General features: G+C 47.3%; 196 protein-coding genes, 1 other RNA gene, 4 pseudogenes and 3 riboswitches (1 of these 204 cut by a window edge). Of the genes and pseudogenes, 169 read left to right on the top strand and 32 right to left on the bottom strand.

All coding sequences use genetic code 11. The features are described 5' to 3' along the window. Nucleotides 1–41 precede the first annotated feature (41 nt). The 3 genes and pseudogenes from ABK447_RS08105 to ABK447_RS08115 all read right to left on the bottom strand — a co-directional run bounded on the left by ABK447_RS08105 (nucleotide 42) and on the right by ABK447_RS08115 (nucleotide 2409). Nucleotides 42–815 carry an alpha/beta fold hydrolase gene (locus ABK447_RS08105; protein ID WP_012117933.1) on the bottom strand — a complete coding sequence of 258 codons (774 nt, stop codon included), beginning with the start codon at nucleotides 813–815 and terminating at the stop codon, nucleotides 42–44. A 113-nt stretch (nucleotides 816–928) separates the two neighbouring features. Then, a complete protein-coding gene (namA, locus tag ABK447_RS08110) occupies nucleotides 929–1945 on the bottom strand; it encodes an NADPH dehydrogenase NamA (protein WP_033574131.1) in 1017 nt (338 codons plus the stop codon). A 139-nt stretch (nucleotides 1946–2084) separates the two neighbouring features. Continuing rightward, nucleotides 2085–2409: pseudogene (locus tag ABK447_RS08115) on the bottom strand (GlpM family protein). A 138-nt stretch (nucleotides 2410–2547) separates the two neighbouring features. On the opposite strand from ABK447_RS08115, the gene ABK447_RS08120 reads away from it, so the two are divergent. Continuing rightward, entirely contained in the window at nucleotides 2548–3426 is an 879-nt protein-coding gene (locus ABK447_RS08120; protein ID WP_032866381.1) for a LysR family transcriptional regulator, read from the top strand. A 335-nt stretch (nucleotides 3427–3761) separates the two neighbouring features. Here ABK447_RS08120 and loaP read toward each other — a convergent pair whose 3' ends face one another. After that, complete coding sequence (loaP, locus tag ABK447_RS08125) at nucleotides 3762–4292, bottom strand: antiterminator LoaP (RefSeq protein WP_007408401.1); 531 nt, start codon at nucleotides 4290–4292, stop codon at nucleotides 3762–3764. Between the two features lie 733 nt (nucleotides 4293–5025). On the opposite strand from loaP, the gene fabD reads away from it, so the two are divergent. The 15 genes from fabD to ABK447_RS08200 all read left to right on the top strand — a co-directional run bounded on the left by fabD (nucleotide 5026) and on the right by ABK447_RS08200 (nucleotide 74550). Continuing rightward, nucleotides 5026–7284, top strand: a complete 2259-nt coding sequence (fabD, locus tag ABK447_RS08130; protein ID WP_032870647.1) for an ACP S-malonyltransferase — start codon at nucleotides 5026–5028, stop codon at nucleotides 7282–7284. Between the two features lie 40 nt (nucleotides 7285–7324). Beyond that, complete coding sequence (locus tag ABK447_RS08135) at nucleotides 7325–8305, top strand: LnmK family bifunctional acyltransferase/decarboxylase (protein ID WP_015240163.1); 981 nt, start codon at nucleotides 7325–7327, stop codon at nucleotides 8303–8305. A gap of 24 nt (nucleotides 8306–8329) precedes the next feature. Further along, nucleotides 8330–8602: an acyl carrier protein gene (locus tag ABK447_RS08140; protein WP_003153264.1), complete on the top strand. Its 273-nt coding sequence runs from the start codon at nucleotides 8330–8332 to the stop codon at nucleotides 8600–8602. Next, nucleotides 8599–9963 (top strand): long-chain fatty acid--CoA ligase, encoded by a 1365-nt coding sequence (locus tag ABK447_RS08145; protein ID WP_033574128.1) that lies wholly within the window; start codon nucleotides 8599–8601, stop codon nucleotides 9961–9963. Before ABK447_RS08140 ends, ABK447_RS08145 begins: the two co-directional genes overlap by 4 nt. A gap of 14 nt (nucleotides 9964–9977) precedes the next feature. After that, complete coding sequence (locus ABK447_RS08150) at nucleotides 9978–10715, top strand: SDR family oxidoreductase (RefSeq protein WP_025284970.1); 738 nt, start codon at nucleotides 9978–9980, stop codon at nucleotides 10713–10715. Between the two features lie 39 nt (nucleotides 10716–10754). Beyond that, entirely contained in the window at nucleotides 10755–23348 is a 12594-nt protein-coding gene (locus ABK447_RS08155) for a type I polyketide synthase (RefSeq protein ID WP_100001551.1), read from the top strand. Between the two features lie 18 nt (nucleotides 23349–23366). Beyond that, nucleotides 23367–29678, top strand: a complete 6312-nt coding sequence (locus tag ABK447_RS08160) for a type I polyketide synthase (RefSeq protein ID WP_033575313.1) — start codon at nucleotides 23367–23369, stop codon at nucleotides 29676–29678. Between the two features lie 23 nt (nucleotides 29679–29701). After that, the gene (locus ABK447_RS08165) at nucleotides 29702–35428 is read left to right on the top strand and encodes a type I polyketide synthase (protein WP_094031823.1); all 5727 of its coding nucleotides are present in this window, start codon (nucleotides 29702–29704) and stop codon (nucleotides 35426–35428) included. 51 nt (nucleotides 35429–35479) lie between these two features. Continuing rightward, complete coding sequence (locus ABK447_RS08170; protein WP_100001546.1) at nucleotides 35480–51097, top strand: SDR family NAD(P)-dependent oxidoreductase; 15618 nt, start codon at nucleotides 35480–35482, stop codon at nucleotides 51095–51097. A gap of 4 nt (nucleotides 51098–51101) precedes the next feature. After that, nucleotides 51102–58820: a type I polyketide synthase gene (locus tag ABK447_RS08175; RefSeq protein ID WP_033574758.1), complete on the top strand. Its 7719-nt coding sequence runs from the start codon at nucleotides 51102–51104 to the stop codon at nucleotides 58818–58820. Between the two features lie 22 nt (nucleotides 58821–58842). After that, the gene (locus ABK447_RS08180; protein WP_033574757.1) at nucleotides 58843–64995 is read left to right on the top strand and encodes a type I polyketide synthase; all 6153 of its coding nucleotides are present in this window, start codon (nucleotides 58843–58845) and stop codon (nucleotides 64993–64995) included. Beyond that, nucleotides 64992–71204: a beta-ketoacyl synthase N-terminal-like domain-containing protein gene (locus ABK447_RS08185; protein WP_033574756.1), complete on the top strand. Its 6213-nt coding sequence runs from the start codon at nucleotides 64992–64994 to the stop codon at nucleotides 71202–71204. Before ABK447_RS08180 ends, ABK447_RS08185 begins: the two co-directional genes overlap by 4 nt. 80 nt (nucleotides 71205–71284) lie before the next feature. Next, entirely contained in the window at nucleotides 71285–72439 is a 1155-nt protein-coding gene (locus tag ABK447_RS08190; protein WP_015417767.1) for a cytochrome P450, read from the top strand. 57 nt (nucleotides 72440–72496) lie between these two features. After that, nucleotides 72497–73744, top strand: coding sequence for a hydroxymethylglutaryl-CoA synthase family protein (locus ABK447_RS08195; protein ID WP_033574755.1), 1248 nt, complete (start codon nucleotides 72497–72499; stop codon nucleotides 73742–73744). Nucleotides 73745–73803: 59 nt separating this feature from the next. Further along, nucleotides 73804–74550, top strand: coding sequence for a polyketide synthase (locus ABK447_RS08200; protein WP_033574754.1), 747 nt, complete (start codon nucleotides 73804–73806; stop codon nucleotides 74548–74550). Nucleotides 74551–74586: 36 nt separating this feature from the next. On the opposite strand, the gene proC is transcribed toward ABK447_RS08200, so the two are convergent. Then, nucleotides 74587–75426 carry a pyrroline-5-carboxylate reductase gene (gene proC, locus ABK447_RS08205; protein WP_007409383.1) on the bottom strand — a complete coding sequence of 280 codons (840 nt, stop codon included), beginning with the start codon at nucleotides 75424–75426 and terminating at the stop codon, nucleotides 74587–74589. A 396-nt stretch (nucleotides 75427–75822) separates the two neighbouring features. Here proC and ABK447_RS08210 point away from each other — a divergent pair, with 396 nt between their 5' ends. The 5 genes from ABK447_RS08210 to ABK447_RS08230 all read left to right on the top strand — a co-directional run bounded on the left by ABK447_RS08210 (nucleotide 75823) and on the right by ABK447_RS08230 (nucleotide 80379). Then, entirely contained in the window at nucleotides 75823–76782 is a 960-nt protein-coding gene (locus tag ABK447_RS08210; RefSeq protein WP_025284961.1) for an MBL fold metallo-hydrolase, read from the top strand. Nucleotides 76783–76787: 5 nt separating this feature from the next. Further along, nucleotides 76788–77564, top strand: a complete 777-nt coding sequence (locus tag ABK447_RS08215; RefSeq protein ID WP_012117914.1) for an SDR family NAD(P)-dependent oxidoreductase — start codon at nucleotides 76788–76790, stop codon at nucleotides 77562–77564. A gap of 16 nt (nucleotides 77565–77580) precedes the next feature. Next, entirely contained in the window at nucleotides 77581–78930 is a 1350-nt protein-coding gene (gene dsdA, locus ABK447_RS08220) for a D-serine ammonia-lyase (RefSeq protein WP_038464056.1), read from the top strand. Nucleotides 78931–79005: 75 nt separating this feature from the next. Continuing rightward, nucleotides 79006–79965 carry a type I pantothenate kinase gene (gene coaA, locus ABK447_RS08225; RefSeq protein ID WP_003153290.1) on the top strand — a complete coding sequence of 320 codons (960 nt, stop codon included), beginning with the start codon at nucleotides 79006–79008 and terminating at the stop codon, nucleotides 79963–79965. 24 nt (nucleotides 79966–79989) lie between these two features. Continuing rightward, nucleotides 79990–80379: a VOC family protein gene (locus tag ABK447_RS08230; protein ID WP_025284959.1), complete on the top strand. Its 390-nt coding sequence runs from the start codon at nucleotides 79990–79992 to the stop codon at nucleotides 80377–80379. A 1-nt stretch (nucleotide 80380) separates the two neighbouring features. Here ABK447_RS08230 and ABK447_RS08235 read toward each other — a convergent pair whose 3' ends face one another. The 5 genes from ABK447_RS08235 to ABK447_RS08255 all read right to left on the bottom strand — a co-directional run bounded on the left by ABK447_RS08235 (nucleotide 80381) and on the right by ABK447_RS08255 (nucleotide 83674). Then, nucleotides 80381–80548 (bottom strand): DUF4083 family protein, encoded by a 168-nt coding sequence (locus ABK447_RS08235; RefSeq protein WP_007409388.1) that lies wholly within the window; start codon nucleotides 80546–80548, stop codon nucleotides 80381–80383. A 78-nt stretch (nucleotides 80549–80626) separates the two neighbouring features. After that, entirely contained in the window at nucleotides 80627–81709 is a 1083-nt protein-coding gene (locus ABK447_RS08240; RefSeq protein WP_033574766.1) for an AI-2E family transporter, read from the bottom strand. Between the two features lie 73 nt (nucleotides 81710–81782). Further along, the gene (locus tag ABK447_RS08245; RefSeq protein ID WP_003153294.1) at nucleotides 81783–81989 is read right to left on the bottom strand and encodes a YqzH family protein; all 207 of its coding nucleotides are present in this window, start codon (nucleotides 81987–81989) and stop codon (nucleotides 81783–81785) included. Nucleotides 81990–82087: 98 nt separating this feature from the next. Beyond that, nucleotides 82088–82432 carry a YolD-like family protein gene (locus ABK447_RS08250; protein WP_017418082.1) on the bottom strand — a complete coding sequence of 115 codons (345 nt, stop codon included), beginning with the start codon at nucleotides 82430–82432 and terminating at the stop codon, nucleotides 82088–82090. Nucleotides 82433–82447: 15 nt separating this feature from the next. Then, nucleotides 82448–83674 carry a DNA polymerase IV gene (locus ABK447_RS08255; protein ID WP_015240144.1) on the bottom strand — a complete coding sequence of 409 codons (1227 nt, stop codon included), beginning with the start codon at nucleotides 83672–83674 and terminating at the stop codon, nucleotides 82448–82450. 215 nt (nucleotides 83675–83889) lie between these two features. Here ABK447_RS08255 and ABK447_RS08260 point away from each other — a divergent pair, with 215 nt between their 5' ends. The 5 genes and pseudogenes from ABK447_RS08260 to ABK447_RS08280 all read left to right on the top strand — a co-directional run bounded on the left by ABK447_RS08260 (nucleotide 83890) and on the right by ABK447_RS08280 (nucleotide 86330). Then, the gene (locus ABK447_RS08260; RefSeq protein ID WP_012117908.1) at nucleotides 83890–84360 is read left to right on the top strand and encodes a GNAT family N-acetyltransferase; all 471 of its coding nucleotides are present in this window, start codon (nucleotides 83890–83892) and stop codon (nucleotides 84358–84360) included. A 12-nt stretch (nucleotides 84361–84372) separates the two neighbouring features. Then, the gene (locus tag ABK447_RS08265) at nucleotides 84373–84717 is read left to right on the top strand and encodes an antibiotic biosynthesis monooxygenase (protein ID WP_007409393.1); all 345 of its coding nucleotides are present in this window, start codon (nucleotides 84373–84375) and stop codon (nucleotides 84715–84717) included. After that, a pseudogene (locus ABK447_RS08270) lies at nucleotides 84714–85679 on the top strand (GNAT family N-acetyltransferase); the annotation flags it as partial. The gene ABK447_RS08265 and the pseudogene ABK447_RS08270, both read left to right, overlap by 4 nt. A 74-nt stretch (nucleotides 85680–85753) precedes the next feature. Further along, on the top strand, nucleotides 85754–86116 hold the full coding sequence (locus tag ABK447_RS08275; protein WP_014305346.1) for an iron-sulfur cluster biosynthesis family protein: 363 nt from the start codon (nucleotides 85754–85756) through the stop codon (nucleotides 86114–86116). Next, nucleotides 86091–86330, top strand: coding sequence for a DUF2552 family protein (locus ABK447_RS08280; RefSeq protein WP_003153307.1), 240 nt, complete (start codon nucleotides 86091–86093; stop codon nucleotides 86328–86330). Before ABK447_RS08275 ends, ABK447_RS08280 begins: the two co-directional genes overlap by 26 nt. 39 nt (nucleotides 86331–86369) lie before the next feature. Here the strand turns inward: ABK447_RS08280 and ABK447_RS08285 are convergent, their stop codons facing one another. Next, nucleotides 86370–87284, bottom strand: a complete 915-nt coding sequence (locus ABK447_RS08285) for an alpha/beta hydrolase (RefSeq protein ID WP_025284954.1) — start codon at nucleotides 87282–87284, stop codon at nucleotides 86370–86372. 122 nt (nucleotides 87285–87406) lie between these two features. Between ABK447_RS08285 and ABK447_RS08290 the strand changes: the two genes are divergently transcribed. Then, entirely contained in the window at nucleotides 87407–87631 is a 225-nt protein-coding gene (locus ABK447_RS08290) for a YqkE family protein (RefSeq protein WP_033574749.1), read from the top strand. Nucleotides 87632–87663: 32 nt separating this feature from the next. Here the strand turns inward: ABK447_RS08290 and ABK447_RS08295 are convergent, their stop codons facing one another. After that, on the bottom strand, nucleotides 87664–88584 hold the full coding sequence (locus ABK447_RS08295; RefSeq protein ID WP_012117903.1) for an aldo/keto reductase: 921 nt from the start codon (nucleotides 88582–88584) through the stop codon (nucleotides 87664–87666). Nucleotides 88585–88646: 62 nt separating this feature from the next. Beyond that, the gene (mciZ, locus tag ABK447_RS08300; protein ID WP_003153315.1) at nucleotides 88647–88769 is read right to left on the bottom strand and encodes a Z-ring formation inhibitor MciZ; all 123 of its coding nucleotides are present in this window, start codon (nucleotides 88767–88769) and stop codon (nucleotides 88647–88649) included. 78 nt (nucleotides 88770–88847) lie between these two features. Here mciZ and ABK447_RS08305 point away from each other — a divergent pair, with 78 nt between their 5' ends. Both ABK447_RS08305 and ABK447_RS08310 read left to right on the top strand, forming a co-directional pair. Continuing rightward, nucleotides 88848–89402, top strand: a complete 555-nt coding sequence (locus tag ABK447_RS08305) for an NUDIX hydrolase (RefSeq protein ID WP_003153317.1) — start codon at nucleotides 88848–88850, stop codon at nucleotides 89400–89402. Continuing rightward, the gene (locus ABK447_RS08310) at nucleotides 89402–90565 is read left to right on the top strand and encodes a TIGR00375 family protein (protein ID WP_033574748.1); all 1164 of its coding nucleotides are present in this window, start codon (nucleotides 89402–89404) and stop codon (nucleotides 90563–90565) included. Before ABK447_RS08305 ends, ABK447_RS08310 begins: the two co-directional genes overlap by 1 nt. A 10-nt stretch (nucleotides 90566–90575) precedes the next feature. Here ABK447_RS08310 and ABK447_RS08315 read toward each other — a convergent pair whose 3' ends face one another. Further along, nucleotides 90576–90929: a helix-turn-helix domain-containing protein gene (locus ABK447_RS08315; RefSeq protein WP_007409399.1), complete on the bottom strand. Its 354-nt coding sequence runs from the start codon at nucleotides 90927–90929 to the stop codon at nucleotides 90576–90578. 176 nt (nucleotides 90930–91105) lie between these two features. On the opposite strand from ABK447_RS08315, the gene ABK447_RS08320 reads away from it, so the two are divergent. The 24 genes from ABK447_RS08320 to lysA all read left to right on the top strand — a co-directional run bounded on the left by ABK447_RS08320 (nucleotide 91106) and on the right by lysA (nucleotide 111295). After that, complete coding sequence (locus ABK447_RS08320) at nucleotides 91106–92095, top strand: type I asparaginase (RefSeq protein ID WP_033574747.1); 990 nt, start codon at nucleotides 91106–91108, stop codon at nucleotides 92093–92095. Nucleotides 92096–92132: 37 nt separating this feature from the next. After that, nucleotides 92133–93560 (top strand): aspartate ammonia-lyase, encoded by a 1428-nt coding sequence (gene aspA, locus ABK447_RS08325; RefSeq protein ID WP_003153322.1) that lies wholly within the window; start codon nucleotides 92133–92135, stop codon nucleotides 93558–93560. Between the two features lie 141 nt (nucleotides 93561–93701). Further along, complete coding sequence (gene nhaC / locus ABK447_RS08330; RefSeq protein ID WP_033574746.1) at nucleotides 93702–95108, top strand: Na+/H+ antiporter NhaC; 1407 nt, start codon at nucleotides 93702–93704, stop codon at nucleotides 95106–95108. A gap of 12 nt (nucleotides 95109–95120) precedes the next feature. Next, on the top strand, nucleotides 95121–96434 hold the full coding sequence (locus ABK447_RS08335) for an NAD-dependent malic enzyme (protein ID WP_007409402.1): 1314 nt from the start codon (nucleotides 95121–95123) through the stop codon (nucleotides 96432–96434). A gap of 112 nt (nucleotides 96435–96546) precedes the next feature. Then, entirely contained in the window at nucleotides 96547–96837 is a 291-nt protein-coding gene (locus ABK447_RS08340) for a hypothetical protein (RefSeq protein ID WP_003153325.1), read from the top strand. A 56-nt stretch (nucleotides 96838–96893) separates the two neighbouring features. Further along, nucleotides 96894–97121: a hypothetical protein gene (locus tag ABK447_RS08345; RefSeq protein ID WP_012117898.1), complete on the top strand. Its 228-nt coding sequence runs from the start codon at nucleotides 96894–96896 to the stop codon at nucleotides 97119–97121. A gap of 76 nt (nucleotides 97122–97197) precedes the next feature. After that, a complete protein-coding gene (gene spoIIM, locus ABK447_RS08350) occupies nucleotides 97198–97842 on the top strand; it encodes a stage II sporulation protein M (protein WP_007409404.1) in 645 nt (214 codons plus the stop codon). Between the two features lie 112 nt (nucleotides 97843–97954). Continuing rightward, nucleotides 97955–98404, top strand: a complete 450-nt coding sequence (fur, locus tag ABK447_RS08355; protein WP_003153330.1) for a ferric iron uptake transcriptional regulator — start codon at nucleotides 97955–97957, stop codon at nucleotides 98402–98404. Between the two features lie 115 nt (nucleotides 98405–98519). Beyond that, nucleotides 98520–98747: a YqzK family protein gene (locus ABK447_RS08360; protein WP_015240136.1), complete on the top strand. Its 228-nt coding sequence runs from the start codon at nucleotides 98520–98522 to the stop codon at nucleotides 98745–98747. A gap of 7 nt (nucleotides 98748–98754) precedes the next feature. Continuing rightward, nucleotides 98755–99645, top strand: a complete 891-nt coding sequence (gene xerD, locus ABK447_RS08365) for a site-specific tyrosine recombinase XerD (RefSeq protein WP_007612347.1) — start codon at nucleotides 98755–98757, stop codon at nucleotides 99643–99645. 167 nt (nucleotides 99646–99812) lie between these two features. Next, on the top strand, nucleotides 99813–100997 hold the full coding sequence (deoB, locus tag ABK447_RS08370; protein WP_025284951.1) for a phosphopentomutase: 1185 nt from the start codon (nucleotides 99813–99815) through the stop codon (nucleotides 100995–100997). Between the two features lie 11 nt (nucleotides 100998–101008). Next, nucleotides 101009–101827 carry a purine-nucleoside phosphorylase gene (locus ABK447_RS08375; RefSeq protein ID WP_094031819.1) on the top strand — a complete coding sequence of 273 codons (819 nt, stop codon included), beginning with the start codon at nucleotides 101009–101011 and terminating at the stop codon, nucleotides 101825–101827. A gap of 136 nt (nucleotides 101828–101963) precedes the next feature. Continuing rightward, nucleotides 101964–103133, top strand: coding sequence for a D-alanyl-D-alanine carboxypeptidase family protein (locus tag ABK447_RS08380; protein ID WP_094031818.1), 1170 nt, complete (start codon nucleotides 101964–101966; stop codon nucleotides 103131–103133). A 95-nt stretch (nucleotides 103134–103228) separates the two neighbouring features. Next, nucleotides 103229–103582, top strand: coding sequence for an anti-sigma F factor antagonist (spoIIAA, locus tag ABK447_RS08385; RefSeq protein WP_007409411.1), 354 nt, complete (start codon nucleotides 103229–103231; stop codon nucleotides 103580–103582). Then, nucleotides 103579–104019 (top strand): anti-sigma F factor, encoded by a 441-nt coding sequence (spoIIAB, locus tag ABK447_RS08390; RefSeq protein WP_003153347.1) that lies wholly within the window; start codon nucleotides 103579–103581, stop codon nucleotides 104017–104019. The genes spoIIAA and spoIIAB overlap by 4 nt, the downstream gene beginning before the upstream one ends. Before the next feature lie 11 nt (nucleotides 104020–104030). Then, nucleotides 104031–104798, top strand: a complete 768-nt coding sequence (gene sigF, locus ABK447_RS08395) for an RNA polymerase sporulation sigma factor SigF (protein WP_003153348.1) — start codon at nucleotides 104031–104033, stop codon at nucleotides 104796–104798. A 126-nt stretch (nucleotides 104799–104924) separates the two neighbouring features. Further along, nucleotides 104925–105545 carry a stage V sporulation protein AA gene (locus tag ABK447_RS08400; RefSeq protein WP_007409412.1) on the top strand — a complete coding sequence of 207 codons (621 nt, stop codon included), beginning with the start codon at nucleotides 104925–104927 and terminating at the stop codon, nucleotides 105543–105545. Beyond that, nucleotides 105535–105960, top strand: a complete 426-nt coding sequence (locus ABK447_RS08405; protein WP_014418289.1) for a stage V sporulation protein AB — start codon at nucleotides 105535–105537, stop codon at nucleotides 105958–105960. The genes ABK447_RS08400 and ABK447_RS08405 overlap by 11 nt, the downstream gene beginning before the upstream one ends. Before the next feature lie 12 nt (nucleotides 105961–105972). After that, a complete protein-coding gene (spoVAC, locus tag ABK447_RS08410) occupies nucleotides 105973–106425 on the top strand; it encodes a stage V sporulation protein AC (protein ID WP_007612334.1) in 453 nt (150 codons plus the stop codon). 11 nt (nucleotides 106426–106436) lie between these two features. After that, entirely contained in the window at nucleotides 106437–107453 is a 1017-nt protein-coding gene (gene spoVAD / locus ABK447_RS08415) for a stage V sporulation protein AD (RefSeq protein WP_012117894.1), read from the top strand. Next, entirely contained in the window at nucleotides 107454–107804 is a 351-nt protein-coding gene (spoVAE, locus tag ABK447_RS08420) for a stage V sporulation protein AE (RefSeq protein WP_007409415.1), read from the top strand. It begins immediately after the preceding gene. Nucleotides 107805–107807: 3 nt separating this feature from the next. After that, nucleotides 107808–108416, top strand: a complete 609-nt coding sequence (locus tag ABK447_RS08425) for a stage V sporulation protein AE (RefSeq protein WP_025284950.1) — start codon at nucleotides 107808–107810, stop codon at nucleotides 108414–108416. Then, on the top strand, nucleotides 108370–109851 hold the full coding sequence (locus ABK447_RS08430; protein WP_007409417.1) for a spore germination protein: 1482 nt from the start codon (nucleotides 108370–108372) through the stop codon (nucleotides 109849–109851). The genes ABK447_RS08425 and ABK447_RS08430 overlap by 47 nt, the downstream gene beginning before the upstream one ends. Before the next feature lie 124 nt (nucleotides 109852–109975). Continuing rightward, nucleotides 109976–111295: a diaminopimelate decarboxylase gene (gene lysA, locus ABK447_RS08435; RefSeq protein ID WP_012117893.1), complete on the top strand. Its 1320-nt coding sequence runs from the start codon at nucleotides 109976–109978 to the stop codon at nucleotides 111293–111295. Nucleotides 111296–111339: 44 nt separating this feature from the next. On the opposite strand, the gene ABK447_RS08440 is transcribed toward lysA, so the two are convergent. Continuing rightward, on the bottom strand, nucleotides 111340–112242 hold the full coding sequence (locus ABK447_RS08440) for a DUF1002 domain-containing protein (protein WP_094031817.1): 903 nt from the start codon (nucleotides 112240–112242) through the stop codon (nucleotides 111340–111342). Between the two features lie 284 nt (nucleotides 112243–112526). Here ABK447_RS08440 and ABK447_RS08445 point away from each other — a divergent pair, with 284 nt between their 5' ends. The 9 genes from ABK447_RS08445 (at nucleotide 112527) to ribT (ending at nucleotide 119187) form a co-directional block, all read left to right on the top strand. Next, nucleotides 112527–112958, top strand: coding sequence for a peptidylprolyl isomerase (locus ABK447_RS08445; RefSeq protein WP_003153363.1), 432 nt, complete (start codon nucleotides 112527–112529; stop codon nucleotides 112956–112958). Between the two features lie 149 nt (nucleotides 112959–113107). Then, nucleotides 113108–113599 (top strand): CcdC protein domain-containing protein, encoded by a 492-nt coding sequence (locus ABK447_RS08450; RefSeq protein WP_015240128.1) that lies wholly within the window; start codon nucleotides 113108–113110, stop codon nucleotides 113597–113599. Between the two features lie 80 nt (nucleotides 113600–113679). Beyond that, nucleotides 113680–114255, top strand: a complete 576-nt coding sequence (gene lepB, locus ABK447_RS08455) for a signal peptidase I (protein ID WP_032861567.1) — start codon at nucleotides 113680–113682, stop codon at nucleotides 114253–114255. 247 nt (nucleotides 114256–114502) lie between these two features. Then, a complete protein-coding gene (locus ABK447_RS08460) occupies nucleotides 114503–114847 on the top strand; it encodes a hypothetical protein (RefSeq protein WP_007409423.1) in 345 nt (114 codons plus the stop codon). 119 nt (nucleotides 114848–114966) lie between these two features. Beyond that, nucleotides 114967–115113, top strand: a riboswitch (FMN riboswitch). 131 nt (nucleotides 115114–115244) lie between these two features. After that, nucleotides 115245–116360 carry a bifunctional diaminohydroxyphosphoribosylaminopyrimidine deaminase/5-amino-6-(5-phosphoribosylamino)uracil reductase RibD gene (ribD, locus tag ABK447_RS08465; protein WP_094031816.1) on the top strand — a complete coding sequence of 372 codons (1116 nt, stop codon included), beginning with the start codon at nucleotides 115245–115247 and terminating at the stop codon, nucleotides 116358–116360. Beyond that, a complete protein-coding gene (gene ribE / locus ABK447_RS08470; protein ID WP_007409425.1) occupies nucleotides 116341–116988 on the top strand; it encodes a riboflavin synthase in 648 nt (215 codons plus the stop codon). Before ribD ends, ribE (ABK447_RS08470) begins: the two co-directional genes overlap by 20 nt. Nucleotides 116989–117002: 14 nt before the next feature. After that, on the top strand, nucleotides 117003–118199 hold the full coding sequence (locus tag ABK447_RS08475; RefSeq protein WP_094031815.1) for a bifunctional 3,4-dihydroxy-2-butanone-4-phosphate synthase/GTP cyclohydrolase II: 1197 nt from the start codon (nucleotides 117003–117005) through the stop codon (nucleotides 118197–118199). Nucleotides 118200–118231: 32 nt separating this feature from the next. Beyond that, the gene (gene ribE / locus ABK447_RS08480; protein ID WP_003153372.1) at nucleotides 118232–118696 is read left to right on the top strand and encodes a 6,7-dimethyl-8-ribityllumazine synthase; all 465 of its coding nucleotides are present in this window, start codon (nucleotides 118232–118234) and stop codon (nucleotides 118694–118696) included. Nucleotides 118697–118812: 116 nt separating this feature from the next. After that, complete coding sequence (gene ribT, locus ABK447_RS08485) at nucleotides 118813–119187, top strand: GNAT family N-acetyltransferase RibT (protein ID WP_003153373.1); 375 nt, start codon at nucleotides 118813–118815, stop codon at nucleotides 119185–119187. Between the two features lie 65 nt (nucleotides 119188–119252). Here the strand turns inward: ribT and ABK447_RS08490 are convergent, their stop codons facing one another. Next, on the bottom strand, nucleotides 119253–119774 hold the full coding sequence (locus tag ABK447_RS08490) for a DUF309 domain-containing protein (RefSeq protein WP_012117889.1): 522 nt from the start codon (nucleotides 119772–119774) through the stop codon (nucleotides 119253–119255). An 87-nt stretch (nucleotides 119775–119861) separates the two neighbouring features. Then, nucleotides 119862–119951, bottom strand: a complete 90-nt coding sequence (locus tag ABK447_RS08495; RefSeq protein WP_003153376.1) for a YjcZ family sporulation protein — start codon at nucleotides 119949–119951, stop codon at nucleotides 119862–119864. 207 nt (nucleotides 119952–120158) lie between these two features. On the opposite strand from ABK447_RS08495, the gene ABK447_RS08500 reads away from it, so the two are divergent. From ABK447_RS08500 to ABK447_RS08565, 14 genes are all read left to right on the top strand, one after another. Beyond that, nucleotides 120159–120914 (top strand): segregation/condensation protein A, encoded by a 756-nt coding sequence (locus ABK447_RS08500; RefSeq protein ID WP_007409427.1) that lies wholly within the window; start codon nucleotides 120159–120161, stop codon nucleotides 120912–120914. After that, nucleotides 120904–121497 (top strand): SMC-Scp complex subunit ScpB, encoded by a 594-nt coding sequence (gene scpB / locus ABK447_RS08505; RefSeq protein WP_007409428.1) that lies wholly within the window; start codon nucleotides 120904–120906, stop codon nucleotides 121495–121497. Before ABK447_RS08500 ends, scpB begins: the two co-directional genes overlap by 11 nt. An 89-nt stretch (nucleotides 121498–121586) precedes the next feature. Continuing rightward, nucleotides 121587–122072: a DUF3907 family protein gene (locus ABK447_RS08510; protein WP_015240120.1), complete on the top strand. Its 486-nt coding sequence runs from the start codon at nucleotides 121587–121589 to the stop codon at nucleotides 122070–122072. Nucleotides 122073–122184: 112 nt separating this feature from the next. After that, nucleotides 122185–123336 carry a D-alanyl-D-alanine carboxypeptidase family protein gene (locus ABK447_RS08515; RefSeq protein WP_012117887.1) on the top strand — a complete coding sequence of 384 codons (1152 nt, stop codon included), beginning with the start codon at nucleotides 122185–122187 and terminating at the stop codon, nucleotides 123334–123336. Further along, nucleotides 123324–123914, top strand: coding sequence for a nucleoside recognition domain-containing protein (locus ABK447_RS08520; protein WP_003153385.1), 591 nt, complete (start codon nucleotides 123324–123326; stop codon nucleotides 123912–123914). The genes ABK447_RS08515 and ABK447_RS08520 overlap by 13 nt, the downstream gene beginning before the upstream one ends. Nucleotides 123915–123918: 4 nt before the next feature. Then, a complete protein-coding gene (gene spmB, locus ABK447_RS08525) occupies nucleotides 123919–124455 on the top strand; it encodes a spore maturation protein SpmB (protein ID WP_003153387.1) in 537 nt (178 codons plus the stop codon). A 93-nt stretch (nucleotides 124456–124548) separates the two neighbouring features. Then, on the top strand, nucleotides 124549–125283 hold the full coding sequence (gene rluB / locus ABK447_RS08530; RefSeq protein WP_007409432.1) for a 23S rRNA pseudouridine(2605) synthase RluB: 735 nt from the start codon (nucleotides 124549–124551) through the stop codon (nucleotides 125281–125283). 84 nt (nucleotides 125284–125367) lie between these two features. Further along, a complete protein-coding gene (gene resA, locus ABK447_RS08535; protein ID WP_003153391.1) occupies nucleotides 125368–125907 on the top strand; it encodes a thiol-disulfide oxidoreductase ResA in 540 nt (179 codons plus the stop codon). Then, a complete protein-coding gene (locus tag ABK447_RS08540; RefSeq protein WP_094031813.1) occupies nucleotides 125904–127532 on the top strand; it encodes a cytochrome c biogenesis protein ResB in 1629 nt (542 codons plus the stop codon). Before resA ends, ABK447_RS08540 begins: the two co-directional genes overlap by 4 nt. 18 nt (nucleotides 127533–127550) lie before the next feature. Continuing rightward, the gene (ccsB, locus tag ABK447_RS08545; RefSeq protein ID WP_007409434.1) at nucleotides 127551–128726 is read left to right on the top strand and encodes a c-type cytochrome biogenesis protein CcsB; all 1176 of its coding nucleotides are present in this window, start codon (nucleotides 127551–127553) and stop codon (nucleotides 128724–128726) included. A gap of 81 nt (nucleotides 128727–128807) precedes the next feature. After that, nucleotides 128808–129530 (top strand): DNA-binding response regulator ResD, encoded by a 723-nt coding sequence (gene resD / locus ABK447_RS08550; protein ID WP_003153397.1) that lies wholly within the window; start codon nucleotides 128808–128810, stop codon nucleotides 129528–129530. After that, complete coding sequence (locus ABK447_RS08555) at nucleotides 129527–131308, top strand: ATP-binding protein (RefSeq protein ID WP_025284944.1); 1782 nt, start codon at nucleotides 129527–129529, stop codon at nucleotides 131306–131308. The genes resD and ABK447_RS08555 overlap by 4 nt, the downstream gene beginning before the upstream one ends. 190 nt (nucleotides 131309–131498) lie before the next feature. Next, on the top strand, nucleotides 131499–132083 hold the full coding sequence (gene sigX / locus ABK447_RS08560) for an RNA polymerase sigma factor SigX (protein WP_003153399.1): 585 nt from the start codon (nucleotides 131499–131501) through the stop codon (nucleotides 132081–132083). Then, nucleotides 132058–133119, top strand: coding sequence for a sugar dehydratase (locus tag ABK447_RS08565; RefSeq protein ID WP_072589347.1), 1062 nt, complete (start codon nucleotides 132058–132060; stop codon nucleotides 133117–133119). Before sigX ends, ABK447_RS08565 begins: the two co-directional genes overlap by 26 nt. A 46-nt stretch (nucleotides 133120–133165) precedes the next feature. On the opposite strand, the gene serA is transcribed toward ABK447_RS08565, so the two are convergent. After that, on the bottom strand, nucleotides 133166–134743 hold the full coding sequence (gene serA, locus ABK447_RS08570) for a phosphoglycerate dehydrogenase (protein ID WP_007409437.1): 1578 nt from the start codon (nucleotides 134741–134743) through the stop codon (nucleotides 133166–133168). Nucleotides 134744–134949: 206 nt separating this feature from the next. Beyond that, nucleotides 134950–135084: riboswitch (FMN riboswitch) on the top strand. A gap of 147 nt (nucleotides 135085–135231) precedes the next feature. On the opposite strand from serA, the gene ABK447_RS08575 reads away from it, so the two are divergent. Then, entirely contained in the window at nucleotides 135232–135804 is a 573-nt protein-coding gene (locus tag ABK447_RS08575) for an ECF transporter S component (protein WP_015240114.1), read from the top strand. Nucleotides 135805–135944: 140 nt separating this feature from the next. On the opposite strand, the gene ABK447_RS08580 is transcribed toward ABK447_RS08575, so the two are convergent. After that, nucleotides 135945–136193, bottom strand: a complete 249-nt coding sequence (locus ABK447_RS08580; RefSeq protein ID WP_003153403.1) for a ferredoxin — start codon at nucleotides 136191–136193, stop codon at nucleotides 135945–135947. A 268-nt stretch (nucleotides 136194–136461) separates the two neighbouring features. On the opposite strand from ABK447_RS08580, the gene ABK447_RS08585 reads away from it, so the two are divergent. The 17 genes from ABK447_RS08585 (at nucleotide 136462) to fni (ending at nucleotide 152314) form a co-directional block, all read left to right on the top strand. Beyond that, a complete protein-coding gene (locus ABK447_RS08585) occupies nucleotides 136462–137520 on the top strand; it encodes a helix-turn-helix domain-containing protein (RefSeq protein ID WP_032870103.1) in 1059 nt (352 codons plus the stop codon). Further along, nucleotides 137513–139003: an ATP-dependent DNA helicase RecQ gene (locus ABK447_RS08590; protein WP_094031812.1), complete on the top strand. Its 1491-nt coding sequence runs from the start codon at nucleotides 137513–137515 to the stop codon at nucleotides 139001–139003. Before ABK447_RS08585 ends, ABK447_RS08590 begins: the two co-directional genes overlap by 8 nt. 14 nt (nucleotides 139004–139017) lie before the next feature. Further along, entirely contained in the window at nucleotides 139018–139605 is a 588-nt protein-coding gene (locus tag ABK447_RS08595) for a CPBP family intramembrane glutamic endopeptidase (protein ID WP_015240111.1), read from the top strand. Continuing rightward, nucleotides 139583–140365: a LysM peptidoglycan-binding domain-containing protein gene (locus ABK447_RS08600; RefSeq protein WP_094031811.1), complete on the top strand. Its 783-nt coding sequence runs from the start codon at nucleotides 139583–139585 to the stop codon at nucleotides 140363–140365. Before ABK447_RS08595 ends, ABK447_RS08600 begins: the two co-directional genes overlap by 23 nt. Nucleotides 140366–140433: 68 nt before the next feature. Next, nucleotides 140434–140892: a YpbF family protein gene (locus ABK447_RS08605; protein ID WP_221663800.1), complete on the top strand. Its 459-nt coding sequence runs from the start codon at nucleotides 140434–140436 to the stop codon at nucleotides 140890–140892. Nucleotides 140893–140978: 86 nt separating this feature from the next. Continuing rightward, complete coding sequence (locus ABK447_RS08610) at nucleotides 140979–141767, top strand: metallophosphoesterase (protein ID WP_025284937.1); 789 nt, start codon at nucleotides 140979–140981, stop codon at nucleotides 141765–141767. Between the two features lie 151 nt (nucleotides 141768–141918). Further along, a complete protein-coding gene (locus tag ABK447_RS08615) occupies nucleotides 141919–142503 on the top strand; it encodes a genetic competence negative regulator (RefSeq protein WP_003153412.1) in 585 nt (194 codons plus the stop codon). Nucleotides 142504–142663: 160 nt separating this feature from the next. Then, nucleotides 142664–143938 (top strand): NAD-specific glutamate dehydrogenase, encoded by a 1275-nt coding sequence (gudB, locus tag ABK447_RS08620; RefSeq protein WP_003153413.1) that lies wholly within the window; start codon nucleotides 142664–142666, stop codon nucleotides 143936–143938. Nucleotides 143939–144043: 105 nt separating this feature from the next. After that, entirely contained in the window at nucleotides 144044–145027 is a 984-nt protein-coding gene (locus ABK447_RS08625; protein WP_012117874.1) for a YpdA family putative bacillithiol disulfide reductase, read from the top strand. 96 nt (nucleotides 145028–145123) lie between these two features. Continuing rightward, nucleotides 145124–145780, top strand: coding sequence for a glutamic-type intramembrane protease PrsW (gene prsW, locus ABK447_RS08630; RefSeq protein ID WP_003153415.1), 657 nt, complete (start codon nucleotides 145124–145126; stop codon nucleotides 145778–145780). A 130-nt stretch (nucleotides 145781–145910) separates the two neighbouring features. Beyond that, complete coding sequence (sleB, locus tag ABK447_RS08635; RefSeq protein WP_012117872.1) at nucleotides 145911–146780, top strand: spore cortex-lytic enzyme; 870 nt, start codon at nucleotides 145911–145913, stop codon at nucleotides 146778–146780. A 24-nt stretch (nucleotides 146781–146804) separates the two neighbouring features. Next, the gene (gene ypeB, locus ABK447_RS08640) at nucleotides 146805–148154 is read left to right on the top strand and encodes a germination protein YpeB (RefSeq protein ID WP_100001541.1); all 1350 of its coding nucleotides are present in this window, start codon (nucleotides 146805–146807) and stop codon (nucleotides 148152–148154) included. 87 nt (nucleotides 148155–148241) lie between these two features. Then, nucleotides 148242–148898: a flagellar brake protein gene (locus ABK447_RS08645; protein WP_025284935.1), complete on the top strand. Its 657-nt coding sequence runs from the start codon at nucleotides 148242–148244 to the stop codon at nucleotides 148896–148898. Nucleotides 148899–148944: 46 nt separating this feature from the next. Beyond that, on the top strand, nucleotides 148945–149121 hold the full coding sequence (locus ABK447_RS08650) for a YpfB family protein (protein ID WP_159078066.1): 177 nt from the start codon (nucleotides 148945–148947) through the stop codon (nucleotides 149119–149121). A 78-nt stretch (nucleotides 149122–149199) separates the two neighbouring features. Beyond that, nucleotides 149200–149874 (top strand): (d)CMP kinase, encoded by a 675-nt coding sequence (gene cmk, locus ABK447_RS08655; protein WP_014305316.1) that lies wholly within the window; start codon nucleotides 149200–149202, stop codon nucleotides 149872–149874. 227 nt (nucleotides 149875–150101) lie between these two features. Next, a complete protein-coding gene (gene rpsA / locus ABK447_RS08660) occupies nucleotides 150102–151250 on the top strand; it encodes a 30S ribosomal protein S1 (protein WP_003153426.1) in 1149 nt (382 codons plus the stop codon). Nucleotides 151251–151264: 14 nt separating this feature from the next. Further along, entirely contained in the window at nucleotides 151265–152314 is a 1050-nt protein-coding gene (fni, locus tag ABK447_RS08665; RefSeq protein WP_052827609.1) for a type 2 isopentenyl-diphosphate Delta-isomerase, read from the top strand. A 34-nt stretch (nucleotides 152315–152348) separates the two neighbouring features. Here the strand turns inward: fni and ABK447_RS08670 are convergent, their stop codons facing one another. After that, nucleotides 152349–152480: a YpzI family protein gene (locus ABK447_RS08670; protein ID WP_003153429.1), complete on the bottom strand. Its 132-nt coding sequence runs from the start codon at nucleotides 152478–152480 to the stop codon at nucleotides 152349–152351. A gap of 76 nt (nucleotides 152481–152556) precedes the next feature. Between ABK447_RS08670 and ABK447_RS08675 the strand changes: the two genes are divergently transcribed. The 26 genes from ABK447_RS08675 to aroA all read left to right on the top strand — a co-directional run bounded on the left by ABK447_RS08675 (nucleotide 152557) and on the right by aroA (nucleotide 176859). Continuing rightward, nucleotides 152557–153159, top strand: a complete 603-nt coding sequence (locus tag ABK447_RS08675; RefSeq protein ID WP_012117870.1) for a hypothetical protein — start codon at nucleotides 152557–152559, stop codon at nucleotides 153157–153159. 192 nt (nucleotides 153160–153351) lie between these two features. Continuing rightward, nucleotides 153352–154662, top strand: coding sequence for a ribosome-associated GTPase EngA (gene engA, locus ABK447_RS08680; protein WP_015240107.1), 1311 nt, complete (start codon nucleotides 153352–153354; stop codon nucleotides 154660–154662). Nucleotides 154663–154679: 17 nt separating this feature from the next. Then, complete coding sequence (locus ABK447_RS08685; protein WP_003153434.1) at nucleotides 154680–155717, top strand: NAD(P)H-dependent glycerol-3-phosphate dehydrogenase; 1038 nt, start codon at nucleotides 154680–154682, stop codon at nucleotides 155715–155717. Nucleotides 155718–156034: 317 nt separating this feature from the next. Continuing rightward, nucleotides 156035–156238 carry a DUF2768 domain-containing protein gene (locus tag ABK447_RS08690; RefSeq protein ID WP_003153435.1) on the top strand — a complete coding sequence of 68 codons (204 nt, stop codon included), beginning with the start codon at nucleotides 156035–156037 and terminating at the stop codon, nucleotides 156236–156238. A gap of 19 nt (nucleotides 156239–156257) precedes the next feature. Next, a complete protein-coding gene (locus ABK447_RS08695; protein ID WP_100001537.1) occupies nucleotides 156258–156992 on the top strand; it encodes a hypothetical protein in 735 nt (244 codons plus the stop codon). Nucleotides 156993–157177: 185 nt separating this feature from the next. Continuing rightward, nucleotides 157178–158656: a stage IV sporulation protein A gene (spoIVA, locus tag ABK447_RS08700; protein ID WP_007409454.1), complete on the top strand. Its 1479-nt coding sequence runs from the start codon at nucleotides 157178–157180 to the stop codon at nucleotides 158654–158656. Nucleotides 158657–159030: 374 nt separating this feature from the next. Continuing rightward, nucleotides 159031–159309: a non-specific DNA-binding protein Hbs gene (gene hbs, locus ABK447_RS08705; protein WP_003153447.1), complete on the top strand. Its 279-nt coding sequence runs from the start codon at nucleotides 159031–159033 to the stop codon at nucleotides 159307–159309. A 186-nt stretch (nucleotides 159310–159495) separates the two neighbouring features. Then, a complete protein-coding gene (gene folE, locus ABK447_RS08710) occupies nucleotides 159496–160068 on the top strand; it encodes a GTP cyclohydrolase I FolE (RefSeq protein WP_003153448.1) in 573 nt (190 codons plus the stop codon). Between the two features lie 20 nt (nucleotides 160069–160088). Next, a complete protein-coding gene (gene mtrB / locus ABK447_RS08715; RefSeq protein ID WP_094031808.1) occupies nucleotides 160089–160316 on the top strand; it encodes a trp RNA-binding attenuation protein MtrB in 228 nt (75 codons plus the stop codon). A 156-nt stretch (nucleotides 160317–160472) separates the two neighbouring features. Then, nucleotides 160473–161228 carry a heptaprenyl diphosphate synthase component 1 gene (hepS, locus tag ABK447_RS08720; RefSeq protein ID WP_015240105.1) on the top strand — a complete coding sequence of 252 codons (756 nt, stop codon included), beginning with the start codon at nucleotides 160473–160475 and terminating at the stop codon, nucleotides 161226–161228. Between the two features lie 5 nt (nucleotides 161229–161233). Further along, on the top strand, nucleotides 161234–161935 hold the full coding sequence (menG, locus tag ABK447_RS08725; protein WP_003153453.1) for a demethylmenaquinone methyltransferase: 702 nt from the start codon (nucleotides 161234–161236) through the stop codon (nucleotides 161933–161935). A 28-nt stretch (nucleotides 161936–161963) separates the two neighbouring features. Continuing rightward, complete coding sequence (gene hepT, locus ABK447_RS08730) at nucleotides 161964–162926, top strand: heptaprenyl diphosphate synthase component II (RefSeq protein ID WP_003153454.1); 963 nt, start codon at nucleotides 161964–161966, stop codon at nucleotides 162924–162926. A gap of 120 nt (nucleotides 162927–163046) precedes the next feature. Continuing rightward, nucleotides 163047–163493, top strand: a complete 447-nt coding sequence (gene ndk / locus ABK447_RS08735; RefSeq protein ID WP_012117865.1) for a nucleoside-diphosphate kinase — start codon at nucleotides 163047–163049, stop codon at nucleotides 163491–163493. A 189-nt stretch (nucleotides 163494–163682) separates the two neighbouring features. Next, the gene (locus ABK447_RS08740) at nucleotides 163683–164453 is read left to right on the top strand and encodes a protein-glutamate O-methyltransferase (RefSeq protein WP_025284932.1); all 771 of its coding nucleotides are present in this window, start codon (nucleotides 163683–163685) and stop codon (nucleotides 164451–164453) included. A gap of 71 nt (nucleotides 164454–164524) precedes the next feature. Further along, nucleotides 164525–165697, top strand: a complete 1173-nt coding sequence (gene aroC / locus ABK447_RS08745) for a chorismate synthase (RefSeq protein ID WP_003153459.1) — start codon at nucleotides 164525–164527, stop codon at nucleotides 165695–165697. Continuing rightward, nucleotides 165697–166785 carry a 3-dehydroquinate synthase gene (gene aroB, locus ABK447_RS08750; RefSeq protein ID WP_043021735.1) on the top strand — a complete coding sequence of 363 codons (1089 nt, stop codon included), beginning with the start codon at nucleotides 165697–165699 and terminating at the stop codon, nucleotides 166783–166785. Before aroC ends, aroB begins: the two co-directional genes overlap by 1 nt. Next, nucleotides 166782–167165 carry a chorismate mutase gene (gene aroH / locus ABK447_RS08755; protein WP_003153463.1) on the top strand — a complete coding sequence of 128 codons (384 nt, stop codon included), beginning with the start codon at nucleotides 166782–166784 and terminating at the stop codon, nucleotides 167163–167165. Before aroB ends, aroH begins: the two co-directional genes overlap by 4 nt. Nucleotides 167166–167388: 223 nt before the next feature. Next, the gene (gene trpE / locus ABK447_RS08760) at nucleotides 167389–168936 is read left to right on the top strand and encodes an anthranilate synthase component I (RefSeq protein WP_094031807.1); all 1548 of its coding nucleotides are present in this window, start codon (nucleotides 167389–167391) and stop codon (nucleotides 168934–168936) included. Further along, the gene (gene trpD / locus ABK447_RS08765; protein ID WP_015240102.1) at nucleotides 168908–169924 is read left to right on the top strand and encodes an anthranilate phosphoribosyltransferase; all 1017 of its coding nucleotides are present in this window, start codon (nucleotides 168908–168910) and stop codon (nucleotides 169922–169924) included. Before trpE ends, trpD begins: the two co-directional genes overlap by 29 nt. Then, nucleotides 169917–170669 (top strand): indole-3-glycerol phosphate synthase TrpC, encoded by a 753-nt coding sequence (gene trpC / locus ABK447_RS08770; RefSeq protein WP_094031806.1) that lies wholly within the window; start codon nucleotides 169917–169919, stop codon nucleotides 170667–170669. The genes trpD and trpC overlap by 8 nt, the downstream gene beginning before the upstream one ends. A gap of 4 nt (nucleotides 170670–170673) precedes the next feature. Then, the gene (locus ABK447_RS08775) at nucleotides 170674–171327 is read left to right on the top strand and encodes a phosphoribosylanthranilate isomerase (RefSeq protein WP_094031805.1); all 654 of its coding nucleotides are present in this window, start codon (nucleotides 170674–170676) and stop codon (nucleotides 171325–171327) included. Beyond that, the gene (trpB, locus tag ABK447_RS08780) at nucleotides 171308–172510 is read left to right on the top strand and encodes a tryptophan synthase subunit beta (RefSeq protein WP_094031804.1); all 1203 of its coding nucleotides are present in this window, start codon (nucleotides 171308–171310) and stop codon (nucleotides 172508–172510) included. The genes ABK447_RS08775 and trpB overlap by 20 nt, the downstream gene beginning before the upstream one ends. Beyond that, nucleotides 172503–173300: a tryptophan synthase subunit alpha gene (gene trpA, locus ABK447_RS08785; protein ID WP_007612229.1), complete on the top strand. Its 798-nt coding sequence runs from the start codon at nucleotides 172503–172505 to the stop codon at nucleotides 173298–173300. Before trpB ends, trpA begins: the two co-directional genes overlap by 8 nt. Before the next feature lie 11 nt (nucleotides 173301–173311). Further along, on the top strand, nucleotides 173312–174394 hold the full coding sequence (hisC, locus tag ABK447_RS08790) for a histidinol-phosphate transaminase (protein WP_094031803.1): 1083 nt from the start codon (nucleotides 173312–173314) through the stop codon (nucleotides 174392–174394). 51 nt (nucleotides 174395–174445) lie between these two features. After that, the gene (locus ABK447_RS08795) at nucleotides 174446–175561 is read left to right on the top strand and encodes a prephenate dehydrogenase (RefSeq protein ID WP_085342375.1); all 1116 of its coding nucleotides are present in this window, start codon (nucleotides 174446–174448) and stop codon (nucleotides 175559–175561) included. Nucleotides 175562–175572: 11 nt separating this feature from the next. Further along, a complete protein-coding gene (gene aroA, locus ABK447_RS08800; protein WP_003153479.1) occupies nucleotides 175573–176859 on the top strand; it encodes a 3-phosphoshikimate 1-carboxyvinyltransferase in 1287 nt (428 codons plus the stop codon). 47 nt (nucleotides 176860–176906) lie between these two features. Here aroA and ABK447_RS08805 read toward each other — a convergent pair. Next, nucleotides 176907–178006 (bottom strand): IS3 family transposase gene (locus tag ABK447_RS08805; RefSeq protein ID WP_234631179.1). Its coding sequence is split into 2 segments (ribosomal slippage): nucleotides 176907–177784 and nucleotides 177784–178006, totalling 1101 coding nucleotides; the frame shifts between segments, so codons are not numbered across the junction. A 456-nt stretch (nucleotides 178007–178462) separates the two neighbouring features. Here ABK447_RS08805 and ABK447_RS08810 point away from each other — a divergent pair. From ABK447_RS08810 to ABK447_RS08850, 9 genes are all read left to right on the top strand, one after another. Then, nucleotides 178463–179734 carry a tetratricopeptide repeat protein gene (locus ABK447_RS08810; RefSeq protein ID WP_094031802.1) on the top strand — a complete coding sequence of 424 codons (1272 nt, stop codon included), beginning with the start codon at nucleotides 178463–178465 and terminating at the stop codon, nucleotides 179732–179734. 73 nt (nucleotides 179735–179807) lie between these two features. Next, a complete protein-coding gene (locus ABK447_RS08815) occupies nucleotides 179808–180347 on the top strand; it encodes a ReoY family proteolytic degradation factor (protein ID WP_003153482.1) in 540 nt (179 codons plus the stop codon). Between the two features lie 54 nt (nucleotides 180348–180401). Then, nucleotides 180402–180848, top strand: coding sequence for a YpiF family protein (locus tag ABK447_RS08820; protein ID WP_012117852.1), 447 nt, complete (start codon nucleotides 180402–180404; stop codon nucleotides 180846–180848). Nucleotides 180849–180986: 138 nt separating this feature from the next. Further along, nucleotides 180987–181490 carry a ubiquinol-cytochrome c reductase iron-sulfur subunit gene (locus ABK447_RS08825; RefSeq protein WP_003153484.1) on the top strand — a complete coding sequence of 168 codons (504 nt, stop codon included), beginning with the start codon at nucleotides 180987–180989 and terminating at the stop codon, nucleotides 181488–181490. Nucleotide 181491: 1 nt separating this feature from the next. After that, on the top strand, nucleotides 181492–182166 hold the full coding sequence (gene qcrB / locus ABK447_RS08830; protein ID WP_003153485.1) for a menaquinol-cytochrome c reductase cytochrome b subunit: 675 nt from the start codon (nucleotides 181492–181494) through the stop codon (nucleotides 182164–182166). Nucleotides 182167–182197: 31 nt separating this feature from the next. After that, nucleotides 182198–182965, top strand: a complete 768-nt coding sequence (locus ABK447_RS08835; RefSeq protein WP_007409471.1) for a menaquinol-cytochrome c reductase cytochrome b/c subunit — start codon at nucleotides 182198–182200, stop codon at nucleotides 182963–182965. Between the two features lie 107 nt (nucleotides 182966–183072). After that, complete coding sequence (locus tag ABK447_RS08840; protein ID WP_007612218.1) at nucleotides 183073–183666, top strand: DUF1405 domain-containing protein; 594 nt, start codon at nucleotides 183073–183075, stop codon at nucleotides 183664–183666. A gap of 67 nt (nucleotides 183667–183733) precedes the next feature. Next, on the top strand, nucleotides 183734–184516 hold the full coding sequence (gene ypjB / locus ABK447_RS08845) for a sporulation protein YpjB (RefSeq protein WP_007612217.1): 783 nt from the start codon (nucleotides 183734–183736) through the stop codon (nucleotides 184514–184516). Between the two features lie 29 nt (nucleotides 184517–184545). Next, a complete protein-coding gene (locus ABK447_RS08850) occupies nucleotides 184546–185721 on the top strand; it encodes an oxalate decarboxylase family bicupin (RefSeq protein ID WP_094031801.1) in 1176 nt (391 codons plus the stop codon). A gap of 23 nt (nucleotides 185722–185744) precedes the next feature. On the opposite strand, the gene ABK447_RS08855 is transcribed toward ABK447_RS08850, so the two are convergent. After that, a complete protein-coding gene (locus ABK447_RS08855; protein ID WP_003153493.1) occupies nucleotides 185745–186617 on the bottom strand; it encodes a YitT family protein in 873 nt (290 codons plus the stop codon). Between the two features lie 142 nt (nucleotides 186618–186759). Between ABK447_RS08855 and ABK447_RS08860 the strand changes: the two genes are divergently transcribed. The 18 genes from ABK447_RS08860 to ABK447_RS08945 all read left to right on the top strand — a co-directional run bounded on the left by ABK447_RS08860 (nucleotide 186760) and on the right by ABK447_RS08945 (nucleotide 202975). Continuing rightward, nucleotides 186760–187095 (top strand): nucleotide pyrophosphohydrolase, encoded by a 336-nt coding sequence (locus ABK447_RS08860; protein ID WP_003153495.1) that lies wholly within the window; start codon nucleotides 186760–186762, stop codon nucleotides 187093–187095. Between the two features lie 8 nt (nucleotides 187096–187103). Beyond that, complete coding sequence (gene dapB, locus ABK447_RS08865; RefSeq protein ID WP_003153497.1) at nucleotides 187104–187907, top strand: 4-hydroxy-tetrahydrodipicolinate reductase; 804 nt, start codon at nucleotides 187104–187106, stop codon at nucleotides 187905–187907. 23 nt (nucleotides 187908–187930) lie between these two features. Then, entirely contained in the window at nucleotides 187931–188344 is a 414-nt protein-coding gene (gene mgsA / locus ABK447_RS08870) for a methylglyoxal synthase (protein WP_003153499.1), read from the top strand. Then, a complete protein-coding gene (gene bshB1, locus ABK447_RS08875) occupies nucleotides 188337–189050 on the top strand; it encodes a bacillithiol biosynthesis deacetylase BshB1 (protein WP_059368454.1) in 714 nt (237 codons plus the stop codon). The genes mgsA and bshB1 overlap by 8 nt, the downstream gene beginning before the upstream one ends. After that, nucleotides 189047–190180 carry an N-acetyl-alpha-D-glucosaminyl L-malate synthase BshA gene (bshA, locus tag ABK447_RS08880; RefSeq protein WP_100001535.1) on the top strand — a complete coding sequence of 378 codons (1134 nt, stop codon included), beginning with the start codon at nucleotides 189047–189049 and terminating at the stop codon, nucleotides 190178–190180. Before bshB1 ends, bshA begins: the two co-directional genes overlap by 4 nt. A 4-nt stretch (nucleotides 190181–190184) precedes the next feature. After that, entirely contained in the window at nucleotides 190185–191375 is a 1191-nt protein-coding gene (locus tag ABK447_RS08885) for a CCA tRNA nucleotidyltransferase (RefSeq protein WP_059368453.1), read from the top strand. Next, entirely contained in the window at nucleotides 191360–192337 is a 978-nt protein-coding gene (locus ABK447_RS08890) for a biotin--[acetyl-CoA-carboxylase] ligase (RefSeq protein WP_059368452.1), read from the top strand. Before ABK447_RS08885 ends, ABK447_RS08890 begins: the two co-directional genes overlap by 16 nt. A gap of 244 nt (nucleotides 192338–192581) precedes the next feature. Continuing rightward, a complete protein-coding gene (gene panB / locus ABK447_RS08895) occupies nucleotides 192582–193415 on the top strand; it encodes a 3-methyl-2-oxobutanoate hydroxymethyltransferase (RefSeq protein WP_094031800.1) in 834 nt (277 codons plus the stop codon). Nucleotides 193416–193418: 3 nt separating this feature from the next. Beyond that, entirely contained in the window at nucleotides 193419–194279 is an 861-nt protein-coding gene (panC, locus tag ABK447_RS08900; RefSeq protein WP_012117844.1) for a pantoate--beta-alanine ligase, read from the top strand. 1 nt (nucleotide 194280) lies between these two features. Next, nucleotides 194281–194664, top strand: coding sequence for an aspartate 1-decarboxylase (gene panD, locus ABK447_RS08905; RefSeq protein WP_094031799.1), 384 nt, complete (start codon nucleotides 194281–194283; stop codon nucleotides 194662–194664). A gap of 121 nt (nucleotides 194665–194785) precedes the next feature. Continuing rightward, nucleotides 194786–197572 (top strand): ATP-dependent DNA helicase DinG, encoded by a 2787-nt coding sequence (dinG, locus tag ABK447_RS08910; RefSeq protein WP_100001533.1) that lies wholly within the window; start codon nucleotides 194786–194788, stop codon nucleotides 197570–197572. A gap of 147 nt (nucleotides 197573–197719) precedes the next feature. Continuing rightward, on the top strand, nucleotides 197720–197890 hold the full coding sequence (locus ABK447_RS08915; protein ID WP_003153512.1) for a YpmA family protein: 171 nt from the start codon (nucleotides 197720–197722) through the stop codon (nucleotides 197888–197890). A gap of 9 nt (nucleotides 197891–197899) precedes the next feature. Next, nucleotides 197900–198385 carry a cell wall elongation/penicillin-binding protein regulator TseB gene (gene tseB / locus ABK447_RS08920; RefSeq protein WP_007409483.1) on the top strand — a complete coding sequence of 162 codons (486 nt, stop codon included), beginning with the start codon at nucleotides 197900–197902 and terminating at the stop codon, nucleotides 198383–198385. A 22-nt stretch (nucleotides 198386–198407) separates the two neighbouring features. After that, a complete protein-coding gene (locus ABK447_RS08925) occupies nucleotides 198408–199589 on the top strand; it encodes a pyridoxal phosphate-dependent aminotransferase (RefSeq protein WP_007612190.1) in 1182 nt (393 codons plus the stop codon). A 134-nt stretch (nucleotides 199590–199723) separates the two neighbouring features. Next, nucleotides 199724–201016: an asparagine--tRNA ligase gene (gene asnS / locus ABK447_RS08930; RefSeq protein ID WP_003153515.1), complete on the top strand. Its 1293-nt coding sequence runs from the start codon at nucleotides 199724–199726 to the stop codon at nucleotides 201014–201016. A gap of 94 nt (nucleotides 201017–201110) precedes the next feature. Further along, nucleotides 201111–201809 carry a DNA replication protein DnaD gene (gene dnaD / locus ABK447_RS08935; protein WP_003153516.1) on the top strand — a complete coding sequence of 233 codons (699 nt, stop codon included), beginning with the start codon at nucleotides 201111–201113 and terminating at the stop codon, nucleotides 201807–201809. An 18-nt stretch (nucleotides 201810–201827) separates the two neighbouring features. Next, nucleotides 201828–202487, top strand: coding sequence for an endonuclease III (gene nth / locus ABK447_RS08940; RefSeq protein WP_076425357.1), 660 nt, complete (start codon nucleotides 201828–201830; stop codon nucleotides 202485–202487). After that, the gene (locus ABK447_RS08945) at nucleotides 202484–202975 is read left to right on the top strand and encodes a YpoC family protein (protein WP_094031797.1); all 492 of its coding nucleotides are present in this window, start codon (nucleotides 202484–202486) and stop codon (nucleotides 202973–202975) included. The genes nth and ABK447_RS08945 overlap by 4 nt, the downstream gene beginning before the upstream one ends. A 77-nt stretch (nucleotides 202976–203052) precedes the next feature. Here the strand turns inward: ABK447_RS08945 and ABK447_RS08950 are convergent, their stop codons facing one another. Together ABK447_RS08950 and recU are read right to left on the bottom strand one after the other, a co-directional pair. Then, a complete protein-coding gene (locus ABK447_RS08950; RefSeq protein WP_094031796.1) occupies nucleotides 203053–205836 on the bottom strand; it encodes a PBP1A family penicillin-binding protein in 2784 nt (927 codons plus the stop codon). Nucleotides 205837–205874: 38 nt separating this feature from the next. Further along, nucleotides 205875–206483, bottom strand: a complete 609-nt coding sequence (recU, locus tag ABK447_RS08955) for a Holliday junction resolvase RecU (RefSeq protein WP_094031925.1) — start codon at nucleotides 206481–206483, stop codon at nucleotides 205875–205877. A gap of 41 nt (nucleotides 206484–206524) precedes the next feature. Between recU and ABK447_RS08960 the strand changes: the two genes are divergently transcribed. Beyond that, complete coding sequence (locus ABK447_RS08960) at nucleotides 206525–207487, top strand: DUF2515 domain-containing protein (RefSeq protein WP_094031795.1); 963 nt, start codon at nucleotides 206525–206527, stop codon at nucleotides 207485–207487. A gap of 43 nt (nucleotides 207488–207530) precedes the next feature. On the opposite strand, the gene sspM is transcribed toward ABK447_RS08960, so the two are convergent. Next, nucleotides 207531–207635: an acid-soluble spore protein SspM gene (sspM, locus tag ABK447_RS08965; protein WP_003153525.1), complete on the bottom strand. Its 105-nt coding sequence runs from the start codon at nucleotides 207633–207635 to the stop codon at nucleotides 207531–207533. A 205-nt stretch (nucleotides 207636–207840) separates the two neighbouring features. Between sspM and ABK447_RS08970 the strand changes: the two genes are divergently transcribed. Both ABK447_RS08970 and ABK447_RS08975 read left to right on the top strand, forming a co-directional pair. After that, nucleotides 207841–208086, top strand: a complete 246-nt coding sequence (locus ABK447_RS08970) for a DUF5446 family protein (RefSeq protein ID WP_015240083.1) — start codon at nucleotides 207841–207843, stop codon at nucleotides 208084–208086. A 45-nt stretch (nucleotides 208087–208131) separates the two neighbouring features. Next, nucleotides 208132–208500, top strand: a complete 369-nt coding sequence (locus tag ABK447_RS08975) for a YppE family protein (protein ID WP_007409492.1) — start codon at nucleotides 208132–208134, stop codon at nucleotides 208498–208500. Nucleotides 208501–208538: 38 nt separating this feature from the next. Here the strand turns inward: ABK447_RS08975 and ABK447_RS08980 are convergent, their stop codons facing one another. Further along, a complete protein-coding gene (locus tag ABK447_RS08980; RefSeq protein ID WP_003153532.1) occupies nucleotides 208539–208721 on the bottom strand; it encodes a YppF family protein in 183 nt (60 codons plus the stop codon). 186 nt (nucleotides 208722–208907) lie between these two features. Between ABK447_RS08980 and ABK447_RS08985 the strand changes: the two genes are divergently transcribed. Continuing rightward, on the top strand, nucleotides 208908–209342 hold the full coding sequence (locus ABK447_RS08985; RefSeq protein ID WP_007409493.1) for a YppG family protein: 435 nt from the start codon (nucleotides 208908–208910) through the stop codon (nucleotides 209340–209342). A 29-nt stretch (nucleotides 209343–209371) separates the two neighbouring features. Here the strand turns inward: ABK447_RS08985 and ABK447_RS08990 are convergent, their stop codons facing one another. Beyond that, a complete protein-coding gene (locus ABK447_RS08990; protein ID WP_017418017.1) occupies nucleotides 209372–209785 on the bottom strand; it encodes an Hsp20/alpha crystallin family protein in 414 nt (137 codons plus the stop codon). Nucleotides 209786–209923: 138 nt separating this feature from the next. Between ABK447_RS08990 and ABK447_RS08995 the strand changes: the two genes are divergently transcribed. The 9 genes and pseudogenes from ABK447_RS08995 (at nucleotide 209924) to ABK447_RS09035 (ending at nucleotide 217298) form a co-directional block, all read left to right on the top strand. Then, nucleotides 209924–210430: a PTS glucose transporter subunit IIA gene (locus ABK447_RS08995; protein WP_007409495.1), complete on the top strand. Its 507-nt coding sequence runs from the start codon at nucleotides 209924–209926 to the stop codon at nucleotides 210428–210430. Between the two features lie 98 nt (nucleotides 210431–210528). After that, entirely contained in the window at nucleotides 210529–212775 is a 2247-nt protein-coding gene (locus ABK447_RS09000; protein WP_349909901.1) for a DEAD/DEAH box helicase, read from the top strand. Nucleotides 212776–212794: 19 nt separating this feature from the next. Then, nucleotides 212795–214033, top strand: coding sequence for a ribonuclease H-like domain-containing protein (locus ABK447_RS09005; protein WP_335395403.1), 1239 nt, complete (start codon nucleotides 212795–212797; stop codon nucleotides 214031–214033). A gap of 121 nt (nucleotides 214034–214154) precedes the next feature. Further along, a pseudogene (locus ABK447_RS09010) lies at nucleotides 214155–214262 on the top strand (hypothetical protein); the annotation flags it as partial. A gap of 83 nt (nucleotides 214263–214345) precedes the next feature. Then, nucleotides 214346–214582: a spore coat protein CotD gene (cotD, locus tag ABK447_RS09015; RefSeq protein WP_003153539.1), complete on the top strand. Its 237-nt coding sequence runs from the start codon at nucleotides 214346–214348 to the stop codon at nucleotides 214580–214582. Between the two features lie 88 nt (nucleotides 214583–214670). Beyond that, on the top strand, nucleotides 214671–215219 hold the full coding sequence (locus ABK447_RS09020) for a DUF1273 domain-containing protein (RefSeq protein ID WP_007409499.1): 549 nt from the start codon (nucleotides 214671–214673) through the stop codon (nucleotides 215217–215219). Nucleotides 215220–215298: 79 nt separating this feature from the next. Further along, the gene (gpsB, locus tag ABK447_RS09025) at nucleotides 215299–215598 is read left to right on the top strand and encodes a cell division regulator GpsB (protein WP_003153541.1); all 300 of its coding nucleotides are present in this window, start codon (nucleotides 215299–215301) and stop codon (nucleotides 215596–215598) included. A gap of 55 nt (nucleotides 215599–215653) precedes the next feature. After that, nucleotides 215654–216035: RNase P RNA component class B (rnpB, locus tag ABK447_RS09030), an RNA gene on the top strand. 96 nt (nucleotides 216036–216131) lie between these two features. Further along, nucleotides 216132–217298 carry a class I SAM-dependent RNA methyltransferase gene (locus tag ABK447_RS09035; protein WP_338816324.1) on the top strand — a complete coding sequence of 389 codons (1167 nt, stop codon included), beginning with the start codon at nucleotides 216132–216134 and terminating at the stop codon, nucleotides 217296–217298. Nucleotides 217299–217338: 40 nt separating this feature from the next. Here ABK447_RS09035 and ABK447_RS09040 read toward each other — a convergent pair whose 3' ends face one another. After that, nucleotides 217339–217491, bottom strand: a complete 153-nt coding sequence (locus ABK447_RS09040; RefSeq protein ID WP_003153548.1) for a YpzG family protein — start codon at nucleotides 217489–217491, stop codon at nucleotides 217339–217341. 165 nt (nucleotides 217492–217656) lie between these two features. Here ABK447_RS09040 and ABK447_RS09045 point away from each other — a divergent pair, with 165 nt between their 5' ends. The 5 genes and pseudogenes from ABK447_RS09045 to ABK447_RS09065 form a co-directional block, all read left to right on the top strand. After that, the gene (locus ABK447_RS09045; RefSeq protein WP_003153550.1) at nucleotides 217657–217848 is read left to right on the top strand and encodes a hypothetical protein; all 192 of its coding nucleotides are present in this window, start codon (nucleotides 217657–217659) and stop codon (nucleotides 217846–217848) included. A 103-nt stretch (nucleotides 217849–217951) separates the two neighbouring features. Then, nucleotides 217952–219871, top strand: coding sequence for an ATP-dependent DNA helicase (locus ABK447_RS09050; protein WP_338816322.1), 1920 nt, complete (start codon nucleotides 217952–217954; stop codon nucleotides 219869–219871). Between the two features lie 111 nt (nucleotides 219872–219982). Further along, nucleotides 219983–221485 (top strand): carboxypeptidase M32, encoded by a 1503-nt coding sequence (locus tag ABK447_RS09055; protein WP_338816321.1) that lies wholly within the window; start codon nucleotides 219983–219985, stop codon nucleotides 221483–221485. A gap of 133 nt (nucleotides 221486–221618) precedes the next feature. Continuing rightward, nucleotides 221619–221718, top strand: a riboswitch (purine riboswitch). 99 nt (nucleotides 221719–221817) lie between these two features. Then, a complete protein-coding gene (xpt, locus tag ABK447_RS09060; RefSeq protein WP_015240076.1) occupies nucleotides 221818–222402 on the top strand; it encodes a xanthine phosphoribosyltransferase in 585 nt (194 codons plus the stop codon). Beyond that, nucleotides 222399–222797: pseudogene (locus tag ABK447_RS09065) on the top strand (solute carrier family 23 protein); the annotation flags it as partial. The gene xpt and the pseudogene ABK447_RS09065, both read left to right, overlap by 4 nt. A 19-nt stretch (nucleotides 222798–222816) precedes the next feature. On the opposite strand, the gene ABK447_RS09070 reads toward ABK447_RS09065, so the two are convergent. After that, complete coding sequence (locus ABK447_RS09070) at nucleotides 222817–224358, bottom strand: recombinase family protein (RefSeq protein ID WP_160229000.1); 1542 nt, start codon at nucleotides 224356–224358, stop codon at nucleotides 222817–222819. A 248-nt stretch (nucleotides 224359–224606) separates the two neighbouring features. Next, nucleotides 224607–225587: a thermonuclease family protein gene (locus ABK447_RS09075; RefSeq protein WP_197200256.1), complete on the bottom strand. Its 981-nt coding sequence runs from the start codon at nucleotides 225585–225587 to the stop codon at nucleotides 224607–224609. Between the two features lie 262 nt (nucleotides 225588–225849). Between ABK447_RS09075 and ABK447_RS09080 the strand changes: the two genes are divergently transcribed. Continuing rightward, on the top strand, nucleotides 225850–226284 hold the full coding sequence (locus ABK447_RS09080) for an SMI1/KNR4 family protein (protein ID WP_096034961.1): 435 nt from the start codon (nucleotides 225850–225852) through the stop codon (nucleotides 226282–226284). A gap of 43 nt (nucleotides 226285–226327) precedes the next feature. Here the strand turns inward: ABK447_RS09080 and ABK447_RS09085 are convergent, their stop codons facing one another. Then, entirely contained in the window at nucleotides 226328–227341 is a 1014-nt protein-coding gene (locus tag ABK447_RS09085; RefSeq protein ID WP_228842147.1) for a hypothetical protein, read from the bottom strand. A gap of 265 nt (nucleotides 227342–227606) precedes the next feature. Here ABK447_RS09085 and ABK447_RS09090 point away from each other — a divergent pair, with 265 nt between their 5' ends. Then, a complete protein-coding gene (locus tag ABK447_RS09090) occupies nucleotides 227607–229361 on the top strand; it encodes a T7SS effector LXG polymorphic toxin (protein WP_349909909.1) in 1755 nt (584 codons plus the stop codon). Further along, entirely contained in the window at nucleotides 229361–229921 is a 561-nt protein-coding gene (locus ABK447_RS09095) for an SMI1/KNR4 family protein (RefSeq protein ID WP_038458787.1), read from the top strand. The genes ABK447_RS09090 and ABK447_RS09095 overlap by 1 nt, the downstream gene beginning before the upstream one ends. Nucleotides 229922–230215: 294 nt before the next feature. On the opposite strand, the gene ABK447_RS09100 is transcribed toward ABK447_RS09095, so the two are convergent. Beyond that, nucleotides 230216–230305, bottom strand: a complete 90-nt coding sequence (locus ABK447_RS09100; protein ID WP_076982784.1) for a putative holin-like toxin — start codon at nucleotides 230303–230305, stop codon at nucleotides 230216–230218. 202 nt (nucleotides 230306–230507) lie between these two features. Here ABK447_RS09100 and ABK447_RS09105 point away from each other — a divergent pair, with 202 nt between their 5' ends. Further along, a protein-coding gene (locus tag ABK447_RS09105) for a hypothetical protein (RefSeq protein WP_064778345.1) crosses the window boundary here: on the top strand, nucleotides 230508–230686 show its 5' portion. The gene runs 163 nt beyond the window's last position; only the first 179 of its 342 coding nucleotides appear in the window; it begins with the start codon at nucleotides 230508–230510; its stop codon lies beyond the right edge, outside the window.

The raw sequence follows: 230686 nt of genomic DNA on the forward strand, positions 1-230686 counted from the left end.
AACAAAAGCCATTGTGCCGTTGCACAATGGCTTTTGTTTTATCAGTTTACCGCCTGATAGGCAGGAGCATTCATTTGCTGGCGTACCGCGCACCAAACATCATAAATGGCAAGGTGGACGATGTGCGGTTCATCGTGGTGAATGGCATGAGAACTGTTTTTGGCCTGAATCCATCCGCTTTGATAAGAGACATCAAGCATGCTTCTGTGCAGTTTCACCCATTGTTCATGAGCGTGCTTTAAACGCTCATCCCGCTCTCCCGAGGATAAAATCAACAGCGGCATATCGCCGAAATGAATCTGCTGATGCTTGATCTGACGAAGGCTCGTCAAAAATTCCGCGTGTGATCCTTCCAATATGAACTGTTTCAAATAGGCGGCTTTCATTTCTTCGGGAAGAAGCGGAAGCACTTTCGTCTCCTGATCCTCAGAAACCGGATCAAGCATCACCATCCCGAGAATATCCCGGCGGTTCCGGCTCGCCCAGAGTCTGCTGATAATCGCGCCGTATGAATGCGAGACGACAAGATAAGGAGGCTTGACGCCGGCCTTCAGAAGCAGAGCGTTTAATTCCTGTACCATGTGGTCCGCCGTTCTCTTGTTTCGGCTTTGTCCGCTTTTGCCGATTCCGGCTCTGTCATATGTGAAAACCCCAAATTCTTCATCTATGTCAGCGAGTAATGATGTCCATGTTTCAGAAGAAGTGCCGTAGCCGGCTTCAAAGACGATCGTCACTTCGCCGGCGCCTTTACGGTGTTTCGTATAAAACGGACACCCGTCAATCAGATATGTCCTTTCCATCCATGCTGCTTTCATTGGAGTCATCCCCTCTAATTGGTTCTATAGGGAAGACGGAGAAGCTTCGGCAATCGTTTCTCAAAAAATAAAAAAAGAGACAGCCGGATCGAAAAACTCCGGCTGTCACTTCATCACCATGCTCTGTCGTATTGAACCGGTGACGGTATTTCAGTATTCAGCTGCTTCGCTGCATTCCTTGCAAAGTGCGGATCGCGCAGAAGTTCTCTCGCGACAAAAATAAGGTCAGCGCGGTTGTTTTGCAGAATTTCTTCCGCCATTGTTCCCGTCGTTATCAAACCGACGGCGCCTGTTGCGATTTCGGCCTGTTCACGGATTTTCTCTGCGAAGCTCACTTGGTAGCCTGGGAAGACATTAATATCAGCTTGAACGAGTGCGCCTGAGCTGCAATCAATGAGGTCGACTCCCTGTTCTTTCATCCACTTCGCAAAACCGATATGATCCGCAATGTCCAGCCCTTTGTCTGTATAATCCGATGCAGAAATACGGACAAATAACGGGCCGTCCCAGACTTCCTTGACGGCTTCAATGGTCTCGCCTAAGAAGCGGTAGCGATTTTCATGTGAGCCTCCGTATTCGTCTGTACGGTGATTGGACAGAGGGGACAAAAATTCGTGCATTAAGTAGCCGTGTGCCGCATGAAGTTCAATAATATCAAAGCCGGCTTCTTTCGCGCGCGCCGCTGCCTGTTTGAATTCCTGAATGGTTTCTTTAATTTGTTCTGTCGTCATTTCAGCCGGTGTTTTGGACTGCTCATCGAACGGAATGGCTGACGGAGCGTAAATGTCTCCTTCAAGCTCAGCTTTACGTCCGGCGTGCGCAAGCTGAATGCCGATTTTAGATCCTTGCGCTTTCACTTGTTCCGTCAGTTTGGCAAAACCTTCGATATGATCATCGCTCCAAATGCCCAAATCCTGATCGGAAATGCGCCCTTGAGGATTAACGGCTGTCGCTTCCACGATAATCAGGCCGACCTGTCCGATTGCACGCGATATGTAGTGCGCCATATGAAAAGGCTGCAGTTTTCCGTCCTTCTCATGTGAGGAATACATGCACATCGGTGCCATAACAATACGGTTTTTGATCGTTACATCTTTAACGGTCCATGGTGTGAATAATTTTCTGGCCATTTATTTCGCCTCCCGGAATGTTTTTAGACATTGATTATAACAACTCATGATCATTCAGTCATATAAACTGCTCACGACTGAGCGCATTGTTATTATTGTTCTGGACGGGCATTTTTTTATACACAGCGTGGCCGTATCTTCATAACAGGCATTTACAGCCGATCATATAGCAAATATAGATGAGAAACGCACCGATGACTGCGTGGCCACCTTTGAACCAGTTTGTCAGGATGAAAATACTGCTGATGAAGATCACTGCGCCGAAGGCACCGAATATTCCGTTTTTTTGAGCGGCTCTGAAATCGTCGGCGCTCATATTTTTTCAGCTGCAAGTGAATATTCAGTAACGTCATGATCGGCAGCAATGTAATAACGCCTGATAAAAATAAGTATTTCGATTTGCTTAAATACGCGGCGGCCACCATAACGGTGCCGCCGATAAAAAATTGAATGAGAAAACCCATGCTGAAACGCTCACCTTCTGTTTGTTATCAAGTATAATGATGGAGACATTGCCATTTTATTTTTGATTGATGTATAAGTAAACTAAATATAACTAATGCATTGGATAATAAAGAATGATATCTGGGAGATGAAGCCGGTTGGATTTAAAGAAGCATTTAGCCTTTATTAAAACGGTTGAAAGCGGCAGCCTGACCCAAGCCGCTGCCATATTGAATTACACACAGCCGAACATCAGCCAAATGATCAGTAAATTAGAGGAAGAGTACGGTTTTCCGCTTTTGATCAGACAGCGGCATGGAGTGAGGCCCACCGCAAATGGCTTGAAAGTGTTACATATTATGAAGGAAATTCAAAAAAACTATGAAAAACTGTCTGAAACCGTTGATAATATTAATGGGTTAGAAAGAGGGGAAGTCCGGCTCGGCACTGTTACGAGCGTGGCGGTAAAATGGCTGCCGAAAATTTTGAGGGAATTTAATGAGCTGTATCCTTCCATTAAGGTGCATTTGTTTGAAGGAAATTCTACTGAACTGGAAGAATGGCTGAAAGATGACCGGATTGATGCGGCGATCGGCACATCCCACAGCGAGAGGTGGCATTTTTACCCGTTGGCCGAGGATCAGATTGTAGCGGTGATGAGCCCGCAGCATGAATTGGCGCAATGTGAAACGGTTCCGTTACATGTCATGGAGTCCGTCAAATGTATCGTGCCTTATCCGGAGACACATTTTGATGTGCTGAAAGTGCTGAAGGAAGAAAAGATTACGCCGCGGGTCGCTTATCAAATCAGAGGGGATGAAGCGATTATTGCAATGGTGCGGAACAATCTGGGGATCAGCATCTTGCCGCAGCTTTTGGTGAATGATTGTGATGTGCTCATCAAACGGTTCGACCGGTATGTCTCCAGGCAGCTCGGCATTTTGACAGCTCATGCAAAGGAGACGCAGACACCTTCTGTCCAGAAACTGATTCAATGCATACAAGAATGGGTTGCGGTCCGTCAGGCTTCTGTCTGAAGAAGCCTGATATGCGTTTAAGCCGGTTCAGCATAATAGACCAGCATAAAATATGTCACCGGTTCATCCGAGGAATTAAAATAACTGTGCGGCATCGCCCGAAGTCAGCACATGCTTTTCGTCATGAAGCTCAACCGTCAATTCACCGCTCTTGATTAAAATGTATCTTCCCCTAAATGTGATTTTGCCTCATGGGCGCAGCCCGGCTTCAGGTCAACTATGTCAAAAAGTCTGACCGTGACGGTGGTGAGCGGGGTTATTTTGATGTCGGGCTTTCGTCTGTTTATATAAAAAAAGCATCAACGGCACATGCTGTTGATGCTTTTTTTGATATGCTAGGGTTTGGAGAGCACTTCAATTCCGACGTTGACCATTTTGTCCAGTCCCATAAAAGACAGGCAGATTTTGGCGCGTCTTTTTCTTTTATCGATCTTTTTAATAATGCCTTCCATTCCTTTAAGAGGCCCTGAGGCAACGGTTACTTTTGAATTTTCAATATAGACTTTTGAATAATCTACAGTGTCTCCTTCTCCGATCAGCCTAATGATAGGGAGGATTTCTTCATCCTTAATTGTCGTGAAATAGGTTTTACGCTCTTTGGAATAATATGCGCCGTTATTCACGATTCTGCATGAAATGGGGAGTTCTTTGATTTTATGAAATGTCCGCTCTGTCATCTTCGTTTTAAACAGCACATATCCCGGAAACATCTTTTTGAGTGCCTCGTATTTGATTCCGGCTTTTCGTTCTGTGACTTTTTTCTTGGGTATGATTGAGTAGAGAGCCTGCTCATCAAACTGCAGACGCAGAAATTTTTGAACTGTTTCTTCTTTTCCGGACTCTACAAAAAGTGCGTACCATTTCATGACTGGGTCCTCCTTAGAATAATAAGAAATTATTATACAAAGAAAGTATTTAATGGATAGTATTTAAAATGATTAAAAATTTTTCTAATTCGTCTTTTTTTTACATAATATATGAAAATGAAAAATAAGTATAGACCCAATTGACAGAGAGGCGATGAATTTTCTTTGACATGAAAAGGGTTCAGGGAATTATCTGACATTTATCCCGAAACAATTATGCCGACTGTCCACCGAACATAAAACTGTGAAATAAATGTCAGAAAATAATGAAATAATTCCTTGACATTATTATCTATAAATTGATATTATTCTCTTTAAATAGCAACTATTTGTTAAATTTATTAAATTGATGTAAAGCACCTATTAAATTTCAATCGCTGTTTCGGCACGTTGAAGAGGAAATAGGGATTATAAAAATGATTGTAGTGTATATATCTACATATACATGATAAGGGAGAAGTGTGCCGTCATGGCTGTTTTCGGGCATATTGGCACTGCAGCTTGTCATGCGAAACATTCAGTAAACAAGCAAGATGTCTTGATATAAATTATGTTAGAAAAGGAAAACACAATGCGTTTGCGATTTTTAAACCTGTGCTGAATCGCAAACGCGTTTGTGTTTTTATTTTTATGCCGGTATTTACACCAGTCAATATATGAAATAAGAGGCGTTTTTGTATGGAGATCCACATGTGATATACAAAATTGGCGATGCGGAAAGGATGAGGATAAGATGCTTACGTTTGTGTTCCCGGGGCAGGGTTCTCAATTTAAAGGAATGGGAGCCGGACTGTTTGATGAATTTCAAGATCTGACACGTCAGGCTGATGACATATTAGGCTACTCTATAGAAGAATTGTGTCTGGAGGATCCGAATCACCAGCTGGGGAAAACGCAATTTACCCAGCCGGCGTTATATACGGTGAGTGCACTCAGTTATTTAAAGAAAATGAAAGAGTCCGGCAGAGAGCCTGATTACGCCGCAGGGCACAGTTTAGGAGAATATAATGCGTTATTTGCGGCCGGCTGCTTTGATTTTGAGACCGGTTTGCAGCTTGTGAAAAAAAGAGGGGAGCTCATGAGCAAGGCAGCTCCCGGAGGCATGGCGGCGGTTTTGGGGTTTACCGCTGAACAAGTAAAAGAGGTTCTATCCGATTATCATCTGACCGGCATTGATATCGCTAACCACAATTCACCTTCGCAAATTGTGATCGCCGGAACGAAACAAGACATTGAAAAAGCGGGCCCCGTCTTTGAAAAAGCCGGCGTGAGAATGTACCTTCCTTTAAATGTGAGCGGCGCCTTCCATTCCCGCTATATGAAAGATGCTGAAAAAGAGTTCGCGGATTATTTAGAAGAAACGGCGTTTTTGCCTCTTCGTTTTCCGGTGATCTCAAATCTTCATGCCGCACCTTATAAGAATGATGAAATCAAAACAAATCTGACTTTGCAAATGACCAATCAGGTAAAGTGGACGGACACGATACGCCGTCTGATGGGACTTGAAAATAATGAAATTGCAGAAGTCGGGCCTGGGGAAGTGCTGACAAAACTGACGCGTCAGATTAAAAAAGATGCCGTCCCATTACCTATGCCGAAAGAAGAGTCTGATACTGCTGATGTTAAAGCATCGGCAGCTGATCCGCAAAAAACGGCGGGAATGAGATTAGGGAACGAAGATTTTAAAAAAGATTATAACATCCAATATGCTTACATGACGGGCTCCATGTACAGGGGAATTGCTTCGGAACAGATGGTCATTAAAGCGGCAAAAGCGGGAATGCTGGGCTTTTTCGGAACGGGCGGATTGAGTATCGAACGGATCGGACAGGCCATCGGCACCATCCGGTCTGCACTGCGGCAAGGGGAAACATTCGGAATGAATCTTCTTCATCATATGATGTCACCTGACAAGGAAGTCAGAATGATAGATTTATATTTGAAAAACGGCATTCATCTTATTGAAGCATCGGCATTTATGGGCATAACCCCCGCTCTTGTTATATACAGGGCAAAGGGATTAACCAGGAATCATGACGGGTCGGTGTCAGTTCAAAACAAAATCATCGCGAAAGTATCCCGGCCTGAAGTCGCTGAGGCCTTTCTGAATCCGGCTCCGGCTCATGTGCTGGAAAGACTTGTGTCTGACAATCGGCTGACAGCCGGGGAAGCGGCGCTTGCAAAAGAAATTCCGATGGCTGATGACATTTGCGTTGAAGCGGATTCAGGAGGGCATACCGACCAAGGGATTCCGTATACATTAATGCCTGCTATGATCAGACTCAGAGACCGCATGATGGAGAAGCACGGTTATGCGAAAAAAGTAAGAATCGGCGCAGCGGGCGGCATCGGCACTCCGGAAGCGGCTGCTGCCGCGTTTCTGCTCGGCGCCGAATTTATCGGAACCGGTTCTATTAATCAATGCACGGTCGAAGCCGGGACAAGTGATTCAGTGAAAGATCTGCTTCAGGAAGCGAACGTGCAGGATACGTCATACGCTCCTGCGGGAGATATGTTTGAAGCGGGAGCAAGGGTGCAGGTGCTGAAAAAAGGCCTGTTTTTCCCGGCAAGAGCCAATAAACTCTTTGACTTGTACAGACAATACAATTCTTTAGATGAAATAGATGAAAAAACGAAAACATTAATTGAAGAAAAGTATTTCCAGCGCAGTTTTGAAGAAGTGTATGAGCAGTTGAAACGTGATAAATCTCCTGAGCAGATCGCCAAAGCCGAACAGAATCCGAAACACAAAATGGCGATGGTATTTAAATGGTATTTTTCTCATACGACAAGGCTCGCTCTGGAAGGAAAAAGTGAAAGTAAAATAGATTACCAAATTCATTGCGGTCCTGCGCTCGGCGCGTTTAATCAATGGGTGAAAGGAACCCCGCTTGAAAATTGGAGAAACAGGCATGTCGATCTGATCGGCAAACAGCTCATGGAAGAAACAGCCGGCCTTCTTGCGCAAAGGCTGGTATCGATTACAGGCTGAGTATGACCAGCCATTACATTTTTTCTGCGGAGGACAGACCATGCTGATTGAAAATCATGAATTAACGATGAGCCATGTCGGGTTAGGGAATTTGAATGAGTACGCGCTGCTGCTGTTATTCGGCAACGCACACAGTCACCATTTAACGGACGGAACGGGATTCCGGCCTGATCAGATGGCCGATCACCAAGGGCTGATTTTGTATCCGGCTTATTTTATGACACATCTCAAAGTTCCTTCAGATCAGCCTCTTGATCAGTACCGATTATGGGACGAGGTTTCCGTCGGAGTCGATATCTCCCGGTTTGGAGAAACCATATTAGAATCTGATTATTTGTTCGGGCCGAAAGGAGCGGTCAGCTCTGATAAAAGCGAGTGGGACCGGGGACGGTTTCCTTCTATGAAAGCCAATAGTTTAATTGTCGTCGACGTCACACAAACAGAAGGTTCGACGCGCAAAGTCTCAGCGCCTAAGGCTGAATGCATTGCGGAACTTTCTAAGCTAGCCAAGCCGCCTTACGCCCTGATGCGGTCAAAGAAAATCAGAACGGACGCCTTCGGTATGAAGCCGGGCAATCTCAAAACAGCAGACCCCGTTTCATATCGGGTTCCTGTTGATCAGGATGCTGCGCCCGGGCATGCCATGGTGTTTGCGAAATTCAGCAAGATAATGGATGCGGCGGAATTTGAATGGATGACGCGCCGGTCGAAGCCGGGTTTTCCGGTTTCAATCGCGCGGCATTTATTTTTGCTTGAAAGAGAGACGTATTATTACGGAAATTGTTTTGCAGATGAAGAGCTTGATATTTATATGACGGGACACATTGAAGAATGCGATCCCGACTTTCACGGTGAGTCCCTCGGTATGATCTCAGTGGCGAAAATCAGCTATCAGATTGAAGTCTATATGAAAAGAAATCATACATTGCTGGCCATTTCCAAGGTGGACAAGCTGCTGGCGGTGCCGACCTCTTCACAAGATCATATTCCGGATTATAAGCGGGTCATCAGAAGTCTATAAAATGAAGAATGGAGCTGAAAGCAAATGGAACAAACCAAGGAAATGAAGCAGATCATCGCTCAAATCATTCAGGACATTCAAGAACAGCAGTCATATCGGGCCGTCGAAGCGGGAGATGATGTGAGAGTCATAGAGGATCTGGGCTTCTCATCACTGGATATCGCTCAATTAGTCGCACAGATGGAGATGGAAACCGGAGTAGATCCTTTTTCCCAAGGAGAAACAATTTCAAGCATTACAACCGTCGGCAGCATTTGTGATATTTATCAAAAATATATGGACAGTGCTCAATCATGAAAACAGAAAGCGGGGGAGATATCAGCTGGGTGACTGATAAGCTTAGGGAAACGCAAGACAGTGAGTTTCTCATTTTTAAAGGGCAGACTTTTACGTATGATGATTTGCTGGCACGAATTAGCTTTTTTCAGAAAGAACTTGAACAAAACGGAATACATGAAGGAGAATGTGTGGCGCTTATCGGGGATTATTCCCCGAACGCTATTTTTTTGCTGATGGCGCTTTTGTTAAACCGAAATATCGTTGTCCCTCTAAGCAATGAATCAAGGGAAAAGCATCTCGATATGTTTGAAGACGCGAAAGTGAATCAAATCATTGAAATAAATGAAAATGACAGCTGGACGCTTCGTGAAGGTTCTGAAAGCGCCTCTCACCCTCTGCTTGATGACCTGCGCGAGAGAGAGGAGTCAGGCATTATTATTTTCACATCGGGAACTTCCGGCAAAAGCAAAGCATCCGTGTTAAGCGCCGGCCGGCTGCTTGAAAAATATAAAACGGCGAAGAGAAAACCGCTGCGTACGCTCATTTTTCTGAAATTGGATCATATCGGCGGCATTAATACGCTGTTTGCGATTCTGTTTAACGGGGGAACCATCGTCACATCAGACAGCAGAACGCCGGAGTCCGTTTATCAGGCGGTCGACAAGCATGCTGTCCAAGTGCTCCCCGCCACCCCGACCTTTTTAAACATGCTGCTGATGTCCAAGGCGGATGCCGGCTATAACCTCTCTTCACTCCGGCTGATCACTTACGGCACAGAACCGATGCCCCAATCAACGCTGCGCGGCATTCACCGGCTGTTTCCGGATGTACGGCTGAAACAAACATACGGATTAACTGAACTGGGTATATTCTCAACGAAATCAAAAGACAGCCAATCCACTTGGATGAAAGTGGGCGGTGCCGGAACAGAGACCAAAATTACCGGAGGCACGCTTTGGGTCCGTTCTGAGTCCGCGATGCTCGGCTATTTAAACGCACCGTCACCTTTCGATGAAGACGGCTGGTATGACACCGGTGACCAGGTGGAAACAGACGGCGAATATATAAGAATCCTTGGAAGAAAGAGTGAAATCATTAATGTGGGCGGAGAGAAAGTGTTTCCGGCAGAGGTGGAAAGCGTCTTTCTGGAGATACCGAATGTCCGGGATGTTCTCATAACAGGCAGAAAAAATCCGATTACAGGCGAGATTGTCGCGGCAGAGGCCGTGCTCGAAAAAGAAGAAGATATCAAATCTTTCAGAAAGCGGGCCGTAGCTCATTGCAAACAGAAGCTGCAGCCATATCAGATACCGCAGATCATCTCTGTTACAGATCGGAAACTGTCTAATGATCGATTTAAAAAAATAAGAAACGTGTAAAACAGGAGGCAAATATGAATAACGGAAAAGTAGCGGTCGTCAGCGGAGGAAGCCGGGGGCTGGGAAAAGCGATTGTACAGACGCTTTTGGATGAGGATTACATAGTAGCCGCTTTCAGCCGCAGTGAATCTGATTTTATTAACACATTGAGAGAGAGTGAAAAGTACCGCGGCCGCTTTTATTGGGAAGCGGCGGATGCGGCGGATGATGCCGCCATGAAACAGTTTGTTCTTCAAGTATACCGCAAGTTTTCCAGAATAGACGGCTTGGTCAATAACGCCGGTTTGAACCTTGATCAGCTGCTGCCCCTGACCAATGATGAAGACATTGACCGCATCCTCAATCTGAATATCGGCTCAGTCATCAAGCTGACCCGGAACGTTTCCCGTGTCATGCTGAAACAAAATTCCGGCTCAATCGTTAACATAAGCTCCATTATCGGCTCAAGAGGATTTAAAGGCACTTCAGTCTACAGTGCATCCAAAGCGGCTCTTGACGGCTTGACGCGAAGCCTGGCCAGGGAGCTCGGGTCTAAAGGAATCCGTGTCAATTCTCTTGCGCCCGGTTTTGTGGACACCGATATGACGAAAAATATGCCGGAAAAACAAAAATCACAGATTATCAGAAGGACGCCGATGGGCCGTTTAGGCGAAACAGACGATATGACCGGACTCGTTCGTTTCCTGCTTTCTCCTGAATCGTCCTTTATGACCGGACAGACAATGGCAATAGACGGCGGATTAACTTGTTAAAGCACAGAAAAATTCTTTTGTACAAGGGATGGTATCCTCATGAAATGTATTAACGAATTTTTAAGAACGGTAATAGCGCAAAAGCTGGGTGCCGAGGTGACCGAAGCGGAAGATAAAACCGCTTTTTTTACTTTGGGCGTGACGTCTCTCATCAGTGAAGAAATCATGACCATATTGCATAAAGAATTTACCGGCCTTTCTGAAACGCTGCTTTTTGAATATCCGAACATTGAGAAATTGAGTGAGTTTTTAAGTGCGCAGAAACGAAATCCCGAAAGCGTTCTTGAATTCAAAGAAACGGAGCCTGATACGGGAAGCCGGCAGGAAGAAGAATTGCTTCCCGTACAGGCGGCTGAAAAGGTGCCTGAACCGGGAACGGGCGGGAGCTCTGATATTGCGGTTATCGGAATGAGCGGGATGTTTCCGAAAGCGGAAAACCAGCATGATTTTTGGGACAATTTAATGGAAAATAAAGATTGTGTCTCCGAAATCCCAGAGGACAGATGGGACAGCTCTTATTACTCGGAAGAGAAAACGGCAGAATACGCGTCATACAGTAAATGGGGAGGTTTTATTGATCATCCGGATCAATTTGACCCGCTGTTTTTTTCTGTTTCCCCGTGGGAAGCTGATTTAATGGACCCCCAGCAAAAATTGTATGTCACGTGCTGCTGGGAAGCGATGGAGGATGCCGGTTACGGGAACCCGGCGGCCAGGCCGACGGATCAAATCGGTGTATTCGCCGGAGTGACCTGGAATGAATATTCATTAATTGCACACGAAGAAGGTTTCCTCAAAGATCAGTACAAAGGCCCCGGCTCCTTATATTGGGGCATTCCGAACCGGGTTTCTTATTTTCTTGATCTCCATGGCCCGAGCATTGCTGTTGATACGGCGTGTTCTTCATCGCTTGTCGCCGTCCATCAGGCTTGTCAGGCCATTATGTCGGGCGACTGTGAAATGGCGCTTGCCGGAGGCGTCAACCTCAGCTTACATCCGCAAAAATACATGTTTTTAAGCCAATCACATTTTCTGTCTTCTGAAGGAAAATGCCGCAGTTTCGGTGAAGGCGGAGACGGTTACGTGCCCGGCGAAGGCGCGGGAGCCGTTTTGTTAAAACCATTGAAAAAAGCGATTGCGGACAAAGACCACATCTACGGTGTCATTAAGGGGTCCGCCACTAACCACGGCGGCAAAACGACCGGGTATACGGTGCCGAATCCGGAAGCGCACCGGGACCTGATTTTATCCGCTCTAAACAGAGCCGCGGTAAGTCCGGCGGATATCAGCTACATTGAAGCTCACGGAACCGGCACGGCACTCGGCGATCCGATTGAGATACGCGGCCTGTCTATGGCATTTGATAAACAGACCGATGAGAAAAACTACTGCGGAATCGGCTCGGTGAAATCCAATATCGGACATTTGGAAGCGGCTGCAGGGATCGCCGGTTTAATCAAGGTGCTTTTAAGCATGAAACATGAAACGCTTCCCGCCAGTCTGCACTCCGAGGAACTGAACCGCAAGATTTCTTTTTCTGATTCGCCATTTTATGTCGTCCGAAACAACCGGCCGTGGTCGGCTGAAGGAGATAAACCGAGAATCGCCGCAATCAGTTCATTCGGCGCAGGAGGCTCTAATGCCCATCTGATCGTAGGTGCTTATCAGCCAAAACGGCAAGCGGACAAGAATACTGAGCAAAAACCGCATGCCGTCGTATTAAGCGCACATTCCGAACAGCAGCTGAAAGAATATGCCGGGAAATTGAGCTCCTTTCTTGCCCGATTGGAAAACCTGCCTTCTGCCGGCGGATACAGTCTGGAAAATATCGCTGCCACCTTATTGTCAGGCAGAGAGCCTTTCTCCTTCCGGCTTGCTGTCATTGCATCATCCCTTTCTGAGCTGAAACAGCGATTGGACGGATTTGTAAGCGGTCATAGCGACGGCAGTCATATGTACTTCGGAAAAGCGTCACACGGGCGGCCGGACGTTTCAGGCCAATCCGTTTCAGATCCTGAGAAATTTGCCGCGCTGTGGGTGAAAGGCCTTCAAGGTTGCAAAAAGCCGGAAACGCCGTATCAGAAAGTTCCGCTTCCTACGTATCCGTTTTTAAAGGAAACGTCCTGGCTGACCGATCAAAAAAAGCGGTATACAAAAAAGCCCCAAAATATCAAAAGGCGTGAAGCGCTGCATCCTCTGCTTGATGAGAATATTTCATCCGCCCGGAAAGGGACGTTTCAAAAGATATTTTCCAAGGATGAATATTTCTTTAAAGATCATTTAGTGAACGAAAAATATGTGCTTCCCGGAGTCTGTCATCTGGAAATGGCGGCATACGGCGCGGGATTGTGGGGAGAACGCCCGGTCGTCTCTCTTCAAAGTGTGTGGTACATGGAGCCGATTGTGACAGGCACAGACCCAAGATCCGTCATGATAGAGTTTGAAGCAGAAAAAGAGCGTATAAGCTATGTCATTAAAGAAAAAGGAGCGGACGGCGCCCTCTTTTCGCAAGGAGAAGTGATTTGTAAAGAAAAAGGGGCGTCTTTTGAGGCCTCGGCCTTTCAGCTCCCGGCGCCATTTGCGCAGAGAACGGAGCCGGAAGACATCTATCACTCGTTCTCTGAGGCGGGAATCGTGCAAAAGGACAGTTTTCAGGTCATCCGCGAATTCTCTTATACAGAAAGGAAAGCACTGGCCAAATTAACGCTGCCGTCACACTTGGAAGCCGATTTTAAACAGTATATCCTACATCCGTCCTTAATGGATGGCGCTGTTCAAACCGCAATGGCGCATGTGCTGCAATTTCAAAAAGAGCCTGCGCTTATCGTACCGTTTTCCTTCGGAGAAATACAGCTGCTTGAACCGTTAGCGAAAACCGTATTTGTGCATGCAGAGGTAAAAGCGGCCTCCGTTCACCAATTTGATCTGCATATTTGTGATGAGCGCGGGATGCTGCTGGCGGCAGTGAAAGATTTTATCATAAAAGAGGTGCAGGAAAGCGCCGGGTTTAACCAAAAAGCCGGCGTCACGCCGAAGACAAGCCGTGAAACGGAATTGCTTATGACACCGGTTTGGAACACCGTCACCATTCCGGAAACCGGCATGTCTTTCATGCGTGAAGAAAAAATAATCGTCATCGGGGCCGGGCCGGATTTTCAGCAGGCTTTGAAAGAGATGTATTCCGATGTCCGTTTTCCGGACATCACTTCTTTGGACAGCGCGGAACAAATGGCTGAAACATTGAAAGCGCAAGGCTCTTTTCAACACATGATATGGGCGGCGCCGGATCATCCCATTCCATCCGTTTATGATGCGGATACGGCCGAGGGACAGGAGCACGGGGTCATGCAGCTTTTCCGGCTGGTAAAAGCGCTTCTGCTTCTGAATTTTGACATGGAACAACTATCATTGACAATCTGCACGTTTCAAGCACAGCCGATTCATGAACATGATGAGGTCAATCCGAGTCATGCAAGCATACATGGATTAGCGGGGTCGCTCGCAAAAGAATACAGCAATTGGAGCATCCGGCTTCTTGATTTGGAATCTCAAAGGGGAGACCGGCATCTCCCCGATGTCTTCTCTTTACCGTCGGACCCCGAGGGAAATCCGTGGGTCTTTCGTGCAGGTCAGTGGCACCGACAGCAATTGGCCGTCTGCCAGCCTCATGCAGATGAGTCTTCATTATACCGGCACGGCGGGGTTTATGTGATTATCGGCGGAGCAGGCGGAATAGGAGAAGTATGGACTGAATATATGATTCAGACCTATCAGGCGAAAATTGTCTGGATCGGGAGGCGGAAAAAAGATACACAGATTGAAAGAAAGCTGAAAAGACTTGCGGCTTTAGGCCCCGCACCGCAATATTTCAGCGCGGATGCTGCCGATTATGACTCTCTCAAACGGGCGTATGACACCATTGTAAAGGAAAATGGAAAGGTCCGCGGAATCATTCACTCCGCCATCGTGTTATCAGACCGAAGTTTTGCCAATATGGAAGAGGAGCAGTTCCGCGCTTCACTTTCTGCAAAAACTGATGTCAGCTTGCAGATTGCCCGGGTAGCTGAAGGGGAACCCTTGGATTTCTTGCTGTTTTTCTCTTCGATGATGTCGTTTCAAAAAGCGCCGGGACAGAGCAATTATGCCGCCGGGTGCACGTTTAAAGACGCTTTTGCTAAGCGGATCTCACAGAAAGCGCCGTATGCTGTAAAAGTTGTCAATTGGGGCTTTTGGGGAAGTGTCGGCGTTGTCGCTTCAGAACAATACCGGAAACGGATGGAGCGGGACGGAATCGCTTCTATTGAGGCGCCCGAAGCGATGAAAACGCTGGAAACCCTGCTTTCCGGACCTCATGACCAGCTGGCGCTGATCAAAACGACAGATCCGGTTTTTATGAAAGACGATCTGAAAGAACAAGTAACGGTTTATCCGGAAAAGATTCCTTCCGCACTCGGACAATTAACGGTTAACATCACGCAGAATGACGAAGCTGAACGGTTAAAAGCTTCAAGTGTCATGAGCTGCATGAGAGAGATGGAATCCCTTATTGAAAAAATGCTTGTATCAACCCTTTATGAGATGGGAGCCGGGCTTGATCAGGCTTTGCCGTTATTTCAATCCGCTGCCGGCATAACGGAACAATACAGCAGATGGCTGAAAGAGAGCTTTGCCCTCCTGAATAAATTAGCGCTTGCTCCGGAAAAAACGGATTTAGGGCAGGTGTGGGAGGAATGGGAGCGGAAAAAAGAGACTTGGCTGCGCCAGAAAGACATGAGGGCGCATGTCAGATTGGCAGAAGAGACATTGCGTGTGCTTCCAGACATTTTAACCGGTAAGCTTCCGGCAACGGAAGTGATGTTCCCTGACTCCTCCTTCCGTCTTGTGGAAGGCATTTACCGCAATAATATCATTTCTGATTTTTTCAATGACAAGCTTGCTGACACATTGATTGCTGTTTTGAAGGAACGTCTGGAAAAAGATCCGCAGGCGAAAATCCGCATTTTAGAAATCGGAGCCGGAACGGGCGGGACAAGCGCTGCGGTCATGAGAAAATTGAAACCGTATGAAGCGCATATTGCCGAATATTGTTTCACGGATATTTCTAAAGCATTTCTTTTACATGCAGAAGACATATTCGGTCCGGAATATCCTTATGTCACTTATAAAATATTCAACGCTGAGCAGCCGGTATCAACAGAAGCGCCGGACATCGGCACGTATGACGCAGTGATCGCGACCAATGTGCTTCATGCGACAAAAAATATCCGCTCTACGCTGCGCCATGCGAAAGCAATGCTGCAAAAAAACGGCCAGCTGTTTATAAATGAGATCAACAGCCGCACCATATTCAACCATGTGACGTTCGGCCTTCTTGAAGGCTGGTGGCTGTATGAGGATCATGATTTACGGATTCCGGGCTGTCCGGGGGTTGATCCGGCCGGCTGGGCGGAAGCGCTTTCGCTTGAAGGATTCGTCCATCCTCTGTTTCCGGCTGAAGCCGCACACGACTTAGGCCAGCAGATTATAGCGGCTGAAAGTGACGGAACGGTCAGGCTTGCTCTCACACAGGCGTCAGAAGAGAAGCCGGAGCGCCGTCCGTATGACGCAGAAGGTCTTTCGGATGATACTTTGCATGTCAGCCTGAGAGAAAAAAGCGTTGAACTGATGAAGAAGGTAATCGGTGAAGCGCTTAAAGTGCCGGCGCATCGTCTTTTATCCCATGAACCTTTAACCGCATACGGATTGGATTCCATACTGGTCGTCAGACTGACCAACGCGTTAAAAGACGTCTTCGGTTCTGTCAGCAGCACTTTATTTTTTGAATATCAAACCATTGATGAACTTGCTGATTACTTTCTGTCTTCCCGTAAAGAAGCGCTCGAGCGGCAATTCGGGAATGGACGGCCTCATCCCGAAAACGCCGGACGGATGCAGGCTCCCGCAGAAAGCGCCGCGCCGATTCCAAACGTAAGGGAACGGGGCATCACATATCTGACGGAATTAATAGGAAAAACGCTGAAGATTCCGAGCGGGAGAATGGATCCGTCGGTTTCCTTAACCGCATACGGTTTGGATTCTATTCTGGTCGTCAGGCTCACGAATGCTTTTCGTAACGTGTTTGACCAAATGACCAGCACCCTCTTTTTTGAATATCAGACGATAGAAGAAATCGCGGATTACCTGCTTCTTTCTCAGCGGGGAGCATTTATGAAAGCGATGGGTGTGCGTGAAGAGCAGCTGTCTGATCACACAGATAACCTGAATGTAAAACAAAACAAAATTCCTCAAAACGAGGAAGGCAGCAGGACGAACGGAGATCCCTATATCCAGGATATCGCTGTCATCGGTCTGTCAGGCCGGTATCCGGGCGCCGATCACGTTGATGAGCTGTGGGAAAATGTAAAAGCCGGCAGGCATTCTATTACTGAAGTGCCGAAAGATCGCTGGGACTGGAAAACGTTTTATAACGAGGAACGCGGAAAATGGGGGTCCATTTATTCAAAATGGGGCGGTTTTCTCGATGACATTGATAAATTTGATCCGCTGTTTTTCCGTATATCTCCCGCGGAAGCTGAAAGGATGGATCCGCAGGAAAGGTTGTTTCTGCAGACTGCTTATTCAAGCATTGAAGATGCGGGGTACACCCCGGCCACCCTTTGTGACAGCCGGAAAATCGGAGTCTTTGTCGGTGTGATGAACAGCAATTACCCGACAGTTCCCAGCGACTGGTCTATCGCAAACAGAGTATCGTTTTTGTTCAATTTCCAAGGGCCGAGTATGGCTGTGGATACAGCATGCTCTTCTTCTTTAACAGCTGTCCATCTCGCCGCAGAAAGCCTGCGGAGCGGAATGAGTGAAACAGCGATTGCCGGCGGAGTCAATCTTATCGTTGATCCGGCCCACTATGAGCGGCTGTCCGCTTTTTCAATGCTGTCTCCCGGTGATAAATGCAAATCTTTCGGAGACAGTGCGGACGGTTTTGTTGACGGTGAAGGAGTAGGGGCGATTGTGTTAAAGCCGCTTGCTCAAGCGGAGAAAGACGGCGATCATATTTACGGCGTTATTAAAGGAAGCATGCTGAACGCAGCAGGCAGGACAAACGCTTATATGGTGCCGAATCCGAAAGCGCAGTTTGATCTGATCGCAGAGACGTTGAAACGGACAGACATTCACCCGAGAACGGTCAGTTACTTGGAAGCCCACGGAACGGGCACTGCGCTCGGTGATCCGATTGAAATCGACGGGTTAACGAAAGCTTTTCGCCTGACAACAGAAGACCGGCAGTTTTGTTCCATCGGTTCAATTAAATCAAATATCGGACATTTAGAAAGCGCTGCCGGGATTGCGGGGATCACCAAACTGCTTCTGCAATTGAAACATAAGAGGATTGCCCCTTCATTGCATGCGGCGGAATTGAATCCGAATATTGAGTTTGAGCACACTCCGTTTTTCGTACAGCAAAAAGAAACGGAATGGAAGCGACCTGTCTTGAATATCACGGGTGAAATGAAGGAATATCCAAGAATTGCCGGCATTTCCTCGTTTGGAGCAGGAGGTTCAAACGCGCATGTCATCATTCAGGAATTTGTGCCGTCTGACAGCCTGAAACCAATGGAAAACGCGTCTGTTTCTCCGCAAAAACCGGCTGTTATTATTTTATCAGCTCGAAATGAGCAGCAATTGACAGAGCGCGCCCGCCAGCTTCTGGATGATGTCATAGGAAAAAAACGTTCTGACGGGGATTTAGCCAAGATCGCTTACACGCTTCAGACGGGAAGAGAACCGATGGCTGAGCGGCTTGCATTTACGGCCGAGTCGATAGAAGAACTGAAAATGAAGCTTATGAGTTTCTCAAACGATCATAATATCGAACATGCTCATATCTGGCGGGGCAGGACAGCCAAACATCATTCATTGGCGGCTTCACTCACTTCTGATGAAGATATGGCGCTTACCATAAATGCCTGGCTGAGAAAAGGGAAATACGGAAAGCTGCTTGACCTTTGGGTTAAAGGACTTGACGTCGATTGGTCAGCTCTTTATCAGCGCAACCCGGGCCGCATCAGTCTCCCGGCCTACCCTTTTGCCAAAGACCGATATTGGGTCACAAAAGCTGATGTGTCACTTGACAAAACAGGCTCAGCGAAAAGTGAGAAAGCAGCCAGACTTCACCCGCTGCTCCATACGAATACATCGACCTTTACCGCCCAGCGTTTTACTTCTGTTTTTTCAGGACATGAACCGTTTTTTGCCGATCATATCGTCAATGGAAAACCGGTGCTTCCGGGCGCGGCTGCTTTAGAAATGGCCCGGGCCGCCGTTACGCTGGCTGCTGAAGACTTGCCCGGCGGGAAAACGGGTGTAAGGCTCAAACAGATCGTTTGGCTCCGTCCGGTGACGGCGCTTTCTGAAGGAGTGACGCTTCATGTAAAGCTTCAGCCGGAAGAAAACGGAGACATCGCTTTTGAAGCGTATGCCGAAGGAGAAGAGCCGCTTGTCTTTTTCCAGGGAAAGGCCGTGCTCGAAGAGACGGAACGTGCTCCTGTTCTCGATGTAGAAGCGGTTCAGGCGCGCTGCGGCGGCCGTCACTTGTCAAAGGCTGAGTGCTATGAAGCGTTCGACAGCTTCGGCATCACCTACGGACCGTCTCATCAGGCGCTTGACGCCGTCTATGCCGGAAACGGAGAAGTGCTCGCGAAGCTCACTCTTCCGCCGTCCGCCCGCGAGGAAAAGGAGCCGTTCATCCTGCATCCGAGCATGCTGGACGCCGCCCTTCAGGCTTCTATCGGTCTCGTGCTCTCAGACGGTTCCGCGTCCGGACGGCCGTTTCTGCCGTTTGCCCTCCAGGATATGCAGGTGTTTTCTGCGTGCCGGGAGACGATGTGGGCGGTGCTTTCCTCAGCGGACGGCGCCTATCATATTGAGCTGTGTGATGAAAACGGCGCGGTATGTGTCCGATTGAAGGGGCTCACCGCCCGTTTTCTGGAAGAGGAAACGGAGGAAAAACCGCTCTTGCTTCAGCCAAAGTGGCAGGAATCACCGCCGGATGAAGGCGGCGGACAAGAAGCGTCTTTCAGATACGTGACGCTGTATGGCGGAATGAACGCTGAGGACATAAGCGGCGCCGTATGTGCGGCTGACGGCGAAGGTCCGATTGAAGACCGTTATGACGCATGCGCGGCGGAGCTGTCAGCGATCGTCACGCGTCTTATCAAAGAAAAACAGAAGAAAAAAACGCTGATCCAGCTTCTTGTCCCCGACAGGGGGGAAGACAATGTATTGGCGGGGCTGGCCGCTTTTCTGAAAACGGCTCACCTTGAACATCCGAAGCTGTACGGCCAAGTCATCCAAGCCGATCCGGACGAGTCAGCATCGGCGCTTCTTGCCAAGCTGAAAGAAAACCGGGCGCATCCTGAACAAGCGGAAATCCGTTATGAAGACGGCAAACGTCTCGTCAGAAACTGGCGTCATCTGCCGGCGCCTCAAAGCGGCGCCGTTCCGTGGAAAGACGAAGGGGTCTACCTCCTCACCGGGGGAGCGGGCGGCATCGGCCTGATTTTCGCTGAAGAAATAGCCTCCCGCGTCAAAAACGCTGTCCTCGTATTAACGGGAAGGGCGGAAGCGCTTGATGAAGACCGCTCCGCCCGCTTACGGCGCTTGGAAGCGTCGGGTGCCCGCGTATTGTATCAACCGGTAGACGTGACAGACAGGGCGGCGGTCATCGCCCTCGTCCGCGGCATACAGGAGGAGCACGGAACACTCGACGGGATCATTCACGGCGCAGGCGTGATCGCTGACAATTACATTCTGAACCAGACAGAAAACGAACGGAAGACCGTCATGGCGCCGAAGGTGAAAGGGCTTATCAATCTTGATGAAGCAGCGAAAGATGTGCGGCTGGACTTTTTCATTCTGTTTTCTTCCTTGGCGGGAGGTATGGGAAATCCGGGGCAGGCCGGTTATGCGGCAGCCAACGCATTTATGGATGTTTATGCAGCCCGCCGGAACCGTCTCGTGCGGGACAACAAGCGGAGCGGGCAGACTCTGTCTGTCAACTGGCCGCTTTGGGAAGAAGGCGGTATGCGCGTGGACAAAGAGACCGAACGGCTGATGTATGAACAGACCGGAATGAGAGCCATGCGATCGGCGTCAGGCATCCAAGCGCTTTACGCCGCTTTTGCCTCCGGAGAACACCAGGTCATGGTGGCAGAGGGCGACGAAAAACGGATTCGAAAAAAACTGATGCCTGAAACGCCGGAACCGTCCCGTAGCATTCATGTGTCAAGGAAGACGCCCGTCCATATGCCGAATAAAGTACAAGCGGAACTCAAACATATGATATCAGGCATTCTGAAGGTGAAAGAAGACGAGATAGATGCTGAATCAGAGATGAGAGATTATGGCTTTGATTCGGTTTCATTCACGCAGTTTGCAAATGAACTAAATAAAATGTATGGGCTTGAACTGACACCGGCCGTGTTTTTTGAATATCCGACAGTCTTTCGTTTTGCCCAATACTTGCTGACGGAACATCCGGATACATTCGGCTCACAGGCAGAAACAGAAACGGAGAAACCGGTTGTGCGTAAAAAAATGAAGACGGAGCCATTCTCGATTCCGTCCCGTCTTCCTAAAACAAAAACCGCAGCTGCACCTGAGCCCGTGGCGATAATCGGAATCAGCTGTGCATTTCCAATGGCTGAAAATCCGGAAATGTTTTGGGAGAATTTAGCCGGAGAAAAGGACTGCATTTCTGAAATACCGCCGGAGCGCTGGGACTGGAGACAGTATTACGGAGATCCGCAGAAAGATAAAAATGCGAGCAATGTAAAGTGGGGCGGCTTCATTGATGAAACCGCTCAATTTGATCCTTTATTTTTCGGTATTTCTCCGCATGAAGCCGAAATGATGGATCCTCAGCAAAGACTTTTAATGATGCATGTATGGAAAGCGATTGAAGATGCCGGCTGCTCTGCCAAAAGCCTGTCAGGAACAAATACAGGCATTTTTGCAGGCACGACAAACAGCGGTTACGCTCAGGAAGCTTCAAAGTTCCATATAGAGATTGAGGGTTCTTCCGCCGCCGGTACGGTTCCGTCAATCGGTCCGAACCGCATGAGCTATTTTCTGAATATACATGGGCCGAGCGAACCGATTGAAACCGCCTGTTCAAGCTCATTGGTCGCTGTTCACCGTGCGGTCAGGGCAATTCAGGCCGGAGACTGCGGCATCGCGATTGCAGGAGGCGTCAATGCTATTGTGTCGCCGGATATGCATATCAGCTTTAATAAAGCGGGAATGCTCAGTGAAGACGGGCGCTGCAAAACATTTTCCGATCAAGCGGACGGGTATGTCAGAGCTGAAGGTGCGGGCATGATTGTTTTGAAAACATTATCCGATGCGGAACGTGACGGCGACCGTATTTATGCCGTTATTCGCGGAACGGCGGAAAATCATGGCGGACGGGCGGCTTCCCTTACATCGCCGAATCCGAAAGCACAGACAGAAGTCATGATAAAAGCTTATCAGCAAGCGAACATCGACCCCCGTACAGTGAGTTATATTGAAGCCCACGGCACGGGAACGCCGCTCGGTGATCCAATAGAAATCAACGGACTCAAAGCGGCTTTTGCAGCGCTTTATCAGAAAGCCGGAGTAACGGCACCCGATCAGCCTCATTGCGGCATCGGTTCCGTCAAAACGAATATCGGCCACACAGAGCTTGCCGCCGGCATGGCCGGGCTTTTAAAAATTATTTTGCAGATGCAGCACAAAACGCTCGTTAAAAGTCTGCATTGTGAAACCGTTAATCCGTATATCAGCCTCGACGACAGCCCGTTTTACTTCGTCCGCGACACTCAGCCATGGAAAGCAGCGGCTGATGATAGCGGGAATGAACTGCCGCGAAGAGCGGGTGTCAGCTCGTTCGGATTTGGCGGTGTCAATGCTCATGTCGTGCTCGAAGAATATGTTTCTCCTGTTGAAGAGAAACAATGGACGTCCGGTGAACTTCAGCCGTCCTTATTCATTCTCTCGGCAAAGACGGCGGAACAGCTGAAGAAACGTGCGGAACAGCTGCGCAGATATTTGGAAAAGACACATTCAGCTGACGGAGCTCTTGCGGGTATCGCTTATACGCTACAGCTTGGCCGGGATGAAATGGAAGAGCGCCTTGCCGTCATTGCTGAAACAAAAGAAGAGCTTACGAACGCGCTGAATGATTTCCTCAGCGGCAAGGAGACGGGGCAGAATTTCTTTACAGGCCGGAACAAAGCGATGAAACAGCTGTTTACAGAGATGACGGACAACGCAGAAATGAGCGGGACCGTAGATCAATGGATTGAAGCAGGCAAATATGCAATGCTTGCAAAATTATGGGTGCAAGGTTTACATGTCGACTGGAATAAATTATATCCGGACCAAAGGCCAAAAAAAGTCAGCCTGCCCGTCTATCCTTTTGCGAAAACACATTGCTGGATACCGCACAGTGCGCAGCATATAAGGCACCGGGAGACTTATGAGATTGATACGTCCCCGCTTGAGACTTATGAGCGCCTGCTTGATGAATTGGAGAAAAACGAAATAAGCATAGAAGCCGCTGTAAAAAGAACGATCGGTTTTTACAGGGATTAGCGTAATGGAGGAAACCATATGAAAGAGTTTCTGCACCGGGTTTTTTCTGACGTCAAAAATAAAAAAATGACAAAACAGGATGCGATCGGCATTTTGCGCGATTATGATATGCGGATGGGACTTCGCCAAGCGGATTCCCTTCATCCGCTTGCTCAGCAGCATATTTCCGATGAAACGGGACAGGGATTCTCGGCAGCTTTCAGCGGCCGGGAATTTTTTCTCGCTGATGTTTCTTTACAGCGTAAAAAGCTTATGCCCGGAGAACTTCTTTTGGAAATGGCGAGAGCTGCGGCTGTTTTGACAGTAAAGGAGACTGAGGCTGTCCGGCTGACGCATATCGTGTGGTCAAAGCCCATTCTGACTGAGGCTGAGCCGTTCCATATCGAAATCAGGCTGATACCCGCAGAGGGTGAAGCCAAAAGGTTTGAGATTTATAATCCATTTTCTGCCGATTTCAGTCATTATGATGTGTACAGCCAAGGGACGATTCAGCCAGTTGATGCTGCGCCTGGCATGCTGGATATCAGCCGCTTGAAGGAAAACAGCGGTTCCCTGATGGATCAGCAGCAAATTGAAGCCATCACTCAGAACGATACCGTTCAATACAGTGAGCACATGAAAGGAATTGAGCGTATTTACGCCTCAGCAGGACGGATGCTGGCAGACATATCAATTCCATTGACAAACCAAAAAGAATCCGCCCGATTCGGCCTCCCTCCCTGTGTGATGAAAAGTGTGACAGAGGCATGCGCGCTGCTTGGCGGCAAAGAATATAAAACGCTCGCCCCGGTTTCATTGGACGAGCTTTTGTTTTATGAATCTTGTCCTGACAAGGTATGGGCCGAGATACAAGAGAAGGCGGGGAGCTTTTATATTGATTTATGTGACGAAGAAGGGAAAATATGGGCTTCCCTATCAGGGTTGAAGCTGCAACCTGTCATCAAGACGGGCGCTCCCGGAAAAACCAATGCCGAACACCGCAGTGAACGTTTGTATGAACAAACGCTTCTTCAGCTCAAAACGCTGTTTGCCCTGACTACAAAAATTGCTGTTTCCAACATAGATACTGAAGAGCCGCTGGAAACCTACGGAATCGACTCAGTCACTGTGACGAAATTGAACCGCGAATTGTCTCTGCTTTTCGGTGACCTTTCCAAAACGGTTTTTTACGAATATAAGACACTGGGATCTCTGGCAGCTCACTTTGTCACGGATTATCCAAAAGAATGCCGAAAATGGACAAATGATGATGACCACCGTTCAGGCATATCAGAACAGGTTTTGGCAAATGAAGATTTTCCGGTGCTTCCGTCGTTTATCAAGCGAAAGAAACGGCCTGCTTTTTCCAATGAGAACCAGACAAAAGAAGGGATTGCGATTATCGGAGTCAGCGGACGTTATCCGCAAGCTGAAACACTTGAAGAGTACTGGGATAACTTAGCGGCCGGAAAAGACTGTGTGACGGAAATTCCCGAAGAGCGCTGGGAAAAGGACAAGTACTACAACCCTGATCCTGAAGCGGCCGTGAAAGAAGGGAAAAGTTACAGTAAGCGGGGCGGGTTTCTGAAAGATACCGCTTTCTTTGATCCGCTGTTTTTTCAAATTTCACCCCGTGATGCTTTGAATATGGACCCGCAGGAGCGTCTCTTTATTGAAATGTGCTGGCAGGTGCTGGAGGATGCCGGTTATACGAAGGAACAGCTTGAGAATTTGTATAACGGCCGGGTCGGCGTTTTTGCGGGCATTACGAAAAACGGGTACGGAATGTACTGGAAAAACGGCGGCACCCTGCAGCCGAAAACGTCGTTCAGTTCAGCGGCCAACAGAGTTTCCTATTTTCTTAATCTGAAAGGGCCGAGCATGCCGGTCGACACGATGTGCTCATCTTCGCTGACTGCAATTCACGAAGCGTGTGAAAACATCCTTCGCGGCGAATGCGACATGGCGATTGCCGGCGGTGTGAATGTGTATACGCATCCTTCGGCTTATGCGGAGCTCAGCGCCTATCGAATGCTTTCAAAAGACGGAACGTGCAAAAGTTTCGGTGAAGGCGGGGACGGATTTGTTCCCGGGGAAGGCGTCGGGGCCGTGCTGTTAAAGCCGCTGTCAAAAGCGATGGCTGATAAGGACCATATTTACGGGGTGATTCGCGGCACTCATATCAATCACGGCGGCAGAACAAACGGGTATACAGTGCCGAGTCCGAGCGCTCAGGCTGACGTGATTTCCGGCGCGCTTGAAAAATCAGGAATACATCCGCGGATGATCAGCTGTATCGAAGCCCACGGCACGGGCACTGAACTCGGAGATCCGATCGAAATAGACGGTTTGACCCGCGCATTTCAAACGAAAACGTCAGATAAAGGTTTTTGCGCCATCAGCTCAGTTAAATCCAATATCGGGCATTTGGAAGCCGCGGCAGGCATTGCCGGTGTAACGAAACTGCTGCTTCAGTTTCAAAAACGAAAGCTGGCTCCCTCATTACATTGCCGGAAATTGAATCCGAATATTGCATTCGACCGGACGCCGTTTGTGGTGCAGCGTGAATTGGCAGACTGGAAACGGCCGGTCATTGAGGAAAACGGAGCGCAAAAGGAGATTCCGAGAATCTCGGGAATCTCTTCTTTTGGCGCGGGCGGGGCAAATGCCCACATATTGATAGAAGAATACATTGAACCTGATAGGGAGATTTATGAGCCATTCACAGATGAAGATCCCGCAGTCATTTTATTATCCGCCAAACAGGAGGCCAGCCTGAAGCAGCGGGCGCAGCAGCTTCTTCAAGCGATCAGAAAAAATGACGTCACAGACCGCAGCCTCCGGGATGCGGCTTACACCCTTCAAACCGGAAGAGAAGCGATGGAAGAACGTGCGGCGTTTATCGTGACGTCGACAGAGCAGTTAGCGGAAAAACTGCAGCGTTTTATTGACGGCGGGACAGACGGCTGCTTCAGGGGAAAAAGCAAACAGTATAAAGACATTCTAGCCGTTTTTAAGGATGAAGATATGCAGGAAGCCGTCCGTAAATGGATGAAAAGAAAAAAATTCGCGAAGCTTCTGGAACTTTGGGTGAAAGGGCTGAAGATTGATTGGTCAGAGCTTTATAACGGCAGCATGCCGCATCGCATCAGCCTTCCCGGTTATCCATTTATAAAGGATCGGTATTGGCCGGACGATGCAGCGCCGGACAATGTTCGTGATGCTGAAACACATTCTGAAACATTTCGTGAAATCCGCTTTTTACAGAAAAGCTGGGCAGAAAGCAGCAGTGTTCCGGCTAAGGAAATGCGGGGCGTCATCGGAATAGCTGCTGATCACCAGACAGGAAATTTAGCCGTTGAGCTGTCCCGTTATTTCCCCGAGTCTGAAATCATTGACGCTGCATCACCGGAAATATCCGGGGACGCGGCCCGATTCGGCGGTCTGATTGATGTGACCGGATGCGGGACGGAAATCAATCATGATGACGGCTGGATTCATCGTCTGCAGTCTCTCATTGACAACAGAAACCGCGGCCGAAAGCTTCAGCTGCTTTGTGTGACAAAGGGGCTTGAACCCTTTGCAAATGAAACGATAAATCTCTCAGGTGCAAAAAAGGCCGGATTGTACCGAATGCTCCAAAGTGAGTATAAGGATATCCGCTCGCGGCATATGGATGCAGAACGGACTGCCGAAGATCCTGAGCTGGCAAACCAGATCGCAGAGGAGTTTTTTCGCGATTCTGAAGACATCGAAGTGTGTTACCGAAACGGTGTGCGCTATCTCGCGCGGTTAAAGGAAACAAACAGCTTAGCTGAAAAAGAATTTTCATTTCCGAAAGACCATGTGCTCTGGATCACCGGAGGGACCCGGGGACTCGGATATTTATTTGCCCGGCATTTTGCCGAACGTTACGGAGTCACGAAACTCGTGCTTACCGGAAAAGAAACAATGCCGCCGAAAGCGGAGTGGGATGATCATATCAAACGGAATTCCCCGTTTTCCGATAAGGTGAGAAGAATCAGAGAGCTCGAACAAAAAGGTGTCCGAACGGAAGTGCTGTCTGTATCTTCCGGCCCTGAATATGAGCAGGCCGTCAGCCGTGTGAAAGATCAAATGGGGCCGATAGGAGGCGTGTTACACGCAGCGGGAGCCGTAGATCTCGATCATCCGGCCTTTATCCGCAAAACAAGCGAACAGATGATGCCCGTGCTTGAGCCTAAAACAGACGGACTGGACCTTTTGTATCAAGCGCTGCACAAGGAGCCTCTCCGGTTTTTTGCGCTGTTTTCTTCAGTGTCCGGCGTGATGCCGGAATTAGGAGCGGGACAAAGCGATTATGCCATGGCTAACGCCTATATGGATTATTTTGCGGCTGCAAAAGGTTTTCCGGTGCTGAGCATCCAGTGGCCGAGCTGGAAAGAAACGGGTATGGGCGAATCAAAAAGCCGGGCCTATCAGAAAAGCGGTTTAAAGAGCATCACTGACAGAGAAGGGCTGAGCCTGTTTGATGCCATCATGGCAGGCGATTGCGGATCTGTTATTATGCCGGCCGTCATTCACCCGGAAAAATGGGAGCCTGACCGTCTGCTGCTTTCATCCGGCCTGACTGAAACAAAGCAGCAGGAACAGGCCGATACAGAAAGCGTTGAGGAGTGGCTGACGGGCATTTGCTGCCGGGAATTAAGACTGGAGCCGTCAAGATTTGAATCTGATACACCGTTTCAAGATTACGGAGCCGATTCCATCATGCTTGCCCAAGTGTCCAGAGCGATCGGAAAGAGGATCAAAGCTGACCTTGACCCGGCGGTGCTGTATGAATACCCTACGGTTGCTGCGCTGGCGGGATGGCTTGAAACAGCATATCCGGAAATCAAAGCTGCCGTTTCAAAACCGGTTCAGCCTGAAATCCCGGACGCTCCCAAACAAACAGCAGCCGCTGTTATTCAGCCTTCTCGTGCTAGAGCGGCGCAAGACATCGCTGTGGTCGGAATGTCCTGCCGTTTTCCGGGAGCTGAATCAATTGAAGCTTATTGGAAGCTGCTGTCTGAAGGAACGTCAGCCATTCAAAGAGTTCCGAAAGAGCGCTGGAAAACGGAGAAGGCGGATTATGCGGGCCTTTTACAAAATGTAACGCATTTTGACCCGGAGTTTTTCCTTATTCCCGAAGAAGACATCAAGGCAATGGATATCCAGTCCTTTCTTATATTAGAAGAGGCGCTTCATCTGTTCAGAGACAGCGGTTACTCTTTACAAGAAATGAAAGGCAGGTCAGCCGGTGTCTATTTAGGAGGACGCGGCGGCAGTATGCCTGATGAAAACCGTCTGAAGCATGCAAAAAATCCGATAGTCGCAGCCGGTCCGAATTACTTAGCGGCCAATCTTTCTCAGTTCTTTGATTTGAAGGGGCCGAGTCTTGTTTTGGATACGGCCTGTTCTTCAGCGCTTGTCGGTATGAATATGGCGATACAGGCGCTTTCTTGCGGTGAAATCGACTCAGCGGTGGTCGGGGGAGTCAGTCTGCTGGAATCTGGTCAAACCCACCGGATGTTCGAACTTCGCAATCTGTTAAGCGAAGAGCCTGCGTTTCATATTTTTGACCGCCGCACCGGCGGCATCGTATTGGGAGAAGGCGTCGGAATGGTGTATTTAAAAACAGCGGCCCAGGCTGTAAAAGACGGGGACCGGATTCATGCGGTCATTAAAGGCATTTCCGTAAACAATGACGGCAGAACCGCGGGGCCTGCCACACCGAATATACAGGCGCAGAAAGAAGTGATGGCCAAGGCGCTTGCCAAAAGCGGCAGAAAAGCGGAGGATATCAGCTACATTGAAGCAAACGGTTCAGGCTCTGAAGTAACAGACCTTTTGGAACTGAGGGCGATTGAAGCGGTGTACCGTATGCAAAACAGCGCGCCTTGCGAATTGGGGTCGATGAAGCCGAATATCGGACACCCGTTATGCGCTGAAGGGATTGCCGGATTCATTAAAACAGTGCTTATGCTCTCGCGCCGAATGCGTGTGCCTTTCCTTTCGGGCAAAGAGCCGATGACACATTACGATCTGTCCGCCTCGCCGTTTTATTTTTCGCAAGCTCTGCGTGAATGGACGGATTCACCGCGGATTGCCGCTGTCAGCAGCTTCGCTGACGGAGGGACGAATGCTCATGTCATAGTGGAAGCCTGGGAGCAAGAGGCGTATACCCCTGTTAGAAAGCCTTTGCCGAGACAGGAATTAAAACGCCGGCCCATTCGTCCGGACAAAGCCGAAAGCCTGCATGGAAACGCACATAAGTCCCGTCCGAATACGTTTTGGAAACAAATGAAGACTTACGATTGCGCTGAAAATTGAACGTCGATATGGAGGAAGTTCATATGCAAGAGCAGCTTCTTATTAACAATCAGCATCCCGTTCTGAAACATCATAAAGCCTATGGAAAGGAACTGCTGCCGGGTCTGGCTTATATTGACCTGATCTATCAGACTTTCAGAGAAAACGGTTTTTTTCATGCCGGCCTTGAACTCAGGCACTTATCGATTTTTCACCCTTTAGCTCCTGAACAGGGAGAAACAATCCTGCTTTCCGTTAATTGTACAGAGAACGGCGAAGGACAGTGGAAGGTAGAGGTGAAAGGGCAAAAACAAGGTGACGAAGCAGCAGAGACAAAGGTATATGCCGCGGCGCAAATGCATTCCGTCAAGCCCGCCGGCTTCCAAGAAAGCGTCCGGATGGATGCCGTAAAACAAACGGCGGCAGAAATACCGCTTGAGGACATTTACGCGGAATGCAGGGATCAAGAACTGGTTCATTCAGGAATGATGAAAGGCTGCGGAAGCGTCTACCAAACTGAAAAAGAGATTTATATTGATCTGTCGGTGCAAAAGGATCAGCTGGAACATGCAGAAGAGACGATGTTTCATCCCGCATTGATAGATGCGAGCAGCATCGGCTCCAATGTATATCTCGCTCCTTTGACGAGGAAGGAGGGGCAATTATTTCTGCCGCTGTTTTATGAATCGTTTTATTGCACCGAATTGCTGCAGACAACATGTATCACCAAGATAAAAAAAGAATCCGTCACCCGTAAGAAAGATCTCGTTTACGTGACAATGGAGTTTTTCAATGAGGAAGGCAGAAAAGTCGGCGAACTGAAAAACTTCGCCAATAAACTGGTGAGGGACCCGGAACTGATCAATCAGAAACGGCTAAAGAAAGAACCTGACGGGCGGAATGCCTTCCTGGCTCCGCAAGCGGAACCGGCGCCTTCTGAGCCCCGCCGTACGGAGGCTTCCGCCGGCCTTACTGAAGAGTGCATCCTTTATTTAAAAGAATTGCTTGCCGCCCGATTGAACAAACCTGTGAAAGAGATTGACCCGGATATCGGCTACTATGAAATGGGGCTGGATTCTCCGGGGCTGTTGGACATGGTAAAGGAAATTGAACGAAAAATCGGAACGCAGCTTCTGCCGACACTGTTATTTGAATACACGACAATCGCGGAATTGGCGGGATATTTGTGCGAACATTACGGAGCCGGTTTCGGCCATGCTCAAAGCGGGCATTCAAGTGCTGAGCCTTTGCACCGGGAAAAAAAGAGGACGACCCAAATCCGCGTGAAAAAATCGGCGTCAGCCGGAACGCAGAATGGAGATATTGCGATCGTCGGGATGGCGGGACGGTACCCCGGCGCCAAAAATCTTCGTGAATTTTGGACAAATTTAAAAAATGGAGAAAACAGCGTAACGGAAGTGCCTCGTTCCCGCTGGGATACGAGGACATATGAGCATTTGCGATCGCCGTCCGGCAAGCCGATTTCCAAATGGGGCGGTTTTATAGACGATCCGGATTGTTTTGACGCGAAATTTTTCCGGATTTCTCCGCGGGAGGCAGAAGCTAAAGATCCGCAAGAACGATTGTTTTTAGAAACATGCTGGGAAACGATTGAGGATGCGGGCTACACCCCGGAAACAATTGTTCAGCCGAAAGGGCCGAATAAGAGAATGAACGTCGGTGTGTTTGCCGGGGTGATGCATATGGATTATTCTCTCGCCGGCGCTGAAGCTGCGGCCAAAGGGCTGGTCTTTCCTTATCCCTTGAACTATGCGCCGATCGCAAACCGGGTTTCATATTTTTGCAATTTTCACGGGCCGAGCATGGCGGTTGACACGGTGTGTTCGTCATCTTTGACGGCCGTTCATATGGCGGCGGAAAGTCTGAGACGCGGTGAATGTGAAGCAGCTCTTGCCGGAGGCGTCAATTTATCATTGCACCCGACAAAATATATCACATACGGCTTGATGGATATGCATTCGAGTGACGGGCTGTGCCGCACGTTCGGCGAAGGAGGCACAGGCTATGTCTCAGCTGACGGCATCGGAGCCGTGCTGCTGAAGCCGCTCCACAAAGCCGAAGAAGATAAGGATCATATTTATGCGGTGATAAAAGGCAGCGCCGTCAATCACGTGGGGACCGTCAGCGGGATTACCGTGCCGAGCCCCGTGGCGCAGGGGGATATGATAGCTGAATGTCTTGAAAAGACGGGGATCGATCCCCGGACGATTTCCTATGTGGAAGCGCACGGAACCGGAACTTCTTTAGGAGATCCGATTGAAATACAAGGTCTTGTTAAAGCTTACCGCACGTTTACGGAGGATCGGCAATTTTGTGCGATCGGTTCCGTTAAATCGAATATCGGACATGCGGAATCAGCTGCCGGGATCAGCGGGCTTCATAAAACGGTTTTGCAGCTGTTTCACAAAACGCTTGTCCCTTCTTTGCACTCAGAGACGATTAATCCGTATCTCCGTTTAGAGGACTCGCCATTTTACGTGCAGCAAAAAACCGAGTCATGGAAAAGGCCGGCGTATACAGAGAACGGCCGTGAACATGCCTGCCCGAGACGCGCAGGCATCAGTTCATTCGGGGCGACGGGTTCAAACGTTCATCTCATTTTAGAAGAGTACAGGCCTAAAAACCCCGGTATTACGGAGGATCAAGAGAGACCGTATATCGTGCCTCTGTCAGCGAAAAATCCGGAGCGGCTGAAGGAATACGCTGCCCGCCTGCTGATGTTTCTCAAAGATGAAGCGCCTGAAGGAAGCGGTCCGCTTTATGACAAAATAGATACAATGCAAAATCAGCTGGAAGATGCGTTGAGAGGTGTTCTGGCCGAAGTTCTGCATGTTGCGTCCGGTTCGGTAGATGATGAACAGGATTGGAAGGAATTCGGCTTGGATGTCATGCAGCTGACACAGTTTTCTGAGCTGATGACGGATCAATACGGGCTGGCAATAGACATGACTGATCTCATACAGCATACTTCCGTCCGGACTTTAGCAGAATGCCTTACAAACGATGAGAAACATAAGAATATTCTTTCCGGTCTTTTCGGCCAGTCCGGCTTAGATAAGCAGCCTGATGAATCTTTTTCCTTGCGGTCACTGGCGTATACGCTGCAAACGGGACGGCTGGCAATGGAAGAACGGCTTGTTTTTTTAGTGAACGATCAAGCAGACCTGATCAGGAAATTAACTGAATTTACAGAACAAAAACGGCAGATTGACGGCTGCTTTCAAGGGCGGTCTGATAGCGGAACGGAAATCAGGGGTTTCCTGAATGATGATCAGGATACGGAGGAGCTGATCCGAAAATGGACGGACAGCGGCACTTACAAAAAACTTGCGGAGCTGTGGTCAAAAGGATTTGAGATAGACTGGACGCGGCTGTATCGGGAGGAGAAACCGCGCAGGATGAGTCTGCCGACGTACCCTTTTGCAAAGGAACGATATTGGATACCGGAGCCCGATCATCCCGTCACTTCCGCAAATACAGAAAGCAGGCTTCACCCGCTGCTTCACCGCAATACATCAGATTTGTTAGAACAAAAATTCAGTACGATACTGAACGGAGATGAATTCTTCTTAGCCGATCATATCGTCCGAAACAAGCGTGTTCTCCCCGGGGCGGCTTATCTTGAAATGGCGAGAGCCGCGGCTGAACTGGCTGCCGCGCCGTTAGCCGCTGGATACACGGCTAAAACCGGCATTTCGCTGCGGTATATCAGCTGGATACGCCAGGCCGTTCATAAAAAAGAGCCTCTGCGTATGACGACAGGGCTTTCTTTGGAGGACAACGGCAATGTTTCATTTCAAGTGTACAGCAATGAAAATGATTCAGACATTTATTGTGAAGGCAGCGCTGTGATTGAGCCGCTGTCTGAGGCGCCGGTTTTGCATATTGAACAGCTGAAAGCGCGATGCCGCAAAAAAGTGCTGTCAAAAGAAGACTGCTATGCGGCGTTTGCAAAGGCGGAAATTGTATACGGACCTTCACATCAAGGAATTGATTACATTTATTGCGGGGAAAAAGAAGCTTTGGCTAAATTGGTGCTCCCCGCTTCCGTTTCTGATGAAGCCGAACAGTTTGTGCTCCATCCGAGTCTGATAGATTCCGCTTTTCAGGCGGCCATCGGCGTTATGAATGAAGATCAAGCGGGTTATCCGGAGCAGCCGTTAATGCCTTTTGAATTGCATGAACTGACCGTTTTTCATCCGTGCAGTCCAAACATGTGGGCGGCCGTATTTGTGACGCATGAAACATCGGCCGTGCGAAGAATGGACATTGATATATGTGATGAACGCGGCAATGTGTGTGTAAGGATAAAAGGATTTTCTGCCCGGATGGCCGAAAGTGCGCCGGCCGTAACCGATAATAAGCAATACGATCTCCCGGGTAACCTTACCGGAGCCGTCAAACTGATGCAGGTATGGGACGCGGAACCGATAGACAACCAAACCGGCTTCCCCATTTCTGAAGCAAAAGCTGTCATCATAGGCGGTACAGACGGGCAGGCGGACGCGGTTTTACGATTGTTTCCTAAAGCTGTGCGATTTGATATCGGCCAAAGTGCTTCCGTTGAAGTGATATCTGATCGGCTCCGCCGTCTCGGTGAGATTCAGCATATGATCTGGTTTGCCCCTCAGCCGGCTGATTCTGACAGCCATGATCAAAAAAGCGGGGTGCTGCAGATTTTCAGAGCGGCCAAAGCTCTTATCGGTCTCGGGTATGGAAAGGAGCAGCTCGGGATGACGGTGATTACGCACCAAGCACAGCCTATCACCCAATATGATGAGGTGCGTCCCGCTCATTCCAGTGTGCACGGTTTCGTCGGGTCTCTCGCTAAAGAACATCCGAGCTGGCACATCCGTCTCGCCGATCTTGAAGACGGGGGGGATTTCCCCGCAGAAGACATATTCAGCCTGTCCCGCGACCGTACGGGTAAAGCATGGGTGCGCAGACATCAGGAATGGTACCGGCCTCAATTGCTTCCGGTCCAAAGCGGGCCGTCTGAAAGTGTTCCTTACCGCTATGGAGGCGTATATGTCATCATCGGCGGTGCGGGAGGCATCGGCGAGGTTTGGACAGATTATATAGTGACGACGTATAAAGCCCGAGTCGTCTGGATCGGGAGGCGGCCGCTGGACAGCCGGATACGCCAAAAAATAGACCGGTACCGGCCATCAGGCCCGGCTCCCGAATATATAGCCGCAGATGCTTCTGATCTTCCATCGCTTCAGCGCGCCTATGAACAGATTAAAAACACATACGGCACCATCAGCGGCGTCGTTCATTCAGCGATGGTATTTGCGAATGAAAGCGTAAAAGATATGGAAGAATCACAGTTTCACGCCGGTCTTGCGGCGAAAGTGGATATTTCCGTCAACATTGCCGAAGTATTTGCGAAAGAGTCTTTGGACTTTATTCTCTTTTTCTCTTCGGTTATTTCATATATTAAGAATCCGAATCAAAGTCATTATGCGGCGGGGTGCGCATTTAAAGACGCATTTGCCCATGAGCTTTCCGGACGGCTGTCATGCCGGGTCAAAGTGATGAACTGGGGTTATTGGGAGCGGGCTGACAATCACATTTCTGAAGAGTTTGACAGACTGAGTGCAATCGGTCTCGGGCTGATCAGCCGGGCGGAAGGGATGCAGGCGCTGGAAACTCTGCTGACGCAGCCGATCTCCCGCATGGGGCTGATGAAGCTGACCAAGCTGATTCCGATCGAGGGAATGAACCCTCATGAATTTGTGACTATCTGATTGCCTGTCAAAATGACGGAGCAAATTTAATTTTCTTAGGAGGATAAGGTTTTGGGTAAGGGAGACAAACAAAAAGACCGTACACAGTTATCCTTAAGAACAGAAATAAGCAATCAAATGAAAGAATTGAATCGGCTTTTGCTGCAAGTGCTGCGGGTGACGCTGCGTTCAATGGGTCTGACCGGCGAAGCGCCGGCGGCTTCCTGTCTGCCTTTATATGAACGCTGGCTGGAAGAAAGCATCCGTCTTTTAGACAGAGATTTTAAAAGCGGTGAAACGGCCGCGGTTTGGGAAGAGTGGCATAAGAAGAAAAACGAATGGCTGAAAGATCCGGATATGAAAGCGCAGGTTCTGCTGGCGGATACCGTCATTCAAGCTTTGCCTGACATTTTAACAGGCAAAATAAAAGCCACTGACGTGATGTTTCCCGATTCTTCAATGGAGCTTGTTGAAGGAATCTATAAGCATAATATTCTCGCTGATTATTACAACGATGTGCTGGCAAATGAAGCGTGTATTTATGTGGAAAATGTAATGAAAAACAATCCTGATGCAAACATCCGTCTGCTGGAGATCGGAGCGGGCACCGGCGGAACGAGCAGCACACTGTTTAAAAAGCTCCGCCCCTATCAAAACCATATTCAGGAATACTGTTATACCGACTTGTCAAAAGCTTTTTTAATGCATGCCGAAAAGGAATACGGCGCGGACAATCCGTATTTGACGTATCAGCTGTTTAATGTGGAGCAGCCTGCGGCGGGCCAGGGATTACATCTGCGAACCTACGATATCGCTATCGCTGCAAACGTGCTGCATGCCACCAAAAATATCCGGAAAACCTTACGGACGGCAAAAGCCGTATTGAAAAAGGACGGTTTGCTGCTCGTTAATGAACTGGGCGGGCATACGCCGTTTACACATGTTACATTCGGCTTATTAGAGGGCTGGTGGCTGTACGAAGACGAGGCGCTGCGGATTCCGGGGTGTCCCGGTCTTTATCCGGAAACATGGAAATCCGTTTTAATGGCTGAAGGTTTTCATTCCATTCAATTTCCGGCTGAAAACGAACGTCTGCACACCCAGCAGATTATCACGGCGAAAAGCAACGGAGTCATCAGGCAGAGCAGGGAAGCTCACACCGCGCAAAAGCGCCAATCAAACGTACCGCAAACATCCTCTGATCGTCAGCTCCCAATCAAACAAGCGGGAGAGGGGCTTTCGGAAAAGACAGCGGCTTTTCTGATAAGGGCTGCGGCAAAAGTATTAAAAATGCCGGCAGAAGAGATAAATCCGCTGGCTCCTCTGGATGAATACGGCATTGACTCTATTCTGATCGTTCAGCTGACGAATGAGCTGCGGGATCTCGTCCCTGATATCAGCAGCACGCTGTTTTTTGAATACCGGACGATAGGAGAACTTGCCGCATACTTGGCTGAATCGAAGGAGCGCGAACTGCATGCGCAATTTTCTGAAGAAGTCCGTCATACTGAAGCGGCATCATCCGGCTCTTTGCTTGAAAAAAGCACAGAGTATCTGAAACAGATCGTCAGCGCCATCTTAAAGATGCCGATTGAGGACGTTCAAGCCCATACGCCCCTTGAAGAATACGGAATCGATTCCATCTTAATCGTACAGCTGACCAACCGCGTGCGGGAAGACATACCTGATATCAGCAGCACATTGTTCTTCGAGTATCCGACAATCGGCGGATTAGCGGAATATCTCGTCAGCTCAAGACAGGAAGATATGGCTGGGATTTTCAAGACAAATAAAGAAGCCGAAAAGGGGCCGCGCACTTTACAGAAAAAGCAAAGCCGTAAAAAAAGCGCCGGATTGACGAAGCGCCAAGCGGCATCTTTTTCTGAAAAAGCGCCGCCCGCTTCCGAACCGCCGTCAAAACACCTTGAAGTGGCAATTGTCGGTCTTGCCGGACGGTATCCCGGAGCTGAAAATGTTAATGAGTTCTGGGAACGGTTAAAGACCGGTGAACACGGAATCACCGAAATTCCGAAAGACCGCTGGGATTGGCGGGACTACTATGATGAGACAAAAGGTAAGGAAGGCCGGATGTATACGAAGTGGGGCGGCTTTTTAACAAATATTGATAAATTTGATCCGCTGTTTTTTAAAATCTCTCCGAAAGAAGCGGAGCGCATGGACCCGCAGGAGAGACTGTTTCTGGAAACCGCTTATGCGGCCCTGGAGGATGCCGGATATACCCCTGATTCACTATGCGCCGGTAAAAAGGTTGGTGTCTTTGCGGGTGTCATGAACGGCAACTATCCGACAGGGGCCCACTACCACTTTATCCCGAACCGCGTATCCTATGTGTTTGATTTTCACGGTCCGAGCATCGCGGTCGATACCGCATGCTCCTCATCCTTAACCGCCATTCATCTCGCCGCAGAAAGCATCAGAACAGGTGCATCTGAATGCGCGATTGCCGGCGGCGTAAACCTGATTACAGATCCGGTTCATTATATCGGACTTTCTTCTATGAGAATGCTGTCACCGTCAAACGCGTGCAAAGCGTTCGGTGATAAGGCTGACGGGTTTGTTGACGGAGAGGGCGTCGGCTGTATCGTGTTAAAGCCGTTGAAGAAGGCTGTTGAAGATCATGATCATATATACGGTGTCATTAAAGGAAGCGCTCTGAACGCCGGCGGCAAAACGAACGGGTTCACCGTTCCGAATCCGAATGCACAAGGAGAAGTGATCGCAGATGCGATGGAGCGGGCAGGGATTGACCCGAGAGCAATCAGCTATCTGGAAGCCCACGGCACCGGCACTTCCTTGGGAGATCCGATTGAAATCGCAGGGTTAACCAAGGCTTTCCGCCGCTATACGGATGCAAACCAATTTTGTTCCATCGGTTCTGTTAAATCCAATATCGGACACCTGGAAAGTGCGGCGGGCATTGCTGCGGTCACCAAAATTCTTCTTCAGATGAAACACGGATATCTGGTGCCGTCGCTGCATTCAAAGCAGCTGAACCCGGAAATTGATTTTGAAACTTCTCCTTTTATCGTGCAGCAGGAAACAGCGGAATGGAGACGGCCGGTCATAGAATCTGAAGGAGTAACACGGGAATATCCGAGAATCGCGGGTACATCTTCTTTCGGAGCGGGCGGTGCAAATGCCCACCTGCTGATAGAAGAGTATGAACCGGCTGAAATGACTTCGGCAGACACCGGCCGTCCGGCGCTTTTTGTTTTATCGGCAAAAGATAAAGACCGCTTGCGCGAGCGGGCTCTGTTGCTGTCGGATGCCGCCGGAAACGGAACAATTACAGATGCGAACCTGCTTGACGCGGCATTTACCCTTCAAGTCGGGAGGGTCCCGATGGAAGAACGGCTGGCGATGACAGCGGACTCTGTTTCTGAATTGGAACAGAAGCTGACTGCTTTTCTGAATAATGCTGGTTCTGTAAGCGGGGTGTTTACGGGCCGGAGTGATAGTGCTGTCACGGAGACGGAAGGCACAGTCAGTGATTGGATGGAAAAACGTCAATTTGACAGTCTTTTGAATGCCTGGGTTCACGGGACGCCCGTCGATTGGGCATCTTTATATAAAGGCGCGCTGCCGCATCGTATCAGTCTGCCGTCTTATCCATTTGCAAAAGAAAGCTACTGGATGAAGCGGGAAGAACCAAAAACAGGAACAACTGAATATGTGCATCCTTTCCTGCATGAAAATACGTCAACCTTGGCGGAGCAAAGCTATCATACATCTTTTACAGGCCGGGAACACGTTTTCCAGGATGTGAGAGGGGAGCGGGTTCTGTCGGCAGCCGTTTATTTAGAAATGGCGCTTGCGGCTTTTCATCATGCGGCAGACAGCTCTGAAGAAAAAGAGATATGGATCCGAACGGCGGCATGGACTGACCCGATTACCGGCGGACATCACGGTGCGGGCGTCAATCTCTCCCTTCTGTCTGAAGACGAGGAAGGCATCCATTATGAAATATACAGTGACGAAGAGAAGCTGCATCATTATGGAATCATCGGACAAGGGAACATACAGCCATCCCGCGTGCTTGATATTGCCTCCTTACAAAAAGACTGCCGCCCGCTGTCATTCGATTATGAAACACCAGGCATATCAGGTGTAACGATCAGTAAGGAGTTCCGCACCGTTGAAAAGCTTTATGCGGGAGAAAGTGCGGTTTGGGCGAAGCTTGCTCTCACAGATGAAAGCGGCCGTAATCCGGGATATCATATACCGCCGGAATTTCTGGACGCAGCTTTTCATGTCCTGGCAAAAACGGAGCCGTCAGTCCATATCGTGCCTGAAGCGGTTGAAGAACTGCGCGTCATGCGTCCGTGCTCATCCGGCATGTGGATGTATATTAATAAAAAGAATCAAACCGGCTGTGACATTCAATTATGTGACGAAACCGGCATTGTCTGCGCAGAAATCAAAGGGATAAGAATGAGACAGCCGTCTCAGCAGGATCACGGGCAAGAGGAACAATCCGAGATGATGATATTTGAAGAAATGTGGAAGCAGCAGCCTCTGAAGAAATCCATTCATGAAGAGCTGAAAACGGTCATCTGTTTTCTTACGGGAGAAGCTGCCAGAAAGCATGCTTATCAGTCTTTACAATCCCTTTATCCGGGAGCCGGCGTGTTTTTTATTTCACAGGGTGAGGAAACTCAAAAGCTTTCAAACACGCATTATCAAATTAAAATCACTGACGGACAAGCATATCAAGAAACGTTTCGGCATATTGAAACGGCTGCAGGCAAAGCGGATGCCGTTTTATATGGATGGCCGCTTGAAGATGAAAAGGCCGTGAAAGACTATTCCATTCTGTATCATGTGATCCGCGCAGGTGCTTCTTTGCGTTCTAAACCGAGGCGGATCCTTCTTTCCGCTCAGTGCGGGACCGATACCGATATCAGTTACGCCGAGTCATGGATCGGGCTGGAACGGTCGCTGAAACTGATCTTGCCGGAGACGGATACGGCCGCGGTTTATTTTGAACAAAAAGGACCGTTAGAAAAACTGATCCATAACGTATGTGAAGAACTTCATAGCGACTCGTTCCGCAGTGTCATGTACAGTGGGGAAATCCGCCACGTCATGGAAATGAAGCAGACGGACATCGCCCCTGTTGAGAAGCGTGTGATAAAGAGCGGAAAAACGTACTTGATTACCGGCGGATGCGGGGGATTAGGCTTGTTATTTGCCGGATATTTTGCTGAAAAAGGACCGGTTACGCTCATTTTGACGGGGAGATCAGCGGCAGACGGCCCGGTGCTGAACAAGATAAAGAGATTGGAAAAATCAGGCGCCAAGGTGTTTTACGTGCAGGCGGATGCCGCAGATCAGGCTCAGATGGAGAAAGGTTTGCAAGAAGTGAAAGAGAAAGGATGCGGGCCGATTCACGGTGTCATTCACGCTGCAGGTCTTCAAGGCACTGAAAGCATTCTGGAGAAAGATCTGCAAACCTTTCAGCAAGTCTTATCGCCAAAAGCGGACGGCACCGCGGTGTTAGATCAGGTTCTGTCACGGGAGCCGCTTGACTTCTTCTGTTGTTTCTCTTCTTCTTCAGCGATTTTAGGAGACTTCGGTTCTTGTGACTACGCGATGGGGAACCGCTTCCAAATGGCTTTTGTCCGTCACCGGGATAAACTTGTGAGCCTCGGACTCAGAAGCGGCAAGTCACTTGCAATCAATTGGCCGCTTTGGAAAGAAGGGGGGATGCATGTCGGCACGGCGGAAAGCACCGATATGTATTTAAAATCAAGCGGACAGCGTTATTTATACACTGAGGAAGGACTCGAAGTTTTTGAAACATTGTTAGTCCAGCCGTCCAGCCAGTATCTCGTCCTGGCTGGTTTTCCGTCGAGGGCCAAACGCTTCCTGCAGATAGATCAAGGCGAACGGCCGATTTCGGGTTCTGTAAACAGAAACGTCCCGTTTTCAGGAAGGCGGAGTGAAATGAAAGGCTTTACACTGGAAGAATGCGTAAGCTGGGATGTGAAAGAACTGGCGGCGGGGCTTTTGAAAATAGACAAGAACAGACTGACGGACGCTGACAATCTGGCTGATTTCGGCTTTGATTCTATCAGTTTGGCGGAATTCGCCTCTTCTTTGTCCGCCCATTACGGAATTGAAGTGACACCGGCCCTGTTTTTCGGACATTCTACACTGGAGAAGGTCGTCCGCTATTTTCTGACGGAACACCAGTCCGTCATGGAGCATGTCTATGAAGAAAAGAAACCTGAATCCGCAGATCAATCTGTCTTTGAAAAGGCAGGAACGAAAAAGCGAAAGAAGCAGAGGGGAAGAAATAAGCTGAACGCCGGAACCGAGGGCAGTCAGGCAGCTGATTCCATTGCCATTATCGGCATGAGCGGCCGATTTCCTCAGGCGCGCACGGCGGACGAGCTGTGGGACATTCTGTTTCAGGAAAAGGATGTTGTCGCACCGGTCGCAAAAAAAGGCTTCACAAGTTCAAAATGGAAACTCGGCGCTGTACCGGGGGCGGACGAATTCGACCCTTTATTTTTTGAAATATCGCCGAGGGAAGCTGAAACGATGGATCCGAAACAGCGGCTGCTTCTTCAGGAAGCGTGGAGGGCCCTTGAGGACGCCGGCTACGGCGCCAGTCACATCAAGCAGCAGACGATCGGTATGTTTGTGGGGGCGGAAGAAGGAGATTATCACCTTTTAACACGGGACAAAGGCAATGTCACGTCTCATCATAACGGTATTTTGGCGGCGCGGCTGGCTTATCACTTGAATTTATCAGGTCCTGTGATGGCGATAAATACAGCATGTTCTTCGGGGCTCGTTTCTGTCCATCAGGCGGTATTAAGCCTGCAGAATAAAGAGTGCACAACAGCTGTTGCGGCCGGGGTGAATATCATGAATACCCCGGACTTTTTTGAAACGATAGATAAAGCCGGAATGCTGTCGGAAAACGGGAAATGCTTCGCGTTTGATAAAAGGGCTGACGGCATGGTTCCGGGGGAAGCGGCCGCAGCGGTTGTTCTGAAGCCGCTGAGAGAGGCGGAAAAAGATGGTGATCCGATTTACGGGGTGATTCGGGCGAGCGGCGTCAATTATGATGGGAAAACAAACGGAATTACCGCTCCGAGCGGCGTCGCGCAGACCCGGCTGCTTACTTCCGTTTATGACCGGGGCCGTATCAACCCTGAAGATATCGAATATATCGTCACACACGGCACAGGTACAAAACTCGGTGATCCGGTGGAAATTAACGCGCTTTATGACGCATTTTCTGCCTATACAAACGAAGAAGCTTTTTGCGCGCTCACATCAATTAAAACCAATATCGGCCACACGTTTGCCGCGTCAGGCATTGTCAGTTTGATCAGTCTTTTACAGGCGTTCTCCCGTGAAATGATTCCCGCCAGTCTGCATTGCAGCGGGGAAAACCGCTATATCAACTGGGAGAAGAGTCCTTTTTATGTGAATAAAACGGGTAAACCGTGGCCTTCTCTGCCGGGTAAAAACCGAATGGGGGCAGTCAGCGCATTCGGGATGAGCGGAACAAATGCCCATATCGTTATGGAAAGCTATAAGCGCAGCGCTTCACCTCATCCGGATGCCCCTGCATATTTACTGACTTTGTCTGCAAAAACAAAGGAGGCCCTTCAGGAAAAAATCGAAGATATGATCACTTGGGCGGAAAATGGCGGACTGAAAGAAAATGATCTGGCCCAGCTCAGCTATACGTTGTTAAAAGGACGGCATCACTTTAACCATCGCGCCGCCATCGTGGTTCAAGATGCTGATGACGCAGTGTATGTATGGAAGCAGGCAAAGCTTAATGAACATCATCCTTATGTGTTTTCGGGAAAAGTACCGCAGCACTTTGCAGGGCGTCAGCATATTCAGGAGCACATGATAGAAGTGCTCGGCAAGTGCAGCGCCTCATATTCTGACCATAGAAAATATCAGGAGCTGTTATGCGTGCTGGCAGATTTTTATTGTCAAGGTTATGAAATCGAAGGGGACTTGCTTTATGGCGGACCTTTTCCGCGAATCGGCAATCTGCCGGGCTACCCGTTTGCCAGGCAAACGTATTGGGCGTCCGATCGTCTTCAGAGAGAGATTGGAAACCGGAATTCAGCTGAACGTGAAAAGCTTCACCCGCTGCTCCATGCGAATACATCGACCTTTACCGCCCAGCGCTTTACTTCTGTTTTTTCAGGACATGAACCGTTTTTTGCGGATCATATCGTCAATGGAAAACCGGTGCTTCCGGGCGCGGCTGCTTTAGAAATGGCCCGGGCCGCCGTTACGCTGGCTGCTGAAGACTTACCCGGCGGGAAAACGGGTGTAAGGCTCAAACAGATCGTTTGGCTCCGTCCGGTGACGGCGCTTTCTGAAGGAGTGACGCTTCATGTAAAGCTTCAGCCGGAAGAAAACGGAGACATCGCTTTTGAAGCGTATGCCGAAGGAGAAGAGCCGCTTGTCTTTTTCCAGGGAAAGGCCGTGCTCGAAGAGACGGAGCGTGCTCCTGTTCTCGATGTGGAAGCGGTTCAGGCGCGCTGCAGCGGCCGTCACTTGTCAAAGGCTGAGTGCTATGAAGCGTTCGACAGCCTCGGCATCACCTACGGACCGTCGCATCAGGCGCTTGACGCCGTCTATGCCGGAAGCGGAGAAGTGCTCGCGAAGCTCACTCTTCCGCCGTCCGCCCGCGAGGAAAAGGAGCCGTTCATCCTGCATCCGAGCATGCTGGACGCCGCCCTTCAGGCTTCTATCGGTCTCGTGCTCTCAGACGGTTCCGCGTCCGGACGGCCGTTTCTGCCGTTTGCCCTCCAGGATATGCAGGTGTTTTCTGCGTGCCGGGAGACGATGTGGGCGGTGCTTTCCTCAGCGGACGGCGCCTATCATATTGAGCTGTGTGATGAAAACGGCGCGGTATGTGTCCGATTGAAGGGGCTCACCGCCCGTTTTCTGGAAGAGGAAACGGAGGAAAAACCGCTCTTGCTTCAGCCAAAGTGGCAGGAATCACCGCCGGATGAAGGCGGCGGACAAGAAGCATCTTTCAGATACGTGACGCTGTATGGCGGAATGAACGCTGAGGACATAAGCGGCGGCGCCGTATGTGCGGCTGACGGCGAAGGTCCGATTGAAGACCGTTATGACGCCTGCGCGGCGGAGCTGTCAGCGATTGTCACGCGTCTTATCAAAGAAAAACAGAAGAAAAAAACGCTGATCCAGCTTCTTGTCCCCGACAGGGGGGAAGACAATGTATTGGCGGGGCTGGCCGCTTTTCTGAAAACGGCTCACCTTGAACATCCGAAGCTGTACGGCCAAGTCATCCAAGCCGATCCGGACGAGTCAGCCTCGGCGCTTCTTGCCAAGCTGAAAGAAAACCGGGCGCATCCTGAACAAGCGGAAATCCGTTATGAAGATGGCAAACGTCTCGTCAGAAACTGGCGTCATCTGCCGGCGCCTCAAAGCGGCGCCATTCCGTGGAAAGACGAAGGGGTCTACCTCCTCACAGGGGGAGCGGGCGGCATCGGCCTGATTTTCGCTGAAGAAATAGCCTCCCGCGTCAAAAACGCCGTCCTCGTATTAACAGGGAGGGCAGAAGTGCTTGATGAAGAGCGCTCCGCCCGCTTACGGCGCTTGGAAGCGTCGGGTGCCCGCGTATTGTATCAACCGGTAGACGTGACAGACAGGGCGGCGGTCATCGCCCTCGTCCGCGACATACAGGAGGAGCACGGAACACTCGACGGGATCATTCACGGCGCAGGCGTGATCGCTGACAACTACATTCTCAACCAGACAGAAAACGAACGGAAGACCGTCATGGCGCCGAAGGTGAAAGGGCTTATCAATCTTGATGAAGCAGCGAAAGATGTGCGGCTGGACTTTTTCATTCTGTTTTCTTCCTTGGCTGGAGGTATGGGAAATCCGGGGCAGGCCGGTTATGCGGCAGCCAACGCATTTATGGATGTTTATGCAGCCCGCCGGAACCGTCTCGTGCGGGACAACAAGCGGAGCGGGCAGACTCTGTCTGTCAACTGGCCGCTTTGGGAAGAAGGCGGTATGCGCGTGGACAAAGAGACCGAACGGCTGATGTACGAACAGACCGGAATGAAAGCCATGCGATCGGCCTCAGGCATCCAAGCGCTTTACGCCGCTTTTGCCTCCGGAGAACACCAGGTCATGGTGGCAGAAGGCGACGAAAAACGGATTCGCAGCCATATTTTCGATCTGGGCGAAGAACAAAGCGCCGCCGGACAAGCTCCGGCAGTGGCAGATGCAAGAGATCTGAAAGATCAGGTTCAAGAGAAACTAAAGCGGCATGTATCAGATCTTTTAAAGGTAAGCATGAAAGATATTGAGGCTGACAGCGAACTGACGGAATACGGATTTGATTCGATCATTTTCACTGAATTTACCAATCTATTAAATCGGTCTTATCAGCTTGAGCTCAGCCCGACTATCTTCTTTGAATTTCCGACATTGCGCAAACTGAGCGGCCATTTGATATCTGAATGGAAAGAAGCATTCAGCGGCTTAGAAAGAGAGAGTTTAAAAACCGCTCCAAAAGCCGGAATAAGAAAAGCTGAAGCTCCGGCGGCCGTTCATGTCAAGCGGGAAACGCCCGTATCCGTAAAAGGAAGATCAGAAGAAAAAACCGAACCGATAGCCATTATCGGAATCAGCGGTATTTTTCCGCAATCGAAAGACATAGATGAATTCTGGACACGTTTATCAAAAGGGGAGCATTGCATTACAGAAATTCCCCGAGATCGCTGGGATTGGCGCGAATATTACGGCGATCCGGCAGCGGATGCAAATAAAACGTCAATTAAATGGGGCGGTTTCATAGATGGAATCGCCGGGTTTGACCCGCTGTTTTTCGGGATATCTCCGAAAGAAGCTGAAATGATGGATCCTCAGCAGCGTCTATTAATGATGTATGTGTGGAAAGCCATTGAAGACGCGGGGTACTCAGCAAAACGGATTGCCGGAACAAAAACCGGCATTTTCACCGGCACACTGGGAAGCGGATATCAAACTTTAATCAATAAGGCGGGTCTTCCTGTCGAGGGGTATACGATGACCGGAATCGTGCCATCCGTCGGGCCGAACCGGATGAGTTATTTTCTTGATATCCACGGGCCGAGCGAGCCGGTAGAAACCGCTTGTTCAAGCTCTTTAGTCGCCATTCACCGCGCGGTAAAAGCCATTGAAACGGGAGATTGTGATATGGCGGTCGCAGGGGGCGTCAACACGATCGTCACGCCTGAAGGGCATATCGGTTTTCAAAAAGCAGGCATGCTCAGTGAAGACGGGCGCTGCAAAACATTTTCTGATCAGGCTGACGGTTATGTCAGAGGAGAGGGCGCCGGCATGATTGTCTTGAAAAAGCTTTCAGAGGCTGAGCGTGACAGGGATCACATCTACGGCCTCATCCGCGGTACAGCGGAAAATCACGGCGGACGCTCAGCGTCACTTACCGCGCCGAATCCGCAGGCTCAGACGGATGTGCTGAAAAGCGCTTATCAAGAAGCCGGTATTCACCCGTCAACCATCACTTATATAGAAGCGCACGGAACAGGAACGGCACTCGGCGATCCGATTGAGATCAATGCATTGAAAAAAGCTTTCCAAACAGACGGGGCGCCGGGCGGATATTGCGGGATAGGCTCAGTGAAGACAAATATCGGACATTTGGAGCTCGCAGCAGGTATTGCGGGCGTTATCAAAGTATTGATGCAGCTGAAACATCGGACGCTCGCCAAAAGTCTGCATTGCGAGAACATCAATCCCCATATCAAATTGAAGGACAGTCCGTTTTACATTGTGACAGAAACAAAGGAGTGGGAAGCGCTGCGTGATGAAAACGGCCGGGTCCTGCCCCGCCGGGCGGGTGTAAGCTCATTCGGTTTCGGAGGTGTCAATGCGCATATCGTTATTGAAGAATACATGGGCAGAAGTGAGACGGAACAGCAGGAAACCAGTGAGAAAGCGTCATCTCTTTTTGTTTTGTCAGCTAAAAATGAAGAGCGGCTGAAAGAAAGAGCGCGTCTCCTTCGAGATTTTATCCAGAACGGATCATCCCGCGATATCGATCTTGCAGATGCCGCATACACACTGCAGACCGGACGGGACGCGATGGAAGCGAGGCTGGGAATCATTGCAGGCTCCGCAGAGGAACTGACTGAAAAACTGAACGCGTTTCTGTTGGGAAAAAACAGCGAAGATATCATCAGCGGCCGTAAAAAACGCGAGAATAACACGATCTCCATGTTCTCAGACGATAAAGACGCGGCTGACCTCGTCAGCGCCTGGCTTGAGAAAAAGAAATACAGGAAAGTGCTGCGGCTCTGGGCAAACGGATTTGACACAGATTGGGAGCAGCTGTATACGGACAGGAAACCGCGCCGCATCAGCCTGCCCTCCTATCCGTTCAGAGCCGACCGCTATTGGGTGCCGAAACGGGAGCAGCTGCCGCTTTCGAATCAAAAAACAGTATTATTGCAAAAAACATGGGAACCGTGCGAGGCATTGTCTTCATCCGAGCCGTTCAACAACAAAATAGCGCTCATCGTCTCTGAAGATACAAAAGACCTTGCCGCCGAGGTGAAAAAACAGCTGAATGATGCTGACATTGTGCAGGAAAATCATCTCATCTCTTTCTTACAGGGTCCGAACGCGGCCATCTATTCCGGGTTTATTGACTTCACCGGCTGCGGCTCCCGACAAAAGCGGCAGGACATCAGCTGGGTGGCATCGCTGCAGCAGCTGATTGAATACGGCCGCGGACTAGAAAACATGAAAATGCTTTATCTTACAAAAGGGCTTGAAGCCTTCAAAAATAAGGATGCCGTTATGCACGGTATTGAAAAAGCGGGGCTTTATCGCATGCTGCGGCATGAATACAGCCATATTCTCACCTGTCACGCCGATATTGATCCTGAAGAGCCGCTGGAGCAGACAGCTGCTTTTATTAAACAAGAAATTGAATCAGACTTAACGGAGTCTGCTGTTTGCTATAGGGACGGCATGCGCTTCAGCTATGTTCTTCGGCAGACTGATCAGATTGAACCAGAAGCTGTGCAAACAGACCGGGCTGCGTTTCCAAAAGACGCCGTCCTGATGATAACCGGAGGAACGCGCGGACTCGGCGCTTTATGCGCCAAGCATTTCGTTTCCGCATACGGTGTGAAGAAACTGCTTCTGACAGGCAGAAAGGAGCTGCCGCCGAAAACCGAGTGGGATCTTGAGCAAACAGACCCTGTCGTTTCGGAAAAAATACAGCTTATCCGGCAGCTGGAATCACAAGGTGTAAAAGTGTGCGTCTCAGCAGTTGATCTGACGGATAAGCAGGCCGTCGGACGGCTTATAAAAGAGGTAACCACAACGCTCGGACCTGTCGGAGGCATTCTGCATTGCGCGGGAATTGCGGACCGTGAAAACCCTGCTTTTCTCCGCAAATCCAAAGACAGTATCGCGCGGGTGCTCGCGCCGAAAGCAGACGGCCTTCACAGTCTGTATGAGAGTGTAAAGGATGATGCGCCGGCATTTTTCGTCCTGTTTTCATCTGTCTCAGCAGCCGTCCCGATTCTTGCGGCGGGACAGAGCGATTATGCGATGGCTAATTCTTACATGGACTATTTTGCAGAAAACAATGAGAGCGGCATCATTAGCATACAATGGCCGGCATGGGATGAGACGGGCATGAGCAGGGATATAAAAAGCGGGATTTATGAGCAAACGGGATTGCTGCGGCACTCTGACGCTGAAGGTCTCAAGATGCTTGATTACATTTTAAGAGAAAGACCCGGAGCTGTCGTGCTGCCGGCACAAGTGAAACATGATTGGGACGCCAAAGCGCTGGAAAATGCCAAGCCAGCCGCCCATAAAGGAATGAAAGCAGCTTCCAAACCTCCTGAAACAAAAAAACGGGACCATAACCGGACTGATATTCAATCTTGGCTAAGGTCGCTTTTGGCAAAAGAGCTGAGTATCGATGAAACGCATATGGATATCGATGTGCCTTTTCAGGAATACGGAATGGATTCTATCTTTCTGGCGCAAGTGCTGACAAAGATCGATCAAAAACTGCCGTCCGTTTCAATTGATCCGACTGTCCTTCTGGAACACCCTACCATAGAACAGCTCGCGGATTATTTAGCCGTACATTGTCCGGAAGCTTTTTCGGCAGATGCAGCGGTTCCCGCGGAGAAGGTCCCTTTGCAGAAGACGCCGAAACGGAGCAAAAAAAAGGCAGATAAGCCTGGGAAACGGGGAAAGGTTGCGATCATCGGCATGGCCTGCCATTTTCCGAAAGCGGGAGATATAAAAGAATTTTGGAAGAATCTCCGCAGCGGAACGGATGCCGTCACTGAAGTTCCGCCGGACAGATGGAACGCCGGGGAACACTATCAGCCGGGTGAATATCAAGAAGGAAAAAGCATCAGTAAATGGGGCGGTTTTATTCACGATATTGATCAATTTGACCCGGAGTATTTTAATATTTCAGAAACGCTGGCACCGATGATAGACCCGCTGCAAAGGCAGTGGCTCGAAGTGAGCGCGGAAGCTTTGGCCGATGCCGGTTATCAAAAAGAGGATCTCTGGGGCCGCCGTATCGGCGTTTTTGCCGGTGCAAGGGCAGGTGCGTTTCATCAGAAATTTCAATATTTGCAAAAAGACGCGATTATTGGCGCGGGGCAAAATTTTATTACCGCACACATGGCGCACATTTATAACTTTACAGGGCCCAACCTGGTCGTGGATACGGCCTGCTCCAGTTCGCTTACGGCAATTCATTTGGCCGTACAGGCCATTCAAAATGGAGAAGCGGAAGCGGCCTTTGCGGGCGGGGTTGACATTTTGCTTGATGAAAAACCTTTTCTCACAATGAGCGCGGCGAGAATCTTATCGCCAAATGGCCGTTCAAAATCTTTCGATGCCGATGCGGACGGAACAGGAATCGGAGAGGGCTGCGGTGTGCTGATGCTGAAGCCGCTCGAAAAAGCGATAGAAGACGAAGATAAAATATACGGCGTTATTGACGGCTCTGCGATAAATAATGACGGCAGCACAATGGGCGTGACGACGCCGAATCCCCGGGCGCAGCAGGACTTGATTGAGCAGGCGGTTCAATCAGCGGAAATCGATCCGGACACCATGACATACGTAGAGACGCACGGAACCGGTACATTGATTGGCGACCCGATTGAATTAAAGGGATTAACCAATGTCTTGTCTGCTTATTCCGATGAAAAACAATTTTGCGGTGTAGGAAGCGTCAAAAGCAATATCGGCCACTTGCTGAGTGCGGCGGGCGCGGCGGGAATCATCAAAGTTTTGCTGGCAATTGCCAATGAAGAACTGCCGCCGACTTTGCATTGCCATAAACCGAATCCCCGCTTCCAATTTAAAGATTCTCCGCTTTATCCTGTGCTTGAGCTGAAGCGGTGGGACGGAAAAAAAGAGATACTCAGGGCCGGGGTCAGCGCGTTCGGTTTGGGCGGGAATAATGCCCATATCATTGTCAGCAACGAAGGAATACCGAAAGAGCGAAAAGCGGCCATGGAACCGAAAGGCGGCCAGACAGTATACCGAAAACAACGGTATTGGCCTGAAAAAGCACAGTTGCCCGAAGCGGAAGAAAATGAGGCGGGCACAGAAGCAATGTTTGAAATAAGCGAGGTGTGATAGATTGGCAGTTGCCACCGATCAAGTCAAAACGTTCCTGCAGAAAATCAGCCATACGAATTATATCGTCCGGGATCATCGCGTTCATCAAATCCGCGTCCTCCCGGGCGTGACTTTAATAGATATGCTGTATCGGCTCGCCGCCGGGTATCTCGGTGAACGGCCTATAGAATTAAGACAGATTATTTTTAAGCAGCCTGTTGTAACATCTGAAGAGTTTGATAAACACCTGTATGTGACCTTTACGCCGGCGCGTGACAGCTGGAAAGTTGAGATTACTAGCGAAAAAGCAAAAAACGGCACACCGCTTGGCGGAAACCGGGATGAGAATATGGAATGCCAGCTTTATTTGCAAGAAGACACGCCCCGGGCAAAAGAACTGAATATTGAAGCGTTCATGAAAAACGCAAGCCGAAAATGGGACATGCATGACATTTACGGAATTGCAAGAAGAAGCCATATTGAGCATGGCGAGTTTATGAAAAATGAAGGGGCCGTTTATCAGCTTCAGGATAAAGAAGAATTAATGGAGCTCACTCTAAGTGATTTGGCTGAAGGATTCCGGGAGAAATTTAAGGCGCATCCGGCTTTTTTAGATGCGTCCACCCTTGCCGGCTCTTCCTTTGCATTGTCGGCCCAAAAGCAGAATGACACACCTTATATTCCTTTTATGATCGATCGTTTTTGCATGTATCAGCCGTTTCCGAAAACGATTTACACTTATTCTGCGAAAAACAGCCGCACTGAAAGCGGCGTATCAGATAGCGAACCTGATGTTTATTCGGCCGACTTCACGATTTACGACAGGGCAGGGAACGTATTGGCCGAATGTGAGAAACTGACAGTAAAAAGGGTCAGACAAGCGAATATGATTACCCATCTGATAGACAAAGAGAAGCCGCCTCAGCAGAACAGAAGCGGCCGTGGTGAGTCGGAAAATTCTGTGGCCGCAGAAGACGTGTCTGAACAGCAAACGCCGGAACAAAACATGGTGACTTACATAAAGTCGGAAATCGCCAGGTTGATCAATCGTCCGGCACAGGATATTGATGTGCGGAAAGGCTTTTATGATATGGGGCTTGACTCGGCGCATTTGCTGAAGCTTGTAAAGATATTAGAGCAGACTTTTCAACAGCAGTTTTATCCGACACTGCTTTTTGAATATTCATCTGTCCGCCGCCTTGCGGATTACCTTATCAATGAAGCGGGCTGTGTGCTGAAAGATTCGGCCGAAGACCGGCATACATCAGACACTGACATTGCTGATGAGGTTCTGTTTTTTGAACCCGCCTGGAAAGATCATCCGCTGGAAACGGCGGTGCAGAACGGGCAAAAACACACCCGTCATCTCATTATCGCTGCCGATGCAGGACCCCGTCTCACCGGTGAACTCGGCACATATTGCCCGGAAGCGGAAGTGATAGAACTGAAAAGGGAGCATGAGGTTGCAGATGAGCAGTTTGAAGCAGATGCCGAGCGCATATTTCGTATGCTCAAACGGGAACTGACAGACCATCCGAAAGAACATACATTGATTCAGCTTGTATGCGCCGTTGAGAATGGAGCGGCATTGTCTTCCGCTCTCGGGGCTATGCTGAAAACGGCACATCTGGAAAATCCGGTTCTTCGCACTCAGGTGATCACCTTCTGTGACAAGAATGAGAGATTGCCAAGTGAAACGGCCGCAATGATAAGAACAGAAGCAGACTGCTCTCATGCAGGCTGCACAGACATTCGGTATAAAGACAATATACGGCAGATCAGATTGTTCGAACGTATTGAGAAACTGGACGGGCAGACACAGTCTCCCTGGAAACAAAACGGCGTATATGTCATTACAGGAGGTCTCGGCGGTCTTGGATTTCTGCTTGCTTGTCACCTTGCAGAAAAAGAAAAGGTGAAGCTCGCACTCATCGGCCGTTCGCCGGAACAGTCTGAGAAGATCAGCAGACTGAAAGCATTGGGCGCAGAAGTTCTTTACGTTCAAGCGGACATCGGCAGCAAAGCCGAAACAGAGCGGGCATTTGCTCAGATTACAGAAACCTTCGGCCGGCTGACGGGCATTTTTCATTGCGCCGGTGTTTTAAAAGATCAATTTATCATCCAAAAAGACAGTTCTGACTTGAAACAGGTGTTCCTGCCGAAAATCAGCGGCCTGATTCATGCGGACGAAGCTTCACGGCATGAACCGCTTGAGTTTTTCGCCGTATTTTCCTCATTCTCGGCGTTGGCCGGAAATGCGGGCCAGACAGATTATGCCGCGGCGAACGCTTTTATGGATGAATATATGAAATATCGCGATTGCAAAGCGGAAAAAGGCGAACGGACCGGGGCTTCTATAACAATCAACTGGCCGCTTTGGGAAGATGGCGGCATGCAGGTTGACAGCTTGATGAAAGAGATCATGAATGATGCAACGGGCACCAGCCCGCTTCCGGCCGGGGAAGGGATGGCTGCACTTGAATATATGCTGCGTCTCGGCAAGCTGCAATCCGTTATTTTATACGGGAAAGAGCCGGCTGTAACTGAAAGCATGGGCCGATTGGGTCCAAAGGGAGACAAGAACGGATCTTCATTATCCCATGCAGCTGTAAAGAGAAGGAGCCGAAAACAAGAGAGACATACAGAAGAGCACGATATTGCGGTAATCGGATTGGCGGGAAGATACCCGCAGGCGGGAAGCATTGATGAATTTTACCAAAATCTGCGCTCAGGGAAAGATTGCATCACAACAATGCCGAAAGACAGATGGAAAGGTTATCCTTTCTCATATGAAGCAGATCAGTTCTACCGTTACGGAGGATTTTTAGATCGCATAGACAGCTTTGATCCGCTGTTTTTCAATCTGACTCCTCGCCAGGCTGAAATGATGGACCCGCAAGCGCGGCTGTTTTTAGAGACGGCTTGGGAAGCTTGTGAAGATGCCGGTTTTTATCAGGACAGAACGGCGCGCGGGCCATCTTCGCAAAAGAGAAAACGCGTCGGGGTATTCGCAGGTGTGTTTTGGAGCCATTATGAGCTGTTCGGCGCTGAAATCACACAGCGGGGCACACCGCTGTCTATGGGCGTGACGCCTGCCTCTGTTCCGAATATCGTGTCTCACTGCCTGAACTTTACAGGGCCGTCAATGGCTGTTGATACGATGTGCTCTTCTTCGCTCACATCCATACATTTGGCATGTGAAAGCATTAAGAGAGGGGAGTGCGAATTCGCCCTTGCCGGCGGTGTGAATGCGGTCACACACCCGCATAAATATGCGTTTTTGGCGAATGCCGGATTTCTGTCTTCAGAAGGCGTCTGCAAAAGCTTCGCCGACGGCGGTGACGGTTATGTGCCGGGAGAAGGCGTCGGCGCGGTGTTACTGACAACCGTTCAAGAAGCGGAAAGAATGGGCTGTCCGATATATGGCGTCATAAAAGGCTCCGCTTTAAACCATGTCGGAAAAACATCCGGTTTGACCGTGCCTGATCCGGCATCACAGGCGGAAGTCATTACAGATTCTTTTCAGAGTGCCGGCATAGATCCGGAGACACTGAGCTATATTGAAGCCCACGGAACAGGCACGTCTTTGGGTGATCCGATTGAAATTGAAGGGCTGAGCCGCGCTTTCCGCAAATGGACAAACAAGAAGCGGTTTTGCGCCATCGGCTCTGCCAAATCAAATATCGGCCATTTAGAAGGAGCAGCCGGGATCGCCGGATTAACAAAGGTGCTTTTGCAGCTGAAGCATGGAGAAATCTTTCCGTCATTGCACGCGGACACGCTGAATCCCCATATTCCGTTTCCGGACACGCCGTTTTATGTGGCGGACCGGCTGGAAGAATGGGAACGGCCGTCACATCCTGACCAGCCGAGAAGAGCGGGTTTAAGTTCTTTTGGCGCCAGCGGGAGCAATGCCCATTTTGTCATAGAAGAATATCTGCCGCCGCAGGCTGAAAAGAAATCGGTAAATATACGGGAAGACGAGCCGGTTCTGTTTCTGCTTTCGGCAAAAAATGAAGAACGCCTATTAGAATATGTCAAACGGTATGACCGCTTTTTACGGGAAAAAGAAGTCAACCTTAAAGACCTGGCCTACACGCTTCAAGCTGGCAGAGAAGCGATGCCTGAACGGCTGGCATTTATCGTTACATCCGTTTGCGGCCTGCAAGCGAAACTGAAGGATGTGCTTGAACGGAAAACAGAAATTGAAGGATGTTTCCGCGGACGTGCTCAAGATGATATTTCATCAAGTGGAATGGCCGAGCTGTTGAAAAACAAGCAATATTCCAGATTGCTCACTGAGTGGGCAAAAGGAGCCGCCGTTGACTGGAGCCTGTTATACGAAGGAGAGAAGCCGAAACGGGTCAGCCTTCCTGTATATCCGTTCGCGAAGGAGCGGTATTGGGTGCCTGTGCCTGCGGATATCCGGAAACAGACAGACGAACCGGCGGAAAACCAAAAGATCATTCTTCAAAAAGACTGGAAGCAGCAAGATCCGGCGGAGTCTGAAGCATTATCAGGAACAGTAATGATACTTGCAACTGATAAGACGAGCCGATTGGCCGATGCTCTTTTTAAAGGAAACGGCCATATTGAAACGATCTGCTTCATCCATCAGGCAAAAGACGGCGCTGATTATTACGCCGCCGCATCGGGGCGAAACCTTTACGGCAGAGTGCGGGAGTCTCTTCAAAACAAACAGATACTCGGGGTCGTCGACATAACCGCATATGACGCGGAATATGAACGGCAGGAAGAGATAGAACACGGAAAGCTTGCCTTTTTACAGCAGGCTCTGGAATCACTCCGTCATAGCGGCGCTGTGTTCAGCCAAGTGACACACCGCCTCCAGCCTTTCAAGGAAAGTAAACCTCTGATGCAAGGGGCGAAAACGGCGGGGCTGTACCGGATGCTGGGCGCTGAGTATGCCAACATTCATTCTTTTACGATAGATAGCGATTGTGAGATTGAGCATACAGAAGAATTAAGCAGACAGATTGAGACTGAATTTTTACAGCCGCGGGCCAAAAGCGGCAGTGAATGCTGCTACAGGCTGAATCGCCGTTATGTGCCGTTTCTGAAGCAGGGTATGAATGTTTCGGCGGCGCCTGAGCTTTCCTATTCGTCTGATGATGTGCTGTTAATAACGGGCGGATCGCGCGGGATCGGCGCAATTGCGGCGGAGCATGCCGTTTCACGCGGATGCAGGAAACTGGTCATCATGGGGCGGGAGCCGCTTCCCGATTCCTCAGAGTGGGCAGACATGAAAAAGGACGGCATTCTCCCGGAAAAAGCCGAGCGGATGCAGAGGTTAGCCGAGCGGGGCGCGGAGATCCGTTATTACAGCGTTTCTCTTACGGATCAAAAGGGGCTCCGGAAAATGACGGACAGCATCCGCGGCACGATGGGACCGATTACCGGCGTTTTTCATTGCGCGGGCGCAATGGGAGAACACCCCGCTTTTTATAATAAAACCGAAACTGAAATAGAAAGCGTTTGCAAGCCGAAAGTAACAGGGCTTCGCGGTCTCTATGAAGCTGTTCAGAATGAGCCGCTGTCGTTTTTTATTTTGTTCTCATCCGTTTCGGGCCTGATCCCTTCGCTTGCTGCGGGGCAAAGTGACTACGCGATGGCTAATTCATTTATGGACTCTTTTGCAAATCATCAAGCAGGTAAAGGAAACGTGTTTGTTAAAGCCGTTCAATGGCCCGTCTGGAAAGAAACCGGCATGGCTGAAGGCCTGCCGGAAACACCTGCTTATCAAAAATCAGGACTTTCCAGGCTGTCTGCCGAAGACGGACTGAAGTTTTTAGATTACATCATATTAAACGGACAAAGCTGCGGAATTCCTTGTGTTCCCGAAGACAGTGAGGCTGATTTTGGTGATCTTCTGAAGGTGAAGAAATCTGAAGCTCCCGTGAAAAAAAGCACTGCCGGTGACCAAAAGGTGAAGGACATGATTCGTCAATGGGTGCGCACCGTTTTCAGCGAAGAACTGAAAATGACGGATGAGCAGATAAAAGATGATATGCCGTTTGATGAATACGGGATTGACTCAATACTCTTTGCGGAATTGGTTCAATCATTGCAAAAACGGATCAGCATAAAGTTAACACCGTCCTTAATGCTTCAATATCAAACGATTACAGAAATGGTTGACTATTTCGCAGCGCATCATGAAGCCGATTTTGTGACAAAAGAAAATGGTTTCGTTCAAGACAGGGACGTAGAGCCTGATTTAATCGCTGACGCTGAAGAGAGAACATTCATGGAGCCAAAAGCGGATACTGAAGACGATATTGCCGTCGTCGGCATGTCCTGCCGTTTTCCGGGGGCGGGCGGAACGGATGCTTTTTGGGAGCTGCTGATGAAAGGAAACACCGCCATCCGGCCTGTCCCCGCATCGCGCTGGCATGCAACAGCAAATGCAAAGGATTATGCGGGGTGGATTGATGATATCGACATGTTTGATGCGGGCTTTTTCGGCATCTCTGAAAAAGACGCGGCAATTATGGACCCGCAGGCGCGGATCATATTAGAAGAAGCGGTTCATTCCGTTTATGATGCCGGGTACGGCCAAAAGGATTTATCGGGCCGGAAAGTCGGCGTGTACATCGGCGGCAGGGCGCAGCCTTCAGCCGGTATGGAACATATCCTGCAGGCGCCTAACCCGATTTTGGGGGCGGGGCAAAACTATTTAGCGGCCAACATTTCACGATTTTTGAATGTCACAGGGCCGAGCCTTGTCGTGGATACAGCATGTTCCTCAGGGCTGATCGGGCTGTCCTTTGCAAAAGACGCCCTTTTGGCCGGAAGGATTGACGCGGCCTTAGTCGGTTCGGTGAGTCTGCTCTTATCTCCGTCCGCGCACCGGTTATTCGGAGCGCGCCATATTTTAAATGAGAACGGCGTGTTTCATATATTCGACCGTGAATCAGCGGGAGAAGTGCTCGGAGAAGGAGCGGGGGCGGTTTTTATCAAACGATTGAGCGATGCGGTGCGGGACGGAGACCGTATTTACGGCGTCATAAAAGCCGTCTCGGTAAACAATGACGGCCGGACGCTCGGTCCCGGTTCACCGAATATAAGAGCGCAGAGAGACGCCATTCAAACTGCGCTTGACATGGCGGAAAAGTCGCCCGAAGACATTGGATATATAGAAGTGAACGGAGGCGGTTCCCCAATCGTTGATTCGGTGGAAATCAAGGCGCTCTCAGATGTCTATCAGCTGAACCGGAAAACGCTTCTGCCCTGCCGGATCGGATCGGTAAAACCGAATGTGGGGCATTTGCTTCTGTCTTCAGGTCTTGCGGGCTTCATCCGATGTGTGCTGAGCGTCTATCATAAGCGGATTCCGCCTTTCTTATCAGCGCGTGAGCCATTTGAACATTATGACTTTGAAGCGTCGCGTATTCATTTTAATCGTGAACCCATTGATTGGCATTCAGAGAAGAAACCCCGCGTCGCAGCTCAGAGTTCATTTCCTGACGGCGGGACAAATGCTCATATCCTCGTTGAAGAATACAGAGGTGAAAGGCAGGGGGAACATCACCTGGCGCCTCAGCCGCCGGAATTCAGAAAAAAACACTACCCGCTTTTGGGCGGCTGGAACAGCACGGAGAATGAAGCGGAAAAAACAAGTAATGAAAAAACAGACATTGCGGATCTTTTAAAGAAATATGAGAAAAAAGCAGAGACAAGCACTGCACCTGCAGACTCGTTTTGGCAGGTGACAACGTGACGTTTTTAAAAGGGGACTAACCATGAAAAAAACAGTGAATCTGCGCCTGACGGCAGAACATCCCATTATGAAACACCATCTTGTTCACGGAGAATCTGTCATGCCCGGTCTGGCCTATATTGATATGCTGTATCAGCTGGCAGAGCAAAGCCTTGATCTTTCATTCCGTTCCATCTGTCTGAAACGGGTGACCATTTATCATCCTTTATCAGTGAAGCGGTCAGAGCGGCTTGATGTGAGTGTCATATTCAGTAAAGAAAAGGAGTTCTGGACTGCCTCGATTTGCGGGGCGGATTCCGGGACGGTTTTCTTATCAGCGGAGGTGCATGAAGGGGTTTTCTCATCAGATAAGCGCCTTGACGCGGAAGAGAAAAAACAAGTTGCGCTTCCATCAGTCTCCTTGCATACGGTTTACGAAGGCGCGAGAAGCCGCGGACTGTCGCATGACGGGCTGATGAAGCCGGAGGGAGAGATCTATGCAAATGAAGAGGAATGTTTCCTTGATATTCGGCAGTCTGATTCATGCCAGGAAAATCTCCCCGGCGCTCTCTTTCATCCCGCGCTGATGGACGGTGCCGCCATGGCCTCCGGCGTATTGCAGACAGCTGCAGGCGCCGGTTTGTTTTTACCGATTTATTATGATTCGTTTAGTGCCGCTGAAACCGTTACGGAGCGCTGTTACGCGGTGATTTTGAAAAAATCCGGCACGCCTTCTGAAATGGTGAAAATGGATATTGACTTTTACAACCTCAGCGGTGCGCATATTGCTTCACTGCTCGGCCTGACAGCCAAAAAGGTGCGGACAGACCGGCAGCTGATACCAGGCGTTCAGCAGATGGAGGAAACCTTATACCGCATTTTCTCAACATACGTAGGCCGTCCTGTCACAAGAAATGATGCGCACACCGTATTTTTTGAATTAGGCCTTGAATCGTCACAGCTTCTGGCCATTATTAAAGACATCGAAGGGGCGTTTGATCTGCGGCTGAATCCGACTCTTTTATTTGAGTGCAGCAGCATATCCGAACTGCTTGAAGACATAAAAACAAAAGGAACAGGTGAATCTTCCGGCCTTGTCGCGGATGCAGCACCGGTCTCTGAAACGCAATCAGTCAGTCAGACATTTACTTTCTATGAACATGAAGCATTCCTTAAGGATCATCTGGTTTTCGGCAAACCGGCACTGATGGGTGTAGTGTATCCGTGTCTGGTGCTTGAAGCATCCGGAGCGTCTCATTCCGGCACGTATCCCGCCGAGCTGAAAGATATCCGCTTTACGGGCGGGCCCGTCACGCTGGAGCCGGGAGAGGCCGCACAGATTGACATTTCATTTGCGGCAGAAAAGAGTGCCGAACGCTTTACCGCAAGCTGCACTGTCTCCGGTAAAGAAAGCCGGAAGACGTGTGCCGAAGGAGAAATAAGCAGAGGTATAGAGGCACCCGTAAAAAAATCGTATGACGTTGAACAAATGAAGGCGCATGCACAAAAGGTAGCGCCGGATGTTATTTCCCGTCTGTACGATTCGGTTGCCGGCTTCACGATAGGCCCGATGCTGAAAACGGCAACGGCGGGATACAAAATGAGTGAGAGCTCCTTTTTATTGCAGCTGGACTTATCAGGAAAAAAAGAAAAAGGCGATCTGCGTCACTTTGCATTTGACCCGCTTATATTGAATTCTTGTTATATGTCGCTCGGTGAAGAAGAATTGCAGCTGAAAAAGCGGATTCACGTCCCGCTCATGATTGAGAGGCTGACGCTTTACGGACCTGTCATGTCTGATACCGTTTATGTGGTGAATACAATCAAACATAAAAAAGACGGGTTTCTCTCATTTGATGCCGCAGTCCTCAGTCATACCGGGGAACAGCTGGCGGAATTGAAAAACGCGTCTGTGAAAGAAGTGCTTCAGCCAAATCGGCTTGAAAATGCGTCTTTTGCTCCGTCCGGGAATCAAAACCGTCCGAAAACGAAAGGAAAACCGCTGGATATTGCCATTGTCGGGATTTCCGGCAAGTATCCGCAGGCCGATGATATCAATGCGTTTTGGGAAAATCTCAAACAAGGAAAGGATTGTATTACCGAAATTCCGAAAGACCGCTGGAAATGGGAACATTACTTTTCCGAGGACCGGACGGCGCCGGGAGCGATCTACAGCAAATGGGGCGGATTCATTGACGGGATCGCCGATTTTGATCCTGAGTTCTTTAAGATTTCCCCCCGTGAAGCGGAACACCTTGATCCTCAGGAACGGCTGTTTTTAATGCATGCGTGGATGGCCATGGAGGATGCGGGATATACGAGGACATCACCTGAACTTGGCCGTCAGGTAGGTGTGTATGCCGGTGTCATGTATCAGGAATACCCGCTATTCGCGGCTGAAGCGGGAGTGAAAGGACGGCATATCGGGCTCCCCGGCGGGATTTCATCCATTGCTAACCGTGTCTCCTATTTTTGTGATTTTCAAGGGCCGAGCATTTCGGTCGATACGATGTGTTCGGGTTCGCTGACTTCATTGTACATGGCGTGCCGGGATCTGCGGGATCATCGGATTCGCGCGGCGCTTGCCGGCGGAGTGAATCTCACCGTTCATCCTAACAAGTACTTCATGCTGAGCCAGGGGCAGTTCATTTCATCTAAAGGACACTGCGGGAGTTTCGGCGCCGGGGGTGACGGCTATATTCCGGCAGAAGGGGTCGGGGTGCTGCTTCTTAAACGTTTAGAAGACGCCGTACAAGACGGAGATCGGATTTACGGCATCATTAAGGGAGCTGCCATTAATCACGGCGGAAGAGCGAGCGGTTACACCGTACCGAACCCCAAGGCGCAAAGCGAAGTCATTTCTCAAGCTTTACAGGAGGCGGGGGTTTCTCCGGGCCAGATCAGCTATGTGGAAGCGCACGGGACAGGGACGAAATTAGGCGATCCGATTGAAATCCGGGCTTTAACCGATGCATTCGGTGATGTTCCTGAAACATGTCTCATCGGGTCTGTCAAATCAAATATCGGACATGGGGAATCTGCAGCAGGCATCGCCGCTGTCACAAAAGTGCTGCTGCAGATGAAGCACAAACAAATCGCCCCATCTTTGCATGCGGATGTTTTAAATCCGAATATCCAATTTGATGAAGGACCGTTTTCCGTCTGCCGGGAATTAACAGATTGGAAACGGATTGCAGCAGACGGAGCAGAACAGCCGCTCAGGGCGGGGGTCAGCAGCTTTGGTGCGGGCGGTTCTAACGCGCATATCATTATTGAAGAATATGAGGCTCCTGTCAAACAAGCAATCAGCAGCCAAGAGCCGGCTGTCATTCTGCTGTCTGCGAAAAATGGGGAGCGTCTGACAGAATACGCGGAGCGCCTTCTTGCTTTTCTTCAAAAGAAGCATACGGATAAGCCGGACTTATTTGATGTCGCATACACTTTACAAGCGGGGCGGGAAGCGATGGATGAGCGGCTGGCTTTCATTGCGGACTCTCTTAAGGAGCTGGAGGACAAGCTCAGATCGTACTTGGAAAATGAAAACGCACCGCATCTTTACAGGGGGCGGGCGAAGCGAAATCATGAGACAGTGGCTGTGTTTGAATCTGATGAAGATCTGCAGGAAGCCATGGTCAAATGGCTGAAAAAGAGAAAGTACGGTCATTTGCTGAACATGTGGGTGCAGGGAGTCGATGTGGACTGGAACTTGTTATATTCGGGACAAAAACCCCGGAGAATCAGCCTTCCCGCCTATCCGTTTGCAAAGGTCAGATGCTGGATTCAAGATGAAGCCGAGGCGGTTTCAAAACGGAATGACGGCAAAACGGTGATCCATCCGCTGCTTCATGAAAACACATCCGATCTGTGGGAGCTGAAATTCACATCCGTTTTTACCGGACGGGAATTCTTTTTCACTGACCACACAGTCAATGGGGAGAAGGTGCTCCCGGGAGCCGCCGTGATCGAAATGGCCCGGGCGGCCGTTGAGCGTGCCGCATACGCTGTGCCGGACGGACGTAAAGGAATGTATTTGAAAGATCTCATATGGATGAGGCCTGTCGTTCATAAGGGGACGGATGTAGAAGTCCATATCAGCCTTATCCTTAAGGGAAATGAAGACATTGAATTTACAATTTACAGCCTATCGGAAGAACCCGGGGGAGAACGGATTTTATACAGTAAAGGCACCGCGGTATCAGGAGAGATAGCAGCGGTTCCGTCAGTTCACTTAGAGGGCTGGCTGTCCGGCTGCAGCCAATCGGTTATGACGTCTGATGAGGTTTATCAGGCTTTCCGGCATGCGGGTATGATATACGGGCCGAGCCATCAAGGAATAGATCAGCTGATGATCGGAGAGAGGGGTGCTGCAGCCCGGCTGTCGCTGCCGGAAACGGCAGACAGTACCGCCGATCAGTTTAACATCCATCCGAGTCTTTTAGATGCCGCGTTTCAGGCGTCACTGGGTGCCGGTTCAGATACTGCCGGAGACACTCCGATGCTGCCGTTTTCCCTGAGGCAGGCAGAAATATTTCAGCCGACTCAGAAAACGATGTGGGCGCTTGTCCGCAAACAGAGCGATCGGTCAGATAACGGAGCGCTGACGCTGGATATTGATTTATGTGATGAAAACGGCGCTGTTTGTATGAGATTAACAGGATTTTCCTGCCGGGCTGTCCGGCAGACAAACCAAACCGAAAGCAAACGGCAGGAAGTTCAGACGGCGATGCTTGCCCCTGTTTGGGACAAAACTTTCTTTTCTCTGGAAGAAAATCGAGCGGTTGATCAAGAACAAATGCTGATCATCGGAAAGCCGGGAAATACAATAAAGGCTGCGGCAAAAATGTGGCCCCGCGCCCATCTGGCGGAGACGCCGGATCATTCAAGCGAGCAAACATTCCGTGAATTGACAGCCGGGTATCAGGATATCCGCCATTTCTTATGGATTGCGCCGGATCGTTTCGCACCCGCATCCGTCAGTCAGGAAATGCTTGATGAGCAGGAGAATGGGGTGATTCAATGTTTCCGTTTCATCAAAGCGCTGCTGTCACTCGGGTATGGAAACCGAAACATCAGCTTTACGGCGGTGACCCGGCAGACACAGTCCGTGTATCCGGGTGATCTGCCGCAGCCTGAGCATGCAGGCGTACACGGTTTGATCGGTTCATTGGCAAAAGAATATCCGAACTGGGACATCAGGCTGATTGATGCAGAAGAAGGCAGTGATTCGTCTGAGATGAAAAACATCTGGCGCCTTCCTCCAGATCCGGACGGAAATGCTGCCGCGTACCGTAACGGAGCTTGGCACAAGCAAAAAACAGTCCGGGTGCTGACAAGTTCCGCTCCGCGTATGTCGTACAGAGAAGGCGGCGTTTATGCTGTCATCGGCGGAGCGGGCGGCATCGGAGAAGCATGGAGCAAATACATGATCACCCGTTACAAGGCACGGATGATATGGATCGGCAGGCGGCCGAAGGATCAGGAGATTCAGAGCAAAATAGACAGGCTGGCGCTATCAGGCCCCGCGCCGCATTATATACAGGCTGATGCTCAAGATGCCGCAGCGCTTAAAGCGGCCGTCCGTTCCGTAAGAGAGCAATACGGCAATATAACGGGAGTCATCCATTCCGCGATAACGCTTGCCGACAAAAGTATGGCGAATATGGATGAAGCTTCTTTCAGAAACGCTTATTCAGCTAAGGTGAATACGAGCGTCCGAATGATCGAAGCTTTTAAGGGAGAACCGCTTGATTTTGTGCTGTTTTTCTCATCCGTAAATTCTTTCACAAAAAATGCCGGGCAAAGCAACTATGCGGCAGGGTGTACATTTCAAGACGCCTTTGCCCGCCATATCGCTTCCTTGCTTGATTGTGAAGTGAAAGTCATGAATTGGGGATATTGGGGCAGTCTGGGCGTTGTATCAGACCCGTCTTACAGAAAACGGATGGAGGCGTCAGGGATCGGTTCTATTGAACCCGATGAAGCAATGGAGGCGCTGGAAGTCTTACTATCAGAACCGTTCAGCCAAGCGGCATTCATCAAAGCTGCTCCGCACGGCTTAGCCGCGCTGACGGATCAAGATGCAATATCGGTTGTATCCGGCCCGAAGCCTTCATTTATGGAAAGCGTCAAGCGGCAAAATCCGGATCGGAATGAACGGCTTGAGACTTTAAAACGAGAAATGGAGTTGCGCATATGAACAGCCTTCTTTGCAAACTGCTCTTTTACCAATTACAGTCAATCGGGTTTTTCAGCGAGCCTGTCACCACACCTGCAGCATCCATGCGGAGCGCCGGCGTGATCGGCACATACGGCAGATGGTTGGAAGAAAGCTTGAATCTATTAAAAGAAAACGGATATATCGCGTATGACGGATACACGATCACTCTTCTCACGGATCAGCGCCCGGACGGCCGCACAGTCTGGAATGAGTGGAATGCCCATAAACGCCTGCTTCCCAATGGGGAGCAGGCGCAAGCTGAATTGGCCGAGGCGACGATAAAAGCGATGCCTTCCATTTTAAAAGGAGAACGTCCGGCTACGGATATCGTATTTCCCGATTCATCAATGCGGCTCGTTGAAGGTGTTTATAAGCATAATCCCGTCGCGGATTATTTTAATGAAGTGTTAGCAGATTCCGCGGCCGCTTACCTGAAAGCCTATCTTACAGAACACCCCGATGCCCGTATCAGGCTGATAGAAGTAGGGGCCGGGACGGGCGGAACGAGCGCCATGCTGTTTACAAAACTGAAACCATTTGCAAAACAGATTGCGGAATATTGTTATACGGACGTTTCTAAAGCTTTTTTAATGCATGCCGAACAGGAATACGGACCTGATGTGCCGTATTTGACAACAGCCTTGTTTAATGCGGAGGAGCCTTGCGAATCACAAAATATCAAAACGGGTGTTTACGATATTGTCATCGCCGCCAATGTGCTTCACGCCACAAAAAATATCGGTTTGACACTGCGCCGCCTGAAAGCGCTCCTGAAATACAACGGGATGATTTTGATAAACGAAATCAGCGATCGTTCTGTTTTTACCCATTTAACCTTCGGGCTGCTTGACGGCTGGTGGTCCTATGAGGATGCTGAGCTTCGGATTCCGGGAAGTCCCGGCTTATATCCAAAATCGTGGGAGCGTGTGCTGCATTCGGAAGGATACAGAGCGGTTTGTTTCCCTGCTGAAACGGCTCATGATTTAGGCCAGCAGATTATCGCAGCTGAGAGTGACGGACTCGTCCGGATGCAAGGGATCAGAGACGGCAGAAAGCCATACGCCGCCCCGGCCGAAGTTTTCCGAAAGCCCGCGCAGCCTGCTTCCCGCAGCCGCGCGCCAGAGGAGCATCAAGCTGTTAAGGCTGATGGGGAATCGGTCGCTTCCCATGTCCGCTCAGTCATCAAAACAAGTATTGCCGATGTATTAAAAATGAAAGAAGAGGATATTCAGGAAGAACTGAATTTCTCTGAATACGGCATTGATTCCATTCTGGCCGTCAATGTGATTAACGAGATTAATAAGCGATTGAATCTTACACTGCAGACAACGATTTTATTTGATTACTATCATGTGAAACTGCTGACCGGTTATATCTCGGAAGAATACGAAACCATCATAGCCTCGTCTCTGAAGGCCGAAAGAGCGAAAATCCGCCCGGCGCTTCAGGAAGAACGGCCTGCTGAAAAACCTCTGCAGACGGAAAGAAAGGAAAACGGTTATCAGAAACCGAAACAAGAACGTATGCCGCCTTCTTTCGCAAAGTCCGATGACTCGGGAATGTTCCGGGTTGTGATTGACCGTCCGGGCGGCATTGAAGATCTGACGATTGCCCGCAGTGAAGTGCCCGAGACAAAAGATGACGAGGTTCAAATAGCCGTCCGCGCCTTTTCTTTAAACTTCGGAGACTTGCTTTGTGTCAGAGGGCTGTACCCGACGATGCCGCCTTATCCGTTCACTCCGGGATTTGAAGCAAGCGGCGTCGTGATCAAGACAGGGAGGCATGTAACATCCGTCATTCCAGGTGATGAAGTGATTGTCGGCATGGGAGAGGAATTTGGATCTCAGGCGAATCTCATCACATGTAAAGAACATCAAGTCTATCATAAACCGGCCCGGCTGACCTTTGAAGAAGCATGCGCTCTTCCCACCGTGGCGGTGACCATGATAGACGCCTTCCGGAAAGCCGGACTTAAAAAAGGCGAAAAAATATTAATTCAGACCGCGACGGGAGGAACGGGGCTGATCGCGGTGCAAATGGCCCGGCATATCGGCGCGGAAATATATGCCACGGCCGGATCACAGAAAAAAATTGAGTATTTGCATTCGCTCGGGGTCCGCAATACCATTTGCTATTTAGAAGAAGATTTTGAAACGGAAATCATGCGAATGACCGGCGGCCGGGGGGTGGATGTTGTCATTAATACCCTGGCCGGTGATGCCATGCAAAAAGGAATGAATTGCCTGGCGCCGGGCGGAAGATATATCGAAATTGCCATGACTGCGCTGAAATCCGCTAAATCAGTCGACTTGTCCGTCCTTCATAACAATCAATCGTTTCACAGCGTGGATTTGCGGAAGCTGTCCCTTCAAAATCCGGATCAGGTCAAGGACTATCAATTGGAACTGCAGCGGCTGGCGGAAGAGGGAGTCATTCAGCCTGTCATCTCAAAAATCTTTTCCTTTGAAGACATAAAAGAAGCGTATCACTGTCTGGATGACCGCGGAAATATCGGGAAAATCGTCATCAGCGTTTCTGAGCCGTATCAAATGACGTACCGCCGCGAACAAAAGGATCCGGCCGATACAGTAAAATCAGCAGCTGTGTTACCTGAAAAAGAACCGATCGCGATTATCGGGATGAGCGGGCGGTTTGCTGAATCGGAGAATCTCCATGAGTTTTGGGAACACTTAGCCGCCGGACGGGATCTGATTAAAAAAGCAGACAGATGGGATGTCTCTGACAGCCAATGCCAGTATGGCAGTTTTATAGAGGACATTGAATGTTTTGACCCCGTTTTCTTTCATATATCGGGACGTGAAGCGACCTATATGGACCCTCAGCAGCGGCTGTTTTTGGAAGAATCATGGAAAGCGCTTGAAGATGCGGGATATGCGGGAGACTCGGTAAGAGGCCGGGAATGCGGCGTGTATGCCGGCTCCTGCGGCGGAGATTACCAGGCCATTTTTAAACAGCAGGGGCCCGCGCAGGCTTTTTGGGGCAATCACAATTCCGTCACTCCGGCAAGGATCGCCTATCACCTTAATTTACAAGGTCCGGCGATCACTGTTGATACGGCATGTTCCAGTTCACTGACAGCCATTCATTTGGCATGTCAGGGGCTCTGGACGAAAGAAACGGAAATGGCGGTGGCGGGCGGGGTTTTCATTCAATCCACTCCCGCTTTTTATCAGTCGTCAAATAAGGCGAATATGCTGTCACCGACCGGACGCTGCCATACGTTTGATCAAAGCGCGGACGGGTTCGTGCCTGGTGAAGGCGTGGGAGCGGTGGTGCTGAAACGTCTTAGCGACGCCGTTAGTGACGGAGATCATGTGTACGGCGTCATAAAAGGATCTGCAATGAATCAGGACGGCGCTACAAACGGAATCACCGCTCCAAGCGCGCTTTCTCAAGAACGATTGGAACGTCATGTCTATGATACTTTTCACATTGATCCGGAAACCATTCAAATGGTGGAAGCTCACGGAACGGGCACTGCACTGGGCGACCCGATCGAATTCGGCGCCTTAACGCGCGCTTTCCGCCGCTATACGGATAAAAAAGGATATTGCGCCATCGGCTCTGTGAAAACCAATCTCGGACATGCCGCTGCGGCCGCGGGGATGGCCGGACTGTTTAAAATCCTGCTGTCGCTGAAGCATCGGCAGATTCCGGCTTCCCTGCATTTTCACCAAGCCAATCAGCATATTCAATTTGCGGACAGCCCGTTTTTTGTGAATGAAAAGCTGATACCGTGGGAACGGAATCCGGATGCACCGCGCAGAGCCGCCATCAGTTCATTCGGATTCAGCGGAACAAATGCCCATCTTGTGATTGAAGAGGCGCCGCAAACCGTGCGCCGGTCGCCGGCAAAACCGGTCTGCCTCATTCCTTTATCTGCGCGGACGGAGCGTCAGCTGGAAATTCAGGCAGAACGCCTGCTGGATTCACTCAGCAAGAACAAAGACAGCGATCTGGGAAATATAAGTTATACGCTCCTGCTCGGCAGAAAGCATTTACATCACCGGTTTGCCTGTATCGTAAGCAGTGCGGACGAACTGAAGCGGGTATTATCGGAGTGGCTTGTAAAAAGAGAGCTTCCGGGTGTGTTTGTGTCCAATTTGAAGGATCAGAAGCCGGCAGAAGAAGCCGGAATGAAAACATTCGGAATGGAATGCATTGAACAGTGCCGCTCGGCGGCTTCGCCCGCACAGTACAGAGAAAGCCTGGCACATATCGCTGACCTTTTTTGCAGAGGGTATGATCTTCCTTTTACACGGCTTTTTGACGGAGGGCAATATTATAAAACGCCGCTTCCTGCCTACCCGTTTTTAAAAGAAAGGTATTGGGCGGCTGATGTAAACAGTTCTTTACCAGGACAGACCATGAAAAAGTCTGAAACGCAAACCGTTCTCCCGTCTTCGCCGCCTGAACATGAAGGGCTGATTTCTCTGAGTCCTTTAACTGAGATCGAAATGACAGCGTTTGAACCGGAGACATTGCAAAAGCCAATCGTGTTACAGCCTTTGGATTGTACTGTTTCTGTCCAGCAGCCGAAAAAAGCCGTTTCCGAAGACAATAGAACATTGCTTGAAGAGTTGAGGATAAGCCTGGCAGATATTTTATTTTTGTCACCGGAAGATATTGATGCTGATGAGCCTTTCATCGATATGGGGCTTGACTCCATTATCGGGGTTGAATGGATACAAACAGTAAATAAAACGTACCACACTGAGATTACTGCCAATAAGGTGTATGAACACCCGACGCTTGAAGAGCTTGCGGAATATATAGCGGGACAAATAAAGAAACCCGAGTATGCTGAAGCGGAGGAAACCGCGGTACGTCCGGAAATCCCGGAAGCAGAAACTCCCCTTGCCGGCATCTCTGACGGCACTTTGCGCAAAGAGCTCAAAGAAAGCCTTGCGGACATCCTGTTTCTGAAGCCGGAAGATATTGATGAGCATGAGGCATTCATTGAGATGGGGCTGGATTCTATTATCGGTGTGGAATGGGTTCAGTCCATTAATAAAACCTATCAAGCGTCTATTACGGCAAATCTGGTCTATGAATACCCGACAATCGCAACATTAGCCGGGTATCTGACCGGTTCTGTCCAAAAAGACACTGAGGAAGTACATGAGGAACATACGAAACAAAACGATATATCAGAAGAGACAGATGATCAAGAACCGCCCGAGCTGATCTGTCTTAACCCGGGTGGAAAGGGAAGACCGATTTTCTGGTTTCATTCCGCGCTGGGGGCAGTGGAGCTGTACCAGCCTGTTGCCGAACGGACCGGGCGTCCTTTTTACGGAATTCAGGCAAGAGGGTGGATGACAGACCGGGAACCGATCCGCGGCATTAAAAACATGGCCGAATATTACGTTAAGCTCATACGTACCGTGCAGCCCCGGGGTCCTTACGATGTAGGCGGCTATTCATTAGGGGGCATGCTCGCTTATGAAGTCACCCGGCAATTGCAGCTGGCTGGAGAAACCGTTGAGTCAATCGTCATGCTCGACTCCTTTGACTCGGCGGGTGCGCGGGAAATAAACATTCCTGATGAATTATTTGATAAAAATATGATGCTGCAGACGGTGAACATGGCTTTATTTGCACCAATCTATCAACATCCGGAACGCATTTCTGAAACCTTGATTCACCGTGATGAACTAGATGCCGATCTTCATGAAGACATATTTTTAGAGCAATTAATCGCAAAAGCCAAACAGCGGGGGTTAACGAAGACGGACGCGTTGGTGAAAAATCTGATCAGGCAGAATATAAACGTTCAGGACGCTTACGAAATCACTGATTACGAACTCCTGCCGCTTCCGGATCCGAACGGGGTGACATGCTATTATTTCCGAAATAAAAACGGTATTTTCTTGGGTGAGCTTGATCCGTATTTTACAATCAGGGCTGATATTTTATCCGCTGATTTCGTCAACTATTGGAGCCAGTGGGAAGAGCATATGACAAACATCGCCATCATGGATGTGGCGGTATCCAATCATATGACGTTATTGGCTGAATACAGCGCAGCCGAAACGATTTCTGAATTTTGCAGCGTTTTATATTCGGCAGACGGAATGACAGAACACAGCTTTCTGCAGCTGCAGGAAAAGATACTGAATGTGCATGGTGAGATGCTGAAGCAGCCCGCCAAAACAAGACCTTAATTTCACATATCCGCCCGCCGGGTTACTCGTAAGCTTCGGCGGGTCTTTTCAAATCTTGATCACATCTTGGAGGAATGAAAATGACCAGTTTAACAAAAATCAGACAGCAGCAGCCGTACAAGTGGTACCAAACGATGAGAGAAACCTCTCCCGTTCATTACAATGAAAAGGAAGATTGCTGGGAAATCTTCACCTATGATGAAGTGAAGCGGGTGATTTCTGACTACAGTCATTTTTCTTCCGATCATAAATACTTAAGTGCGGACAAGCAGGAAAAAATGATCCGGCATATTAACAAAGACAGCCTTTTGAAAATGGACCCGCCTGAACACACCGTCTTCAGAAAATTGGTCAATCAGCCGTTCATGCCGAAATCGGTTGAGTCTCTTGCACCGCGTATAGCCGCTATCGCTGATGACCTGCTTCAGGCCGTCCGTTCAAAAGGCAGGATGGACATTATTGAAGATTACGCATTTCCGCTTCCGATTATCGTGATCGCAGAGCTTTTAGGATTCCCTCCGAAAGACAGAGATATCTTTAAAAGCTGGGTCGACCAAAGCCAGAATGTAAAAGATGAAAAGAAAATGAATGAAGTGCAAAAGCAGATGATCGGATACTTCATGCAGTTTATTTTACAGCGGAGAAAACAGCCGCAAAATGATTTAATCAGCCATTTAATTTCAGCTGATTTAGACGGAGAGCCGCTGTCAGACAAGCAATTAATCGGTTTTTGCGGCTTGTTGATCGTCGCGGGGCACGTAACGACGGAAAATGTGATCGGAAATTCATTTCTCAGTCTCAAGGAGTTCCCGCACATTCTGCCCCGGCTGCTTGAAAACAAGGCGCTCCTTCCTGACTTTATTGAGGAAGTCATCCGCCTCAGACCTTCCATTCAGCGGGTAACCCGCTACACTGCGGTTGAGAGCGAGATTGGCGGAAAAACGATTCCGGCCGGAGAAAAAGTGTATGCGTGGATTGGATCGGCGAACAGAGATGAAAAGAAGTTTGAAAATGCCGATCAGATTGACTTGGGACGAAAGCCGAATCAGCATCTGTCATTCGGTCAGGGCAGCCATTATTGTTTAGGAGCGCCGCTGGCCCGGCTTGAAGCGAAAATCGCGCTTTCCCACTTTTTTGAACAGATGTCCGCATGGCGTTTTACTGAGGATCAAGAGCCTAATCTGGTTCCGAGCCCTGTATTTCACGGCGTTGACAGGCTGCTTGTTGAGTTTTGAACGGAAAAATAAAAGAGGCTTCCACAGGAAGCCTCTTTACTCTGGGGGCTTGGAGAAATGAATGTAGGAATTGAAGCAATGAACGTGTTTGGCGGAACCGCGTATGTAGACGTCATGGAGCTTGCGGAACATCGGAACTTGGATAAAAAAAGGTTTGAGAACCTGCTGATGAAAGAAAAAGTGGTGGCGCTTCCGTTTGAAGATCCGATTACGTTCGCCGTAAATGCCGCAAAACCGATTATCGACTCTCTGTCAGAAGAGGAACGGAATCAGATTGAAATGGTCATCACCTGTACGGAATCCGGGATTGATTTTGGCAAATCCATCAGTACATACGTCCATGATTATTTGCAGCTGAAGCGGAATTGCCGGTTATTTGAGGTGAAACAGGCTTGCTATTCTTTAACGGCCGGGTTTCAAATGGGCGTGAATTTCATCTTATCGCAAACATCGCCGGGAGCGAAAGCGCTCATCATCGGAACGGATATTTCCCGCTTTTTAGTGGCTGAAGGCGGTGACGCGTTGACGGAGGAATGGTCCTATGCCGAACCGAGTGCGGGGGCGGGAGCTGTGGCGCTTTTAGTCAGCAGCACCCCTCATGTCTTTTTGCTTGATCAAGGCGCAAGCGGGTATTACGGGTATGAAGTCATGGATACCTGCCGTCCGATTCCGGATAGTGAAGCGGGGGATGCTGATCTGTCGCTCATGTCTTATTTGGACTGCTGTGAAAAATCATTTCAGGAATACCGAAAGCGTGTGAGCGGGGCGGATTATAAGAATACATTTCAATACCTTTCTTTTCATACTCCGTTTGGCGGAATGGTAAAAGGAGCGCATCGGACGATGATGAGAAAATTGGCAAAGGCTACGCCGCAAGACATTGAAGCGGATTTTCAGCAACGCGTGCTGCCTGGGATTCAATACTGTCAGCGCGTCGGCAACATCATGGGGGCCACCGTATTTTTATCTCTTGCCAGCACGATTGATAACGGCTCTTTTGAAACGCCGAAACGCGTCGGCTGTTTTTCATACGGTTCGGGCTGCTGCTCTGAATTTTACAGCGGTGTCGTTATGCCGCAAAGCCGTACGCGGCAGAATCAATTTCAGATCAGCCGGCATTTGGATGAACGCGTCCGTTTATCGATGGCTGATTATGACCGGCTGCTCCAAGACAGCGGTATCGTAAAATTCGGCACAAGAAATGCCGCGCCCGCAGCAGACATCCCGAATGCGCATCAAGGAAAAACACGATTGGTGCTGACTGAAATAAAAGAGTTTCACAGAAAGTATGAATGGACGACTTAATATCAGAAACACTCAGAGCCGGAAAGGCTTGAGTATTTTTAAAGAAACGGAGAATAAACATGAATCCAATGATTAATGTACAGGAAACAGAACCGGGCATTGTGCAGGTCACAATGCAGGATACGGCCGGGAAAAACGGGCTGTCAGAAGAGTTTGTCAGAGAGCTGCACCGTGTATTCCAAGACATCAATGCCCATCCGTCCTATAAAACCGTCCTTCTGACGGGTTACGGAAATTATTTCTGCACGGGAGGAACGCAGGAGGGGCTTTTGACCATTCAGAGCGGAAAGCTCCAATTTACAGATTTAAAGCTTCACAGTCTTTTATTGGATTGCAGGATTCCCGTGATTTCCGTCATGCAGGGGCATGCGATCGGAGCCGGCTTTACGATCGGTCTGAGCGCGGATTTCGTGATTTTAAGCAGAGAGAGTTTTTATTCTTGTAATTATATGAAGTACGGATTTACACCGGGAATGGGCGCGACGTATATTGTGCCTGAAAAACTGGGAATTGTCCTCGGGGAAGAAATGCTGTTTACTGCCGCGAATTTCAGCGGCGCCGCTCTGGAAAAACGGGGAGTTCCGTTTGAAGTGCTGCCGAAAAAAGACGTCCTTCAAAGAGGCCGCGAATTAGCCCGGCTGCTGGCGGATAAACCGAGAGCCTCACTGGTTGCGCTGAAAACCAATGTGACCGCACGGATCAAAAGAGAGCTGACAAAAGCGGTTGAGGAAGAGGTGAACATGCACGAAGCCACATTCCATCTTCCTGAAGTAAAAGAGAGAATCAGCCGCTTATACGGCAGTTAAACAGAATGAAAAAAGCATGGGAAGCCCCATGCTTTATCACTGGTCCGTCTTTTGCAGAACGGAGCCTGCGAATTGTTCTTTAATTTCGGCGCTCCGTGCTGCGGTTTCTGCGATGCAGTGCATGATGGCTTCTTCAAAGCGGCGCTCTTCTAATGCGCGAAGGCCTGCTTCAGTCGTGCCGCCCGGGCTTGTGATTTCCTTGCGCAGGCGTTCAGGCCGTTTGCTGCTTGTTCTGAGCATTTCCGTCGCCCCGGCCATGGTTTGTAAAATCAGCTCTTTTGCCGTTTCTTCCGGCAGGCCGGCTTGAAGGGCGGCCTTTTCCATTGCTTCGACATACCGGTACACATAGGCGGGACCGCTTCCGGCAATGGCTGTGACGGCGTCAAGGTGTTTTTCTTCAAAGCGCGTCGCTTCTCCGATTGTTTCCAGAAGCTCTTTTGCCGTCCGGATTTCAGCTTCACTCGCCTCGGAGCTTGCGGAAAAACCGGTCGCCGATTGCTGAATGGCCGCGGATGTATTCGGCATCGCCCGGATGATGGTGAGCTTTCTGCCGAAATATTGCTGAATCGTGTGAATCGTCAGCCCTGCGATGACAGAAATCACAAGCTGATCTTTCACGTATTCGCGAATGTTCTCAATGCTTTCTGCCGCATCTTTCGGTTTAAAGGCGAGAACGAGAATGTCGGTATTGCTGAAAAACTCTTCTTTATCCCGGCACGGTTTTACTCCGTACGTTTTTTGGAGCTCTTCAAGCCGGCTGTCATTTGACCGGTTTGTCATATATATATGTCCGGGGGCTGTCATTCCGCTTTGCAGCAGTCCGTTCACCATTGCTTCCGCCATTGATCCGGCCCCGATAAAACCGATTTTCTTCATATAAATCCTCCTTCTTCTCAAAACACAAAAAAACCTTCCCGTCAAAAAGGACGAAAAGGTTTCGCGGTACCACCTTACATTAGCACGAATCAGCCGTGCTCAGCTCAAATCCCGTAACGAGGGGATACGTTTAGGTTTTCCTAACCGCTCTGAGGGCAGGTTCTGTAAACAAGAGGGCCGCAATGTCTTTCAGCCGGGGACATTGCTCTCTGCTGCCGTTGTTTATATACTAGTTCCTCGTCATCGCGTTCCGTGTTTTCTAGTTTGTTGTTCATTATGCTATGCGCAAGAGCGGGATGTCAATCTTTTTTTCCGATATGCGGCAATAATGACACAGTGAAAAGAAAACGCTAAAATATGATTATTCAGGAATGAAAAGAACGAAGGAGCGTAAACATGGCAGCGAGAAAGATCATTCCGATACGTGTGCCGACTCCGTTTGCAGTCGGCGACGTTATCGTTTATTTAGTAAAAGATGAAGCCCTAACCCTTATTGATTGCGGCCCGAATACAAAGGAAGCGGCTGAATCGCTCTCATTGCAGCTTAAGGAACACGGGGTTTCTGCGGCGGATATAGAACAGGTGGTGCTCACTCATCATCACGCAGATCATTCAGGTCTGCTGCACCTTTTTTCTGAGGATACGGAAGTGATCGGACATCCGCTGAATGACAGGTACATTACTCAGAACCAGTCGTATATCGCCCGGCAGGAGGATTTTTTTCTGTCGCTTATGACAGAAATGGGCGTTCCTCTGACGCCCGAAGACATACATAAAACAGTTAAGCTGTCATACTTATTTTCTGCAAACCGTCCGTTAACGAAAACAGTGAGGGAAGGCGGAAAAATTGACGGGCTTAACGGCTGGACGGTGCTCGAAATCCCGGGTCATGCCGCTTCTCACATTGCGCTCTACCATGAAAAAAGCGGTGAAATGTTCAGCGGCGATCTGCTTTTGTCCAACAGCTCCACCAATCCGATTCTGGAAGCTCCGGAAAAGGGGGGCGTGCGCGCGGCCCCGATGCTCGACTACTTGAACTCAATGAAGCGGCTGTATGACGTAAACCCGTCCTTTTTATATCCGGGACACGGCGATCTGCTGACAGACGTAAAGCCTGCTTTTGACAGGCGGCTTGAAAAACAGAGAAATCGGTCGGAATATGTGCTGCGCCTGTTGTCAGAGGAAACACTGACGGCTTTCCAGGTATGCCGGCGGCTGTTTCCGGCTGTGTATGAAAATGAATTGTTTTTAACGATGTCAGAAACGATCGGCCATCTTGACGTGCTGGCCGCCGAAGGGAAGGCTGTATCCTTTCAGTCGGGGAACACTCTGAAGTTTAAAGCTGTGAAGGGGTGAAGGAAATGAGCAGATTAACGGATAAGCGGATTTGGATCACCGGAGCATCCGGCGGACTCGGAGAACGGCTTGCATATTCTTGCGCGGCAGAAGGGGCTCATGTTTTTTTATCCGCCAGGCGGGAGGACCGCTTGCAGGAAGTGAAAAAGACGATTACCGCGTGCGGCGGACAGTGTGATGTCGTTCCGTTTGACGTCCGGTATGCAGAAGAGGCTGAAAACGTAAGGCGTTTGATCGGTCATGTTGACGTATTAATCAACAACGCCGGCTTCGGCATTTTTGAAACGGCCGCTGATTCATCTTTGGATGATATGAAGGCAATGTTTGAAGTCAACGTCTTCGGATTAATCGCCTGTACGAAGGCCTGTCTTCCTGTGATGCTTCATGCGAAAAGCGGCCATATTATCAATATCGCCTCACAGGCCGGCAAATTGGCGACGCCGAAATCAAGCCTTTATTCTGCAACGAAGCACGCCGTGTTAGGGTATTCCAATGCGCTGCGGCTTGAGCTGGCCGGTACGGGTGTAGCTGTGACAACGGTTAATCCCGGTCCGATCAAAACAGACTTCTTTACAATTGCAGATAAAGAGGGCGGTTATGTGAAAAGCGTCGGCAGATGGATGCTTGATGCCGACCATGTGGCAGAGCGCATTACATCCGTGATTCTGACGGATAAACGGGAAATGAATCTTCCGCGATGGATGAGCCTCGGGACGAAGCTGTATCAGCTTTTCCCATCGTTTACAGAAAAACTGGCCGGCCGCGCATTAAAGAAAAAGTAACAAGGGGGAAAAAGGAATGTCCGACCGGGATATACACAAGGCATTGATGGCAGAGCCTCTAGTCAGGCAAATGGCGGAGGCGCGTGAAGTATTTTGGATCAATCCGCATAAAACCGATGATCCAGTAAAGCATGGCGCTGAATGGAAAAAGGAGATTGCCGAAGCGGAAGAAAGGCTGCGCCGGTTTGCGCCTTATATCGCGTCGGCTTTTCCGGAGACGGAAGCGGAGGGAGGCCTCATTGAATCTCCGCTTGTCTTGATTAATGAAATGAAGAAGCATCTGGAACACAGCGCCGCTCAGGCTTTCCCCGGGCGTCTGCTTTTGAAATGCGACGACGAACTTCCGATTTCCGGTTCCATTAAAGCGCGCGGCGGGATTTACGAAGTGCTGAAGCATGCCGAAGATCTCGCGGTAAAAGCGGGAATGCTCTCAGCAGACGACGATTACAGCATATTGACTGAAGAACGGTTTACCGCTTTTTTCTCAAAATACTCTATAGCCGTCGGCTCTACGGGCAATTTAGGTCTGAGTATCGGCATAATCGGCGCGAAGCTCGGCTTTTGTGTGACCGTTCATATGTCCAGTGACGCAAAGCAGTGGAAAAAGGAGCTGCTCCGGGAAAAGGGGGTTCGCGTCATCGAATATGAAGCAGACTACAGTCTGGCTGTCAAAGAGGGGCGCATGCAGGCGAAGCAGGACCCTTATTGTTATTTTATTGATGATGAGCATTCCCGGGATCTGTTTTTGGGGTATGCCGTTGCGGGAAGCCGTGTGAAAAAGCAGCTCGATCAAATGAACATAAAGCCTGATGCAGATGAACCGCTTTTCGTTTATTTGCCATGCGGGGTCGGAGGAGGCCCGGGGGGCGTCGCGCTTGCGCTAAAGCTGATCTATGGCGAGCATGTCCATATTTTTTTCGGTGAGCCGACGCATTCACCGTGTATGCTGTTAGGACTGTTTTCCGGCTTGCATGACGGAATCAGCGTGCAGGATATCGGTCTTGATAATCAAACGGCCGCCGACGGACTTGCGGTGGGAAGGCCGTCCGGACTGGCCGGCCCTCTGATGGAACCTATACTCAGCGGCTGTTATACCGCCGATGACGGCACGCTTTTTTCGCTGCTTTATCAATTAAGGGCGGCCGAGAATAAGAGCCTTGAACCCTCTGCACTCGCCGGACTGGCCGGGGCCGTCAAGGTCGTTCAGACCGAAGCCGGAAACCGTTATATAAAAGAGCGGGGGCTTGAGATGGAAAATGCCGTGCACCTTGTGTGGAGCACCGGCGGAAGCATGGTTCCGGAGGAGGAAATGGAAGAGTACAGCCGGATCGGTTCCTCATTTTTGAAAAAAATGGGCAGACAGTGAAGCGGTTTTCCGTTACAATCTTTGTAAGCGTTTGTTTTTTTATCGGAAAGCCATACAGAGAGATTGGTGTGAATTGTGAAAAGTAAAGAATTGAACTTACATACATTGTATACGCAGCACAGCCGCGAGTCGTGGGCCGGATTCGGCGGCCATCTTTCCATTGCCGTTTCAGAGGAAGAAGCCAAGGCCGTAGAGGGGCTGAATGACTACCTGTCGGTGGAAGAAGTAGAAACGATTTACATTCCGCTTGTGCGCCTGCTCCATCTTCATGTCACGTCTGCCGCAAGACGGAATCAGCATGTCAATGTGTTTCTGAAGCATCCGCATTCAGCGAAAATCCCGTTTATCATCGGAATCGCGGGCAGCGTCGCCGTCGGCAAAAGCACGACGGCGAGAATTTTGCAAAAGCTTCTTTCCCGTCTGCCGGACAGGCCGAAGGTGAGCCTGGTGACAACCGACGGTTTCTTGTATCCGACGGCGGAATTAAAAAGGAAAAACCTTCTGTCCAGAAAGGGATTCCCGGAAAGCTACGACGTGAAAGCGCTGCTTGAGTTTCTGAACGATATAAAGTCGGGGAAAGAGAGAGTGGAGGCGCCCGTATACTCCCATCTTACGTATGACAGGGAAGAGGGCGCCGTCGAGGTTGTCGAAGGTGCGGATATCGTTATTATCGAAGGAATCAATGTCCTGCAGTCGCCGACCTTAGAGGACGACAGGGAAGATCCGCGGATTTTTGTATCGGATTTCTTTGATTTTTCGATCTATGTGGATGCCGAAGAAAGCCGGATTTTCACGTGGTATTTGGAGCGTTTCCGCCTCTTAAGAGAAACCGCTTTTCAGGATCCGGCTTCTTATTTTCATAAATTTAAGGATTTGTCTGATGCAGAAGCGGATACCATGGCCGCCTCCATTTGGGAGAGCGTCAACCGTCCGAATCTGTATGAAAATATCCTGCCGACAAAATTCAGATCGGATTTGATTTTGAGAAAAGGTGATGGCCATAAAGTTGAAGAGGTGCTGGTAAGGCGGGTGTAATGGGAGGAGGAAGCGAATATTATGATGCATCATATTGAGTTGTATGTATCTGACTTGAAAGCCTCCGCCCGGTTTTGGGGATGGTTTTTAGGTGAGCTCGGTTATAGGGAATTTCAAAATTGGGACTCCGGCATCAGCTGGAAAAACGCAGGATTTTATGTTGTGCTTGTACAGACAGAGGAGCGTTTTTTAACACCGGAGTACCACAGATGCCGGGTCGGGCTGAACCATCTGGCTTTTCATGCTGCATCAAAAGAGCAGGTTGACGAGATGACAGAAAAGCTGCTTGCCAGAGGATGCCCCGTGCTTTACAGGGACCGCCATCCATATGCAGGCGGAAGCACGCATTACGCCGTATACACGGAGGACCCGGATCGGATAAAAGTGGAGCTCGTTGCTCCTGCTTCTGAATGAACTATAACTTTTCGTTTTTTTCTTCGCGCAGCGCGTCGAGTTTCTTTTCGATTCTGTCCAATTGTATGCGGCGCTTGTTCAAGCTTCTGAATACGTATATCACGGCAAACAGGAAAAATGCGGCTGCAATAAATGAAATCAATTGAAAAATGACATCACCGATGTTCATCTTTTTTACCTGTGTGCGGCGGGCTTCTTCAGCCCGCCGTTTTTTCATTTTGACCGATGTGAAGACATGGGGGATGAATCATTTCTCTCCTAGCTTTGTTTTTTTTCTGAGAATGAATAGTTTCTGCATGTGGCTTATGACCACTTTTGCGGCCGCATATCCCGGAATGGCCAGAAGCATCCCGGCAATTCCTGAGAATTTGCCGGCGGCAAGCAGAAGAAAAATAATGGTCAGCGGGTGAATGTCCAGCTTCCGTCCCATAATTTGCGGGGAAATCAGCTGGCTTTCAAGCTGCTGGACAATGACGACGACCGTAATCACCAGCACCGCCTCGGTCGGTGAATCGAACAATCCGACAATGACTCCGGGAAATGTGCCGATCCAAGGCCCGATAAACGGAATCAGGTTTGTCACCATGGCGAACGCGCCCAGAACGAGCGGATAATCGAGCCCGATTATAAAATAGCCGATCGTGACGAGAACGCCGACACAGAAACTGACGAGCAGCTGTCCTTGTATGTATGAACTGAGAGCTTCATCCATGTCCCGAAGGATTTGTTTTCCTTCTTTTTGATGTTTTTCCGGAAGAAGCTGCAGCAGTCGCCGAGGGGCTTTGTTTCCTTCTTTTAACATGTAATACAGCGCAAACGGAATAATGGCTGCGGTGATGGCGGCATTGGCAGCCGTACCGGCCAGGCTGCTGAGAGAATCAGCGATTGAACCGGAATAATTTGCGGCTTTGTCTGCTAATTTTTTAAAGGAATCCCCATGCTGAAGCCGGGAAAACCATTTGCTGTCCTGGAGATGCCCGATCCAATTTTCAGCTTTTGCGGAAAGCTCCGGAATATGATCTGTGAAGGCTGTAAACTGTTTTTGAACGGCAGGGCCCGCCGTATAAAGGAAGAGGACAAAAAGGCCGGCTGTTCCCGCATAAATCGCTAAAATCGCGATTCCTTCGGGCAGCTTTAATTTCGCATGCAGCACTCTGACGAGCGGGCGGCACAAATAGTAAAGGACGCCCGATAATACAATGGGCGGAAACAAGGTTTTAACCGTAATCACAACAGGCTGGAACAAAAAGTCTATTAATGTTCCGAGATAAATGATGAGAAATAACAGAAGAACGGCATAGCCGATCCTGAAATAAGGCCCGACAGGCATATCCTGCACCACGCAATCTTTAAGGGTTTACTCTCGGACGTTTCCCTTATCGCCCGGTGCATAAACGTCCGTGTCAGGAAAACTGCCCCTGATTGGTGACGTAATCGTAGATAATATCTTCTACATGGGCATGGAGATCCTCATCGGGTTCTTCATTCCTTCTTTCTTCTAAAGCTTTTTTTAAACTCTGTTTTTCATAGGGGCTCAGCGGATCTGTCGACACATTCCGTCCATACTGGCGGAGGGCTTGTCCCAGCATTTTTTCTATAAATTGATCCATCATATATTCTCCTATTCTTGTCATTCATCTTTATTCTACTAAATATCATGTGATCCTCCCACTCTTCTATCATATTTTCTGTCGGACGATTTAGGCTTTTATTCCAGTTCGGCCGAGAGAATACGATGAAACGGCAGCGTTAACGCATCTTCATCGTTTATGATTTTTAAACGCTTTTCGTCATGCATCACTTGTTTTACCCAGCCCCAAAAGCGGCGGGGGCCGTGTGCGGAAGCGTAGGTGACCGAAATGGCCCTGTCTTCTTCAATTGACGCCGCAATGATGCGGTTCATGTCGTTCAGTTGCTCTTCGCTCAGTTCCGGAGGCCGGAATTCCCGTTCTTTTCGTTTTTTTGCAAGCAGCTGCTCCCGATGTTCGGGCAGCATCATCCGGCTTGATTCCCACATGACATTATACCCGGGTGTTAATTTGTTCGGATTCATGTATATCACCTCAAATTATTTGTAGTGCCCGCCGATTTTTTCAGCCCGGTGAAAGGCTTGGCCGGCCTCTGTCAGTGAAGCGGCATGGAGGAGCGACGCAGGGCCGTACCGCTCATGAATATCATCCAATACTTTGCCGAGACTGATCTTTTTTTCCTGGGCATCGAACAGGCTCAGCTGAACATAATCACAGGGCTCCAGCTGGGAAAGGGAGACGCCGGCGCTGCGGACGGGCTCACCGTTCCAATGCTCTTTGAAGAGCTTGACCGCCGCTTTAAAAATATCCATTCCGAAATTAGTCGGAGACACCAGCTTTCTCTGTCTGTGAAAACCTGAAGGGAATTCAAAATCAGCGCCTCTGATGCTGACCGAAACCGTATGGCCGATGTATTGTTTGAAACGGGCGCGGCGGGCCACTTCTTCGCTTAACTCCAGCAGCACGACTTTGATATCCTCAAAGCGGCTGTAGTCTCTCGGGAGGGTCATGTTATGGCCGATCGCTTTTTGCCGGCTGTGCGTGTTGACGGTGACCGGAGAGGGATCGATGCCGCGGGCTGTCCGCTGAAGCAATTCGCCGTTAATGCCCCAGCGTTTTTTCAGCAATTCGGCGGGGTGTCCGGCAAGCCCGCCGATTGTGCTGATGCCCATCCGTCTTAAATGATGCTCCATCCGTTTTCCGATGCCGAATAATTTTCCGACCGGCAGCGGCCACAGATCCTGCCTGATATTTGACATATCCAATCTGTGGATGCCGGATGCGTTTTTTTTGGCAAAATGGTCGCAAGCCATTTTCGCGAGCGCCTTATTCGGCCCGATGCCGACACGGGCATAAATTCCGAATTCACGCATAATCGCTTGCTGAATGCTTTTGGCAATTGTAAAAGGATCACCGAACAGCCGCCTGCTTCCGGTCACGTCGAGAAACTGCTCATCGATGGAGTAGGGTTCTACAAGATCGGTATACCGTTCAAACAGTTCGGTAATCATGACGGATACATCAATATACCGCTGCATCCGCGGACGGACAATAACGGCGTCGGGACATTTGGCCTGCGCTTCCCACAGCCGTTCGGCATTTTTTACGCCGTATCGTTTGGCGAGCGGACAAGCCGCAAGCACGACGCCGCTGCGTCTTTCGGGATCTCCCGAGACAATCACGGGCCGGCTTTTGAGATGAGGCGCTTCCGCTTTTTCCACAGACGCATAAAACGATTGCATATCTACAAGAAGAATATCAGCCATAAAAAAACCTCCGGGAACATTTGTTCTGTTTTTCATTGTACCCGAACAATGATCACGTTTATACTGGTAAATCATTCCCCGGCTGGAAGACGTGCTGATTCGTTCGCTTGAAAAGAAATCATTTACAATTGCAAACAACCCACATATAATTTTTTATATTCCAATGAGAAGAGCTGACATTCATTTTGCCGGACGAAAAGGAGAGTCAATCGATAATGGATATTCGAACAATTACCTCTGAAGACTATGAAATGGTTACGTCTGTTTTGAATGAATGGTGGGGCGGCAGGCAGATGAAAGACAAACTGCCGCGCTTGTTTTTTGAACATTTTCAGGACACAAGCTTTATCACGTACGGGCCGGAGGGAATGACCGGTTTTTTAATCGGTTTTCAGTCACAATCAGACCCTGAGACAGCCTACATTCATTTTTCCGGTGTGCATCCGGATTTCAGAAAAATGCAAATTGGAAAACAGCTCTACGACCGATTTATGGAGACGGTGAAGAAAAGGGGCTGCACGAAAGTCAATTGCGTGACGGCGCCTGTCAATAAAGTATCAATCGCTTATCATACAAAATTAGGATTTGAAGCTGAAAAAGGAACCAAAACCGTAAACGGAATCCCTGTTTTTGCGAATTATGACGGTCCGGGAGAAGACCGGATTCTGTTTGTGAAATATATGTAGAGGGGGATGAATATGGGTTTTTTAGCTGACACGCCCAAACCGCCCTATTATGCGGTCATTTTTTCATCAATAAAGGGAAAATATGATGAGGAATATGAACATACGGCAGAGCGCATGATGAATTTGGCAGGCGGACAGCCGGGCTTTTTAGGTGCGGAAAGCGTTCGGGAGGAAAACGGCTGCGGCATCACGGTTTCCTACTGGGACAGCCTGGAAGCGATTAAAAGGTGGAAAGATCATACTGACCACCAGGCGGCAAAACAAAAAGGAAAAAGCGCCTGGTATGAAGCGTACGCGGTCCGCATTACGAAGACGGAGTCTCAGCGGATGTTTGCGTCAAAAGGGGCGGAAGATTGATTACATTTTTACAGCATACACAAGAACAGACCGCGCGGGAAATTGCGGCGGTTCAGCGCTGCGCTTATCAAAAAGAAGCCGAGCTGATCGGCTTTTTCGGCATTCCCGCCCTGCATGAAACACCCGATGATATACAGCGGTCACGGGAGACGTTTGCCGGTTTCAAGGAAAAAGATCAGCTTGCAGGCGTCATTTCGTATGAAAAAAAGGGATATGACCTTGTCATATGCAGGCTGACGGTGCACCCGTCCGGCTTTCGGAAAGGAATCGGACGGGCGCTTATTCAATTTGTGATAAATCAAAACCGGGACGCCCAAAAAATAGAGGCGGCTACCGCCAGCCAAAACGTTCCGGCAGTCTCTCTCTATTTAAAAATAGGTTTCACAGAAGCCGGACAGATAGAGACGCCGGAAGGGCTGACCCTCTCGTTTTTTCATCTTTATCCGAAGAGGAAAGCGGAAGTTGTTCCGTACAAGCCGGAATGGAAAGAAATATTTGAAAGAGAGAAGACGGACTTGATCCGAATCTTCGGCCCAGCACTTCATTCTGTCAGCCACATCGGCAGCACCTCTATCCCAGGGATGGCCGCCAAACCCGTCATCGATATACTGGCGGAGGTTAAAGATATTTCGGACGCTGACCGATTCAGTCCGCAACTGGAAGCACTCGGCTATGAGGCGAAAGGGGAAAACGGGATAGAGGGCCGGCGTTTCTTTCAAAAAGGCGGCAACAAGCGCACACACCACGTTCACATATACGAAACAGGCCATCCGGACGTGAAGCGTCATCTGCTGTTCCGGGATTACCTCACCGCAAAGCCTGAAAAAGCGGCTCAATACATGGAACTGAAACGGCACCTCGCTAAGACGTACCCATACGATATGGCAAAGTATAGTGAAGGGAAAAATGACTGGATCAAGGCGGCTGAACAAGAGGCAAAGGTCTGGGAGAGCGGGCTGCTGTAAAGAAAGCAGAAACAATGCATACAGCGGCTCGGTATGCTACAATGGCGAAAATGAAAAACGGAGGATCATCTATGCAAATACATGTGACGGATGCGGCGAAACACACACTTCAGCAGGCAATGGACGCCAACCCGGGGAAAAAAGCGCAGCTCCGCTATGACGCAGAAGGCTGCGGGTGCGCGGTGAGCGGCGTGCCGACCATCTGGCTGGCGGACGAATTAACGGGACAATGCGAAGCCATTGAAACCAACGGACTTCCGCTTTACATCCAGACCTCACAAAAAGTGTTTTTTGACGAGGAAATGACAATCGATTACAATGAAAAGGCAAAAACGCTCGTCTTAAAAAGCCCGGCAGAGATGCTGAGCCCGAGAATGAGCATATTAGTAAAGCAGGGAGAAACGGAAAGTGAATCAAAAGCTGAAAGCCATTAAACAGACGGCACAGCATAAAACGTGGGTATCCTTTCTGAACAACAACCACCCGTACAGTCTGCTGCACTGGTCCATCGGAGGCGCTGAATCCGTTCAGAAGGATGTCTGGCTGCTTCAGGATGAGATGACCTTCAAAGCGCAGGAGTTTACGACAATCGACCTCGCCATTGACTGGATCGGAGAAAATATGGACGGGATTACCGACGTTTTATGACGGGAAAGCGAAAGAACCAGCATACGTTCTTTCGCTTTTTTACGTTTGCGTCATGGTATCTAAAAAGGTTTGAACGGCTTTACGGTAGCTCTCCGGATTTTTGGTGTACGACATGGCATGCCCGCCCGATTCGGCCAGATAGAGCATCTTAGGGCCGCTTTTTTTGCGGTGCAGCAATTCGGAACAAGCGGAGGGTATATAATCATCTTCCTTACTGTGAATAAACAGCACGGGCTGCCGGATGCGGCTGATAACCGATAGAGGAGATACATCACGGATACGGTAGCCTTCTCTCATCCGCAAAAAGAAATCAGCCAAAGGCAGAAGCGGCCACGGAGGCAGCCGGAACTCCCGTTTCAGCCTGTAGGCGAGCTGATCGCGAAAGCTTGCGAACGGACAGTCCGCAATATAAAAATCAGCGCCGTTTTCATCCTGATGCCCGCCCGCGTATAATAAGGCCGTCACCGCCCCCATCGATTCCCCGTGGATGCCGATTTGACCGCCGTCTCCGGTTTTGTGTCTCACCCAATTCACGGCTTCTTCCAAATCATCTTTTTCAAAATAGCCGTAGCTCGTCGTTCTGCCGCCGCTTTTTCCGTGCCCGCGGTGGTCATATACGAGCACATTCCATCCTAAATCTAAAAATAAATCCATGTATTTCAATGAATTGAACGAATTTACGGTAACGCCGTGACAAATAATCATGGTGTTTGCCGTATGATGCGGGGCGATGTAAAAGCCTTTGATCTCATACCCGTGGCGTGACAGGATGACGGCCTCTTCTTTTTCCATGGCCTGAAAGGAATCAAATCTATCATGCCCGTCCGCCGTTTCTTTTTTCATGATATCTTCATCCGTCTTTTTCTTCATAAACATAATCAGATTCGTAAAAGCGAATCCGGCAGCCAAAAAGACTGCGCAAGCCGAACCGAACACCGCCAGCCATTTTTTCACACAGGCACCCTCCTTTCATATGGAAAATCCCTCCTCCGGCTATTCAGGACCGTGAACGTTGCCGGCCTCCGGCGCTCCGTGGTACACTTGCTTCACCATATTCAGATACGGGGGGCGTAATGATGAAAAAGCAGCTGCCTAAAGAAAAACACAGCTTAAAAGACGATCTGGAGGAAGATCTGAAGGCCAGGCTTTTGCAAATGAAAAGTGAGCTGAAGGAAGAAGACGAGAAAAAACAGGCGCAGCAAAAGGCGGAACAAATCAGAAAACGAAAAGAAAAAGAAAAACATAAAAGCTTTGAAGAGCTGCTGAATGAAAGCAGTCTCGCTTGGCACAAATATAAATAAACCGGCATCTGAAAAGGTGCCGGTTTTATTATTTAAGAACGATGGGCTTCGTATACGTCCCGTTTTGTATGGTATTGCAGGGCTTTGATTTCCTGGCTGCTTAAACGCCGGGCCTCTGCAGCCGAACAGTTTTCTCTCAGCTGCTCAAGTGAGCTGGCTCCGGTGATGACAGAAGCGACGGCCGGCTGTGACAGTAAGTATTGAAGAGAAAGCTCCGTCATGCTCAAGTCAGGTGCGGCAGCGCTGATCGCTTTTTTGGTTTCTTCCAGTTCTGCAAAAGAATATGTTAAATAGCCGTTCTCTTTTACGCTTGCGGCCGCTTGATCAAGCGGTTTTTCCGTAAGAAGCCCTTTAGCGACAGGCCCTCTTGCGACTACGCTGATTCCGTTCTCCTCTAAAAGGGGAAGCCACTCCTCGGGACGCCGGTCCAGCAGGCTGTATTGCATCATAACGCTGGTGATATTTGATTTTTTCACATATTCTTTAATAACATTCGGACGAATCGAGGAAATGCCGTAATACCGGATGACACCTTCCTGTTTTAAGTCCTCAAATGCTTCGATCGTTTCGTCAATATGGTCTTCCATCGTGCCGCCATGCAGCTGATAAAGGTCGATATAGTCCGTTTTCAGCCGGCGCAGGCTGTTTTTGACCGCTTCTTTTATGTATCCTTTGGAAGCGTCCCAATGCCAGCCGTCTTTATCATCATTCCAGCGGTTTCCGGCTTTCGTGGCTAAAATGATGTCGTGCCTGCGGTTTTTGACGGCCTCCCCGACAATTTCCTCATTTCTGCCGAAATCATAAAGATCAGCGGTATCTAAATAATTGATTCCAAGCTCGATCGCTTCATCCAAAATAGACAGCGCTTTAGCTTTATCCGTGCCCAGCGACATACAGCCGAGCCCGATTTCGCTTATTTCTAAATCAGAATGTCCCAGTGTGCGTTTTCTCATCGTTTCGCTCCTTTTTATAGTCTTTTATTGACCGTAATATAAAGGCGCGAAGTTTTCAACTGTTAAGGTCCGGTGATCCAATCTCCGACATAGCGGAATGTCCGTCCGTATTCTTTCAGTTTAGCCCGCACTTCCCACGCCTTTCCGACCAATACGATACTCTTATCCTTCCGGTACACCTTCAATCGAAAAGCACCTCCCTCTCATGCATGTATGATAAAATATATGAGGCATAATAGAGAGACAGAACGGGAGATGACATGATGAAACATTTAGAAGAAAAAACACTTGCGAAAAAAAAGCTGTATGACGGGAAAGTCATAGATCTTTACTTAGAGGACGTAGAGCTCCCGAACGGAAAAACAAGCAAGCGGGAAATCGTCAAACATCCGGGAGCGGTGGCCGTACTTGCGGTAACCGAAGAAGGAAAAATCATTTTGGTGAACCAGTTCAGAAAGCCGCTGGAACGGACAATCGTTGAAATTCCGGCCGGGAAGCTTGAAAAGGGGGAAGAGCCGGAACATACGGCGTTAAGAGAGCTCGAGGAAGAAACGGGATATACGGCGGAAACCTTGACGAAAATCACCGCTTTTTATACATCACCCGGGTTTGCTGATGAAATCGTGCATCTCTTTCTTGCGGAAGGGCTTTCGCCGCTGGAAGAAAAACGAGAGCTGGATGAGGATGAATTTGTCGAAGTCATGCAGGTCACGCTTGAAGAGGCCGTGAAGCTGATTGAATCCCGCAGGGTGTATGACGCAAAAACGGCGTACGCGATTCAGTATCTCCAGCTGAAAGAAGCGCTGAAGGAAAAATGATGAAAACCATCTATGCGGATCTGCATATTCATGTCGGCCGCACCCATACGGGAAAACCGGTCAAAATCACCGGGGCCAAAACGTTGACGCTGCACCGGATTTTAGAAGAAGCCAGTGAGGGGAAGGGAATTGAACTATTGGGCATCATCGACTGCCATTCCCCGGAAGTCATAGAAGAAATCGAGCGCGGAATTGATGAAGGCAGATACCGTGAGCTGAAAGAAGGCGGCATCCGGTATCGGAATACGACGCTTCTGTTGGGCAGTGAGCTTGAAATCTATGATCACACATGCCGCGGGCCGATTCACGTTCTCGTCTTTATGCCGTCTCTTGCCGAAATGAAGATGTTTTCTGAGTGGCTCGCAAAAAGGCTTAAAAATATCCATCTCAGTTCTCAGCGCATTTATGAAACCGGTTTGAATCTTCAAAGGAAAACAAAGGAATTGGGCGGGCTGTTTATTCCCGCCCATATGTTCACCCCGCATAAAAGCCTGTACGGAAAAGGGGTCAGATCTTCTTTGACAGAGGTTTTCGACCCGTCGCTCATTGACGCGGCGGAACTCGGGTTAAGCTGTGACACCGACATGGCTTCGCGGGTAACAGAACTTGATCCGTATACATTTTTAACAAATTCTGATGCGCATTCCTTAGGAAAAATCGGCAGAGAATATAATGAAATGCTTCTTAAAGAAGCGAATTTCACGGAATTTTCGCTGGCTTTAAAAGGGAAGGACGGAAGAAAAATCACGGCGAATTACGGGCTGAACCCGAAGCTCGGGAAGTATTACCGGACGGCTTGCGACCGCTGCGGCAGCCCGGTTGAAAAAGGAGCTTCCGCATGTCCGGAGTGCGGGGGGAAAACAATGACAAAAGGGGTCAGTGAACGGCTGGAGGAACTGAGCGGCCCGAAAAAAAGCCGCGTGCCGCGGCCGCCGTATATTCATCAAATCCCGCTGCAGTTCATTCCCGGGGTCGGGCCGAAAACGTTAGAAAAACTGAAGCGGGCTTTCGGGACGGAGATGGCGATTCTTCATCAGGCGCAAGAAGAGGAATTGGCGCGTGTCGTCCAGCCTAAAATAGCGGCTGTCATTCATAAAGCGCGCACCGGGCAGCTTGTCCTTGAGGCCGGGGGCGGAGGGACGTACGGCAGAATCAAGCCGTAAAAGCCGGTTTTTAACGGAGCTCCTCCTGCACCTTCTTTTTCGTGCGGACAAACGCAATCAATTCGATGATTTCATCCTGATTCAGCGGCTGTCCGTCAACGGTCAGTGTGCCGCGGCCTTGTGCGGCGTTTGTTAATTCGATGGTCTGGGCAAACGGCTCCGCCTTTTTTTCAGTGCGCCCGAGTAAATCGTCGCACGTCGTGTCAAACAGATCGGCAAGCGTGCCCAGCGCCTCGAATGACGGACGCCGGTATCCTGATTCATACCCGGCGTACGTGCTTTTGGCGATGCCGAGACGGTCAGCCGTATATTGAAGAGACCAATTTTTCTTTTTTCTCAGTTCAGTTAAACGATCTAAATTCATATTCAAAACCGCTCCTTTTCACTTGAGCAAATTATATCATATCGATATGCAAAAGTGTACGCGAATTGAATAATAATCACTTGATTAATTTCATTCGTCTGTCTATAATTTGATTAAAAGTATGCGAAAAGCGAATGCTTAACACATCTTGAGAAATGGATGAAGAGGTGCAGGGTATGAAAAAATTATTGCTGTTAACAACCGGAGGAACAATCGCCTCAGTCGAAGGAGAAAACGGGCTTGCACCCGGGGTGAAAGCAGACGAATTGTTAACCTACGTATCAAAACTTGATAACGATTACACGATGGAAACCCATTCGTTAATGAACATCGACAGTACAAATATGCAGCCTGAATACTGGGCCGAAATCGCAAATGCTGTCAAAGAAAAATATGACGCATATGACGGGTTCGTCATTACGCACGGGACAGACACAATGGCTTATACATCAGCGGCACTGTCTTATATGCTTCAGCATGCTGATAAACCGATCGTCATTACGGGTTCGCAAATCCCGATTACATTTCAAAAAACCGATGCCAAAAAAAATATCACGGACGCGATCCGCTTCGCATGTGAAGGGGTGGGCGGCGTATACGTCGTATTTGACGGCAGAGTCATTCAAGGCACACGCGCCATTAAATTAAGAACGAAAAGCTATGATGCATTTGAGAGCATTAACTATCCGTATATCGCGTTTATTACCGAAAACGGAATTGAATACAACAAACAAGTGCACATGCCAAAAGACGATGCTTTGACGGTCAATACTTCACTTTGCACGGACGTGTGCCTGCTCAAGCTACACCCGGGGCTGAAACCGGAAATGTTTGACGCATTAAAGGGCATGTACAAAGGAATCGTCATTGAAAGCTACGGCAGCGGCGGCGTGCCGTTTGAAGGAAGAGACATTCTCGCCAAAGTCAATGAAATGATTGAAAGCGGCATTGTCGTCGTCATTACGACACAATGTCTTGAAGAAGGAGAGGACATGAGCGTCTATGAAGTCGGCCGAAGAGTCAATCAAGATCTCATTATCCGCTCCAGAAATATGAACACGGAAGCCATCGTGCCGAAATTAATGTGGGCGCTCGGCCAGTCTCACAACTTGGCTGAAGTCAAAAACATTATGGAGACACCGATCGCAGACGACGTTGTACTGTAAAAACATGACTACCACAAAGAGAAAGTAGGGTTTTAGCATGACAAACGCGCAAAAAGAATATCGTCAGGAAAAAGATTTCCTCGGAGAAAAACAAATTGAAGCTGATGTGTATTACGGAATACAAACGCTGCGCGCGAAAGAAAACTTTCCGATTACCGGCTACCGCATCCACGAAGAAATGATTAATGCGCTCGCCATCGTCAAAAAAGCGGCGGCGCTTGCCAACATGGATGTAAAACGGCTGTATGAAGGAATCGGAAATGCGATTGTACAGGCCGCAGATGAAATTCTTGAGGGAAAATGGCATGACCAATTTATCGTCGATCCGATCCAAGGGGGAGCCGGAACGTCCATGAACATGAATGCCAACGAAGTAATCGGCAACAGGGCTCTTGAAATCATGGGGCATAAAAAAGGTGAATACATTCACCTCAGCCCGAACACACACGTCAACATGTCACAATCGACGAACGACGTGTTCCCGACGGCAATCCATATTTCAACCTTGAAACTTTTGGATAAGCTCCTTGATACGATGGCGCATATGCTCAGTGTCTTTAAAGATAAAGCGAAACAATTTGATTCTGTCATTAAAATGGGGCGCACACACCTTCAGGACGCTGTGCCGATCCGTCTCGGACAGGAATTTGAAGCATACAGCCGCGTGCTTGAGCGTGACATAAAGCGAATTAAACAATCCCGCCAGCATCTGTATGAAGTAAACATGGGGGCAACGGCCGTAGGTACGGGACTTAACGCCGATCCGCGCTACATAGAACAGGTTGTGAAGCACCTGGCTGACATCAGCGGACTGCCGCTTGTCGGCGCCGGCCATTTGGTTGACGCCACACAAAACACTGATGCGTATACGGAAGTTTCAGCCGCGTTGAAAGTATGCATGATGAACATGTCTAAAATCGCCAACGATCTGCGCTTAATGGCTTCAGGTCCGCGCGCGGGACTTGCGGAAATTTCACTGCCCGCCCGTCAGCCGGGATCATCCATTATGCCTGGGAAAGTCAACCCTGTAATGGCAGAGCTGATCAACCAAATCGCCTTCCAGGTCATCGGGAATGACAATACGATCTGCCTCGCTTCAGAAGCGGGCCAGCTGGAGCTTAACGTAATGGAGCCGGTACTCGTATTTAACCTGCTTCAATCCATCAGCATCATGAATAACGGGTTCCGTTCATTTACCGATCATTGTCTGGCGGGAATTGAAGCCAACGAAAAACGTCTGAAGCAATACGTGGAAAAAAGCGTCGGCGTCATTACAGCGGTCAATCCGCACCTCGGGTATGAAGCGGCTGCGCGAATTGCCCGTGAAGCAATCATGACGGGGCAATCTGTAAGAGATCTTTGTCTTCAAAATGATGTACTGACAGAAGAAGAATTGGATATCATTTTGAATCCATATGAAATGACAAAACCGGGGATTGCCGGAAAAGATCTATTAGAAAAATAAATTTTAAAGCAACAACAGCCGCCTTTTCACGTTTTTTAGTGAATAGGCGGTTGCCATACAAAGGGATGAGGCAGTATAGTATAATTTGTTATATCATTTGATGAAAGCGTTTTAGCTTTTTTCTTCTAGGGGGATTTTCTTGTGAAAGAGGCCAGATTGCCAAATTTATTGGAAATTATTATCTTATTATTCGGGTTTTTAGCACTTGTCTTATCGTTCACAGTGTTTTTAGACCTGCCGATCCAGCTAGCTCTATTAATATCCTGGTTTTTCGCTATTATTCTCGGAGTCAGGCTGGGATATTCATATAAAGACTTGCAGGCTTCGATTGTCACCGGCATATCAAACGGTCTTGAAGCGGTATTGATTCTCGTTTCGGTCGGTGCGCTCATCGGGACATGGATTGCCGGCGGCGTTGTACCGACGTTAATTTATTATGGTTTAGAGTTTATTAATCCTCATATTTTCCTTCTGGCCACACTGGTTATTTGTTCCGTTATGTCCGTTGCGACCGGAACGTCGTGGGGAACCGTGGGGACCGCGGGGATCGCCATGATTGCCATCGGAGAAGGAATGGGTATACCGCTTCCGATCGTGGCGGGAGCCGTTTTGTCCGGCGCTTACTTCGGAGACAAGCTTTCACCGCTGTCTGACAGTACGGTGCTTGCCTCCACGCTTTCTAAGGTGGATGTGCTGTCACACGTCAGAGCGATGATGTTTCTGTCAATTCCGTCCTATATTATTACGGCCATTCTGTTTACCGTAACGGGATTTATATACGGCGGAAAAAATATTGATCTTGGCAAAGTGGAATTTTTAAAATCTTCATTGCAGAAAACGTTTGACATTCATATATGGATGCTCATTCCGGCTGTTGTCGTCGTTGTCCTTCTGATTTTGAAAAAGCCGTCTATGCCCGTTATTATCATCGGTGCTTTGCTTGGCGCAATCTGGGCTTCCGTCTTTCAGGGAATGAATTTTGCCAGTGCCATCGCGACTGCTTATAATGGTTTTTCCATTAAAACGGATGTCGAATTTTTAAACGGCCTGTTAAACCGCGGAGGCATTACCGGTATGCTGGATACGTTAGTCGTTATCCTGTTCGGTCTCGGTTTTGGAGGAATTCTTGAGAAGCTCGGCGTATTAAAAGTGATTGTCTCAACTTTTGAGAAAAAGCTGACCACACCGGGAAATGTGACGCTTTCGACATTGATCGTCGCCCTTTTAGGAAACATTTTCGGCTGTGCGATGTACGTGTCATTGATCCTGACGCCGAAAATCATGGAGAACAGTTATGATAAACTGAAACTTGACAGAAGAGTTTTATCCCGGAACGCAGAGGTGGGCGGCACGCTTACTTCAGGGATGGTGCCGTGGTCTGATAACGGCATCTATATGGCCGGCATTCTCGGCGTATCCACATTTTCTTATCTGCCGTTCATGTGGCTCAGTTTTGTATCTATCGGACTGGCAATATTGTACGGGTACACGGGGAAATTCATTTGGTACACGAAAGAAAAATCCTTGCAATCTCAAAAATTGGGTTAGGAGGTTCATTTCATGATTACAAAGCATATGATTCGGACGTTAATGATTGAAACGCCGACTGTTCCCGGAAATCTCGGAAAAGTGGCAACCGCCATCGGAGTGATGGGCGGAGATATCGGGGAAGTTGAAACCGTTAAAGTCGGCCCGAACTACACAATGCGCAACATCACGGTGCAGGCCGAAAATGAAGAGCAGCTGCAGGAAATCATTCAAGCCATTGAAGCTCTCGGTGAAGGCATCCGGCTTCATACAGTCTCAGATGAAGTGCTCTCTGCTCATGAAGGCGGCAAAATTCAGATGAAAAGCAAAATGCCGATCCGGACACTGGCTGAGCTTGGCCGTGTTTATACGCCGGGTGTCGCCGATGTGTGCAGACTGATTGAAAACGAGCCTGAAAAAGCGTCCATCTATACGACAATCAGCAATTCTGTCGCCATTGTCACCGACGGAACGGCGATTCTCGGTCTCGGCAATATCGGCTCTGTCGCCGGAATGCCCGTAATGGAAGGGAAAGCCGCGCTTTTTGACCAGCTGGCGGGTATCAGCGGAATTCCGATTTTGCTCGATACCTCTGATCCGGAAGAAATCATTCGCACGGTAAAACATATTTCTCCGGGGTTCAGCGGAATTCTGCTTGAAGATATCGGTTCGCCCCACTGCTTTGACATTGAAGACCGCCTGAAAGAAGAACTGGACATTCCGGTTATGCACGATGACCAGCACGGCACGGCGGTCGTCACGCTCGCCGCCGCCATTTCCGCTTGTAAAAGCGCCGGCCTTGATTTAAAAGAAGCGAAGGTCGGTCAGATCGGTCTCGGCGCGGCAGGCGTCGCCATCTGCCGCATGTTTATGGCATACGGAGTCAAAGCGGTCTGCGGAACGGACAAGTCAGAAGACGCAATGAACCGCCTCGCTCAGTACGGAGGTCAGCCGCTTGGAAGCATCAAAGAATTAATGGACACGTGTGACATTGTGATCAGCACCACAGGAGTTCCGGGTCTCATTAAAAAAGAGGATGTCAGAAAAGGACACGTCATTCTGGCTTTATCTAATCCGAAGCCGGAGATTGAACCGGAAGAGGCATTACAAGCCGGGGCCGCTTATGCAGCTGACGGCCGTTCGGTCAATAATGTTCTCGGCTTCCCGGGGATTTTCCGCGGCGCGCTGAACGCCAAAAGCAAGAAAATCGACCATGAAATGCTTGTGGCGGCCGCAGAAGCCATCGCCTCTTGCACGAAACACGGCGATCTCGTGCCTCAGCCTTTGGATGCGGACGTGCATCAAGCCGTATCAGCAGCCGTAGAACGGGCCGCGGCAGGGAAATAAACAACTCTTACAGTACCGGACATGTGCCGGTGCTGTTTTTTTATCATGAATAGGAAGCGGAATTCTTAGGCAGGCTAACAGATAGCAAAAGACGGAATAAAGAGGTGTCGATGTGGATTATTTTCCGCTGATCCATACAAATATTTGGGATGCTGTGATCGGCGTGCCGGTCGTCTTATGCGTCACACAGCTGATCAAAGTGTTCTGCCGGGTTCCGGGCATATTCGTTCCCACGATTGCCCTTGCTGCCGGAAATGTTGTGTCTATCGTTTTCGGTCATCATGAACACGTGTATGCGGGGATTTTTATGGGGTTTTTTTACGGATACGCCGCAATGGGGAGCTATTCATCTGCCAAAACGTCTCTGCGCGCTTACCGGTCGAAACATGAGCCGTATTCATGAACACATCTGGATTTTTTTGTTATGATAAAGAAAAGGGAAAAAGGAGCGGTTGGCACATGGCGAAGAGCAAAACGAAAAAAATGCGCGAGCATCTCAAAAGAAACGGGATGCGTGACGCAGTCCTGTCAAGGGGGACGGCGCCGTCTTTCAGCACCCATGAAAGAGTGACGAAAACCAAAAAAGACAGGCTTGAAAGAATAAAGCATAAAAAAAGGAACCCCTATGATCACCGGAGTGATGACGGGGGTTCTTTTTTTATGCCCGAATCTCGCGCCTTTCTATGATTTCTCTGTCATGTTTTCTCTTTTCTTTCATACAATCTACTAAATCAAGTCAATAGATTAGCGGGAGGAAAGCGGTATGAGAAAACAATCGTACAAAGAACTGTTTTTTCGCCATGTAAAGGATCATCTGTCACTTTATATATTTGTGTTCGTCTTGTTTTTAATGGGGGTCATTTTCGGGGCGATTATCGTCAACAGCATGACCATCACGCAGAAAGAAGATTTGTATTACTATTTAAGCAAGTTTTTCGGACAGCTGTCTGACGGAAAACATGCCGGCGCTTCAGAAATGTTTTGGCAGGCCGTCTTTCATGATGTGAAATATTTGGGGCTGATGTGGATTCTCGGTATTTCCGTGATCGGTCTTCCGGTTATTTTCATTATGGTGTTCTTAAAAGGAATCGTCGTCGGCTTCACGGTCGGTTTTTTAGTGAATCAAATGGGGATGAACGGGTTTTTCCTGTCATTTATTTCGGTTCTGCCGCAAAACATCGTTCTCATTCCGGCGTATCTTATCATGGGGACATGCTCCATCGCTTTTTCACTGAAACTGATCCGGCAGCTGTTTGTCAAACGCAGCCTTCATGACGCGCCGATCCAATGGTTCGGACGTTACGCCTTCGTGCTGATTCTCATCGTTTTCTTCTCGGTCATCGCCTCGCTGCTCGAGGCGTACGTGTCTCCGCTGTTTATGGAAAAGCTGTCATCACGCATATTTTAGAATGATTATCACAAAATAATACTTTTATTTATCAGTTTATAATAATTATAGTTGGAACTCTGCGCGTATTTTGTTATAATGAGTCATGGAATGCGGCGTAGGAGGGAAAGACATGGAAAACCGTATTGATCGAATTAAAAAGCAGCTGCACTCGTCAAGCTACAAGCTTACGCCACAGCGGGAAGCAACGGTAAGAGTGCTGCTTGAAAACGAAGAAGACCATTTAAGCGCAGAAGATGTATACCTCCTCGTAAAAGAGAAATCTCCTGAAATTGGTCTCGCTACAGTATACCGTACATTAGAATTATTAACAGAATTAAAAGTCGTTGATAAAATTAACTTCGGGGACGGCGTATCCCGCTACGACCTTCGCAAAGAAGGCGCGGCTCACTTTCATCACCATTTGGTGTGTATGGAGTGCGGAGCCGTCGATGAAATTGAAGAAGATCTGCTTGAAGACGTTGAAGAAGTGATTGAACGTGATTGGAAATTTAAAATTAAAGATCATAGATTGACTTTTCACGGAATCTGCCACCGCTGCCGCGGGGATGAAACAGAGTAAAAGCCTACGAACCTTTTCTGCCAGGAAAGGGTTTTTTGCTGTTTTTATGTATAAAAGCCTTTGAAATTGGCATAAGGTGTACTAACAGCCGCCAAAAGAAAGGGTCGATCGAAAGATGGGCAGATTCCTAAAAACAGCCGCGGATACGATCAAAGTGTTTATTCTGTTCACAGGTTTTACCGCGCTGTTCTATTATGCTATGATATGGGTGAATTCAGAGTATGAAAACTATCATCGGTACGATAAACCGGAAGGCTCCGCCGTCAAAGTGGCCAAAACGGAACAAGAGGATAAAGACGGCTGGTTCGGCCGATTGATCTTTTTTTACCAAAACGGGGAGTAGATCAAGAGTGAAGGATCAAATTAAGGATTTCATCCATTATGTGAGGGTTGAAAGAGGGCTGTCCCAAAATACGATGATGTCCTATGAGCGTGATCTGAAAAGTTATTCTCTCTTCTTAACTGAAAGCCTTCAGATCACTTCATGGAATGATGTGACCCGTCTTCATATTATTCAATATTTAAAGCATATAAAGGACTCCGGGAAATCCGGCAAGACGTCTGCGAGGCATTTGGCGTCGATCCGGTCTTTTCATCAATTTCTGTTAAGGGAAAAAGCCGCGGATAAAGATCCTTCGGTACATATTGAAACACAAAAAACAGAGCGGACGCTTCCGAAAGTATTGGCGCTTCACGAAGTTGAGCGGTTATTGGACACGCCTAAGCTTGACAGCCCGTTCGGTCTCAGGGATAAAGCCATGCTTGAACTGCTGTACGCAACCGGCATCAGGGTCAGCGAGATGATCGAGCTGAAATTATCCGACGTCCATTTGACGATGGGATTTGTCCGCTGCTTCGGAAAAGGGCGGAAAGAGCGGATTGTGCCGATTGGTGAAGCCGCTTCTCATGCGATAGAAGCATACATTGAAAAAGCCAGAGGGAAATTATTAAAGAAAAACGTAACCGAAGCGCTTTTTCTGAATCATCACGGCAGGCAGATCAGCCGTCAGGGATTCTGGAAAAACCTAAAAAAAATCGCACTTGAAGCGGGGATTAAAAAAGAGCTGACACCGCACACGCTCCGGCACTCCTTTGCAACGCACCTGCTCGAAAACGGGGCGGATCTGCGCGCCGTGCAGGAGATGCTCGGACATGCCGATATTTCCACCACGCAAATTTATACGCATGTGACGAAAACAAGGCTGAAGGACGTGTACAAACAGTATCATCCGCGCGCTTAGGAGCCGCTGCCAGAGGGGCCGCGGCTTTTTTGCCGGATTGGCGGAATACAGAGAAGGTTCTAATTATTTGAATCGGCATTGTCAACAAGAATGTAAACGGTTTATACTTGAGTTGTCTGACCTCTGTAAGCTACAATGGACAGATGGAAGAAAAGGAGGCTTTTATGATGTCTGAATACAAATATAACCGGGTATTTTTGATCGTAATGGATTCTGTCGGAATCGGTGAAGCGCCGGACGCCGCCGATTTTAATGATATAGGCGCAAATACGCTCGGACACATCGCAGAGCACATGAACGGCTTACATATGCCCCATTTGGCGCAGCTCGGTCTCGGACTGATCGGAGACATTAAGGGCGTGGAAAAAACGGAGCACCCTCTTGCGTACTACGGAAAAATGCAGGAGGCGTCAAACGGGAAAGATACGATGACGGGGCACTGGGAGATTATGGGCCTCTACATTGAAAAACCGTTTAAAGTGTTCCCGGAAGGATTTCCGGATGAACTTCTTCAGGAACTTGAGCGGCGTTCAGGACGGAAAATCATCGGAAATAAGCCGGCTTCAGGCACGGCGATTCTGGACGAGCTCGGAAAAGAACATATGGAAACGGGTGCGCTGATCGTTTATACATCAGCAGATTCCGTACTGCAGATTGCGGCTCACGAAGATGTCGTTCCGCTTGACGAACTGTACAGCATCTGTGAAACGGCCAGAGAACTGACGCTTGATCCGAAATACATGGTCGGCCGGATTATCGCAAGACCGTTCGTCGGAGAACCGGGCAGCTTCAAACGCACGCCGAACCGTCATGATTATGCGCTCAAACCGTTCGGCCGCACGGTAATGAACGGAATGAAAGACAGCGGATTAGACGTCATTTCCATCGGCAAAATTTCTGATATTTATGACGGAGAAGGCATTACATCTTCCCGCCGCACGGTATCTAATATGGATGGCATGGACAAAGTGATTGAAACGCTCGGTGAAGAGTTCACGGGCCTGAGCTTTGCCAACCTCGTTGATTTTGACGCGCTGTATGGACACCGCCGCGATCCAGAAGGGTACGGAAAAGCGCTCGAGGAATTCGACGCGAGGCTTCCGGAAGTGTTTGAGAAAATGAAAGAAGACGATCTGCTTATCATCACTGCGGATCACGGCAATGATCCTGTCCATCACGGCACGGATCACACGCGGGAGTATGTGCCGCTTCTTGTGTACAGCAAAAAGCACAAACACACTGAACAGCTGCCGCTTGCGGATACATTTGCCGATATCGGCGCAACCATTGCGGATAATTTCAAAACGGAAAAGCCGAAATACGGAAAAAGCTTTTTATCAAGATTACAGTAGGGGGACTTTTTTTGAAACAAAAGATCGAACGTGCTGCTGCATTTATTAAAGAACACGTGAAAGAAACACCAAAGATCGGTCTGATTTTAGGGTCAGGGCTCGGCGTATTGGCCGATGAAATTGAAGGAGCTGTCAAGCTTACATATGAAACGATCCCTGATTTTCCGGTCTCAACGGTAGAAGGCCATGCCGGCCAGCTTGTGATGGGAACGCTTGAAGGTGTGCAGGTCATCGCGATGCAGGGCCGCTTTCATTACTATGAAGGCTACTCAATGGATCAGGTCACATTTCCCGTCCGCGTGATGAAGGCGCTCGGCGTTGAATCTCTCGTCGTGACGAATGCAGCCGGCGGTATCAACACTGAATTCCGCGCCGGCGATCTGATGATTATTACAGACCACATCAACTTTACGGGCACCAACCCGTTAATCGGGCCGAACGAAGCTGAATTCGGACCGAGATTCCCGGACATGTCAGAAGCCTATGACAAAGAGCTGTCAGGCTTGGCTGAAAAAACGGCCGATGAGCTAGGCATTCCTGTTCAAAAAGGAGTGTATACAGCTGTTACGGGGCCGTCTTACGAAACGCCTGCTGAGGTTCGGTTTTTAAGAACGATGGGTTCTGACGCTGTCGGCATGTCGACCGTGCCGGAAGTCATCGTCGCCAACCACGCGGGGATGCGCGTGCTCGGCATCTCATGCATTTCCAACGCGGCGGCAGGTATTCTTGACCAGTCGTTATCCCATGAAGAAGTAATGGAAATGACGGAAAAAGTAAAAGGCGGCTTTTTGAAGCTTGTAAAAGCCGTAGTCGCACGATCTCAAAAATAAGTCAGCATAAGTCAGCTGTTTCTTCGGAAGCAGCTGTTTTTTTGTGCCCTCAACACGAAACATTTTCCAGATGAGGCGTATAAAACCACCGGATTTGGAAAAAATAAAAAGGATTATGAAATGGAGGGCTTTGGAGATGAAACGTCTTATATCCACTTTGTTGATTGGCATTTTATTAACGGCATCAGCACCGTCCGCTTTTGCAAAGCCGGACGGAAAACATACATCGGAGCTCGCTCATGAAGCCAAAAGCGCCGTGCTGATTGAACGCGATACGGGAAGCATTCTTTATAACAAGAACAGCCGGGAGCGTCTGGCGCCGGCAAGCATGACAAAAATCATGACCATGCTTTTAATCATGGAAGCGCTTGACAAAGGGAAAATAAAGATGGGCGATAAAGTCAGGACGAGTGAACATGCCGCGTCCATGGGCGGATCACAGATTTTCCTTGAACCCGGAGAAGAAATGACGGTAAAAGAAATGCTCAAAGGAATTGCGATAGCTTCCGGAAATGACGCATCTGTCGCAATGGCGGAGTATATTGCCGGTTCAGAAGAGGATTTCGTCAGCCGGATGAACAAAAAAGCAAAAGAATTGGGATTGAAAGATACCTCCTTCAAAAACCCGACGGGACTGCCTGAAAAAGACCATTACAGCTCTGCTTATGACATGGCGAAAATGGCGAAGGAATTATTAAAGTATGATAAAATCACTCAATTTACGGGAACGTATGAGGATTATTTAAGAGAAAATACAGACAAAAAGTTCTGGCTCGTCAATACAAACCGGCTGATCAAATTTTATCCGGGTGTAGACGGCGTGAAGACGGGCTTTACAGGCGAAGCAAAGTATTGTTTAACCGCCACCGCTAAAAAAGGAAATATGAGGGTCATTGCTGTCGTTTTCGGAGCCAGCACTCCGAAAGAAAGAAATGCCCAAGTGACCAAAATGCTTGATTACGCCTTCAGCCAGTTCAAAACACACCCGCTGTACAAACGGGATCAAATCGTCGGAACGGTAAAAGTGATAAAAGGAAAAAAGAAACTGATCAAGCTGACCACGTCTGAGCCGATTTCTCTTCTGGCCAAAAAGGGAGAGAACATGGACAAAGTAAAAAAAGAAGTGAAAATCAACGGCAATGTAACGGCTCCGGTTAAAAAAGGAGAGGTGCTCGGCAGCCTCGTTCTGAAAAAAGACGGAAAGGTGCTCGTTGAAAGCCCGGTCACGGCAAAAGACGACATGGAAAAAGCGGGTTTTCTCACTTTTCTGAAGCGCACGATGGGAGATTGGACAAAATTTAAATAATCGTGGCGAACGGGCACTAGTTTTGTCATAGTGAAGGAATTGCTTTCCCGAAAATCGAAACACTCATTATCCGATCATATCAAGGAGGAATGAGCATGAGCCTTGGAATTGACTTTCATGTCAAAGAATCCGTGCTTTGTATTCGATTAACAGGTGAACTCGACCATCATACGGCAGAATCATTAAAACAAAAGGTTACTGAATCGCTGGAGGCTGACGGCATCCGTCACATCGTGCTGAACCTTGAAGATCTTACCTTCATGGACAGCTCCGGCCTCGGCGTGATTTTAGGGCGTTATAAACAAATTAAACAGCTCGGCGGAGAAATGGTCGTGTGCGCGATTTCACCCGCGGTGAGGCGTCTGTTTGACATGTCCGGCCTGTTTAAAATCATCAGGTTCGAACAATCAGAACAAAAAGCGCTTTTAACGTTGGGGGTGGCATCATGAAAAACGAGATGCATCTTGAATTTTCAGCCCTCAGTCAGAACGAATCGTTTGCGCGCGTAACAGTTGCTTCTTTTATCGCACAGCTCGACCCGACGATGGATGAGCTGACGGAAATCAAGACCGTCGTATCAGAAGCGGTAACAAACGCAATCATCCACGGCTATGAAGAAAACTGCGACGGAAAGGTGTACATCTCCGTTACGCTGGAGGATCATGTCGTCTATCTGACCATACGTGATGAAGGTCTCGGGATCACGGATCTTGAGGAAGCGCGCCAGCCGCTCTTTACGACAAAACCCGAGCTTGAGCGCTCCGGAATGGGCTTTACCATTATGGAAAACTTCATGGATGATGTCACGATTGACTCCTCGCCGGAGATGGGAACGACGATACGCTTAACAAAACACCTATCAAAAAGCAAAGCGCTTTGTAATTAAGGAGATTTGTTATGGATGTGGAGGTTAAGAAAAACAGCAAAAACGCGCAGCTCAAGGACCATGAAGTCAAAGAATTAATCAAAAAGAGCCAAGAGGGCGACCAGCAGGCAAGAGACCTCCTCATAGAAAAAAACATGCGTCTTGTGTGGTCCGTCGTTCAAAGGTTCTTAAACAGAGGCTATGAGCCGGACGATCTGTTTCAGATCGGCTGTATCGGATTGTTAAAATCCGTTGATAAATTCGATTTGTCCTATGATGTCCGTTTTTCAACTTATGCCGTGCCGATGATTATCGGAGAAATCCAGCGCTTCATCCGCGATGACGGAACCGTCAAAGTTTCAAGATCTTTAAAAGAGCTCGGCAATAAAATACGCCGGGCGAAAGATGAACTGTCAAAAACATACGGAAGAGTGCCGACCGTCCAGGAAATCGCGGACCATTTAGAAATTGATGCGGAGGATGTGGTGCTTGCGCAGGAAGCGGTGCGGGCGCCTTCATCCATTCATGAGACCGTGTATGAAAATGACGGGGACCCGATCACCCTGCTTGATCAGATCGCCGATCATTCAGAAGAGAAGTGGTTTGACAAAATCGCCCTCAAGGAAGCGATCAGTGATTTGGAAGAACGGGAAAAACTCATTGTCTATCTGAGATATTATAAAGATCAGACACAGTCGGAAGTAGCCGAACGGCTCGGGATTTCCCAAGTCCAGGTATCGAGGCTGGAGAAAAAAATATTAAAGCAGATTAAAGTGCAGATGGATCATACGGAAAGCTGACCTTTTACGGGCCGGCTTTTTTTATTTGTGCATCGGTGGTAATTTATGGTCTTTTGCCGCTGATGAATGAGAACAAAAGTGAACCGCATACTACATATATAACCACCCGAAAGATGGTGATGCAAGATGGAAAGACGAATATTTCTCAGACTTCGCCACCGCGTGAAGGCTCATACCGGAGATATCATCACAATCGGCGACGCCGCGCAGATCGCGGGACAGCAAAAGCTGAAAAAAAAACTGTCGGCACTGCCGCTGTATAAGGTCACGAAAAAAGACAAAAATATCGTTGTGCTGGACATCATAAAAGTGCTGAAAACCATTCATACCGCTTTTCCCGCTCTTGATGTACAGACCGTCGGCGGCGCTGAAACGATAGTGGAAATCCATTACCAGAAAAAGCAGCTGTCAGCCGTTTTGTTCGTCGGTGTCTGGCTCCTGCTTTTTATCGGTTCATGTCTTGCCATTATGAATTTTCATGAAGATGTCAGTATGAGAGAAGTTCATATCGCCTTATATGAAATCATAACGGGCGAACGGAATGAATATCCGTATCTGCTTCAGATTCCGTACAGCATCGGCCTCGGTCTCGGTATGATCGTCTTTTTTAATCACATCTTCAAAAAACGCCTGAATGAAGAGCCAAGCCCGCTGGAAGTCGAGATGTTTAATTATCAGCTTGATCTCGATCATTATGTCGCAATGCACGAAAATGAAGAGACGATGAAAGATCTGCATGATCGTTAGCATTCTTTTCGTTATGTTTGTCGGGCTTGGCGGAGGGCTGACCGTGGGAGCGGGCTTTGTGGCTTTTTTAACCGTTATGGGAATCGTCCCCCGCCTTATGCAGCTGACAAAAACAATGCGCTTTGTACAGGCCTACGAAGGAGCTGTTATTTCAGGAGCTGTGTTCGGCGGCTGGGAAACCTTAAATATGAATCATTTTTTTTTATCTGAATGGCTGGCCGTTCCGGTCGGGCTTTTGGCCGGCATGTTTGTCGGCATGCTGGCCGCCGCGCTTACAGAAGTGCTGAATGTGCTTCCCATTCTTGCCAAACGGATCGGCTTCGGCAGCAAAATCATAATATTGCTGATGGCCATTGTGTTCGGCAAAATAGCCGGCTCTTTATTTCATTGGCTGTATTTTATCCATCATTCATAAGGAGGAACCGACGTGACAAACTTAAAAGAAAATTACAAAACAAAAGTGAAAGACTATCAGCCGAAACCGCCATATGTTTGGAATTGCGTCAAAGCCTTTCTGATCGGCGGTTTGATCTGTCTGATCGGGCAGGCTCTTCAAGACTTTTACATCCACTTTTTTAATTTTAATGAAAAAACAGCGGGCAACCCGACGTCCGCCACTCTTATTTTAATTTCCGCCCTTTTGACCGGATTCGGCATTTATGACAGACTCGGGCAGTTTGCCGGAGCGGGTTCAGCCGTGCCGGTGACGGGTTTTGCAAACAGTATGACAAGCGCCGCTCTCGAACACAGAAGTGAAGGACTCGTGCTCGGAGTAGCGACAAACATGTTTAAATTGGCGGGAAACGTCATTGTATTCGGCGTCGTGGCAGCCTATATCGTAGGCCTGATACGGTTTGCTTGTGAAAAACTGTTTTCGTAGGAGGAGAAAAAATGAAATTGACCGGAAAGCAAACCTGGGTGTTTGAAAACCCGTTATTTGTAAATGCGGCGGGGACGGCAGCCGGACCGAAAGAAAAAGACGGCCCGATCGGTTCGCTGTTTGATAAGACATACGATGAAATGCATTGCAATCAGAAAAACTGGGAAATGGCGGAACGTCAGTTAATGGAAGATGCCATCAACTCCGCTTTGCAAAAACAGAATTTGAAAAAGAGCGATATTGATTTGTTACTCGCGGGGGATCTTTTAAATCAAAATGTGACCGCCAACTACGTCGCCAGACATCTGAAAATTCCGTTCCTCTGTCTGTTCGGCGCCTGTTCGACATCAATGGAAACGATTGCCGTCGCATCCGCGCTCATTGACGGCGGTTTTGCGAACCGGGCGATCGCAGCCACGAGCAGCCATAACGCGACGGCAGAACGGCAATTCCGCAATCCGACGGAGTATGGCGGGCAAAAACCGGATACCGCCACTTCAACGGTCACGGGGGGCGGGGCGGTCATCATCAGCCAAAACCCTTCTGATATCAAGATTACAAGCGCAACAGTGGGAAAAGTAAGCGACCTCGGAATAACAGATCCGTTCGATATGGGATCCGCCATGGCGCCCGCCGCTGCCGACACAATCAAACAGCACCTGCAGGACTTGAACCGCACGGCGGATGATTATGATCTGATTTTAACGGGTGACCTTTCAGGCGTCGGCTCGCCGATCGTGAAAGATTTGCTCAAAGAAGAAGGCTATCCCGTGGGAACGAAACACGATGACTGCGGTCTTCTCATCTATACGCCGGACCAGCAGGTGTTTGCGGGCGGAAGCGGCTGCGCCTGCTCCGCGCTTGTTACGTACACACATATTTTTAATCAATTAAAAGCGGGGACTCTAAACAGGGTACTCGTTGTCGCGACAGGAGCGCTTTTGAGTCCGACAATGATCCAGCAGAAGGAAACCATTCCGACCATCGCGCACGGTGTGGTATTTGAGCGGGCGGGAGGTGCATCATAAATGGAATATCTGTTGGCTTTTGTTTGCGGGGGAATCATATGCATTATCGGTCAGCTGCTGCTTGACATTTTTAAACTGACACCCGCCCATGTGATGACAACTTTTGTCGTCATCGGCGCCTTGTTAGATGGGTTCGGAATTTATGACAAATTTATCGAATTCGCAGGCGCGGGCGCGACGGTTCCCATCGTCAGCTTCGGTCACAGCTTATTGCACGGCGCCATGCATCAAGCTCACGAGCATGGATTTATCGGGATCGCCATGGGGATTTTTGAACTTACTTCCGCCGGTATATCTTCAGCGATTTTATTCGCATTTCTTGTAGCCGTTATTTTTAAACCGAAAGGATAATGCCTGATGACGAAACGGAAGGTCATTCTTGTGACAGACGGGGACGTATACGCCGCAAAAACAATTGAATACGCCGCGGAAAAAGCAGGCGGACGGTGTATTTCCCAATCAAAGGGCAATCCGTCAACAAGAAGCGGCCCCGAACTTGTTCAGCTGATTAAAGCCGCGCCGAATGACCCGGTGTTTGTCATGTTTGACGATTCAGGCCTGCAAGGGGAAGGGCCGGGCGAAACGGCGCTGAAATATGTCGCCTCACATCAGGACATTGAAGTGCTGGGTGTGATTGCGGTCGCTTCTAAGACCCATCAGGCTGAATGGACGAAAGTCGATGTCTCCATTGACCGTGATGGAGAAGTGACGGAGTTTGGCGTCGATAAAACCGGAATGAGAGAAATGGACGAGCACAGAATGAATGGAGATACGGTGTATTGTCTGGATAAATTGGACGTTCCCCTCATTGTGGGCATCGGCGACATAGGTAAGATGGGAAGAAAAGATGACATATCCAAAGGCTCGCCGATCACGATGAAGGCGGTCGAATTCATTTTAGAAAGGAGCGAAAGCCATGCCGGAAAAACCGGAAAACATGATCAAGGTGTACCGGGATCCTAGAAAAAATGAACAATTTTTTAAAGACCGCGTCGGTATGGGAACGAGCTATGATGTCGGCGTCCGCAAAGTTCGAGTATTAGACCGGGAAGTCCAGATTTACTTTGTCAACGGATTAACCGATACTTTGTTTATCATTCATTTAATGGAACAGCTCGTCGACGTCAATAATTATGACGAGAATGCGGATGAAGCGATTGACGTTGTTGAAAACAGGCTTGTCAATCAGCAGGTTCAAAAAGTCAAAACGCTCGACGAAGCAACGGATCAAGTGCTTTCCGGACTTGTGGCGGTTATCGTTGAAGACGCGGGCTTCGCCTTTATCGTTGACGTCAGAAGTTACCCCGGACGCACACCTGAAGAACCGGATACGGAAAAGGTCGTCCGCGGGGCAAGAGACGGTTTTATCGAAAATATCGTCATTAATACAGCATTGATCAGAAGACGAATCAGGGACGAAAGGCTCCGCGTCAAAATTACGAAAGTCGGCGAGCGCTCTAAGACCGATCTTGCGATTGTGTATATAGAAGACATCGCGGACCCGGACCTTGTCAGCATCGTCGAAAACGAAGTAAATGCGATTGACATTGACGGATTGACGATGGCTGATAAAACGGTGGAAGAATTCATCGTCAAACAGGGTTACAACCCGTTTCCGATGGTCAGATACACGGAGCGGCCGGATGTGGCAGCCAATCACATTTTGGAAGGGCACGTCATCATCGTCGTCGATACGTCTCCGAGTGTTATCATAACGCCGACAACGATATTTCACCATGTTCAGCATGCGGAAGAATACAGGCAGGCGCCTTCAGTGGGCACATTTTTAAGATGGATCAGGTTTTTCGGTATTATCGCTTCAACCGTTCTGCTTCCGATTTGGTTCCTCTTTGTTCTCGAGCCGTCTCTTCTGCCTGAAAGATTGGATTTTATCGGTTTAAATAAAAATACGCACATCCCGATCATTCTGCAAATCTTTTTAGCCGATTTGGGGATTGAGTTTCTCAGGATGGCCGCGATCCATACGCCGACCGCTTTATCCACCGCCATGGGTCTGATCGCGGCGGTGCTGATCGGTCAAATCGCCATAGCGGTGGGGCTGTTTTCAGCAGAAGTGATTCTGTACGTATCGATCGCCGCCATCGGATCATTTACCACGCCGAGCTATGAGCTCAGCCTCGCCAATAAAATGATACGCCTCATCTTAATGGTTCTCGTAGCCATTTTCCAAGTGAAAGGCTTTGTGATAGGTTTTACATTGCTGCTGATCATAATGGCGAATATCCGCTCATTTCATACGCCGTATTTATGGCCGTTTTTACCGTTTAACGGCAAGGCGCTGTGGCAGGTGCTCGTCCGGACGACAGTGCCGGGAGCCAAAGTCAGACCGAGCATTGTTCACCCGAAAGACCGTCAAAGACAGCCAAGCGGTTCATAATCGCATTGAAACCGACAGAAGATTATGATATTGTATGTCTTAACTTATACGGGACTTGTATAAGGACAGCTCAAAAGAAGCTGTCCTTTTCACCCATATGCGGATCAGAAAGAGGGAATGAGCATTGTTCTTACATGGCACAAGCAGACAAAACAAACTAGGTCATTTGGAAATCGGAGGTGTGGACGCGCTGTATTTAGCGGAGCATTACGGCACGCCTCTTTATGTTTACGATGTGGCTTTAATACGTGAGCGCGCTAAAAGCTTTAAACAGGCATTCATTGACGCGGATTTAAAGGCGCAGGTCGCGTACGCGAGCAAGGCGTTTTCTTCCGTTGCGATGATACAGCTCGCTGAGCAGGAGGGGCTCTCATTGGACGTTGTATCCGGCGGAGAGCTGTTTACGGCGGTTGCGGCTGGTTTTCCGGCTGACAGGATTCATTTTCACGGCAATAACAAAAGCGAAGAAGAGTTGAAAATGGCGCTCGATCATCAAATCGGCTGCATTGTCGTTGATAATTTTTATGAAATATCCTTACTCGCGGAACTGTGCCGCAAATCAGGGCGCACAATGGATGTGCTTCTGCGGATCACTCCGGGGGTAGAGGCGCATACGCATGATTATATTACAACGGGACAGGAAGATTCCAAATTCGGTTTTGATCTGCATAACGGGCAAATAGAAAAGGCGATTGAACAAGTATTACAGTCAGACCATATCCGCCTTCTCGGCGTTCACTGCCACATCGGATCGCAAATTTTTGATACGGCGGGCTTTGTGCTGGCCGCAGAAAAAATCTTCGCAAAACTGAATGAATGGAGAGAATCATTCGGCTTTGTCTCTGAAGTGCTGAATTTAGGGGGCGGCTTTGGCATCCGCTACACAGAGGAGGATGAACCCCTTCATCCCGCCGTTTATGTGGAAAAAATTATCGAAGCGGTAAAAGAAAACGCAGCGCTGCACGCTTTTGACATTCCGGAGATCTGGATTGAACCGGGACGCTCGCTCGTCGGAGACGCCGGAACGACGCTTTATACCATCGGTTCGCAAAAAGAAGTGCCCGGCACCCGTAAATATGCAGCGGTTGACGGGGGCATGAGCGATAATATCCGTCCTGCGCTGTATCAGGCGAAATATGAAGCCGTATCGGCAAACAGAATCGGAGAACACCACGATAAAACGGTATCCATCGCGGGTAAGTGCTGTGAAAGCGGTGATATGCTCATTTGGGATATAGATCTTCCGGAAGTGAAAGAAGGCGATCTTCTCGCCGTTTTCTGCACGGGAGCGTACGGATACAGCATGGCTAACAACTACAACCGCATTCCGCGTCCCGCCGTCGTTTTTGTGGAAGACGGCGAAGCGCATCTTGTCATTAGAAGGGAAACTTATGAAGACATTGTAAAACTGGATCTGCCGTTTAAGACGGGGGTCAAACAATAAATAAAAAAGAGACCGGAACAATGGCGTCCGGTCTCTTTTTGCATTCAGCTGTTGTTAGAACTTGATCCGCTGTCTCCTGTAAATACAGACACGATCGCATTCCAAATCGAAGCGAAGAAATCAATGACTTTTTGAACAAAGCTTTTGCCTTCATCGGATTGAATGAACTTCGTGATTTTGTCTTTTGCCTTGTCAAGCTGGCTGCCGACTTGGCCCCAATCAATCTTGGCATTTTTCATTTTATTAAACAATGAAACGAGCTGGTCTTTTTGAGCGTCAGTCAGTGTAATGTTAAGGTTTGAAGCCGCATCATCGACCTTTTTCTCGATTCCTTCTTTTGTATCGGGCACACCGTTTTTCGCGAAATCATCTTTAATGTTTGCGATGAGCGCGGAGGCGTTTTTATTCCCGATTTTATCCCCGAGATTTGAAGTGGTGACAAGCTCTTGGTTGGCGACCTGTTTTACATCTTCTGAAATCGCTTTGTCTGATGAGACTTCATATGCCTTGATGATTCCCGTTAATGCTGCGGTGCCTGATACCTCAAACGGCGCCGTCACGTATACTTTCGCATCTTTCACTCCTGCTGTCATCAGGGCGTTTAAGTACATTTCATCCGTGATGGAATCGATATTATGAGTCTTAACGTCAAGCCCGGACCCTTTCTTTGCCACCGTGATGGATGATGAAGAGATGGCTCTTGTGCCGATTTGGGCATTCGATATATATTTTCCCAGATATTCATGTTCTTCTTTATTCGTGACCGTCACTTTTGTCGCGTTATCAGGGACATTTAATTCGTCAAGCACTTTCTGACGGTTTTCGTTTGACAGATCCGCCCCCAGTGTGACGATGACATCTCCGACTGCGGCATCGGCCAGGCTGATTTTCGGTATTGTGCACAATACAACGGCCGCCGCCAGCAATCCAATCCACATTTTTTTCAAAGCGGTTAACCTCCTTCTTTTCACAAATGCCGTTTTGAAGCGGTTTGTGAGGGCCTGCGTGAAGCAGTTCCGATACATAGACGGCTGTGAAGCTGTTCTGGTTTCATTTTCTTTCTGCGGAAGCGGGGAGATTCGTTTTCCGGCTGAAGGTATGGTATAATAGCCGCGAAAAGAAGAGCAGAGGCCTCTTCCTTCAAAAGAATATCAAAAAGAAAGCCGGCTTACAATTGAAATTCATATTGAAGAAGGCTTTGACAAAAAACAATACGGAAGTAGGAATGAGAATGAAAACTGGTTACATCGAAATGGAAAACGGCAGCAGAATTGAATTTGAACTTTATCCGAATGAAGCGCCTAATACAGTCGCTAACTTTGAAAACCTGGCGAATACGGGCTTTTATGACGGCGTTATTTTCCACCGCGTGATCCCGGGCTTTGTCAGCCAAGGCGGAGATCCGACTGGGACAGGCATGGGCGGAAGCGGAAAAACGATCAAATGTGAAACAGAAGGCAATCCGCATAAACACGAAGCCGGTTCTTTATCAATGGCGCATGCCGGTAAAGACACGGGTTCAAGCCAATTCTTCATCGTACATGAGCCGCAGCCGCATTTAAACGGCGTTCATACTGTATTCGGAAAAGTGACAAGCGGTTTAGAGCATGCGAAAAACATGTCTAACGGAGACAAAATGAAAGAAATCCGTGTAGAAGGATAATGACGGAAAACCCGCCTTTTTCAGGCGGGTTTTTTTATGTATATGAAAATTCTCATGTGTAAATCATGAAAAAATACATATATGAATGATAGTAGTTCCTCTGGTATAGTGATAAAGACCGATTACAACAATGAAAAGAGGTAGAAACGTTGGTTCAATTGGCAACCGTTTTATTTGTCATTATCATTCTCGCACTTATAATTTGGTTCAGGGTGAAAAAGGGGAACAGGCCGATTAAAGGCGGCGGCTTCGGCATCATTCTCCCGCTTTTGATTATCGCCGTCATTTTTACATTCAGCATCAGCCAGCTCATGAATATCCCGGGAAAGCCGTTTCATTTTCCCGCTCTTTGGGAGCTCGCCATCGCCGGACTGTTAGGCGCGGTATTCGGCGTCATCATGCTGTCGCAAACCGCCTATGAAATCCGGGAAGACGGCTTTGTCTACTCCAAGCGGAATAAAAACTTTAAATATGTCATTATCGCGATTATTGCGATCCGTATCGTGCTCAGCCAATATTTCAAAAACATTGACGCGGCGGAATTCGCCGTTTTAACGATGGAACTTGCTTTTGTGTATTTGTGCATTTGGCGGATCGGAAGCTTCGTGAAATACCGTAAAATCAGCAGATCCGGCTTATAAAATGAAAAAAATGGATGAGGTACGGGGCTTATTTGCCCTCTGTGCAGGGATTCATGGTAAAATAAAAACGACCATGGCTAATGGGAGGAAATCACTTGAAATCAGAAAAAGAAAAAACTTCTAAAAAAAGCGCCGTACTTGATTGGGCGAAAGCCATTATCATCGCTGTCGTTCTGGCACTGCTCATCCGAAACTTTTTATTTGCCCCTTATCTCGTTGATGGAAGATCAATGGATCCGACGCTGCATGACCGCGAGAGAATCTTTGTCAATATGACGGTCAAATACATAAGCGACTTCAAACGCGGCCAGATCGTCGTGCTGAACGGAGAAAACGAGCACTATGTCAAGCGGATTATCGGACTTCCCGGCGACACGGTGCAAATGAAAAACGATCAGCTGTACATCAACGGCAAAAAAGTGTCCGAACCGTATTTAGCGGCAAACAAGCACAAGGCGAAACAAGACGGCTATGACCGGCTGACAGAAGACTTCGGCCCGGTGAAGGTGCCGGACGACAAATATTTCGTCATGGGTGATAACCGCAGAGAATCTATGGACAGCCGCAACGGCCTCGGTCTTTTTACGAAAAAACAAATAGCGGGCACATCAAAATTCGTCTTCTTCCCGTTTAATGAAATTCGCAAGACGAAATAAACCGTACAGGCAGTTTTCTTCATGAGGAAAACTGCTTTTTTATATAAATTTATCTTTCCACCCTCAAAAACAGAACATAAATTCGTATATCTATTTAATAGATAGAAAGTTTTACAGATACATGAAACATCTTCCCTTTATGAAACGTTATATGAATAACTCACGCAGGGAAGAACGGTTTTCTATTCATGAACAAAAGGAATATGACATAGTAATGAATAGATTGATACGGGCTGGAGGTAGAAAAATGGGAAGAATTAAAACAAAAGCAGCCATTTTACTTGTACTGCTGCTGTTATTAGCGGGCGGTTATATGGTCATAAACGATATTGAACTGAAAGACGTGCCGACTGCAATCGGACAAACCCTGTCCCAGGAAAAAGAAGAATATACAGTCAAAACATATAAAATTACGAAAATCGAAGGAACTGAGTACCACGGTACGGCAGAAAACGGCACAAAAATTATTTTTAACGGCGACAAGCTGAAGCAGGATCTCTCCGATGTGAAAAAGGGAGATAAGATTAAAGCGTATTTCAGCAAATCAAACCGGATTGACGGCTTATTGAAGGTCGTCAAAGTGAACGAATAAATAAAGGCGCCTTTTATGGGAAAAGGGCGCTTTTTATTTTTCTGAATAATTAGGTGCAAATTCATTGCGCCTGCCGCAAAGGATGTTATAATAGCGGATAAGGACAAAAAAATATTGATTGTATCCTTCGGGGCTGGGTGAAAATCCCGACCGGCGGTAATAAGGCGTTTTGCGCTTTACAGCCCGTGACCCGTATGCATCTGTATACGGTGGATTCAGTGAAAAGCTGAAGCCGACAGTGAAAGTCTGGATGGGAGAAGGATGAGAGAAGCTATGCAAAAAATAAACTTACTGTATAGTCTTATTTCCTATGGATTAAAACTGGCAAAGCCCCGAACTGTGTAAACATTCGGGGCTTTTTTGACGCCAAATTGCGTGGAAGAAGGGAGGGATAACGATGGAAGAATATTATATGAATACGGCAATAGAACTTGCCAGACGCGGTGAAGGACAGACACAGTCCAATCCTCTTGTCGGCGCTGTCGTCGTCAAAAACGGACAGATCGTCGGAATGGGCGCCCATTTGCAATACGGAGAAGCGCATGCCGAGGTTCACGCGTTTCATATGGCCGGCAGACACGCAAAAGGCGCCGATTTGTATGTGACGCTGGAGCCTTGCAGCCATTACGGAAAAACACCGCCATGCGCCGAACTGATAATAAAGTCGGGGATAAAAAGGGTGTTCATTGCTGTGAAAGATCCGAATCCGCTTGTAGCCGGAAAAGGCATCGGAATGCTGGAAGCAGCGGGCATCGAAGTGAAAACCGGACTTCTCAGGCAGCAGGCAGAAGAGCTGAATAAAATGTTTCTTCACTTCATGCGGACCGGACTTCCGTATGTCACCTTGAAAGCGGCCGCGAGCCTTGACGGGAAAACAGCGACTGAAACCGGTGACAGCAAATGGATTACATCAGAGGCAGCAAGGCTTGATGCCCAGCAATACAGGAAATCGCATCAAAGCATTCTTGTCGGAGCAGGCACAGTCAAAGCTGATAATCCGAGCCTGACCTGCAGGCTTCCTGATGCGGTGAAGCAGCCGGTCAGAGTGATTCTCGATACAAAGCTGACCATTCCTGAAACGGCAAATGTGCTCACTGACGGCGCTGCGCCGACATGGATATTTACGGCCAAAGGTGCAGACGTGCAAAAGAAAGACCGGCTGACCGCACTCGGAATAAAAGTTATTCCGCTGGAAACAGACCGCATTCACGTCCCTGAGGTGCTCAGTATTCTCGCTGAAAACGGCATAATGTCCGTTTATGTGGAAGGCGGAGCATCCGTACACGGAAGTTTTGTCAAGGAAGGCTGTTTCCAAGAGCTTCATTTCTATTTCGCCCCTAAATTAATCGGAGGAACGCTTGCTCCCAGCTTGATCTCCGGTGAAGGTTTTCAATCAATGAAAGATGTCCCCCATTTACATTTCACACAAATCACCCAAATCGGGCCGGATATAAAACTGACGGCCATACCTAAAGATGGAAAGGATGGTGACGATGTTTACAGGAATCGTTGAAGAAACAGGCACGATCCAAGCAATCAAAAAGACAGGCCTTTCCATGGCATTAACCATCGCCGCTTCAAAAGTGACAAGTGATGTGAAGCTTGGCGACAGCATTGCGGTAAACGGCATCTGCCTGACCGTAACCGGATTTTCTGACAATCAATTTACGGTTGATGTCATGCCGGAAACAGTGAAAGCCACTTCGCTGAACGGCTTGTCAAAAGGCAGTAAAGTAAACCTGGAAAGAGCGATGTCCGCCAACGGACGGTTCGGCGGCCACTTTGTATCAGGGCATGTGGACGGAACGGCGGAAATTACGCGGATCGAGAAAAAAAGCAACGCGGTCTATTACGACTTAAAACTTTCGCCGGAATTGACAAAAACGCTCGTATTGAAAGGTTCAATTACGGTAGACGGCGTGAGCCTGACGATTTTCGGTTTATCAGACGAAAGCGTAACGGTATCCATCATTCCGCATACCATCTCAGAAACGATTTTTCAGACGAAAACAGTCGGATCGACCGTAAATATTGAGTGTGACATGATCGGGAAATACTTATACCGCTTTTTGCACAAAACAGAACAAACGAAAAGCAATCAAACTATCACGGAAGCCTTTTTAAGCGAGAACGGCTTTTAGAAAGGAAGATCGATATGTTTCATCCGATAGAAGAGGCGTTAGAGGCGCTGAAAAAAGGTGAAGTCATCATTGTTGTCGATGATGAAGACAGAGAAAACGAAGGAGATTTCGTAGCGTTGGCTGAGCATGCCACGCCGGAAGTGGTGAATTTTATGGCGACCCATGGGAGAGGCCTGATCTGCACGCCGCTGTCTGAAGACATCGCCGACCGGCTGGATCTTCACCCGATGGTCGATCATAATACGGACTCACATGAGACCGCGTTTACGGTCAGTATTGACCACAGGCTGACAAAAACGGGCATCAGCGCGCAGGAACGATCCTTTACCATTCAGGCGCTGTTGAACGAAGAATCTGTGTCTGACGATTTTCAGCGTCCGGGCCACATTTTCCCCTTAATCGCAAAAAAAGGAGGAGTCCTGAAGCGGGCCGGCCATACGGAAGCAGCCGTTGACCTTGCAAAAGCCTGCGGATCTCAGGGAGCGGGCGTCATTTGTGAAATTATGAATGAAGACGGCACAATGGCCAGAGTGCCGGAGTTAGCCGAAATCGCCGAACGCCACCAGCTGAAAATGATTACGATAAAAGACTTAATAGAGTACCGTTACAACATTACGACACTTGTGAACAGAGAAGTTGATATTACGCTGCCGACTGACTTCGGCACGTTTAGAGTTTACGGATATACAAACGAGGTTGACGGAAAAGAACATCTCGCCTTTGTCATGGGGGATGTCCCGTTTAACAGCGAACCCGTTCTTGTCAGAGTGCACTCAGAATGCCTGACGGGCGATGTGTTTGCATCTCATCGCTGTGATTGCGGACCTCAGCTTCATGCCGCGCTTGCGCAAATTGCTGAAGAAGGCCGCGGCGTTCTATTGTATTTGCGCCAGGAAGGCAGAGGAATCGGTTTAATCAATAAGCTGAAGGCGTACCGATTGCAGGAACAAGGGTATGACACGGTTGAAGCGAACGAAGCGCTCGGCTTTCTGCCTGATCTGCGCAACTACGGCATCGGCGCCCAGATTCTCCGCGACTTAGGGGTTCAGCATATGAAACTTTTAACCAATAACCCCCGGAAGATCGCCGGCCTCGAAGGATACGGTCTCAGCATTTCAGAACGGGTGCCGCTTCAAATGGAAGCGAGTGAGCATAACAAGCAATATTTACAGACCAAAATGAAAAAACTTGGACATCTGCTTCATTTCTAAAAACAAATCTCACAAAAAAGGATGGATAACATATGAATATCATACAAGGAAACCTAGTAGGAACAGGACTTAAAATCGGAATCGTCGTCGGCAGATTTAATGAATTTATAACGAGCAAGCTGTTAAGCGGAGCGGAAGACACGTTGCTTCGCCACGGTGTAGAATCAAACGACATTGACGTCGCTTGGGTGCCGGGAGCGTTTGAAATCCCGTTTGCGGCAAAGAAAATGGCGGAAACGAAAAAATACGATGCCGTCATTACGCTCGGCACGGTTATCAGAGGAGCGACAACGCATTATGACTATGTCTGCAATGAAGCGGCAAAAGGCATTGCCCAGGCGGGAACGGCGACGGGCGTCCCGGTTATCTTCGGCATCGTGACGACTGAAACCATTGAGCAGGCCATCGAACGAGCCGGAACAAAAGCCGGAAATAAGGGAGCGGATTGCGCAGTATCTGCCATTGAAATGGCAAATTTAAACCGTTCATTTGAATAATTTGTTGAAAAGCGTTTAAAACAGCGGCGAAAATGATATAATGTGAGGAAACGGATCGCCTTTATGTATCCGTTTGATAGGACATGAATGGACATTTTGGATATAGAGGGGTTTTTATGTTAATTCGTTATAAAAAATCGTTTGAAAAGATTGCGATGGGTCTTCTGTCATTTATGCCGAATGAAAAAGATCTCAAGCAGCTTCAGCAGACAATAAAGGACTATGAAACGGATACTGGCCGCCAGCTCTTTCTTTGGAAAGAGGATGAAGATATCGTCGGAGCGATCGGAGTCGAAAAAAAGGACTCAGAAGTTGAAATCCGGCATATCAGCGTGAATCCTTCTCACCGCCATCAAGGAATCGGAAAGCAAATGATGGACGCCTTAAAACGTCTGTTCAAAACGGAGGCACTCGTTCCGAATGAATTAACGCAAAGCTTTTTTGAACGCTGTCAACATCAAAAAGATCAGGATATCTCATATAATAACTGACAAATGCTCCCGGAATCTTCACGGTTTCGGGAGCTGTTTTGATATAGAAAAAGCAGGGCTGACCGTCAGCCTCTGCTTTTTTTTCTTCTCTCAATTTCCCGTTCGCGTTCCTTAATGACATCCGTCCTGTCCCGCAGGCGGTGTTTATGAATAAGAAAGGTATCTGATACGCCGTCTTGCCCCCATGTATAGCCCTTTCGGCGGCATTCGGCAAGACATGCTTCTTTCAGGGCTTCATCTGTAATCGGCAACATAACACTTTTATAAGGCAGGCCCGCTTCTATATCGTCTGAAAGCGTTTCTATCAGTTCAATCAGCTTCGGGTGGCTGAGACCGAGAGAACAGACCGCCTGCTTTTCAGACCGGAGAATACGTAAGCTGTTGGCAATCAGCCGTTTCGCCCCGGCTTCATTTCCCCTGCGCTGGTGATACAGAGCGACGGCAAGCTGAATCAGGCCGACCCAATGAATGCTCCGCTTTTCAGCCGGGCTTTCTTTCCAATATTCCTCTAACAGTTCATGACACTCAAAATAATCTCTTGATGCGTGAAATTCGGCCAAAAAGCCGATATAAGCTTTAGGATACAAGCCGCTTCCTCCTTTTATGCTAAAACCAGTGTACCACAGCGCTATGAAAAGGAAAAAAGAGCGGCTTGGTGCCTGAAGTCTGAGGAACTAGCAGATGTAAGATGCTCCTACGACAACGAGCAAAATAAACAGAACGACAATTAATGCAAAACCTCCGCCGAAACAAGCTCCGCTCATGTGAAATCAGCCTCCCTTTGTTTCAAGTTTACACGGCTATCATATGTGCATCCGCCTTTAAAGGTATAGGCGTATATCTTCTTTTTCAGTATTTTCTAAATAACGGAGGACGTGTATAAAAGTATTGGACGAGAGCATTTCGGTGGATTATACTAAAGGGTAGCCAGTTTTTCCGGCAATGAGAGTGATATTGAAAATGGTGAGATAATGGTAGAATATCAAGTGAAAATTGATACGTTTGAAGGCCCATTGGACCTGCTGCTTCATCTGATTAACCGTCTTGAAATCGACATATACGACATACCCGTGGCAACCATTACTGAACAATATTTATTATATGTACATACAATGCAAGAGCTTGAACTTGATGTCGCCAGTGAATATCTGGTCATGGCGGCGACGCTTCTCAGCATTAAAAGCAGAATGCTGCTTCCGAAACAAGAAGAAGAGCTGTTTGAAGACGAAATGCTTGAAGAAGAAGACCCTCGGGACGAGCTGATTGAAAAGCTGATTGAGTATAGAAAGTATAAAACCGCTGCGAAGGATTTAAAAGAGCGGGAAGAAGAAAGACAAAAGTCATTTACAAAGCCGCCGAGTGATTTAAGTGAGTATGCAAAAGAAATCAAACAGACGGAGCAGAAGCTGTCGGTGACCGTTTATGACATGATCGGCGCGTTTCAAAAGGTGCTTCAGCGTAAAAAAATCACGCGGCCGAAAGAAACGACCATTACAAGACAGGAAATACCGATTGAAGACAGAATGAACGAAATCGTAAAAAGCTTAAAAACGGCGGGGAGAAGAATAAACTTCACGGAGCTTTTTCCTTCTCGGCAAAAGGACCATCTCGTCGTGACGTTTTTAGCAGTCCTGGAACTGATGAAAAATCAGCAGATTATCATTGAACAGGAAGAAAACTTTTCAGATATATACATTACGGGGAGTGAATCCATTCATGGCGCTTGATATCGTGAATTGGAAAGCGATTGTGGAAGCCCTGCTGTATGCGGCGGGTGATGAAGGGCTGACCAAAAAGCAATTGGTGACGGTGCTTGAAATAGAAGAAGCGGAACTGGCCGGAATCATGGAAGAAGTGGCCGCTCAGTACAAGGAAGACGACAGAGGCATCGAGCTTACCGAATATGCGGATACGTATATGCTTGGAACGAAAAAAGAATTCGTGCCTTATTTGAAAAAACTAATCGAAGTGCCGTCAAAAGGGCTGTCACAGGCTTCTTTGGAAGTGCTGGCGATCGTTTCGTACAAGCAGCCGATCACACGGGCGGAAATTGAAGATATCCGGGGTGTGAAGTCTGAGCGGATTCTGCACAGCCTCGTGTCAAAAGCGCTGCTGTGTGAGGTGGGCCGCGCCGACGGTCCCGGCCGGGCGATTTTATACGGCACGACACCGGTATTTCTTGAACAATTCGGCTTAAAAACATTGGAGGAGCTCCCGCCGCTTCCTGAAAATGCGGAGGAAGACGTTCTCCAGGAGGAAGCCGATTTATTCTTTGAAAACTTCAACCAAACTTTTGAGGATATTAAATAATAATCGTTTTTCATCATACGATAGTAGGGAAAGGCCATTGATGAATGACGCAAATGACGACGTACAAGAGAGGAAGGAAACGGACGGAAATGGGAAATTCGATTGTGAGGGCCCATACTGAAGAAACTGGTGAATTTTTAGCCGAGGTTGTCACGATGGTCAGCAGCTATTTAAATCATACAACTTTGCCGGAGATGCGGGCTCAAGGAGAGGCGGATGAGGCATACTGCCGCGACGTGCTCAGTGTGCTGAGGAGAATGACCGTCTTTTGCGAAGGCGCCCAGGAAGCCTGCAGGCGGCTTTTAATGCAGGAGCCGTTTCATGAGGCGAGAGCGGAAAAAACGCTGTATAAAGTATATCATCAGTGCGTGGAAGAGTTTTTCATGCCGAAAAAGGATACATGGTACGAAAACAGCCGCGCCGCTTATACAGGCCAAAGCGCGATTGAATTCTACCAGCAAGTGCCGGACTCGCTGCGGAGCCTTCTGCTTTCGCTCAGCAGTGAATTTCTGCGCATGCGGGAAGAATTGGCGCAATATGAAGCATCAGGCTCAAATATGGCATCAGTCAGATAAAAACTCTTCCTTTTGGGAGAGTTTTTTTATGTGAAAGTGATGCAATTGGTATTCATAAGTCATGGACATGCGCATAAACTTGTACAAACCCACAACAAGGACGTGAGCATTCATGCGCTTTCTCAAAAAAGCTGCCGTATTTCTTTTGACTTTTGTTATTCTTTTTTCCATTACAGACGGCAATACGGCACATGCCCAAATACATGTCAGCGCAAAAAGCGCGATTATAATCGACGGAGCATCTGGCAGGGTGTTATTCGCCAAGGATGAACATCATAAGCGGCGGATTGCAAGCATTACGAAAATCATGACGGCGGTGCTGGCGATTGAATCAGGGAAGATGGAAGAGACCGTGACGGTTTCCCCGAATGCCGTAAAAACGGAAGGCTCAGCCATTTATCTTCAGCCGGGACAAAAAGTAAAGCTGAAAGATCTCGTATACGGGCTTATGTTAAGGTCAGGAAATGACGCCGCTGCGGCAATAGCGGAATATGTCGGCGGAAGCCTTGACGGTTTTGTATTTATGATGAACAAAAAAGCCGAGCAAATCGGGATGGAAAATACAAAATTTCAAAATCCGCACGGGCTGGACGACCATGAAAATTTATATTCAACGGCGTATGACATGGCGCTTTTGACTAAATACGCGATGAAAATCAAGGAATACCGGACCGTTTCAGGCACAAAAGTGTATAAGGCGGAAACGATGGACCGGGTATGGAAAAATAAAAACAAGCTTCTGACCGGGCTCTACCGTTACAGCACAGGCGGAAAAACAGGTTACACAAAAATCGCGAAACGGACGCTCGTCTCGACGGCCTCAAAAGACGGAACGGATCTCATCGCGGTGACCATAAATGATCCGGATGATTGGGATGATCATATGAATATGTTTAATTATGTCTTTGAGCACTATAAAACCTATGTCGTCGCTAAAAAAGGCGGCATCCCGAAGCTGAAAAAGACGTTTTACGGAAAGCGCGCTTTTATTGCCCGGGATGTCAAATATTTGTTAAAAGAGGATGAAATAGACGATGTAAAAATCCGCACAACCTTAATAAAACCGAAAAAAGCCTGGAAAAAGGACGCCTCTCTCATTCCTGATGTCGTCGGCCGGATGACTGTTATGCATGATGGGAAAGTGATCGCCAAGATCCCCGTCTATTATGAAAATGAGCGCCATAAAAAACCGAAAAAGCATTTCATTGAGACGTTTACGAGCCTGTTTATGAGCGCGGCGGGCGGTTCGTCATGGTCAATTTAATCTGGGTATGTCTGACGGTAATCGGACTTGTCTTTGCGATGTTTAACGGTACCTTACAGGATGTGAATGAAGCCGTTTTTAAAGGAGCGAAAGAAGCGGTTACGATCTCGTTCGGATTAATGAGCGTTCTCGTGTTCTGGCTCGGCCTGATGAAAATAGCCGAGCAGTCCGGCCTTTTGGATATATTCAGCAGAATGTGCCGCCCGTTTATTTCTAAGCTGTTTCCCGATATTCCCCCTGATCATCCGGCGATGGGATACATCTTATCAAATCTCATGGCAAACTTTTTCGGACTGGGAAATGCGGCGACACCGCTCGGCATTAAAGCCATGGAGCAGATGAAAAAGCTGAATGGAGGTAAGTCTGAGGCCAGCCGTTCCATGATTACCTTTTTGGCGGTAAATACTTCGAGTATTACATTGATACCGACAACCGTCATTGCCGTGCGCATGGCTTACTCGGCGAAATCACCGACCGATATCGTCGGGCCGACCATCTTAGCGACTTTAATTTCGGGAATCGGCGCGATTTTCATTGACCGCTACTTCTGGTACCGCCGCAAAAGAAAAGGGAGGTAAGCGAATGGAAATGGTGAATTGGCTGTCTTTAGCCATGATTCCGATTATTATCGCCGGTATATTGATATACGGCACGATCAAAAAAGTGCCGACGTATGAATCATTCGTTGAAGGCGGAAAAGAAGGAATTGAGATTGCGTTTTCCATCATTCCGTATTTGGTCGGGATGCTGGTGGCGATTACCGTATTCCGGGCCTCGGGCGCGCTGGATTTTGTCATGGGGCTGTGCAAGCCTTTCTTTACAGCGCTCGGCATTCCCGCAGAAGTCGTGCCGCTTGCTCTGATCCGCCCGATTTCGGGGACGGCGGCGCTCGGCATGACGACAGATCTGATCGCCGTGTACGGGCCTGATTCATTTATCGGCAGGCTGGCCTCGGTCATGCAGGGATCGACTGACACGACGCTGTATGTCCTGACGGTGTATTTCGGGGCGGTCGGCATCAAAAAAATGGGGGATGCTTTAAAGGTTGGTCTTCTTGCTGATTTGATCGGGGTGGTTGCATCAATCATCATAGTTACGTTATTATTTGGAAGCGCCTGAAATCAGGCGCTTTTTATATATCAGAATAACTCTCCTTGAAAAAGCTTGTTTGTTCAAGGGGAAAAAAGTAAGATTATACTTGAGGTGAACGACATGGAAAGACTGCAAAAAGTTATTGCTCATGCCGGCGTGGCATCACGCAGAAAGGCAGAAGAGCTGATAAAAGAAGGAAAAGTAAAGGTGAATGGAAAAGTAATAACAGAGCTCGGCGTAAAAGTGACCGGTTCTGATCAGATTGAAGTAAACGGATTAAAGGTGGAGCGAGAAGAACCCGTGTACTTTCTGCTTTATAAACCGAGAGGAGTGATCTCAGCAGCTGATGACGACAAAGGGCGGAAAGTGGTGACCGACTTTTTCAAAGAAGTGCCGCAGCGCATTTATCCGATCGGCAGGCTTGATTATGATACGAGCGGACTTTTATTGCTGACAAATGACGGCGAGTTTGCCAACAAACTCATGCATCCGAAATACGAAATTGATAAGACGTACGTCGCCAAAGTGAAGGGGATTCCTTCCAAGGAACTTCTGAGAAAGCTTGAGCGCGGCATTCAGCTTGAAGAAGGCAAGACGGCGCCGGCCAGAGCGAAATTGCTTTCCCTGGACAAAAGAAAGCAGACGAGCATCATTCAGCTGACGATTCATGAAGGCCGAAACAGACAGGTCCGCCGCATGTTCGAGGCGATCGGTCATGACGTGCTGAAACTAAAACGTGAAGAATACGCATTTTTAGATTTAAGAGGCCTGCGCACAGGAGACGCAAGAGAATTGTCGCCGCATGAGGTGAAAAGGCTGCGGGCTTTAGCTGAACACGGTAAAAACGCTTTCTAATTTTCACATAACCTTCAAAAATTACAAAACGTGTTGATGATATAATTGAATGGATTTGCAGGCAGGGGAGGGGAGCAGTGTACAATGAACAAAAAACGGCGGCGTTTATTCATTCGGACCGGCATCCTTCTCATCTTACTCTGCGCGCTCGGATATACCATCTATAATGCCGTATACACAAACGGTGAGCGTATATCTGAGGGGTCCAAAGCCCCGAATTTCGCGCTGAAAGATACAGAGGGCAGACTCATAGAACTGAGTCAGTTAAAAGGAAAAGGTGTTTTTCTGAATTTCTGGGGAACGTGGTGTGAGCCGTGCAAGCAGGAATTTCCCTATATGGAGAATCAATACAAGCATTTTAAAGACCTCGGTGTCGAGGTGGTTGCGGTAAATGTCGGCGAATCAAAAATTGCAGTACATAATTTTATGAAAACATACGGCGTCAATTTCCCGGTTGCGCTCGATACTGACCGGCAAGTGCTGGACGCGTACGGCGTATCACCTATTCCGACGACATTTTTGATCAATCCCGACGGAAAAGTCGTGAAAGTGGTGACCGGCACGATGACAGAACGCATGGTTCATGACTATATGAATTTAATTAAGCCGGAGGCGTCTTCATGAAAAAGGTCAAATGTGAATGCGGGCACGTGAATCCAGCCGGGACGGTTTTGTGCGAGTCGTGCGGGAAGCCGCTTGATGATCAAAAATCGCCGCTTGCCGATATGCGGTACGACGGCAGCGCAAGGCGTTCGCAAACATATAACAAAACAATCGTAGATAAGGTATGGAACTTCTTTTCTTCCGTAAAAGTCGGAATATGGCTGATCGTCATTACTCTGGCGGCGTCTGCTTTCGGTACGGTTTTTCCGCAGGAAGCTTATCTGCCGCCGGGCGCCCAGCCGGATACATATTATGAACAGCAGTACGGCATAATCGGCCAACTGTATTATCTGCTGGGGTTTCATCACCTGTACGGCTCATGGTGGTATATGCTCCTGATCGCATCCATTGGCATATCACTGGTCATCTGCAGCCTGGATCGGGTGATTCCTTTGTACAGGGCGCTGAAAAATCAAGGAGTACGGCGGAATCCGGTCTTTTTGAAGAGGCAGCGTCTATACAGCCGGACAGAAACCGAGCTGAGCGGGGATGCGGCTGATAGCATCAGAACACGATTGAAAAAAAAGCATTATAGAGTGCGAGAACAAGAGGGAAGCATTCTGGCGGAAAAAGGCCGTTTTTCAAGATGGGGGCCCTACGTCAATCATATCGGCCTGATCATTTTTCTGATCGGAGCCATGCTGAGATTTGTACCCGGTATGTATGTCGATGAAACGCTCTGGGTCCGTGAAGGCGAAACCGCCCAGATCCCCGGCACTGACGGCAAGTATTACTTAAAAAACAACCGGTTCACGATGCAGACATATAACAAAGACACTGAGAAAAAAGTATTCGCCGACGCCATTGACAGAGCCGGAAACGGCAAAGTCGCCAAATCCTTCACAACGGACGCGGTTTTGTACAAGAGGGAAGGCGACATTGTATTCGGTGAAAAGCCGAAGCTTAAAAGAGTCAAAGAAAACAATATCCGCGTCAATGAACCGCTGCGCTTTGACTCCTATTCTGTGTATCAGGTGGACTATAAAGAAAACCAGCTCGATCAGATGGTATTTCAGCTGATCGACCAAAAAACAAAACAGTCATTCGGCAAACTGAAGATCAATCTTCTTGATCCCGACACGGACTACGATCTTGGTAACGGTTACAAAGTGCAGATCGCCAGTTATCTTCCTGATTTTTATTTTAACAAGGACGGAGAACCGAGCACGAAAACGAAGGTTCCTAACAATCCGGCTTTTGTCTTTAAAATCACGGCTCCTGACAAGCCGAAAGGGGAGAAAAGTTTTGTTGCGATTCAGCAGACTGTTGAAGGTTCCGAAAGTAACAAGTACAAATTAAAATTCGACCATGTGGAAACGAAAAACATTACAGGACTCACCGTCAGAAAAGATTTAACCTTATGGGTGCTTGCCGTCGGCGGCGCGATCTTTATGATCGGCGTCATTCAAGGAATGTACTGGCAGCACAGAAGGATCTGGATCAAAACAGGTGATCATGAAGTGCTTGTGGCGGGACATACGAACAAAAACTGGTTCGGTCTGAAAAAGGATATCGAATTTGTTCTTAGCGGGACCGGGATTCAAGAGCCGGCCGATCAAAAAGAATTGGCCAAAAATCAGGCCTAGTGAAAAAGGAGTGGTGTCATGGCGGAGCTGAGCGCAAATTTTCTTTATGCTGCCTTTTTGATTTATTTAATTGCCGTCCCGGTTTTCGGCGGCGCCATCCGGGGAACAAAAGGTGCTAAGGACGGTAAGGGCCGCTGGTCGGCTATCGGAATCACGTTAACCATTTTCGGATTTCTTTGTCATCTCGGCTACTTCATTGCGAGATGGTCGGCAAGCGGACATGCGCCTGTCAGCAATATGTTTGAATTTACGACGTCATTCGGCATGATGCTTGTTCTCGCTTTTATTATTATTTACTTTATTTACAGACTGCCTTCATTAGGCATGTTCACATTGTCTATCGCGCTTTTGCTTATCGCATATGCAAGCATGTTTCCGACAGACATTACGCCGCTTATTCCGTCACTGCAGAGCAATTGGCTGTACATTCACGTCACGACGGCGGCGCTCGGGCAGGCGATTCTTGCGATCAGTTTTGTAGCCGGCGTCATTTTCCTGTTAAAGCATGTCGACCAATCCAGACCGGGCAAAAAAACGTTCTGGCTTGAAGTCATCATGTTTATACTCGTGACGACCGTGGCATTTATTGCCGTCACGTCGGCATTCCGGCTGGCGGACTACAAAGCTGAATTTAATTGGGTGGATAAAAAAGAAGCTAAAAGCGTCATGATATATGATATGCCTGCGCTTGTCGGCCCGCATGAGGGAGAACTGCTTACGGAAGGCGCAATGAAGCCGCTTATTGAGCTTCCGGCCATTTTTTCAGGCAGAAAGGTCAATACGGTGATCTGGTCGTTTGGCGCAGGCCTCGTTTTATACGGTGCGCTCAGGCTGATATTCAGAAAGAGAATCAGCGCTCTTATCAGCCCGCTCGTCAAAAATGTGAATCTGGACTTGGTCGATGAAGTCGGCTACCGCGCTGTTTCCATCGGTTTTCCGGTATTCACACTCGGCGCGCTTGTGTTTGCGATGATTTGGGCGCAGCTTGCATGGACGCGTTTTTGGGGCTGGGACCCGAAGGAAGTATGGGCGCTGATCACCTTTTTATTTTACGCAGCGTATTTGCACTTGCGGCTGTCAAGAGGCTGGCATGGCGAAAAGTCCGCGTGGCTTGCCGTCATCGGCTTCGCCATTATTATGTTTAACTTAATTTTTGTGAATCTCGTGCTTGCCGGACTTCATTCGTACGCATAGATGCAAAAAGCCGATACAGTTCTCAAGCTGCCGCACAGTTTGTTAAAATGAAAGTAACAGAAGGAAAGCAGGGGGAAAACGATGGATCAAACAAATGAAACTAAAATATTAGTAGTAGATGATGAAGCCAGAATTCGACGCCTTTTAAGAATGTACCTTGAACGGGAAAACTATGTGATTGAAGAAGCGGAAAACGGCGACGAGGCCATTAAAATGGGGCTGGCATCAGATTATGATCTGGTGCTCTTGGATTTAATGATGCCGGGAACGGACGGAATCGAAGTATGCCGGCAGCTCAGAGAAAAAAAAGCGACGCCGATTATCATGCTGACGGCAAAAGGGGAAGAAGCCAACCGCGTCCAGGGGTTTGAAGCGGGTACGGACGATTATATCGTCAAGCCTTTCAGCCCGAGAGAAGTGGTGCTTCGGGTAAAGGCGCTTTTAAGAAGGGCTTCCCAAACATCTTATCTGACAGCCAATACCCCGACAAAAAATGTGCTCGTCTTTTCGCATCTATCCATTGATCACGATGCTCACAGGGTGACTGCGGACGGCACGGAGGTGAGCCTGACGCCGAAGGAATATGAACTGCTGTACTTCCTGGCGAAAACACCGGACAAAGTGTACGACAGGGAAAAGCTTTTAAAAGAAGTGTGGCAGTATGAATTTTTCGGAGACCTCAGAACGGTGGACACCCATGTCAAACGGCTCCGTGAAAAATTAAATAAAGTGTCCCCGGGAGCGGCGAAAAAAATCGTCACCGTATGGGGAGTCGGATACAAATTTGAGGTAGGCGCTGAATGAAGTTTTGGAAAAGCGTAGTAGGAAAGCTTTGGTTTACCATTCTTTCACTCGTGTTAATTGTTTTATTTATTTTAACGGTGCTGCTTCTGGAATTTATAGAAAATTACCACGTTGAAGAAGCGGAAAAAGATTTAACGCAGCTTGCCGATAAAATTGCGGTCATAATAGAAAATCATGAAGACCAGCCGCTTGCCAGATCCATCACGTGGGAACTGGCGGACAATTTAACGAGCATCGCGATCATTCAGGATGATAAGCATGTCTGGTATTCGCCCAATGACGATAATCATTTATCCTCTATTACATTAGAGCAGATCAAACATGACCGGGATCTGCACAAGGCGCTGACAGACCGCAAAAAAGTAAGCAAACGCGCGGTCCCCAACAATGCCGGTTCGGATAACGAACGGCTGATCGTCGGAGTGCCGTATGAAAAAGACGGCAAAAAAGGCATGGTCTTTTTATCCCAATCGCTGCTTGCCGTCAAAGATACGACGAAACATACGACACGCTATATTTTTCTTGCGGCGGGCATTGCCATCGTCTTGACAACGTTTTTCGCGTTCTTTTTATCCAGCAGGGTGACATATCCCCTTCGGAAAATGCGGGAAGGCGCCCAAGACTTGGCGAAAGGAAAGTTTGATACAAAAATTCCGATTCTGACCCAAGATGAAATCGGGGAACTGGCCATTGCCTTTAATCAGATGGGACGGCAGCTCAATTTCCATATTAACGCGCTGAATCAGGAAAAAGAACAGCTGTCCAATATTTTAAGCAGTATGGCAGACGGGGTCATCACCATTAATATCGACGGCACCATTTTGGTGACCAACCCGCCGGCCGAACGTTTTCTGCAGGCATGGTATTATGAGCAGAACATGAACATTAAAGAAGGAGACAACCTTCCCCCTGAAGCAAAAGAGCTATTTCAAAATGCAGTGAACACGGAAAAAGAGCAAATGATTGAAATGACGCTTCAAGGAAGGTCATGGGTTTTATTGATGTCGCCTCTTTATGCGGAATCACACGTCCGCGGCGCCGTGGCCGTGCTCCGTGATATGACCGAAGAGCGCAGGCTGGATAAATTGCGTGAAGACTTCATTGCCAATGTCAGTCATGAGCTCAGAACCCCGATTTCTATGCTGCAGGGATACAGCGAAGCAATAGTGGACGACATTGCAAGCACAGAAGAGGAGAAAAAAGAAATCGCGCAGATCATTTATGATGAATCTCTTCGCATGGGCCGGCTCGTCAATGATTTGCTGGATTTGGCCAGAATGGAATCCGGACATACGGGCCTGCACTATGAAACGGTAAACCTGCATGAATTTCTGGAGAAGATCTCCCGCAAATTTTCCGGGGTAGCGAAGGAAAAAGGCGTTTCGCTCACAGAGGACATCTCGGTGTCTCAGCCGGAGTGTGTCTTTGATGAAGACAAAATGGAACAGGTGTTTACCAACCTTATAGATAATGCGCTGCGCCATACGGAGTCAGGCGGAAGCGTTCATATCGCGGCTCAGACCGTAAAAGACGGACTGAAGATCGATATCAAAGATTCCGGCTCTGGAATACCGGAAGAAGACCTGCCTTTTATTTTTGAACGTTTTTATAAAGCGGACAAAGCAAGAACAAGAGGCAGGGCGGGAACCGGACTCGGACTCGCCATCGTAAAAAATATCGTGGAAGCCCACGGCGGCTCAATTGCGGTTCACAGCAGCATCGACAAAGGGACGACGTTTACATTTTATATTCCGACAAAAGCGCAGGATGACGTCTGAAATTGACGAACAATCTTGTTCCATACGAAACACCCGCATGTTCTGCGGGTGTTTTTTATTTGTTTCTCCTTTAAAAATTTAAGAATATGTTAATATAAATTCCCTTCCAAATTCCAGTTTCTCGTAATATAGTTGTAATGTAACTTTTCAACGCATTTTTACGACAAAAAAGTGAACGGAGGGGTTTCCCATGGAAGAAACCTTTCAGATATTATATGATGCATACCATCAAGATTTATATCAATTTTTATTTTATATGGTAAAAGATAAGTCGCAGGCTGAAGATTTGACGCAGGAAGTGTATATCCGCGTCTTGAATTCCTATCATACATTTGAAGGAAGAAGCAGTGAAAAAACATGGCTGTTGTCCATCGCACGCCATGTGGCGATTGACTGGTTCCGCAAGCAGCAGACGATCAGACAGCGTATTATGGGTACGTTTGATTGGGATACACAAGATGTCAGAGATCAGCATTTGCTTCCGGACGAACTCGCCGTACAGCATGAAAACGTCCGGGAAATTTATACCGCGCTTGATCATTGCACCATTGATCAAAGAGCTGTTATTATCTTGAGATTTATTCAGGGATATTCCATTCAGGAAACAGCCGCCGCTCTCCGCTTCTCGGAAAGCAAAGTCAAAACGACCCAACACAGAGGGCTCAAAATACTTCGGAAACAGATGGAGCTTTTGAGGGAGGAGCTAATGGATGATGAAGTCATATTGGAACGAAGAAAGAGTAGAGGAGTTGTTAAGACAACTTCCGGCGGTTAGAGATCATCGTTCACCCGAGGCCATTTACCGGAATATTGAAACGGGTAAACCGTACAGGAAAAAACCGGCCCGAAGCTGGATCGGCCCCGCCGCAGCCGGCGTCTGCGCATTGTGCATCGCTCTGATTATATCTCCTCACCTGATGACAAACAAATCTGCCGGTGATCTTACAGCTGACAGCGGTCAAGCTGAAAAAGCCAGTCAGTCAGCTGCTGTCAAGCCGGATCAGAAGACGTTTGTCGTTTCTAACGAAAACAAAAACAATTACATTACTTTGGCGTTTGCCGATTCAGATACATCCGCCGTCATACCGGTCAGTTTTGAAAAAAAGAAGCCGGATGAATCGGTTTCAGAGGCTTTATCCGAAGCGGAAAACCTAGAAGTGCCCGAATCCTTCCTGTCTGTGCCGAACCTTTTGGAAGGTGTGCAGGTAACGGCGGATAAGAAGGATTTGCTTGTGCAGGTAAACGGACGGCTTTCTATCGAATCAGTTGCCGATGCTGACTTATTGAAAAAGATGCTGAAAGAGACTTTGACATGGAGTCCTTACGAGCGGATTAAATTGAAAAAGATTCAAAACGGAGCCGGACAGGATTTTTATAAATCTTACGGCATATCCGCTGAAATGTCCGTACATAAACAGACAAACCGGGCGTATTTTTCTTACAGCGACAGTCTGGGACAAGAGTATCTCATCCCGTCTGAACAAACCTATTATTCAGTATATCAGGCTATTGACGGGATGAAGACAACAGACGGAGGCTCACAGACCGCGAGCATTATAGAAGCCGATGCGATTGCATCGGTATCGGAAAGGGAAGACGGCGAGCAGCTGCGGATTCAATTGTCCGAAAAACATAAGGTTGAAGATTCGCTGGAAGGGATTTTAATGATCGAAGGGCTTCTGTTAACTGCGAAGGAATTCGGTTATTCTGAGGTGCTGTTCACACATGCGCATACAAAGAAAATCGGTAATTATGATGTGACAAAACCTATCGCTGTGCCTGCCGCGCCTAATCCGCTTCCAAGCCATTAAACCTAATAAAACCCAAAACATATGAATGTTTTGGGTTTTTTGTTGGTTACGGAAGGTCAATCAGTTTAACGGAAACAATATCCTGAATTGAAGTCAGCTCATTGACGACTTTATCATCTAAATGTTTATCAAAAGAAAGCATCATAATGGCTTCTCCGCCTTTTTCTTTACGGCCTACCTGCATGGTAGCGATATTGATATCGTTATCGCCGAGGATGCGTCCGACGCGTCCGATTACACCAGTCGTATCCTGGTGCTGGATATAAACGAGGTGGCCGGCAGGATTTAAGTCAATATTAAAGCCGTTCAGCTCAACGATTCGTTCACCGAAGTGAGGGATATACGTAGCCGTTAACGTAAATGTGCTCCGGTCTCCGGTTACTTTTACGCTGATGCAGTTATCATATCCTGATTCATTGGAGGAAATCTTCTCGCTGAAGCTGATTCCGCGTTCTTTTGCTACACCGCCGGCGTTCACTTCATTGACCGTTGAGTCTACACGCGGTTTTAAGAAACCGGACAGCAGGCTTTTTGTAATAAATGATGTTTCAAGTTTGGCGATGGTGCCTTCATATTGAATCGCAACATCTTTGACGGGTTCCTTCATACATTGTGACACGAGACTTCCGATTTTATCGGCAATTTGGTGATAAGGCTGGATTTTTTTGAATTCATCTTTCGTCATCGCAGGCAGGTTGATCGCTGACATGACAGGCAGACCTTTTGCAAACTGCAGCACTTCTTCAGAAACCTGTGCAGCGACATTCAGCTGTGCTTCTTTCGTTGAAGCGCCTAAGTGAGGTGTGGCGATCACCAGCGGATGGTCGGGAAGCTTTGATTCAACTGGCGGTTCCACTTCAAACACGTCAAGGGCAGCGCCTGCGACATGGCCGCTTTCCAGCGCTTCCAAAAGCGCCGCTTCATCAATAATGCCGCCTCTTGCGCAGTTGATAAGACGGACGCCTTTTTTCGTTTTAGCAATGGTTTCTCTGTTAAGCAGTCCTTTTGTTTCCTTTGTTAAAGGCGTGTGGACGGTAATGATATCCGCGCTTTCAAGCACTTCTTCGAATGTCCGGCTGTTTACGCCGATTTTACCGGCTCTCTCTTCGGTTAAGAAAGGATCGAATACATGAACCGTCATACCGAACGCTCTGGCGCGCTGGGCAATCTCGCTTCCGATCCGGCCCAGACCGACAATGCCTAAAGTCTTTCCGTAGAGCTCCGCCCCGACAAAAGCCGTCCGGTTCCATTCTCTTGATTTTACTGAGATATTGGCTTGCGGAATGTGTCTCATTAATGAAGAAATCATCGCGAATGTGTGCTCTGCCGTTGAAATGGTGTTTCCATTCGGCGCGTTTATCACGATAACCCCATGTTTTGTGGCCTCATCAATGTCGATGTTGTCTACGCCGACACCGGCTCTGCCGACGATTTTTAAAGAGGTCATTTTTTTAAACAATTCTTCGGTTACTTTCGTGGCACTGCGGACTAACAGGGCATCAAAGGTATGTAATTCATCTTCTGCATCCGCGACGTTTTTTTGAACAATTTCTATAAAGTCTGATTCCATCAGCGGCTTTAAGCCGTCATTGCTCATCTTATCTGAGACCAAAACTCGAAACATTGTTAGATTTCCTCCTAGTTTAGCTGACTAAATATCTGATAATTTATCATATTCTCAATAGAGTGTCAATGTGTATTGACGCAGTAAAGGAGAAAAGGAAACCGCTGAATCAGCTTAAATTGGGCTTCCCCAATATTTTATTTAAATTTGAGCAGTTCTCTATACAATTGCAATTTGATCATATATAATGTGAATAAATTCATAAGATCAATCTTCGGGGCAGGGTGAAATTCCCTACCGGCGGTGATGAGCATCATGCTCTAAGCCCGCGAGCTGCTTCGGCGGCAGGATCCGGTGAGATTCCGGAGCCGACAGTATAGTCTGGATGGGAGAAGATGGAGGTTCAGCAGACGTTTTGATGCTTATATCAAACGTTTCTTTGCCAAGCCTTAGTAAGCTCCCGCTTTTTAACAAAAGCGGTTTTTTTATTGGGGCGCAAAAGAACCTTTCCTCTTTTCGAGAGATTTGATCGAAAAGGAGAGAGCATTGTGAAAGTAAAAAAATTAGTTGTCATCAGTATGCTTAGCAGTATTGCTTTTGTGCTTATGCTGTTAAATTTCCCGTTTCCGGGGCTGCCGGATTACTTGAAAATTGATTTCAGTGACGTTCCTGCAATTATCGCCATTTTGGTTTACGGGCCTGCGGCGGGGATTGCGGTTGAAGCGATTAAAAATATTCTGCAGTATATCATTCAAGGAAGCATGGCCGGCGTGCCTGTCGGGCAGGCAGCCAATTTTATCGCAGGAACGCTGTTTATTCTGCCGACGGCGTTTATGTTTAAAAAGCTCAAATCTGCTAAAGGACTTGCAGTGAGCCTGCTGGCCGGAACCGCAGCGATGACTGTATTGATGAGTATTTTGAACTATATTCTTATCCTGCCCGCGTATACTTGGTTTTTACATTCACCGGCACTGTCAAACAGCCAGTTAAAAACGGCGGTTGTCGCAGGAATCCTGCCGTTTAACATTGTAAAAGGCGTTATCATCACCATCGTCTTTACGTTCATCTTTACGAAGCTGAAACCTTGGATTGAACAAAAACGCAGCATCCAGACACAATAACCACTTCAAAGCGCCCGCTCTGTAAAACACAGACCGGGCGCTTTTTTGATTGTTTGATCACGCAAAAAAATAAGACTCCGGCCGATAACAGCCGGAGTCTTATTCAGGACGAAAAAGCTCCTCTCACGGGGAGGGCTTTTTTATTCGTATTTCAGCGGGTCGCCTTCGAACGGTTCATCCGCAACTTTGATTGAATCAGTAGGGCATCCTTCAAATGCGTCAATCATATCTTCTTCCAGAACTTCCGGAACTTCGACGACGCCTTTATTTTCGTCAAGCGTAACGAACGCAATGCCTTCATCATCATAATCATAAATGTCTGGTGCCGCAGCTCCGCAGGCGCCGCATGCAATACACGTATCTTTATCTACAATTGTGTACTTTGCCATGAATAAAACCTCCCAGATTGTTCGTGTTGGAACAAATGGTTTACCTTATATATTTTTAAATATAACACCTATTCCTCTTACTTATTGTAATGATGTTAGTGTCAAATTTCAACAGAAAAATGATTGAGAATGCTTATCACATAAGGGATTCTCTTTAGCACTTCCCCCTAAAAGATGACTTTAAACGTCAAATTTATATGAAAATCTGTTAAAATAAAAAGAACCAAAAAACGAAACTTGTCACAGAAGAAATGTAGGTGTGTTTAGATTGGCGATAAACTACTTTGATACCGTGGTTCTCGACTGTCTGGACAAAATAGACGGCGAACGGACTCCGAGTGCTGTGTTTCATTTATTAAAAGGAAAAAAGTCGTCTCAAACCATTCAGGATGCCGGCTTATTTCAGATCGCTAAATATTTCGGCATGGCTTCACATTGTGAACGCGGCGATATTGCGGCTTCTTTGCATAAACTCACCGAGAACTCATACATTACAGCCGGAAAAGAAGAGGGAACGTGGAAAGTGACTGCGCGCGGCGTTCAAAGGCTTGAACGGGCGTTTGCCGAGCGGCCTTGGCCGAAGCACTGCCACGGCGCGAATTATCAAACGCCTGCCGTTACCCTGTGGAGGCGGCTTTCCCTGCTCATTCAAGTCCTGTCAAACAAAGAGCATCAATGCAGTCAATATATCCCGGTTACAAACGATGTGCAGACGCTGAGATGGGTCAAACGGTTCATGCGGAAAAACAGAGATGCTAAAGAGCTTTCCGTCCAAATGCATGAGACGCTGTTTCACCTTCTGCAAGGCGTAAGTGAACGGCAGGCGCTTATTTTTGTCTATTCTTTAACTTCATTCAACAGAATCGGCAAAACGAATAAGCAGCTTGCTCTCCAGCTGAACGAAGATGAATGGTATGTGTCCGTCCAGTTTTGGGGAGCGGTACATTATGTTATTCAATCGCTTCCGCAATGTGCATATCCCGCTCTGCGCGAGCTGTTGTCCGATTTGCAGGCGGAAAGCGCGCTGACACAGTCTGCCAGAAAAACCTTTGAGCTGTTGGAAAAAGGGTTTCCGATTGAACGGATCGCCGCGGTCAGAAATTTAAAAACCGCCACAATCGAAGATCATATCGTAGAAATATCATTGCATCAGCCTGCATTTTTTATAGAACAGTATCTTTCTGAAGAGGAACAGCGTATGATAACGGCATTTGCAAAACAGCATCAAACGAATAAAATTAAACGGATTCGCGAAGGAATGCAGATGCGCTTCAGCTATTTTCAGATCAGGCTGGCGCTGGCAAAGACGGTGAATCAGCATGACTGAGCTGCATAAAGCTTTATCCAGGTATTTTGGTTTGCATTCCTTTAAAAAAGGGCAGGAAGAGATTATGACTAGCGTGCTCCAAAAAAAAGATACGATCGCCATGCTTCCGACCGGCGGGGGAAAATCATTATGCTATCAGCTCCCGGGTTACATGATGGACGGGCTGGTGCTGATTATTTCGCCGCTCCTTTCATTAATGGAAGATCAGGTGCAGCAGCTGAAAGCGAAAGGAGAAAAGCGGGTTGCTGCATTAAACAGCATGCTGAATTCCGCAGAGCGGCATTTTATCCTCAGCAACATCAGCCGGTATAAATTTCTCTATATGTCTCCTGAAGCCCTTTCTTCACCTTATGTGCTGAACCGTTTGAAAAATGTCTCTGTCAGTTTATTTGTTATTGATGAGGCTCATTGCATATCAGAATGGGGACATGATTTCAGGCCTGATTATTCGAAGCTCGGACCTTTCAGGCAGGCACTCGGAAAGCCGCCTGTATTGGCGCTGACTGCAACAGCGACAAAAGAAACGCTCAGAGACGTGACGGATGTGCTCGGACTTGAGCATGCGGTGCGTCATCTTTATTCAGTCAACCGGCCGAATATTCTCCTGGCGGCAGAACATTTGGCTGATAATGCCGAAAAAATAAGCAGGCTCACGGAGCTTGCCGAAAAGCTTGAAGGCCCGGGTATCATATATTGTCCGACCAGGAAATGGGCGGAAGAGCTTGCGGCTGAGCTGAACGAAAAAACGGGAAAGCGGACGGATTATTATCACGGCGGAATGGATACAGGCGACAGGATTTTAATCCAGCAGCAATTTATCCATAACCAGCTTGATTGCATCTGCTGCACCAATGCGTTCGGCATGGGTGTGGATAAGTCAGATATCCGCTTTGTCATTCACTTTTATCCTCCCCAAACGGCCGAGGCCTTTATGCAGGAAATCGGCAGAGCGGGACGCGACGGCAGCCCGAGTGTCAGTATTTTGCTGAGGGCGCCCGGCGATACCGAGCTTCAGCAGCAGATTATTCAGACAGAAAGCCTGTCTGATTATGACCTGGAAGGCATTCTGGCCGTCATACGGGATGCCGGTACGGGTGATGAACGAAAGCTTCGGGACGTCCTGATCAATAAGGGCGTCCAGGAAACACAGGCGCGAACGGCCGTCCATCTGTATCTGCAAGGAAAAACCACAAAAGAGCAGCTGCAGGAAGAACTGACATACCGCGTGGAAAAGAAGCTGCGTAAAATGAATCGTTTTTCGGCGTTATTAGAGCGGAAAGAATGTATAAGAGAAGCGCTGCTGTCTTATTTTGATGAACCGTATGAGCCTGATGGTCAAACCGGACAATGCTGCAGCAGCTGCGGACTTGATCTGGCTCCGTACGAGCAAAAAGGAGAACGTAAAAATATGGAACGGTTTGAAGATTGGAAGCTGGAATTAGGCCGGATTTTCGGATCAGAGTCTGCGGGTGAGTTCAGCTGAGACGGCAAAGCGAATTGATCCGGCAGCTCTCAGACCGGGAGATTGTGATGCAGCTGTATGCCACCCAATTGCTCATATTGGCGGTTTCAGCTATTATCGGCTTTTTCTTTTTTACCGACATTCACGATTTTTTAAAGCTGTGGCATATACGTGACGATAATATCATATGGTACGGTGTAACTCTTGCCGTCCTTGTCATTTTTGCCGATCTGGCGGTGATGAAATGGTGTCCTTCGCATTTATATGATGACGGCGGCATTAATGTATTGCTTTTTAAGAACAGGCCGGTTCTGCACATTTTGTTTTTGACGCTTCTCATTTCGTTCAGCGAAGAGATTTTGTTCAGAGGCGTTCTGCAGACACATATCGGCTTATGGGCCGCCAGCTTCATTTTTACCGTGCTTCATTTCAGATACTTGGCGAAGTGGCTTCTGTTTATGATGGTTGCGGGCATCAGTCTTTTGCTGGGGCTTATCTATGAATGGACCGGCAATTTATTCGTTCCGGTTACAGCGCATTTTATTATTGATGCGGTATTTGCCTGTCAGATCCGTTTTCAATATGTTAGGAGGGGTTTGCATGACGGAAATGTCAAGAGTTGAAAGAAGAAAAGCTCAGCTGCGTGCCGAGCAGCAGGTTGCCGCGGCCGCGGATGAACAAATTGAATATCTTGAAGACAGCCTCCCGACAAGACAATCTGTAAAAGAGGAGCGTAAAAAAAAGGAAGAGCAGGTGAAGGAAAAAACCAAAACAAAAACGCCGCTGTTCACTTTTCTGACCGTCCTGTTCATTATCGTAACAATCGGTGTCTTTTTCGGTCTTCTTTATATGACGAACAGCAGCAGATTTGACCCGAAGGACTATGAAGATGTCTTTATAGACCACAGTGAAAGCGCGCCTGCCGTTATTCCGAAAGGCGCTCAGAAAGAAACGTCAGAAACTGCTCTTTTAGAACAACCGAAAAAAAAGTCTGACGACAAAGATAAGAAAGAAGCGGCTGCACCTGAAAAAACGAAAGAAAAACCAAGTGAAAAACAAAGTGAAAAAACACCTAAAAAAACGGAAACGCCCTCAGAAAAACAAGTAAAGCCGACAGACACCGAATACGCGGAGACAAAACAGCAGTCTCCGCCGGCTGTCCGTGAAAAAGCGGCTCCGGCTGAGGCGAGTGATCAAGCCGGGACTGTCCCAAAAAAAGTGCGGACCGTACAGCATACTGTACAGCCGAAAGAAACGCTTTACCGCATTTCAATGAAATACTATAAAAGCCGGACGGGTGAAGAAAAAATCCGCAGCTACAACGGATTAAACGGAAACGACGTGTACACCGGCCAGGTTCTGAACATTCCGCTGTCTGATTAAAATAAATGCATGTTTTCACCGCGTTTTTCATATAGTGTACCAATGAAAACGGACAAGGTGTGAAGCGCATGGATTCTTTATGGAAGCAATTAGACCGATTTGCTGACGGACCGACGAAACAAATGCTTCAGGCGCTGGTGAAACGGAAATTAAAATACGAAAATTATGCCGCACAATGCCGAAGATGGCAGTGGGCGTCCCTCGTTTGTTTTTCCCTGATGTGCATACTGCTGATGTTTAAAAGCTTTAATGCCCCCCAAGCCTCTCCGCAGCTGATTCTGCAGGAAATATTAGGCCATACGGTTTACTTGTGCTGGATTATGGCTTCCGCTTTTGCGTATTGCACTTCTTGTTATTTCAAAAAAAAGGAAGAAAAAGCTGAGGGTGAATTTCATAAACTGAGATGTGAAATTATCCAAAAAAGCACGGATTTATGGCCCCAGCCTGAAAAATGGAGGGCGAGAGAATCTGTTTTTCACTTGATGAAACATCGGTATGATATCAATCTTTATTTTGAAAGCAAATAAAATGAGGCGTTTTCCGGAAAGGATAGAAACGTCTTTTTTTGTTTGTCCGTCTAATATAAGACAATGACAGAATGGAGAGTGCGTTTATGAAGCTTACAGCGGGAATTCTCGGCTCATTGGCGGGAGCGGCTGCGGTTATGGCGGCCGTTATGTACAAAACGGCAAACGGCAGCCATCTGAAAACACATACATTTACGCTTGATAAAATGAAGGGGATGAAGCCGCTCACCATCTTTTTTATATCTGACGTGCACCGCCGTTTAATTGATGAAAAGCTTCTCCGCGAAGCGGCAGGTTATAAGCCGGATGCCGTTTTGCTCGGCGGTGATATGGCGGAGGGCGGAGTTCCTTACGCCAGAATTGAAGAAAACATCAAACGTCTGACGGCTCTCGCGCCTGTCATGTATGTGTGGGGAAATAACGATTACGAGGTCAGCCAGCAAAAACTGCTCTCTCTTTTACGGGCATACAAAGTGATCCCACTGAGAAATGAATCGGTTCAGTTTGCTTATAAAGGGGAAACCGTTACGATCTGCGGCGTGGATGATATCAGGATGATGATGGATGATTACGATGCTGCAATCAGATATACGGATGCTGACAAAGTAAACCTCCTGCTTTGCCATAACCCGGACATCCATGAGCAGATGAGGGAGTCAGACGGGATTGACGCTGTGTTCAGCGGCCATACGCATGGCGGCCAAATCCGTTTCGGCCGGTTCGGGCCGTACGAATTGGGCGGGACGGGAACGGTGAAAAAAGCGCATTACCTGATCAGCAACGGCTACGGGACGACAAAAGTTCCGCTGAGGCTCGGGGCGAAACCGGAGACGCATATGATTACGCTGTGCGGACCGGATGAGCCGTCTTCCTGAAACAAACCCGGCCGCGGTGATAAAAAACGGCATTCTGCTTGTCTTCCCGCTGTACACGGTGTAAACTGATAACAAATTAAGAACCTATGACTCATTTATTCATATACTGTGTTATATGATTTGTGTGCAAGAAGAGGCAGGAGGGAACATTATGCGGCTTGAGCGTCTGAACTATAATAAGATTAAAATCTTTTTAACCCTCGACGATCTGACTGATCGGGGACTGACAAAAGAAGACCTCTGGAAGGACTCGTTTAAAGTCCACCAGTTATTTAAAGATATGATGAATGAAGCAAATACAGAGCTCGGCTTTGAAGCGAATGGTCCGATCGCGGTGGAAGTATATTCTCTTCAGGCACAAGGCATGGTTGTGATTGTAACGAAAAATCATGACGCGGACGCAGAAGATGACGAATATGACGATGATTATATCGAGATGCAGGTCAAACTTGACGAAAGCCCGGATATTATTTATCAGTTCCATTCGTTTGAAGATATCATTCAGCTTGCCGGAAGCCTTCACCGAATCGGGATTACCGGCGGCACCGTCTACCACTATGAGAACCAATACTATGTAAGCCTTGAAGACCTCGGCTCCCGTTCCGCCGAAGGCGTCATCGCGGTGCTGGCTGAATACGGACACCCGGCGACGATTACGATTTACAGGCTCCATGAGTACGGAAAACTCATCATGGACGGCAATGCTGTGGAGACCATCCAGAAACATTTTTCATAAAAAAGATTTGAAACGGCAGCTGTTTTCAGCGGCCGTCTTTTTTTAAGCGAAATAATGGAAAAATCATTGTCTTTCTTCTATGCACGGAGATATTGAAGGTGTATACTAGTCACTGAAAGGGAGCATGAGAGAAACAGAAGATTTTAGGAGGTTAACTCAAATGGCAGCCGATCGATTCACCGGTCATAATGAAGAAGACAAACATGATGTATTAAAATCAACCCAAACCGTAATACATAAAGCTCTGGAAAAATTGGGGTATCCAGAAGAAGTGTATGAACTGCTGAAAGAGCCGCTCAGATTATTAACGGTTAAAATTCCTGTTCGGATGGATGACGGGTCTGTGAAAATATTTACAGGCTATCGTGCGCAGCACAATGATTCCGTAGGTCCGACAAAAGGCGGCATTCGTTTTCACCCGAATGTAACTGAAAAAGAGGTGAAAGCACTTTCCATCTGGATGAGTTTAAAATGCGGAATTATTGATCTTCCTTATGGCGGTGGTAAAGGCGGAATTGTTTGTGATCCGAGAAATATGTCATTCAGAGAGCTTGAAAGACTGAGCAGGGGATATGTCAGAGCAATCAGTCAGATTGTCGGACCGACTAAAGACGTCCCGGCACCTGACGTATTTACAAACTCACAGATTATGGCTTGGATGATGGATGAATATTCAAGAATTGATGAATTTAACTCACCCGGCTTTATTACGGGAAAACCGCTTGTACTCGGCGGATCCCACGGCAGGGAATCAGCGACGGCAAAAGGCGTCACCATCTGCATAAAAGAAGCGGCCAAGAAAAAAGGTCTCGATATTCAGAACGCGCGCGTCGTCGTACAAGGTTTCGGAAACGCGGGCAGCTATCTGGCCAAGTTTATGCATGACGCCGGCGCGAAAGTTGTCGGAATTTCTGACGCGTACGGAGGCCTTTACGATCCGGACGGTCTTGATATTGATTATCTGCTTGATCGCAGAGACAGCTTCGGAACGGTGACGAAGCTTTTCAATGACACCATTACGAATCAGGAGCTGCTTGAGCTGGACTGTGATATACTTGTCCCGGCGGCGATCGAAAACCAAATTACAGAAGAGAACGCTGACCGCATCAAAGCGAAAATCGTTGTAGAAGCGGCAAACGGACCGACGACACTGGAAGGAACGAAAATCCTGACAGACAAAGGAACGCTGCTGGTTCCCGATGTTCTGGCGAGCGCCGGCGGTGTAACGGTTTCTTATTTCGAATGGGTTCAAAACAACCAAGGCTTCTACTGGAGTGAAGAAGAAGTCGAGGAAAAACTGGAAAATATGATGATAAAATCGTTTAATAATATTTATGAAATGTCCCAAAACCGCCGGATTGACATGAGGCTTGCGGCTTACATGGTCGGCGTGCGGAAAATGGCGGAGGCTTCGCGTTTCAGAGGCTGGATATAAACCAATCGTTTGCATAAACAAAAAAAATCTCCTATGATAATATAGGAGATTTTTTATATGAGTGGAAACTTATGATGGAAATGCCAATCGCAGGAGTTGAAGGACATGACAGAAGAAAAAGCAATTATAATAGGCGGAGGTCCTTGCGGATTATCGGCGGCTATACATCTGAAGCAAATTGGCGTGAACGCGCTTGTGATCGAAAAAGGGAATGTCGTAAACAGCATTTATAACTATCCGACCCACCAAACTTTTTTCAGTTCAAGTGAAAAATTGGAGATCGGCGATGTCGCCTTTATTACGGAAAACAGAAAACCGGTCCGCATACAGGCTCTCTCTTACTACAGAGAGGTTGTCAGAAGAAAAGAGCTGCGCGTAAACGCCTTTGAAACGGTGGAGCGCGTAACGAAACAGGAAGACGGCCGTTTTCTTGTAGAAACATCAAAAGACCGCTACCTCACTCCGTTTTGTATCATTGCGACAGGATATTATGATCATCCGAATTATATGAACATACCGGGTGAAGGGCTTCCTAAGGTATTTCATTACTTTAAAGAAGGCCATCCTTATTTTGATAAAGATGTTGCTGTGATCGGCGGGAAAAACTCAAGTGTGGACGCGGCTTTGGAACTGGTGAAGTCCGGTGCGCGCGTCACGGTGCTCTACAGAGGACATGAGTACTCCCCGAGCATCAAGCCGTGGATTCTGCCTGAGTTTGAGGCCCTCGTCAGAAACGGCACAATCCGGATGGAATTCGGCGCTTGTCTTGAAGAAGTGACGGAAGATGAAATCATTTTCCGCTCCGGCCGAAATGAGACGGTCCGGCTGAAAAACGATTTCGTATTTGCCATGACGGGATACCATCCCGATCACGGTTTCCTCGAAAAAATCGGTGTGCGGATTGATGCGGAATCAGGCCGGCCGTTTTTCCGGGAAGAAACGATGGAAACAAATGTTGACGGTGTTTTTATCGCCGGAGTCATTGCGGCTGGAAATAACGCCAACGAAATTTTTATCGAGAACGGCCGTTTTCACGGCGGCTTGATCGCAAATGAAATATCAAAACGGCTGGGTGCAGAGAGCATATGATCATTCATATGCTCTTTTTTAAAAAAATTGAAAGATGTAAAAATGTGAACAACATGGTACGATAGATATAGGAATATAAAGGAAAGAGGTTGCCTGATGTTTGCAATCATCTCTGCAGGAATTGCTCCCGGCATTGCGCTGTTAAGCTATTTTTATTTAAAAGATCAGTATGACAATGAACCCGTACATATGGTGCTGAGGTCTTTTTTTCTCGGGGTTGTCCTTGTGTTTCCGACCATGTTTATCCAATATGTTCTTGAAAAAGAGCATGTGGGGGGAGGAAGCTTTTTCGTTTCGTTTTTGTCTTCGGGATTTCTGGAAGAATCGGTGAAATGGTTCGTTCTGATGATCAGTGTGTATCCGCATGCTCATTTTGATGAGCATTATGACGGAATCGTTTACGGGGCCAGTGTGTCTTTAGGATTTGCCACGCTTGAAAATATTCTGTATTTATTCGGCCACGGCGTTGAGCATGCTTTCATCAGGGCGCTTCTGCCGGTCTCCTGCCATGCGCTGATCGGAGTGATTATGGGATTTTATCTCGGAAAAGCCCGCTTTTCGCAGAAAAAAGCCCGTGTCAAATGGCTTGTGATTTCGCTGGCCGTGCCTTCATGTCTGCACGGTTCTTACGATTTTATTCTTACCGCCCTCAATCATTGGGTATATTATATGCTGCCGTTTATGCTGTTTTTATGGTGGTTCGGGCTGCGAAAGGCAAAAAAAGCACGCTCCGTCAATATGATCCAAGTGTGAAGAAACCGCGCGTCGCGTGCGGTTTCTTTTTTATGCCTTGACAGGGGATAAGAAGGAAACGTGCATAAAAATAACCTCGTGACAGACAATACGGGTACACTTTAAATTTTGCAGTAGGAGGCTTGAAGAGATGAAGTGCAAAGGAGCCTTTATGGCATGTCTCATTCTATTTTCTTTCGCCGCTGCTTTCTTCGATCATCATGAAACGGTTCATGCGTTTTCAAATCAAGTGATTCAAAGAGGCGCGACGGGTGATGATGTTATAGAATTGCAGGCCCGTCTTCAATATAACGGATTTTATAACGGGAAAATCGATGGTGTTTACGGCTGGACCACATACTGGGCCGTGAGAAATTTTCAGGAGAAATTCGGCATGAAGCCGGTTGACGGCCTCGTCGGCGCGAAAACCAAACAGGTGCTGATTTCTAAATCAAAATATTACCGTGAATATGTAATGGAGCAGATCCAAAAAGGGAATACGTTCACTCATTATGGCAACGTCCCATTGAAAAACCAAACAAAACCGAGAGCCGGAACGCAGAAGCCGGCGGGAACGAATAAGCCTGCTCAAAAGCCGCAAAACAAAACAGGCGGTCAGTCAAATCAAAAGCAAAATACGACAGCGGCCAATATGCCTGGCGGTTTCTCAAACAACGACATCAATCTTCTGGCACAGGCTGTGTACGGGGAAGCGCGCGGTGAGCCGTTTGAAGGGCAGGTTGCCATCGCCGCGGTTATTTTAAACCGTATTAAAAGCCCGTTATTTCCGAATACGGTGGCCGGCGTCATTTTCGAACCGCTCGCGTTTACCGCCGTTGCCGACGGCCAAATATATATGCAGCCGAATGAAAGAGCAAAAGAAGCGGTTCTTGATGCGATTAACGGCTGGGATCCTTCTGAAAACGCGATTTATTATTTCAATCCTGATACGGCGACAAGCAAATGGATTTGGGGACGTCCGCAGATAAAAAGAATCGGAAAACACATTTTCTGTGAGTAAAAGTACGCAAAATGAGGTGTTAACATGATTAGAGGAATCATTATCGCTGTTCTCGGTGTCGCGATCGCCGCAACCGGATACTGGGGATATAAAGAGCATCAGGAAAAAGATGCGGTCCTTCTGCATGCGGAAAATAATTATCAGAGGGCTTTTCATGAATTGACGTACCATGTTGATCAGCTTCACGACAAAATCGGGACGACGCTTGCGATGAACAGTAAAAAATCTCTGTCTCCGGCGCTCATTGATGTATGGAGAATAACATCTGAAGCTCATAACAATGTGAGCCAGCTGCCCCTGACTCTCATGCCTTTTAATAAGACGGAGGAGTTTTTATCCAACATAGGAGATTTCAGCTATAAAACATCCGTCCGGGATTTAGACCAAAAACCGCTTGATAAGAAAGAATATACAACACTGAACAGCCTGTACAAACAGGCGGAGAACATTCAAAACCAGCTCCGCAGCGTTCAGCATCTCGTCATGAGCAAAAATTTACGGTGGATGGATGTTGAGATGGCGCTCGCCTCTGACAAAAAACAAAGCGATAATACGATCGTCGACAGCTTTAAAACAGTCGAAAAAAATGTAGGCGCTTTTTCTGAAGACAGCATCAGCCCCACATTTACGGGAGCAAATACAGAACGAAAAGGTTTTACGCATCTGAAAGGAAAACAAATTACGGAAAAAGAAGCGGTCAAAATCGCACAACGGTTTGCGCCTGATCATAATTATTCAATTAAAGTGGTCAAAAGCGGCAGTAAAACGAATCGGGACGTATACAGCATCCGCATGAAAGACGCGGACAACAAGTCTTTTATCTATATGGATATTACCCAAAAAGGCGGACATCCGGTCTATTTGATTCAAAAACGGGCCGTGAAGAAACAAAAGATCAGCCTCAATGAAGCATCAAACCGGGCCGTCGCGTTTTTAAAGAAAAATGGATATGAAACAAAAGGCCTCGAAATTGATGAAAGCGCGCAATATAATAACATCGGCGTCTTTTCTTTTATCCCCGTGGAGAAAAACGTCCGCATTTATCCGGAAGCCATCCGAATGAAAGTGGCGCTGGATGATGGTGAAGTCGTCGGTTTTTCCGCGCGTGATTACCTGGCGGCGCACCGCACGAGAACGATTCCGGCTCCCGCTTTGTCAGCTGATGAAGCGAAAGCGAAGCTGAATAAAAATGTTGAAGTGCGGGAGACGCGGCAGGCGCTGATCACGAATGAGCTCGGTCAGGAAGTGCTTTGCTACGAAATGCTTGGGACGATCGGGAAAGACACGTATCAAATGTTCATTAATGCGGACGACGGAAAAGAGGAAAAAATAGAAAAGTTAAAAAGTGCAGAACCTATATATAAAGACCTATAAAAATAAAGGAGGAAAGGACTAAAAGTCTTTTCCTTTTTTTCGTTACATGCTTTAATAAAAGCATAAATAATGAAAGAGTGAAGGCCCATGATAGCTGTCGGAGATTATATTTGGATTGAATACATAGAGAACAATGAGCCCAAAAAAGCGAGGAGCAAAGCAGTAAGCGTTGAAAACGGCGAACTGCACATCTCATATCCCGTCGATCTGGATTCGGGACGGACGGTCTTTTTGCATAAAGGATTGGAAATAACAGCGGAATTTATGGGGAATGGCCACGTGCCGTATCAATTTAAAAGCATAATCAAAGGAAAGAAAAAAGACCCCATCCCGATGATCGGATTGGACATCCCCCCTCAGGAGGAAATGAAGCGGATTCAAAGACGCCGATACGTCCGTGCAGACGCAGTATTGGATGTATCCGTCAAAATGGAAGCGAAAAAAACCGCTTTCCAAACGGTTTCCTCTAATATCAGCGCCGGCGGAATCGCTGTTGTGATGCCTGAGCATATTTCCGCGGAACCAGGTGAAAAGCTGTATGTCTCATTTTCTCTTCCCGGCAAGGAAAATACAGCCGATATTACGTCCGAGGCTGTTACCCAGCGGATTTTTTATGATGAAAAGGCGGATAAACAAAAAATGACGCTTGAATTTGCAGAAATCGATCCCGCATCACAGCAGCTTTTACTCCAATATTGTATGCGCGCGCAGCTTCAGCAGAGAAGAAACAGTCTGTCGGAATAAACAGCAGCGCACTTTTCCATACTAATCCTAATGGAGGTGCGCGTATATGAAAACGTTTGAACGTCTGCTGGTCAAATTGGTCTGCATTCAGCTTATAATTTTGGGCGCGGTGCAATTTTTGCTTCATTATCAGCCTATTGAACCTTATATTTCGAAAGCTGTGAAATATGAGGGAGTTGATAAAATGGAGAAAAAAGAATGGATTGAAACGGCAAAGCGGTAAATCAGCTCAATTTTTTCGCCCCTTTTCCGGCAGTTCATGATACAATCCATAGAGGAGAAAAGAGCAAGGAGAGAGATTATGGACAAGAAATTATCAATTGCGATCGACGGGCCGGCCGCTGCCGGAAAAAGCACCGTTGCTAAAATAGTGGCTGAGAAAAAATCATATGTGTACATTGATACAGGAGCGATGTATCGTGCCATTACATATACGGCGCTCAAGCAGAATGCCGATTTAACTGATGAAGCAGCGCTTACAGAGCTGCTGAAGCGTACGGAAATTGAGCTTGTATCCGCTCCGGAAGGACAAATCGTTCTGGTAAACGGAGAAGATGTGACAGAAGAAATCCGTAAAGACGAAGTCAGCAACCAAGTATCAATCGCCGCCAAGCATAAAGGCGTCAGAGAAGAAATGGTCAAAAGACAGCAGCAGCTCGGACAAAAAGGCGGTGTCGTCATGGACGGCCGTGATATCGGTACTCACGTGCTGCCTGATGCCGAAGTGAAAATTTTTCTGCTCGCGTCCGTAGAGGAAAGAGCGAAGCGCCGATATGAAGAGAATAAGAAAAAAGGCTATGACGTGAATTACGAGACGCTCATTGAAGAAATTGCCAGACGCGACAAACTCGATTCAGAGAGGGAAGTTTCCCCGCTGCGCAAAGCGGAAGACGCGATTGAAATCGATACGACGTCACTCAGCATTGCCGAAGTCGCAGGAAAAATTCTGGAGATCGTCGAACAGAAATCACGTTAACTTCGGGCGGAGCGCTTTATAATTTTTTTCGAAAGACAAGATGTTATTGCTTGACAAACCAGTCCATTTATTAGAAGTTAATACTAATAAAACTTTTTATTGATCATTCAAAATCTTTTTTGGATGATTCTTTAATACATATTCGGCTGAAAAGCGGACATTCACATGTTCAGCTTTCAAACCGTATTAATTAAGCTGTGTAGGTTTGGACCAAGGAGGTTATTCAAATGACAGAGGAAATGAATCAAATTGATGTTCAAGTGCCAGAGGTTGGAGATGTAGTAAAAGGGATTGTGACAAAGGTAGAGGACAAGCATGTAGATGTCGAAATTGTCAATGTCAAACAGTCCGGAATCATTCCAATCAGTGAATTATCAAGTCTTCATGTAGAGAAAGCATCGGATGTCGTAAAAGTTGACGACGAGCTTGACCTGAAAGTAACAAAAGTGGAAGACGATGCTTTGATTTTATCTAAACGTGCCGTTGATGCTGACCGCGCTTGGGAAGACCTTGAAAAAAAATTCGACACAAAAGAAGTGTTTGAAGCTGAAGTGAAAGATGTGGTGAAAGGCGGTCTCGTCGTTGATATCGGCGTTCGCGGCTTCATTCCCGCATCACTTGTCGAAGCTCATTTCGTCGAGGATTTCACTGACTATAAAGGGAAAACCCTCTCTCTTATCGTCGTTGAACTCGACCGTGATAAAAACCGGGTGATTCTGTCACACCGGGCTGTAGTGGAAAAAGAACAGACAGCCAAAAAGCATGATTTTCTCCAAACGCTTGAGGTTGGAAGCGTGCTTGAAGGAAAAGTGCAGCGTCTGACTGATTTCGGCGCATTTGTCGACATCGGCGGAATTGACGGGCTTGTTCATATTTCGCAGCTGTCTCATTCACACGTCGAAAAACCGTCTGACGTGGTGGAAGAAGGTCAGGACGTAAAAGTGAAAGTACTGTCCGTAGACCGCGATAACGAACGTATTTCTTTATCTATTAAAGAAACGCTGCCGGGACCTTGGAGCCAGATCGGCGAAAAGGTAAAACAGGGAGATGTGCTTGAAGGAAAAGTGCAGCGCCTTGTAAGCTTCGGCGCCTTCGTTGAAATTCTTCCGGGCGTGGAAGGACTTGTGCACATTTCGCAAATTTCCAATAAACATATCGGAACGCCGCATGAAGTGCTTGAAGAAGGACAGACTGTTAAAGTGAAAGTGCTTGACGTGAACGAAAGCGAAGAGCGCATTTCCTTAAGCATGCGTGAGCTTGAAGAAGCGCCGAAAGCCGATCAGGAGGACTTCCGCCAATACCAGGCGAAAGAAGAGCCGAGCACCGGCTTCCAGCTTGGCGATTTAATCGGAGACAAGCTTAATAAATTAAAATAAATTGGTGATAAAACGTGACACGAGCAGAACGAAAAAGAGAACATATAAATCATGCGCTGTCTACCGGCCAAAACCGGGAAACGGGGCTTGATGATATTACGTTTGTTCATGTCAGCCTACCGAACCTAGCATTGGAAAAAGTGGATATATCAACGAAAATCGGCGGACTCACAAGCAGTTCGCCGATTTTTATCAATGCGATGACAGGCGGCGGCGGACAGCTTACATACGAAATTAACAGATCGCTGGCAATAGCCGCGCGCAAAGCCGGCATGCCGCTGGCTGTCGGTTCGCAAATGTCAGCTTTAAAAGATCCCTCCGAACGGTGTTCTTACGAGATCGTCAGAAAAGAGAATCCGGACGGGCTGATATTTGCCAATTTAGGCAGCGAGGCGGATGCCGAGCAAGCGAAAAGAGCAGTTGATATGATTCAAGCAGATGCCCTCCAGATTCATTTAAATGTGATTCAGGAGATCGTCATGCCAGAGGGTGACAGAAGCTTTACTGGCGCTCTCGGCCGTATTGAGCGGATTGCGGCGGAAGCGGGAGTTCCCGTTTTTGTCAAAGAAGTCGGCTTCGGAATGAGCAGGGAATCGGCACGGCAGTTATTTGATGCTGGCGCAGCAGCAGTTGATGCCGGCGGATACGGCGGTACAAATTTCTCTAAGATTGAAAATATGCGCAGAGAGAAGGCGCTTCAATTTTTTAATACGTGGGGGATTTCCACTGCCGCAAGCTTAGCGGAAATCCACTCGCTCTCCGCTGATCAATCAATTATCGCATCCGGCGGGCTGCAAAGCGCCCTGGATGTCGCCAAATCGATTGCCCTCGGCGCTTCCGGCGCGGGAATGGCGGGCACTTTTCTGAAAGCTCTCACCTCTAAAGGAGAAGAGGGCCTGTTTGACGAGATGACGGCGCTTTTGCAAGAGCTGAAAATGATTATGACCGCCCTCGGATGCCAATCGGTTTCCCAATTGCAAAAGGCGCCTTTGGTCATAAAAGGTGACACACATCACTGGCTTTCTGAACGGGGGATTGACACGTCCCGTTTCAGCAGACGTTAAAAGGCATGCGAACCCGCATGCCTTTTTCTGTTTTTTACGATTTTCTTTTTCGGAATTCCCCGTTTTGCTCAAGGCTTGTCGCTCCTTTATGGTGAATCGAATCATCGCGATCAGATTCCACTCGTCGGGAGGCTTTCAGTTTTTTCTCCTGTCTGTCTTTTCCCATCCTTATCCGCTCCTTTCAGGCATAATTGGTTTAAAAAATGCGTTCCCGCTCCATACTGATCAGAGGAGGAGCGATTATGGAACCGTTTTATTATTACTGGTCAATGTGGTTTTTATGGATACTTGCGACTTTTATTTTTGCCAAAACAAAAAGCCGTTTTTACGTATCAGTCTTTATTTTGACTAATATGATGGCAAGCATACATCAGATTACGGCTTATTTTACGCTGAATGCGGCATATGTCATGTTTTTTGCTGCGGCATTTGTTTATGCGGGAAGCCTCGGCATGCATAAACGGCTCCGTAATATTGTGATTCATCTGACGGCGGCTGCGGCGTACGGCTTTATTTTTCTTTTTGCATTATATGATCCTGTTTGGTTTATCATAAAACCTGAATGGGCGGCGGTTATACTGCTTACCGTTATTACGCTTTCCGTTGAGGGGCGGTTCCCTGAGAGGCTTTGTCTTTTTGTTCTCGGCATGTGCCAGGGGGAGCTATTGTATGCTGCGGTCATCCGCAATATTGCGGGTGCTGCAGCCGTCGGGGATTATAAATGGCTTTCAGGATGTTCGGCGGGAGTGATTCTTCTCGTCGGGCTGACTACATATGAACAGCTTGCGGCGCGCATCAGCCAAAAAAGCAAAAAGCAGGGCAAAGGAGCGACAAAAATGTCTTGAAAACAGACGGAGACTGTTACATGAATGCGAAACATTTTGAAGAATACATTGTGATCTCAGTGAAAACTGATATAATAAATGAGTTAAGCCCTTCTGTTTGAAGGGTTCTTTTCATAGCGAAGATGATTTTTAATAACCGGTTGAACAATTTTTTGTGAAAATGTAAGCGGCTGGATTGAAAGGAAGGGTACTATGGGTAAACCTGTCGTAGCCATTGTCGGAAGACCGAATGTGGGAAAATCCACAATCTTTAACCGGATTGCGGGTGAAAGAATTTCAATAGTAGAAGATACCCCCGGAGTGACGCGGGACCGGATATACAGTTCGGCGGAATGGCTGAATTATGATTTTAACCTGATTGATACGGGCGGAATTGATATCGGAGACGAACCGTTTCTGACACAGATCCGCCAGCAGGCTGAAATCGCCATGGACGAGGCTGATGTGATCATCTTTATGGTGAACGGCCGCGAAGGTGTGACGTCTGCGGATGAAGAAGTGGCGAAAATACTGTACCGGACGAAAAAACCGGTCGTATTAGCCGTAAATAAATTAGATAATACCGAAATGAGAGCGAACATCTATGACTTTTATGCGCTCGGCTTTGGAGAACCGTATCCGATTTCGGGCACACACGGTTTAGGATTGGGAGATTTGCTCGATGCTTGTGCCGAGCATTTTAAAAACATTCCGGAGACGAAGTACAGTGATGATGTCGTTCAATTCTGCCTGATCGGCCGCCCGAATGTCGGAAAATCATCCCTTGTCAATGCGATGCTCGGCGAAGAGCGGGTTATCGTGAGCAACGTAGCCGGAACGACTAGAGACGCTGTGGATACGGCGTTCACCTACAATCAGCAGGAATTTGTAATCGTTGACACGGCGGGAATGAGAAAAAAGGGTAAAGTATATGAAACAACAGAAAAATACAGTGTGCTTCGGGCGTTAAAAGCCATTGACCGCTCAGACGTCGTCGGCGTTGTGCTGAATGCAGAAGAAGGCATCCTTGAGCAGGACAAGCGGATCGCCGGATACGCCCATGAAGCCGGGAAAGCCGTCGTCATTATCGTAAACAAATGGGATGCCGTTGATAAAGACGAGCGCACGATGAAAGAATTTGAACAGAATATTCGGGAACATTTCCAATTTCTCGATTACGCGCCGGTGCTGTTTATGTCGGCACTGACGACAAAGCGGATTCATACACTCATGCCTGCGATTATTAAAGCGAGTGAAAACCACTCTCTCCGCGTGCAGACAAATATCTTAAATGATGTCATTATGGATGCGGTCGCCATGAATCCGACTCCGACGCACAACGGCTCCCGTCTGAAAATTTACTATGCGACTCAAGTCGCTGTTAAGCCGCCGAGCTTCGTTGTTTTTGTCAACGATCCGGAACTGATGCATTTTTCTTATGAACGCTTTTTAGAAAACCGAATCCGGGACGCTTTCGGATTTGAAGGTACGCCAATTAAAATATTTGCAAGAGCAAGAAAATAAAAAGGTGTGATACAGAGATGAAAAAAGTGGCAATGCTTGGAGCGGGAAGCTGGGGCACTGCACTTTCTTTAGTGCTGGCTGATAACGGACATCAAGTCATGATGTGGGGACACCGTGCCGAATTGATCGATCAAATCAACGAACTGCATGAAAACAAAGATTACCTGCCGGGGGTGGAGCTATCAAGTTCTATCATCGGTACAGCTGATTTAAGCGAGGCTTTAAAAGGAGCTGACTTCATCATTGTGGCAGTTCCGACAAAAGCCATTCGGGAAGTGCTGAAAAAGGCTCTGCCGTACATCCCGAAACAATCGATTTTTGTTCATGTCAGCAAGGGAATTGAGCCGGATTCGCTTCTCCGCATTTCAGAATTAATGGAAGAGGAGCTGCCTGAGGAGTACAGAAAAGACATCGTCGTGCTTTCAGGGCCGAGCCACGCTGAGGAAGTCGGATTAAGACACCCGACGACTGTTACATCATCTTCAAAAAATATCAAGGCTGCAGAAGCGGTTCAGGATTTATTCATGAACCAGCATTTCCGCGTCTATACCAATCCGGATATGATCGGTGTGGAAATAGGGGGAGCGTTAAAGAATATCATCGCTCTTGCAGCGGGGATTACAGACGGATTGGGATACGGAGATAATGCAAAAGCGGCCTTAATCACCCGAGGTCTTGCTGAAATCGCCAGACTCGGCACAAAGATGGGCGGAAATCCGCTCACCTTTTCCGGCCTGACCGGCGTAGGCGATTTAATCGTGACGTGTACAAGCGTTCATTCCCGAAACTGGCGCGCCGGCAACCTGCTCGGCAAAGGATATAAGCTGGAAGCTGTCCTGGATAAGATGGGGATGGTTGTTGAAGGCGTGCGGACGACGAAAGCTGCGTATCAGCTGTCTCAAAAATACCAAGTGAAAATGCCGATCACAGAGGCGCTTCATCAAGTATTATTTAACGGGCAGAAGGTAGAAACGGCCGTAGAATCCTTAATGGCCAGAGTGAAAACCCATGAGATGGAAGACTTGGTCAACACATTCGAAAACCGGGTGAAGTGACAATACCATGCCGTCAGCATATTCTGAAGTGACGAAAGTCCAAAACGCAGAACTCTCCGGCTGAAATCGCTTAAAACATTTGCTGATTTAGGCAGAAGAGGATGCAGACGTATGCATCTGCGCATACTATAGCATCGAAGTCCAAGAGAGTGTATCTCAGACGTACAGGTGAATATAGTCAACTTGACTGAAGCAAAGTCCCCCTCTTTGCTTCAGTTTTTTTGTTTTTCAATAGATGGAAAACCTGTTGATCTTTTCAACATTTGTATATTAAAATGAAATATAACGCTTACAATGATGGGACGGGGGGCACGAACGTGAGTGTGGCATTGATGAAAATGTGGTTTGCGCTTGGTGCTATGGGATTAATGTTTGTTGCAGTGGCCTCTATTTATGTCAGCAGGTACAAAGTGAAAAACAAACTGATAAAAGCAGCGGTTTCTTCACTCGCTTATGCCTGCATGGTCATCTCGGGATTGATCGTGTTAATGGTCGTTTTCAGCGGGCCTGTCAATGAATAAAGCAAAAAGGGGGCGCGGAATGCATAAGTTAAAAATGGCCGTCATAACGGCAATGGCGGTGCTCCTGCTGTCCGGCTGTCTGTACCCTGAAGCGGAAAAAACTGAAAATAAAGTATCTTACAAACATCAGCTTCAGCAGGTGCAAGCGGCAGTGGATGAATTTAAAAAGGCGAACGGCGGACTTCTGCCGATTCAGACAAAAGATATGAAAACACCGCTCTATCAAAAATATCCGATAGATTTTAAGCGGCTCGCGCCCAGATACATAGAGGAGCCGCCGGCCTCAGCTTATGAAAGCGGGGGAATGTACCAATACGTGCTTGTCGATGTGGAACATAAGCCGACCGTCAAGCTGGTCGATCTCCAAATGGCGGAAGCAATCCGCGACATGAAGCTGCGTGTCAAAATGTATCAGGAAAAGCATACATATCCTCCCTATGAGGACGCCGTTTCAAAAGGGCTGTTCACTTTAAATAAAAAAAAGCTCGGCACGAAAGACTCTCCTTCAGTCAAAAGTCCGGTTTCAGGCACGTCTCTGCCGCTTTTAATCGGTGCTGACGGAGAAATCTATGCCGACTATCGCGTCGATCTCGCCCGCTGCCTGAAGGAAAACAAAAAGAAAATCAAACCGGGCGCGGAAATTCAAGATATTTTATGGAAAGAGACTCCTTTCGTCCCGGCCTTTTCAGTCACATACACCGTAAATGAAAAACAGGAACCCGTTTTTTTAGAAAGTCAAACGAAACAGGAATGAACCTTTTTCCCGCGCATACAAATAGGGAGAAAGGTTTTTTTGATTTTGATAGAAAAGACTGCCTGAAAATTTTCTAAAGATGTCATATTGAAATAGGACAACGTCATACACATATAGTGTCCTGTATTTGATTGGAGAATGGTGAATGAAAAATGATAAGGATAGGAAGTCCGGGAGGGGATCACTTGGAAAAGGTCGATATTTTCAAGGATATCGCTGAACGAACAGGGGGCGATATATACTTAGGAGTCGTTGGCGCTGTCCGTACAGGGAAATCTACATTCATTAAAAAATTTATGGAGCTCGTGGTGCTCCCGAATATCAGCAATGAGGCCGATCGAGCGCGGGCGCAGGATGAGCTTCCGCAAAGCGCAGCAGGAAAAACGATAATGACCACAGAACCAAAATTTGTCCCGAATCAAGCCATGTCCGTTCATGTCGCGGAAGGACTTGATGTCAACATCCGTCTTGTGGATTGTGTGGGATATACGGTTCCCGGGGCGAAGGGATATGAGGATGAAAACGGCCCGAGAATGATCAATACACCTTGGTACGAAGAACCGATTCCCTTTCATGAGGCAGCGGAAATCGGTACGAGAAAAGTCATCCAGGAACACTCCACAATCGGGGTCGTCATTACGACAGACGGCTCAATCGGCGATATTGCGCGGGGCGATTACGTGGAAGCGGAAGAAAGAGTCATCGACGAGCTGAAGGAAGTCGGCAAACCGTTTATTATGGTCATCAACTCGGTAAAACCGTACCACCCGGAAACAGAAGCGCTCAGAGCTGAATTAAGCGCGAAATATGATATTCCCGTCCTCGCCATGAGTGTTGAAAGCATGCGGGAAACAGATGTGTTAAGCGTCCTCAGAGAAGCGCTTTACGAGTTCCCTGTGCTGGAAGTCAATGTCAACCTTCCGAGCTGGGTCATGGTGCTGAAAGAAAATCACTGGCTCAGAGAGAGCTACCAGGAATCAGTGAAAGAAACCGTAAAAGATATTAAACGCCTGCGCGATGTCGACCGGGTTGTCGGCCACTTCAGTGAATTTGAGTTTATTGAAAGCGCCGGTCTGGCCGGAATCGAACTTGGCCAGGGTGTCGCAGAAATTGATTTGTATGCGCCGGATCATTTATATGACCAGATTTTAAAAGAAGTTGTCGGTGTTGAAATCCGCGGGAAAGACCACCTGCTTGAATTAATGCAGGACTTCGCCCACGCGAAAAAAGAATATGATCAGGTATCAGATGCGCTGAAAATGGTGAAACAGACCGGCTACGGCATTGCCGCCCCGGCCTTAGCCGATATGAGCCTTGATGAACCGGAAATCATCAGACAGGGATCAAGGTTCGGAGTAAGGCTCAAAGCGGTCGCTCCGTCCATTCATATGATCAAAGTGGATGTGGAAAGTGAATTCGCGCCGATCATCGGGACGGAAAAACAAAGTGAAGAACTTGTCCGTTACTTAATGCAGGACTTTGAAGATGATCCGCTTTCTATCTGGAACTCCGATATTTTCGGCAGATCATTGAGCTCTATCGTAAGAGAAGGAATCTCCGCAAAACTGTCACTCATGCCGGAAAATGCGAGATATAAACTGAAAGAAACGCTGGAGAGAATTATTAACGAAGGCTCAGGCGGCCTGATCGCCATTATTTTGTAAGCTGAAGGACCTCTTCCTGAAACGGGGGGTCTTTTTTTATTCTTTTTAGATACTGGAAATCAATCAAGGATTAGGAGGAAAAAAGCAAAAAAAGGAATATTTGTTCGGTAAAACACGTGAAAACCTTGACGAGCAAGGGATTGAGGCTTTAAAATGCTTGATATGGCTTTTTATATGTGTTACTCTACATACAGAAAATCTTCACTTTGTTGGACAAACATTCCTCAAAGTGTCTGTTTTCTTTTGAAAAGCCGTTTACTTGTCTGTTCTTCCCTGCTTTGATTTTTTATCAGACAGGTTTAGAATCAGGCTGAACTGTGAAGAAATGATAATAAACTGCTGATTTGATACCCTTTTGGGAGGAGGTGAAAGGCATGAACAAGACAGAACTAATCAATGCGGTTGCTGAAGCAAGCGAATTGTCTAAAAAAGACGCTACAAAAGCAGTTGATTCTGTTTTTGATACGATTTTAGATGCACTTAAAAACGGTGATAAAATCCAACTGATCGGTTTCGGTAACTTTGAGGTGCGCGAGCGCTCTGCACGTAAAGGACGTAACCCGCAAACTGGTGAAGAAATCGAAATCCCTGCAAGCAAGGTACCTGCTTTCAAACCAGGTAAAGCTCTTAAAGACGCTGTTGCAGGAAAATAATTGTGAATATAGATCGTGTATGCATCTGATACATACACTTTGTTTCTTCACAGAAAAGCCCCTTGATAAAGGGGCTTTTCATATTTAAGCAGCCTCGGTCACCGGGCAGGACTTTCGTTTTGCTTTTGGCGCGGCAAATGTGCTAGAATCGAAATTAAATGTATTCAATGGTGGAGGACACAGACAATGAAAGAAGTTAATAAAGAACAGATTGAACAGGCGGTTCGCCAGATTTTAGAGGCGATTGGAGAAGACCCGGACCGGGAAGGGCTTTTAGATACGCCGAAACGCGTGGCGAAAATGTACGCGGAAGTATTCTCGGGATTAAATGAAGACCCGAAAGAACACTTTAAAACCGTTTTCGGAGAAGACCATGAGGAGCTTGTTCTTGTAAAAGATATCGCGTTTCATTCCATGTGTGAACATCACCTTGTTCCTTTTTACGGAAAAGCGCATATTGCCTACATTCCGCGCGGCGGCAAAGTGACGGGCCTGAGTAAATTGGCGCGGGCGGTGGAAGCCGTCTCAAAACGCCCGCAGCTGCAGGAGCGCATCACTTCAACGATTGCAGAAAGCATCGTAGAGACCTTAGATCCCCACGGCGTCATGGTTGTCGTCGAGGCTGAGCATATGTGCATGACAATGAGGGGCGTAAGAAAGCCAGGTGCAAAAACAGTGACTTCCGCTGTAAGAGGTATTTTTAAAGATGACGCAGCGGCGCGTTCCGAAGTGTTAGAACATATTAAACGTGCGGATTAATAATGATAGAGGGTGCAGATATGAATTCAAAGCATTCAAGTGATTTTGTCGTCATTAAAGCGGTCGAGGACGGCGTGAACGTCATCGGTTTAACGAGAGGAACGGATACGAAATTTCACCATTCCGAAAAACTGGACAAAGGCGAAGTGATTATCGCTCAGTTTACTGAGCATACCTCTGCCATCAAAGTGAGAGGCAACGCCCTCATCCAGACCGCTTACGGAGAAATTAACAGCGAAAAAAAATAAGCCGGCTGTTTCCCGCTTTTGCCAAATGCCCGCAAACGGCGGGAGAATACAGCCAATTTCTTTTTTTTATGCTATAATGATACCTGCGTATAATAATGACGAGTAAATCTCATACATATTAGAATAAATGTGAATTTGGGGACAAGGGTGATATTTTTGCAAGACATCTACGGAACTTTAGCGAATCTAAATATGAAATTAAAACAAAAGCTGTCTCATCCTTATTTAGCGAAACATATTTCTGCGCCTAAAATCGATGAGGATAAGCTTCTTCTTTTTCACGCTTTGTTTGAAGAGGCGGACATTAAGAACAACGACAGAGAAAATTACATAGTAACTGCGATGCTTGTCCAAAGCGCCCTTGATACCCACGATGAAGTGACAACAGCCAGAGCGTTAAAGCGAGACGAAAATAAAAACCGGCAGCTCACCGTGCTTGCCGGCGACTATTTCAGCGGACTGTATTATTCGCTTTTATCTGAAATGAAGGATATCTATATGATTCGGACGCTCGCTACGGCAATTAAAGAAATCAATGAGCATAAAATCCGTCTGTACGATCGGTCTGTCAATGACTTGAATCAATTGATCGAAAGCATGGCGATTGTGGAAGCGGCCCTGTTTCACAGAGTGTCAGACCACTTTAATCTTCCGCGCTGGAAAGAGCTGGCGAGTGATTTTTTTGTATATAAGCGGCTGATGAACGGCAATGCTATATTTCTCGATGTCATCGGCAATATTGTAAAGTCAGGGAAATCAAAGGCTGACATAATGGAAGATAGCTTCCGAAAGGCAAAGCAAAGCATTGAAACGCTGCTGCCGCTCAATTCACCAATCCAAAACCTCATGCTGAACCGGCTTAAAGCGATCAGCCAGGACAAAACATATCATCAGAAAGTGGAAGAAGGGTAATCAACATGCAGGAGTCAAAAGAACAGCGCGTACACGGCGTGTTTGAAAAAATCTATAAAAATTATGACCAAATGAACTCTGTCATCAGTTTTCAGCAGCATAAAAAATGGCGCGATAAAACGATGCAGATCATGAATGTAAAAGAAGGCGCAAAAGCGCTTGATGTCTGCTGCGGAACGGCTGACTGGACGATTGCCCTCGCAGAAGCGGCCGGAAAAAGCGGCGAAATCAAAGGACTGGATTTCAGCAAAAATATGCTGAGCATCGGTGAGAAAAAAGTGAAAGAGGGCGGTTACAGCCAAATTGAGCTTTTGCACGGAAATGCGATGGAGCTTCCTTTCGCTGATGATTCTTTTGATTTTGTCACCATCGGCTTCGGGCTGCGGAACGTTCCCGACTATCTGACCGTGCTGAAAGAAATGCGGCGGGTCGTCAAACCGGGCGGGCAGGTCGTATGTCTGGAAACATCCCAGCCGGAAATGTTCGGATTCAGACAGGCGTATTTTCTTTATTTTAAATACATCATGCCTTTCTTCGGAAAAATGTTTGCGAAGAGCTATAAAGAATATTCTTGGCTTCAAGAATCGGCAAGAGAATTTCCCGGTATGAAAGAACTTGCGCGCCTGTTTGAAGAAGCGGGCCTGACGAATGTCAAATACCATTCGTTTACCGGCGGAGTGGCCGCTACGCATATCGGTTGGAAATGATGAATATACAGATGTTTGGGTGAATGATATGAAATTTAAAATGGCCTATTCTTTTTTAAATGACGATATTGATGTGATCGAAAGGGAGCTTGAGCAAACGGTGCGGTCAGACTATCCCTTGCTGAGTGAAGCCGGGCTCCACCTGCTCCAGGCGGGCGGCAAGCGGATCCGCCCTGTTTTCGTATTGCTTTCCGGCATGTTTGGTGACTATGACATTAATAAAATAAAATATGTTGCGGTGACGCTGGAAATGATTCATATGGCATCCCTCGTGCATGACGACGTCATTGATGACGCCGAGCTGCGGAGGGGAAAACCGACCATCAAAGCCAAGTGGGACAACCGCATCGCTATGTATACCGGTGATTATATGCTTGCGGGCTCACTTGAGATGATGACGAGATTGGATGAGCCGAAAGCCCACCGGATCCTGTCCAAAACCATCGTAGAAGTATGCCTCGGAGAAATTGAACAGATCAGAGATAAATACAATATGGAACAAAACCTCAGAACCTATTTGCGCCGCATCAAACGGAAAACGGCTCTTCTCATTGCCGTCAGCTGCCAGCTCGGCGCCATCGCTTCGGGAGCTGATGAGAAGATTCACAAAGCATTATATTGGTTCGGTTATTACGTGGGCATGTCCTATCAGATTATTGACGACATTCTTGATTTCACTTCAACGGAAGAGGAACTGGGAAAACCGGTCGGAGGGGATCTGCTGCAAGGAAATGTCACTCTGCCCGTTTTGTACGCGCTCCGTCAGCCTGAATTGAAAAATCAGCTGAAATTAATTAACAGTGAAACAACACAGGAGCAGCTCGCCCCCATTATTGAAAATATTAAACGCACAGACGCGATTGAAAAATCAATGGCCGTCAGTGACAGGTACTTAAAAAAAGCGTTTGAAAAACTGAATACACTGCCGAGAGGACGTGCGCGCTCATCATTGGCCGCCATCGCCAAATATATCGGCAAACGGAAATTTTAAATTCCTTTTACGAACAAGATGTGAACATTCTCCGCCCTGGATTGATTAATTGTCAGAAAGATGTTACGATTTCGGTGTGCAACTTGAAAGCCTATACATAATGATGGGGTGGAGAATCTTATGGAAAAAACTTTTATCATGGTAAAACCGGACGGCGTACAGCGCCAGCTGATCGGAGAGATTTTATCCAGATTTGAGCGTAAGGGCTTACAATTGGCAGGAGCCAAGCTAATGCAAGTTTCAGAACAGATGGCTGAAACCCATTATGCTGAACATAAAGGGAAGCCGTTTTTCGGCGAGCTTGTGGAATTTATTACATCAGGACCCGTATTTGCAATGGTATGGGAAGGGGAAAATGTAGTAGAGATCACAAGACAGCTGATCGGAAAAACGAACCCGAAAGATGCACTGCCGGGCACAATCCGCGGTGACTACGGCATGTTTGTCGGCAAAAATATCATTCACGGTTCAGACTCCTTAGAAAGCGCTGAGCGGGAAATTCACATTTTCTTTAAACAGGAAGAGCTTGTACCGTATCAAAAATTAATGGCCGACTGGGTGTACTAAGCCGTCAGCCTTTCTTTTTCTCGTATTATGAAAAGGTTTACATCATTTATGAAAGACAGAGGCTGCGCTGCCCTGTCTTTTCGTTTCTCACAAATCAGCCCGCGGGCTGATTTTTTTATTGAAATCGTACAATTTCGACAGAAAACAGGCTATACTAGGACAAAAGACAGCGAGATTGGGAGAGAAGCAATGGAGCCTTACGACATTTTTATCACCAAGTGGAAACAAATAACCGGCGTTGATTTATCTTTATACAAAGAAGCACAGATGAAAAGGCGGCTGACGTCCCTTTATGAAAAGAAGGGGTTCAGAGATTTTCAGGAATTTGCCGCCGCTTTGGAAAAGGACAAGCTTTTATTAAACGAAACATTGGACAGAATGACGATCAATGTTTCTGAATTTTACCGAAATTATAAACGGTGGGAAGTTCTTGAAACCTCAATTCTCCCATTAATAAAGCATAACAAACCGTTAAAAATATGGAGTGCGGCCTGTTCAACGGGAGAGGAGCCCTATACTTTGGCGATGATTCTCAATCAGCAGACGGGACTGGCCGGATTTGAAATATTGGCGACAGATATTGATGAAAAGGCGCTAAGCAAAGCCAAGCGGGGCATCTATCAGGAACGCTCGCTGCAAGAGGTGCCGGCTTCCGTGAAAAGCCGTTATTTCACTAAGCAGGCTGACAACAGTTATCAAGTAAAACAAGAGATTCAGAAAAACATCCGGTTTAAGCGGCACAACCTGCTTGCCGACAGCTATGAACAGGATTTTGATCTGATTGTCTGTCGCAACGTCTTTATTTATTTTACTGAAAAAGCAAAAGAAGAGCTGTATGTGAAAATGGCGGGCAGTCTGAAAAAGAACGGAATTCTGTTTGTCGGCAGTACAGAACAGATTTTCAGCCCGGAAAAATTCGGCCTTGAGAGCACTGATACATTTTTTTATCAAAAAAGATAGAAGACATTTAATGAAAACTTGTGGTATAGTTTTACTTAAAAGCGTTAATGCGATGAAGGGAGAAGAAAGAAATGAGATACTTAACAGCCGGAGAATCACACGGTCCGCAGCTGACGACAATTATAGAAGGTGTGCCTGCGGGGCTTTATATAACTGAAGAAGACATTAATTTTGAGCTTGCCAGACGTCAAAAAGGGCACGGCCGCGGACGCCGCATGCAGATTGAAACGGACAGAGCGAAGATCACAAGCGGCGTGCGGCATGCCCGGACACTCGGTTCACCGATCGCGCTCGTTGTAGAAAATAAAGACTGGACTCACTGGACAAAAATCATGGGCGCCGCACCGATTACAGAAGAAGAAGAAAGTGAAATGAAACGCCAGATTTCAAGACCGAGACCGGGACACGCAGATTTGAACGGTGCTATTAAGTATAATCACCGTGATATGAGAAATGTGTTAGAACGATCTTCCGCGCGTGAGACAACGGTTCGCGTGGCTGCCGGAGCCGTCGCTAAAAAGATTTTAGCGGAGCTTGGCATTAAAGTCGCCGGACATGTCCTTCAAATCGGCAGCGTAAAAGCAGAGAAAACCGATTACACATCCATTGAGGATCTCAAACGGGTAACGGAAGAATCACCGGTCAGATGCTACGATGAAGAAGCAGGCCGTCAAATGATGGCAGCCATTGATGAAGCGAAGGCAAACGGCGACTCGATCGGCGGAATCGTTGAAGTGATCGTCGAAGGCATGCCGGTCGGTGTCGGAAGCTATGTCCACTATGACCGTAAGCTGGACAGCAAGCTCGCTGCTGCCGTTCTGTCGATTAACGCGTTTAAAGGCGTAGAGTTCGGCATCGGTTTTGAAGCGGCCGGCAAAAACGGCAGTGAAGTTCATGATGAAATCGTATGGGATGAAGAGAAAGGCTATACACGCGCCACAAACAGGCTCGGAGGATTAGAAGGCGGTATGACGACGGGAATGCCGATTGTCGTCCGCGGCGTTATGAAACCGATCCCTACTTTGTATAAGCCGCTGAAAAGCGTCGACATTGAAACGAAAGAACCGTTTACTGCGAGCATTGAACGTTCAGACAGCTGCGCGGTTCCGGCAGCAAGCGTAGTGGCTGAAGCAGCAGTGGCCTGGGAAATCGCAAATGCCGTCGTAGAACAATTCGGGCTTGACCAGATCGACCGAATTAAAGAAAATGTTGAAAACATGAAAAAATTATCGAGGGAATTCTGATGAAAGAGCTTGAGGTTCGGACAGCTTCCTCCGCATATCCCGTGTATATCGGTGAAGGTATAAGGAAACAGGCCGCTGCCCTTTTGTCTTCACTGAACAGGCCGCTGACAAAGATCCTTCTCATCATCGATGCTGAAGTTGACCGGCTTTACGGTGATGAGATGTTCCGGTTTTTAAACGAAACATGGCCCGTGAAAAAAGTGATCGTCCCAAGCGGAGAAGAAGCGAAGTCTCTAAAAGAGTATGAACGGATTCAAACGGAAGCGATCGCTTTCCATATGGACCGCTCCTCATGTATGATCGCCTTCGGAGGCGGCGTGACGGGTGATTTGGCCGGCTTTTGCGCAGCAACTTTTATGCGCGGAATTGATTTCATTCAAATGCCGACGACACTGCTTGCCCATGACAGCGCGGTCGGCGGCAAGGTGGCCGTCAACCATAAACTCGGAAAGAACTTAATCGGCGCGTTTTATCAGCCGAAAGCGGTGATTTACGATACGGAGCTTCTGAAAACCCTGCCGGAACAAGAGCTGAGATCTGGTATGGCTGAAGTGATCAAACACGCGTTTATCGCCGATCATGCTTTTTTAGAAAAACTTCTCACATTTGACACGTTGCAAGGACTGACAAGCGCTGAGCTGAATGAAATGATTTATAAAGGAATTTCAATCAAATCGGCCGTCGTGCGTGAGGACGAAAAGGAAGAGGGGATAAGAGCTTTTCTGAATTTCGGCCATACGCTTGGCCATGCCGTTGAGGCGGAATACGGCTACGGACGGATTACACATGGAGATGCGGTCGCCCTCGGCATGCAGTTTGCCCTTTACGTGAGTGAACAGGTTGCGGGTTGCAAGATGAACAGGAAAGAACTTACACAATGGCTGATTGGGCTCGGCTATCCGGGAAGCATCAGACAAGATATTGAAACGCCGGTTCTCTCCGCCCGGATGATGAATGATAAAAAAACGCGCGGAGGCATGACACAGTTCATCGTGTTAAAGGAATTAGGCGAAGCGCGGGACTGCATGCTTTCAAAAGATGAGCTCGAAAATTTGCTGAACAAATGGCGAATGGAGGAAACAGCATGATGATACGCGGCATTCGCGGAGCAACAACGGTGGAACAAGACACCGAACAAGAAATTTTAGAAAAAACACAGCAGCTGCTTGAAAAAATCATTGAACAAAATGGATGCAAGCCGGAAGACGTTGTACAGATCCTGTTATCCGCCACGCCTGATATCCATTCCGTATTTCCGGCAAAAGCGGTCCGCCGCCTTTCCGGGTGGCAGTACGTCCCGGTGACGTGCATGCAGGAAATGGATGTTACCGGCGCTCTGCAAAAGTGTATCCGTGTCCTGATGACGGTTCAGACGGATACGCCTCAGGATGAAATCAAGCATGTCTATTTAGAAAAAGCCGTTGTGTTAAGGCCGGATTTATCATTGACAAAAAATACTGACATGTAATACGATAAACAAAGCTTAGAAATACACAAGAGTGTGTATAGAGCTGGTAAGTAAGACATTGAACAGTTGAGTTTAGAATAGGGTAGCAGAGAATGAGTTTAGCTGAGCTGAGATAAACACGTTTTTATTCTGCCCAAAAGAAGCCTTTCTTTTGGGTTTATTTCTTATACGCAAGACTCCTCTCACTCTTCATCTCATTCTCCTTACCGTAAGGAGGAGAATCATGAATTTACAATCGGATGTTTCTTTATTTTTAAAGGACAGTCTGACACACCGCACCATTCCAATCGCAGAGACTTTTACGGTCGACACGATCACACCCATTCAGATGGTTGAAAAACTGGACAGAAACATTACGTATCTTTTAGAAAGCAAGGATGAGTCGTCAAGCTGGTCGAGATACTCTTTTATCGGCCTTGATCCTTTTATCACGATTAAAGAGAGTCATAACACATTCACTGCCGCTGATCCAAATGGGCATACGCTGTTTGAAGCCGGAGAATTAAAAGCCGTGCTTGACTGGATGAATGAGAGCTTCCGCATTAAAACACCCGAGCTTGATATCCCATTTTCGGGAGGGGCGGTCGGTTATCTGAGCTATGACATGATTCCTTTGATTGAGCCTTCCGTGCCAAGCCACGCGAAAGTAACAGATTTCAAAAAATGTATGCTGTTTGTCTGCCGGAAAATCATCGCGTACGACCACGAAACGAAACAAGTGCATTTCATTCAATATGCGGAGCTTAACGGCCGGGAGACGGAGGAAGAAAAGCGGGCCGTTTTTAAAGAAAATTGCGCGGAGCTTCGTAAGCTTATCGGTATTTTGACAGAATCGAAAGATATGAAAGAGCCGTTTTTTTCTAAAGAAACGTTTGACACGCCAAGTTTTGCCGCTGTGACATCCAATTATACGAAAGAAGAGTTTATGGCCGGCGTCGATAAACTGAAAGAATATATAAAAGCCGGAGACATTTTTCAAGGGGTGCTTTCGCAAAAGTTTGACATTCCGGTATCCAGACATTCATTTGAGCTGTACAGGGTGCTCCGCATCGTCAATCCTTCACCTTATATGTACTATATCAAACTGCCTGACAGAGACATTGTCGGGAGTTCGCCTGAACGTCTGATCCGCGTGCATGACAGGCACCTGGAAATTCATCCGATTGCCGGAACGAGAAGAAGGGGCGCCGGAAAAAAAGAAGATGAACGCCTGAAAAAAGAGCTGATGAATGACGAAAAAGAAAAAGCTGAACATTACATGCTCGTCGATCTTGCGCGCAATGACATCGGCAGAGTTGCGGAGTACGGTTCCGTAGCCGTTCCGGAATTCACAAAGGTCGTTTCTTTTTCACATGTGATGCACATCATCTCTGTTGTAACCGGCCGTTTAAAACAGGGCGTCCATCCCGTTGACGCGCTGATGTCCGCATTCCCGGCAGGAACACTCACGGGCGCTCCGAAAATCCGCGCGATGCAGCTTTTAAATGAATTAGAACCGACTTCCAGAGAAACCTACGGCGGATGTATCGCTTATATCGGATTTGACGGGTCGATTGATTCGTGTATTACCATCCGCACCATGAGTGTCAAAAACGGTACGGCGTCGGTGCAGGCGGGCGCGGGAATAGTCGCCGATTCCGTCCCGGAAGCCGAATATGAAGAAAGCTGTAATAAAGCGGGGGCGCTTTTAAAAACGATTCAAATCGCAGAAGACATCTTTTCTGGCGGGGAGGAGAAGACGGATGAACAAATTTCTGCAATCGTGCGTTAATGGCCGTACGCTGAAAACCGGAGAAGCCGAAAAGCTGATGGAGATGATGATGAACGGGGACATGTCGCAGTCTGAGATCGGAGGGATTTTATCGGTATTAGCCCACCGAGGTGAAACGGCGGAGGAGCTTGCCGGATTTGTAAAAGTGATGCGGGCGCGGGCACAGACATCAGGTGGCTTGGCGGATGTCGTTGATACGTGCGGAACAGGCGGAGACGGGATTTCTACGTTTAACATATCCACGGCAGCGGCGATTACAGCTTCTGCCGCCGGAGCTAAAGTTGCCAAGCACGGAAATCGCTCCGTTTCGTCTAAAAGCGGCAGCGCGGATGTGCTGGAAAAGCTGGGGGTTTCCATTCAAGCCACACCAGACAGCGTCAAACGCAGCATTGAAATGAAACAAATGGGGTTTTTGTTTGCGCCGCTGTTTCATTCGTCAATGAAGCACGTCGCCGCCGCAAGAAAAGAGCTTGGCTTCCGAACCGTATTTAATCTGCTGGGTCCGCTCAGCAACCCGCTGCAGGTGAAGCGGCAGGTGATCGGCGTCTATTCATTTGATAAAGCGCGCCTGATGGCAAGCGCTTTGGAACAATTTGATGTCAGACACGTCATGCTTGTGTCGGCCCGTGACGGATTAGATGAACTGTCCATCTCAGCACCGACCGATATCATTGAACTGAAAAACGGTGAACGTCTGGAATATTCCGTTTCACCTGAACAATTCGGTTTTACAGAAGGTTCACTAAAGGATATTCAAGTGAGTTCATCGGAAGAAAGCGCGCTCCTCATTCAGAATATTTTTGCAAATAAAGCTCCGTCATCCGCTCTGCATATTACTGCCTTAAATGCGGGCGCGGCCATTTATACGGCAGGTCTTGCAAACGATCTGAAAGAAGGAACGAAAACCGCCTTAGAAGCGATTCAAAACGGAGATGCCAAAAGGCAGCTCGAACGTCTGAAACAGAAAGAGGAAGAAATGTATGCTTGATCAAATCATTCAGCAGAAAAAAGAAGAAATCAAATCCATCGTGCTGCCGGAAACCTGTCAAATTGAACGGAGATCCTTTAAAGAAGCGCTCCTGGACCCGAACCGTTTTATCGGGCTGATTGCCGAAGTGAAAAAAGCTTCGCCGTCTAAAGGATTGATTAAAGAGCATTTTGTTCCGGAAACGATTGCGGCGGATTATAAAGCGGCTAAAGCCGACGCCCTTTCAGTTCTCACGGATACCCGTTTTTTTCAGGGGAGAAATCAATTTCTGACAGATGTTAAACAAACCGTGTCTCTTCCCGTGCTGAGAAAAGATTTTATTATTGATTCCATTCAGGTGGAGGAATCGTTCAGGATCGGCGCCGATGCCATTTTGCTGATCGGGGAAGCGCTGGAACCTTCAGAGCTTCATGAGCTTTATCTGGAAGCCCGCGAGAAGGGCATGGACGTTCTCGTTGAAGTCCATGATGAAACTGTGCTTGAACGGATTTTACAAGTGTTTCAGCCGGACATTCTCGGCATAAACAACCGGGACTTAAAAACGTTCCGTACTTCTGTTTCGCAAACGGAAAAAATAGCGCAGCTTGTACCGGACGGCTGCCTGCTGGTCAGCGAAAGCGGCATCGGTTCTTTGGCTGACCTGCAATTCGTCAACAAGCACGGGGCGCAGGCTGTATTGGTCGGAGAATCCTTAATGAGAGAGGATTCGCAGCAAAAGGCGATCCGCGGACTGTTCGGGGAGTGATGATATGAAAAAGCCTGAGGTAAAGTACTGCGGGATACGATCGAAGCGTGATTACGAACTTGCGGCAGCTTCAGGAGCGGATTATCTGGGATTTGTTTTTGCCGCAAGCAAACGGAGAGTAACGCCGGATGAGGTCCGGAAATGGAAAGAGCAGGTCTGGACAGACAAGAAACATGTCGGAGTATTTGTAAATGAAACGATAGAAAACATCGCGCAAATCGCCTCTGATCTGGCACTTGACGCCATCCAGCTTCACGGTGATGAATCGCCTGAGGATGCCCGCCGCCTCCGTCCGCTTGTGCGCTCGGAAATATGGAAAGCGCTCCATCACGGGGAAGGGACGCTTCGTCAGATGGCTCAATTTGCACCTGCTGTCGACGGCTATGTCATTGATTCTTCAGTAAAAGGAATGAGAGGCGGCACGGGAATCGCGTTTTCATGGGCTCGTGTCCCCTTGTACCGAAATCAGGCTCAAAATGCAAGCAAGCGCTGTTTTATTGCGGGCGGCGTTAATCCTGAAACGATTACCGGCTTACTGAGATCGCGTCCGTGCGGTATAGATCTTGCCAGCGGAATTGAAAAAAACGGACAAAAGGATCAAACACTGATCCGGCTTTTAGAAGAAAGGATGAACCACTATGTATCCATATCCAAATGAAATCGGAAGATACGGCGAATTCGGCGGCAAATTTGTCCCTGAAACATTGATGCGGCCCCTTGAGGAAATCGAAACGGCTTTCAAAGAATTAAAGAATGATCTCGTTTTTCATGCCGAATATAAAAAGCTATTGTTTGATTACTCCGGAAGACCGACCGCATTAACGTTCGCAGACAGGGTGTCAGATTATTTGGGAGGGGCGAAAATCTATCTGAAAAGAGAAGATTTAAACCATACCGGCTCTCATAAAATTAACAATGCGTTAGGCCAGATTCTGCTTGCCAAAAAGATGGGCAAAACGAAAATCATCGCCGAAACCGGTGCGGGACAGCACGGTGTGGCTGCCGCGACAGCCGCCGCAAAATTCGGTTTTAAGTGTACAGTTTTTATGGGTGAAGAAGACGTTGCACGCCAGTCGCTGAACGTATTCCGGATGAAACTGCTCGGCGCGGAAGTGGTGCCGGTCACAAGCGGCAACGGCACGCTGAAAGATGCGACGAATGAGGCGATCAGGTATTGGGTCCAGCATTGTGAAGATCATTTCTACCTTATCGGTTCTGTAGTGGGGCCGCACCCGTATCCGTATATCGTTCGCGAATTTCAGAAAATCATCGGCGAGGAAGCGAAAGAACAGCTCCGCCGGGTTGAAGGAACGCTCCCGGACAAGGTTGTTGCATGTGTCGGCGGCGGAAGCAATGCGATGGGCATATTTCAGGCCTTTTTAGACGAAGATATTGAGCTGATCGGCGCCGAGGCTGCCGGAAAAGGAATTGATACGCCGCTGCATGCGGCAACGATCGCAAAAGGGACACTCGGGGTGATTCACGGTTCAATGACCTATTTAATACAAGATGAATACGGGCAGATTATCGAACCGTATTCCATTTCAGCCGGCCTTGATTACCCGGGGATCGGCCCTGAGCACGCCTATCTGCATAAAAGCGGCCGTGTAACGTACGAAAGCGTGACAGACGATGAAGCGATTGCCGCGTTACGTCTGCTTTCTGAAACAGAAGGTATTCTTCCGGCTATTGAATCTGCCCACGCCCTGGCAAAAGCGTTTGAAATGGCAAAAGACATGGATAAAGACAAAATCATTCTCGTCAGTTTATCGGGAAGAGGAGATAAAGATGTTCATACGCTGATGAATGTTTTGGAAAACGGGGTGGAGACACATGTTTAATCTGCGAGATTCCGAAAAATTATTTATCCCTTTTATTACAGCTGGCGATCCGCTTCCTGACATTTCTGTTGAGCTGGCAATATCATTGCAGAATGCAGGCGCTTCTGCCCTTGAAATCGGCGTTCCTTACACAGATCCGCTTGCGGACGGACCCGTCATACAACGGGCTTCAAAACGGGCTCTGGAAAACGGAATGAATATCGTAAAAGCAATTGAACTTGGCGGCAAAATGAAAAAAAACGGCGTTCATATTCCAATTATCCTCTTTACGTATTATAATCCTGTGTTACAATTAGAAAAAGAATACTTTTTCGCTTTACTGCGGGAAAACGACATAGACGGTCTGCTTGTACCCGACCTTCCATTAGAGGAAAGCGCCCTTTTGCAAATGACATGCAAAAAGGAGAACATCGCTTATATCTCACTGGTTGCGCCGACAAGTGAAGACCGTTTGAAAATAATTACTGAACAGGCCTGCGGCTTTGTGTATTGTGTATCCTCTTTAGGAGTGACGGGCGTACGCAGCGAATTCGATCCGTCTGTATACTCTTTCATACGTAAGGTGAAAGAATTCAGCTCTGTTCCGGTGGCGGTCGGTTTTGGCATTTCAAACCGCAAACAGGTTGACGGGATGAATGAAATATCTGACGGTGTCGTTGTCGGCAGCGCGCTTGTCAAAAAAGTTGAAGAGCTTAAAACAAAGCTTGTGAATCCCGGAACAAGAGCTGATGCGCTTCTTGAATTTGAAGAATACGCAAAGACGTTCGGACGACTGTACAGTGTAAAATGAGGTGACTGGATTTGCAGATTAAAGAACAGCTGCGGCAGCTGAAACCGTATCAGCCGGGCAAACCAATAGAAGAAGTGAAAATGGAATACGGGCTTGAGAAAGTAGTAAAACTCGCTTCTAACGAAAATCCGTTCGGCTGTTCACAGGTCGCTAAAGATGCGCTGCATCAGGAGATTGAGCAGCTTGCGCTGTATCCCGACGGTTACAGTGCCGCTTTGAGAACACGGCTCAGTGAGCATCTGCAGGTCAGTGAATCTTCGATCATTTTCGGCAACGGCTCTGATGAGCTTGTGCAGATTATCTGCCGTTCTTTATTAAATGATCAGGCAAACACGATTACCGCCGCCCCGACTTTCCCGCAATACAGACACAATGCGGTGATTGAAGGCGCTGAGGTGCGCGAGGTTCCGCTCCGCAGTGACGGCGCTCATGATTTGGACCGGATGCTGGAAGCAATTGACGGCGAGACGAAAGTCATATGGGTATGCAATCCCAATAATCCGACGGGGACATATACTTCTGAGCAAGAGCTAATTGCCTTTTTAAACAGAGTTCCCGAGCATATACTCGTTGTACTTGATGAAGCGTACTACGAGTATGTTACGGCGGAAGATTACCCAGAAAGCATTCCTCTTTTAAAGCAATATCCGAATGTTATGATCCTCCGCACCTTCTCTAAAGCGTACGGACTTGCCGCGCTGCGCGTCGGATACGGCATTGCGGACGAAGCACTGATCCGCCAGATTGAACCGGCGAGAGAGCCGTTCAATACGAGCAGAATCGGTCAGGCTTCGGCACTGGCAGCGCTTGATGACCAGACATTTATTCAGGAATGCGTCGAGAAAAATAAAGCAGGCCTTAAGCAGTATTATGATTTTGCAGAAACTCACGGATTAACTTGTTATCCTTCACAAACCAACTTTGTGCTCATTGATTTTAACCGCCCGGCGGATGAACTGTTCCAAGCCCTGTTGGAAAAAGGATATATCGTCCGCTCAGGACAGGCGCTCGGATTTCCGACAGCGTTAAGGATTACGGTCGGTACGAAAGAGCAGAATGAGGAAATTCTCACAATTTTAGCTGAAATATTATAAGAGGTGATCAGGCATCACCTCTTTGCTCTATTAAAATAGTTGAAAAAGGAAATGAGTGAAATGAAGGATACTATATTGCTTGCGGGGATCGGGCTGATCGGCGGATCGATCGCATTGGCCATCAAAAAGGAGCATCCGCATAAACGGATTATCGGTGTGGATATTTCGGAAGAACAGCTCACTGCCGCGCTGAAGCTCGGAATTATTGACGAGCGGGCCGGCTCATTTACGGAAGGTGTGCAGCAAGCGTCTGTTGTCATTATCGCCACGCCTGTCGCCCAAACGCTGAAAATGCTCGATGTGCTGGCCGCATCAGACATCACCCATGAACTCCTGATTACGGATGTGGGCAGCACGAAACAGAAAGTCGTCAGCTACGCCGACAAAGTGCTTCCGGCTCACTATCAATTTGTCGGCGGTCATCCGATGGCGGGATCTCATAAATCCGGGGCCGCTGCAGCGAAAGAATTTTTATTCGAAAATGCGTTTTATATTTTAACACCCGGAAAATCAACTTCTAAAGAGTCAGTAACGCATCTGAAGGAACTTTTGAAAGCGGCAAACGCCCACTTTGTGGAGATGACCCCCGAGGAGCATGACGGCGTAACGAGCGTCATCAGCCATTTCCCTCATATCGTTGCTGCAAGCCTCGTACATCAGGCTCATCATGCTGAAGAAGATTATCCGTTTTTGAAACGTTTCGCAGCCGGCGGTTTTCGGGACATCACCAGGATCGCCTCAAGCAGCCCGGCGATGTGGAGGGACATACTTCTTCATAACAAAGATAAACTGCTTGACCGCTTCAAAGAATGGAAACGGGAGATTGACACGATCGAATCTTATGTAGAAAATGAAGATGCGGACAGCCTGTTCGGATATTTTAAAAAAGCGAAAGATTATCGCGACGGTCTGCCGCTCCGTCAAAAAGGAGCGATCCCGTCCTTTTATGATCTTTATGTCGATGTTCCCGATCATCCGGGGGTCATTTCGGAAATTACGGCGATATTGGCAGAAGAAAAAATCAGTATCACCAACATCCGCATTATCGAAACAAGAGAAGATATTAACGGAATTCTCAGAATCAGTTTCCAGACTGATGATGACCGGAAGCGTGCGGAAACCTGCATTCAATCCCGCGCCAAATATGACACATTTTACGCTGACTGAGGTGGAAAACATTGAAAAGAGAAAAAGTGACGTCTTTAAACGGTGAAATTCATATTCCGGGGGATAAATCCATCTCCCACCGTTCTGTTATGTTCGGAGCGCTTGCGGAAGGAACCACAACGGTAAAAAACTTTTTGCCCGGAGCCGATTGTCTGAGCACCATTGCCTGCTTCAGAAAAATGGGTGTCTCCATTGAACAAAACGGAAGTGATGTAACGATATACGGGAAGGGCATTGACGCACTTTGTGAGCCTGACAGCCTTCTTGATGTCGGAAATTCCGGCACGACCATCCGCCTGATGCTCGGCATTTTAGCCGGACGCCCATTTCACAGTACGGTAGCGGGCGACGAAAGTATTGCAAAGCGCCCGATGAAGAGGGTGACGGAGCCTTTAAAACAGATGGGAGCCGCGATTGACGGAAGAGCGGACGGAGGATTTACGCCTTTATCCGTAAGAGGCGGACAATTGAAAGGCATTGATTACGTCTCCCCTGTTGCAAGCGCGCAGATCAAATCCGCCGTGCTGCTTGCCGGATTGCAGGCTGAAGGGACGACGACCGTCACTGAGCCTCATAAATCAAGAGACCATACGGAACGGATGCTGAACGCTTTTGGCGCCGAGCTTGCGGAAACGGAGACGAGCGCCTCCGTAACGGGCGGTCAGAAGCTTCGGGGGGCTGATATTTTCGTGCCCGGCGATATTTCTTCAGCAGCCTTTTTCCTCGCGGCAGGCGCTGTCGTTCCCGGAAGCCGGATTGTGCTGAAAAACGTCGGCTTGAACCCGACACGCACGGGAATGATTGATGTCTTAAAGCAAATGGGAGCTTCACTTGAAGTGATTCCTTCAGAAGCGGACAGCGCAGAGCCTTACGGAGACCTGGTTATTGAAACCTCAGCTCTGAAAGCGGCAGAAATCGGCGGAGAAATCATTCCCCGTTTAATTGACGAGATCCCGATTATCGCCCTTTTGGCAACGCAGGCTGAAGGCACAACTGTCATTAAAGACGCTGCGGAGCTGAAGGTGAAGGAAACGAACCGGATCGATACCGTCGTATCAGAGCTCCGGAAAATCGGCGCAGACATTGAACCGACTGAAGACGGCATGAAAATACACGGCAAAAAAACGCTTGCGGGCGGAGCCGATGTGTCAAGCCACGGCGACCACCGCATCGGCATGATGCTCGGTATCGCTTCATGCCTGACAGAAGAGCCGATTGACATCCGTGATACTGAGGCAATCCATGTCTCATATCCGACATTTTTTGAGCATTTAGATCAATTAGCCAAAAAAGCCTGAAGAGATTGGGACTGACCCCCGTTTTTGAGACAGGGATCAAAACACCTTTAAGCAGCCAGCTGTCGGTATGTGACCGGCGGCTGGTTGTTTAGTTTCGTTTGAATACGAATGTTGTTATAATAGTGTATATAGGTTTCGACAGTTTGTTCTACGATGGTCGTCGTAGTGCTTTCCAACCTGTCGAGGTAGAACGTTTCAGACTTTAGTGAGGAATGAAACGATTCGATGGAGGCATTATCAGCGGGCGTCCCTTTGCGGGACATGCTCATGGTAATGCCTTTTGTTTTAACAGCTTTCTGATACTCATAAGATGTATAAACAGAACCTTGGTCACTATGTAACACACAGTTCTCTGGCAGTGCGGGCAGCTGATCAAGTGTGTGTAAGACAAAGTCTGTGTCCTGTCTATCGCCAATCGTAAAAGCAATCACTTCTCCATTGTATAAATCTAATATACTGGAAAGATACAATTGTTTCTGCCCATAAGGCAAATATGTGATATCCGTTACTAGCTTTTCCAGAGGGCGATCAGACTGAAAGTTCCGATCCAATATATTCTCGGCCACGGCATATGGCTGCCCATTCTTCTTACGCTTTTTCACCTTAACCCGGCATTGCCACTGATTCTTCTGCATAATGCGCTGAACCGTTTTATGATTCATACGCATTCCCTTTTTTAATATGGCTGTGATTTTCCGATAGCCATATCGATACTTGTGTTCTCGGCACAACGTGCCGATTTGTTTTTCTAAATGGTATTTAGGGTTATCTTTCATCAGATTCTTCTTCCAACGATAATAAGATGCTCGTGAGATACCTAAATGAATACAGATATCCTGTATGGTCATTGTGCTGCGCAATGCTTCTACAAGCTCGACTGGCGTTTCGCTATCAGCTTCCTTTCCAATTCGTTGTACTTTTTTAACACTTCATTCTGTTGTCTCAGATAACGATTTTCTGCCTGCAGTTTCTCTAATTCGGAAGAATACTCTGGACCTTTTCCATAAGAATATTGCTTTCCGACAGGTTGTTCGAATCGATGTGTGTCCCCAGCTTTATACCACCTGACCCATGTCTGCACCTGCGTCTTATTCTTTATATTCAATTCCTGCATGATCTCCTTCACAGGCACGCCCGCCAATCTCATTTCTACAGCCTACTGTTTGACTTCAACCGGATAACTCACTCTTGCCCTCATAGAAAAACACCTCCAAGTCTAATTTCGGATAACAACGATCCGTTTTCAAACTTGAAGGTGTTTTTATTTGTCTCATCTTATGGGGTCAGTCCCTTTCGGCGGGCTTTTTTCTTCATGTGTCATAAAACCTTGGGCTTTGACATAGCTTGTCTTAAACAGAAAAATAAAAGAAAGGGGGAATGCGTTTTCGTTACAGAAACAGCCGGAACAAATTGCGCTGTTTGCGTATAAAGATGCCGTCCCCTTTTTTGCCGTTTTCCTCTTAAGCATTTTCTGATAAACTATAATGCCGGGTGAAGCATCTTATTTGCGGGCAGGCCCTGTCTGAATTATGATAAGAATAACCCGAATAAAAACCCTTTTCATTGGTTGATGAGGTATAGGAAAAGAAAGGACCGGTCTGATTTGAATACATTGATCCAAGAAGCCATAAAATTAGTTGAAGCAGGTGAAACCGAAAAGGGACTAAAAGCGCTTTCGATAGCTGAAACGCAGCTTCATGACGAAGACAAAGCCATTGCAGCCCAGCTCTACTATGAATGGGGAAACGCCGAAAAAGCGTTAGCGCTGATCAGTGATCTGCATGACCTTTATCCGGATGAGTCTGAGCTGACGAATTTTTACGCCGAATTGTTAATAGATATTGATGAAGAAGAAAAAGCTCTAGAGGTGCTGGAGACGATTTCTCCGGAAGACCCGTCTTACGCGGAAAGCCTTCTTTTAATGGCTGATCTGTATCAGATGCAGGGCTTATTTGAAGTAAGTGAGCAAAAGCTGTTACAGGCGAAAGCGATGTTACAAGATGAACCTGTTATTGATTTCGCTCTGGGGGAATTATACTTCACTCAGGGATCATACGCAAAAGCCGTTCCTTACTATGAAGAGACGGCAAAAGAACGGCACGAAATCGGCGGCGTAAATGTTCATCAGAGGCTGGCTGAGTCATTGAGCGCGGCGGGTGAATTTGAGGAAGCGATTTCATGGTATGAAAAAGCGGCGGCAGAACATACAGAACCGAATACGATTTTCGGGTACGGGTTCACAGCCTATCAGGCGGGAATGGTCAAAACAGCCATCAAGCAGCTGTCTGATTTAAAAGGGCTTGATCCTTCCTATTCATCGCTTTATATGCCGCTTGCAAAAAGCTACGAGGCAGAAGGCATGTATGAAGATGCATTAAAAACCGCTAAAGAAGGTATTACTTACGATGAATACAATAAAGAGCTTTTTCTCTATGCGGCGAAAATGGCGTTAAAGCTCGGCAACGCAGAAGAAGGCAAAAAGCTTCTTCAGGAAGCGCTGGCGCTCGATCCGGGTTACGTGGAAGCGCTCCATACGCTTTTAGCCGTCTATCATAAAGAAGAAAGCTTTGAAGAGATTATTGATCTGATTCAGGAAGTCCGCGGCTACGGAGAAGAAGATCCGAAATACAATTGGTATTTGGCGGGTGCTTATACAGGCCTTGAGCAATACGCTAAAGCGAAAAAAAGCTTCGAAGCTGCGTATCTCCATTATCAGGATGATCGGGATTTCTTATATGAATACGCTCACTTCTTATTGGAAGAGGGTCTCCAGAAAGAAGCGCTGCCGCTTTTAAAACAAGTGCTTTCAATGGATGGAACAAACGAAGAGCTTGAAGAAACAATCTTACGGATAGAGGATGAATTTTTAAGATAAGCAGGATTTTGGACCATGCTTGCTGAATGTATAAGTGATGTCAGATTATACGATCGATAGAGGAGGGAATTACATGCAGACCCCTGTTTCTGTCAATGAAAAAAAGGATTTTATCCGTTGGTTTTTAAATCATTATCAGCTTAAACGCCGGGAGTGCGTCTGGATTTTAAATTATTTAATGAGTCATGATTCATTAATGGAAAAAGTCCATTTTGTAGAACAAGCCGAATTTTGCCCGCGAGGCATTATCATGTCTACTCATTGCGTTGATGAGGTGCCGTTTAGGTTTTACAAAGAAAATGTCATGACTACGGACGCGGAAAAATCTTTTCACGACATCCGGTTAAATAAACAGCAGGATTTATTTATCCAGCTGAATTTCCGTTCGGCCTACAGCTCACCGGAATATGCCGCTGTTCTTGAATCAAATCCGCATCTGCCGAAAGACCTGTTTGAAAATAAACAGGATCAGGGGATGGCCGAAAAAATATTAGAACACGCCATTTCCACTTTCCAGCGGGAAAAGCTGCTTAAAGATATCGACGAGGCGCTGGACCGCCACGACAAAGAAACATTTGAAAAGCTTTCCCGCCAATTGAATCAGCTCACATAAATGACAGCCTTGCAGAATATGCAAGGCTTGTTGCGTAAAGAGGAGGAACGAGACATGAGATGGAGGGCCGCTGATGCCGATGCCTATTTACAATCTGCGGATTACATTGATACCGCTGTCATTCCGTTAATTTCCATAACATCTTCAGGAGGCTTAAAAGAGGCCGTTGAACAAGGGGAAAGCACCCAATTGCTTTCTGAAGAGCTTGAGCGCCAATTGAAGGGACGGGTATATTTATTCCCCTCTTATACATATGTTGATATAGACCAATCACAAATTGCCCTGCTTCAAAAACTCAAAGACGAAGTGATGACCAACTTTCGGCACGTCTTGTTCCTGACGGCAGACGAAAAATGGAAGGATTCTGAAATAGGGTCTGATGTCATATACATACCTGCCGTTCCGTTTGAACATATGAAAGACTCTTTAAAGAGAAAAATAGCGGATGACAAGTGCGGAGAAATTTTGAACGTTTTGTTACAGAAGTGGAACAATTCTTAAAAACACCAGGCATCCCGCAAAACACCCGTTTTGCCTCTGTTGACCTTGCTGAAAGATTCATATATTATGAGGGTGTCAAATCTCAGAATTATTTTCTATTTTAGTTAATTTTTGGTCAATCTTTAGGGGGGGGAAGAGATGGGCGGAAAACAAGATATATCAAGAAGACAATTTTTAAACTATGCGCTCACCGGCGTGGGGGGATTTATGGCCGCCAGTGCGCTTATGCCCATGGTCCGTTTTGCGCTGGACCCGGTATTAAAACCGACGGGAGATCAAAAAATGGTGCAGGTTGTCAGTGTGGATGAGCTGACGAAGGAGCCGAAGCGGTTTGACTTTAAAATTCATCAAGTCGACGCCTGGTACGAATCGGAAGAATCCAGGTCAGCCTGGGTTTACAAGCATGGGGATGAAATTATAGCGCTTTCTCCGATCTGTAAGCATTTGGGCTGCACTGTAAACTGGAACAATGATCCTAAAAATCCGAACAAGTTCTTTTGTCCCTGCCATTACGGGCTGTATGAAAAAGACGGCACGAACGTTCCGGGCACGCCGCCGCTCGCGCCTCTTGACCGTTATGAGCAAAAAGTAAAGGACGGCTTTTTGTATCTTGGAAAAGCAAAGCCTAGGGGGGAAGGGTGACATGCTGAACAAAATTTATGACTGGGTGGATGAACGTCTCGATATTACGCCGATGTGGCGGGATATCGCCGACCATGAAGTGCCGGAACATGTAAATCCCGCTCACCATTTCTCGGCTTTTGTCTATTGTTTCGGCGGTTTGACGTTTTTTGTAACCGTTATCCAAGTGTTGTCCGGGATGTTTTTAACGATGTATTATGTGCCGGATATAAAAAACGCGTGGGAATCTGTGTATTATTTGCAGAATGAAGTCGCTTTCGGGCAGATTGTAAGGGGTATGCACCATTGGGGTGCAAGTTTAGTCATTGTGATGATGTTTTTACATACGCTGCGGGTTTTCTTTCAGGGAGCTTATAAAAAGCCTCGGGAATTGAACTGGATCGTCGGTGTTCTGATCTTTTTTGTGATGCTCGGTCTCGGTTTTACAGGGTATCTGCTTCCATGGGATATGAAGGCGCTGTTTGCGACAAAGGTAGGTCTTCAGATTGCGGAGGCGACGCCATTGATCGGAGCGCAGGTGAAAACTCTTCTTGCCGGCCACCACGATATTGTCGGCGCCCAAACGCTGACGAGATTTTTTGCGATTCACGTATTTTTTCTCCCTGCCGCTTTGTTTGCGCTCATGGGCGCCCACTTTGTCATGATCCGCAAGCAGGGAATTTCAGGACCGCTTTAATACAAATCTGATATAAAAGGGAGGGGATGACATGCACCGGGGGAAAGGAATGAAGTTTGTAGGAGATTCAAGGATACCGGCTGAAAAAAAACCGAATATACCGAAAGACTATTCAGAGTATCCTGGAAAGACAGAGGCGTTTTGGCCGAACTTCCTGCTGAAAGAATGGATGGTCGGGGCCGTTTTCCTCGTCGGATTTCTCGTTTTAACGATTGTGCACGAGCCGCCTTTGGAACGGGTGGCGGACCCGACGGATACAGGGTATATTCCGCTGCCGGATTGGTATTTTCTATTTTTATACCAGCTATTAAAATATGAATATGCCGCAGGGAGCTACACCGTTATCGGCGCGATGATTATACCGGGTCTTGCCTTCGGGTCGCTGCTTTTGGCGCCGTTTCTCGACAGGGGGTCTGAAAGAAGGCCGTGGAAGCGTCCGGTTGCGGTCGGCATGATGCTTTTGGCGCTTTGCGCTACGGTCTTTTTAACGTGGCAGTCAGTCGCGACGCATGACTGGGCGAAGGCGGAGGAGCAAGGGAAAATCAAAAAAGAAGCCGCCATTGATACTGAATCAGACGGTTATAAGGTATTTAAAGAACAAGGCTGTATTTCCTGTCACGGGGATAATCTTCAAGGCGGGAGCGCCGGTCCGTCCCTGGTCGATAACGGGCTGAGCCCGGAAGAAATTAAAAAAATCGCCGTTAAAGGGAAAGGGCAGATGCCAGCCGGTATTTTTAAAGGGAATGACAAACAGCTTGATCAGCTGGCGAAGTTCATTTCTGAAACGACAGCGAAATAACGTATTGTGAAGTAGACAATAGCAGGATATACTTTTATGAAAAGAGCTGACCGGATGTCAGCTTTTTTTGCATGATACATACTTTTTACGGACTGAGAGTTGATGGTATGAGGTGGATTTCTTATCTTTTAGGGTTGCGCGGCATGCTTCTGCTTGTTCTTGCCGTTAATTTTATCGGTACGGTGTACGGCTATTATTGGTATGTGCCTCAGCTTGCGGACACGCCGTTCCGATTTCTGATATTTGTGCCTGACAGCCCGACGGCGACGTTTTTCTTCCTGTTCGTGCTTCTGGCATTTCTCATGGGAAGAAACGCGCCGCTGTTTGAAGCGCTGGCTCTTGTAACCCTTGTAAAATACGGGCTGTGGGCGGTCGGAATGAATGTCTTTGTGCTGGTCAAAATGGGGCAGATGCCTTGGGAAGGGTACATGCTGATTGCTTCACATTTTGCCATGGCCGTTCAAGGCGTTTTATACAGCCCGTATTTTCGGTTCCGGTTATGGCATCTTGCCGTTGCCGCTGTTTGGACGCTTCATAATGATGTCATTGATTATCTTTTCGGCATGATGCCTCGCTACTCAATGCTCAATGACTATATGCAAGTGATCGGCTATGCTACATTCTGGCTGAGCATATTTTCACTCGGCCTTGCATACTATTTGGTGATTTCTAAAAGACGGATAAAGCTTGACTTACACTGATAGAATCTTGGTCTAACCTTGTCCCGCTCCTCATATTCTGTAAAGAGAAGGAGTGGGAGGGACCTCTATGAAACGAAAGCTGACGATCTGTCTTTTACTTGCTCTTATGTGTTTCATCACAACTGCCAAAGCTGAAGATGAGGGCGGTCTCAAGGAACTGAACGACCTTTCGGATACCGTTTTCCAAATGACGCGGCATTCGCAGTATGATGAGGCTCTGCAAGTGCTTGGCTACTTTAAGAAAAAAATGACACACGTAAACTCACTGAGCGGCGCCGAAGTCAGGCAGGTTACTCTGGGTTTCAATGATTTAGTGCGCGTTCTGAAACAGGCAGACGCCTCAGATACCGAAAAAATCCGGGCAGCCGCCCAGTTCAGGTTGGTAATGGATGCGATGGAAGACCACTCCGATCCGCTGTGGGGTTCGCTTGAAAGACCGATTATGGCGACATTCAGCGCCTTAAAAGAAGATGTCAGCGGAAACGGAAGTGAAAATTTCAATGAAAAGTGGAATGAATTTATATCATTATATGATTTAATTTATCCCAGCCTGACAATGGATGTGTCGGCCGGCCAGCTTGATACGGTGGCGAAACATATCGAGGTGATTGAGCAGGACGGGTTTCAGCAGATGACAAAAGGAACAAAGCTTGAGCGTCTGACGCTCCTGCAGCAGGATTTAAAGCGGGTTTTTGACAAGGTGGAGCGGGATGACGCTGACCCTTCGCTGCTCTGGGTCATTCTGACAACAGGCGGTATCATTATTACTGCGCTGACATATGTCGGCTACCGAAAATACAGAGCGGAAAAAAAGAAAGAGAAAAAGCGTGAGTATCCTAAGTCTAAATAAACACAAATTGCTGTAAAGGAGCTAAGGCAGTGAAAAAACTCATCCAGCAATTGGCTTCAAAACACCTCCCGCAGCCGATCAGAGGCAGAAAAGGGGCGACTGACGAAGGACCGCGAAACCTCGCGCGTGACTTCCAGAATCCTGACATGCTCGTTCCGCCTTCAACGGATGCAGGAACGGTTCAAAACTTGAAATTCTCATTTTCTGATACGCATATGAGGCTTGAAGACGGCGGATGGTCCAGAGAGGTGACGGTCAGGGAACTGCCGGTATCCAAAAACATCGCGGCGGTGAACATGAGACTGAAGCCGGGAGCTGTGCGGGAGCTTCATTGGCATAAAGAAGCCGAATGGGGATATGTGATTAACGGAGGAGTCCGTTTAACTGCGGTCGATCAAAATGGAAGGAATTTTATTGACAACGTAAGTGAAGGGGATCTGTGGTATTTTCCTTCCGGCATTCCTCATTCCATTCAAGGATTAGAGCAGGGCAGTGAGTTTTTGCTCGTCTTTGATGACGGCTCTTTTTCAGAAAACAGCACCTTTTCAGTAACGGACTGGTTTGCCCATACCCCGCGCAGCGTGCTGGAGGCGAACTTCGGTGTTCCTGGATATGATTTGGCTTACATCCATAAAAAAGAGCGTTACATGTTCCAGCTGGAACCGCCTCCCCCGATTGAGCGGGCAGCAGTTTCTTCCCCGGAAGGCACCGTTTTGGAGCCGTTCAGCTACAAGCTTTCCCGGCAGGAGCCCCTTGTTACCAGCGGGGGAAGAGTAAAGATTGTCGATTCAAAAACGTTTAAGGTGTCAAAAACGATTGCCGCAGCTCTCGTGGAAGTCGAACCCGGAGGCATGAGAGAATTGCATTGGCATCCGAATACGGACGAGTGGCAGTATTATCTTTCAGGAGAAGCGAAAATGACGGTGTTTGCGGCGGAGGGAAGAGCGCGGACATTTAACTATCAAGCAGGTGACGTAGGATATGTTCCTTTTGCAATGGGACATTATGTTCAGAATACCGGTGACACCGTACTTCGCTTTCTGGAAATTTTCAAAAGCGACCGTTTCGAAGACGTCTCCTTAAACCAATGGCTGGCACTGACGCCGCAGCGCTTCGTCGAACAGACGCTCAATGTCAGTCCGGCATTCGCCCGCCGATTAAAAAAGAAAAAATCACCGGTTGTCAAATGGAAACACGAACGGTAAAGGCGGCAAAAGCCGCCTTTTTATTATCGTCTGATCGGATTTTTATTTTCATCAAGCGTAAATCCTTCGCCGAGCACATCATGAACGTCGCTTACTGCAACAAAGGCGTGCGGGTCAACGGAAGTGATGACGCTTTTCAAAAGCACAATTTCGTTTTTCGGAACGACGCAGTAAAGAACGTCCCTGTCTTCTTTTGTATATGATCCCTGTCCTTTTAAAACAGTGACGCCGCGCTCCATCTCTTCAATGATTTTTTGCTGGATCAAATCGTTTTTCGAAGAAATAATCGTTGCCCCTTTTGCGGCATAGCCGCCTTCCTGTATAAAATCAATCAATCTCGCAGCGACAAAAACGGCTACAAGCGTGTACATCGCTTCCTTGTAAGAAAGATACGTAAACAAAGAAAGCAAAATGACACAGGCGTCAAAGGCAAACATCGTCCGGCCCATCGGGATTCCGAAAAATTTGTTGATCAGCCTGGCGATGATATCGACCCCGCCCGTCGTGCCGCCGTATTTAAAAATAATGCCGAGACCCGCGCCGATAAATACACCGGCGAATAAGGCGGCCAGCGCTAAATCATGCGACAGCGGCATATGAATTTCGTAACGCTGAAAAACACTCAGAAAAACAGAAAGAGAGACGGTGCCGATCAGGGTATAGACAAACATCGTCCGGCCGAGCATACGCCAGCCGATGAAAAAGATAGGAATGTTCAATACCAGGTTGGAAATAGAAGGGCTGATGTGGAATAACGCATATAAAAGCAGCGTAATGCCGGTAAATCCGCCTTCCGCCAAATTGTTCTGCATATTAAAGTGAACCAGTCCGAATGAAAAAACAGCGGCGCCGATTAAAATAAAGCAAATGTTTTTGATTCTGATTTCTCCAAGCATTGCATCAAACCCCTTTTCCTTCCATAGGATTGCGTAAATATTATAGTGGATACAAAAGAAAACAGCAAACTGCCGTTTTTAACATTTGTCAAATGTACTTGAATTAGCTAACATGGAAGAGATGACAGGAGGTATTCGCACAGTGAGTGACAAAACGATGAAAGACTTACAAGCTGAGGTCGATGAATATATCGGCCAATTCAAAGAAGGCTATTTCAGCCCGCTTGCCATGATGGCCCGTCTCACGGAAGAACTGGGCGAACTTGCAAGAGAAGTCAACCATTATTATGGGGAAAAGCCGAAGAAAACGACGGAAAATGAGAAAAGCATGGAAGAGGAAATGGGCGATGTGCTGTTCGTCCTGATCTGCCTCGCCAACTCCCTTGATATTTCATTGGAGGAAGCTCATAACCGCGTCATGCATAAATTTAATACACGTGATAAAGACCGCTGGACTAGAAAAGAAGAAGGAAAGTAGGAGAAACCATGTCAAATGAAACCATTAAAGTCGTCATTGCCGGACCGAGAGGCAGAATGGGCCAGGAGGCCGTAAAACTTGCCGTCCGCACGCCTCATTTTGAGCTTGTCGGCGCCATTGATCATACATACGATCAGCAAACATTGCGGGAAGTGATGTCAGCTGATTCAGACGCTCTTATTTATACGGATATCCGCGCATGTTTTCAAGAAACAAAACCGGATGTGCTGATCGATTTGACAACGCCTGAAATCGGCAAAAAACATACGAAAGCCGCTCTTGAACACGGCGTCCGCCCCGTTGTGGGAACGACCGGATTTTCTGAAGCGGATTTAGAGGAGCTTCAAGCCTTGACTGAAGAAAAAGGAATCGGCGCCATCATCGCTCCGAACTTTGCATTGGGCGCGGTGCTGATGATGAAGTTCTCACAAATGGCCGCCAACTATTTTGAAGATGTAGAAATCATTGAGCTTCATCATGATCAAAAGCTGGATGCCCCGAGCGGAACGGCGCTGAAAACAGCGGAAATGATCTCAAGCGTCCGTACAGAAAAGCAGCAGGGCCATCCTGATGAAAAAGAAATTCTGCCGGGCGCCCGCGGTGCTGAATTAAACGGCATCCGCCTTCACAGCGTGCGTCTGCCGGGCCTTATCGCCCACCAGGAAGTCATGTTCGGCATGGACGGCCAGACGCTGAAACTGCGCCATGACTCCTATAACCGGGCTTCCTTTATGTCAGGAGTGAAGCTGTCAGTGGAGCAAGTGATGAAAATCGACCAGCTTGTATACGGACTCGAAAATATTATCGACTGAATCGGCAAGGGGGAGAACATCAAATGAAAATCGCTTTGATTGCTCACGATAAAAAAAAGCAGGATATGGTTCAGTTTACGACCGCATATAAAGATATACTGAGCCATCATGAGTTATACGCGACAGGTACGACAGGCCTGAAAATCCAGGAAGCGACCGGATTGTCTGTTGAACGTTTTCAATCCGGCCCGCTCGGCGGGGATCAGCAAATCGGCGCATTGATTGCGGCAAATGCCCTGGATCTCGTCATTTTTCTGCGCGATCCGTTAACTGCGCAGCCTCATGAACCGGATGTCTCGGCGCTGATCCGGCTGTGTGACGTATACGCGATCCCGCTCGCCACAAATATGGGGACAGCGGAAATCCTCGTCCGGACGCTGGACGGCGGGGCATTTGATTTCCGCAATCTTGTGCGCGGAGGAGAGCCGAATGTCTGAACACGTTGATATTCTGGCGTTCGGCGCCCATAGTGATGATGTCGAGATCGGTATGGGCGGCACGATCGCAAAATTTACGGCTCAAGGAAAAACCGCGGTGATATGCGATTTGACCGAGGCCGAACTATCATCCAACGGAACGGTAGGGATAAGAAAAGAAGAAGCGGCAAAGGCGGCCCGAATTCTCGGCGTAAAAGAGAGAATCCAGCTTACGCTTCCCGACCGCGGGCTTTTGAAAAGTGAGGACGGCATCCGCCGGATTGTCAGTGTCATCAGAGCCTGCCGGCCGAAAACCGTTTTCATGCCTTATCCGAAAGACCGCCATCCTGACCACGGCAATGCGGCGGCTTTGGTCGAAGAAGCGGTGTTCTCGGCGGGAATTCATAAATACAGAGATCACCAGGAACTGCCGGCTCATAAGGCTCAGCGCGTATACTATTATATGATCAACGGGTTTCACCGTCCGGACTTTGTAATCGACATAACGGAAACCATCGATCTGAAAAAAGAAAGCCTGCACGCCTATCAAAGCCAGTTTATTCCTACGGCGCAGTCAGTGAACACACCGCTGACCAACGGTTATATCGAAATGGTGGAAGCGCGGGAAAAACTGTATGGCAAAGAAGCCGGGACGGGGTATGCCGAAGGCTTCTTTTCAAAACAGCTTCCCGTTTTGAATGATGATGTTTTTGGGGGCGGACAATGAGACCATTAAAAATAGGGATTACATGCTACCCGAGTGTCGGAGGCTCGGGTATTATTGCGACGGAACTCGGCAAGCTGCTTGCGGAAAAAGGGCACCAGGTTCATTTCATCACATCAAGCATCCCGTTCAGATTAAATACATATCATCCGAATATTCATTTTCATGAGGTGGAAGTCAACCAATACGCGGTATTTAAATATCCGCCTTATGATCTTACGCTGGCGAGCAAAATCGCCGAGGTTGCCGCGCGGGAAAATCTTGATATCATTCACGCGCATTATGCGCTGCCGCATGCGGTATGCGCTTATCTTGCCAAACAGATGCTCAAGCGCGACATCGGCATCGTGACGACGCTTCACGGTACGGACATCACCGTTTTAGGATATGATCCGTCATTAAAAGATTTAATCCGTTTTGCCATCGAAGCGTCCGACAGAGTGACGGCGGTATCAACCGCGCTTGCCGGAGAAACATATGACTTAATCAAGCCGGATAAAAAAATTGAGACCATCTACAACTTTATTGATGAACGTGTTTATCTTAAGAAAAATACAGAGAGTATAAAAGAGAAACATGGCATTTTGCCGGATGAAAAAGTCGTCATCCATGTCTCGAACTTCAGAAAGGTAAAACGTGTTAAAGATGTCATCCGCGTTTTCCGTAATATCGCAGCCAAAACAAAGGCGAAGCTCCTGCTTGTCGGCGACGGACCGGAAAAGTGCGTCGCTTGGCAGCTAGTCGAAAAATACGGCCTGCAGGATCAAGTGCTGCTCCTCGGAAATCAGGACAGGGTGGAAGAGCTGTATTCCATCAGTGACCTTAAGCTCCTTCTTTCTGAAAAAGAAAGTTTCGGACTCGTACTTCTGGAGGCGATGGCCTGCGGCGTGCCGTGCATCGGAACAAATATCGGCGGAATCCCGGAAGTGATTAAAGATCAATTAAGCGGTTTTCTGGTGGAAGTCGGCGATATTCAGACGGCATCTGAAAAGGCGCTTGCCGTTTTAGAAGATAAACAGCTCAGCAAACGATTGACTGATCATGCGCTGAAAATGGTGGAGACCGCCTTTTCTTCGCAAAGAATCGTCAGTCAGTATGAACGGATTTATGACGAATTGGCAGGACCGGAGTGATCTTATGGAACAGGAATTTGTCAAAGCCCTCCCCATCCTTCATCACCTGATGAAGGCGGGCCATCAGGCGTACTTTGTCGGGGGAGCCGTCAGAGACAGCTATATGAAACGAAAAATAGGTGATGTGGACATCGCAACCAGCGCTTCGCCGAATGAGGTGGAGCGTCTCTTTAAGCGGACTGTCGATGTAGGAAAAGAGCACGGCACCGTCATCGTCCTGTGGGAAGATGAAACCTATGAAGTCACCACTTTTCGTGCCGAATCAGAATATAAGGACTACCGGCGCCCTGAAGCTGTGCGGTTCATTACTTCTTTATCAGAAGACTTAAAGCGGAGAGACTTAACGATTAATGCGATGGCGATGTCTGCCGAAGGAGAGCTGCTTGATTATTTCGGAGGCGCACATGATATCGGACAAAAGCTGATCCGTACGGTGGGTAATCCTGAAGACCGTTTTCGGGAAGACGCTCTGCGGATGATGAGAGCCGTCCGCTTTATGAGTCAGCTCGGCTTTCTGTTAGAAAAAGAAACAAGAGAGGCCGTCATAAAAGACAGGGAGCTTTTGGCACATGTATCAGTAGAACGAAAGACCGTCGAGTTTGAAAAGCTGCTGCAGGGCGCTTTCTCACAGGAAGCAATTCAAACGATGGTGCAGACAGGTCTGATACAAGAGCTGCCCGGCCTTTCCGGTTATGAGCAGCAAATGCTGGAAGCAAGCGGATTTCCCTTTTCTTCTTTAGATGCACGCGAAGAACGCTGGGCAGCGCTGTTATTGTTTCTCGGTCTTTGTCCGAAAAGCGCCGAGGCGTTTTTAAAACAATGGAAACTGCCGGGAAAAGTCATAAAAAAAGCGGTGCAGATCATAAGCGTTTATCCGGCGCAGCTGGAAGCGGAAGCGATGTACCGGGCGGGAGAGGCGCTGTTTTCAGCCGTTAAAATCGGGATGCTGAAAAAGCATAAGACGATTGATGAACAAAAGCTGAAAGAGGTTCAGAGCCTGTATGAGCAGCTGCCGATCAAAAGCCTTCGAGACCTCGACATTTCAGGCGCTGATCTGATGGAGCTCAGAAACCGCCGCGCGGGTAAATGGGTGGCCGAAGAACTTCGCCGGATCGAAGAAGCGGTATTGGCAGGGAAGCTCCCTAACCGAAAACATGACATAAAGGAGTGGCTCGCATCATGGGATCAACATTAAGAACCCGATTAATTGATTTATTTTCTGAAGCGGGTGACGGCTTTATCTCCGGGCAGAAAATAAGTGACGCGCTCGGCTGCTCGAGAACCGCCGTTTGGAAACATATAGAGGAGCTCCGCAAAGAGGGCTATGAGGTTGAGGCGGTCAGGCGAAAAGGGTACAGGCTCATTAAAAAACCGGGGAAACTCAGTGAGTCCGAAATCCGTTTCGGGCTGAAAACAGAGGTTTTGGGCAAACAGCTTCATTACCGGGACGTCCTGCCGTCCACCCAAAAAACCGCTCATGAACTTGCCAATGACGGCGCGCCGGAAGGGACACTCGTAGTCGCCGATAAACAAACGGCAGGCAGAGGAAGAATGGCCAGAGTATGGCATTCACAGGAGGGAAACGGGATTTGGATGAGCCTCATTCTGAGACCCGACGTTCCTTTGCAAAAAACGCCGCAGCTCACCCTGTTATCTGCCGTTGCGGTCGTACAGGCCATCGAGGCTTTTACAGGTGTACAGCCCGCCATTAAATGGCCGAATGATTTAATGATTCACGGCAAAAAAGCCGTCGGGATTTTAACTGAGCTGCAGGCGGAAGAAGACCGTGTCCGTTCGGTTATTCTCGGGATCGGGATCAACGTGAACCAGCAGGAAACCGATTTTCCCGGCGAGCTTCAGGACATTGCGACGAGCCTGAGCATGGAAGCCGGCGAGAAAATTGACAGAGCGGGTCTGATACAAGAGATTCTGCTGACTTTTGAAAAACGCTATCAGGATTACTTGAAGCACGGCTTTACACCGATCAAGCTGCTATGGGAAAGCTATGCGGTCGGACTGGGGAACGAGCTCAGAGCGAGAACGCTGCAAGGGACGTTTTACGGGAAATCGCTCGGCATTGATGATGAGGGAGTTCTTCTCTTGGAAACGAGAGATGGTATAAAGAAGATCTATTCTGCCGATATTGAGCTCAATTAATCTTAGTTGGTACAAGCCTCGTGAATTTGGTATACTTCCTATGGGCAGTATCATAATGAACTGCACCCGATCAGCAGAACAGAGATTACGAAAAGTCTGCCTTGATCCAAAAAAGGACTGGGACAGAGGGATGACATTCGCCGAACGTTAAACAAGTGGGAATCCTTCTTATTTTACAGAAGGCTTTTTTGCTTGCGAAGAATTGGCGGCTCATCTCCTCACCGTTTAGAGGAGGAGAAACAGAATGAAAACAAAACTGGATTTCGTGAAAATGAAGGAAAACGGAGAGCCGATCGTAATGCTGACCGCTTACGATTATCCGCAGGCAAAGCTTGCGGAGCAGGCGGGAGTCGACATGATTTTAGTCGGGGATTCGCTCGGAATGGTCGTGCTCGGACTCGATTCAACAGTCGGCGTAACGGTCAGTGACATGATTCACCATACAAAAGCGGTAAAACGCGGTGCGAAAAATACGTTTATCGTAACTGACATGCCGTTTATGTCTTACCACCTTTCAAAAGAGGATACATTGAAAAACGCCGCGGCCATTATTCAGGGAAGCGGCGCGGACGCGTTAAAGCTGGAAGGCGGAGACGGCGTTTTCGAATCCATCCGCGCGCTGACTCTCGGCGGAATTCCCGTCGTCAGCCATTTAGGCCTCACACCGCAGTCTGTCGGCGTATTAGGCGGATATAAAGTACAGGGAAAAGATGAGCAAAGCGCGAAAAAGCTCATTGAAGACAGCATCAAATGCGAGCAGGCGGGAGCGATGATGCTCGTGCTTGAATGCGTGCCTGCTGAACTGACTGCTAAAATAAAAGAAGAAGTATCCATTCCCGTCATCGGAATCGGAGCCGGTTCAAAAGCGGACGGCCAAGTCCTTGTCTATCATGACGTCGTCGGCCACGGCGTGGACAGAACACCGAAGTTCGTGAAGCAATACGCCAAAATCGACGGCACGATTGAGTCGGCCCTCAGCGGTTACGTCCGTGATGTGAAAGAACGGGTTTTCCCGGAAGAAAAGCATTCCTTTCAGATAAACCAAACTGTGCTGCAAGGCTTGTACGGAGGAAAGTAAGCGATGAAACAACTGACAGAAACTCAACAGCTGAAAGAATTAATTGCACAATACCGCTCAGAAGGCCGGACGATCGGATTCGTCCCGACAATGGGTTTTCTTCATGAAGGACATCTGACACTGGTTGAAAAAGCAAGCAAAGAAAACGATATTGTCGTGATGAGCATCTTTGTCAATCCGACTCAATTCGGACCGGGCGAGGATTACGAAGCATATCCGCGAGATTTAAAGCGCGATGCCCGGCTTGCAGAACAGGCGGGGGCAGATGTTTTGTTTACGCCGTCTCCAAGTGATATGTACAAAGGCGAGCAAAATGTTGCCGTGCAAGTGAAAAGGAGAACTGACGTGTTGTGCGGCGCCTCCCGCGTCGGCCATTTTGACGGAGTGGCCACTGTGCTGACGAAGTTTTTCAATCTCGTTAAACCGACCCGCGCCTACTTCGGCCTGAAAGATGCCCAGCAGGCAGCGGTTGTGGACGGATTGATTGAGGATTTCTTTATGGATATCGAATTGGTTGCAGTGGACACGGTCAGAGAAGAAGACGGACTTGCCAAAAGCTCTCGCAACGTCTATCTGACTGAGCAGGAACGCAAAGAAGCGCCGATGATCTATAAAGCATTGCAGCAAGGTGCCGAACTGATCAGAGACGGTGAAAGAAATCCGGAAACCGTTATAAAAACCGTCACCGATATCATCGAAAACACAAGCGGCGTCATTGATTATGCCGAACTGTACGCTTATCCGGAGCTGACTCCGCTTAAAACATTAAACGGCAAGGTCATTCTGGCCTGTGCCGTCCAATTTTCTAAAGCCAGACTGATTGATAATATCATTATTGATATTGATGAATGGGAGAGATCATAATATGTACCGCACTATGATGGCCGGAAAACTGCACCGCGCTACCGTGACGGAAGCCAATTTAAACTATGTCGGCAGCATTACGATTGATGAAGATCTTTTAGATGCCGTCGGAATGCTCGCTAATGAAAAAGTTCAGATTGTGAATAATAATAATGGAGCGAGACTTGAAACGTATATTATTCCCGGTAAGCGGGGGAGCGGCGTCATCTGTTTAAACGGAGCAGCCGCCCGTCTCGTCCAAGAAGGAGATAAAGTCATTATTATTTCTTATCAAATGATGTCTGATCAGGAAGCAAAAAGCCATCAGCCGAAGGTGGCCGTTCTGGATGATCAGAATAAAATCGAGCAGATGCTGGGTCAGGAGCTGGCACACACGATTTTGTAAAAGAGCCCCCTTCATGGGGGTTTTCTTTTAAGATTTAGGGGCAAAAGCTGTTTTTCCGCTCCATTTCTCAACAAAACGTGTTACACTTTTCTCGTATGCAAGAATTGAGGTGTCCATTTTAATGAACAAACAACGGTTCGTTGTCATAGATGTCGAAACAACAGGAAATTCGCCGAAAAAGGGCGATAAAATCATTCAAATCGCAGCGGTTGTCATTGAAAATGGACAAATAACTGAGCGGTTTTCAAAATATATCAATCCGAATCAGGCCATCCCGCCGTTTATTGAACAGCTGACCGGAATTTCGTCCGGAATGGTTGAAAATGAACTGCCGTTTGAAGCGGTCGCGGAGGAGATTTTTCATCTGCTTGACGGCGCGTATTTTGTTGCCCACAATATTCATTTCGACCTCGGATTTGTCCGGCATGAACTGAGCGAAGCGGGCTATGAGCCGCCGGATTGTGAAGTGCTTGATACGGTTGAGCTTTCGCGTATTGTTTTCCCGGGGTTTGAAGGATATAAGCTCGGTGAGTTGTGCGCGGAGCTGAATATTGTTCATGACCGACCTCACCGCGCAGACAGCGATGCGGAGGTTACGGGACTGGTCTTTTTAGACATTTTACATAAACTGAAACATTTGCCTTTACCGACATTAAAGCAGCTTAGAAGGCTTTCACAGCATTTTATCAGCGATTTGACGCTGCTTTTGGATTCTTTTATACATGAAAGCAGGCCGGCGGAAGAAAAGAGCTGCATTCCATACGCCTCTTTTTCAATTAAAGAGCCCGATCACATTCCGGTTTCCCGTCCGGTGAATGCAGCCATTGACCTTGAAAAGTGGAACGAAGAAAAAGAACAGATCTTTTCCGGCATCATCCCCCGCTATGAAAAGCGGAAAGGGCAGCTTTCGATGATGGATGAAGTGCTTGGCGCCTTCCGCAATCGGGAGCATGCGCTGATTGAAGCGGCGCCCGGCATCGGAAAAACGATCGGTTATCTCGTTCCGGCTGTTTTATTTGCCAAAGCGGAGCAAACTCCCGTGATTATCAGCACGTACTCTACTCTTTTGCAGCAGCAGATCATGTCTAAAGATCTTCCGCTTTTGGAGCGTATGTTTCCTTGGCCGGTCAAAGCCGCTATTTTAAAAGGGAAATCACATTATTTGTGCCTGCCTAAGTTTGAACATATTCTGCATGAGGAAGATGACAACTATGATGCGGTTTTGACGAAAGCGCAGCTTCTCGTCTGGCTGACGGAGACTGAAACGGGCGACGCCGCTGAGCTGAATCTTCCATCAGGCGGCAGATTGCTGTGGGAGCGCATGGCTTACGATGAGAATTCTTTTTTTAAAAAAGGGAAGGACTCGGCTGCCGGGTTTTATGAACGGGCTAAAGAAAAGGCGCAGGCCGCAGATCTGATTATCACAAACCATGCTTTGCTGTTTTCAGATCAAAGCAGTGAAACGAAAAAACTGCCTGCAAGCGGAACGGTCATCATTGATGAAGCGCATCATTTCGAACGCGCTGCCAGCGAGCACCTGGGGAAGAGAGCTTCATACATCGGACTGCACACAAAGCTCAGCCGAATCGGAACCTTAAAGGAACACGGACTGTTAAAGCGGATGAGAAAACTGTTTTATACGTATGAACTGCCGGCGGAAAGTTTTTTTGACGCCGATGAGTGGATGAAGCATATTCAATCGGAAAGCGACGCATTTTTCAGTTCGGTGCATTCTTTTGTCAAACGAAGAAAACCTAAAGACGATCTGAACCGTCTCGTTTATAGTCTCAATCATAAAAGCCAGGATAAAGGGTTTCACATGATAACGGACGGAGCGGAGCGGCTTTGTGCGATGCTGGATCAGCTGCTTGACATGTTTTCAGTACAGGAGAAACTGTTACATCAAAAGCTTGATCAGATGAAAAGCGGAGCGGCTTTTTTAGCGGCCGAATATGTAAAGTGTATCAGGGGGCTGAAAGAATATCGCGATACGTTCAGCAGGCTGCTGTTTGAAAATGATGAGAAAGAAGCCGTTTGGGTTGAAATTGACGCGAAGGGCGCAAAAAATGCCGTCAGCATCTATGCGCAGCCTTTGGAGCCCGGTGAAATGCTGGCAGACCAGTTTTTCGCCCGCAAAAAAAGCGTTGTGCTCACATCAGCGACCTTAATGGTGGAGCATTCTTTTCAATTTATGATTGAAAGGCTCGGACTTGCGGATTTTTATCCGCGCACCAAAAGCATCCCGTCTCCTTTTTCTTACGATGATCAGATGAACGTCATCATTCCGAAAGAGATGAAATCCGTTAAATATGACGGAGAGCGGGAAGTCATTGAGCATATTGCCAAGTATGCAGAAATCATGTCAAAGGGAAAACAGCCGAAGATCCTTGTCCTGTTTACGTCTCATGATATGCTGAAAAAAGTGTATCAGGAACTGAAACTCAGTATGGAGATATCAGGCATTCAGCTTCTCGCCCAAGGTATTTCGGGCGGGAGTCCCGGTAAATTAATGAAAACCTTTAAAACGGCAAGCCGGGCGATTTTGCTCGGGACGAATCATTTCTGGGAAGGCGTTGATTTTCCGGGGGATGAATTGTCAACCGTCATGATCGCAAGACTTCCTTTCAGGGCGCCTGACAATCCGCTTCATGCCGCAAAATGCGAATTTGCCAAGAAGCAGGGAAAAAATCCGTTTCAGACGATTTCCCTGCCTGAGGCTGTGTTAACGTTCAGGCAGGGGATCGGGCGCCTGCTCCGTACGGCGGGAGACAAGGGAACAATCGTTCTTTTAGATCAGCGTGTAAAGACGGCGGGATACGGACGGCTGTTTCTTGAAGCGCTCCCGACTTCATCCCTTTTGGAGCTGACGGATGCCGAACTCGGGGCTTATGTCAGCCAAACGGAATAAAAGCCGCATAATCGCGGCTTTCGTGGTGTGGGATGAGGAATTGTTTTTATAGTAAAAGCGGGTTCATGCCGCCTTGTGATTTTATTATGCCGCGGGCGCATCCCGTTATGACTAACAAAATTTGTTCGACCGATGGAGGGTATAAAAATGGAAAGCAAAATTGAAATTCTGTCAACGATTAATGTGGAGCATTCAGATGATTTATATAAAATCGTCGATACATTAAACCGGACTTTGAAACGGGACAATCTGATGTTCGGGCTTGCGCTCGACGAAGAAAATCAAAATGAAGCGGTCTTCACCATTTATCGCACATAGGTGAAAAAGATGAGAAAAAAAGCATTAATATTTACAGCCGTATTTGGTATTATTTTTTTAGCAGTTCTTTTATTTTCGGCCAGCATTTTTAAATCTGCAATGGCTCAAAAAGAAGAAGGCCACGAAACAGCTGCCGCAGCCGCTAAAGAAAAAACGGATCTGACAGATGCTGAGAAAGTTGAGACCTTTGTCGGCAAACAGAAATATTATGTTGTTACCGGAACGGATAAACATGGAAAAGATATGTATGTATGGGTTCCGGCCGACAAAAAAGCAAAAATTCTCTCAAAAAAAGCCAGTGACGGCATTTCAAGCGGCAAGGCTGCCAAGATCGTCCGGGACGAAGGGCTTGTTTCCAAGCTGAATGGCGTTCACCCGGCGAGAGAAAACAATGTTCCGTTATGGGAAGTGACCTATATCAACAAAAGCGGGCAGTATAGCTTTAGTTATGTGGACTTTACAAGCGGCAAGATTCTCAAAAACATCACACCGTGAGACGTATTAGGGGGAGTTCAAGTTGAAATTGGCAAAAAGAGTATCCGCATTAACACCGTCTGCAACACTTGCAATTACTGCAAAAGCGAAAGAGCTGAAAGCAGAAGGCCATGATGTCATCGGCCTCGGAGCAGGAGAACCGGATTTTAATACGCCTCAGCACATTATAGATGCCGCGGTGCGTTCCATGAATGAAGGCCATACGAAATATACGCCATCAGGCGGTCTGCCGGCGCTGAAAGACAGTATTGCAAAAAAATTCAAAAACGACCAGGGGATTGAATATAAGCCGTCAGAAATCATTGTCTGCACCGGAGCGAAACACGCTCTGTATACATTATTTCAGGTTATTCTCGATGAAGGGGACGAAGTGATTATACCGACTCCTTACTGGGTCAGCTATCCTGAGCAGGTGAAACTGGCAGGGGGGCGTCCCGTCTATGCAGAAGGGCTGGAATCCAATCAGTTTAAAATTTCACCGGAGCAGCTGAAGCAGGCTATCACCGAGAAAACAAAAGCGCTCATTATCAATTCACCGAGCAACCCGACAGGTGTTATGTATACGAAGGAAGAGCTTGCGGAACTCGGAAAAGTGTGTCTGGAGCATGGCATTCTGATCGTTTCTGACGAGATTTATGAGAAGCTTACATACGGAGGAAAAAAACACGTCTCAATCGCACAGCTTTCAGATGAATTGAAAGAGCAGACGATTATCATTAACGGCGTGTCGAAATCTCACAGCATGACTGGCTGGAGGATCGGCTATGCGGCGGGTTCGGAGACGATTATTAAAGCGATGACGAGCCTTGCGAGCCACAGCACATCAAATCCGACGTCCATCGCTCAATACGGCGCTATTGCGGCCTATAACGGTCCGGCTGAGCCGCTGGAAGAGATGAGACAGGCATTTGAGCACAGACTGAACACCATTTACGCTCAGCTCAGTGAAATTCCCGGATTTACCTGTGTCAAACCTGAAGGGGCGTTTTACTTGTTCCCTAACGCCAAAGCGGCCGCAGAAAACTGCGGATTCAAAGATGTCGATGAATACGTCAAGGCGCTTCTGGAAGAAGAAAAAGTCGCCATCGTGCCGGGTTCGGGTTTCGGTTCACCGGACAACGTCCGCTTATCTTATGCAACGTCACTTGATCTTTTAGAAGAAGCGGTCGAAAGAATCCGCCGCTTCACGGAAAAACACAGCTGATTCTGAAAAAGCGGCTTTTAAAGCCGCTTTTCACTTGCATTGACCCCGTTAGAGTAGAACGGGTATAATAAAGTGATGAAAAAAGAGATTCAGGCAGATTCCTGAATGTCTTTCTTGTTCTGGAGGGAAAGAGTTTGAAAACAACAATCAACCAAGTGTATAAACACACAGGCGAGGAAGTAACGATTGGAGCTTGGGTCGCTAATAAACGCTCAAGCGGTAAAATCGCATTTTTACAGCTGAGAGACGGTACCGGCTTCATTCAGGGAGTTGTCGTCAAAGCTGAAGTAGAAGAAGACATCTTCCAAATCGCAAAATCAGTGACACAGGAAACGTCACTTTATGTAAAAGGAATTGTGAAAGAGGACGAGCGTTCACCGCTTGGCTATGAGCTTGCTGTTACATCCATTGAAGTCATTCACGAAGCGACTGATTATCCGATTACGCCTAAAGAGCACGGTACGGAATTCTTAATGGATCACAGACATTTATGGCTCCGTTCGAAACGCCAGCACGCAATTATGAAAATCCGCAACGAAATCATCCGTGCGACTTATGAATTTTTCAACAAAGAAGGCTTCGTGAAAGTTGATCCGCCGATTTTGACGGGAAGCGCTCCGGAAGGCACGACTGAGCTGTTCGCGACGAAATATTTTGATGAAGACGCCTTCTTGTCTCAAAGCGGCCAGCTGTATATGGAAGCAGCTGCAATGGCGCTCGGAAAAGTATTCTCTTTCGGACCGACGTTCAGAGCGGAAAAATCGAAAACGAAACGCCATCTCATCGAATTCTGGATGATTGAGCCTGAAATGGCATTTGTTGAATTTGAAGAAAACCTTGAAGTTCAGGAGAATTATGTTGCATACATCGTACAAAGTGTGCTGGAACATTGTAAGATCGAGCTGAACACATTAGGTAGAGACACATCGAAGCTTGAACAAATCAAAGCGCCATTCCCGCGCATTACGTACGATAAAGCGATCGAATTCCTGAAAGAAAAAGGCTTTGACGATATTGAGTGGGGAGATGACTTCGGTGCGCCGCATGAAACAGCGATCGCAGAAAGCTATGACAAACCGGTGTTTATCACTCATTACCCGACGTCATTAAAACCGTTTTATATGCAGCCTGCCAAAGATCGTGACGATGTCGTGTTATGTGCCGACTTAATCGCTCCGGAAGGCTACGGGGAAATCATCGGCGGTTCAGAACGCGTTCATGATATGGATTTATTGGAAGAAAGATTAAAAGAACACGGTCTGGATTCAGATGCTTACAAATGGTATGCTGAACTCAGACAATACGGTTCTGTTCCGCACTCCGGCTTCGGCCTCGGACTTGAGCGGACAGTGGCTTGGATCAGCGGAGCGCCTCACGTGCGTGAAACGATTCCGTTCCCGAGACTTCTGAACCGTCTGTATCCGTAATAGTTTTAAAAAACGAAGTCTCCTGCAAGGGAGACTTTTTCTAAGTAAAGGGGAAAGCTCCCGGAGATAACCTTTTACAGTAAGAGGTGTAAGGATGAAAAAACAGCAATTTATAGATATGCAGGAACTCGGCATTTCAAGCATTCCCAACCTGCTGCTGACACATTACCGGCAGCTCGGGCTGAATGAAACCGAATTGATCCTGCTTTTGAAGATTAAAATGCATTTGGAAAAGGGCTCTTATTTTCCGACGCCGTTTGAACTTCAATCAGGCATGTCCATCTCTGCTGAAGAATGTACAAGCTGCTTGAGGATGTTTATTCAAAAAGGTTTTCTGTTTATTGAAGAATGTGAAGACCATAACGGCATAAAGTTTGAAAAATATTCTCTGCAGCCGTTATGGGCGAAGCTGTATGATTACATGCAGCATTCACAAAACGAAACGCAGGAAAGAACGTCAGAAAGAGAACAAAAAAGCCTGTATACCATCTTTGAAGAAGAGTTCGGAAGACCGCTGTCGCCGCTTGAATGCGAGACGCTGGCCATATGGCAGGATCAGGATCAGCATGATGCGATTCTGATTAAACACGCCTTAAAAGAAGCCGTTTTATCGGGGAAACTCAGTTTTCGCTATATTGACCGGATTTTATTTGAATGGAAAAAGAACGGCTTTAAAACGGTTGAGCAGGCGAAGGCGCACAGCCAAAAATTCCGGCGTGTTCAAACAAAACAAAATGATCCGCAAAAAGAGTATACGAGGCAGGTGCCTTTTTACAATTGGCTGGAACAATAACATGAGAAGGGGAGAAACGTGTTAAATTTAAAGCAGATTGAATATTGTCTTGAAAAAATCGGTGATATGTTTCCGCACGCAGAATGTGAACTTGTCCATTCAAATCCTTTCGAACTGGTTGTGGCAGTCGCACTATCCGCGCAATGTACGGATGCTCTCGTCAACAGAGTGACAAAAACGCTATTTCAAAAATATAAACGGCCCGAAGATTATCTTTCCGTATCGCTGGAAGAACTCCAGCAGGATATTAAATCAATCGGTCTGTACCGTAATAAAGCCAAAAATATTCAAAAGCTGAGCAAAATGATCATCGAAGAGTACGGCGGAGAAGTGCCGAAAGACCGGGATGTGCTTGTGAATCTGCCGGGTGTCGGACGGAAAACGGCAAATGTGGTCGTGTCTGTTGCTTTCGGCGTACCTGCGATCGCAGTAGACACTCATGTGGAGCGGGTCTCTAAACGGCTCGGTATCTGCCGCTGGAAGGACTCTGTTTTGGAAGTAGAGAAAACATTAATGAAAAAAGTGCCGAAAGAGGATTGGTCTGTTACGCATCACAGATTAATATTTTTCGGCAGGTATCATTGTAAAGCGCAATCTCCCCGCTGTGCGGAATGTCCTTTGCTTCCGCTGTGCAGAGAAGGGCAGAAGCGTGACAAAAAAGGGCTGGTGAAACGGTGACGGCGATTGACATTCTGGCAGGCTATGAAACATACCTGCGCAGCCTTACGGACTTGGAAAGCCTTGAGATCAAAACGGCGCTGCGCCGCCATCCTCTGTATATGGATTTCAGCGGTCAGCCAACCGTGCAGCCATGGAGGGAAAGGGGCGAATATGTCCCGTTTCTGTTTCAGATTTGGAATAAAACGAAAGAAACGCTGCTTCCCGTTTTTCAAACAAGAAAATCGAGATGTGATCAAAATGACATGCTGAAGGGAATTGCCTGTCTGATTGCCGCTTTTCACTGGACGGCAGGGGAGCGGGTCACATCACTCGACTGGACTGTGCTTGAAACAAAGCATTTTCCCGCCGAACCGATCAATTGGGCGGAGCGAATGGCGTTTATTTTAACGAAACCGACTCAATATCACTCGTTTATTCAGCTTGATGAATTGATGACGGAGATGAAGAAACAATATCATAAATATGAAGCCATGAACAAAGGTTAAAAACCTCCTTTTCTCATAAGGAGGTTTTTTTGTATGAAAAAAATCCTTCACCTGGTTGAGGTGAAGGATTTCGTCCGCTAATGAGCGGAATTTGACTGGATGGTTGACGAATTTGACTGCCCGTTGATATTTGAAGATGAGTCTTGGTTTTTGTCCGTTTGACCGCTGTCAGGTTTATTTGAGCCGTCTGAACCGGAATCGGAATCATTATCAGAGCCGTTATCTTGCTGTCCGTTGTTATCGGTCCCGTTACCGGGCTGATTCTGATTGTTGTTATCTGTTTGATCCTTATCGGATTGATCCTGATTTTTATCCGGGTCATCAGTTGGTGTTTGATCCGATCCGTCAGACGTATCTGTCTGATTGTCATCTGTGTTTGAATCATCGGTTTGCGTTTTGTCTTTGTCTTTATCTTCATCAGACTTCTGTTCATCGTCAGTCGCTTTATCTTTATCCGCATCGTCTTCTTCATCTTTCGGGACTTTGAAAGAAGCTGATGCCGTATCGCTTTTTCCGTCATCGTTTTCCGCTGTCACCTGGAAGCTGTATGTGGAGCCTGGTGTGACATCTGAGACGACGGCTTCTTTTGCCGAACTGTTTTGAATGTCACTGTAGCTTCCGCCGTCAACGGATTGTTTGACATTGAATGTTGCATCACCGTCATAATTCCAGCTTAAAGTTAATGATTTTTTATCTTTGTCGTATTTCACTTGCAATCCTGTCGGTTTATCGGCTTTTTCTTTCGTGTACGTTTTAGAAACGGCAGTTGGCTGCGTTCCTTTCACGAAGTACTCCGTCACTTTTTTATCATCCGGCGTATTCGGTCCGGCTAAAGCGGCAGGATTCGAGCCTTTCTCAACTGTTTCTTTGACGACGCTGTCAGGCTGCTTGAAGCTTCCTTTACCGTCATCAACGTATGAGATCAGCTTTTGGAAAATCCGTTTTGCGACTTGCTGGTCAGCAGAAGACAGTGATTTCTTGCCTGCTTTGTTGCCAGACTCAACTCCGGTCCAAACCGCCGCTGTATATTGAGGGGTGTATCCGACAAACCATGAGTCTGGGACTCCGCCCGGAGCAATGTTATATTTTTGAATGTCCTCTTTAGTAAAGTTGGTCGTACCCGTTTTACCGGCGACTTCCACGTTCGGCACCTGAGCCAGTTTACCTGTTCCTGATTCGACAGCTGATTTGAGCATATCGGTAATCATAAACGCTGTGTAGTCGCTCATAGCACTTTTCGGTTTCGGTGTTAAATCAAGCTTAGTGCCGTCATTAAATTCAATCGATGTGACCGCGTGCGGTTCGTTGTACGTTCCGTTATTTCCGAACGCACTGTAGGCGCCTGCCATGGTCATAGTAGATACACCGCGGTTACCCTCACCAAATCCCCCGATAGAGTAGGGTTCATATACTTGATCTTTGTTTAATCCCAATCCTAAGTCGTTTGCGAAGTCGACGGCATTATCTTTTCCTGCTGCTTGGTATGCTTTTAAAGCAGGAATATTACGTGAGTCTGCGAGGGCCTCTCGCATAGATATCTGACCTCTGTATTTATTGTCCCAATCATGAATCGGTGTGCCGTCAGAGTACGTATAAGCCGAATCATCAATCTGCTCATACGTCGACCATTTTTTATTTTCAATGACCGGCCCGTAATCAAGAATTGGTTTTATCGTTGAACCAGGCTGGGTTTTACCTTGTGTTGCATAATTGAATCCCCCGGTAGTTCTGTTCCGTCCTGCTCCGATAGCGCGGATTTCTCCGTTTGTCGTATCAAGGAGAGTGACGCCGCCCTGCATGCCTTCCGAAAAGCCGGCTGTATCTCCGTTCATCAATTGATCAAGATAATCTTGTGCTTTCGTATCAAGAGTCGTGTAAATTTTCAATCCGTCAGTTGAAATATCGACGTCTTTCTTTTCTTTTGTCTCAATTTCTTTCATAACTTCTTCAACAAAAGCGCTGTATTTATTTGTGTCCTTTTTATCGTATTCCTTTTGGCTGACGACGCCTTCATCTTTCATGGACACTTTCTTTGCTTTTTGGTAGTCAGAATTTGAAATGAATCCTTGTTTTTCCATTAAGCTGAGAACAATGTTCCGGCGTTTTTCGGAAGCCTTCGGATTTTTAACCGGGTTATATCCGGTCGGGCTTTGCGGCATTCCGGCAAGCGTCGCCGCCTGTTCAACCGTAAGCTTGCTCAAATCTTTTACGCCGAAGAATTCTTCAGCCGCTTTACCGACGCCATAGGCACGCGGTGAGAAATAAATTCTGTTTAAATACATTTCTAAGATTTCATCTTTAGAATAATGGCGCTCCAGCTGCAGTGAAAGCCACACTTCCTGTGCTTTCCGTTTAATCGTTTTCTGATGGGTCAAAAGCGAGTTTTTCACAACCTGCTGGGTGATTGTGCTTCCTCCCTCTGAACCGAATCCATCCGTAAAGTTGGCGACCAAGGCGCCTCCGATCCGGATCGGGTCTATACCGTGGTGCTTATAAAAACGGGCGTCTTCAGTTGCGATAAATGCTTCTTTCACAACATCGGGTATATCCTTAATCGGGACGTAGGTTCGTTTTTCACCGCCCACTTCCGCGATTTCTTTGCCGTTTTTATCGTAAATCGTTGAAGAGTAAGGCGTTTTCAGCTTGGCTTCGTCCAAAGACGGCGCGCCGGAAACCAAAACGGCAAATGCCGCCGCTCCGCCGACTATGCCAAGGACAAACAGAATAACCAAGGACAGCACAATCTTTTTGAATAAACCGCCTTTACGCTGTTTCTTGCCTTTTTTCGGTGAAGAGGGCTTAGTGCTTTTCATCTGCCTTGCCTTACGGCGTTCTTCACGGCTCGTAAATTGATCTGACATAACATCTCAACCTTTCGTTTATCAACCTTTCGCTCAGTCTACTGTTCCTGCGAAAAATAAAGCTGTTCAATAATACTAATATAATCAATTCTCGGTGAGTATCCAAGGGAAATCGGAAAGGAAGCATCTTCTAATTCGTCTCTGCGAATCGATTTTCTGCCATTGTTCTCCTTTCTCTCCCAAAAGACAAACAGCTTGTCGGCTTCGAGGAAATAAACCTTTCCGAAAGCGGATATAATAACAAAACAAATGCCGTCTTGTCTGACCACCTGCTTCATATGCTCAATCTGATGATCATGAAAATTCTGCAGGGGAAATGCCGTTTTGTTTTTTGTTTCTTTTGCCTCAAAATCAATGTAGCGCCCTTTATAAATGCCGTTGTAGTCAGTTGTGGAAGACTGTTTAAAATAAGCTTCCTTAATGACTGCGGCGCTTCTTTTCGGATAGTGGACGTTTACAATCTGGACGGGTGTCGGCTTTTTGTGAATGACAGCAATTTGGTTAGCCAGATAATACTTATTCGTTTCATTCAGGTCGTCTTCGAGGGTCATGCCGCGATTACTGTATGAATGAGACCGTTTCTGGCTGTTTTGGGATGAAACCGTTTTGTTCGGCTGAAAAGTTTTTCCATTCGGGTACCGAATCACTTTTTCCATCCTCCTTATCAAACTAATAGTGACGGAAGTGAATGAACGTGCATAAACGACAGACCGTAACCGCCATTCTTCGCCTGATCGAAAAAGAGACGAAAATAAAAAATGCCGATAATATTTCCCGGACGAATGCCTATAAAGCATATTATGACCGCCATCCTGAGATCAAGTGGCCGCTTTTGGCATCGTTTGTGTCCCGCAATGCGGGCTGGTCGATGACTGATTTAAGAGGCGTCCTTTATCAGGAGGGCCTTGACAGCAGTCAGAAAAACTGGTTTTTCCTTTCGTATGAAAGGGCGAATTGGCTGATTTTTTCTGATGCCTATCCTCAGCTTTTGGTCTACCAGTGGTCAAAACAAATCGGCGAACCTCTTTTCCGTCATCTTCCTCATTTCCGCGTCTCGGCTTTTATGCAGGAAGAATGGTTCCGCTTTTGGCGTGACGGAGATACGGAACGGCTCATGTATGCTCTTATTATAAATGAACAAAACACTATCCAAGCACCTATTATACAAAATCCTTCGTTTAAAAAGAATGTTTTTGGCACGATTCCTTTTTATTTAAGTGATTGGTTTCACTTTAATACGGTGATATTCCCTTCATTTGACGGACATTTATACGGAATCTCCGTCAAACGGTTTTCGAAAACCGAAGAAAGAATTACGCTCGGAAAACAGCTGGCCCGTCTTCTGTTCAGCCCTGATCTGCACGCTTCTTTTTACCGTTTTCTTGATACCGTTCCTCATACCGGTTCACGCTTTGATATGGAGAAAATGATCGGCATCAAAAAAAGAACATCACCGATGCTGAGGACAACCTATCCCATTGTTGCCCACCCATTAGACGGCGAAAGGGCGGATTGGTTTCAAAAAAGGTTAAGAAAAGGGGCTTTCTTACAGAAGAAAATGCCGAAACAGCTTGAACTGACGGAATGGTACTTCCAGAAAAGACGGGAGCTCCATGCGCTCTTCGCGGTTAAAGAGTGGCTGAAGAAATGAAAAAGCCCGAAACCGTTCGCTGGGGTTTCGGGCTGCTGATGTGTTACGTGGAAGGGCGGTTTGGGCCGCCTAATTTTTTATCAAGCGTATCAGTCGTTTTTGCTTCGGTTTTTTGCTGTTTACCTGCATTTTTCGGTCTCGTTTTCATACGGCACCTCCTCAACTGTATCGTTTGCATTAACGTGCCGGTTCATACAAAGTTTGCGGCACTTTTTTGTCGAAAGGCACGCCTTTTAGGATAATCTCTGTTTGTTTGCCGAACTGCTTCTAGTTTTGTCATGTGCAAAGGAGAGCGGTATGAAAACGAGAATTATATTCTAAAGAGACGCAAGTGATAAAAGGGAGGAACATGAATGTCTGTTTACACGAGCAAGGCTGATATTCTCCGTCTGCTTTCTGATATCGAATTCCGGATTTCTGCTGCTGAAAAGACGCTTACCCAAGCAGTCAGATCCTGTCAGGCGGAAGCTGAAGAAATCAGACAGGAGAAACTTTCCCGCCTTGAGGAAGAGGCGCGGGAGCTTCATGTTTGTATTGATGACCTGTTTTTGGCTGACCGGCGTAAAAAGGATTTGCCGAAAGCCTGCCGGATCAGCTGATTTTATGCAAAAACTTTGGTACCATATGTACTGAGGTGAGTCCGTTTGCAGACACAGTCGTTATTGGAGCTGACAGAACAAATGATAGAGGCGGTTCTGGAAGCCGAAAAAAGGTATCAGGATGGAAAAGAGTCAGGCCGTTCATATGATTTTTTTGAGATTATTAAACCCGATGTTGAAAAAAGAGACCGGCTTTGCGCGCTTTGGACAGAAGCAGCGCTTGCGTTTATTCAGGAAAACCGTCCGAAATACGTTCATCACGCACAAATTCAGGCCGTTACAGAAAATTTCGGAGAGCTGATGCTCCAATCATATGTTCATCATATTCATAAAAAAAGATACAGGGATTTAACTGAATCTGTTTTATATACGCTTCGTATATTAAGGGATGAAATTGAAAAAGAAGGCAGCTGAAAACGGCTGCCTTCTTTTATATAAAGGGGTCGGGTATGTTATTCATACGCCGGGTTTTCTGCTCCACTTGCTTCGAGAACCTTCATACTGTTTCGAAATTCGGTTGCGGTGAGATGGCCTTGAATATAGAGGAATTTTGCAAAGTCCATCAGTTTATCTGCACAATCTGTTTCATATTTTTTCACTTCAGCAAAACGCTTTCTTAAGTATGATACGTTCATAATGGTGCATCCCCTCTCATGTATGTTGAGATTATGGTAACATAACGATTCGACTTTTTTCTGTTTTTAAAAAATTAAGACTTTCGACAGCATTTGACAAAAATCAGAATCACCGAAAGCACATAACCACGGCGGAATTCATACATATATAGCAGAAACTTAGTGAGAGACAAGGGGGAATGTCATATGCAATGGAGAGCAGAGCCATATCAAAATATGTACCAGCAGCCGGCGGGATATTTCTACCCGCAGCAGATACAGCCATTACAGCAGCCGTATCCGCAGCAGATACAGCCATTGCAGCAGCCGCCCTATCATCAGCAAGGGCAGTACCCGCAGCAATTTTATCCGAATCAGGAATACGGTCATATGCAGCAGCCGTTTGCTCCCTCTCCTCCTCAGGCAGCCATGCCCGGGGGGCAGCCGGGGTTTGTGAATCCTTACCCCGTTCCCAGACCGAATCAGCAGCAGTCTTCCCAATTCTCAGGCATACTCTCCCAGTTTAAAAAAACGAACGGACAGTTTGACTTTAATAAAATGATAGATACAACGGGGCAGATGGTAAGCGCCGTAAATCAGGTCGGATCGCTGGTGAAAGGCTTCACCAGTATCTTCAAATAAAAAGCATGAATGATATCCATCATTCATGCTTATTTTTTAGGGAAAAAGAGGGTAAGCGTCTGTTCATTCCAGGATGTTTCCATATCTTCTTCACTCACCTTATACGGGAGGACAACGGTTCTTGTCATGCTTGAAGACACATGGGAGGAATGAGCCTGTTTATGATCGTAGCGGATTGTAACGTGAAGGTAGCACCCCTTCGTTTCCACCAGCATATCACCGTCACGGAATGTCTCGGGAACGCTGATATCAACCGCGAGGCCCGTCGGCTCTTCTCTGACGTCAATCGTCACTTGCGCTTCAGTAAAAGCCGAATTGACAAGGTGCTGAAAACCCTGCATCAATTCTGCGAAGGGACCTGAGTGAAAAAATTGGTCCATCGCATGGCTGATGATGTCCTCATTTCTTTGCGGATCAAGTTTATCGTTTTGTGATTGATCCATATGACCACCGCCTTTTTACAAACAGACTATGCGATGTTATGCCGTATGGTTAAGAATTGAAGGAAAAAAGAAAGTATGGTTAAATAGTGGAGAATAAACTGGTAACGGATTCACATTTAGGAAGGGGAGCACAACACATTGCTGAAAAAATTATTCGGATTGGGAGACAGCCGGAAAAAGCCGGCCGAGGAAGTGATTTTTTCTCCGGCTGACGGAGCGGTGATGGATTTGGCTTCAGTGCCGGATCCCGTATTTTCACAAAAAATGATGGGGGACGGGATTGCCGTCGAGCCTGCAAACGGAGACATTGTTTCACCGGTTGAGGGAGAAGTGATTCAGCTGTTCCATACAAAACATGCTGTCGGCATCCGCACCCTTTCCGGAGCGGAACTTTTGATACATGTCGGTTTGGATACTGTCAATATGAACGGCGAAGGCTTTGAAGCGCATGTAAAAGAAGGAGACAAAGTGAAAACAGGCGATCTGCTTTTAACGTGCCGGCTGGATTTAATAAAAGAAAAAGCAAGCAGCACCGTCATCCCTATGGTGATTATGAATGGCGATGCCGCAGAACCTTTGCAATTTGCAGGCGCAAATGAAGCGAAAAAAGGACAAACAGAGCTTTTTAAGATAAAAATGAAGTAGGCAGGGGCTGATTCCCTGCTTTTTTTCTTGTGCAGGATTTTCATCTAGCCAGGCAAACAAATATTCGGTAAACTGTACCTCATAAAGAGGTGTGAACGATGAAGAAAAAATCACTGAGCGAACTGATTCAGGAATTAAAAAATCATGAAAATATTGTGCATTGGCATGAAGAGGAACCGCGGGAGGCGAAAACCATGCCGATGCCGGAGCAAGTAGATCGGAAAATTCGGGCGGCTCTCGAAAAGAGGGGGATCGAGCGGCTCTTTACACATCAATACTCCGCTTTTCAGACGGTTCAAAACGGAGAAAGCATTGTGGCTGTCACACCGACGGCCTCCGGAAAAACACTGTGCTATAATCTTCCGGTTCTTCAGTCTATCGCGGAAGATGCCTCAAGCCGCGCGCTTTATTTATTTCCGACAAAGGCGCTCGCGCAGGATCAAAAAAGCGAGCTGAACGAAATCATAGACGAGACGGGCATGGACATTAAAAGCTTTACCTATGACGGAGATACGTCTCCGGCCATCAGGCAGAAAGTCAGAAAGGCCGGGCATATTGTGATCACAAACCCTGATATGCTTCATTCAGCCATTCTTCCCCACCATACAAAATGGGTGAGTCTGTTTGAAAACCTGAAATATATCGTCATTGATGAATTACATACGTACCGCGGCGTATTCGGCAGCCATGTGGCGAACGTCATCCGCCGTTTAATGAGAATCTGCGCTTTTTACGGAAGCACGCCGTCATTTATCTGTACATCCGCCACAATCGCCAATCCGAGGGAATTGGCGGAGCAGCTGACGGGAAAATCAGTGCGCCTGATTGACGATAACGGCGCCCCGGCCGGAAGAAAGCACTTTGCTTTTTACAATCCTCCGATTGTAAATAAACCGCTGCATATTCGAAAAAGCGCCACCGTGGAAGTGAACGAACTTGCCAAAACTTTTTTGAAAAATAAGATCCAGACGATTGTTTTTGCCAGAAGCCGTGTCCGGGTTGAAATTATTTTAAGCCACATTCAGGAGATCGTAAAAAAAGAAATCGGCGCGAAGTCTGTCAGAGGCTATCGCGGCGGATATCTTCCGAAAGAAAGAAGAGAAATAGAGCGGGGGTTAAGAGACGGCAGCATTCTCGGCGTTGTCAGCACAAACGCGCTGGAGCTCGGCGTTGATATCGGCCAGCTTCAGGTCTGCGTGATGACGGGGTACCCGGGCAGTGTCGCGAGCGCATGGCAGCAGGCGGGCCGGGCCGGACGGCGGCAGGGTGAGGCGCTTATCGTGATGGTGGCGAACTCTGATCCGATTGACCAATATATTGTCCGCCATCCTGATTATTTCTTTAAACGCTCGCCTGAATCTGCAAGGATTAATCCTGATAATCTCATTATATTGGTTGATCACCTGAAATGCGCCGCGTATGAGCTGCCTTTCAGAGCCGATGAAACATTCGGAGAAAATGATGCAAGAGACATTCTCGAGTATTTAGAAGAAGAAGGGGTGCTTCACGAAAGCCGCGAACGCTATCACTGGGCGAGCGAATCTTTTCCCGCCTCCAACATCAGTCTCCGTTCGGCGTCACAGGAAAACGTGGTCATCGTTGACCGGTCAGAGACGGCTGATGTAAAAATCATCGGAGAAATGGACCGCTTCAGCGCGATGACGCTTCTTCATGATGAAGCGATTTATCTTCATGAAGGGGTGCAGTATCAGGTTGAAAAGCTTGATTGGGACCATAAAAAAGCGTACGTGCGAAAGGTCGATGTCGAATATTATACAGATGCCAATTTAGCGGTGCAGCTGAAAGTGCTGGACATTGACAGAACGGACAGCAGAAAGAAAACGGCCTTACATTTCGGCGACGTCACCGTGAACGCACTTCCGACAATATTTAAAAAAATTAAAATGACGACATTTGAAAATATAGGATCAGGGCCGATTCATCTTCCAGAAGAAGAACTGCATACCAGTGCTGCCTGGCTTGAATTGAAAGAGACGGATTCGGAGATCGGCGAAAAAACGCTTGAACAGCTGCTTTTAGGCATTGCCCACGTCCTGCAGCATATCGTGCCTGTATACGTCATGTGCGACCGAAATGACGTGCATGTCGTGCCGCAAATCAAAGCCGCACATACCGGACTTCCGACAATCTTTCTGTATGATCATTATCCGGGCGGAATCGGACTTGCCGATGAAGTATATAAGCGATTTGATGAAATCAATGAAGGGGCTGAGCGCCTGATCAGACAATGTCCATGTCAAGACGGATGTCCTTCCTGCATCGGCTCCGAAATAGAAGGAATAGATGCAAAGAAAGCGATATTCCGGCTCTTGAATTACGTGTAAAAGAAAAGGGGGACGAAAGATGTCCTTGAAAAATAAATTAAAGCGGATGAAAAACCACCTGAATGTGCCGGAAGCTGAAAAAAAGCCGGCAGCTTCACAACTTTCGGTCCCGGATGTTCAAGTCCCATTTAGAGAAGAATGGGAGGCATTCGGAGTGAAGCCTTTCTTTTTTGAGGATGAATACTGTCTTATCCGCGAAACCGTCTATCCGCTTTCGCACCGCCACGGACGGTACAGCTTCAGTGAACTTGATGACGTCATGGCATTATGGAATAAAGGCGGTTTGACACATACTTTATCAGCAGAAGGATACGAAAAAAGCCAGCTGTTCTTCTTTGATACTGAAACGACCGGCCTCGGCGGCGGGGCCGGCAATATGATCTTTTTGCTCGGTCATGCAAGAGTGTATGAAGACCGTGTCGCGGTTAAACAGCATCTGCTTCCTAAACCGGGAAACGAGACGGCTCTTTACAAAAGCTTTTTAAGTGAGGTTGACATTACGTCTCTTGTTACGTATAACGGAAAAGCCTTTGACTGGCCTCAGGTGAAAACTAGGCATACATTGCTGCGGGACAGGCTTCCGAAGCTTCCTGACTTCGGTCACTTTGATCTTCTGCACGGGGCGAGACGGCTTTGGAAACATAAATTAGAGCGTGTATCGCTTTCGGCGGTTGAAAATGAAGAGCTTGCTTTTAAAAGGGACGAAGACACACCTGGTTATTTGGCGCCGATGCTGTATTTTCAATTTTTAAAGGCGGAGGATCCGGCTCTTTTAACGGGAGTGCTCTCGCATAATGAACAAGATGTGCTTTCCCTCATCGCTCTTTACATCCATATGTCAAAAAAGATTTTTGCATCTTCTGATCAGACGTCAGAACGTCAGGAAGCATACGCCATGGCGAAATGGTTTATCGCTCATAAAGAAACCGATCGGGCTGTTTCACAGCTGGAAGCGCTGCAAGGCAAAGACTTTGAAGATTCGGATCGGGCCCTTTTTGACTTAGCAATGCTTTATAAAAAACAAAACCGCAGGCAAGACGCCGTGCCCCTTTGGGAGAAACTGACGGGCTCTGATCTTCACATATGCAGACACCAATCAGCGGTAGAGCTGGCGATCTATTTTGAACATCACGCAAAAAATTATAAAAAAGCTCTGCAGGCCGCGCAGCAGGCGGCAGAAGACGGGGAAATATCGGAAAAAGAAGCCGAGAAGCTCCATGTGAGAATTGCCCGGCTTAAGAGGAAATATTCTTCTTGAAATATTGCCCGGGAAAGCGCAAAAGCCGAGCTGTTTCGCCAAAAATATTTTTTTCTGAATCCGCATCGATTTTGTTGTAGAATGGTGCCGCATCTTGTAAAATAGCGTTAGTTATTTATAGGGGAGAGTTGGTATGTATAAAGGTGTTTTTTACTTGTTCTTTGTCGTGGTTTTTTTGATTGCGTTTGTATTTTCGAATTTTAAAGACAGCTTGCTGACACACTTTTAAATTGGGTGATTGAATTAGAACATGCACCCTCTTTTCTTCATAACCTAACAGTGTAATATAAGTTAATGGAGAGGGGATTTAGCATGTTTCATCATCATTGTTGCAGACCAAACGTGATGCCGCCGATTGTCCATCCGACTCATTGCTGTGAACACCATTGTTTTTCTAACACGGTTGTGCCGCATATTCATCCGCAACATACAACTAACGTAAATCACCACAACTTTGAGCACGTTCATTACTATCCGCACACTTTTTCAAATGTTGACCCGACAACTCACCAGCATTTTCAGTGCGGAAGCCCTTGCTGCGATCATTAGTATTGAACGCTTAAGCAAGATCGGTTAGGATATCAGCAAATCAAAATGGGGCCCGATGGGGAGCCCCATTTTTTAAGCAGGTGATCAATTGAAAGTATTAGCCGTAACAGGATACAAGCCGTTTGAACTCGGAATTTTTAAACAGGATGACCGGGCGCTTGTTTATATAAAAAAGGCGATAGAAACCAGACTCAGAAGCTTTATTGACGAAGGCTTGGAATGGATTCTCATATCCGGACAGCTGGGGACTGAGCTTTGGGCGGCTGAAACGGCGTACGATCTCAGAGAAGAGTATCCGGAATTAAAGGTTGCCGTTATCACGCCTTTCTACGGCCAAGAAGAAAAGTGGAAGGAACCGAATAAAGAAATGTATGAAGCGGTGCTTGCTCAGGCAGATTATGAGGAGAGCCTGACGCATCGGCCGTACGAAAGTCCGCTCCAATTCCGGCAGAAAAACGCGTTCTTTATTGAAAAGTCAGATGCGCTTTTGCTTTTATATGATCCTGAAATGGAAGGATCGCCGAAATATATGCTGCAGCAGGCAGAAAAACGCCGTGAAACAGACGGATATCCGATTTATTCGATCACGATGGATGATCTCCGTGCCGCCGTTGAAGAAGAAGATTTCTTTACATAACACGTCAGAGAATATTTGACAACGGGACGTGTTTCTGAATAAAATATAACATGATGATTCACGATATGAGGTGAAAAAGATGCTTGCTGATAAAGTAAAGCTTTCTGCGAAAGACATTTTGGAAAAAGAATTTAAAACAGGCGTTAGAGGTTACAGACAAGAAGACGTTGACAAATTTTTAGATATGATTATTAAGGATTATGAAACCTTTCATCAAGAAATTGAAGAACTGCAGCAAGAAAATCTGCAGCTGAAAAAACAGCTTGAAGAAGCAAGCAAAAAACAGCCGGTGCAGTCCAATACGACCAACTTTGACATTCTGAAAAGGCTGTCCAACCTTGAGAAACATGTATTCGGCAGCAAACTTTATGACGAATAGGGCAGATGCACTTGTCAAATGAGACAAGTTGCTTTATAATGAACAAGTGTTCTTAACGTTCGGGTAATCGCTGCAGATCTTTGAATCTGTAGAGGAAAGTCCATGCTCGCACGGTGCTGAGATGCCCGTAGTGTTCGTGCCTAGCGAAGAAATAAGCTAGGGCAGCCTTGATAGGCTGACGGCAGGAAAAAAGCCTACGTCTCCGGATATGGCTGAGTATCCTTGAAAGTGCCACAGTGACGAAGTCTCATCAGAAATGGTGAGAGTGGAACGCGGTAAACCCCTCGAGCGAGAAACCCAAATTTTGGTAGGGGAACCTTCTTGAAGGAATTGAACAGATAGAAGGACAGAATGCTTTCTGTAGATAGATGATTGCCGCCTGAGTACGAGGTGATGAGCCGATTGCAGTACGACGGAACAAAACATGGCTTACAGAACGTTAAACATTATTGATATGACAAATTAGAGCTCTCCTTTAAAGGGGAGCTTTTATCTTGAATGAAACGAAAGCTTAAAAGAGACAGGGTGATACGATGAAGAAGTACACACTAATAGCGACGGCGCCGATGGGAATTGAAGCGATCGTCGCCAAAGAAGTGCGTGATTTAGGTTATGAATGCAAAGTAGACAACGGAAAAGTCATTTTTGAAGGAGATGCGCTTGCGATCTGCCGCGCTAACTTATGGCTGCGGACGGCTGACCGCATCAAAGTACAGGTCGCCGAGTTTCAGGCGAAAACGTTTGATGAGCTGTTTGAAAAAACAAAAGCGATTGACTGGCGCGCGTACATTCCGGAAAACGCAAAGTTCCCCGTTATCGGAAAGTCCGTGAAATCAGTGCTTGCCAGTGTGCCTGACTGCCAGCGGATCGTCAAAAAGGCGATAGCGGAAAAGCTGAAACTGCAATCAGGAAAACAAAATGAATGGATTGAAGAAACGGGCCCCGAGTATAAGGTGGAGATTTCCCTTTTAAAAGATAAAGCCGTGCTTACACTGGATTCATCAGGAACAGGCCTTCACAAACGGGGATACAGGGTTGATCAGGGAGGAGCTCCGATTAAAGAGACGCTCGCTGCCGCGTTAATTCAGTTAACCAACTGGACGCCTGACCGTCCGTTCGTCGATCCGTTCTGCGGTTCCGGCACGATCGCCATTGAAGCCGCTTTAATCGGGCAAAACATTGCTCCCGGTTTTAACCGTGATTTTGTTTCAGAAGACTGGGAATGGATCGGAAAAGAACTGTGGGACAAGGCGCGTCTTGAAGTGGAAGAAAAGGCGAACTATGATCAGCCGCTGCAGATCTTTGCCAGTGACGTGGATCACCGGATGGTAAACATCGCCAAAGAAAACGCAGAAGAAGCGGGACTTGGTGACCTGATCGAATGCAAACAAATGCGGGTGCAGGATTTTACGACGAAACTCGAATACGGCGTAATCGTCGGAAACCCTCCGTACGGCGAACGGCTCGGCGAAAAAAGGGAAGTCGAGAAGATGTATAAAGAAATGGGCCGGGCATTTGAATTTCTTGATACATGGTCTGTCTACATGTTAACGTCAAATGAACAATTTGAAGAGGTCTACGGAAGAAAAGCAACCAAAAAACGGAAGCTCTTTAACGGTTTTATCAAAACTGATTATTATCAGTACTGGGCTAAAGTGCGGCCGCAGCGGAAAAAGCCGCAACAAAGAGAAGACGCCTGAAACAGCGTCTTCTCCGGCATCTTTACGTTTTATTCTGCCATTACCAGCGGTGCGCTTTTGCGTTGCTCCGTAAAATAATGTTGGTCTGGGACATTTCGGTGTGGCCGTTCACTTGCGATTTAGAGCGTTTCGGCCGCGTCCAATTGTGATGAAACAATTCAGAATGCTGATCTAATCGATCTTTATAACTCATGTAACCATCACTCCCGGATAGAATAATTTTGTGAAGATGGATATTCGATCGAATATCTGTTGTAGTTTGTGCAGGTCAGGTGCGGATCATTCAGAATGGCATGTATAGAAAGTGAAGCATCGGCATAGAATGATGATTATTTCTATTTGAGAGGTGATCTATTTTATGCTGAACAGCGAGCACTTCAGTAAAATACAAAAGGCGTTAGACGCAACTGCTTTCCGGCTGGAGGAAGCCGGAGCGGAGTTCGGTCCTTCCGCCATGACACACGCACAGGAAGAACTTGAAAATGCGGTAAAACATACACATTCAACAGACCATCCGTTCCTATGTACACATATCATTAACCGGAAATGATAATGGCAAAAACTTGGCGAGGCCAAGTTTTTTTGTTGTATTGAAAAGGGTTAAATGATATTATAGATGGTCTGAATGCCGAATAGTTAGGGGTTGGAGTTGGGTGACAACATCACGTTTGCCTTTTGCTTTAACAAAAGAAAAGAATTTTTACGAAGAATTGAACAATTGGATTGGTGACGTGTTTTACGATATCCTTCCCGAGAAAGGCTTTGACCTTCGGGATGAGCAGGTATTTATGGCGTTTCAGCTTGAACGGGCATTTAAAGAGAAAAAAGTCATGTTCGCTGAGGCAGGAGTCGGTACGGGGAAAACGCTGGTGTATCTGCTGTTTGCCATCAGCTATGCCAGATATACGGGTAAACCGGCCATTATCGCATGCGCCGATGAAACGTTAATTGAACAGCTTGTCAAAAAAGAAGGCGACATTTCCAAGCTGACAGAACATTTGGATCTGCAGATTGATACACGGCTGTCCAAATCCCATGAGCAGTATCTGTGTCTGAAAAAGCTTGAGAAAACGATGCAGCGTTCTGATGATGAAAAGTGGCTGGATCTTTATGAGTCGCTGCCTTCATTCGTACACGAATCACAAGCGATGCAGCGCTTTTATCCGTACGGCGACCGCAAACAGTACGCTGATTTGACGAATGAAGAGTGGGCAGGCGTCAGCTATGATTCCTTCCAAGATTGTTTAACTTGTGATATGAGACATAGATGCGGTTTAACACTTTCGAGAGATCATTACAGAAAATCAACGGATCTGATTGTTTGCTCCCATGATTTCTACATGGAGCATGTATGGACGGAAGAATCACGCAAAAGGGAAGGACAGCTGCCGCTTTTGCCGGATCACAGCGCCGTCGTATTTGATGAAGGACATCTGCTGGAATTCGCCGCGCAAAAAGCGTTAACGTATCGTGTGAAGCAGTCGACGCTTGAGCTGTTTTTAGAGCGTCTGCTTCAAAATGATATCAGAGAGGAATTCGCCGAACTGATTGAAGATGCCCTTGCCGCAAACGATGAGTTTTTCTATGTGCTGTCAGAGGAATCGAAGGAAATCGCCGGCTCTCACCGATTGGACATCCAAAACGACCAGCGTGTTAAGCGTGCGGCTGACGAACTGTGCCGTCTGCTCGATAAAATCGGCGAGGCGCTCGTATTTGAATCGGAAATGTATACGATCGATAAGTACGAGCTGTCAGTTGTAGAAGAATACGTCGAACAAATGGCATATTCGCTGTCGCTGTATCAAAAGGATGCCATCAGCTGGCTTGAAACGCGGGATACAGACTCAACGTTTGTCGTTATGCCGAGAACAGTAGCCGAAGTTTTGGGAGAAAAGGTCTTTTCTAAAAAGATTCCTTATATCTTCTCATCGGCCACTCTTTCTGAGGGCGGTTCATTTGATTATATCGCTGACAGCCTCGGAATCCGTGATCCTTTATCATTCACCGTTGAATCTCCGTACGATTACGAGGAGCAAATGTCTGTTGCGCTTCACGGTGACATGACGTCTGAGCAGAAAACAGCCGAAACGATTGAAACCATTAAGAAGAATGGAGGACGCACCCTCGTTCTTTTCCCTTCCTTTGAAGATATGAAGGAATTTAAAGAACAGGCTGCCGCGTGGGAGCTGCCGTATCCGATATACTACGAAGGTGATGAAGAGATCAGCAGTCTGGTCGAAAAATTCCAGCGTGATGAAGAATCCGTACTTTGTTCCGTCCACTTATGGGAAGGTCTTGACATTCCCGGTGACTCGCTCCGGAATGTGACCATTTGGGCATTGCCGTATCCGCCTCATGATCCCGTGTTTACCGCAAAGCGGAACGGAGCGAAAAAAGATCCGTTTGAGGAAGTTGATCTGCCGTACATGCTTTTGAGAGTCCGGCAGGGAATCGGCCGCCTCATCCGTTCTAATCAGGACAGCGGAACCATATCCATTTATGCGGGCGGAGAAAGTGAACGGGTCCTGGCCGAAGTCAAAAAGGTCTTGCCTGTTACACCGAAAATCGTATAAAAACAAAAGCTGCAGGATTCTTATCCTGCGGCTTTTTTAAATCCGGGAAGTTGACTTTATCACGGCATTCCATTAGCCTGTAATTGATAGTGAAAAGGGAGGGGAACGGATATGGATTTACATACATATGAAAAAGAGTTTTTTGATCTGTTAAAAAGAGTATCCCACTATGAAGAAGCCATTGCGCTTATGCATTGGGACTCAAGAACGGGAGCCCCGAAAAAAGGCTCTGATGACCGGGCGGAAAGCATCGGACAGCTGTCGGCTGACGTTTTTCAAATCCAGACATCCGACCGGATGAAAGAGCTGATCGACATCCTTCTCGCGCATGCAGAGGAGCTCTCTGAAGATACAGTGAAAGCGGCGGAACTTGCGAAAAAAGATTATGATCATAATAAAAAAATTCCTGAAGATGAGTATAAAGAATATGTCATTTTAACATCGAAAGCTGAAACGGCTTGGGAGGATGCAAAGGCTGCCTCTGATTTTTCTATGTTTGCTCCGTACCTTGAGAAGCTGATTGATTTTAATAAGCGGTTTATTTCGTATTGGGGCTATGAAGATCATCCATACAACGCATTGCTCGATATTTTCGAACCGGGTGTTACGGTAAAGGTGCTGGATCAGCTGTTTTCTGAATTGAAGGAAGCGATTATTCCGCTTATCAAAAAAGTGACGGAATCCGGCAATAAACCGGACACTTCCTTTATAACGAAAACGTTTTCGAAAGAACAACAAAGAGCCCTCTCCTTGTATTTCTTAAAAGAGTTCGGGTATGATTTTGACGGCGGCCGACTGGACGAGACGGTGCATCCGTTTGCGACGACAATCAACCGGGGCGATGTGCGGGTGACGACCAGATATGACGAAAACGATTTCCGCACGGCGATTTTCGGAACGATTCATGAATGCGGGCATGCGATCTACGAGCAGAATATTGACGAAGCGTTGAGCGGAACGAACTTATCTGACGGTGCATCCATGGGAATTCATGAATCCCAATCGTTATTTTATGAAAACTTTATCGCCAGAAATCAACATTTCTGGACCGCCTATTATGAAAAAATGGTTGAGGCTTCGCCTGATCAATTTCAAGATGTGAAAAGAGAGGACTTTGTACGCGCCGTAAATGAGGCGAAACCGACATTTATCCGAATTGAAGCCGATGAGCTGACATATCCGCTTCATATTATTATCCGTTATGAAATTGAAAAAGCGATTTTCAGCAATGAAGTGACAGTGGAAGAACTGCCTGCATTGTGGAATCAAAAATATCATGATTATTTAGGCATTACGCCGCCATCTGACGCAAAAGGCATTTTGCAGGACGTACATTGGGCGGGCGGAGATTTCGGCTATTTCCCTTCCTATGCGCTCGGATATATGTATGCGGCACAGCTGAAGCATACCATGCTTGACGATCTGCCTGAATTTGACCAATTAATAGAACGGGGCGATTTTGAGCCGATCAAACAATGGCTGACAGAAAAGGTTCATCAGCACGGAAGACGCAAAATGCCGCTTGACATCATAAAAGATGCAACGGGAGAAGAGCTGAACGTTCAATATCTCATTGAGTATCTCGTCGGCAAATATTCAAATTTATATTTATAAACGAAACGCCCGGCATACACCGGGTGTTTTTCTAAAAATTCTAAAAACACGAATAATCGAAAACCAATTCTTTGTAAAAGTTCGGAAATATTCAAATTTCACTATGCAAAAGAAGTGTATCTTGTTATAATTTGATTAATATCATACGAACACTCATATAATCGCGTGGATATGGCACGCAAGTTTCTACCGGTCACCGTAAATGTCCGACTATGAGTGAGCAATGGAACGGCTTTATTCGGCCGTTGCGTGTAGATCATTCGGCATTGCTTGCTCTTTTTATTGAGAGCGGGCAATGCTTTTTTATTTTTTTATAAGCGGGGGTAATCATTGTGGAAGCATTAAAACGAAAAATAGCAGAAGACGGAATTGTTCTTTCTGATCAAGTGCTGAAAGTGGATTCTTTTTTAAACCATCAAATTGATCCGGTTCTCATGCAGCAGATCGGCCGGGAATTTGCGCGCCGTTTTGAAAAAGACGAGATAACCAAAATCGTCACAATTGAATCTTCGGGCATTGCTCCTGCGGTGATGGCGGGCCTTGAACTCGGCGTTCCCGTCATCTTTGCGAGAAAAAGGAAGTCTCTCACATTAACGGATGATCTGCTGACGGCATCCGTCTATTCTTTCACGAAAAAAACAGAAAGTCAGATTGCTGTCTCCGGAAATCATCTGTCGAAAGATGACCGCGTGTTAATCATTGACGACTTTTTAGCGAACGGACAGGCGGCAGAAGGACTTTTATCCATTGTAAAACAAGCAGGCGCAGCGGTTTGCGGGATCGGAATCGTCATTGAAAAGTCATTTCAGCCGGGAAGAGATGAGCTGGTGAAAAAAGGATGCCGGGTCGAATCACTGGCGAGAATTCAATCGCTTGAAGACGGAAAAGTGACATTTGTACAGGAGGTCCGTTCATGAAAAACGGCTATGCCAAAACACTTTCCCTCGGTATCCAGCACGTGCTTGCCATGTATGCCGGCGCCGTCGTCGTTCCCTTAATTGTAGGAGCGGCATTGGGACTGAACGCAGAACAGCTGACATATCTCGTATCAATTGACATTTTTATGTGCGGGGCGGCTACGCTGCTTCAAGTATGGAGGAATAAATGTTTCGGCATCGGCTTGCCTGTTGTGCTCGGCTGTACGTTCACCGCGGTAGCGCCGATTATTTCCATCGGTAAGGAGTACGGGATTTCAGCCATTTACGGGAGCATTTTGGCATCGGGTCTGCTTGTCATTCTGCTGTCGTTTTTCTTCGGCAAGCTCGTATCCTTTTTCCCGCCTGTGGTAACCGGATCTGTCGTAAGAATTATTGATTGAGTACGACATAAACCTAGTTATAGTAGACCTTGATATTCAAATTCTTCGTACCATCTCCCAAATCCTCGACCGTATACGTTATATGACTAATGAGCATCTTTAGTATTAAGTTTATTTCAGAGTTAGACATCCCGTCAGTAGACTCAATCATCTCCTGCACTTTATGATGACTCCATTTTTCTTTTTTTGTCTCAGCGCTAAGAGCATTTTGAAACTCAGTAGATGCAATTAATTCTGCTAAGTCATTTTCAGCTTTTTGAAGTGTCTCTTGTGAAATTTTCAGCTTTTCTTTGTACTCTGTTTTACTGATGTCCCCATCTAAGTACATTTCCTTTATGCGTTCTATTCTTCCCTTTGCCTTTTTAACAGCTTTTTCTCTTAAACCAATAAGCTGAGCTGTATAAGAGTCATCATTAACATCTTGCTCAGTAGGGGAGAAGAGAGATTCATTGTATTTTTTTATTTCCTTCATAATTGACTGGAACAGTACTTCTTCATGAATTCCTTTTGTTTCTTCGCATTCTTTTGTTCTTTCAGCAGATTTTCGTAAACACTTTCTAACGTGTTTTCTTCTGCCTTTGGGTTGTTCTATAGCTTGTGCTTTATGACAATAAGGACATCTAACAATACCAGAAAGCCTGTGGGTATTCATATTTAAACGTCTTCCGGCCAATTTATATGTTCTAAGTTTTTCTATTCTATTTAGGATTAGGGCATGTTCTTCATCAGTTTTCATGGTTTCATGATGACCTTTTGCAATTAATACTTCATCTAAATTTTTATTTTGAACAATACTGTTATTGCTTTTGCTTTTCTTGTATTTACCAAACCATACATAACCCCTATGAAAATCGTTGGACAGAATTTCTGAAACAACTTCTCCGTACCAAATAGAACGGCCGGATGGGGAGGGTACTTTTAGTTCGGTTAACATCTCAGCAATTACTGTGCAAGAATATTCCTCTTCTAAGAACCATTTAATCATCATTCTATATATTTTTTTCTTTTCCTCAACAACTACTGCAGCTTTAAGATTCTTGTCCCACTTATAACCGTATGGAACTGACCCTGAATGCAGTCTACCTTCTCTTGTGGCATTTTTCTTTCCGTTAATTGTTCTCCGTTTTATTGCTCTATATTCACTTCGGGCAATTATTGATTCAAACTCAGAAAGCATTTCGTCGCCTTCGATTGATAAATCATATATTTTTTTGGGTGTAATAAACAATGTCCCACTTTGCTTAAATGCTTCAAGTATACGTCCGGAATCAATTTGTGACCCTCTAGAGAGTCTGTCCATTGCTACAGCACAAACTGCGTCAAACTCGCCATTTTCAATTCTGGGCAACAACATTGAGAACATTGGTCGTTCATCAATAGTCTCACCTGAGACAACTTCCTCAAACCACTGAACATTTTTAAAGTTCTCTCTTTTTATGAGATATTCTAGCTCATTTCTATGTTTTGCGAGCGTATCTTCTGAATCTCTGTCTTCTCTGGATTTTCTTGAGTAAACTGCTATTTTTGAATTTTCGTGTAACGCCAAGTATTTCATCCTTTCTTCTTATTGTAAGTGTAGTTAGATTATATCATGCGCATTGGAATTTCTTTATAAAATCCTCATTTTAACGAAACATTTTAGATCAGCTTGCTTATTAATCTAATTTAAAGTATCCTAATTGATGTATCATAGGGGTTTAACAGCCACTATAGACCACAGAGTCCCTCACAGAGCTCTGTGGTTTTTTATTTAGATAGAATATACCCAAATAAAAAAAGAAGCCTCAGAGGGCTTCCGATGGATTAATTCTTCTCACATGCAAAGTTGTCATTATCGCGATCCATCTTAGATGTATAAGCAGGGTGAGTCCTTGGTACGCCATGCGGGTATTTCTTTCTCAGCTCTGTGCAGTTTGCAAAGTGTTCTGTTCCTCCAGCAGAAGGGGAGGCTTGTGCAGAGTTAGAAGAGCTGCTTGATGCTGAACTGCTTGAATTTGAATTGCTAGGGTTCGATTTATGTGTCTCGGATTGGTGTGTTGTAACTGACTTTTGAACCGGCTTAGATACACTTACTGATTTCTTCGGTTTCGTTGCGCAGCCATTAAATCCTTTATCAGTCGCATATCCATTCTTACTCCAAATCTTCAAGTCTTTATCTTTCGCAGCTTGCTCATCTTTCTTATACGTGTCTAAATACTTCGTGTTTGGCTCATATACATAAGCTACTCGTGCTAATCCTTCTTTAAGCAGTGTTTCTTGTACTGATTTGCCATCTGCGTAAACGTAAGCCAACATTCTGCCATACTTATCTGTGCGATCTCCTTTATCAAACTCCAGTTGAAGTTTTCCCTTGTTAACCAGCTGTTTATTTCTTGCTGAAGCATCCTCACCATATGGTTGTATGCAAGAGTTTGGCTTCTTAGTTTCAGGAGTGTCAACAAGCAAGTAGCGAACTGTTTTGACTTCGCCTTTATAGTTAACTTTAATCGTGTCTCCATCAACCGTTCTGTTAAGTGTTACATCGACTAGCTTTTTCTTATTGTCAGATGCCTTTTTATCGGACGAATCCTTCTTTGAAGCATTTTCGGCTTTTTCATTTTTGTCATTATTGCTGTTGTCGTTTGATTGAGAATCTGCCTTTGTCTCTTTTGTATCCTTTTCTTCTTGCTGTGTTGTTTTAGTCTTATCTGAATCTGTTTTATCTGTAGAAGCAGAATCAGACCCACATGCAACCAAAGAAAAGCTTAAAGATAATGCGCAAATACCTAACAGCCATTTCTTCAATGTAATTCCCCCAATTTGTTTGTTCTGTCTCTATATCGGACAAACCTTCCTAATTATAAATATAAAACCAAAGATTGTAAATTTGATTTTGTCATTTTAAAACACTCAAATAAAGTTGTGTGGTAAAATTTAGTGGTCTAAACCTTAGAGGAGGGAAAGTTATATGGAAGAAGGGAAGTTAATTCAAATGACTCTTAATGGAATAAAGGAAGCTGTTTCTAAATACGGAACATTCCCTATGTTTCATCATGGAGGATATGTCATGGAAGATGCTACTTTTCATTTCAAAGATCCTGCTAGTCCTCAAGAAATTAGCGATATAGAACAGAAGCTAGGTGTTACCTTCCCTAATGACTATAAAGAGTTTTTGTTACAGCACAATGGGATGGAAATGTTTGATGGGATTGAAATACTTAGCTTAGAGGGAATCATTGAATATAATGAGGTTCAAGATTTCCCAGAGGGATACGTTTTAATTGGATATCATTTTGATGGAAGATATGTCATAGACACAAACAAATCAAAAAATGGATTAGGTTATATGCTATATCTAGACTCAATTGATGATATTGAAGATGCGCTTAACTTAGATTCGAATTTTGAAATATGGTTTGATATGTTAGTGTCTTCTAATGGAACGAAATATTGGGAAGTGAATCCGAATATCCGAGAGTATTATAAACTGGTTTCAGAATAAAAAGACTCCGCATAGGAGTCTTCATCTACATTCATCTACAATTTTACTTCTTTTTTGTATAAGAAGCCCACCATGGATTTACTTCTTTCCTGTGAAAATTCACATCGATAGGAATTAAATTGCTTGTCTGATTTCCTCCACCGTACTCTCTAGGTAGTTGATGATGAATCTCAAATTTTACCCAAGTTTTTTTGCCGTATTTTTTATCATACCAGTTCCTATATGCTTTGCGTTCTGTAGTTCCCCATTTTACTCTTTTATCGCTAGGCACCCATTTAATAAATGCATTAGGTGGAGCTAATATATTTAATCCTGATTGCTTATCTGTGTAATTGGAGGGGAAAAACATTCCCTTCATATTCGTTAGGTATAATCCTTCAGTCCAGGATATCGTTCTAACAGTTGGTTTTTTCCCTGCCCAAGTAGCAATTGCGCCGCCAGTATACTTCCAAAATGTTGTTTTGTTTACATTAATAAATTGATGAACTTCCGATCCCTTTTTCACTTGAGTCCCTACAAAGGTCTTTCTAATAGTATGGGGGCAAGTAAATTGTTTGTTATAATAGCCACTCTTGCATAAACCCTGATGTACTTCTGCTGACGCAGGAGGAATCCCTACTATTTTTGAAATTTCAACTCCGTGCATCACTTTATTAACTTTTCCACCTAAAAAAGTGTGACTGAAATAGATAATACTTTTTGCTTTTTTCTCAACAGTTTTCCGTTGGTTTTCAGAGGTGACTTGTCCAGATGATGTCTGATTACCATCTTTGTCATAAGCTATATAAGTTTGGTATGAACTTTCAACATCCATTCCTTGTTCCTTAGCGATTTTTTGCAGCTTACTTTCTGATCCGGCTAATTCTCTTTTAGATGAATCGGTGTTTTGCGGTTTTTCGTTTACTGTTGAGATACGTTTGTTTAGGTCAATGCCAGTTGTATTATTGTCAGTGATTTCTTTGTTTGCCGTTGCCTTTACATCATGGAGGGGATAGCAAGAGAATAATAAAGAGAGAGCTATTACAACTAACCAAATGCTTTTTGACACATACTTCATAATGGTTTACACTCCTTTTTCTTCTGTTTAAACCTGCTATGAGTATCTGAGATGTAAATAAATAATATATTTTACAATTAATACCTCCTTCCGTGAGGATAGTATCACCTTTTCCATTTTTTATCAACTGAATTAAGCCTATTTTAAGATTTTGTTAAAGTTCAAATCTCCTAAGAAAGAGACCTTCGACAAAAGGAAGAAGCTCTCCTTACATGTAATTTTATGTGGTAAAATTTAGATAAGATTGAGTGGGAAGGAGACAGATATGAAGGTATTTGAAGCATCCTCGTTAATCTCAGCAGCGGAAAAGCGAGCAAAAGAATACGATCAGATTAGAGAACAATTTATCAATCTCAGAAAAGCATTTCAAGGAATGGCTGATTTAGATGACAGCGAGTTTTCAGGTAAAGGTGCTGATAACATTAAAGCATTCTTCCAAGATCACGCTGGTGTTACAGACAGCTGGCTTGATCTGATCGATATGAAGATTGCTTTTCTTAACAGTATTTCAGGAAAAGTAGCTGATGCCGGATTAGCCGATTCGTTTGTGGAAGAGTCATTTTTAGAGCATGAGTTGATTCATGCGAAGAATAAGTCAAAAGCCATCATGCAAGAGCAACGGAATGAAATGAGGGATATTCTTAATGAGATAAGTGATATTGTTCATCTTGATGTTTTCTCTACAGAGGATGTCGATCAAAAGCTGGATTCAGCAGACAAGAAACGGGACAATACCATACACAAGCTCGGCAAGCTTGATCACGATCTAACGAAAGAATACGCAGAAACCGAAGCGAACGAACAGTTCATCCAAGCCGACTTTCAACAGCTCCAAAATGCCACGGGTAAAGGGAAAAACGCAACACCACTTCACTATAACGCCAAGGCGTACAGAGAAAGTGACATACATAAGAAAAAAGGCGATATCGTAAGACATTCGGATGCTTATTTGACGATTAAAAAGGAAGAAGCGAAAGAGCGTGAAATCAAGGATCTGAAGAAAAAGCTCGCTGATGGAGTAACTGATCCTGATGAATATTTAGAAATCGCGAAGAAGATCGGCTATGAAAACCTTGAACCTTCCCAACAACAATATGTGATGCAGCTTGAACAAGCAAAACAGATGGAAGAAGCCGGAGAAGTGACTTGGGATATTTTAAAAGGAGCCGGCGTTGGTTTATATGATGTCGGGAAAGACACGGTAACAGGTTTATGGCAGCTGATCAGCAAGCCTGATGAAGTTGTTGAAGGTGTCATAGGGGCAGTTGCTCATCCGATTAACACGTATAATTCCATTTCAACAGCTATTGAGGAATCGTATCAAAAAGATATGGTAAATGGAGATGCTTACTCCAGATCAAGATGGGTGACATATGCGATAGGTACGGTAGTTACCTCTGTAGTAGGCACAAAGGGAGCCGGTTCTCTTACAAAAGCTGACGTAGCAGGAAAAGTCACCTCTAAAGTCAGTAAAGCAGGCCAAAAACTGAAAGATGTCTCAATTGCTGATTTATTGCCTTATAATCCACGTTACGATGTTGTTCCGGCTGGAGGAGTTCCTTATAATGTAGTTAACGGTGAGAATTTAAAGGATCGTCTGCTTCAGTTAATAAAGTCCGCCAATCCTAGAACAAGGTTGCCTAGAAATCATGGGAGATGGGAAGGGACTCCTGGTAACGGTAAATGGCACTCAGATAGACCTGACGTTAATGCAGTTACTAAAGGAGAACCCGTCACTTTTATAGATGGCAGACCGATTTTTACACCATGGAGCAAAGGGACGATTAAGTTTAAATCAGGAGAACTGAAAGGTACTAAAAAGGATTTTCCAGCAGTTTATAAACGTATTCAAAAAATGAAAGGCTTTAAAACCCAAAAAGAAGCTGAAAAATGGCTGAAAGAAGTAGTTAGATTAACACCGCATCATTTAGACAATAACACCATCCAATTAATCCCTATGGATTTACATGGTAATATACCTCACGTAGGTTCGGCATCTGATTTAAGAGGAGGATTTTAATGGGTATACAGGCAATCAAGAAAAAAATGAGTGAATTTTATTTAGATATAAGACTTGATAAGAACATAAATTCTCATCAAGTCCTTAAAAAGTTTGAGGACGAAAATTCTTTCGACATAACAGATGAATATAAAGAGTTTCTCAATTTATACGGGGAATGCTGGATAGAGGAAGATAATGTGTTTTTCCCTGTTTTAGAGGACAATCCACTAGCAGATAACGGTAATCTCCGGTTGGGATATTTCTACGGTCTTAATAACAATGATGCTAATATTATCAAATTAAAAGAGGATCTTTCAGAACAAATGCCGGACTGGATTATACCGATTGCTGATGGTGACGGAGGAGATCAAATTTGTCTTGGTGTGAAAGGAGAAGCAACAGGAAAAGTTTATTTTTGGGATCATGAATTGACAAATGGAATAAAAGACACATTTTTGGTCGCAAATTCTTTCTCTGACTTCATTCAAAGTCTGTTTATTGAAGAGACAACAGATGAGGACGATGAAGACGATGGTATTTTATCTATTGAGCTAGATGATGATTTATTAAACAGTTAAGCAAAAGTATTGCAATTGCATGATGTAGCAGCATAAGTGTCCTTAGGCAAAGTGAAAGTGGTTTAATCCATAAAGCAATAGTATTGCAAATACCATTTTTATGTGGTTATAATTAGTGTAGATGATACAGTTATATAATTATTTTTTGCATTTGATTTGTGGAAATGCATAAAATAAAAAGACCAGGGTGTTGGTAGCACCCCGGCTCTGTACAAAAAGCTGCCCATCAAAGGGCTTGCTCAGCAGTTGTTCATGATAGGCCTAACCCTTCAGGTTTCCAGGCTCAAGGGAGGTCTATTTTTTATTTATATACGTCAACAGGGCGATTATAAACGACCCGAATGCAAGCATTAACATTAATGCCTGAAATGTTGACATAAGCATCACCCCCTTTCGTAGGGGATGAGCAAGACTCCCTTGAGTGAGCATGCTTTAATGTAAAGGAATCATTATACACTAATTCCAAATATATGTCTGTGATTATTGGAGCCTTATTGACAATAGACAAGTTATAATGTAGTACTTTTCTTTTTGAAATTTGTGTTATAAGATATATTAAGATTTTCAACAAGAGAGGAAATTTATCATGAAGAAAGAAATTTTGCTAATTCATAATGGCTCAAGCATTACATATGCAGACCCACATGAAGCTGCTAGGAGTTATGCTAAAGCTGTCATTGATGGGGTAAATCCTAATGAAATAGAACTATATACTGACATTGCCGTAAATCTTAAAGACCAAGCTAAACTGATGAAACAATTTAA

This window comes from Bacillus sp. hwrm1, from assembly GCF_040207805.1.
Lineage (GTDB): Bacteria > Bacillota > Bacilli > Bacillales > Bacillaceae > Bacillus > Bacillus velezensis.

Bases quoted from the DNA above. Each gene is read 5' to 3' on its own strand.
- ABK447_RS08105 (WP_012117933.1), bottom strand. From the start codon at position 815: ATGAAAGCAGCATGGATGGAAAGGACATATCTGATTGACGGGTGTCCG.
- namA (WP_033574131.1), bottom strand. From the start codon at position 1,945: ATGGCCAGAAAATTATTCACACCATGGACCGTTAAAGATGTAACGATC.
- loaP (WP_007408401.1), bottom strand. From the start codon at position 4,292: ATGAAATGGTACGCACTTTTTGTAGAGTCCGGAAAAGAAGAAACAGTT.
- fabD (WP_032870647.1), top strand. From the start codon at position 5,026: ATGCTTACGTTTGTGTTCCCGGGGCAGGGTTCTCAATTTAAAGGAATG.
- ABK447_RS08135 (WP_015240163.1), top strand. From the start codon at position 7,325: ATGCTGATTGAAAATCATGAATTAACGATGAGCCATGTCGGGTTAGGG.
- ABK447_RS08140 (WP_003153264.1), top strand. From the start codon at position 8,330: ATGGAACAAACCAAGGAAATGAAGCAGATCATCGCTCAAATCATTCAG.
- ABK447_RS08145 (WP_033574128.1), top strand. From the start codon at position 8,599: ATGAAAACAGAAAGCGGGGGAGATATCAGCTGGGTGACTGATAAGCTT.
- ABK447_RS08150 (WP_025284970.1), top strand. From the start codon at position 9,978: ATGAATAACGGAAAAGTAGCGGTCGTCAGCGGAGGAAGCCGGGGGCTG.
- ABK447_RS08155 (WP_100001551.1), top strand. From the start codon at position 10,755: ATGAAATGTATTAACGAATTTTTAAGAACGGTAATAGCGCAAAAGCTG.
- ABK447_RS08160 (WP_033575313.1), top strand. From the start codon at position 23,367: ATGAAAGAGTTTCTGCACCGGGTTTTTTCTGACGTCAAAAATAAAAAA.
- ABK447_RS08165 (WP_094031823.1), top strand. From the start codon at position 29,702: ATGCAAGAGCAGCTTCTTATTAACAATCAGCATCCCGTTCTGAAACAT.
- ABK447_RS08180 (WP_033574757.1), top strand. From the start codon at position 58,843: ATGAAAAAAACAGTGAATCTGCGCCTGACGGCAGAACATCCCATTATG.
- ABK447_RS08185 (WP_033574756.1), top strand. From the start codon at position 64,992: ATGAACAGCCTTCTTTGCAAACTGCTCTTTTACCAATTACAGTCAATC.
- ABK447_RS08190 (WP_015417767.1), top strand. From the start codon at position 71,285: ATGACCAGTTTAACAAAAATCAGACAGCAGCAGCCGTACAAGTGGTAC.
- ABK447_RS08195 (WP_033574755.1), top strand. From the start codon at position 72,497: ATGAATGTAGGAATTGAAGCAATGAACGTGTTTGGCGGAACCGCGTAT.
- ABK447_RS08200 (WP_033574754.1), top strand. From the start codon at position 73,804: ATGAATCCAATGATTAATGTACAGGAAACAGAACCGGGCATTGTGCAG.
- proC (WP_007409383.1), bottom strand. From the start codon at position 75,426: ATGAAGAAAATCGGTTTTATCGGGGCCGGATCAATGGCGGAAGCAATG.
- ABK447_RS08210 (WP_025284961.1), top strand. From the start codon at position 75,823: ATGGCAGCGAGAAAGATCATTCCGATACGTGTGCCGACTCCGTTTGCA.
- ABK447_RS08215 (WP_012117914.1), top strand. From the start codon at position 76,788: ATGAGCAGATTAACGGATAAGCGGATTTGGATCACCGGAGCATCCGGC.
- dsdA (WP_038464056.1), top strand. From the start codon at position 77,581: ATGTCCGACCGGGATATACACAAGGCATTGATGGCAGAGCCTCTAGTC.
- ABK447_RS08230 (WP_025284959.1), top strand. From the start codon at position 79,990: ATGCATCATATTGAGTTGTATGTATCTGACTTGAAAGCCTCCGCCCGG.
- ABK447_RS08235 (WP_007409388.1), bottom strand. From the start codon at position 80,548: ATGAACATCGGTGATGTCATTTTTCAATTGATTTCATTTATTGCAGCC.
- ABK447_RS08240 (WP_033574766.1), bottom strand. From the start codon at position 81,709: ATGCCTGTCGGGCCTTATTTCAGGATCGGCTATGCCGTTCTTCTGTTA.
- ABK447_RS08245 (WP_003153294.1), bottom strand. From the start codon at position 81,989: ATGGATCAATTTATAGAAAAAATGCTGGGACAAGCCCTCCGCCAGTAT.
- ABK447_RS08250 (WP_017418082.1), bottom strand. From the start codon at position 82,432: ATGAATCCGAACAAATTAACACCCGGGTATAATGTCATGTGGGAATCA.
- ABK447_RS08255 (WP_015240144.1), bottom strand. From the start codon at position 83,674: ATGGCTGATATTCTTCTTGTAGATATGCAATCGTTTTATGCGTCTGTG.
- ABK447_RS08260 (WP_012117908.1), top strand. From the start codon at position 83,890: ATGGATATTCGAACAATTACCTCTGAAGACTATGAAATGGTTACGTCT.
- ABK447_RS08265 (WP_007409393.1), top strand. From the start codon at position 84,373: ATGGGTTTTTTAGCTGACACGCCCAAACCGCCCTATTATGCGGTCATT.
- ABK447_RS08275 (WP_014305346.1), top strand. From the start codon at position 85,754: ATGCAAATACATGTGACGGATGCGGCGAAACACACACTTCAGCAGGCA.
- ABK447_RS08290 (WP_033574749.1), top strand. From the start codon at position 87,407: ATGAAAAAGCAGCTGCCTAAAGAAAAACACAGCTTAAAAGACGATCTG.
- ABK447_RS08295 (WP_012117903.1), bottom strand. From the start codon at position 88,584: ATGAGAAAACGCACACTGGGACATTCTGATTTAGAAATAAGCGAAATC.
- ABK447_RS08305 (WP_003153317.1), top strand. From the start codon at position 88,848: ATGAAACATTTAGAAGAAAAAACACTTGCGAAAAAAAAGCTGTATGAC.
- ABK447_RS08310 (WP_033574748.1), top strand. From the start codon at position 89,402: ATGAAAACCATCTATGCGGATCTGCATATTCATGTCGGCCGCACCCAT.
- ABK447_RS08315 (WP_007409399.1), bottom strand. From the start codon at position 90,929: ATGAATTTAGATCGTTTAACTGAACTGAGAAAAAAGAAAAATTGGTCT.
- ABK447_RS08320 (WP_033574747.1), top strand. From the start codon at position 91,106: ATGAAAAAATTATTGCTGTTAACAACCGGAGGAACAATCGCCTCAGTC.
- aspA (WP_003153322.1), top strand. From the start codon at position 92,133: ATGACAAACGCGCAAAAAGAATATCGTCAGGAAAAAGATTTCCTCGGA.
- ABK447_RS08335 (WP_007409402.1), top strand. From the start codon at position 95,121: ATGATTACAAAGCATATGATTCGGACGTTAATGATTGAAACGCCGACT.
- ABK447_RS08345 (WP_012117898.1), top strand. From the start codon at position 96,894: ATGGCGAAGAGCAAAACGAAAAAAATGCGCGAGCATCTCAAAAGAAAC.
- spoIIM (WP_007409404.1), top strand. From the start codon at position 97,198: ATGAGAAAACAATCGTACAAAGAACTGTTTTTTCGCCATGTAAAGGAT.
- fur (WP_003153330.1), top strand. From the start codon at position 97,955: ATGGAAAACCGTATTGATCGAATTAAAAAGCAGCTGCACTCGTCAAGC.
- ABK447_RS08360 (WP_015240136.1), top strand. From the start codon at position 98,520: ATGGGCAGATTCCTAAAAACAGCCGCGGATACGATCAAAGTGTTTATT.
- deoB (WP_025284951.1), top strand. From the start codon at position 99,813: ATGTCTGAATACAAATATAACCGGGTATTTTTGATCGTAATGGATTCT.
- ABK447_RS08380 (WP_094031818.1), top strand. From the start codon at position 101,964: ATGAAACGTCTTATATCCACTTTGTTGATTGGCATTTTATTAACGGCA.
- spoIIAA (WP_007409411.1), top strand. From the start codon at position 103,229: ATGAGCCTTGGAATTGACTTTCATGTCAAAGAATCCGTGCTTTGTATT.
- spoIIAB (WP_003153347.1), top strand. From the start codon at position 103,579: ATGAAAAACGAGATGCATCTTGAATTTTCAGCCCTCAGTCAGAACGAA.
- sigF (WP_003153348.1), top strand. From the start codon at position 104,031: ATGGATGTGGAGGTTAAGAAAAACAGCAAAAACGCGCAGCTCAAGGAC.
- ABK447_RS08400 (WP_007409412.1), top strand. From the start codon at position 104,925: ATGGAAAGACGAATATTTCTCAGACTTCGCCACCGCGTGAAGGCTCAT.
- ABK447_RS08405 (WP_014418289.1), top strand. From the start codon at position 105,535: ATGATCGTTAGCATTCTTTTCGTTATGTTTGTCGGGCTTGGCGGAGGG.
- spoVAD (WP_012117894.1), top strand. From the start codon at position 106,437: ATGAAATTGACCGGAAAGCAAACCTGGGTGTTTGAAAACCCGTTATTT.
- spoVAE (WP_007409415.1), top strand. From the start codon at position 107,454: ATGGAATATCTGTTGGCTTTTGTTTGCGGGGGAATCATATGCATTATC.
- ABK447_RS08430 (WP_007409417.1), top strand. From the start codon at position 108,370: ATGCCGGAAAAACCGGAAAACATGATCAAGGTGTACCGGGATCCTAGA.
- ABK447_RS08445 (WP_003153363.1), top strand. From the start codon at position 112,527: ATGAAAACTGGTTACATCGAAATGGAAAACGGCAGCAGAATTGAATTT.
- lepB (WP_032861567.1), top strand. From the start codon at position 113,680: ATGGGAGGAAATCACTTGAAATCAGAAAAAGAAAAAACTTCTAAAAAA.
- ABK447_RS08460 (WP_007409423.1), top strand. From the start codon at position 114,503: ATGGGAAGAATTAAAACAAAAGCAGCCATTTTACTTGTACTGCTGCTG.
- ribD (WP_094031816.1), top strand. From the start codon at position 115,245: ATGGAAGAATATTATATGAATACGGCAATAGAACTTGCCAGACGCGGT.
- ribE (WP_007409425.1), top strand. From the start codon at position 116,341: ATGTTTACAGGAATCGTTGAAGAAACAGGCACGATCCAAGCAATCAAA.
- ABK447_RS08475 (WP_094031815.1), top strand. From the start codon at position 117,003: ATGTTTCATCCGATAGAAGAGGCGTTAGAGGCGCTGAAAAAAGGTGAA.
- ribE (WP_003153372.1), top strand. From the start codon at position 118,232: ATGAATATCATACAAGGAAACCTAGTAGGAACAGGACTTAAAATCGGA.
- ribT (WP_003153373.1), top strand. From the start codon at position 118,813: ATGTTAATTCGTTATAAAAAATCGTTTGAAAAGATTGCGATGGGTCTT.
- ABK447_RS08495 (WP_003153376.1), bottom strand. From the start codon at position 119,951: ATGAGCGGAGCTTGTTTCGGCGGAGGTTTTGCATTAATTGTCGTTCTG.
- ABK447_RS08500 (WP_007409427.1), top strand. From the start codon at position 120,159: ATGGTAGAATATCAAGTGAAAATTGATACGTTTGAAGGCCCATTGGAC.
- scpB (WP_007409428.1), top strand. From the start codon at position 120,904: ATGGCGCTTGATATCGTGAATTGGAAAGCGATTGTGGAAGCCCTGCTG.
- ABK447_RS08510 (WP_015240120.1), top strand. From the start codon at position 121,587: ATGGGAAATTCGATTGTGAGGGCCCATACTGAAGAAACTGGTGAATTT.
- ABK447_RS08515 (WP_012117887.1), top strand. From the start codon at position 122,185: ATGCGCTTTCTCAAAAAAGCTGCCGTATTTCTTTTGACTTTTGTTATT.
- ABK447_RS08520 (WP_003153385.1), top strand. From the start codon at position 123,324: ATGGTCAATTTAATCTGGGTATGTCTGACGGTAATCGGACTTGTCTTT.
- spmB (WP_003153387.1), top strand. From the start codon at position 123,919: ATGGAAATGGTGAATTGGCTGTCTTTAGCCATGATTCCGATTATTATC.
- rluB (WP_007409432.1), top strand. From the start codon at position 124,549: ATGGAAAGACTGCAAAAAGTTATTGCTCATGCCGGCGTGGCATCACGC.
- resA (WP_003153391.1), top strand. From the start codon at position 125,368: ATGAACAAAAAACGGCGGCGTTTATTCATTCGGACCGGCATCCTTCTC.
- ABK447_RS08540 (WP_094031813.1), top strand. From the start codon at position 125,904: ATGAAAAAGGTCAAATGTGAATGCGGGCACGTGAATCCAGCCGGGACG.
- ccsB (WP_007409434.1), top strand. From the start codon at position 127,551: ATGGCGGAGCTGAGCGCAAATTTTCTTTATGCTGCCTTTTTGATTTAT.
- resD (WP_003153397.1), top strand. From the start codon at position 128,808: ATGGATCAAACAAATGAAACTAAAATATTAGTAGTAGATGATGAAGCC.
- ABK447_RS08555 (WP_025284944.1), top strand. From the start codon at position 129,527: ATGAAGTTTTGGAAAAGCGTAGTAGGAAAGCTTTGGTTTACCATTCTT.
- sigX (WP_003153399.1), top strand. From the start codon at position 131,499: ATGGAAGAAACCTTTCAGATATTATATGATGCATACCATCAAGATTTA.
- serA (WP_007409437.1), bottom strand. From the start codon at position 134,743: ATGTTTCGAGTTTTGGTCTCAGATAAGATGAGCAATGACGGCTTAAAG.
- ABK447_RS08580 (WP_003153403.1), bottom strand. From the start codon at position 136,193: ATGGCAAAGTACACAATTGTAGATAAAGATACGTGTATTGCATGCGGC.
- ABK447_RS08590 (WP_094031812.1), top strand. From the start codon at position 137,513: ATGACTGAGCTGCATAAAGCTTTATCCAGGTATTTTGGTTTGCATTCC.
- ABK447_RS08600 (WP_094031811.1), top strand. From the start codon at position 139,583: ATGACGGAAATGTCAAGAGTTGAAAGAAGAAAAGCTCAGCTGCGTGCC.
- ABK447_RS08605 (WP_221663800.1), top strand. From the start codon at position 140,434: ATGGATTCTTTATGGAAGCAATTAGACCGATTTGCTGACGGACCGACG.
- ABK447_RS08610 (WP_025284937.1), top strand. From the start codon at position 140,979: ATGAAGCTTACAGCGGGAATTCTCGGCTCATTGGCGGGAGCGGCTGCG.
- ABK447_RS08615 (WP_003153412.1), top strand. From the start codon at position 141,919: ATGCGGCTTGAGCGTCTGAACTATAATAAGATTAAAATCTTTTTAACC.
- gudB (WP_003153413.1), top strand. From the start codon at position 142,664: ATGGCAGCCGATCGATTCACCGGTCATAATGAAGAAGACAAACATGAT.
- ABK447_RS08625 (WP_012117874.1), top strand. From the start codon at position 144,044: ATGACAGAAGAAAAAGCAATTATAATAGGCGGAGGTCCTTGCGGATTA.
- prsW (WP_003153415.1), top strand. From the start codon at position 145,124: ATGTTTGCAATCATCTCTGCAGGAATTGCTCCCGGCATTGCGCTGTTA.
- sleB (WP_012117872.1), top strand. From the start codon at position 145,911: ATGAAGTGCAAAGGAGCCTTTATGGCATGTCTCATTCTATTTTCTTTC.
- ypeB (WP_100001541.1), top strand. From the start codon at position 146,805: ATGATTAGAGGAATCATTATCGCTGTTCTCGGTGTCGCGATCGCCGCA.
- ABK447_RS08645 (WP_025284935.1), top strand. From the start codon at position 148,242: ATGATAGCTGTCGGAGATTATATTTGGATTGAATACATAGAGAACAAT.
- ABK447_RS08650 (WP_159078066.1), top strand. From the start codon at position 148,945: ATGAAAACGTTTGAACGTCTGCTGGTCAAATTGGTCTGCATTCAGCTT.
- cmk (WP_014305316.1), top strand. From the start codon at position 149,200: ATGGACAAGAAATTATCAATTGCGATCGACGGGCCGGCCGCTGCCGGA.
- rpsA (WP_003153426.1), top strand. From the start codon at position 150,102: ATGACAGAGGAAATGAATCAAATTGATGTTCAAGTGCCAGAGGTTGGA.
- ABK447_RS08670 (WP_003153429.1), bottom strand. From the start codon at position 152,480: ATGGGAAAAGACAGACAGGAGAAAAAACTGAAAGCCTCCCGACGAGTG.
- ABK447_RS08675 (WP_012117870.1), top strand. From the start codon at position 152,557: ATGGAACCGTTTTATTATTACTGGTCAATGTGGTTTTTATGGATACTT.
- engA (WP_015240107.1), top strand. From the start codon at position 153,352: ATGGGTAAACCTGTCGTAGCCATTGTCGGAAGACCGAATGTGGGAAAA.
- ABK447_RS08685 (WP_003153434.1), top strand. From the start codon at position 154,680: ATGAAAAAAGTGGCAATGCTTGGAGCGGGAAGCTGGGGCACTGCACTT.
- ABK447_RS08695 (WP_100001537.1), top strand. From the start codon at position 156,258: ATGCATAAGTTAAAAATGGCCGTCATAACGGCAATGGCGGTGCTCCTG.
- hbs (WP_003153447.1), top strand. From the start codon at position 159,031: ATGAACAAGACAGAACTAATCAATGCGGTTGCTGAAGCAAGCGAATTG.
- folE (WP_003153448.1), top strand. From the start codon at position 159,496: ATGAAAGAAGTTAATAAAGAACAGATTGAACAGGCGGTTCGCCAGATT.
- mtrB (WP_094031808.1), top strand. From the start codon at position 160,089: ATGAATTCAAAGCATTCAAGTGATTTTGTCGTCATTAAAGCGGTCGAG.
- menG (WP_003153453.1), top strand. From the start codon at position 161,234: ATGCAGGAGTCAAAAGAACAGCGCGTACACGGCGTGTTTGAAAAAATC.
- hepT (WP_003153454.1), top strand. From the start codon at position 161,964: ATGAAATTTAAAATGGCCTATTCTTTTTTAAATGACGATATTGATGTG.
- ndk (WP_012117865.1), top strand. From the start codon at position 163,047: ATGGAAAAAACTTTTATCATGGTAAAACCGGACGGCGTACAGCGCCAG.
- ABK447_RS08740 (WP_025284932.1), top strand. From the start codon at position 163,683: ATGGAGCCTTACGACATTTTTATCACCAAGTGGAAACAAATAACCGGC.
- aroC (WP_003153459.1), top strand. From the start codon at position 164,525: ATGAGATACTTAACAGCCGGAGAATCACACGGTCCGCAGCTGACGACA.
- aroB (WP_043021735.1), top strand. From the start codon at position 165,697: ATGAAAGAGCTTGAGGTTCGGACAGCTTCCTCCGCATATCCCGTGTAT.
- aroH (WP_003153463.1), top strand. From the start codon at position 166,782: ATGATGATACGCGGCATTCGCGGAGCAACAACGGTGGAACAAGACACC.
- trpE (WP_094031807.1), top strand. From the start codon at position 167,389: ATGAATTTACAATCGGATGTTTCTTTATTTTTAAAGGACAGTCTGACA.
- trpD (WP_015240102.1), top strand. From the start codon at position 168,908: ATGAACAAATTTCTGCAATCGTGCGTTAATGGCCGTACGCTGAAAACC.
- trpC (WP_094031806.1), top strand. From the start codon at position 169,917: ATGCTTGATCAAATCATTCAGCAGAAAAAAGAAGAAATCAAATCCATC.
- ABK447_RS08775 (WP_094031805.1), top strand. From the start codon at position 170,674: ATGAAAAAGCCTGAGGTAAAGTACTGCGGGATACGATCGAAGCGTGAT.
- trpB (WP_094031804.1), top strand. From the start codon at position 171,308: ATGTATCCATATCCAAATGAAATCGGAAGATACGGCGAATTCGGCGGC.
- trpA (WP_007612229.1), top strand. From the start codon at position 172,503: ATGTTTAATCTGCGAGATTCCGAAAAATTATTTATCCCTTTTATTACA.
- ABK447_RS08795 (WP_085342375.1), top strand. From the start codon at position 174,446: ATGAGTGAAATGAAGGATACTATATTGCTTGCGGGGATCGGGCTGATC.
- ABK447_RS08815 (WP_003153482.1), top strand. From the start codon at position 179,808: ATGCAGACCCCTGTTTCTGTCAATGAAAAAAAGGATTTTATCCGTTGG.
- ABK447_RS08820 (WP_012117852.1), top strand. From the start codon at position 180,402: ATGAGATGGAGGGCCGCTGATGCCGATGCCTATTTACAATCTGCGGAT.
- ABK447_RS08825 (WP_003153484.1), top strand. From the start codon at position 180,987: ATGGGCGGAAAACAAGATATATCAAGAAGACAATTTTTAAACTATGCG.
- qcrB (WP_003153485.1), top strand. From the start codon at position 181,492: ATGCTGAACAAAATTTATGACTGGGTGGATGAACGTCTCGATATTACG.
- ABK447_RS08835 (WP_007409471.1), top strand. From the start codon at position 182,198: ATGCACCGGGGGAAAGGAATGAAGTTTGTAGGAGATTCAAGGATACCG.
- ABK447_RS08840 (WP_007612218.1), top strand. From the start codon at position 183,073: ATGAGGTGGATTTCTTATCTTTTAGGGTTGCGCGGCATGCTTCTGCTT.
- ypjB (WP_007612217.1), top strand. From the start codon at position 183,734: ATGAAACGAAAGCTGACGATCTGTCTTTTACTTGCTCTTATGTGTTTC.
- ABK447_RS08855 (WP_003153493.1), bottom strand. From the start codon at position 186,617: ATGCTTGGAGAAATCAGAATCAAAAACATTTGCTTTATTTTAATCGGC.
- dapB (WP_003153497.1), top strand. From the start codon at position 187,104: ATGTCAAATGAAACCATTAAAGTCGTCATTGCCGGACCGAGAGGCAGA.
- mgsA (WP_003153499.1), top strand. From the start codon at position 187,931: ATGAAAATCGCTTTGATTGCTCACGATAAAAAAAAGCAGGATATGGTT.
- bshB1 (WP_059368454.1), top strand. From the start codon at position 188,337: ATGTCTGAACACGTTGATATTCTGGCGTTCGGCGCCCATAGTGATGAT.
- bshA (WP_100001535.1), top strand. From the start codon at position 189,047: ATGAGACCATTAAAAATAGGGATTACATGCTACCCGAGTGTCGGAGGC.
- ABK447_RS08885 (WP_059368453.1), top strand. From the start codon at position 190,185: ATGGAACAGGAATTTGTCAAAGCCCTCCCCATCCTTCATCACCTGATG.
- ABK447_RS08890 (WP_059368452.1), top strand. From the start codon at position 191,360: ATGGGATCAACATTAAGAACCCGATTAATTGATTTATTTTCTGAAGCG.
- panB (WP_094031800.1), top strand. From the start codon at position 192,582: ATGAAAACAAAACTGGATTTCGTGAAAATGAAGGAAAACGGAGAGCCG.
- panC (WP_012117844.1), top strand. From the start codon at position 193,419: ATGAAACAACTGACAGAAACTCAACAGCTGAAAGAATTAATTGCACAA.
- panD (WP_094031799.1), top strand. From the start codon at position 194,281: ATGTACCGCACTATGATGGCCGGAAAACTGCACCGCGCTACCGTGACG.
- dinG (WP_100001533.1), top strand. From the start codon at position 194,786: ATGAACAAACAACGGTTCGTTGTCATAGATGTCGAAACAACAGGAAAT.
- ABK447_RS08915 (WP_003153512.1), top strand. From the start codon at position 197,720: ATGGAAAGCAAAATTGAAATTCTGTCAACGATTAATGTGGAGCATTCA.
- tseB (WP_007409483.1), top strand. From the start codon at position 197,900: ATGAGAAAAAAAGCATTAATATTTACAGCCGTATTTGGTATTATTTTT.
- dnaD (WP_003153516.1), top strand. From the start codon at position 201,111: ATGAAAAAACAGCAATTTATAGATATGCAGGAACTCGGCATTTCAAGC.
- ABK447_RS08950 (WP_094031796.1), bottom strand. From the start codon at position 205,836: ATGTCAGATCAATTTACGAGCCGTGAAGAACGCCGTAAGGCAAGGCAG.
- ABK447_RS08960 (WP_094031795.1), top strand. From the start codon at position 206,525: ATGAACGTGCATAAACGACAGACCGTAACCGCCATTCTTCGCCTGATC.
- sspM (WP_003153525.1), bottom strand. From the start codon at position 207,635: ATGAAAACGAGACCGAAAAATGCAGGTAAACAGCAAAAAACCGAAGCA.
- ABK447_RS08970 (WP_015240083.1), top strand. From the start codon at position 207,841: ATGTCTGTTTACACGAGCAAGGCTGATATTCTCCGTCTGCTTTCTGAT.
- ABK447_RS08980 (WP_003153532.1), bottom strand. From the start codon at position 208,721: ATGAACGTATCATACTTAAGAAAGCGTTTTGCTGAAGTGAAAAAATAT.
- ABK447_RS08985 (WP_007409493.1), top strand. From the start codon at position 208,908: ATGCAATGGAGAGCAGAGCCATATCAAAATATGTACCAGCAGCCGGCG.
- ABK447_RS08990 (WP_017418017.1), bottom strand. From the start codon at position 209,785: ATGGATCAATCACAAAACGATAAACTTGATCCGCAAAGAAATGAGGAC.
- ABK447_RS09000 (WP_349909901.1), top strand. From the start codon at position 210,529: ATGAAGAAAAAATCACTGAGCGAACTGATTCAGGAATTAAAAAATCAT.
- ABK447_RS09005 (WP_335395403.1), top strand. From the start codon at position 212,795: ATGTCCTTGAAAAATAAATTAAAGCGGATGAAAAACCACCTGAATGTG.
- cotD (WP_003153539.1), top strand. From the start codon at position 214,346: ATGTTTCATCATCATTGTTGCAGACCAAACGTGATGCCGCCGATTGTC.
- gpsB (WP_003153541.1), top strand. From the start codon at position 215,299: ATGCTTGCTGATAAAGTAAAGCTTTCTGCGAAAGACATTTTGGAAAAA.
- ABK447_RS09035 (WP_338816324.1), top strand. From the start codon at position 216,132: ATGAAGAAGTACACACTAATAGCGACGGCGCCGATGGGAATTGAAGCG.
- ABK447_RS09040 (WP_003153548.1), bottom strand. From the start codon at position 217,491: ATGAGTTATAAAGATCGATTAGATCAGCATTCTGAATTGTTTCATCAC.
- ABK447_RS09045 (WP_003153550.1), top strand. From the start codon at position 217,657: ATGCTGAACAGCGAGCACTTCAGTAAAATACAAAAGGCGTTAGACGCA.
- ABK447_RS09055 (WP_338816321.1), top strand. From the start codon at position 219,983: ATGGATTTACATACATATGAAAAAGAGTTTTTTGATCTGTTAAAAAGA.
- ABK447_RS09070 (WP_160229000.1), bottom strand. From the start codon at position 224,358: ATGAAATACTTGGCGTTACACGAAAATTCAAAAATAGCAGTTTACTCA.
- ABK447_RS09080 (WP_096034961.1), top strand. From the start codon at position 225,850: ATGGAAGATGCTACTTTTCATTTCAAAGATCCTGCTAGTCCTCAAGAA.
- ABK447_RS09085 (WP_228842147.1), bottom strand. From the start codon at position 227,341: ATGAAGTATGTGTCAAAAAGCATTTGGTTAGTTGTAATAGCTCTCTCT.
- ABK447_RS09090 (WP_349909909.1), top strand. From the start codon at position 227,607: ATGAAGGTATTTGAAGCATCCTCGTTAATCTCAGCAGCGGAAAAGCGA.
- ABK447_RS09095 (WP_038458787.1), top strand. From the start codon at position 229,361: ATGGGTATACAGGCAATCAAGAAAAAAATGAGTGAATTTTATTTAGAT.
- ABK447_RS09100 (WP_076982784.1), bottom strand. From the start codon at position 230,305: ATGCTTATGTCAACATTTCAGGCATTAATGTTAATGCTTGCATTCGGG.